Source organism: Azospirillum sp. A29 (assembly GCF_042604625.1).
In the GTDB taxonomy this organism is placed as follows: Bacteria; Pseudomonadota; Alphaproteobacteria; order Azospirillales; family Azospirillaceae; genus Azospirillum; species Azospirillum palustre.
This window is the reverse complement of sequence record NZ_CP170460.1, coordinates 398,077-623,692: the sequence shown is the minus strand read 5'-3', so window position 1 is coordinate 623,692 and position 225,616 is coordinate 398,077. Positions and strand designations below refer to the sequence as shown.

At 68.0% G+C, this 225,616-nt stretch carries 202 protein-coding genes and 1 pseudogene (2 of these 203 running past the window's edge); 79 read left to right on the top strand and 124 right to left on the bottom strand.

Features of this window, described 5'->3' with window-relative positions; genetic code table 11:
• The 8 genes from ABNQ38_RS02735 to deoC form a co-directional block, all read right to left on the bottom strand.
• Positions 1–880: the 5' portion of an FGGY-family carbohydrate kinase gene (locus ABNQ38_RS02735; RefSeq protein WP_377805571.1), read on the bottom strand. It extends 761 nt beyond the left edge of the window; 880 of the gene's 1,641 nt are visible here — the first part of the coding sequence; its start codon is at positions 878–880; the stop codon falls past the left edge of the window.
• Positions 881–901: 21 nt separating this feature from the next.
• Positions 902–1,825 carry a ribokinase gene (gene rbsK, locus ABNQ38_RS02730; protein WP_377805570.1) on the bottom strand — a complete coding sequence of 308 codons (924 nt, stop codon included), beginning with the start codon at positions 1,823–1,825 and terminating at the stop codon, positions 902–904.
• 31 nt (positions 1,826–1,856) lie between these two features.
• On the bottom strand, positions 1,857–2,942 hold the full coding sequence (locus tag ABNQ38_RS02725; protein ID WP_377805569.1) for an aldose 1-epimerase family protein: 1,086 nt from the start codon (positions 2,940–2,942) through the stop codon (positions 1,857–1,859).
• A 38-nt stretch (positions 2,943–2,980) separates the two neighbouring features.
• On the bottom strand, positions 2,981–3,973 hold the full coding sequence (locus ABNQ38_RS02720; protein ID WP_377805568.1) for an ABC transporter permease: 993 nt from the start codon (positions 3,971–3,973) through the stop codon (positions 2,981–2,983).
• 12 nt (positions 3,974–3,985) lie between these two features.
• Positions 3,986–4,963 (bottom strand): ABC transporter permease, encoded by a 978-nt coding sequence (locus ABNQ38_RS02715; protein ID WP_012977088.1) that lies wholly within the window; start codon positions 4,961–4,963, stop codon positions 3,986–3,988.
• An 11-nt stretch (positions 4,964–4,974) separates the two neighbouring features.
• Complete coding sequence (locus ABNQ38_RS02710; RefSeq protein WP_377805567.1) at positions 4,975–6,477, bottom strand: sugar ABC transporter ATP-binding protein; 1,503 nt, start codon at positions 6,475–6,477, stop codon at positions 4,975–4,977.
• An 86-nt stretch (positions 6,478–6,563) separates the two neighbouring features.
• Positions 6,564–7,610 (bottom strand): autoinducer 2 ABC transporter substrate-binding protein, encoded by a 1,047-nt coding sequence (locus ABNQ38_RS02705; protein ID WP_377805566.1) that lies wholly within the window; start codon positions 7,608–7,610, stop codon positions 6,564–6,566.
• Between the two features lie 183 nt (positions 7,611–7,793).
• Positions 7,794–8,465, bottom strand: coding sequence for a deoxyribose-phosphate aldolase (gene deoC / locus ABNQ38_RS02700; protein WP_377805565.1), 672 nt, complete (start codon positions 8,463–8,465; stop codon positions 7,794–7,796).
• A gap of 288 nt (positions 8,466–8,753) precedes the next feature.
• Between deoC and ABNQ38_RS02695 the strand changes: the two genes are divergently transcribed.
• Positions 8,754–9,521 carry a DeoR/GlpR family DNA-binding transcription regulator gene (locus tag ABNQ38_RS02695; RefSeq protein WP_377805564.1) on the top strand — a complete coding sequence of 256 codons (768 nt, stop codon included), beginning with the start codon at positions 8,754–8,756 and terminating at the stop codon, positions 9,519–9,521.
• Between the two features lie 9 nt (positions 9,522–9,530).
• Here the strand turns inward: ABNQ38_RS02695 and ABNQ38_RS02690 are convergent, their stop codons facing one another.
• On the bottom strand, positions 9,531–10,478 hold the full coding sequence (locus ABNQ38_RS02690; protein ID WP_377805563.1) for a LysR family transcriptional regulator: 948 nt from the start codon (positions 10,476–10,478) through the stop codon (positions 9,531–9,533).
• A gap of 123 nt (positions 10,479–10,601) precedes the next feature.
• Between ABNQ38_RS02690 and ABNQ38_RS02685 the strand changes: the two genes are divergently transcribed.
• The 10 genes from ABNQ38_RS02685 to fdhF all read left to right on the top strand — a co-directional run bounded on the left by ABNQ38_RS02685 (position 10,602) and on the right by fdhF (position 24,363).
• The gene (locus tag ABNQ38_RS02685; protein ID WP_377805562.1) at positions 10,602–12,098 is read left to right on the top strand and encodes a form I ribulose bisphosphate carboxylase large subunit; all 1,497 of its coding nucleotides are present in this window, start codon (positions 10,602–10,604) and stop codon (positions 12,096–12,098) included.
• 13 nt (positions 12,099–12,111) lie between these two features.
• Positions 12,112–12,552: a ribulose bisphosphate carboxylase small subunit gene (locus tag ABNQ38_RS02680; RefSeq protein WP_377805560.1), complete on the top strand. Its 441-nt coding sequence runs from the start codon at positions 12,112–12,114 to the stop codon at positions 12,550–12,552.
• On the top strand, positions 12,542–13,264 hold the full coding sequence (rpe, locus tag ABNQ38_RS02675; protein WP_377805559.1) for a ribulose-phosphate 3-epimerase: 723 nt from the start codon (positions 12,542–12,544) through the stop codon (positions 13,262–13,264). The genes ABNQ38_RS02680 and rpe overlap by 11 nt, the downstream gene beginning before the upstream one ends.
• Positions 13,261–14,181, top strand: a complete 921-nt coding sequence (gene cbbX, locus ABNQ38_RS02670; RefSeq protein WP_377805558.1) for a CbbX protein — start codon at positions 13,261–13,263, stop codon at positions 14,179–14,181. Before rpe ends, cbbX begins: the two co-directional genes overlap by 4 nt.
• Positions 14,182–14,227: 46 nt before the next feature.
• Positions 14,228–15,340: a class 1 fructose-bisphosphatase gene (locus ABNQ38_RS02665; protein WP_377805557.1), complete on the top strand. Its 1,113-nt coding sequence runs from the start codon at positions 14,228–14,230 to the stop codon at positions 15,338–15,340.
• A gap of 13 nt (positions 15,341–15,353) precedes the next feature.
• On the top strand, positions 15,354–16,229 hold the full coding sequence (locus ABNQ38_RS02660; RefSeq protein ID WP_377805556.1) for a phosphoribulokinase: 876 nt from the start codon (positions 15,354–15,356) through the stop codon (positions 16,227–16,229).
• A 53-nt stretch (positions 16,230–16,282) separates the two neighbouring features.
• Positions 16,283–18,349: a transketolase gene (gene tkt, locus ABNQ38_RS02655; protein WP_377805555.1), complete on the top strand. Its 2,067-nt coding sequence runs from the start codon at positions 16,283–16,285 to the stop codon at positions 18,347–18,349.
• 16 nt (positions 18,350–18,365) lie between these two features.
• Positions 18,366–19,457 (top strand): class II fructose-bisphosphate aldolase, encoded by a 1,092-nt coding sequence (gene fba, locus ABNQ38_RS02650; RefSeq protein ID WP_377805554.1) that lies wholly within the window; start codon positions 18,366–18,368, stop codon positions 19,455–19,457.
• 336 nt (positions 19,458–19,793) lie between these two features.
• Positions 19,794–21,581: an NAD(P)H-dependent oxidoreductase subunit E gene (locus ABNQ38_RS02645; RefSeq protein ID WP_377805553.1), complete on the top strand. Its 1,788-nt coding sequence runs from the start codon at positions 19,794–19,796 to the stop codon at positions 21,579–21,581.
• Between the two features lie 10 nt (positions 21,582–21,591).
• A complete protein-coding gene (gene fdhF / locus ABNQ38_RS02640; protein ID WP_377805551.1) occupies positions 21,592–24,363 on the top strand; it encodes a formate dehydrogenase subunit alpha in 2,772 nt (923 codons plus the stop codon).
• Between the two features lie 72 nt (positions 24,364–24,435).
• Here the strand turns inward: fdhF and ABNQ38_RS02635 are convergent, their stop codons facing one another.
• Positions 24,436–24,879, bottom strand: coding sequence for a dihydroneopterin aldolase (locus tag ABNQ38_RS02635; protein ID WP_377805550.1), 444 nt, complete (start codon positions 24,877–24,879; stop codon positions 24,436–24,438).
• A gap of 24 nt (positions 24,880–24,903) precedes the next feature.
• A complete protein-coding gene (locus ABNQ38_RS02630) occupies positions 24,904–25,320 on the bottom strand; it encodes a DUF3280 domain-containing protein (RefSeq protein ID WP_377806213.1) in 417 nt (138 codons plus the stop codon).
• Between the two features lie 117 nt (positions 25,321–25,437).
• Here ABNQ38_RS02630 and ABNQ38_RS02625 point away from each other — a divergent pair, with 117 nt between their 5' ends.
• Entirely contained in the window at positions 25,438–26,112 is a 675-nt protein-coding gene (locus tag ABNQ38_RS02625; RefSeq protein ID WP_377805549.1) for a hypothetical protein, read from the top strand.
• Between the two features lie 9 nt (positions 26,113–26,121).
• Here ABNQ38_RS02625 and ABNQ38_RS02620 read toward each other — a convergent pair whose 3' ends face one another.
• The 5 genes from ABNQ38_RS02620 to ABNQ38_RS02600 form a co-directional block, all read right to left on the bottom strand.
• On the bottom strand, positions 26,122–27,465 hold the full coding sequence (locus ABNQ38_RS02620) for a quinoprotein dehydrogenase-associated putative ABC transporter substrate-binding protein (protein ID WP_377805548.1): 1,344 nt from the start codon (positions 27,463–27,465) through the stop codon (positions 26,122–26,124).
• Between the two features lie 7 nt (positions 27,466–27,472).
• Complete coding sequence (locus tag ABNQ38_RS02615; protein ID WP_377805547.1) at positions 27,473–28,075, bottom strand: c-type cytochrome; 603 nt, start codon at positions 28,073–28,075, stop codon at positions 27,473–27,475.
• Positions 28,076–28,175: 100 nt separating this feature from the next.
• On the bottom strand, positions 28,176–30,011 hold the full coding sequence (locus ABNQ38_RS02610) for a methanol/ethanol family PQQ-dependent dehydrogenase (protein ID WP_377805546.1): 1,836 nt from the start codon (positions 30,009–30,011) through the stop codon (positions 28,176–28,178).
• A gap of 413 nt (positions 30,012–30,424) precedes the next feature.
• Positions 30,425–31,240, bottom strand: coding sequence for an ABC transporter permease (locus ABNQ38_RS02605; RefSeq protein ID WP_109047346.1), 816 nt, complete (start codon positions 31,238–31,240; stop codon positions 30,425–30,427).
• Positions 31,237–32,025, bottom strand: coding sequence for an ABC transporter ATP-binding protein (locus ABNQ38_RS02600; protein WP_377805545.1), 789 nt, complete (start codon positions 32,023–32,025; stop codon positions 31,237–31,239). The genes ABNQ38_RS02605 and ABNQ38_RS02600 overlap by 4 nt, the downstream gene beginning before the upstream one ends.
• A gap of 156 nt (positions 32,026–32,181) precedes the next feature.
• Here ABNQ38_RS02600 and ABNQ38_RS02595 point away from each other — a divergent pair, with 156 nt between their 5' ends.
• Genes ABNQ38_RS02595 through ABNQ38_RS02585 form a run of 3 tightly spaced genes read left to right on the top strand, consistent with a single transcriptional unit; the run spans position 32,182 to position 35,035 of the window.
• A complete protein-coding gene (locus tag ABNQ38_RS02595; protein ID WP_377805544.1) occupies positions 32,182–33,297 on the top strand; it encodes an ATP-grasp domain-containing protein in 1,116 nt (371 codons plus the stop codon).
• Positions 33,294–34,202 (top strand): RimK family alpha-L-glutamate ligase, encoded by a 909-nt coding sequence (locus tag ABNQ38_RS02590; protein WP_377805543.1) that lies wholly within the window; start codon positions 33,294–33,296, stop codon positions 34,200–34,202. The genes ABNQ38_RS02595 and ABNQ38_RS02590 overlap by 4 nt, the downstream gene beginning before the upstream one ends.
• The gene (locus tag ABNQ38_RS02585) at positions 34,199–35,035 is read left to right on the top strand and encodes a RibD family protein (protein ID WP_377805542.1); all 837 of its coding nucleotides are present in this window, start codon (positions 34,199–34,201) and stop codon (positions 35,033–35,035) included. Before ABNQ38_RS02590 ends, ABNQ38_RS02585 begins: the two co-directional genes overlap by 4 nt.
• A gap of 46 nt (positions 35,036–35,081) precedes the next feature.
• Here the strand turns inward: ABNQ38_RS02585 and pqqA are convergent, their stop codons facing one another.
• The 9 genes from pqqA to ABNQ38_RS02540 all read right to left on the bottom strand — a co-directional run bounded on the left by pqqA (position 35,082) and on the right by ABNQ38_RS02540 (position 43,804).
• Complete coding sequence (gene pqqA / locus ABNQ38_RS02580; protein WP_098736899.1) at positions 35,082–35,162, bottom strand: pyrroloquinoline quinone precursor peptide PqqA; 81 nt, start codon at positions 35,160–35,162, stop codon at positions 35,082–35,084.
• Positions 35,163–35,578: 416 nt separating this feature from the next.
• A complete protein-coding gene (fae, locus tag ABNQ38_RS02575) occupies positions 35,579–36,106 on the bottom strand; it encodes a formaldehyde-activating enzyme (protein WP_280177216.1) in 528 nt (175 codons plus the stop codon).
• A gap of 303 nt (positions 36,107–36,409) precedes the next feature.
• Positions 36,410–36,793, bottom strand: a complete 384-nt coding sequence (locus ABNQ38_RS02570) for a hypothetical protein (protein ID WP_377805541.1) — start codon at positions 36,791–36,793, stop codon at positions 36,410–36,412.
• A 158-nt stretch (positions 36,794–36,951) separates the two neighbouring features.
• Positions 36,952–37,926 (bottom strand): PQQ-dependent catabolism-associated beta-propeller protein, encoded by a 975-nt coding sequence (locus tag ABNQ38_RS02565; protein WP_377805540.1) that lies wholly within the window; start codon positions 37,924–37,926, stop codon positions 36,952–36,954.
• A 27-nt stretch (positions 37,927–37,953) separates the two neighbouring features.
• The gene (locus tag ABNQ38_RS02560; protein WP_377805539.1) at positions 37,954–39,066 is read right to left on the bottom strand and encodes an ABC transporter substrate-binding protein; all 1,113 of its coding nucleotides are present in this window, start codon (positions 39,064–39,066) and stop codon (positions 37,954–37,956) included.
• A 127-nt stretch (positions 39,067–39,193) separates the two neighbouring features.
• Positions 39,194–39,949 (bottom strand): formylmethanofuran dehydrogenase subunit C, encoded by a 756-nt coding sequence (locus tag ABNQ38_RS02555; protein WP_377805538.1) that lies wholly within the window; start codon positions 39,947–39,949, stop codon positions 39,194–39,196.
• Entirely contained in the window at positions 39,946–40,869 is a 924-nt protein-coding gene (gene fhcD / locus ABNQ38_RS02550) for a formylmethanofuran--tetrahydromethanopterin N-formyltransferase (protein WP_377805537.1), read from the bottom strand. The genes ABNQ38_RS02555 and fhcD overlap by 4 nt, the downstream gene beginning before the upstream one ends.
• Positions 40,869–42,545, bottom strand: coding sequence for a formylmethanofuran dehydrogenase subunit A (locus ABNQ38_RS02545; RefSeq protein WP_377805536.1), 1,677 nt, complete (start codon positions 42,543–42,545; stop codon positions 40,869–40,871). Before ABNQ38_RS02545 ends, fhcD begins: the two co-directional genes overlap by 1 nt.
• Positions 42,539–43,804, bottom strand: a complete 1,266-nt coding sequence (locus tag ABNQ38_RS02540) for a formylmethanofuran dehydrogenase (protein ID WP_377805535.1) — start codon at positions 43,802–43,804, stop codon at positions 42,539–42,541. The genes ABNQ38_RS02545 and ABNQ38_RS02540 overlap by 7 nt, the downstream gene beginning before the upstream one ends.
• A 282-nt stretch (positions 43,805–44,086) precedes the next feature.
• Here ABNQ38_RS02540 and ABNQ38_RS02535 point away from each other — a divergent pair, with 282 nt between their 5' ends.
• From ABNQ38_RS02535 to ABNQ38_RS02510, 6 genes are read left to right on the top strand one after another with little or no spacing between them, the layout of a single operon-like run.
• Positions 44,087–45,103 (top strand): beta-ribofuranosylaminobenzene 5'-phosphate synthase family protein, encoded by a 1,017-nt coding sequence (locus ABNQ38_RS02535; protein ID WP_377805534.1) that lies wholly within the window; start codon positions 44,087–44,089, stop codon positions 45,101–45,103.
• 42 nt (positions 45,104–45,145) lie between these two features.
• Entirely contained in the window at positions 45,146–46,054 is a 909-nt protein-coding gene (locus ABNQ38_RS02530) for an NAD(P)-dependent methylenetetrahydromethanopterin dehydrogenase (protein ID WP_377805533.1), read from the top strand.
• On the top strand, positions 46,051–47,055 hold the full coding sequence (gene mch, locus ABNQ38_RS02525; RefSeq protein WP_377805532.1) for a methenyltetrahydromethanopterin cyclohydrolase: 1,005 nt from the start codon (positions 46,051–46,053) through the stop codon (positions 47,053–47,055). Before ABNQ38_RS02530 ends, mch begins: the two co-directional genes overlap by 4 nt.
• Positions 47,052–47,906 (top strand): triphosphoribosyl-dephospho-CoA synthase, encoded by an 855-nt coding sequence (locus ABNQ38_RS02520; protein ID WP_377805531.1) that lies wholly within the window; start codon positions 47,052–47,054, stop codon positions 47,904–47,906. Before mch ends, ABNQ38_RS02520 begins: the two co-directional genes overlap by 4 nt.
• Complete coding sequence (locus ABNQ38_RS02515; RefSeq protein WP_377805530.1) at positions 47,903–48,859, top strand: quinoprotein relay system zinc metallohydrolase 2; 957 nt, start codon at positions 47,903–47,905, stop codon at positions 48,857–48,859. Before ABNQ38_RS02520 ends, ABNQ38_RS02515 begins: the two co-directional genes overlap by 4 nt.
• An 11-nt stretch (positions 48,860–48,870) precedes the next feature.
• Positions 48,871–49,695: a quinoprotein dehydrogenase-associated SoxYZ-like carrier gene (locus ABNQ38_RS02510; protein ID WP_377805529.1), complete on the top strand. Its 825-nt coding sequence runs from the start codon at positions 48,871–48,873 to the stop codon at positions 49,693–49,695.
• 7 nt (positions 49,696–49,702) lie between these two features.
• Here the strand turns inward: ABNQ38_RS02510 and ABNQ38_RS02505 are convergent, their stop codons facing one another.
• The 15 genes from ABNQ38_RS02505 to ABNQ38_RS02435 all read right to left on the bottom strand — a co-directional run bounded on the left by ABNQ38_RS02505 (position 49,703) and on the right by ABNQ38_RS02435 (position 63,156).
• Positions 49,703–50,047 carry a hypothetical protein gene (locus ABNQ38_RS02505; RefSeq protein WP_377805528.1) on the bottom strand — a complete coding sequence of 115 codons (345 nt, stop codon included), beginning with the start codon at positions 50,045–50,047 and terminating at the stop codon, positions 49,703–49,705.
• Between the two features lie 154 nt (positions 50,048–50,201).
• Positions 50,202–50,396: a hypothetical protein gene (locus ABNQ38_RS02500; RefSeq protein ID WP_098736911.1), complete on the bottom strand. Its 195-nt coding sequence runs from the start codon at positions 50,394–50,396 to the stop codon at positions 50,202–50,204.
• A 196-nt stretch (positions 50,397–50,592) separates the two neighbouring features.
• Complete coding sequence (locus ABNQ38_RS02495; protein WP_377805527.1) at positions 50,593–51,066, bottom strand: hypothetical protein; 474 nt, start codon at positions 51,064–51,066, stop codon at positions 50,593–50,595.
• 44 nt (positions 51,067–51,110) lie between these two features.
• The gene (locus tag ABNQ38_RS02490) at positions 51,111–51,455 is read right to left on the bottom strand and encodes a cytochrome C oxidase subunit IV family protein (RefSeq protein WP_377805526.1); all 345 of its coding nucleotides are present in this window, start codon (positions 51,453–51,455) and stop codon (positions 51,111–51,113) included.
• Positions 51,452–52,120 carry a cytochrome c oxidase subunit 3 gene (locus tag ABNQ38_RS02485; protein ID WP_377805525.1) on the bottom strand — a complete coding sequence of 223 codons (669 nt, stop codon included), beginning with the start codon at positions 52,118–52,120 and terminating at the stop codon, positions 51,452–51,454. The genes ABNQ38_RS02490 and ABNQ38_RS02485 overlap by 4 nt, the downstream gene beginning before the upstream one ends.
• Positions 52,113–53,756 (bottom strand): cytochrome c oxidase subunit I, encoded by a 1,644-nt coding sequence (gene ctaD / locus ABNQ38_RS02480; RefSeq protein WP_377805524.1) that lies wholly within the window; start codon positions 53,754–53,756, stop codon positions 52,113–52,115. Before ctaD ends, ABNQ38_RS02485 begins: the two co-directional genes overlap by 8 nt.
• A complete protein-coding gene (coxB, locus tag ABNQ38_RS02475) occupies positions 53,753–54,712 on the bottom strand; it encodes a cytochrome c oxidase subunit II (protein ID WP_377805523.1) in 960 nt (319 codons plus the stop codon). Before coxB ends, ctaD begins: the two co-directional genes overlap by 4 nt.
• Before the next feature lie 8 nt (positions 54,713–54,720).
• Positions 54,721–55,530, bottom strand: coding sequence for an SCO family protein (locus tag ABNQ38_RS02470; protein ID WP_377805522.1), 810 nt, complete (start codon positions 55,528–55,530; stop codon positions 54,721–54,723).
• Positions 55,527–56,009: a hypothetical protein gene (locus ABNQ38_RS02465; protein ID WP_377805521.1), complete on the bottom strand. Its 483-nt coding sequence runs from the start codon at positions 56,007–56,009 to the stop codon at positions 55,527–55,529. The genes ABNQ38_RS02470 and ABNQ38_RS02465 overlap by 4 nt, the downstream gene beginning before the upstream one ends.
• On the bottom strand, positions 56,002–57,069 hold the full coding sequence (locus tag ABNQ38_RS02460) for a hypothetical protein (RefSeq protein ID WP_377805520.1): 1,068 nt from the start codon (positions 57,067–57,069) through the stop codon (positions 56,002–56,004). Before ABNQ38_RS02460 ends, ABNQ38_RS02465 begins: the two co-directional genes overlap by 8 nt.
• Positions 57,066–57,599 carry a c-type cytochrome gene (locus tag ABNQ38_RS02455; protein ID WP_377805519.1) on the bottom strand — a complete coding sequence of 178 codons (534 nt, stop codon included), beginning with the start codon at positions 57,597–57,599 and terminating at the stop codon, positions 57,066–57,068. Before ABNQ38_RS02455 ends, ABNQ38_RS02460 begins: the two co-directional genes overlap by 4 nt.
• Entirely contained in the window at positions 57,596–58,147 is a 552-nt protein-coding gene (locus ABNQ38_RS02450; protein ID WP_377805518.1) for a DUF3341 domain-containing protein, read from the bottom strand. Before ABNQ38_RS02450 ends, ABNQ38_RS02455 begins: the two co-directional genes overlap by 4 nt.
• Positions 58,144–59,517, bottom strand: a complete 1,374-nt coding sequence (gene nrfD, locus ABNQ38_RS02445) for an NrfD/PsrC family molybdoenzyme membrane anchor subunit (RefSeq protein ID WP_377805517.1) — start codon at positions 59,515–59,517, stop codon at positions 58,144–58,146. The genes ABNQ38_RS02450 and nrfD overlap by 4 nt, the downstream gene beginning before the upstream one ends.
• Positions 59,518–59,521: 4 nt before the next feature.
• Entirely contained in the window at positions 59,522–62,506 is a 2,985-nt protein-coding gene (locus ABNQ38_RS02440) for a TAT-variant-translocated molybdopterin oxidoreductase (RefSeq protein WP_377805516.1), read from the bottom strand.
• A complete protein-coding gene (locus ABNQ38_RS02435; protein WP_377805515.1) occupies positions 62,503–63,156 on the bottom strand; it encodes a cytochrome C in 654 nt (217 codons plus the stop codon). The genes ABNQ38_RS02440 and ABNQ38_RS02435 overlap by 4 nt, the downstream gene beginning before the upstream one ends.
• Positions 63,157–63,661: 505 nt before the next feature.
• Between ABNQ38_RS02435 and tcuA the strand changes: the two genes are divergently transcribed.
• Complete coding sequence (tcuA, locus tag ABNQ38_RS02430; RefSeq protein WP_377805514.1) at positions 63,662–65,032, top strand: FAD-dependent tricarballylate dehydrogenase TcuA; 1,371 nt, start codon at positions 63,662–63,664, stop codon at positions 65,030–65,032.
• Positions 65,019–66,143, top strand: coding sequence for a tricarballylate utilization 4Fe-4S protein TcuB (gene tcuB, locus ABNQ38_RS02425; protein ID WP_377805513.1), 1,125 nt, complete (start codon positions 65,019–65,021; stop codon positions 66,141–66,143). Before tcuA ends, tcuB begins: the two co-directional genes overlap by 14 nt.
• Positions 66,144–66,172: 29 nt before the next feature.
• Here tcuB and ABNQ38_RS02420 read toward each other — a convergent pair whose 3' ends face one another.
• Positions 66,173–67,753 carry an aldehyde dehydrogenase (NADP(+)) gene (locus ABNQ38_RS02420; RefSeq protein ID WP_377805512.1) on the bottom strand — a complete coding sequence of 527 codons (1,581 nt, stop codon included), beginning with the start codon at positions 67,751–67,753 and terminating at the stop codon, positions 66,173–66,175.
• A gap of 261 nt (positions 67,754–68,014) precedes the next feature.
• Here ABNQ38_RS02420 and ABNQ38_RS02415 point away from each other — a divergent pair, with 261 nt between their 5' ends.
• The 7 genes from ABNQ38_RS02415 to ABNQ38_RS02385 all read left to right on the top strand — a co-directional run bounded on the left by ABNQ38_RS02415 (position 68,015) and on the right by ABNQ38_RS02385 (position 76,857).
• Complete coding sequence (locus ABNQ38_RS02415) at positions 68,015–68,746, top strand: FadR/GntR family transcriptional regulator (protein WP_377805511.1); 732 nt, start codon at positions 68,015–68,017, stop codon at positions 68,744–68,746.
• Positions 68,747–69,058: 312 nt separating this feature from the next.
• On the top strand, positions 69,059–69,970 hold the full coding sequence (gene kdgD / locus ABNQ38_RS02410; RefSeq protein ID WP_377805510.1) for a 5-dehydro-4-deoxyglucarate dehydratase: 912 nt from the start codon (positions 69,059–69,061) through the stop codon (positions 69,968–69,970).
• Positions 69,971–70,163: 193 nt separating this feature from the next.
• Positions 70,164–71,552, top strand: a complete 1,389-nt coding sequence (locus ABNQ38_RS02405; protein WP_377805509.1) for an MFS transporter — start codon at positions 70,164–70,166, stop codon at positions 71,550–71,552.
• Positions 71,553–71,634: 82 nt separating this feature from the next.
• Complete coding sequence (locus tag ABNQ38_RS02400) at positions 71,635–72,723, top strand: mannonate dehydratase (protein WP_377805508.1); 1,089 nt, start codon at positions 71,635–71,637, stop codon at positions 72,721–72,723.
• A gap of 33 nt (positions 72,724–72,756) precedes the next feature.
• Entirely contained in the window at positions 72,757–74,094 is a 1,338-nt protein-coding gene (gudD, locus tag ABNQ38_RS02395; RefSeq protein ID WP_377805507.1) for a glucarate dehydratase, read from the top strand.
• 47 nt (positions 74,095–74,141) lie between these two features.
• Positions 74,142–75,665, top strand: coding sequence for a galactarate dehydratase (garD, locus tag ABNQ38_RS02390; RefSeq protein ID WP_377805506.1), 1,524 nt, complete (start codon positions 74,142–74,144; stop codon positions 75,663–75,665).
• A gap of 91 nt (positions 75,666–75,756) precedes the next feature.
• On the top strand, positions 75,757–76,857 hold the full coding sequence (locus ABNQ38_RS02385) for a lactonase family protein (RefSeq protein ID WP_377805505.1): 1,101 nt from the start codon (positions 75,757–75,759) through the stop codon (positions 76,855–76,857).
• A 21-nt stretch (positions 76,858–76,878) separates the two neighbouring features.
• Here ABNQ38_RS02385 and ABNQ38_RS02380 read toward each other — a convergent pair whose 3' ends face one another.
• Together ABNQ38_RS02380 and ABNQ38_RS02375 are read right to left on the bottom strand one after the other, a co-directional pair.
• Positions 76,879–78,573 (bottom strand): methyl-accepting chemotaxis protein, encoded by a 1,695-nt coding sequence (locus tag ABNQ38_RS02380; protein ID WP_377805504.1) that lies wholly within the window; start codon positions 78,571–78,573, stop codon positions 76,879–76,881.
• 129 nt (positions 78,574–78,702) lie between these two features.
• Positions 78,703–79,635, bottom strand: coding sequence for a LysR family transcriptional regulator (locus tag ABNQ38_RS02375; protein WP_377805503.1), 933 nt, complete (start codon positions 79,633–79,635; stop codon positions 78,703–78,705).
• A gap of 322 nt (positions 79,636–79,957) precedes the next feature.
• On the opposite strand from ABNQ38_RS02375, the gene ABNQ38_RS02370 reads away from it, so the two are divergent.
• The 3 genes from ABNQ38_RS02370 to ABNQ38_RS02360 are packed head-to-tail and all read left to right on the top strand — an operon-like array spanning position 79,958 to position 83,015.
• Positions 79,958–81,304 carry a CitMHS family transporter gene (locus ABNQ38_RS02370; RefSeq protein ID WP_377805502.1) on the top strand — a complete coding sequence of 449 codons (1,347 nt, stop codon included), beginning with the start codon at positions 79,958–79,960 and terminating at the stop codon, positions 81,302–81,304.
• 36 nt (positions 81,305–81,340) lie between these two features.
• The gene (locus ABNQ38_RS02365; RefSeq protein WP_377805501.1) at positions 81,341–82,684 is read left to right on the top strand and encodes an acyclic terpene utilization AtuA family protein; all 1,344 of its coding nucleotides are present in this window, start codon (positions 81,341–81,343) and stop codon (positions 82,682–82,684) included.
• A 1-nt stretch (position 82,685) separates the two neighbouring features.
• The gene (locus tag ABNQ38_RS02360; RefSeq protein WP_377805500.1) at positions 82,686–83,015 is read left to right on the top strand and encodes a hypothetical protein; all 330 of its coding nucleotides are present in this window, start codon (positions 82,686–82,688) and stop codon (positions 83,013–83,015) included.
• Between the two features lie 13 nt (positions 83,016–83,028).
• Here the strand turns inward: ABNQ38_RS02360 and ABNQ38_RS02355 are convergent, their stop codons facing one another.
• Positions 83,029–83,919, bottom strand: a complete 891-nt coding sequence (locus ABNQ38_RS02355) for a DMT family transporter (protein WP_377805499.1) — start codon at positions 83,917–83,919, stop codon at positions 83,029–83,031.
• Between the two features lie 109 nt (positions 83,920–84,028).
• On the opposite strand from ABNQ38_RS02355, the gene ABNQ38_RS02350 reads away from it, so the two are divergent.
• On the top strand, positions 84,029–84,514 hold the full coding sequence (locus ABNQ38_RS02350) for an Lrp/AsnC family transcriptional regulator (protein WP_377805498.1): 486 nt from the start codon (positions 84,029–84,031) through the stop codon (positions 84,512–84,514).
• Between the two features lie 13 nt (positions 84,515–84,527).
• Here ABNQ38_RS02350 and ABNQ38_RS02345 read toward each other — a convergent pair whose 3' ends face one another.
• Entirely contained in the window at positions 84,528–85,628 is a 1,101-nt protein-coding gene (locus ABNQ38_RS02345; protein WP_377805497.1) for a hypothetical protein, read from the bottom strand.
• Between the two features lie 173 nt (positions 85,629–85,801).
• Here ABNQ38_RS02345 and ABNQ38_RS02340 point away from each other — a divergent pair, with 173 nt between their 5' ends.
• The gene (locus ABNQ38_RS02340) at positions 85,802–86,788 is read left to right on the top strand and encodes an aldo/keto reductase (protein ID WP_377805496.1); all 987 of its coding nucleotides are present in this window, start codon (positions 85,802–85,804) and stop codon (positions 86,786–86,788) included.
• Between the two features lie 83 nt (positions 86,789–86,871).
• Here ABNQ38_RS02340 and ABNQ38_RS02335 read toward each other — a convergent pair whose 3' ends face one another.
• Positions 86,872–87,846 (bottom strand): MBL fold metallo-hydrolase, encoded by a 975-nt coding sequence (locus ABNQ38_RS02335; protein WP_377805495.1) that lies wholly within the window; start codon positions 87,844–87,846, stop codon positions 86,872–86,874.
• 129 nt (positions 87,847–87,975) lie between these two features.
• Here ABNQ38_RS02335 and ABNQ38_RS02330 point away from each other — a divergent pair, with 129 nt between their 5' ends.
• The 11 genes from ABNQ38_RS02330 (at position 87,976) to ABNQ38_RS02280 (ending at position 104,344) form a co-directional block, all read left to right on the top strand.
• Positions 87,976–89,181 carry an ATP-dependent RecD-like DNA helicase gene (locus ABNQ38_RS02330; protein ID WP_377805494.1) on the top strand — a complete coding sequence of 402 codons (1,206 nt, stop codon included), beginning with the start codon at positions 87,976–87,978 and terminating at the stop codon, positions 89,179–89,181.
• A 117-nt stretch (positions 89,182–89,298) separates the two neighbouring features.
• Positions 89,299–90,393 carry a YeiH family protein gene (locus ABNQ38_RS02325; protein ID WP_377805493.1) on the top strand — a complete coding sequence of 365 codons (1,095 nt, stop codon included), beginning with the start codon at positions 89,299–89,301 and terminating at the stop codon, positions 90,391–90,393.
• Between the two features lie 226 nt (positions 90,394–90,619).
• Positions 90,620–90,982, top strand: coding sequence for an HPF/RaiA family ribosome-associated protein (locus ABNQ38_RS02320; protein WP_377805492.1), 363 nt, complete (start codon positions 90,620–90,622; stop codon positions 90,980–90,982).
• A 262-nt stretch (positions 90,983–91,244) separates the two neighbouring features.
• Positions 91,245–91,841: a helix-turn-helix domain-containing protein gene (locus ABNQ38_RS02315; RefSeq protein ID WP_377805491.1), complete on the top strand. Its 597-nt coding sequence runs from the start codon at positions 91,245–91,247 to the stop codon at positions 91,839–91,841.
• 17 nt (positions 91,842–91,858) lie between these two features.
• Positions 91,859–92,839, top strand: a complete 981-nt coding sequence (locus ABNQ38_RS02310) for an alpha/beta hydrolase (protein ID WP_377805490.1) — start codon at positions 91,859–91,861, stop codon at positions 92,837–92,839.
• Positions 92,840–93,024: 185 nt separating this feature from the next.
• Positions 93,025–93,831, top strand: a complete 807-nt coding sequence (locus ABNQ38_RS02305) for an alpha/beta fold hydrolase (protein WP_377805489.1) — start codon at positions 93,025–93,027, stop codon at positions 93,829–93,831.
• 216 nt (positions 93,832–94,047) lie between these two features.
• Positions 94,048–95,004 carry a helix-turn-helix transcriptional regulator gene (locus ABNQ38_RS02300; RefSeq protein ID WP_377805488.1) on the top strand — a complete coding sequence of 319 codons (957 nt, stop codon included), beginning with the start codon at positions 94,048–94,050 and terminating at the stop codon, positions 95,002–95,004.
• A gap of 87 nt (positions 95,005–95,091) precedes the next feature.
• On the top strand, positions 95,092–100,137 hold the full coding sequence (locus ABNQ38_RS02295) for an AAA family ATPase (protein WP_377805487.1): 5,046 nt from the start codon (positions 95,092–95,094) through the stop codon (positions 100,135–100,137).
• Positions 100,134–101,654: a response regulator gene (locus ABNQ38_RS02290; protein ID WP_377805486.1), complete on the top strand. Its 1,521-nt coding sequence runs from the start codon at positions 100,134–100,136 to the stop codon at positions 101,652–101,654. Before ABNQ38_RS02295 ends, ABNQ38_RS02290 begins: the two co-directional genes overlap by 4 nt.
• On the top strand, positions 101,654–102,298 hold the full coding sequence (locus ABNQ38_RS02285; RefSeq protein ID WP_377805485.1) for a response regulator transcription factor: 645 nt from the start codon (positions 101,654–101,656) through the stop codon (positions 102,296–102,298). Before ABNQ38_RS02290 ends, ABNQ38_RS02285 begins: the two co-directional genes overlap by 1 nt.
• Positions 102,299–102,754: 456 nt before the next feature.
• Positions 102,755–104,344 (top strand): methyl-accepting chemotaxis protein, encoded by a 1,590-nt coding sequence (locus ABNQ38_RS02280; protein ID WP_377805484.1) that lies wholly within the window; start codon positions 102,755–102,757, stop codon positions 104,342–104,344.
• A gap of 21 nt (positions 104,345–104,365) precedes the next feature.
• On the opposite strand, the gene ABNQ38_RS02275 is transcribed toward ABNQ38_RS02280, so the two are convergent.
• The 9 genes from ABNQ38_RS02275 to ABNQ38_RS02235 form a co-directional block, all read right to left on the bottom strand.
• Entirely contained in the window at positions 104,366–105,445 is a 1,080-nt protein-coding gene (locus ABNQ38_RS02275; RefSeq protein ID WP_377805483.1) for an alpha-hydroxy-acid oxidizing protein, read from the bottom strand.
• On the bottom strand, positions 105,442–106,104 hold the full coding sequence (locus ABNQ38_RS02270; protein WP_377805482.1) for a tetratricopeptide repeat protein: 663 nt from the start codon (positions 106,102–106,104) through the stop codon (positions 105,442–105,444). Before ABNQ38_RS02270 ends, ABNQ38_RS02275 begins: the two co-directional genes overlap by 4 nt.
• Positions 106,105–106,115: 11 nt before the next feature.
• A complete protein-coding gene (locus ABNQ38_RS02265; RefSeq protein ID WP_377805481.1) occupies positions 106,116–106,802 on the bottom strand; it encodes a Fe2+-dependent dioxygenase in 687 nt (228 codons plus the stop codon).
• An 82-nt stretch (positions 106,803–106,884) separates the two neighbouring features.
• Positions 106,885–109,182 (bottom strand): TonB-dependent receptor, encoded by a 2,298-nt coding sequence (locus ABNQ38_RS02260; protein WP_377805480.1) that lies wholly within the window; start codon positions 109,180–109,182, stop codon positions 106,885–106,887.
• A 393-nt stretch (positions 109,183–109,575) separates the two neighbouring features.
• Positions 109,576–110,013, bottom strand: coding sequence for an EamA family transporter (locus ABNQ38_RS02255; protein WP_377805479.1), 438 nt, complete (start codon positions 110,011–110,013; stop codon positions 109,576–109,578).
• A 32-nt stretch (positions 110,014–110,045) separates the two neighbouring features.
• A complete protein-coding gene (locus tag ABNQ38_RS02250; RefSeq protein WP_377805477.1) occupies positions 110,046–110,636 on the bottom strand; it encodes a DUF6655 family protein in 591 nt (196 codons plus the stop codon).
• A gap of 229 nt (positions 110,637–110,865) precedes the next feature.
• Positions 110,866–111,432 (bottom strand): histidine phosphatase family protein, encoded by a 567-nt coding sequence (locus ABNQ38_RS02245; RefSeq protein ID WP_377805476.1) that lies wholly within the window; start codon positions 111,430–111,432, stop codon positions 110,866–110,868.
• Between the two features lie 177 nt (positions 111,433–111,609).
• Positions 111,610–112,719 carry a type II asparaginase gene (locus tag ABNQ38_RS02240; RefSeq protein ID WP_377805475.1) on the bottom strand — a complete coding sequence of 370 codons (1,110 nt, stop codon included), beginning with the start codon at positions 112,717–112,719 and terminating at the stop codon, positions 111,610–111,612.
• Between the two features lie 204 nt (positions 112,720–112,923).
• The gene (locus tag ABNQ38_RS02235) at positions 112,924–113,748 is read right to left on the bottom strand and encodes an SDR family NAD(P)-dependent oxidoreductase (RefSeq protein WP_377805474.1); all 825 of its coding nucleotides are present in this window, start codon (positions 113,746–113,748) and stop codon (positions 112,924–112,926) included.
• Between the two features lie 107 nt (positions 113,749–113,855).
• Between ABNQ38_RS02235 and ABNQ38_RS02230 the strand changes: the two genes are divergently transcribed.
• The 6 genes from ABNQ38_RS02230 (at position 113,856) to ABNQ38_RS02205 (ending at position 121,807) form a co-directional block, all read left to right on the top strand.
• On the top strand, positions 113,856–114,818 hold the full coding sequence (locus ABNQ38_RS02230) for a LysR family transcriptional regulator (protein WP_377805473.1): 963 nt from the start codon (positions 113,856–113,858) through the stop codon (positions 114,816–114,818).
• A gap of 60 nt (positions 114,819–114,878) precedes the next feature.
• Complete coding sequence (locus ABNQ38_RS02225) at positions 114,879–116,651, top strand: caspase domain-containing protein (RefSeq protein ID WP_377805472.1); 1,773 nt, start codon at positions 114,879–114,881, stop codon at positions 116,649–116,651.
• Positions 116,652–116,775: 124 nt separating this feature from the next.
• Positions 116,776–117,558: a gluconate 2-dehydrogenase subunit 3 family protein gene (locus ABNQ38_RS02220; RefSeq protein WP_377805471.1), complete on the top strand. Its 783-nt coding sequence runs from the start codon at positions 116,776–116,778 to the stop codon at positions 117,556–117,558.
• A gap of 3 nt (positions 117,559–117,561) precedes the next feature.
• Positions 117,562–119,334: a GMC family oxidoreductase gene (locus ABNQ38_RS02215; protein ID WP_377805470.1), complete on the top strand. Its 1,773-nt coding sequence runs from the start codon at positions 117,562–117,564 to the stop codon at positions 119,332–119,334.
• Positions 119,331–120,584, top strand: coding sequence for a c-type cytochrome (locus tag ABNQ38_RS02210; RefSeq protein ID WP_377805469.1), 1,254 nt, complete (start codon positions 119,331–119,333; stop codon positions 120,582–120,584). Before ABNQ38_RS02215 ends, ABNQ38_RS02210 begins: the two co-directional genes overlap by 4 nt.
• A 137-nt stretch (positions 120,585–120,721) precedes the next feature.
• Complete coding sequence (locus ABNQ38_RS02205) at positions 120,722–121,807, top strand: aromatic acid exporter family protein (protein ID WP_377805468.1); 1,086 nt, start codon at positions 120,722–120,724, stop codon at positions 121,805–121,807.
• Positions 121,808–121,886: 79 nt separating this feature from the next.
• On the opposite strand, the gene ABNQ38_RS02200 is transcribed toward ABNQ38_RS02205, so the two are convergent.
• The 11 genes and pseudogenes from ABNQ38_RS02200 to ABNQ38_RS02150 all read right to left on the bottom strand — a co-directional run bounded on the left by ABNQ38_RS02200 (position 121,887) and on the right by ABNQ38_RS02150 (position 133,325).
• A complete protein-coding gene (locus ABNQ38_RS02200; RefSeq protein ID WP_377805467.1) occupies positions 121,887–122,132 on the bottom strand; it encodes a hypothetical protein in 246 nt (81 codons plus the stop codon).
• A gap of 34 nt (positions 122,133–122,166) precedes the next feature.
• Positions 122,167–123,189 carry a type I glyceraldehyde-3-phosphate dehydrogenase gene (gene gap / locus ABNQ38_RS02195; protein WP_377805466.1) on the bottom strand — a complete coding sequence of 341 codons (1,023 nt, stop codon included), beginning with the start codon at positions 123,187–123,189 and terminating at the stop codon, positions 122,167–122,169.
• A gap of 96 nt (positions 123,190–123,285) precedes the next feature.
• Positions 123,286–124,062: a phosphoglycerate kinase gene (gene pgk, locus ABNQ38_RS02190; protein WP_377805465.1), complete on the bottom strand. Its 777-nt coding sequence runs from the start codon at positions 124,060–124,062 to the stop codon at positions 123,286–123,288.
• 49 nt (positions 124,063–124,111) lie between these two features.
• Positions 124,112–125,062 carry a DMT family transporter gene (locus ABNQ38_RS02185; protein WP_377805464.1) on the bottom strand — a complete coding sequence of 317 codons (951 nt, stop codon included), beginning with the start codon at positions 125,060–125,062 and terminating at the stop codon, positions 124,112–124,114.
• A gap of 74 nt (positions 125,063–125,136) precedes the next feature.
• Complete coding sequence (locus tag ABNQ38_RS02180; protein WP_377805463.1) at positions 125,137–126,363, bottom strand: acetate/propionate family kinase; 1,227 nt, start codon at positions 126,361–126,363, stop codon at positions 125,137–125,139.
• 12 nt (positions 126,364–126,375) lie between these two features.
• Positions 126,376–127,818, bottom strand: coding sequence for a bifunctional enoyl-CoA hydratase/phosphate acetyltransferase (locus ABNQ38_RS02175; protein WP_377805462.1), 1,443 nt, complete (start codon positions 127,816–127,818; stop codon positions 126,376–126,378).
• Between the two features lie 459 nt (positions 127,819–128,277).
• Complete coding sequence (eno, locus tag ABNQ38_RS02170) at positions 128,278–129,555, bottom strand: phosphopyruvate hydratase (protein ID WP_377805461.1); 1,278 nt, start codon at positions 129,553–129,555, stop codon at positions 128,278–128,280.
• 74 nt (positions 129,556–129,629) lie between these two features.
• On the bottom strand, positions 129,630–130,511 hold the full coding sequence (locus ABNQ38_RS02165) for a formate/nitrite transporter family protein (RefSeq protein WP_109048921.1): 882 nt from the start codon (positions 130,509–130,511) through the stop codon (positions 129,630–129,632).
• 250 nt (positions 130,512–130,761) lie between these two features.
• The gene (locus ABNQ38_RS02160) at positions 130,762–132,249 is read right to left on the bottom strand and encodes a diguanylate cyclase domain-containing protein (RefSeq protein WP_377806212.1); all 1,488 of its coding nucleotides are present in this window, start codon (positions 132,247–132,249) and stop codon (positions 130,762–130,764) included.
• Between the two features lie 27 nt (positions 132,250–132,276).
• Positions 132,277–132,441 (bottom strand): annotated as a pseudogene (locus tag ABNQ38_RS02155) (PAS domain-containing protein); the annotation flags it as partial.
• Positions 132,442–132,623: 182 nt separating this feature from the next.
• Positions 132,624–133,325, bottom strand: coding sequence for a GntR family transcriptional regulator (locus ABNQ38_RS02150; RefSeq protein WP_377805460.1), 702 nt, complete (start codon positions 133,323–133,325; stop codon positions 132,624–132,626).
• Positions 133,326–133,740: 415 nt separating this feature from the next.
• On the opposite strand from ABNQ38_RS02150, the gene madL reads away from it, so the two are divergent.
• The 9 genes from madL to ABNQ38_RS02105 are packed head-to-tail and all read left to right on the top strand — an operon-like array spanning position 133,741 to position 141,002.
• Positions 133,741–134,148, top strand: a complete 408-nt coding sequence (gene madL, locus ABNQ38_RS02145; RefSeq protein WP_377805459.1) for a malonate transporter subunit MadL — start codon at positions 133,741–133,743, stop codon at positions 134,146–134,148.
• 10 nt (positions 134,149–134,158) lie between these two features.
• Positions 134,159–134,923 (top strand): malonate transporter subunit MadM, encoded by a 765-nt coding sequence (madM, locus tag ABNQ38_RS02140; protein WP_377805458.1) that lies wholly within the window; start codon positions 134,159–134,161, stop codon positions 134,921–134,923.
• A gap of 41 nt (positions 134,924–134,964) precedes the next feature.
• Positions 134,965–136,638 carry a malonate decarboxylase subunit alpha gene (mdcA, locus tag ABNQ38_RS02135; protein ID WP_377805457.1) on the top strand — a complete coding sequence of 558 codons (1,674 nt, stop codon included), beginning with the start codon at positions 134,965–134,967 and terminating at the stop codon, positions 136,636–136,638.
• 10 nt (positions 136,639–136,648) lie between these two features.
• Complete coding sequence (mdcC, locus tag ABNQ38_RS02130) at positions 136,649–136,969, top strand: malonate decarboxylase acyl carrier protein (RefSeq protein ID WP_109048927.1); 321 nt, start codon at positions 136,649–136,651, stop codon at positions 136,967–136,969.
• Positions 136,966–137,853, top strand: coding sequence for a biotin-independent malonate decarboxylase subunit beta (locus ABNQ38_RS02125; protein ID WP_377805456.1), 888 nt, complete (start codon positions 136,966–136,968; stop codon positions 137,851–137,853). Before mdcC ends, ABNQ38_RS02125 begins: the two co-directional genes overlap by 4 nt.
• Before the next feature lie 3 nt (positions 137,854–137,856).
• Positions 137,857–138,561: a biotin-independent malonate decarboxylase subunit gamma gene (gene mdcE, locus ABNQ38_RS02120; protein ID WP_377805455.1), complete on the top strand. Its 705-nt coding sequence runs from the start codon at positions 137,857–137,859 to the stop codon at positions 138,559–138,561.
• Positions 138,551–139,216 (top strand): malonate decarboxylase holo-[acyl-carrier-protein] synthase, encoded by a 666-nt coding sequence (gene mdcG, locus ABNQ38_RS02115; RefSeq protein WP_377805454.1) that lies wholly within the window; start codon positions 138,551–138,553, stop codon positions 139,214–139,216. The genes mdcE and mdcG overlap by 11 nt, the downstream gene beginning before the upstream one ends.
• Positions 139,213–140,088, top strand: coding sequence for a triphosphoribosyl-dephospho-CoA synthase MdcB (gene mdcB / locus ABNQ38_RS02110; RefSeq protein WP_377805453.1), 876 nt, complete (start codon positions 139,213–139,215; stop codon positions 140,086–140,088). Before mdcG ends, mdcB begins: the two co-directional genes overlap by 4 nt.
• The gene (locus tag ABNQ38_RS02105; RefSeq protein ID WP_377805451.1) at positions 140,085–141,002 is read left to right on the top strand and encodes an ACP S-malonyltransferase; all 918 of its coding nucleotides are present in this window, start codon (positions 140,085–140,087) and stop codon (positions 141,000–141,002) included. Before mdcB ends, ABNQ38_RS02105 begins: the two co-directional genes overlap by 4 nt.
• An 8-nt stretch (positions 141,003–141,010) precedes the next feature.
• Here ABNQ38_RS02105 and ABNQ38_RS02100 read toward each other — a convergent pair whose 3' ends face one another.
• The 10 genes from ABNQ38_RS02100 to ABNQ38_RS02055 all read right to left on the bottom strand — a co-directional run bounded on the left by ABNQ38_RS02100 (position 141,011) and on the right by ABNQ38_RS02055 (position 152,925).
• A complete protein-coding gene (locus tag ABNQ38_RS02100; RefSeq protein ID WP_377805450.1) occupies positions 141,011–141,919 on the bottom strand; it encodes a DMT family transporter in 909 nt (302 codons plus the stop codon).
• A complete protein-coding gene (locus tag ABNQ38_RS02095) occupies positions 141,916–142,968 on the bottom strand; it encodes a histone deacetylase family protein (RefSeq protein ID WP_377805449.1) in 1,053 nt (350 codons plus the stop codon). The genes ABNQ38_RS02100 and ABNQ38_RS02095 overlap by 4 nt, the downstream gene beginning before the upstream one ends.
• Before the next feature lie 28 nt (positions 142,969–142,996).
• Positions 142,997–144,238 carry a Zn-dependent hydrolase gene (locus ABNQ38_RS02090; RefSeq protein WP_377805448.1) on the bottom strand — a complete coding sequence of 414 codons (1,242 nt, stop codon included), beginning with the start codon at positions 144,236–144,238 and terminating at the stop codon, positions 142,997–142,999.
• A 52-nt stretch (positions 144,239–144,290) separates the two neighbouring features.
• Complete coding sequence (locus ABNQ38_RS02085) at positions 144,291–145,271, bottom strand: ketopantoate reductase family protein (RefSeq protein ID WP_377805447.1); 981 nt, start codon at positions 145,269–145,271, stop codon at positions 144,291–144,293.
• Entirely contained in the window at positions 145,272–146,918 is a 1,647-nt protein-coding gene (locus ABNQ38_RS02080; RefSeq protein WP_377805446.1) for an ABC transporter ATP-binding protein, read from the bottom strand.
• 49 nt (positions 146,919–146,967) lie between these two features.
• Entirely contained in the window at positions 146,968–147,810 is an 843-nt protein-coding gene (locus ABNQ38_RS02075) for an ABC transporter permease (RefSeq protein ID WP_109048938.1), read from the bottom strand.
• The gene (locus tag ABNQ38_RS02070; RefSeq protein ID WP_377805445.1) at positions 147,807–148,787 is read right to left on the bottom strand and encodes an ABC transporter permease; all 981 of its coding nucleotides are present in this window, start codon (positions 148,785–148,787) and stop codon (positions 147,807–147,809) included. The genes ABNQ38_RS02075 and ABNQ38_RS02070 overlap by 4 nt, the downstream gene beginning before the upstream one ends.
• A gap of 259 nt (positions 148,788–149,046) precedes the next feature.
• On the bottom strand, positions 149,047–150,702 hold the full coding sequence (locus ABNQ38_RS02065; RefSeq protein ID WP_377805444.1) for an ABC transporter substrate-binding protein: 1,656 nt from the start codon (positions 150,700–150,702) through the stop codon (positions 149,047–149,049).
• An 82-nt stretch (positions 150,703–150,784) separates the two neighbouring features.
• The gene (locus tag ABNQ38_RS02060; protein ID WP_377805443.1) at positions 150,785–151,576 is read right to left on the bottom strand and encodes a class II aldolase/adducin family protein; all 792 of its coding nucleotides are present in this window, start codon (positions 151,574–151,576) and stop codon (positions 150,785–150,787) included.
• Between the two features lie 26 nt (positions 151,577–151,602).
• A complete protein-coding gene (locus tag ABNQ38_RS02055; protein ID WP_377805442.1) occupies positions 151,603–152,925 on the bottom strand; it encodes a M20 family metallopeptidase in 1,323 nt (440 codons plus the stop codon).
• A gap of 323 nt (positions 152,926–153,248) precedes the next feature.
• Between ABNQ38_RS02055 and ABNQ38_RS02050 the strand changes: the two genes are divergently transcribed.
• Positions 153,249–154,256: a LysR family transcriptional regulator gene (locus ABNQ38_RS02050; RefSeq protein WP_377805441.1), complete on the top strand. Its 1,008-nt coding sequence runs from the start codon at positions 153,249–153,251 to the stop codon at positions 154,254–154,256.
• A gap of 183 nt (positions 154,257–154,439) precedes the next feature.
• The gene (locus ABNQ38_RS02045; RefSeq protein ID WP_377805440.1) at positions 154,440–157,742 is read left to right on the top strand and encodes a PAS domain-containing protein; all 3,303 of its coding nucleotides are present in this window, start codon (positions 154,440–154,442) and stop codon (positions 157,740–157,742) included.
• A gap of 5 nt (positions 157,743–157,747) precedes the next feature.
• Here ABNQ38_RS02045 and ABNQ38_RS02040 read toward each other — a convergent pair whose 3' ends face one another.
• On the bottom strand, positions 157,748–159,172 hold the full coding sequence (locus ABNQ38_RS02040; RefSeq protein ID WP_377805439.1) for a PLP-dependent aminotransferase family protein: 1,425 nt from the start codon (positions 159,170–159,172) through the stop codon (positions 157,748–157,750).
• A gap of 140 nt (positions 159,173–159,312) precedes the next feature.
• Here ABNQ38_RS02040 and ABNQ38_RS02035 point away from each other — a divergent pair, with 140 nt between their 5' ends.
• Positions 159,313–160,173 (top strand): DMT family transporter, encoded by an 861-nt coding sequence (locus ABNQ38_RS02035; RefSeq protein WP_377805438.1) that lies wholly within the window; start codon positions 159,313–159,315, stop codon positions 160,171–160,173.
• Positions 160,174–160,177: 4 nt separating this feature from the next.
• On the opposite strand, the gene ABNQ38_RS02030 is transcribed toward ABNQ38_RS02035, so the two are convergent.
• Together ABNQ38_RS02030 and ABNQ38_RS02025 are read right to left on the bottom strand one after the other, a co-directional pair.
• Positions 160,178–161,650, bottom strand: coding sequence for an L-lactate permease (locus ABNQ38_RS02030; protein ID WP_377805437.1), 1,473 nt, complete (start codon positions 161,648–161,650; stop codon positions 160,178–160,180).
• 141 nt (positions 161,651–161,791) lie between these two features.
• Positions 161,792–162,580 (bottom strand): SDR family NAD(P)-dependent oxidoreductase, encoded by a 789-nt coding sequence (locus tag ABNQ38_RS02025; protein WP_377805436.1) that lies wholly within the window; start codon positions 162,578–162,580, stop codon positions 161,792–161,794.
• A gap of 196 nt (positions 162,581–162,776) precedes the next feature.
• On the opposite strand from ABNQ38_RS02025, the gene ABNQ38_RS02020 reads away from it, so the two are divergent.
• On the top strand, positions 162,777–163,256 hold the full coding sequence (locus ABNQ38_RS02020; protein WP_377805435.1) for a cupin domain-containing protein: 480 nt from the start codon (positions 162,777–162,779) through the stop codon (positions 163,254–163,256).
• 20 nt (positions 163,257–163,276) lie between these two features.
• On the opposite strand, the gene ABNQ38_RS02015 is transcribed toward ABNQ38_RS02020, so the two are convergent.
• From ABNQ38_RS02015 to ABNQ38_RS01965, 11 genes are all read right to left on the bottom strand, one after another.
• Complete coding sequence (locus ABNQ38_RS02015; protein WP_377805434.1) at positions 163,277–163,972, bottom strand: SDR family NAD(P)-dependent oxidoreductase; 696 nt, start codon at positions 163,970–163,972, stop codon at positions 163,277–163,279.
• A 14-nt stretch (positions 163,973–163,986) separates the two neighbouring features.
• On the bottom strand, positions 163,987–164,751 hold the full coding sequence (locus ABNQ38_RS02010; protein ID WP_377805433.1) for a 2-keto-4-pentenoate hydratase: 765 nt from the start codon (positions 164,749–164,751) through the stop codon (positions 163,987–163,989).
• A gap of 70 nt (positions 164,752–164,821) precedes the next feature.
• Positions 164,822–166,033 carry an exo-alpha-sialidase gene (locus ABNQ38_RS02005; RefSeq protein WP_377805431.1) on the bottom strand — a complete coding sequence of 404 codons (1,212 nt, stop codon included), beginning with the start codon at positions 166,031–166,033 and terminating at the stop codon, positions 164,822–164,824.
• Positions 166,034–166,084: 51 nt separating this feature from the next.
• Entirely contained in the window at positions 166,085–167,500 is a 1,416-nt protein-coding gene (locus ABNQ38_RS02000; protein ID WP_377805430.1) for a sodium:solute symporter family protein, read from the bottom strand.
• A gap of 116 nt (positions 167,501–167,616) precedes the next feature.
• The gene (locus ABNQ38_RS01995) at positions 167,617–168,516 is read right to left on the bottom strand and encodes a dihydrodipicolinate synthase family protein (protein WP_377805429.1); all 900 of its coding nucleotides are present in this window, start codon (positions 168,514–168,516) and stop codon (positions 167,617–167,619) included.
• A 44-nt stretch (positions 168,517–168,560) separates the two neighbouring features.
• Positions 168,561–169,697, bottom strand: a complete 1,137-nt coding sequence (locus ABNQ38_RS01990; RefSeq protein WP_377805428.1) for an iron-containing alcohol dehydrogenase — start codon at positions 169,695–169,697, stop codon at positions 168,561–168,563.
• 11 nt (positions 169,698–169,708) lie between these two features.
• Complete coding sequence (pdxA, locus tag ABNQ38_RS01985) at positions 169,709–170,743, bottom strand: 4-hydroxythreonine-4-phosphate dehydrogenase PdxA (RefSeq protein WP_377805426.1); 1,035 nt, start codon at positions 170,741–170,743, stop codon at positions 169,709–169,711.
• Positions 170,740–171,939, bottom strand: coding sequence for a four-carbon acid sugar kinase family protein (locus tag ABNQ38_RS01980; RefSeq protein WP_377805424.1), 1,200 nt, complete (start codon positions 171,937–171,939; stop codon positions 170,740–170,742). Before ABNQ38_RS01980 ends, pdxA begins: the two co-directional genes overlap by 4 nt.
• Positions 171,940–172,215: 276 nt before the next feature.
• Positions 172,216–172,992 (bottom strand): FadR/GntR family transcriptional regulator, encoded by a 777-nt coding sequence (locus ABNQ38_RS01975; protein ID WP_377805423.1) that lies wholly within the window; start codon positions 172,990–172,992, stop codon positions 172,216–172,218.
• 98 nt (positions 172,993–173,090) lie between these two features.
• On the bottom strand, positions 173,091–174,650 hold the full coding sequence (gene ilvA / locus ABNQ38_RS01970; protein ID WP_377805422.1) for a threonine ammonia-lyase, biosynthetic: 1,560 nt from the start codon (positions 174,648–174,650) through the stop codon (positions 173,091–173,093).
• A gap of 34 nt (positions 174,651–174,684) precedes the next feature.
• On the bottom strand, positions 174,685–175,623 hold the full coding sequence (locus ABNQ38_RS01965; protein WP_377805421.1) for a LysR family transcriptional regulator: 939 nt from the start codon (positions 175,621–175,623) through the stop codon (positions 174,685–174,687).
• Between the two features lie 108 nt (positions 175,624–175,731).
• On the opposite strand from ABNQ38_RS01965, the gene ABNQ38_RS01960 reads away from it, so the two are divergent.
• The gene (locus tag ABNQ38_RS01960) at positions 175,732–176,973 is read left to right on the top strand and encodes an MFS transporter (protein ID WP_377805420.1); all 1,242 of its coding nucleotides are present in this window, start codon (positions 175,732–175,734) and stop codon (positions 176,971–176,973) included.
• A gap of 190 nt (positions 176,974–177,163) precedes the next feature.
• The gene (locus ABNQ38_RS01955; RefSeq protein ID WP_377805419.1) at positions 177,164–177,970 is read left to right on the top strand and encodes a class I SAM-dependent methyltransferase; all 807 of its coding nucleotides are present in this window, start codon (positions 177,164–177,166) and stop codon (positions 177,968–177,970) included.
• Between the two features lie 16 nt (positions 177,971–177,986).
• Here ABNQ38_RS01955 and ABNQ38_RS01950 read toward each other — a convergent pair whose 3' ends face one another.
• From ABNQ38_RS01950 to ABNQ38_RS01900, 11 genes are all read right to left on the bottom strand, one after another.
• A complete protein-coding gene (locus tag ABNQ38_RS01950) occupies positions 177,987–179,429 on the bottom strand; it encodes an FAD-binding oxidoreductase (RefSeq protein WP_377805418.1) in 1,443 nt (480 codons plus the stop codon).
• 5 nt (positions 179,430–179,434) lie between these two features.
• On the bottom strand, positions 179,435–180,142 hold the full coding sequence (locus ABNQ38_RS01945) for an ABC transporter ATP-binding protein (RefSeq protein WP_109050988.1): 708 nt from the start codon (positions 180,140–180,142) through the stop codon (positions 179,435–179,437).
• Positions 180,135–180,926: an ABC transporter ATP-binding protein gene (locus ABNQ38_RS01940; RefSeq protein WP_377805417.1), complete on the bottom strand. Its 792-nt coding sequence runs from the start codon at positions 180,924–180,926 to the stop codon at positions 180,135–180,137. Before ABNQ38_RS01940 ends, ABNQ38_RS01945 begins: the two co-directional genes overlap by 8 nt.
• On the bottom strand, positions 180,923–181,939 hold the full coding sequence (locus ABNQ38_RS01935) for a branched-chain amino acid ABC transporter permease (protein WP_377805416.1): 1,017 nt from the start codon (positions 181,937–181,939) through the stop codon (positions 180,923–180,925). The genes ABNQ38_RS01940 and ABNQ38_RS01935 overlap by 4 nt, the downstream gene beginning before the upstream one ends.
• The gene (locus ABNQ38_RS01930) at positions 181,936–182,814 is read right to left on the bottom strand and encodes a branched-chain amino acid ABC transporter permease (protein WP_109050985.1); all 879 of its coding nucleotides are present in this window, start codon (positions 182,812–182,814) and stop codon (positions 181,936–181,938) included. The genes ABNQ38_RS01935 and ABNQ38_RS01930 overlap by 4 nt, the downstream gene beginning before the upstream one ends.
• A 65-nt stretch (positions 182,815–182,879) precedes the next feature.
• Entirely contained in the window at positions 182,880–184,022 is a 1,143-nt protein-coding gene (locus ABNQ38_RS01925) for an ABC transporter substrate-binding protein (RefSeq protein ID WP_377805415.1), read from the bottom strand.
• 75 nt (positions 184,023–184,097) lie between these two features.
• Positions 184,098–184,958 (bottom strand): oxaloacetate decarboxylase, encoded by an 861-nt coding sequence (locus ABNQ38_RS01920; RefSeq protein ID WP_377805414.1) that lies wholly within the window; start codon positions 184,956–184,958, stop codon positions 184,098–184,100.
• Positions 184,942–185,517 (bottom strand): 3-isopropylmalate dehydratase, encoded by a 576-nt coding sequence (locus ABNQ38_RS01915; protein WP_377805413.1) that lies wholly within the window; start codon positions 185,515–185,517, stop codon positions 184,942–184,944. The genes ABNQ38_RS01920 and ABNQ38_RS01915 overlap by 17 nt, the downstream gene beginning before the upstream one ends.
• An 8-nt stretch (positions 185,518–185,525) precedes the next feature.
• Entirely contained in the window at positions 185,526–186,782 is a 1,257-nt protein-coding gene (locus tag ABNQ38_RS01910; RefSeq protein ID WP_377805412.1) for an aconitase family protein, read from the bottom strand.
• A gap of 26 nt (positions 186,783–186,808) precedes the next feature.
• Positions 186,809–188,398, bottom strand: a complete 1,590-nt coding sequence (locus tag ABNQ38_RS01905; protein ID WP_377805411.1) for an FAD-binding oxidoreductase — start codon at positions 188,396–188,398, stop codon at positions 186,809–186,811.
• A gap of 20 nt (positions 188,399–188,418) precedes the next feature.
• Positions 188,419–189,309 (bottom strand): MBL fold metallo-hydrolase, encoded by an 891-nt coding sequence (locus ABNQ38_RS01900; protein WP_377805410.1) that lies wholly within the window; start codon positions 189,307–189,309, stop codon positions 188,419–188,421.
• Positions 189,310–189,689: 380 nt separating this feature from the next.
• On the opposite strand from ABNQ38_RS01900, the gene ABNQ38_RS01895 reads away from it, so the two are divergent.
• A complete protein-coding gene (locus ABNQ38_RS01895) occupies positions 189,690–190,565 on the top strand; it encodes an IclR family transcriptional regulator (protein WP_377805409.1) in 876 nt (291 codons plus the stop codon).
• A 23-nt stretch (positions 190,566–190,588) separates the two neighbouring features.
• Here the strand turns inward: ABNQ38_RS01895 and ABNQ38_RS01890 are convergent, their stop codons facing one another.
• The gene (locus tag ABNQ38_RS01890; RefSeq protein WP_377805408.1) at positions 190,589–192,205 is read right to left on the bottom strand and encodes an alpha/beta fold hydrolase; all 1,617 of its coding nucleotides are present in this window, start codon (positions 192,203–192,205) and stop codon (positions 190,589–190,591) included.
• Positions 192,206–192,480: 275 nt separating this feature from the next.
• Between ABNQ38_RS01890 and ABNQ38_RS01885 the strand changes: the two genes are divergently transcribed.
• Entirely contained in the window at positions 192,481–194,088 is a 1,608-nt protein-coding gene (locus ABNQ38_RS01885) for a class I adenylate-forming enzyme family protein (RefSeq protein WP_377805407.1), read from the top strand.
• On the opposite strand, the gene ABNQ38_RS01880 is transcribed toward ABNQ38_RS01885, so the two are convergent.
• A complete protein-coding gene (locus ABNQ38_RS01880) occupies positions 194,085–194,780 on the bottom strand; it encodes a TetR/AcrR family transcriptional regulator (protein ID WP_377805406.1) in 696 nt (231 codons plus the stop codon). The two genes, ABNQ38_RS01885 and ABNQ38_RS01880, sit on opposite strands and share 4 nt — an antisense overlap.
• A gap of 149 nt (positions 194,781–194,929) precedes the next feature.
• Here ABNQ38_RS01880 and ABNQ38_RS01875 point away from each other — a divergent pair, with 149 nt between their 5' ends.
• The 5 genes from ABNQ38_RS01875 to ABNQ38_RS01855 are packed head-to-tail and all read left to right on the top strand — an operon-like array spanning position 194,930 to position 199,091.
• Positions 194,930–195,697: an SDR family NAD(P)-dependent oxidoreductase gene (locus tag ABNQ38_RS01875; protein ID WP_377805405.1), complete on the top strand. Its 768-nt coding sequence runs from the start codon at positions 194,930–194,932 to the stop codon at positions 195,695–195,697.
• Positions 195,698–195,714: 17 nt separating this feature from the next.
• Positions 195,715–196,911 (top strand): acyl-CoA dehydrogenase family protein, encoded by a 1,197-nt coding sequence (locus ABNQ38_RS01870; protein ID WP_377805404.1) that lies wholly within the window; start codon positions 195,715–195,717, stop codon positions 196,909–196,911.
• A complete protein-coding gene (locus ABNQ38_RS01865; protein ID WP_377805403.1) occupies positions 196,908–197,969 on the top strand; it encodes a phosphotransferase family protein in 1,062 nt (353 codons plus the stop codon). The genes ABNQ38_RS01870 and ABNQ38_RS01865 overlap by 4 nt, the downstream gene beginning before the upstream one ends.
• A 28-nt stretch (positions 197,970–197,997) precedes the next feature.
• Positions 197,998–198,381 (top strand): DUF6285 domain-containing protein, encoded by a 384-nt coding sequence (locus ABNQ38_RS01860; protein ID WP_377805402.1) that lies wholly within the window; start codon positions 197,998–198,000, stop codon positions 198,379–198,381.
• On the top strand, positions 198,378–199,091 hold the full coding sequence (locus ABNQ38_RS01855; RefSeq protein WP_377805401.1) for a histidine phosphatase family protein: 714 nt from the start codon (positions 198,378–198,380) through the stop codon (positions 199,089–199,091). Before ABNQ38_RS01860 ends, ABNQ38_RS01855 begins: the two co-directional genes overlap by 4 nt.
• A gap of 12 nt (positions 199,092–199,103) precedes the next feature.
• Here ABNQ38_RS01855 and ABNQ38_RS01850 read toward each other — a convergent pair whose 3' ends face one another.
• Entirely contained in the window at positions 199,104–200,042 is a 939-nt protein-coding gene (locus ABNQ38_RS01850; protein WP_377805400.1) for a LysR family transcriptional regulator, read from the bottom strand.
• Between the two features lie 103 nt (positions 200,043–200,145).
• Between ABNQ38_RS01850 and ABNQ38_RS01845 the strand changes: the two genes are divergently transcribed.
• Positions 200,146–200,910, top strand: a complete 765-nt coding sequence (locus ABNQ38_RS01845; RefSeq protein WP_377805399.1) for an SDR family NAD(P)-dependent oxidoreductase — start codon at positions 200,146–200,148, stop codon at positions 200,908–200,910.
• A 158-nt stretch (positions 200,911–201,068) separates the two neighbouring features.
• Positions 201,069–203,816 (top strand): HAD-IC family P-type ATPase, encoded by a 2,748-nt coding sequence (locus tag ABNQ38_RS01840; protein ID WP_377805398.1) that lies wholly within the window; start codon positions 201,069–201,071, stop codon positions 203,814–203,816.
• Here the strand turns inward: ABNQ38_RS01840 and ABNQ38_RS01835 are convergent.
• The 9 genes from ABNQ38_RS01835 to ABNQ38_RS01795 form a co-directional block, all read right to left on the bottom strand.
• Positions 203,803–204,279, bottom strand: coding sequence for an L-2-amino-thiazoline-4-carboxylic acid hydrolase (locus ABNQ38_RS01835; RefSeq protein ID WP_174469483.1), 477 nt, complete (start codon positions 204,277–204,279; stop codon positions 203,803–203,805). The genes ABNQ38_RS01840 and ABNQ38_RS01835 overlap by 14 nt on opposite strands.
• Positions 204,280–204,329: 50 nt before the next feature.
• Positions 204,330–205,055, bottom strand: coding sequence for an ABC transporter ATP-binding protein (locus ABNQ38_RS01830; protein WP_377805397.1), 726 nt, complete (start codon positions 205,053–205,055; stop codon positions 204,330–204,332).
• Positions 205,052–205,822: an ABC transporter ATP-binding protein gene (locus ABNQ38_RS01825; RefSeq protein WP_377805396.1), complete on the bottom strand. Its 771-nt coding sequence runs from the start codon at positions 205,820–205,822 to the stop codon at positions 205,052–205,054. Before ABNQ38_RS01825 ends, ABNQ38_RS01830 begins: the two co-directional genes overlap by 4 nt.
• On the bottom strand, positions 205,819–206,871 hold the full coding sequence (locus tag ABNQ38_RS01820; RefSeq protein ID WP_377805395.1) for a branched-chain amino acid ABC transporter permease: 1,053 nt from the start codon (positions 206,869–206,871) through the stop codon (positions 205,819–205,821). Before ABNQ38_RS01820 ends, ABNQ38_RS01825 begins: the two co-directional genes overlap by 4 nt.
• Complete coding sequence (locus tag ABNQ38_RS01815; protein ID WP_377805394.1) at positions 206,858–207,772, bottom strand: branched-chain amino acid ABC transporter permease; 915 nt, start codon at positions 207,770–207,772, stop codon at positions 206,858–206,860. Before ABNQ38_RS01815 ends, ABNQ38_RS01820 begins: the two co-directional genes overlap by 14 nt.
• Before the next feature lie 50 nt (positions 207,773–207,822).
• The gene (locus ABNQ38_RS01810; RefSeq protein WP_377805393.1) at positions 207,823–208,932 is read right to left on the bottom strand and encodes an ABC transporter substrate-binding protein; all 1,110 of its coding nucleotides are present in this window, start codon (positions 208,930–208,932) and stop codon (positions 207,823–207,825) included.
• Between the two features lie 53 nt (positions 208,933–208,985).
• A complete protein-coding gene (locus ABNQ38_RS01805; protein ID WP_377805392.1) occupies positions 208,986–209,483 on the bottom strand; it encodes an L-2-amino-thiazoline-4-carboxylic acid hydrolase in 498 nt (165 codons plus the stop codon).
• A 17-nt stretch (positions 209,484–209,500) separates the two neighbouring features.
• Entirely contained in the window at positions 209,501–210,844 is a 1,344-nt protein-coding gene (locus tag ABNQ38_RS01800; protein ID WP_377805391.1) for an NAD(P)/FAD-dependent oxidoreductase, read from the bottom strand.
• Positions 210,845–211,030: 186 nt separating this feature from the next.
• The gene (locus tag ABNQ38_RS01795) at positions 211,031–212,200 is read right to left on the bottom strand and encodes a M20 aminoacylase family protein (protein WP_376963194.1); all 1,170 of its coding nucleotides are present in this window, start codon (positions 212,198–212,200) and stop codon (positions 211,031–211,033) included.
• Positions 212,201–212,430: 230 nt separating this feature from the next.
• On the opposite strand from ABNQ38_RS01795, the gene ABNQ38_RS01790 reads away from it, so the two are divergent.
• Together ABNQ38_RS01790 and ABNQ38_RS01785 are read left to right on the top strand one after the other, a co-directional pair.
• Positions 212,431–212,691 (top strand): helix-turn-helix domain-containing protein, encoded by a 261-nt coding sequence (locus ABNQ38_RS01790; RefSeq protein ID WP_376963191.1) that lies wholly within the window; start codon positions 212,431–212,433, stop codon positions 212,689–212,691.
• 118 nt (positions 212,692–212,809) lie between these two features.
• Entirely contained in the window at positions 212,810–214,549 is a 1,740-nt protein-coding gene (locus tag ABNQ38_RS01785) for a SulP family inorganic anion transporter (RefSeq protein WP_377805390.1), read from the top strand.
• 19 nt (positions 214,550–214,568) lie between these two features.
• Here ABNQ38_RS01785 and rbsK (ABNQ38_RS01780) read toward each other — a convergent pair whose 3' ends face one another.
• The 10 genes from rbsK (ABNQ38_RS01780) to ABNQ38_RS01735 all read right to left on the bottom strand — a co-directional run bounded on the left by rbsK (ABNQ38_RS01780) (position 214,569) and on the right by ABNQ38_RS01735 (position 223,974).
• Positions 214,569–215,495 carry a ribokinase gene (gene rbsK, locus ABNQ38_RS01780; RefSeq protein ID WP_377805389.1) on the bottom strand — a complete coding sequence of 309 codons (927 nt, stop codon included), beginning with the start codon at positions 215,493–215,495 and terminating at the stop codon, positions 214,569–214,571.
• Positions 215,492–216,508 carry a LacI family DNA-binding transcriptional regulator gene (locus ABNQ38_RS01775; RefSeq protein WP_377805388.1) on the bottom strand — a complete coding sequence of 339 codons (1,017 nt, stop codon included), beginning with the start codon at positions 216,506–216,508 and terminating at the stop codon, positions 215,492–215,494. The genes rbsK (ABNQ38_RS01780) and ABNQ38_RS01775 overlap by 4 nt, the downstream gene beginning before the upstream one ends.
• Positions 216,509–216,601: 93 nt before the next feature.
• The gene (rbsB, locus tag ABNQ38_RS01770; protein ID WP_377805387.1) at positions 216,602–217,483 is read right to left on the bottom strand and encodes a ribose ABC transporter substrate-binding protein RbsB; all 882 of its coding nucleotides are present in this window, start codon (positions 217,481–217,483) and stop codon (positions 216,602–216,604) included.
• 86 nt (positions 217,484–217,569) lie between these two features.
• Entirely contained in the window at positions 217,570–218,511 is a 942-nt protein-coding gene (gene rbsC / locus ABNQ38_RS01765; RefSeq protein WP_377805386.1) for a ribose ABC transporter permease, read from the bottom strand.
• Positions 218,512–218,532: 21 nt separating this feature from the next.
• Positions 218,533–220,029, bottom strand: coding sequence for a sugar ABC transporter ATP-binding protein (locus ABNQ38_RS01760; protein ID WP_377805385.1), 1,497 nt, complete (start codon positions 220,027–220,029; stop codon positions 218,533–218,535).
• Positions 220,030–220,043: 14 nt separating this feature from the next.
• Entirely contained in the window at positions 220,044–220,463 is a 420-nt protein-coding gene (rbsD, locus tag ABNQ38_RS01755) for a D-ribose pyranase (protein WP_377805384.1), read from the bottom strand.
• Positions 220,464–220,663: 200 nt separating this feature from the next.
• Positions 220,664–221,038 (bottom strand): hypothetical protein, encoded by a 375-nt coding sequence (locus tag ABNQ38_RS01750; protein ID WP_377805383.1) that lies wholly within the window; start codon positions 221,036–221,038, stop codon positions 220,664–220,666.
• A 38-nt stretch (positions 221,039–221,076) separates the two neighbouring features.
• The gene (locus ABNQ38_RS01745; protein WP_377805382.1) at positions 221,077–222,780 is read right to left on the bottom strand and encodes a copper resistance CopC/CopD family protein; all 1,704 of its coding nucleotides are present in this window, start codon (positions 222,778–222,780) and stop codon (positions 221,077–221,079) included.
• A gap of 124 nt (positions 222,781–222,904) precedes the next feature.
• Positions 222,905–223,438, bottom strand: a complete 534-nt coding sequence (locus tag ABNQ38_RS01740) for a YcnI family protein (RefSeq protein WP_174469471.1) — start codon at positions 223,436–223,438, stop codon at positions 222,905–222,907.
• Between the two features lie 50 nt (positions 223,439–223,488).
• The gene (locus ABNQ38_RS01735) at positions 223,489–223,974 is read right to left on the bottom strand and encodes a DUF2946 family protein (protein WP_377805381.1); all 486 of its coding nucleotides are present in this window, start codon (positions 223,972–223,974) and stop codon (positions 223,489–223,491) included.
• Between the two features lie 279 nt (positions 223,975–224,253).
• Here ABNQ38_RS01735 and ABNQ38_RS01730 point away from each other — a divergent pair, with 279 nt between their 5' ends.
• Positions 224,254–224,619: a hypothetical protein gene (locus ABNQ38_RS01730; protein WP_377805380.1), complete on the top strand. Its 366-nt coding sequence runs from the start codon at positions 224,254–224,256 to the stop codon at positions 224,617–224,619.
• A gap of 133 nt (positions 224,620–224,752) precedes the next feature.
• On the opposite strand, the gene ABNQ38_RS01725 is transcribed toward ABNQ38_RS01730, so the two are convergent.
• A protein-coding gene (locus ABNQ38_RS01725) for an AAA-associated domain-containing protein (RefSeq protein ID WP_377805379.1) crosses the window boundary here: on the bottom strand, positions 224,753–225,616 show its 3' portion. The gene runs 444 nt beyond the window's last position; only the last 864 of its 1,308 coding nucleotides appear in the window; its start codon lies off the right edge, out of view — the gene reads right to left on this strand; its stop codon occupies positions 224,753–224,755.

Sequence of the window (225,616 nt, the reverse complement as noted above, 5' to 3'; positions counted from 1 at the left end):
GGCTCATCACCATATGGCAGCTCGACGTGCCGCCGATCAGCGCCAGCCGCCGGTCGAAATCGACATCGGTCGATGCCTCCAGCGGAACCCCGATCACCCCGATCCCGCCGGCATGGGCGTCGATCATCGAGGTGCCGACCGCGATGCCCGGCGTCAGCCCAAGCTCGCGCGCCGCCTCGGCGCTCAGCCCGCGGGCGACGGCGCTGCCGACCTCGCCGACCTCGGTGCCGATGCGGGCATGCCCCTCGTCGACCAGATCGCCCAGCCCGATGGCGCGGAGGTAGCCGTCGTCCCACCGTCCCTCATGCCCCAGATAGGTCCATTTGCACACCAGTGAGCACAGCGACCGCCGCGCCGATCCGGTCGCCCGCCAGGTCAGGAAGTCCGGCAGATCGAAAAAATGGGCGGCCCGGCTCCAGCTTGCCGGCAGCGTCTCCTTTAGCCACAGCAGCTTGGGCGTTTGCATCTCCGGCGACAGCCGGCCGCCGACATAGCGCAGCACCTCGTGACCGCCGGCATTGATGCGGTCGGTCTGGTCGATGGCGCGGTGGTCCATCCAGACGATGACGTTGCGGGCATCGTCGCCCTCCGGATCGACCGTCACCGGCCGCCCGGCGGCGTCCAGCACCACCAGCGAACAGGTGGCGTCGAAGCCGATGCCGACCACCTCCGGCCTCTCGGCGCAAGCCTCCAGCGCCTCCTGCACCGCGGCGCAGACGGCGGCCCAGATGTCGTCGGAGGACTGCTCCGCCCACTCCGGATCGGGCTTCCACATCCGGATCGGACGGGCGGCGGCGGCCAGCCGGCGGCCGGCAAGGTCGAAGATGCCGGCGCGAGCGCTGCCGGTCCCCACATCCACCCCGATCACGGCGCGTGTCATGGCGTATTCTCCGTCCGGTGCTTACAGGCTGGCGCAGAAGGCCTCGAACGCCTCGCGGCTGGCGTAGGATTTCTGGGTGCCCGGCCGGGTGATGCTGTCGGCGGCATAGCGCACCGCCTTGTGCAGCGCCGCGTCCAAATCGCGGTTCTCGACATAATAGCGGGCGAAGCTGCCGATGAAGGCATCGCCGGCGCCGGTGGTGTCGACCGGCGTCACCCGCACCGGCTCGATCCGCCGGGTCTTCTCGCCCTTCGTCACCAGCAAGGCACCGCGGGCGCCCAGCGTGACGATCACCGTGCGGATGCCGCGCCCGATCAGCGACTGCGCCGCCGTCTCGGCCTCCGCCTCCGAAGTCACCGGCAGTCCGGAGATGGTCGCCAGCTCGGTCTGGTTCGGCACCAGGAAGGTGACCTGCTCGATCCGCTTGGGATCCAGATCTGTGGGCGCCGGGGCCGGGTTCAGCAGGGTCTCGATGCCGTGGCGGGCGCCGAATTCGATGGTGTGGTAGATCGTCTCCAGCGGGACTTCCAACTGCATGACGATCAGGTCGCAGCCCTTCAGATCCTCCGCCGCGCGGTCGATGTCGGCCGGCGACAGCAGGGCGTTGGCGCCCTTGATGATCAGGATGCTGTTCTCGCCCGACGGCTCGACGAAGATGGGGGCGACGCCGCTGGAGGTGCCGGGCACCCGCTCGACATGGCGGGTGTCGATGCCCGACGCCTCGAAGTTGCGGATGGTGTTGTCGGCGAAGATGTCGTCGCCGACCTTGGTGACCATCATCACCTCGGCCCCCAGCCGGGCGGCGGCAATGGCCTGGTTGGCGCCCTTGCCGCCGCAGCCCATCTCGAAGCGCGGTGCCTCGATGGTCTCGCCGGGGCCGGGCATGCGGGCGGTGTAGGTGATCAGGTCTACCATGTTGCTGCCGACCACGGCGATCTTGCCCATCTTCGGTATCTCCTTGTCACTACGCCCTGACTCACAGCGCCCGGATGGCGCATTCCTCGGCTTCGGCCTCGTCGGCGGTCAGATAGCCCAGCCGCACCGAAAAGCGCCGGGTCTCGCCGCCCGCCAGCGTCTGGACATTGCCCTTGGCGCTCTCCGCCTTGTAGCCCTCCGGCTCGCAGGTGGAGGGCAGGGCGAAGGCGCAGACCTTCTGGTCGCTGTTGACCAGCACCCAGCGCACCGTCTTGGGGAACTCCCGCGTGCTGTAGGCGATGTGGAAGGCGTCGCCCTCCCGCCGCCGCATCATCACCGCGGTGCCGCCCTCCTCGTCGGTGCGCAGGCCGCGGATGTAGAAGACCTGTTCGGGGTCGTAGCGCTCAGGTTCGTCCAGCACCTCCATCACCGCCGGATCGCGGGCGAGGTCGGACAGCAGCGCGTCATAGGCCGGGCTGCGCGGCACATGGGCCGGCACCACAGTGCGGACCGCCGTCGCCTCCGGGGTGAAGGGGGTGGGCTGGACGATGCGGGCGCCCTCGGCAAAAGCGAAGTTGACGTGGCACATGTACATCAGATCCATCGCCGCACCCGACAGGTTCTCCACCGCCATGCCGATGTCGAACAGGGCGGAGCCGGGGCGAAGCACCACCCGCGGGCGGGCGACGTAATGAGCGCCGAAACCCATCACATACTCGCGCCGGCCGGTGACGGCCATGTAGGGGCCTTCGTCATCCTCCCCCACCTCCAGCCCGGCGGAATCCATCGGCGCGCAGGGCATCTCGCCATGCAGAAGATGGCTGTCCTGCGGGCCGGGGCAGCCGTTGCGCAGCAGCCCGGAATGGAAGGCGAAGCAGCCATAGGTGCCGACGATCTCTGTCGCCGGACGTGGCATGTCGAACATGTTCGACATGGTCAGGTCGACGCCGTCGAACACGGCGTCCCACACCATCTGGCCGTAATAGGGCAGCAGCACCAGATGCCCGCGCCGATTGGACAGCCGCACCGCCTCGATCCCGCTGTCGTAGCGGAACAGGCTGGCGGTCATGCCGTGCGCCTCGGCGACCGGGCGCTCGGCCTCGCCGAAGAAGCTTTTGCGGAAATGGATTGCGGTTCGGACGCTCATGGGATTTCCTCCCTATCGGAAGCTGGCCTGGAAACCGGTTAGCGGGTGCGGTTCTTGTAGGCGTTGATGGCGATGACCAGCAGAAGGAACGCGCCCCAGATGAAATCGATCAGATGGTTGGAAAAGCGCAGGATCTGGAAGCCGCTAGACAGCAGCATCAGCGCCGCCACCGCGATGGTGATGCCCAGCACCGTCCCGCGCCCGCCCGCCGGGTTGGTGCCGCCCAGCACGGCGATCAGCACCGCCTGCAACAGGTACGAGGTGCCGTAATCCGACTTCGCCGCGTTGGTCCGCCCCGACAGGATGATGCCGGCGACCGAGGCCAGAACGCCGGTCAGCATGTAGCTGTACAGCACCATCCGCTCCCGCTTCAGCCCGGCGAACAGCGCCGCCTTCGGGTTGGTGCCGATCAGCATCAGGTTGATGCCGAGCGCGGTGCGGCTCAGCACGAAGGCGATCAGCGCGGCGATCACCGCGAACAGCACGAAGGGCGTCGCCAGCCCCAGGATCTTGCCGTTGCCGAGGAAGGCCCAAGCGGTGGGGAAGCCGACGATGGCCGGCCCGCCGGTCAACACGATGGCGAGCCCGGTGAAGACCTGCCCCGTCCCCAGCGTCGCCAGGATCGGCGTGATGCCGAGCCGTGTGATCAGCAGCCCGTTGACCGTCCCGGCGACCAGCCCGGTGCCGAGCGCGATCACCCCGCCGAGCAGGACGGTCAGGATGCCGGCGTCGGCGATGCCGGCGGCCCCCGCCATCTTGTGGAACAGCACGCCGGCCAGGATGCCCGACAAATTGGCGACCCCCACCACCGACAGGTCGATGCCGCCGGTCAGCATGGCGATCATCATCGCGATGGAGAGCAGACCCAGTTCGGGGAAGATGTAGGTGATCGATTCGAAGTTATAGTAGCGCAGGAACTTGTCCGGGCTGAGCGCCGTCATCACGGCGAAGATCAGCACCGTCATCACCAGCAGCTGGACGATGTTGTTGTCGCGGTTGATCAGGCTGCGGATGTTCATTTGTGCCTTCATGTTCCCGCCTCCTCAGGCCGCCCGGCGGCGGTCGCGCCACGCCGACAGGGCGGTCGCGGCGATGACGATCAGACCCACGACGACGAGCTGCCAGGTGGTGTCCACGCGCATGATGATCAGGCTGTTCTTGACCATCACCAGCATGAAGACGCCGAGCATGGTGCCGAGCACGCTGCCCCGCCCGCCGAAGATCGACGCCCCGCCCAGCACCACCGCGGCGATCACGTCCAGCTCCAGACCGACGAAGTCGCGCGGGTTGGCCAGCCAGATCATGCCGCTGTGCAGCAGCCCGGCGAAACCGGCGAGCGCGCCGGCGACGCAGTAGATGAAGAAGATGGTCTTGCGCAAATCGAAGCCGGCGCGGCGCGCCGCCTCCGGATCGCCGCCCAGCGCGTAGGCGCTGCGGCCGATCATGGTGTAGCGCAGCACCAGATGCATGGCGAGCGCCAGCCCGAGATAGATCAGCACCATCGCCGTCAGGCCGTAGGTGGTGCCGTCGGCCTTGGTGACGCTGACCACGTCGGTACGGGCGAAGTCGATCAGCGCGGTCGGCATCTTGTTGATGTTGATCATGCTGGTGCCGACGACGCCCAGCAGGAAGCCGCGCACCATGGCGCTGGTGCCCAGCGTCACGATCAGCGGGATCATGCGGAACTTGTAGACGAAGAAGCCGTTCACCGCGCCGAACGCCAGCCCCATCAGGGTGGCGGCCAGCAGCGGCAGCACGACGCCGTTGTAGCCCAGAGCCAGCATGCCCTTGATCGTCAGATACATGGCGGCGACGGCGAAGGCCGGGAACGACACGTCGATGCCGCCGGAGATCAGCACCAGCAGAACGCCCATCGCCATGATGCCGATGATCACGTTGCTGCGCATCAGGCTGAACAAATTGTCGAGCTGCCAGAAGGCGGGGTTGATCGTGCCGATGAGGACCATGGCGAGCAGCAGGATGCCCGCGATGACCGTTTCCGACCGGCGGAGCAGGGCCATCGGTTCCTCCCTCAGGTAAAGGTCTTGAGCCGGTCGCTGACCGTCTCTTCGGTGACGGCGGCGGCGGGCAGATCCTCGATGAAGCGCCCGCGATGCATCAGCACGATGCGGTTGCAGTTCTGCACCAGCTCCAGCACGTCGTCGGAGATCATCAGGACGGCGAGGCCGTGATGCTGCGCCAGCTCCCGGATCTTGGCATGGATTTCCGCCTTCGACCCGACATCGACGCCGACCGTCGGGCCGTTCAGGATCAGCACGCGGGCGTCGGTCAGCAGCCAGCGGGCCAGCACCACGCGCTGCTGGTTTCCGCCCGACAGCTGCATCACCGGCTTCTCGGCGGTGGGAGTGGCGATCTGCATGGCACGGACCATGCCCTGCGTCATCTCCTCCGCTTGGCTGCGGTCGATCACCAGCTTGGGCGCCAGCCGCTCGTAGGAGGTGGCGAGCATGTTGCGCTTGATGCTCTGCGGCAGGAACAGCCCTTCGCTCAACCGGTCCTCCGGCACATAGGCGATGCCGGCGGCGATGGCTTCCTGGGTCGTGCGCAGCCTCACCGGCGCGCCGTCGATCAGGATTTCGCCTTCATAGCGCGGCACCATGCCGAACAGCGCCAGGGCCAGATCGGTGCGACCGGAACCGAGCAGGCCCGACAGCCCGACGATCTCGCCCGGCCGGATGGCGAGGCTCAGTTCCTCGCATTTGCCGGGCACGGTCAGGCCGCGGATCTCCAGCCTCGGCACCGGCGGCGGGCCGGGTGGCGGGGTCCAGGCATAGGGTTGGTTGAGGATGTCGCCGCCGGTCATGTGGCGGGTGATCAGCGCCTCGTCGAAGTCGCCGGTCGGCCCCTCCGCCACCTTGCGGCCGTTGCGGATCACGGTGATGCGTTCGCTGATCTCCAGCATCTCGCGCATCTTGTGGCTGACGAACAGGATGGCGATGCCGCGCGCCTGGATGTCGCGGACGATGCGGAACAGCGTCTCGACCTCCTTGCGGGTCAAGGCCGTGGTCGGCTCGTCCATGATGATCAGGCGGGCATCCGACATCAGCGCGCGGGCGATGGCGACCAGCTGCTTGCCGGCGGTCGGCAGCGATGCGACCTCGGCGTCGAGGTCCAACTCCACACCCAGCCGGTCGACCGCCTCGCGAGCGATGGCGCGGGTGCGCCGCCAGTTCATCAGCCGCCGCTTCTCGCCGAGATGGACGTTCATCGCCAGATTCTCGGCGACGGTCAGGTTTCCGAACAGGGAGAAATCCTGGTAGATGACCTGGACGCCGTGGGCGATGGCCTCGATCGGCGTCATCGCCGCGATCGGCTTGCCGTCGATCAGGATTTCGCCGCCGTCCGGCCGGTAGACGCCGGACATGATCTTGATGACGGTGGATTTGCCCGACCCGTTCTCGCCGGCCAGGCAATGGATCTCGCCGGGCTTGATGACCAGCGACATGGCGTCCAGCGCCACGACGCCGGCAAACACCTTCCGGATGTTCCGGAGTTCGATGAAACCGTCCGACATGTCTTCCGCCCGGCGGTTCGAGGAATGGATGAAGACGCGGGGCGCCGGCAAGCCGTTCCCGGCCGCCGGCGCCCGCCCTTGGGTCGTCAGAAGTCGTAGGAGCCCATGTTCTCCTTGGTGACGCCGACCCAGCCCTGGCCGTACAGCAGGTTGGCCTTGGCCCCCTGCGGCGTGGTCAGGGCGGTGTAGCCCGGCAGGCCGAGGTTCAGGCCGGCCTTGATCTGGTCCTTCTTGCCGTCCAGCGCCATCACCGCCAGCATGTTCATGGCATAGCCGGCGACCGCCGGATCCCAGAACTGGATGTACTGGATGTCGCCCTGGGTCAGGTACTGGCCGGCCACCGACACCAGACCGGTGCCGGAGAAGAACAGCTTGTTCTTCAGCCCGCGTTCCGCCACCAGACGGCCGGCTCCGGCCGAGGTCGGCATCGGACCGCCGACGATGCCCTTCAGGTCCGGATAGGTGGTCAGCACTTCCTTCAGCTTGTTGTAGTCGGTGTTGGCATCGTCATAAGTCTCCAGACGGTTGGTCACCATCTGCATCTTCGGGAAATGTTCCTTCTGATAGGCGACGGCGCCGTCGATCCACTCGTTCTGCGACTTCGAGGTCAGGCTGCCGACGGTGCAGACATACTTGCCCTCGCCGCCCATCGCCTTGCCCAGCACTTCCATCAGCTTGGCGCCGTAGGCGAAGTTGTCGAAGGCCTCCAGCACATAGTCGGCGTTCTGGATGTTCGAAGCCTCATGCGCGATCACCACGATGCCGCGGTCGCGCGCCTTCTTCAGCACCGGCTCCACCGCCTCGACGGAGAAGGGGACGATGGCGATGGCGTCGACGCCCTGGGCGATCAGGTTCTCGACCAGCTGGACCTGAGCCGCCGCGTCGGCCTGGCTCGGTCCCACCATCCAGGTGTCGTGGCCGGTGTCGCTGGCGAACTGCTTCACGCCGTCGCGCATGCGGTCGAACCAGGCGATGCCGTCGACCTTCACCACGGTGGCGATGGTGTATTTCTTTTTGGTGGCGTCGGCCTTCAGCGTCTTGACGGCATCCGGGGTCGGAACCGGATCGGCGGCCATCGCCGGCCCGGCGACCAGCGATGCGGCGACGATGAGCGAGGACAGCAACTTCTTCATGTCGGCGTGACTCCCATGAGAGGCGATAAGCGCCATGCGGTGGGAGACATCCTTGACCCACCGCCGGTGCCGGGGTGTTTGCCACCCGCTGCGCGTTCCGTTTTTGATGATGCCGTGCCGGGTGGGACGGACGGAACCCCCGCCCGACCGGCACGTTCTGTGGCGTGCGCGCTATCGGCGGTATCAGCCGCCGATGATCACCACGCTGGCGCTGGCGCCGATGCGCGATGCACCGGCCGCGATCATGCGGCGGGCATCCTCGGTGGTCCGCACGCCGCCCGACGCCTTGACGCCCATGCCGTCGCCGACGGTCCGGCGCATCAGCGCCACATCCTCGGCGGTGGCACCGCCCCCGGCGAAGCCGGTGGAGGTCTTGACGAAATCGGCCCCGGCCTCCTGCGACAGGCGGCAGGCCAGGATCTTCTCCTCGTCGGTGAGCAGGCTGGTCTCGATGATGACCTTCAGCAGGGCATCGCCGCAGGCCCGCTTGACCTCGGCGATGTCGTCGCGCACGGCGGATACTTGTCCGCCTTTCAGCAGGCCGATGGGGATCACCATGTCGACCTCGCGGGCGCCATGGCGGACCACCCACTCGGCTTCGTCCGCCTTGATCGCCGAAGGATCGGCGCCGAAAGGGAAGCAGATGACGGCGCAGGGCGCCACCGGCGATCCGGCCAGCCGTTCGGTCACCAGCGGGATGAAGACGGGGTTGACGCAGACCGCCTTGAAGGCGTGCGCACGCGCCTCGTCGCACAGCCGCTCGACCTCGGCAGGCTGGGCATCGGGGCGCAACAGGGTATGGTCGATGAACGGAGCCAGACCGGCCGGCTCCGCCGGAACGCTGGGTATCGGCATCTTGGTCCTCCCGGGGAGCCCCTTGTCCTTTGGAGCTCTCCTCGATTGTCGCCGGAATGCCGACACCGCTTCCGAATTCCCCTTGGGGAGAGTCTTGCGATGTTAACATCCTAACATTTTCTGAAAGGATAGTTTCACGCTGTCGCGCGCTGTGTCAAGATCAATGCACGCGATTGTGATCTTGACCACGGCCCTCCTGTTCAAGGCCTTGCGCCATTGGGATTAACTCGTCTGGATTGTAAGGTGCGGCCGCTGGCAGGAAGGGCGGAAACGGTGCGGAATGCGGACATGTCGATGAGAAAGGCCGAGCGTTTGAACCGGTTGCAGTTCGCCCTGGATGCCGGCGGCTATCTTCGGCTGAAGGATGCGGCGCGGCTGCTGGGCGTGTCGGAAATGACGGTGCGGCGCGACATCGCGTCCTGCGGGGGACGATTCGCCTATCTCGGCGGCTACATCGCCGGCGGGATGGAGAGCGCAGGCGGCATGGGCTACATCCTGGATCGCGAGCGGGACGCCCATATCGAGATGAAGCGCACCGCCTGCGAGGCGGCGGCAAGCCTGCTGAAGCCGGGTGAAACGGTCTTCATCGATTGCGGCACCACCACCACCCATCTCGCCAGCCGCATCCCGGCCGACAGCCAGATCACCGTGGTCTGTTACGCGATGAACATTGCGGAGATCGTCTGCAAGAAGCCCGGCGTGCGCGTGGTCATGCTGGGCGGCCTTTACCACGTCTCCTCGGCCTCCTTCTCCAGTCCGGAATCGCTGGAGATGCTGCGCGGCATCGGCATCAACACCGCCTTCATCTCGGCCGGCGGCGTGCATGAGTCGCTGGGGATCAGCTGCTCCAACTTCCATGAGGTGGAGATCAAGCAGACGGCCATCGCCAACGCGGTGACCAGGGCGCTGGTCATCGACAGCAGCAAGTTCGATCAGGTCAAGCCGGCCTTCTTCGCCAAGCTCGACAGTTTCGATTTCCTGTGTTGCGACGACGGATTGGACGCTGCAAGGTCGGAACGGTTGACCGCCGCCGGGGTGCGCATCGTGCTGGCCTGACGCCAGGACTCAGGTGCCGGGGGCCAGCGCCCGGTGGCCGGCATGGAGGCTGTCGATGATCGCCTGCCCGCGCTCCAGCAGATAGCTGCGCAACTGTGCATGCACGGGCAGCAGTGGCAGGCTGCGGCGGTGGGCAATGTACCACGACCGCATCAGCGGCAGTCCCTCCACCCTCAGCTCGCGCAACATGCCCAGTGCCAGCTCCAGATTCACGGTGTGGCGGGACAGCAGGGCGACACCGATGCCGGCCATCACCGCCTGCTTGATCGTCTCGTTGCTGCTGGATGTCATGACGATGCGCGGGAAAAAGCCCTGGCCCTGGAAATAGGCATCGGTGAGCGCCCGCGTGCCGGCCCCCTCCTCCCGCGCGATGAAGTCGCTGTCGGCCAAGTCGGACAGGCGGAGTGTCGGGGCCTGTGCCAGCGGATGGCCCGGCGCGCAGATGATAATGCTGGGATGGCGGGCGAACGGTTCGGCCAGCAACTCGTCCGCATCCAAGGGTCGGCCCATGATGGCAAGATCGACCTCGCCCTTCGCCACCATCGCATTCACTTCGCGCCGGTTGCCATCTTGGAGATGGATGGACACGCCCGGCCGCTCCGCCTGGAAGCGGGACACCATGTGCGGGGCGATGTATTTGGCGGTGCTGACCAGCCCGATGGTGACGTTGCCGCCGGTAACCCCCTTCAGCGCCTGCATTCGCCGGTCCGCATTGTCCAGCGCTTGGAGGATCAGCGTCGCGTGTTCCAGCAGGTCGCGCCCCGCCTCCGTCAGGACGACGCCCCGGCCGACCCGCTCGAACAGCGGAAAGCCGCAATGGCCCTCCACCTGCTTGATCTGGAACGAGACGGCGCCGGGCGTCAGGCCGAACTGTTCCGCCACGCGGGCGAAGGACAGGCTGCGGGCGGCGGCGGTGAAAATCTGGAGTTGGCGCAGCGTCGCATGCTGGATAGTCATCGGCCGGTGCCATTCACGAGGAATACCTATCCATACTGTGCTGTGTATTTGAATTTTCCTCAATAGTACGTGGGGCTAACGTTTTCGTCGAACGAACCGAACGTCACCGACGAGGTGAGGACGATGAATTACGTATCGACAACGCTCCCCCCTGAGCAGAAGGCCGGCGATGCCGTCGTCAGCGACCCCAAGGCCCGCTACCGGCCCGGTGTGCTGAAATACCGGCAGATGGGCTACTGGGAGCCCGACTATGAGCCAAAGGACACCGACATTCTCGCCGTCTTCCGCATCACGCCGCAGGATGGCGTCGATCCGGAGGAAGCGGCGGCAGCGGTTGCCGGCGAGAGTTCCACCGCCACCTGGACCGTGGTTTGGACCGACCGCCTGACCGACTGCGAGCGCTATCGCGCCAAGGCCTTCCGCGTCGATCCGGTGCCCGGCACGCCCGGCCAATACTTCGCCTACATCGCCTATGAACTCGACCTGTTCGAGGAAGGGTCGATCGCCAACCTCACCGCCTCGATCATCGGCAACGTCTTTGGCTTCAAGCCGCTGAAGGGCCTGCGGCTGGAGGACATGCGGATCCCCGTCGCCTATCTGAAGACCTTTCAGGGGCCGGCGACCGGCATCGTGGTGGAGCGCGAGCGGCTGAACAATTTCGGCCGGCCGTTGCTGGGCGCCACCATGAAGCCGAAGCTGGGCCTGTCCGGCCGCAACTATGGCCGCGTGGTGTATGAGGCGCTGAAGGGTGGGCTCGATTTCACCAAGGACGACGAGAACATCAACTCGCAGCCCTTCATGCACTGGCGCGATCGCTTCCTCTACTGCATGGAGGGAGTGAACCGTGCCACTGCCGAGACTGGGGAAATCAAGGGTACCTACCTGAATGTCACCGCCGCCACCATGGAGGACATGTATGAGCGCGCCGAGTTCGCCAAGGAGTTGGGCAGCGTCATCGTCATGATCGATCTGGTGATCGGCTATACCGCGATCCAGTCGATGGCGAAATGGGCGCGGCGCAACGACATGATCCTGCATCTGCACCGCGCCGGCCATTCCACCTACACAAGGCAGAAGAACCACGGTGTGTCGTTCCGCGTCATCGCCAAGTGGATGCGCATGGCCGGCGTCGACCACATCCATGCCGGCACCGTCGTCGGCAAGCTGGAGGGCGATCCCAACGTCATCCGCGGCATCTACGACACTTGCCGCGAAACCCATGTTCCACAGAATCTCCAGCACGGCATTTTCTTCGATCAGCCCTGGGCCGGTCTGAAACGGATGATGCCGGTGGCGTCCGGCGGCATCCATGCCGGGCAGATGCACCAGCTGCTGACATACCTGGGCGAGGACGTGATCCTGCAGTTCGGCGGCGGCACCATCGGCCATCCCGACGGCATCCAGGCCGGCGCCACCGCCAACCGTGTCGCTCTGGAAACGATGGTCAAGGCCCGCAACGAGGGCCGCGACATCTGGAACGAGGGGCCGGAAATCCTGCGCGAGGCCGCCCGCTGGTGCGCTCCGCTGCGTGCGGCGCTCGATACCTGGAAGGACGTGACCTTCGATTACGCCTCCACCGACAGCGTCGATTACGTCCCCACCCCCACACCGGCGATGTGAAGGAGCACTTCCCATGCGACTGACCCAGGGCCAGTTCTCGTTCCTGCCGGACCTGACGGACGAGGAGATCACCAAACAGGTGCAATACGCCCTCGACCAGGGCTGGGCCGTGGCGGTGGAATTCACCGACGACCCGCACCCGCGCAACAGCTATTGGACGATGTGGGGCAACCCCATGTTCGACCTGCGCGACGCCAAGGGCGTGACGATGGAGATCGACGCCTGCCGCACCGCGCATCCCGAGCAGTATGTGAAGGTTCTCGCCTTTGACAGTTCGCACGGCTTCGAGACGGTGCGAATGTCGTTCCTGATCAACCGCCCGGCGGAGGAACCCGGTTTCGAGCTGCTGCGTGCGGAAGGATCGGGGCGGCGCATCGGCTACACAGTGCGCAGCTATGCCACCGGTCGTCCTGCCGGGGAGCGCTATGGCGGGGAGACCCGTCATGGAACGTGAACTTGGAGCCGGACATCTCCTCGCCCCTTCGATCCTCTCCGCCGACTTCGCCCGACTGGGCGAGGAGGTGGAGCGGGTGGTGGAGGCCGGATGCGAGGTCATCCATGTCGACGTGATGGACAACCATTATGTCCCCAACCTGACCATCGGTCCGCTGGTCTGCGCCGCCATCCGCCCGCGCACCCGCGCCATCATCGACGTCCATCTGATGGTGAAGCCGGTCGATGCGCTGGTGCCGTCCTTCGCCAAGGCCGGCGCCGACATCATCAGCGTCCACCCCGAGGCATCCGACCATCCCGACCGTACGCTCGCGCTGATCCGCGAGCAGGGCTGCCGCGCCGGGCTGGCGCTGAATCCGGCCACGCCTCTGACCTATCTGGATCATGTGATGGACCGGCTGGACCTGATCCTCGTCATGTCGGTCAATCCCGGCTTCGGCGGCCAGTCGTTCATCCCCTCCGCGTTCGAGAAGATCGCCGAAATCCGCCGCCGGATCGACCGTCACCGCGAGCACACCGGCCGCGACATCCGGCTGGAGGTGGACGGCGGCATCAAGCCTGACAACATCCGCGCCGTGGCCGATGCCGGCGCCGACATCTTCGTCGCCGGATCCGCCATCTTCGGCGCGGCGGATGCCGATGGCGGCTATCGCGGCGTGGTCGGACGGATGCGCGCCGCCCTGATGGCCGAACCGGAATGGAGGGCGGCATGAGCGGGGTCGCCGACCTTCTTGACCAGGAGACCCGTGACCGGCCGTCCGACGCTCCATCCGTCGATCTCGACGCGCTTTACCGGGAGTCCGGCATCGGCGGAATGCTGGCGGGGATGGATTGCGACCTTGTCGGGCTGAAGCCGGTGAAGACCCGCATCCGCGAGATCGCCGCCCTGCTGCTGGTGGAACGCGCCCGCCGCAGCATCGGCCTCCGGGCGGAGCCGCCGTCGCTGCACATGTGCTTCACCGGCAACCCCGGCACCGGCAAGACCAGTGTGGCGCGGCGCATGGCCGGGCTTCTCCATGGGCTGGGCTACATCCGTCGCGACCATGTGGTCAGCGTCACCCGTGACGATCTGGTCGGCCAGTATATCGGCCACACGGCGCCCAAGACGAAGGAGGTGCTGAAGCGCGCCATGGGTGGCGTGCTGTTCATCGACGAGGCCTATTACCTCTACCGGCCGGAGAACGAGCGCGACTACGGCCAGGAGGCCATCGAAATCCTGCTTCAGGTGATGGAGGACAACCGCGACGACCTCGTGGTGATTCTCGCCGGCTACCGCGACCGCATGGAGATTTTCTTTCGCTCCAATCCCGGCATGGCGTCGCGCATCGCCCACCATGTCGATTTCCCCGACTACGAGGCGGAAGAGCTGCTGGAGATCGCCCGGCTGATGACAGAGGGCATGCAGTACCGCCTGGCGCCGGAGGCGGAGCGGGCGATGGCCGACTACATCCTGCGCCGCATGGCCCAGCCGCGTTTTGCCAACGCGCGCTCCATCCGCAACGCGCTGGACCGTGCCCGCCTGCGACAGGCCAACCGCCTGTTCGAAGCGCGCGGCAGCGCCATCGCCGCCGCCGACCTGCTGACCATCGCCGAGGAGGACATCCGCCAAAGCCGCGTCTTCACACAATAGGCCGGCAGCAAGCCGGCCGCACATAACACCGAGAGAGGGGGAACCGATGCCGCACCGTCACACCACCTTCAGCAAATTCATCATCGAGGACCAGCGCCGCCGCGGGGGGGCCGACACCGACCTGACGGCCCTGCTCAACGACGTGCAGACCGCGTGCAAGTTCATCGCCAGCGCCGCCGCCCGCGGATCGCTGGCTCCGTCCGCCGGCCAGCCGGCGGTTCCGGCTCCCGAACCCGGCGTCAACGTTCATGGCGAGACGCAGAAGCCGCTCGACCTGATCGCCAACGAGATCATGCTGCGCACCTGCGAGTATGGCGGCAAGCTCTGCGGCATGGCGTCGGAGGAGATGGAGGAGCCCTACCGCATCCCCCGCGAATATCCGCGTGGCCGCTATCTGCTGGCCTTCGATCCGCTGGACGGCTCGTCGAACGTCGACGTCAATCTGACCGTCGGTACCATCTTCTCCATCCTCAAGGCGCCCGATGGTGTGGACGAGCCGGAGGTGGAGCATTTCCTGCAACCCGGCACGCAACAGGTGGCGGCCGGCTTCGCCCTCTACGGTCCGGCCGACATGATCATCGCTACCTTCGGCGAGGGCGTGCACGGCTTTACCCTGGATCGCGAGATCGGCGCCTACACTCTGACCCACCCGGACATGCGCATCCCCGATCATGTCTGCGAGTTCGCCATCAACAGCTCCAACGCCCGCTTCTGGGAGCCGCCGGTCCGCATGTATGTCGAGGAATGCATCAAAGGCAGTTCCGGCCCACGCGAGGCGGACTTCAACATGCGCTGGATCGCATCCCTGGTGGCGGAGGTCTACCGCATCCTGATCCGCGGCGGCGTCTTCCTCTATCCGCGCGACGCCAGACCGACCCACAAGCCGGGCAGGCTGCGTCTTCTCTACGAGGCCAACCCCATCGCCATGCTGGTGGAGCAGGCGGGCGGGGCGGCCAGCACTGGTCGGCAACGCATCCTCGACATCAAGCCGATGGCCCTGCACCAGCGCGTGCCGGTGATCCTGGGATCGAAGGCGGAGGTGGAGCGGCTGGTCGCCTATCACGCCGCCTACGACCGGGGGGAGGAGCTGTCCTTCCACGCCCCGCTGTTCGGCAGCCGGTCGCTGTTCCTCGCCTCCGAAACCGCGGCACTCGGCTGAGGGAGATCACACCATGTCGGCCCGTCATCCGATCATCGCCGTCACCGGTTCCTCCGGCGCCGGAACGACCACCGTTACCCGCACCTTCCAGCAGATCTTCCGCAGGGAGAGCATCGCCGCCGCCATCGTCGAGGGCGACAGCTTCCACCGCTACGACCGGCGGGAGATGCGCGCCAAGGTCGCCGAAGCGCAGGAGGAGCCCCATTCGACCTTCAGCCATTTCGGTCCCGACGCCAACCTGTTCGAGGAGCTGGACGATCTGTTCCGCAGCTATGGCGAGACCGGCGGCGGCCGCTTCCGCCGCTATCTGCATGACGCCAAGGAGGCCGAGCCTTACGGCCAGGACCCCGGCACCTTCACGCCGTGGGAGGAGATCGAACCCGGCACCGACCTGCTGTTCTACGAAGGGCTCCACGGCTGCGTGCGCACCGACCGTGTCGATCTCGCCCGTCATGCCGACCTGAAGATCGGCGTCGTTCCCATCGTCAACCTCGAATGGATTCAAAAGATCCACCGCGACCGCAACATGCGCGGCTATTCGGAAGAGGCCATCGTCGACACCATTCTGCGGCGCATGCCCGATTACGTGAAATACATCTGCCCGCAATTCAGCAGCACCGACGTGAATTTCCAGCGTGTGCCGACGGTGGACACCAGCAATCCCTTCATCGCCCGCGACATTCCGACCTCCGACGAGAGCATGCTGGTCATCCGCTTCACCCGGCCGAAGGGCATCGACTTCCCCTATCTGCTGTCGATGCTGAAGGACAGCTTCATGACCCGGCCCAACACCATCGTCTGTCCGGGCGACAAGATGGCGCTGGCGATGCAGCTGATCTTCACGCCGATGATCTGGCAACTCGCCGACCGCAAGAAGAAGGCGTTCTGAGCGGGGCGCCGAAAAGACACCCATCGGGGAGGATACCAGCGATGAATGCATCGATGACCGCGGCCCTTGAGGTCCGCGAACAGGACCGGCTTGCCGTTTCGCCGACTGAGTTGCCCGACAATACTCCCGACCGCGGCTCCGGACGTCGCCTGTTGGCGAACGCGTTGCGCATGCTCGCCATCGATGCCGTGGAGGCTGCGAATTCCGGCCATCCCGGTATGCCGATGGGGATGGCCGACATCGCCGAGGCGCTGTGGCGGCGCCATCTGCGCCACAATCCGACCGACCCCAGCTGGCCTGACCGCGACCGCTTCGTGCTGTCGAACGGGCACGGCTCCATGCTGCTCTATGGACTTCTGCACCTGACCGGCTACGACTTGCCGATGGAGGAACTGCGGCGCTTCCGGCAGCTCGGTTCCCGCACGCCGGGCCATCCGGAATATGGCGTGACGCCGGGGGTGGAGACGACCACCGGACCGCTGGGGCAGGGCCTCGCCAATGCCATCGGCATGGTACTTGCCGAACGGCTGCTGGGGGCGGAGTTCAACAGGCCGGGGCACCGGATCGTCGATCACCGGACCTTCTGCTTCGTCGGCGACGGTTGCCTGATGGAGGGGATCAGCCACGAGGCCTGCTCGCTGGCCGGCACGCTGGGTTTGGAAAAGCTGGTGATCTTCTATGACGACAACGGCATTTCCATCGATGGTCCCGTCGCCGGCTGGTTCACCGACGACACACCGCAACGGTTCGAGGCCTATGGCTGGCGGGTGATCCGGCAGGTCGATGGCCATGACGCCTACGCGCTGGATGCCGCCATCGACGAGGCGCTGACCCCCTGCGGCAAGCCGACGCTGATCTGCTGCAGGACGGTGATCGGCCACGGCTCTCCCAACCGGGCCGGTTCGGCCGAGGCGCATGGCGCACCGCTGGGCTCGGCGGAGGTCCTAGCGACCAGGGCCGCGCTCGGATGGAGCGCCCCGCCCTTCGAGATTGCGGAGGAGGTGTACGCCGGTTGGGATGCCCGGCGGCGCGGTGCGACGGCACAGGCCGACTGGCAGGCCCGGTTCGGCGCCTATGCCGACGCCCACCCGCAGGCCGCGGCGGAGTTCCTGCGGCGGATGTGCGGCGACCTGCCGGAGAGCTTCGCCAGTTCGGCCGATGCCTGGATTGGCACCGTCGCCGCGCAGGCGGAGGCGATGGCGACGCGCAAGGCATCGCAGCAGGCGATCGGTGTGCTGGCAGGCCTGCTGCCGGAGCTGTTGGGCGGATCGGCGGACCTGACCGGCTCAACCCTCACCGACTGGCGGGGGAGCGGCGGGCGCCACCTTCATTACGGCGTGCGGGAATTCGCAATGGCAGCAGTGATGAACGGCATGGCGCTGCATGGCGGCTTTCTGCCTTTCGGCGGCACCTTCCTGGCCTTTTCCGACTATGCCCGTAACGGCCTGCGCCTGTCGGCGCTGATGGGACTGCGCGTGGTCCACGTCTTCACCCATGACGGCATCGGCCTGGGCGAGGACGGTCCGACCCATCAGCCGGTCGAGCATGCCGCCAGCCTGCGTCTGATCCCGAACCTCGACGTCTGGCGCCCGTGCGATGCCCTGGAGACCGCCGTCGCCTGGCGCGCTGCGGTGGAGCGGTCGAACGGGCCGACCGCGCTGCTGTTGTCGCGACAGAGCCTGCCGGCCCAAGGAACAGGGCGTGCCGGCACTGATCTCGCCCGTGACGTGGCCCATGGCGGCTATGTGCTGGCCGACGATGGGCGGCCTGATGTGGTGCTGATCGCCACCGGATCGGAGGTGTCCATCGCCATGGAGGCTCGGCTGCTGCTCGCTAACCGGGGCATCGCCGTCCGAGTCGTTTCCATGCCCTGCTGCGAGGTGTTCGACCGGCAGGATCCGTCATGGCGCCGCGCCGTACTGCCCGACGGCATTCCCCGGCTGGCGGTGGAGGCCGGGGCAACCGGGCTGTGGCGCGCCACCGTCGGGCTTGCCGGTGATGTGGTGGGCCTCGACCGTTACGGCGAGTCCGCTCCAGCCGCAGACCTCTACCGCCATTTCGGCATCACGGCCGACTTGGTGGCAGACCGCGCCCAACGCCTGTGCGTCCCCCTGTCTTGAACCGGAGACCTCCCCGATGGCCCTGATCTCTCTTCGGCAGCTCCTCGACCATGCGGCCCAGCATGGCTATGGCGTGCCGGCCTTCAACATCAACAACATGGAACAGATCCAGGCGATCATGCAGGCGGCGGACGACTGCGCGAGCCCGGTGATCCTCCAGGCGTCGGCCGGAGCGCGCAAATATGCCGGCGAGCCGTTCCTGCGCCATATGGTGCAGGCGGCTGCGGAGATGTGGCCGCATATTCCCGTCTGCCTGCATCAGGACCATGGCGCCAGCCCGGCGGTCTGCCAGCAGGCCATCCGTTCCGGCTTCACCAGCGTAATGATGGACGGCTCGCTGCTGGACGACATGAAGACACCGGCCGGTTACGACTACAACATCCGCGTCACCCGGCAGGTGGTGGAGCAGGCGCACGCCGTCGGCGTTTCGGTGGAGGGTGAACTGGGTTGCCTCGGTTCACTGGAGACCGGCCAGGCAGGGGAGGAGGACGGCTCCGGCGCCGCCGGCACGCTGTCGCGCGACCAGCTTCTGACCGATCCGGAGCAGACGGCCGATTTCGTGGCGCGCACGGGCGTGGACGCGCTCGCCATCGCCATCGGCACCAGCCACGGTGCCTACAAGTTCAGCCGCCGCCCGGATGGCGAGGTTCTGGCGGTCGACCGCATCCGCGCCATCCATGAGCGCATCCCTGACACCCATCTGGTGATGCACGGGTCATCCAGCGTGCCGCAGGAATGGCTGGAGATCATCCGCGCCCATGGCGGTCGCATCCGCGAGACCTACGGCGTCCCGGTGGAGGAAATCCGCGAGGGCATCCGCAACGGTGTGCGCAAGGTCAACATCGACACCGACATCCGCCTTGCCATGAGCGGCAGCCTGCGTCGCGCGTTGATGACGCGACCGGAGGAATTCGACCCGCGCCGGTTCCTGGCCGAGGCCACCAGGGCCGCCCGCAGCCTCTGCCGCGAACGGTTCGAAGCCTTCGGATCCGCCGGACACGCGGAGCGGATCGTTCCGCTTCCGCTGGAGCGCATGGCCGCCCGCTCCGCGGCATTGGAGTTCGCGGCGATGGAGCGGCGGTCGCCAGCGGCGATGGCGTCGCACTGACGGAGTGCGGCGCTGGTCGACAGTTCTCCCTATCTCGGTCGCGCCCTCAATCGCCTGCTCGGCGGTTGAGGGCGTCTTGCATCAGCGATGCCATGCTGTGCTCCCTGATCCACTGCCATATTGAACCTCCGGACGCGCTTGAGGTCGTCGTCCGCAGCAATATCGACTTATGCCAACAGCCCATCCGACATTCCCATCCGGCCGGGGCTGTAAACGATTTAGAATGCTGACATTCAGCAGAATATCGGTTAACGTGGCATCTGGTATACGAAACGCCAGGAACTTGGGATCGCGACAACCAGAAGCGCGAACCACCCAGCAGAGGCCAGAACCGTCGTGACCGCATTCCCTCCGATCATCAGCGCGACGCCGCCCGGCGGCGTTCCCGCCCGCAGCATCCATCCCGGCTCCGGCCGCCGCAAGACGCGCGACCAGCAGAAGGGCCGTCAGGTCGATCCCCTCAGCCTTGACGAGATACGGGCGCTTCTCGGCGACCGTTCCCGTCAGCCGGATCTGCTGATCGAGCATCTCCACCTGCTTCAGGACCATTACGGCTGCCTGCATGCCCGCCGTCTCGCCGCCTTGGCGAAGGAGATGAAGCTGGCGCTGGTCGAGGTGTTCGAAGTGGCGTCCTTCTACGCCCATTTCGACATCGTGATGGACGGAGAGCCGGCTCCGCCGAAGCTGACCATCCGCGTGTGCGACTCCCTGAGCTGTGCCCTGGCCGGGGCCGAACAGCTGCATGAGGCGCTGAAGGCCGGCGTCGACGAGCGTGAGGTGCGCATCCTCCGCGCGCCTTGCATGGGAGGCTGCAACAACGCGCCGGTCGTGGCGATCGGCCATGCCCCGCACGAGAACGCGACGGTCGAGAGCGTACTCGACGCCATGGCCCATGGCCATGTCCACCCCGACATTCCCGACTATCTGGGCTTCGACGACTACATCCGCGGCGGCGGCTACAAGATGCTGGCCGAGTGCCTGAACGGCGCGCGCGATGTCGATGCTGTGCTGAAGGGGCTGGAGGATTCCAGCATCCGCGGCCTGGGCGGCGCCGGTTTCCCCACCGGCCTGAAATGGCGCTATGTCCGGGCGGAGCCGGGACCGCGCATGATGGCGATCAACGGCGACGAGGGCGAGCCCGGCACCTTCAAGGATCGCTTCCATCTGGAACGCGACCCGCACCGCTTTCTGGAAGGGATGCTGATCGGCGCCTGGACGGTCGAGGCGACCGATGTCTACATCTACCTGCGCGACGAATACCCGCAATGCCGGGAAATCCTGCTGCGCGAAATCCCGAAGGTCGAGGCCGCCGGCTTCGCCCGCCACACCCGCATCCATCTCCGTCGCGGTGCCGGCGCCTACATCTGCGGCGAGGAGTCGGCGATGCTGGAAAGCATCGAAGGCAAGCGCGGGCTGCCCCGACACAAGCCGCCCTTCCCGTCGGTGGTCGGCTTGTTCGGCCGCCCGACCCTGATCAACAACATCGAGACGGTGTTCTGGGTCCGCGAGATCCTGGAGAAGGGCGGGGCGTGGTTCGCCAGCCATGGCATGAACGGGCGCAAGGGGCTGCGCACCTTCTCGGTCTCCGGCCGGGTCAAGGAGCCGGGGGTCAAGCTGGCCCCGGCCGGAATCACCCTGCAGGAGCTGATCGACCAGTATTGCGGCGGCATGGCCGACGGCCACACGCTGAAGGGCTACCTGCCCGGCGGTCCGTCGGGCGGCATCCTGCCGGCGTCGATGGCGAACATCCCGCTCGATTTCGGCACGCTGGAGGCACACGGGTCCTTCATCGGTTCGGCCGCCGTCGTCGTGCTGTCCGACAAGGACAACATGCGCGACGTTGCGCTCAACCTGCTGAAATTCTTCGAGGATGAAAGCTGCGGCCAATGCACGCCCTGCCGGGTCGGCACTGAGAAGGCGGTGCGGCTGATCAGCGAACCGGAATGGGACGAGGAGCTGCTGACCGCCCTCGCCACCGTCATGGGCGACGCCTCGATCTGCGGCCTGGGGCAGGCGGCGATGAATCCGATCAAGCTGGTGATGAAGCATTTCCGCGACGACTTCGTGTCGCGCCAGGGCAGGGCTCAGGGTACCGCCCAGGGCGCAACCGGATCGCAGGGGTAAGGAGACCGACATGTCCAACGGCATCACGTTCACCCTGGACGGCACCGAGGTCACGGCGCGGAACGGCGAGACGATCTGGCAGGTCGCCACGCGGCTGGGCACCGAGATTCCGCATCTCTGCCACCGGCCGGAGCCGGGCTACCGCCCCGACGGCAACTGCCGCGCCTGCATGGTGGAGATCGAGGGGGAGCGCGTGCTCGCCGCCTCCTGCATCCGCAAGCCCAAGCCCGGCATGACGGTGCGCACCGCGTCGGAGCGGGCCAAGGCATCGCGCAAGCTGGTCTTCGAACTGCTGCTGGCCGACCAGCCGGAGCGGAAGAGCGCGCACGACCCCAACTCCACCTTCTGGAACTGGGCCGACAAGGTCGAGATCGCCGGCAGCCGTTTCCCCGCCGTGGACCGTCCGACCAAGACGGACGACATGTCGCATCCGGCGATGGCGGTCCAGCTCGACGCCTGCATCCACTGCAACCTGTGCGTCCGCGCCTGCCGCGAGGTGCAGGTCAACGACGTCATCGGCATGGCGGCGCGCGGGCATCTGGAAAAGATCGTCTTCGATTTCGACGACCCGATGGGCCAGTCCACCTGCGTTGCCTGCGGCGAGTGCGTGCAGGCCTGCCCGACCGGTGCGCTGATGCCGGCGACGCTGGTGGACGAGAAGGGCGTCTACGCCAACGCACCCGACCGCGAAGTCGACTCGGTCTGCCCCTATTGCGGTGTCGGCTGCCAGCTGACCTATAAGATTAAAGACAACAAGATCGTCGCAGTCGACGGCAAGGACGGCCCGTCGAACCAGAACCGCCTGTGCGTGAAGGGTCGTTTCGGCTTCGACTATGCCCATCACGGCGACCGTCTGACCGTGCCGCTGATCCGCAAGGAGGGCGTGTCAAAGCACGACGTCGACATCGACCCGATGAACCCCTTCACCCATTTCCGCGAAGCGAGCTGGGACGAGGCGCTGGCGGTGGCGGCCGGCGGCCTGCGCAAGATCCGCGACGAGCGCGGCGGCAACGCGCTTGCCGGCTTCGGGTCGGCCAAGGGGTCGAACGAAGAGGCCTATCTGTTCCAGAAGCTGGTCCGCACCGGCTTCGGCACCAACAACGTCGATCACTGCACCCGGCTCTGCCATGCCTCGTCGGTCGCAGCCTTGATCGAGGGCGTCGGGTCGGGGGCGGTGTCGGCGCCTTTCATGGCGGCGGAGGATGCGGAGGTCATCGTCATCATCGGCGCCAACCCGACGGAGAACCATCCCGTCGCCGCCACCTTCTTCAAGAACGCGGCGGAGCGCGGTGCCAAGCTGATCGTCATGGACCCGCGCGGCCTCGCCATGGCGCGCCATGCCACGCACATGCTGCAGTTCACGCCGGGCCGCGACGTGTCGATGCTGAACGCCATCCTCCACACCATCATCGCGGAGGGGCTGTACGACCGACAGTATGTCCAGGCCAACACCGAGGATTTCGAGGCGCTGGCCGAGACGGTCAAGGACTACCCGCCGGAGGAGATGGAGAAGGTCTGTGGCATCCCGGCCGCCACCCTGCGCACGGTGGCCCGGCTGTTCGCCCGGTCCAAGGCGTCGATCATCTTCTGGGGCATGGGCGTGTCGCAGCACATCCACGGCACCGACAACAGCCGCTGCCTGATCGCGCTGTCGCTGGTCACCGGCCAGATCGGCCGTCCCGGCACCGGCCTGCACCCGCTGCGCGGCCAGAACAACGTCCAGGGCGCGTCCGACGCCGGCCTTATCCCGATGTTCTACCCCGACTACAAGTCGGTCGAGGATCCGGAGGTCCAGTCCTTCTACGAAAATTATTGGGGCACCAAGCTGGACGGCAAGCGCGGCCTGACGGTGGTCGAAATCATGGACGCCATCCATGACGGCCGGATCAACGGCCTCTACATCGAGGGCGAGAATCCGGCGATGTCCGATCCGGATGTGACCCACGCCCGCGAGGCGCTGGCGATGCTCGACCATCTGGTGGTGCAGGACATCTTCCTGACCGAGACGGCCAAATACGCCGACGTGGTTCTGCCGGCCTCGGCCTGGCCGGAGAAGGACGGCACCGTCATCAACACCAATCGTCAGGTCCAGATGGGCCGTGCGGCGGTGCCGCTGCCGGGCGAGGCTCGCCAGGATCTGTGGATCATCCAGGACATGGCGCGCGGGCTGGGCCTGAACTGGACCTATACCCACGTGTCGGAGGTGTTCGCCGAGATGGTCGGCGCCATGCCGTCGCTCGCCAACATCAGCTGGGAGCGGGTCGAGCACGAAGGCTCCGTCACCTATCCGGTCGACGGTCCCGACCAGCCCGGCCACGACATCGTCTTCGGCAACGGCTTCCCGACGAAGACGGGCCGCGGGCGCTTCGTACCGGCGCGGCCGATCAACCCGGCGGAGACGCCTGACCTTGAATACCCGCTGGTTCTCACCACCGGCCGCCAGCTGGAGCATTGGCACACCGGGTCGATGACCCGCCGGTCGAGCGTGCTCGATGCGGTGGAGCCGGAGGCGGTGGCCTATGTCTCCCCGCATGACCTCACCCGCGCCGGGATGAGGACCGGCGACTACATGCTGGTGTCGAGCCGTCGCGGCACGATCCGCCTGAAGGCGCGCATCGACGACCGCATGCCGGTGGGGCTGGTCTTCATCCCCTTCGCCTACGCGGAAGCGGCGGCGAATGTGTTGACCAATCCGCAGCTCGATCCCTTCGGCAAGATCCCGGAGTTCAAGTACTGCGCGATCAAGATCGAGAAGGCGCAGATGGCCGAGGCGGCGGAGTAGCGAGGTTACAACGGGTCCCGCAGGCGGCGATGCGCGCCGCCGCCTGTGGCCCCACGGCTGGCTTTGCTACCGTTACGACGGCTCCCGTGCGCCGGTCAGCACCACGCCCACCCCGGCGGCCTGCGGGACGATCTCCAGCTTTTCCACCTGCACCCGGGCGAAGACCGCCTGCGGCGGCGACAGGCACAGCGCCAGCAGTTTCTCCGCCAGCACCTCCAGCAGTTGGATGTGCGGGCTTTGCGTGAAGGCTTCGACGCCCTTGATCAGGTATTCGTAGGAGACGACGGCGTCGAGATCGTCGACGAAGGGCCGGTTCGGCACCTCCACCGTGACGGTCAGGCTGACCCGCACGCGCTGGGTCCGGGTCTTCTCATGATCCCAGACGCCGATGCGGAAATCGCCGACATAATCGCGCAGCACCAGATCGTAACGGCGCATCAGGGCCGCCGTGCGCGGCGGCGGCGGTCGCAGGACGTTCATGATGCTGCTGTAGCCGCTTTGTGATTCGTCCGGCATTCCTCGGTCCTCCCTGCCGCCCGCTTACCGCTTTTGCGGCGCATGTTCCGCCAGCCGATGATCGACCAGCCAGCCGACGCCGCGCGACCATGCGGTCTCGGTGTCGCCGCGGATGTCGCCGCGCGCCGTTGTCACCGCCTGGCCGGTGCCGACATCCTCGACGACCACACCGATCCACAGGATCAGGCTGCTTACCTTGCGGACGATGCCGAAGACGACCAGATCGGCCCCGGCCGCCCGCGCGATGTCGCGCTCGCAGCCGTTGCAGGACCGGATCACGGTTCCCGGCGGGACCAGTCCGGCGGTGGCCGCATCGCCGATCACGGCATACCCCTTGGCATCGAGGGCATGGCGCAGCTCCGCACTGACCCGTTTCAGCCGCTCCGCATGCTCCACGGATGGGGCTTCGCCGCTGCTGTCCTCCAGTTCGAGGTCCAACACCAGCGTCCGCGCCGATGCCGGTGCCGGCAAAGCGACCGTCGCAACAGCGATGATAGCGGCTGCGGCCCACCTCCCCACATGATCCATCGGACTTCTCCTTTTGCGCAGCGGTTCCGATTGCGCCGGATCGTTGGCGGGGCCATCATTCATGCCATGCAACGATATTCCTCCGTCCTCGGACCCGCCTTCGCCGCGGCTCTGGCCATCGCCGTGGGCGCCGGATTGCCCGCCGCTGCCATTGCGCAGGACCCGAAGAACCCCGACTGGCCCTGCCAGCAAATCCTCGTTCCCAGCTTGTCCCCGGCTTCGGTATGGGATGGCCCGTCGCTCGACGGACTGATGGACGAATGGCAACGAGACCCCGCGGTCGCCACCCTGGTCCGGCGCGCCGCCGACGACAGTATCGATCTCGCGACGCTGGAACCGCAGGCCGAAGCGCTGGCGGGGCCGGTTAAGCAGGACGCGGAACAGGAGCACGATCGCAAGCTCGCCCTGGTGTTCGCCGGAACCTTCCAGACGCTGGATCGTCAGCGCACCGCCGCCATCGCCTCCATCGAGCGGTACGCCCAGCACCAGCGTGCCCTGCGCGACCGCATCGCCGCCAGCCTGCGCGATCTCGACACCGCATCGGGCGACGCGGCCCGCGCGAAGGAGATCAAGGATGCCATCGCCTGGGACCGCCGCATCCTCGACGACCGCCGCCGGTCGCAGACCGCCGTGTGCGAGCAGCCGGCCCGGATCGAGCAGCGGCTCGGCCAGATCGCCCGGATGCTGACGGCGTTGCTGTCCTGAGCGGAGCACTCAGTTCCCAACCTTCGATGCAGGGTTTGAGGATACGGGGTTCGGTTCCGGTTCGACCGTGACCAGCTCGTGTCCCGCGGCCGTCCAGCCTTCGGTGCCGGCGGGGAACCATTTGACCGCTTGGTAGCCCAGGGCCACCGCGCGCTTGGCCGCATTCCAGCTCATCCAGCAGTCGGGCTGGCAGAACACCACCAGCGGACGCTTGCGGTCACCCGCGGTCAGTGCCTCCAAGCCGGTGCGGAGATAGGCCTCCTGTTCGTCCGAGGGCGCACCGTAGCCGACATTCGGCAGCCAATGGGCGCCGGGAAGGCTGCGATGCGGTGGCGGCACCCAACGGCTGTCCGCCGTCAGACCCGCAGGTTTCGGTGGCGTCGGCAGCACGTCGACCAGGGCAGCGCCGGCCTTCGCCAGCCGCTCCACCTCCGCCGCTCCCACCGTTTCGGCGCCACGCAGGCCGGGTGGGGTGGGGGAGCGGTAATCGGCCATGCGATAGCCGTCCGGTTCCGCCACCTCTGCCCGGATGGTTCCGTCGGCATTGACCAGCGGGACATGATATTCGGCGAGGATGCGGTCGATATCGCCCTGACGGCGGACGATGAAATCGTTCAGCCAGTGCCGCCAGTCCGGCTCGTCCGGACGGAGGCCCATGGAGATCATGTACTGAAAGGGCGAAGCCCCCGGCTCGTCCATCAGCGGCACGACCGTCAGCGGCACCTGCTGCCGGGCGGCGAAATAGCCGGCAATCGGCCCCCACACGATGGCGGCATCGGTGCGTGCCGCCGCCACGTCCTCCACCGCCTGCTGGGCCGGATGGTGGGCGCGCGTGTCGGTGTCGAGCTGGTAGGGCTCCATGTTGATCAACCCATGGCGCAGCATCACCGCAGAAGGCGGCGTGCGGGCGACGACGCCGATGCGTGCACCCTGCAGCGACGCATCTGCCAGCGTTTTCGCCGTGATTCCGGAATCCTTCCGATAGATCAGCGCATAGGTCGACCGGTAATAGGGATTGGTGTTCTGCATCAGCTCTTCGCCGACCGCGGTGCCCATCACCAGATCGCATTGGCGGGTGCGCAGCGTGTTGCGGACGAAGCCGATCGTCTGCGGCCACCATGTGAAGGCCAACGGTACCTTCAGATCGTCGGCGATCAGCTGGGCGATCCGGTTCTCAAACCCCTCGCGACGATCGTTGGAGAAGGGAAGCAGGCTGGCGTCGGCGCAGACGCGCAGCACCTCGGTGGGGATGCCCTCTGTCGCACTGGCAGGCTGGCCAATGGACGCAGCCGCCGCGCAGAGCGCGACGGCCAGGTACAGGACACGCCTGGAAAAGGAGAGCCGGCGGGTCATGCCGGACTCACGACGGCGCTTTGAACCGCTCGGGCCGTCCGCGGCCGATCTTGTCGTCCGAACGCGCCTTCAGATAGCGGTAGATGTCGGCGAGGTTGAGCATCACGTTGGGATCGGACCCGAAGGTCGGCATCACCTTGTCGCCGGTGGCACCCATGTTCTTGCGGCCATTGGTCACCACGTCGGTGAATTGCCAATAGTCCATCCGCTTCAGTGAATCGGCCAGCGCCGGCGCGAAGGACGAGCCGAGCCCGTCCGGCCCGTGACAGACATGGCAGGACGAGGCGTAACGCCGATAGCCGTTGTAGGTCCCCTGGTCCACCTTGCCGTCCCGCACCGCGTAGAGCGGCACGCCCTGATCGTCCACCAGTTCCTCCGGGTCGGCGACCTTCGCCTCCTGCGCGGCGTTTCCGCCGGCTGGGGCCTGGGTGGTTGGAGCCTGGGCGGTTGGGCTTTGCGTAGCCGGAGTTTGAGCGGTTTGCGTCTGGTTCGGCGGTGTTGGGCTCTGCTCCGGTTTCTGTGCTGTATCCTGCTGGCCGAATGCGGTGCCGAGGGTCACGGTTGCGGTGAACCCGACGGCGGCGCACAGCCCGATCAGGTATTTGGGCATCTTGCTTTCTCTCCCCACTGCCTTCATGCGTAGGCGCCATCAGCCTGGAAATTGTGCGGGCGCCGGCCCCCAGCCTTGGGAACCGGCGCCCGCTTGTTCGTTACTGAGTGTCCGGCAAGGCGAAGACGGTCAGCGTGCCGCCCAGTTGGGTGTATTCGCCCAGTGCCTTGTGTGCGCCGACGGCGCCCAACCCTTCCTGTTCGCCGGTCAGACCGGCGGCCAGCCCGATGCCGGCCCAGCCGCCGACACCCGACAGCACGGCGATGTACTGCTTGCCCTTGTGCATGTAGGTGTTGACGTTGCCGATGATGCCGGACGAGGTCTTGAAGTTGTACAGATCTTTGCCGTCCTTCAGGTCGAACGCCTTCAGATAGCCTTCCAGCGTCCCGTAGAAGCCGACGCCGCCCTTGGTCGACAGGGCACCGCTCCACACTGCGAAGCGTTCGGGCTTCGACCAGACGATCTTGCCGGCGGACGGATCCCAGGCGATGAAGTTGCCCATCCCGCCATGGGAATCGGGCGCCGGATACATGCTGAGCGTCGCGCCGACATAGGGCTGGCCGGCGGAATACTCCACCTTGAACGGCTCGTAATCCATGCAGATGTGGTTGGTCGGCACATAGATCAGGCCGCTGTCGGGCGAGTAGCTGGCCGGCTGCTGGTCCTTGGAGCCCAGCGCCGCCGGGCAGACGCCGGTGGTGTTGTGATCCTCGCCCTGGGCGAAGGTGCTGTACTTGTCGTTCACCTTCGGCCGGCCGGTCTTCATGTCGATCTCGCTCGCCCAGTTGACGGACGGATCGTACTTCTGAGCGACCAGCAGCTCGCCGTTGGTGCGGTCGATGGTATAGGCGAAGCCGTTGCGGTCGAAATTGATCAGCGCCTTGCGCTTGCCCCCGCCGATGGTGACGTCGGCCAGGATGTTCTCGTTGACGCCGTCATAATCCCATTCGTCGAAGGGCGTCTTCTGGAACACCCATTTCGCCTGTCCGGTGTCGGCATCGCGGGCGAAGATGGTCATCGACCATTTGTTGTCGCTCTTGGCCCGGTCCTTGTCGACTGCGCGCTGCGCCGGGTTCCAGGTGCCCGGGTTGCCGGTGCCGTAATAGATCAGGTTCAGTTCGGGATCGTAGGTGTACCAGCCCCAGGTGGTGCCGCCGCCGATCTTCCACTGGTCGGCCGGCCAGGTCTTGATGCCGAGGTCGGGCTCGCCGATCGGCTTGCCGAGCATCATCGTCTTCTGCGGGTCGATCATCACGTCCTTGTCGGGACCGGTCGAATAGGCCCGCCACACCATCTTGCCGGAGTTGATGTCGTAAGCGGTCAGATGGCCGCGCACGCCGAACTCGCCGCCGCTGATGCCGACATAGACCTTGTCCTTCACCACCAGGGGGGCGGCGGTCAGCGTCTCTCCCTTGCTGGCGTCGCCGTTCTTGGCCGACCACACCACCTTGCCGGTTTCGGTGTCCAGCGCCACCAGCGTGTTGTCGGCCTGTCCCAGGAACAGCTTGTTGCCGGCGACCGCCACACCGCGGGTGACGGTGTCGCAGCACATCACGGGGATGACGGACGAGTCCTGTCTCGGCTCATACTTCCACTTGATGCGGCCGTTGTCGTTGAGATCGAGCGCATAGACATTGTTGGGGAAGGGCGTCGAGATGTACATCGTGTCGCCCACCACGATGGGACCGCCTTCGTGGCCGCGAAGCACGCCGGTGGAGAACTGCCACACCGGGCGCAGGTTCTTCACGTTGTCGCGGGTGATCTGGTCGAGCGTGCTGTAACGCTGGCCGGCATAATTTCCAAGCTGCAATGCCCAGTTGGACGGGTCCTTCTGGTTCTTCAGAATGTCGTCGTTGGCGAAAGCACCAGTGGGAATGGCGGCGGTGGCCGCCTGGATCGCGGCGGTGACGAGCAGACAGCGCACAAAGGGGTTCATGTGTTTCCTCCCGTTTTTTCGGCGGTCGTCCGTGGTCCCAGAAACTCGTGCGGCGGCAGGCGGCGGCTTCCGTGAAAGGCGATCTTCAGAGAGGGCGTTCTCCCTCGACGATGGACGCGTGACGTCGAACTGAGAGACGTCGGGCGGTTCGGTTACCGGCGCTCCGATTTCGAACTGTTTTGGCATCGCAGGCGTGCCGGTCCTAAATGACGGGACACGACTGTTGGCGGGGTTCTAAACTGCCCCGCACTCTGTTGGCGACACTGACAATCAGTTTGATCAAATAAAGATAGGCTGTGAAGATTATTTTCCGCTACCGTTCGAAAGTTTTCGAAAGAGGCGGAATAACGGGTAGGCAGAGACCGAAGAGTTAATCCGTAAGATCGCGAACGCCGAATATGACGCACCCGATATCAGGCCTGTTCGGCCGGACCACCCCGCCGCGCCCAGAAACCGCGCCCCGGATCGTAGGCCAGAACCGCCGCACCCAGGAACAGGGCGAGACAGCCGGTGACCCACAGCAGCGCGGCGACATCGACTCGGAGATACAGGCTGAAGCGGATCAGTTCCACCGCCTGGGTGAAGGGGTTCCAGGCGGCGATCTGGTAGAGCGCCGGGCTGCCTTCCCTGATCCGCCAGAGCGGATAGAGGGCGGAGGAGGCGAAGAACATCGGGAAGATCACGAAGTTCATCACCCCGGCGAAATTCTCCAGCTGCCGGACGAAGGACGACAACAGCAGGCCGAGCGCCCCCAGCATCAGCCCGCTGAGCAGCAGCGCCGGCAGGGCCGCAAGATAGCCCAGCGGCGGCGGTTCCACCCCCCACAGCCATGCGATGCCGAGAAACACATAAACCTGGGCAATCGATACCGCGACACCCGCCAGCAGCTTGGCGACCAGCAGGTACCAGCGCGGCAGGGGACTGACCAGCAACGTCCGCATGCTGCCCATCTCGCGGTCATAGACCATCGACAGCGAGTTCTGCATGCCGTTGAACAGCTGGATCATCGCGACCAGCCCCGGAACCACATACTCGTCGTAGAGGATGTAGGTTTCGTAGGGCGGGATGATCGACACGCCCAGCACGGCCCGGAAGCCGACGGCGAAGATCGCCAGCCAGACCAGCGGCCGGACCAGGGCGGCGAAGAAGCGCTCGCGCTGGTGCAGGAAACGCAGGCCTTCGCGCACGATGATGCTGCGCAGGCAGTACCAGTAGGTTGCGGCGCTCATGGCCGGCGCTCCCCTGTGGTCAGGGCGGCGAAGGCGGCAGGCAGGGCGGCGGTGGCGGTCTCGGCGCAGACCCTCCGCACCGTGCCGGAGGCGCGCAGCCGACCCTGGTGCAGCACGACGACGGAATCCTCGTCGGTCGCCTCGTCCATCAAATGGGTGGCCCACAGGACCGCCAGCCCCTGTTCCCGGCACAGCGCGCGGACATGGGCCAGAATATGGCGGCGCGAATCCGCATCCAGACCGACCGTCGGCTCGTCGAGCAGCAGCAGGCTCGGCCGGTGCAGCAGTGCACGGGCGATCTCCACCCGCCTTCGCTGACCTCCGGACAGGGCGCGGACCTTGTCGTCGCCGCGGTCGGCAAGGCCGATGCGCGCCAGTTCCTCCCGCGCGCGGGCTTCGCAGTCGGAGGGCGACATCCCATGCAGGCCGCCGTGATAGCGCAGGTTCTGCCGGACGGTGAGATCGAGGTCGAGCGTCGGCTGCTGGAACACTACCCCGATCCGCTCCAATGCGCGGGTCGGCTGGCGCCGCAGGTCGAAGCCGAAGATGCGGATGGCGCCGGTCCGGTTGGAATAGAGCCGGGTGATCAGCGAGAACAGCGTGGTCTTTCCCGCCCCGTTCAGGCCCAGCAGCATGGTGAAGCCGCCGGGCGCCACGGCGAAGGACACGCGATCCAGCGCCACGCGCTTGCCGAAATTGTGGCTCAACTCCTCCACCGCCAGGGCGGGAGGGCCATGGATCGCAGGAATCGGCGGAGGCTCTGCAGGGATCGCGGCTTCGTACATCCTGTCTTCCCCAGGACACACCCTGTTCGATGCCGGAGTCAAATCCGGTGGGCGGCGGTCGTCATGCTTCGGAAGGGTCATTGCAAAGAGAGCGTTCGCGCCTGATTGTTGGCATTGCAAGCGATTGTTCAAGATGCTTTTCCGAGGGGGTGGAGCTTGACCCCGACGGCAGTTCCGGAATTCGTCGTGGTTGCGCTGTCGGCACGGGCGCTGGCGGCCAGCGCCTGCCGCGGCGGGCGCAGTGTCGCCGCCATCGATCTGTTCGCCGATGCGGATACGGCCGCTATGGCCGACCCCTGCGTGAACCTGCCGTCGCGCCGGCTGCGCATTTCCGCCGGTCCATTGCGGCGGGCGCTGGCCTTGCCCGATTTGCGCGGGCTGCCGCTGGTCTATGGCGCCGGGTTCGAGGAGCAACCCGATCTTCTGGCGGCGCTTGCCCGCGTCCGGCCGGTGATCGGCAACCGGGCGGAAGCGGTGGCGCAGGTGAAGGATCCTCTCGCTTTTGCAGCCCTGCTCGCCCGTCTCGGCATTCCGCATCCGGGGGTCTCGCTGTCGCTGCCAAATGGCGACGGCTGGCTGGTGAAGCGCGCAGGTGCCAGCGGTGGCGGTCACATCCGGCGGGCCTCCACGCGTCTGCCGGCCGGCCATTATGCCCAGCGCCGCATGGATGGGCGTCCGGTGTCCCTGCTGTTTCTGGCCGACGGCCGTCGCATCCTGCCGGTGGGCTTCAGCCGGCAATGGGTGGCGCCGGCACCCAGGCAGCCCTACCGTTACGGCGGGGCGGTCGGCCCGTTGCCGGCTTGCGGAAGGATGGGCGCGGCGATGATCGATGCGGCGGCGACGATCACTGAAGCGGTGGGACTGGTCGGGCTGAACAGCGCCGATTTCCTGGTCGGGTCTGCCGGATGGTGCCTGCTGGAGATCAACCCGCGGCCGGGAGCGACTCTCGACCTGTTCGACCGTCCGCCGATGCCCAGCCTGTTCGGCCTGCATCTGGCGGCCTGCGCTGGGCAACTGCCGGCCGCACTGCCACCGCTTACCGGCTACCGCGCCGCCATGGTCGTCTACGCCTCGGCTCCGGTCCATTTGCCGGAGGGACTGCGTTGGCCGGGCTGGACAGCCGACCGGCCGCAAACGCCTGCGCTTGTCCCAACCGGAGCGCCGCTTTGCACCGTGCTTGCCGACGCAGACGACCTGCTGGAGGCCCGGCGCCTTGCCGGCCGGTATGCCCGGACACTGTGCCGGCTCTCCACCATGGTGGAGGCGGCATGAGCGGCGCAGTCGCCTTGTTCACCGACGGAGCCGATTGGCACGCGGCACGCCTGGAGCGGGCATTCGCGCGCCGCGGTGTCGAATGCCGGCGCGTTTCGCTGAGCGCCTGCGGCTTCGCTGTCGGACGGACGTTGACCGATCTTCTGCTGCCGGGCTTTGGCGACAGCCTGCCGTCCGGTGCTTTCGTGAGGGTGATCGGTCAAGGCAGCTTCGAACAGGTGACGCTGCGGTTGGGGGTGCTTCATGCGCTCGACCGGTTGGGCGTCCCCGTCTACAACACCGCCCGGGCCATCGAACGCTGTGTGGACAAGAGCGCCACCAGTTTCCTGCTGGCCCGGTCCGGCCTGCCGACGCCTCCCTCCGTCGCCGTTCAATCCGCCGATATGGCGCGTGCCGTGGTGGAGAACACGCCGGACTGCGTGCTGAAGCCGCTGTTCGGCGCCCAGGGACGCGGCCTGCGCCGCCTGTCCACCCCAGATGACGTGCCGGAGTCCGAGGCGGTGGCCGGCGTCTATTACCTTCAATCCTTCGTGCCGCCGCGCCGGGAGGGCGAGTGGCGCGATTGCCGGGTCTTCGTCGTGGGAGGGCGTGCGGTGGCCGCCATGATCCGCCATGGCCGCAGTTGGATCACCAATGTGCATCAGGGCGCCCGCTGCGAGGCCATGGCCCCGGACGGCACCGCCGCCGATCTGGCGGTGCGCGCCGCCGCTGCCGTGGGGGCGGATTATGCCGGTGTCGATCTGATCGCCGATCCTGGCGACGGCGACCGCTGGCTGGTGCTGGAAGTCAATTCGATGCCGGCATGGCAGGGCCTGCAATCGGTCAGCAAGATCGACATCGCCGATGCGCTGGCCGCCGATTTCCTGGGCCGGGTCGATGCCGTTGCATCGAAGGAGCCGCGATGACCGCCCGCCTGCTGCGCCTCTATCCCGGGGCGCCTGAGGACATCGCACTGTCCGGCGCCTATCTCGCCCACCGCCTTCATGAGCAGGGGAGTGCTGGCGCGCCGTTCGTCTATGCCAGCTTCGTCGCCAGCCTGGACGGGCGCATCGCCTTGCGCGACCCCGCCACCGGGGAAAGCCGGCTGCCGGCCGGGCTGGTCAGCGGTAACGACTTCCGGCTGTTCCTCGAACTTCAGGCGCAGGCAGACTGTCTGGTCACCCATGGCGGTTACCTGCGCGACCTTGCGGCGGGGCGATTGGACGACGTTCTGCAAATCGGCACACAGCAGGCCACGCGGGATCTGGCGCAGTGGCGGGTGGACAACGGCCTTTCGCCCCAGCCTGCCGTAGTCGTCGCCAGCGCCAGCCTGGACTTCCCGATGCCGGTCTCGCCTGCAAGGCATGGTCAGCGCGTGATCGTCGCCACCGGTACCGGGGCTCCACCCGAGAGGGTCACGCACTGGCGGCGCGCCGGCTACGACGTGCTGGTCGCCGGTGCCGGCGCGTCGGTGGAAGGCGGGGCCCTGGTCCGCGAACTCGGCAGCCGGGGGCTGCGCAGCATCTATCTGCTGACGGGGCCGCGGATGCTCGACACCATGCTGCGCGATCGGGTGCTTTCACGGCTTTACCTCACCACCGCGCATCGTCTGCTCGGTGGCGAGAGTTTCCACACCATGCTGTCGGGCCCGGAGCTGGGCAATGCCGGCCGGCTGCGGCTCTGCGCGCTGCACTACGATGTGGGGGCGCTGGACGACGCGGGGCAGTTCTTCGCCCATTTCGAGTCGCTGCCGGCCTGAGTTGACGACGTGCAAGGATGTTCGAGGAATGGATCGCCTTTGCCGGTTACAAACCGGCGCAGGCGTAGGCGTTGATTTCGGTGCCGACCGAAATCTCGACAATCTTCGGCTTGCGCCAGGTCTTCATGTCCGCATCCTCCGCTGGAATGGGCGATCAGGCAATATTGCCGCGGGAGCCCACTAGGAAACTGTACCCGTGAGTCCGCAAGTCGACCATCATCCCAATGGATAGTCTTGAGATAATTAGGCCAGAATTGCTGCGGTGCGGCAAGAATTCTGGGGAATTCGCTTATTAGAATTAGAAAAAATTTATGCGGCACCCGCTGATTTGCCGGGGAATTCAAAATAAATAATTTTTGTCAAAAATATAAATGAAGTTCCCGGCGATGGCCAAGGTGTCGTTCTCTTCGATTCGCGGGTAAAGAGATGTTTGGCGCATGGACGGTATCTGGTCCTATCGCGCTGGCCCGGATGCGGCCGGTGGCGTACCCCATGACGGTGATCCTGACACCGCCATCCGGCAGGACGCCACCGGACCCGGCGTCAGGCGGCGAAGGGATGCTTGGCCGAATCCTTCTGGTTCAGCAGATCCTTGAGGGTCGGATAGCCGGACACCGCGCGCTCGATGGCTTCCTTGGTGGCGCGGTAGTTGTAGTCCTGGATCTTGGCGTTGTCCTTGGCTTCCCAATGGATGAAGACGCCGACGCAGATGAAGATGTTGTCGATCTCATCCTGCGGGATGGTGCCGGCGGCGACACAATCGGCGACCGCCTTGGCGACGCCATGCTGGGCCGGCCCGAACATCTGCACCGCCTGTTCCGCACCCTTGATCGTCACCTTGTTGAACAGGATGGTGGAAGGTTTGCATTGCAGGTTGGGGGCGATGACCGCCAGAAGGCTGGTGAAGCCGTCCTTGTTGTTGGTCAGCGCGTTGCAGAAGGCGGTTTCCGCCGCACTGCCGCGCGGTCCCATGATCAGGTCGATATGGGCGACCTCGTTGCCGTCGCCGACCAAGGATTCGCCCACCAGCACGCGATTGATTTTCGGGGATGACCCCTGCCACATGCCCATCGCCGCTTTCTCCCATGGATTTTGAAATCATTGGAGGACCGTCGCGGTCATGCGGGCATGTCGATCCAGCATGATTGATGGCCGGATAACTGCGGCCACGGCGTCGGTCACGGCAGGCATTATGGCATCTTGTTTGTTTTACCAACAAACTCTCAAAAGAGGTCCGGAGTAACTTGAAATCGCAACCGCCGCCGTCCCGTTGACCGTATCAGAGCCGGGATGGCACGGCCTTTCGGGCAGTGCTACCCCATCTTCGGGAGGACGGCGGTTGCTGGTCCGTCAGGAAACCGGACATGGTCCCGGTTACTGGCTGTCCTGCTTGCCGGTCGATTGGCCCGAGCCGCCCTGGGTGACGGGAGAACCGCCGATCACGCCCTGCCTTCCCTGTTGGAGGGAGCCGTCCGGAAGCTGTCCGGTCGGGGCGCTGGTGCCGTCGGTGGAACTGCCGGAGCTGCCCTGCGGAACCGGAGCGCCGCCGATGGCGCCCTGCCGTTTGCCGGGCAGGGAGTCGGGCGGCAATTGTCCAGTGGTACCGGCCGGGGCGTTTTGCGTGCTGGTACCGGTGGAGCCGTTGGTCGGATTGCCGGTGGAATTGCCGCTGGATTGCGCTGAGGCCGGCAGTGCGGCAATCGCAAGGCCGGCGGCCAATGCAAGGCCCGTCAAGGGCAGGGTGGTGAAGCGTTTCATCGTGGGTCTCCGGGGATGGTCAATCCTGGCGAGGCGGTTCAGGACCGTCCGGTCCTGCCGCGAGCCGCGTCGGGCCATTGTCGGGCCATCGTCGGCGGTTCGCCGACGCACCCGGCCATCCCCATCAACAGAACGGTCCGGCAAGGGGTTCCGTCAGCTCACGGCTTGACGACGATGCCCCAGGGCGCGCCGCCGACCGGAATGCTCTTGATCACCTTGTTGCGCTCCAGGTCGATCACCGACAGATCGTTGCTGATGCCGTTGGTGGTGTAGAGCCGCTTCTCGTCGGGGGAGAAGGCGAGGTTCCACACGCGCTGCCCGACCAGGAAATAGCGTTTCACCTCAAGGCTGCCGGTGTCGATTTCGGCGATGCGGTTTGCCGGGCCCAGCGCCACGAAGGCGCGCTTGCCGTCCTTCGTCATCTGGATGCCAACGGCCTGGATAGCCTCGCGCCGGACGCCGGTGACCTCGAACCGGATCTTCTTGATCACCTTGTGGGCCGCCGCGTCGATCACGCTGACCGTGCCGCCGATCTCGCTCGACACCCAGACCTGCTTGCCGTCGTCGGTGAAGCGGGCGACACGCGGCCGGCTGTCCACCAGCACATTGCCGACGACGGCATGCTTCTCCGTGTCGATGAAGTGCGCCATGTTGGTGGTTTCGGAGGTGTTGACCAGAATCTTGCCGTCGGGGCTGATTCCCATCCCCTCCGGCTCGACGCCGACCTGGATGTTGCCGATGGCCTTGCCTTCGGCGACGTCTATCACCGTCACCATGTTGTCGTTCTCATTGGCGACGTAGAGTTTCGTCCCGTCGGGCGACAGCACGAACAGTTCCGGATCGGGACCGGACGGCAATGTGTGGACGATCTTGCCGCTGGCGATGTCCACCACGTCGATCCGGTTGTCGTCGCCGACGCACACGTAAAGCTGCGTCCCGTCTGCGCTCAGCGTGATGCCGCGAGGACGCCGGCCGACCTTGATCTTGTTTTTGATCTGAAGGCTGTCGCCGTCGACCACGGCGATCTGGTTGTCCTTCTCGTTGGACACGAAAATAGTTTCGGCGAGGACGGGCTCGGCAACCAGGGCCGGGCCGGCGAGAAGCAGCAGGGTGCAGGACAGCAGGAATCGCATGGTTTGGTCCGCCTTGTTGGTTCCGCCCTATCGGTTGAGACGGCATTTGCTTTCCGGCGCATCGTCGCCGAGCGTGTCTAGAGGTGTGACCGGGTGCAGGAACCCTTCCTGCGGCGACACCGAGACCAGCATCCGCGGCCCGGCGATCAGGACGGGCTGACGCATCTGGCCGTCCCAGGCGCGGAAGGACAGCGCCTCGCCCTTGAAGCCCGCCAGCTCGAAATCGGGGCTGTGCAGATAGCCGGTCAAGCCGTCGAAGCCGGTGGCGCCGGTGCGGGCCGCCGCCTCTCCGACGCTGCGCACCGCCAACCATGCGGCATAATCGCGTGGCGTCATCCAGCGTCCGGCCAGCTTTTCGAACCGGCTTTGCAGCTGGGTGCCGCCCCACTGTTCGTTCACCCGGGACCATGCGGTGGCGGTCAGCCCCTGGGTGCCGGCGACCGGGCGCGGATACCAGGTGCGTCCGTCGAGATAGTCGCCGAAATCGCCCGCTTCGTCGGCGACGACCAACATGTCGTAATCCGGCCCCTGGGTGGCGAGCGGAATGTCCGACTGGATGGTGGTGACGCCGGTGTCGGTGCGCCGGTTTCCGGTGTCGAAGGTCCAGGATTTCTCATCGACGATCCGGCCACCGAAGCGCTTGGCCGCGCGGCGGACGGCGTCGGCATAGAGCGCATCGCCAGGGTCGCGGCCGGTCAGCAGGCTCCATCGCGGCCATTTCTTCCAGGCGAGATACTGTGCCAGCGCATCGGCCAGCATGCGCCGGCTGGGGGCGGTGTGCAGGACGTTGGCGCGGCATTGCTCGTTGCGCAGAGCGTCGTCGCTGGCGCGTGCGTTGAAGAGCACCATGGACTTGGCTTCCGGCCGGTCGGCGGCGGCGAGCAGCGCATCGGCCGGCAGATCGGCGACGACGAAGCGCACGCCCTCGTCGGCAAGTGCCTTCACCCCGGCGGAGATGTCGCCGTCCTGCGGTAGGACCTGTTCCACCAGCCGGTAGCTCTGTTTCAGAAACACGCCGGTCGTGTTGTTGTCGGCGAGCGCCAGCCGGGCCCCCTGAAGCCCTTCGTCGGTCGCGACCGGCTCCAGGAAGCTGAGCGGTGCGCGCGGATCCTCCTGGCGTGCCAGATAGCCGATCAGCACCACAGTTGAACCGGCCTCCTGAGGACCGCTTCCCTGGGCGGCCGCCGGTGGCGCAGGGGCAAGCAGGCCAAGAAATGGCAGGGCGGCGGCAACCAGCTGCCGCGGCTTCGATAAGCGGGATCGTCGTTCAGACCGTCGCCAGAATCTCACCATGCCCTCCCTCCGCAAGGTCGCCGATGAACCGATGGGCGCGGGTGGTTCCCGTGCGCTCGAACCAGCTTCCGGTTCCCTCCAGGGCGCGCCGCAGCAGGTGCAGGAACAGCCAGTCCCGCATGCCGCCGTCGGCAAAGCCTCCGGGTGCTTCGTCCTGTGCCCTGCCCAGCAGGAGCGTGCCGCGCCGCATGCCGAATCCCGGATGCGGACCGCAGCCGCCACCGGCGGCCAGCGTCCCCGCAACCATGAAGCCGGCGGCATAGGCGCCGACCGGCCCATCGACGACGACGATGCCGCGGCGCATCCGTTCGGCCGCCCGGTCGCCGGCGCTGCCGCCGACGCCGATCAGCCCGCCGCGCATCCCCAGCGGCAGACCGGGCAGGGCGCCGCCCAGGGCATCCCCGGCATTGCCGGCGATGCGCAGCAGTCCGCCGCTCATTCCCGCGCCGGCGTGGCTGCCGGCGTCGCCCTCCACCAGGATGCGTCCGGACGCCATGCCGGCGCCGACCCGGTGCAGGACGGCCTGCCCCGGCCGGATCAGCAGGCCTTCGGCCGCATCGCCCACCGAAACCTCGAACATCCCGCCGACGGTCGCCACCCCACCGCCACAGGGCAGCGGCAGTGCGGCGACCTCGTCGGCCGTCAGGCCGGCCAGCCGTTCGGGCAGCAGGGCGGACATGTCCACCGCCGTTCCGGCGTCGCCGCGGAAGGACAGGGTCATGCCGCTCATTCCATCACCTCGCCCATCACCTCATGGAGGTGGAAATGGTGCGGTCCCAGCTTGCCGCCGTAATTCCCGGCGGTGATCGCCAGCACGCCCGCCGCTGTCCCACCGGCCGCGGCGGCGGCGATTCCAGCCCGCATGCCGGTGCGGATCGCCGCCTCGTCGATGCCGTCCAGCACCAGTTCCAGCACCGCCTCGACGTTCGGGGCCAGCAGCGTTTCCGGTTCGACCGCCCGCAGCGTCGGGCAGAATCGCGTGTTGGTGGAGGCGATCAATGCCTTGTATTTGGACCCCACCTTGGACCCCGACCGCACCACCCCGCCGGGGAAGGGCAGGATGACTCCGGGCAATGGTCGGATCGCCGCGACCGCGGCCTCCGCCGCGGCAAGACACTGGCGGTGGCTGGCGGCCAGGATCAGGAAGTTGCCGCCGCCGATCCCCTTGGCCACGGCGACGCTGTCCTCGCAGACGAACTCGCCATCCATCACCGGCAGGCGCCAGAAGCGGCGGTCGCCGAATTTCTTGGAAATCTGGTGCCCGTCGCCGAAATAGCGCAAGCCCCCGCCGAGCGGGATGCGCTTGGTGCCATTGAGAAGCCCGGCATAGCAGGCCGACCCCGGCGAGGTCATGATGCACTGCCCGACCCGGTTGACCACCAGTTTGGCGAGGTCGCCGGTGGACATGCCGAAGATCATCACCGTGGCACCCGGCCGGCGGTCCGGCGTCTCTTCCGGCGACAGCCGCCGCTCCACCGCCGCCTCGCAGCCGCAGCCGATGACCGAAGTGGCGAAGCCGGTAAGGCTGGATGTCGCCGCCTCCACCCAGGCGGGCGTGTCGGCGGTGATGACCAGGCGCGTGTAGGTCATCGGAAACGCCTCGGCAAAGGTGTCCTCGATGCGCACGCCGTTGATCTGCATTTCCGCCATCACGGCCCCTCCCGCCGCCGGCAGGGATGGAGCTGCGGGCCGGCGCCATGGCGGATCTCCGCGTCCTGGATGCGGAAATGCTTGATCGGCAGGCCGAGCCGCTCGTCGAAATGGCGGGCGATGCGGCGCTCGATCAGATCGTCAAAGCCGGGGCGGACGACATGGGTGCAGCCCTGTGCCATCGCCACCAGCACGCCGTCGCGCACCACCAACCGGCCGCTTTTGAAGACCAGATCGGGCCGTTCGAACATCGCGCGGCGGTCCGGCAAATCGCTGTAGACGGTGACGTCTGCCGAAGCGCTTGGCGCCAGATGGCCGCGGTCGGCAAGCCCCAGGATGCGGGCCGGCGCCGCGCGGGTCATGATGGCAATCTCGGCCAGCGTGTATTCACGTGCGATGGAGCCCAGCGTGGTGTGGGCCGGCGCGTCGGGATGGATTTCGGCCAGCTTCGCCAGCCGGTAATCGCGGTCCATCAACAGCCGGATCAGCTCCGGATAGAAGGTGAAGGGCGCACCGTTGGGATGGTCGGTAGTCAGGAACACCCGCCAGGGATCGTCGAGCAGCAGGAAAAGCTCCAGCCCGATTGCCCATTGCAGCGCGTTGACATAGGACTTGTCGCGGTAGCGGAAGGGGACCACGCCGCATCCCGCATCGCATTCGATGTCCATCGCCAGCCATTTGCGGGGGTGGGCAAGCGGCGCTGTGTGGCGTTGCGCCATGGTGTCGGCCGATGCCGTCACCGTCTGCCCGAACATCACTTGTCCGATGTCCACCGACAGGGTCGGCGTCCGGTTCACCGCCTCCGCCAGCGCCGCGGCGCCGGAGGAGAATTTGCGGTCTCCCGCCGTGTCGTAGCTGTGGAACTGGATGTGCGTCATGTGCATCGGCAGCCCCGATGCCGCCTGGATGGTGTCGAGCGTCGTCGCGACGTTGCCGGGAACCCCCAGATTGCAGCCATGGACATGCAGCGGGTGGGGCAGCCCCAACTCGTAGACCGCACGGGCCAGCACGGTCAGGACGCTGCGCGGCGTGACGCCGTAATGCGGCCCGGCCTCGTCCAGGTCGAGCGAGCGGGCGTTGAACTTGAAGGCATTGATGCCGCCGGGGTTGACCACCTTGACGGCAAGGCTCTGGGTCGCCGTCAGCATCCAGGCGACATAATCGTTGACCGCCGCCTGCCCGGCATTGGTGGCGATCAGGTCCAGCAAGAAATCGTCGTTTCCCAGCACCAGATAGCCGCCGGTGTCGATATAGGGGATGTCGCTCATCTCCAGATGCGCATGCCGGGCGTTGGAGCCCAGCATCGCCGGCTCGAAGGCGGCGGTGAATCCCATCTCGATATAGCGGGCGCCGGTGGTGTGGGTGGAGGGCGTGGCGATGCCGCTGCCGCCCCCGATCCTGTCGCAGCCGCAGGCATGGCCGGCGAAGCGGTGCCGGTCGTGTTCCTCCCCCATCAGCAAGCGGGCGAGATTGACCTTGCCGCCGGCGATGTGGCTGTGGATGTCGATGGCGCCGGCCATCACCACCTTGCCGGTCACGTCATGCACCGCGTCCGGCGTGGCGCCCGGCCCCGGATCGTTGGCGATGCGGTCGTCGCGCAGCCAGAGGTCGGCGACCTCGCCATGCCGCCCGTTGGCAGGATCGAACAGCCGCCCGCCGGCAAGCTTCGTCAGCATCCGGCGTCCTCCCTGGTTTTGGCGTTTTGGCCGAGTGCCGCCAGCATCCGGCCGATCACGCCGGCGACGCTCGGCAGCCCCCTGTCGATCAGGGCACCGGCATGGAGAGCGACAACGCTGTCGGCGCGGAACACGTCGCCCGGATGGTCGATGCCCGGAGTGCCGACCGGAATGAACAGCGCCGGCTCCGGCGTAACCATCGCCTCAGGCGGCGCCAGCATGATGACGCTGCCGTTGGTGGTGAGGGGCGGTGCATCCGGACGGAAGGCGGATATCCACAGCGTCACGTCGGCGTCGCGCAGGCGCGTGCGCCAGTCGAAGCGTTCCGGATCGTGCAACGGTCCGCCGCCATCGAAACCGGTGCGCAAGGGAAAGCCGGTGCGCCAGCCGCAGGCCTGATTGGCGCCGATCAGGTTGTCGGCCCCGGACAAGGGGAGGCCGGCGCAGCGGGTGGTGCCGTCCACCGTACGGATCAGGCGCACCAGACCTTCGACGATCATGTCCGGCTGCGGCCCCTCGAACAGTCCCGCCGCCCACACCACCACCGCATAGCGGGCGGAACGCAACCGGGCCGCCAAGGCCGCCATCGGGTCGCCGTCCGCCAGCCGTCCGGCCAATGCCGTCCTCAACCCGCCGACCAGCGTCGCCAGATCGGTCTGCGTGCCGGTGCCCACCACGCTCGTTTCGATCCTGGCGCCAAGGCACTGCACGGTTTCCGGCAGCGGTGCCCCGCCCAGGAAGACGACGCTCCGGCCATTGCCGTCAACGAAGGCCGGTTCCGGGACCACCCAGCGCTCCCACAGGCGCGGAAAGGCTGCGGCCGGGTCTGGCCCCACGACCAGGACGAGATCGCAGCGGTTGCGAAGCTCCGCCAACGTGGTCACCGACCAGCCGAAGCGGCGCAGCACCGACAGATTGCGGAACAGGGCGTCCGACCGTTCATGATCCACGGTCGCGCCGATGCGTTCGGCGAGGCTGAGCGCGGCGAGCACGCCCTCCACATCGGCCGCCAGTCCGGCGATCAGCGGCGCGCGGCTGGACCCCAGCAGCCGGACCGCCTCGGCAATGGCGTCGTCCATGGAAATGGCGGCTCCGTCCAGACGGGCATCCGTCGGCACCGCCATGGGGCGTCGGAACAGCCGGTCGGCCTGTGGGCAGCCGCTCGGCCGGGGAGCGATGCCGGACTGGTCCCGGTCGATCCCGATGTCGCCGCAGCCGAGCCCGCAGAACGGACAGAGAATGTCGGGGTGGAAGGTCATGGCCCCCCAATCGCCTGAGCGGGAAGAACGAAGTCAGACCAAAGAATTCAATGACACTGGCGATCTTCGCCACGGCCTTCCCAAGAATCGGTTCCGAAATTGAGAATCCGATTCTTGGGCATGGTCGGTCCCCGACAGGCAAAGCATCCGCTTCATGCCCGGTTTCCTCCCTGGATATTTCTTGCCCCGTTCGGGCTACCGCGCGTGGATACTCGTTCGCGCTACGGACAATTTTGTTCGTAACGCTAACATTGTGCGGTGACCCGCGCAAAGGGAATGCAGATGAGCCACCAGCGCAATCGGATAGGGGAGGTGTGGGTCCATGCGCCTGCGCGTCTGCATGCCGGATTCGTCGATCTGAATGGTGGATTGGGGCGCCGCTTCGGCAGCCTCGGCATCGCCATCGACCGCCCGGCCATCGCCCTGCGTGTCCGGCCTGCCGACAGGCTGACCGTCAGCGGTCCGTCGGCCGAGCGTGTCCGCCGCAGCATCGAACGGCTTGGGCGCGAAGCCGGACTGTCCGACGCCGTCTCGGTGACGGTGGAGGAGGCGATTCCGCCCCATGTCGGGCTGGGCTCCGGCACCCAGACGGACCTCGCCGTCGCCGCGGCGCTGGTTTGCCTGGAAGGGCGCGGCACTGCTGCCCGCGATCTGGCCCGTGCGCTGGAGCGGGGGGCCCGGTCCGGCATCGGGCTGGCGGCTTTCGAGCAGGGTGGGGTGCTGCTCGACGGCGGGCGGGGTGGGCTCGACGCCGCGCCGCCGGTGATTGCGCGGGCGCCTTTTCCAGAGGAGTGGCGCATCCTGCTCCTGCTCCATCGCGGCGGCCACGGATTGCACGGTGCGCCGGAGGCCGAGGCATTCCGCCGATTGCCGCCCTTTCCGCCCGACGCCGCGGCGCATCTGTGCCGGTTGATGCTGATGGTCGCCCTGCCGGCGTTGGCCGAGGGCGACGTCGACCGGTTCGGACAGGCCATCGGCGAGCTTCAGCGTACGGTCGGCGACCATTTCGCTCCCGCCCAGGGCGGCCGCTTCACCAGCCCGCTGGTGGCGGACGCGCTGGCCTGGCTGGAGGCGCAGGGGATCGCCGGGGTCGGCCAGAGCAGCTGGGGGCCGACCGGCTTCGCCGTCATCGGCGATGTCCGACAGGCGGAGCGGCTGGCCGGTGAGATGCGCACGCGCTGGACCGGGTCGCCGCTGGAGGTGATGGTCTGCCGCGGGCGGAATGCCGGTGCGACGGTGCGGAACCTGTCAGCCGGGGCGGATTTTGCGCCTGCCGTACGGCAGGCAGCCGGAGAATGATCCGGAGGATTGACCAGGGAGACTGACCGGAGGGAGACAGGCATGGGCGCCCCTTATGTGCTGCACATGATCACGCCGCTGGCGAATGTCAGCCCGTTCGACGTCAACATGGCCGTGGATGCCGGCATCGACACGGTGGTGCCCTACACCGGCATCGAGACCGCGCAGGTCGAGGCGCTGACGCAGGATGCCATGTTCTCCCGCGATCCGAAGAACGCGGTGCGCACCGGCCTGTTCATCGGCGGGCGCGATGCGGCGATGGCACTGGACATGCTGGAGGTGGCGCGCAAGGCGATGTTCCCGCCCTTCCGGATCTCGGTCTTCGCCGACCCGTCGGGCGCCTTCACCACCGCCGCCGCCATGGTCGCCGTGGTCGAGCGTGCGCTGCGGCGGCTGGGGGTGGAGGGGCTGACCGGCCTGGATGTGCAGGTCTATGGCGCCACCGGCGTCGTCGGCGGCATCGCCGGACTGATCGCCGCCCAGGCCGGCGGTAACGTCACCCTGGTCAGCCATCGCGGCGTGCCGGCCGTGCAGGGCAAGGCGGAGGAGTTCGGCCGGCGTTATGGCGTCACGCTGTCCTGCGCCGACACATCGACCGGCGGCAAGGCGGCGCTGATGGAGCGGGCGGAGGTCGTTCTGGCCTGCGGCAAGGCGGGGGTGACCGTGCTGACCGCCGACGATTTGCGCGCGGCCAAGCGTCTGCGCGTTGCCGCCGACATCAACGCCGTGCCGCCGGCCGGGGTGGACGGCGTCGGCGTGCAGGACGACGGCGTTTCCTTGCCTGCCCAACCGAATGCGGTCGGCATCGGCGCCCTCGCAATCGGCAACGTCAAGTTCAAGGTCCAGCACCATCTGCTGGAGCGGATGCGGACCGGTGGCACCGCCGTTGCCTTCGATTTCCAGGATGCGATGGACGCGGCGCGGACCATCGCCGGAAAGGGCAAATCATGACTCAACATGCGCCGACCGGGCGCCCCAGCCTGTCGGCCCTGTCCGCTCCGCTCGCCGCCGCTCTGGTCGCCGATGCGGTGCGGTTGCGGCTTGGCATCGACCGCGTGGCCGGCGCCACCATCGTCGATGGCGGGATCGCCCATCCCGGCGGGCTGGAGGCCGGACGCCGCATCGCCGAGCTGTGCATGGGCGGTCTCGGTCGGGTGACGCTCCAGGCGGACACCCGGTCGGACCGCTGGCCCTTCCAGGTGGCGGTGCACAGCACCGACCCGGTGCTGGCCTGTCTCGGCAGCCAATATGCCGGCTGGAGCCTGTCGCACAAGGAAGGGGACGACTCGTTCTTCGCGCTCGGTTCCGGTCCCGGCCGCGCACTCGCCCGCAAGGAGCCGCTGTTCGAAGATCTGGGCTACACGGACAGCGGCGACCATGCGGTGCTGGTGCTGGAAAGCGGCACCGTGCCGCCGGCGCCCCTGGTCGAACGGATTGCCGCCGGATGCGGGGTGGCGGCGGAACGGCTGACGCTGGTGTTGACGCCGACGGCCAGCCTCGCCGGCACGGTGCAGATCGTCGCCCGCGTGCTGGAAGTCGCCATGCACAAGGTGCACGCATTGGGCTTCCCGCTGGGGCATGTCGCCGACGGCATCGGCGTCGCCCCGTTGCCGCCGCCCGGCAAGGGCTTCGTCGAGGCGATGGGGCGGACCAACGACGCCATCCTGTTCGGCGGCACCGTCCAGCTGTTCGTCACCGGACCCGACGATGCCGCTGCCGATCTGGCGAAACGCCTGCCCAGCACGGAGTCCCGCGATTACGGCCGCCCTTTCGCCGAGGTGTTCGCTGCGGTGAACAAGGACTTCTACGCCATCGACCCGCTGCTGTTCGCCCCGGCACGCGTGGTGGTCACCGCACTCGACAGCGGCCGAAGCTATCACGGCGGGCATCTTGCCTCGGAGATGCTCGACCGGTCCTTCGGTGGGGCAGAGGGCGCGGGAACGGCGGGATGAGCGCTGCGACCGCGGAACTGTTCATGGCCGTCTGCCGGGCGGAGGTGATGGCGCTGAAGCCCGGCAACGTCCATGTGCATGCCGCCGGCCATGGCATGACGGTGGAGGACTTCCTTGTGTCGGCGGAGGCCGCAGCCCCCGAGATCGCCCGCACCGGCGCCCCGGTTGGCGAACGCATCCTGCGGGCGGTCCGGGCCACCCGCTCGGTGGTTGGCTGCAACACCAACCTGGGCATCCTGCTGCTGTGCGCTCCGCTGGCCCGTGCCGCCGAGATTCCAAGGACACATCCGTTGCGCGACAGGCTGTCCGCCGTACTTGCGGCCTTGACGGTGGACGATGCCGAGGCGGCATTCGAGGCGATCCGCCTCGCATCGCCCGGCGGGTTGGGCCGCGCGGCGGAGCATGATGTCGCCGGCGCGGCGACTGTGGATCTGCGCACAGCCATGGCGGCGGCCCGGTCGCGCGACCGCATCGCCGCCCAGTATGCCGACGGCTTTCGGGATGTCTTCGACATCGGTGTCGCCTGGGCCCGGTCGATGCCGGACAGCGACGCCGTTACGCTCGCGGAGACCATTTATCTGGAGTTCCTGACCGCCTTTCCCGACAGCCATATCCTGCGCAAGCATGGAGAGGATCGCGCCACGGCTGTGCTGTCCGAAGCCCGCGAGGTGCACCGGCAGGTCGCTGCGGTATCTTCGGCGGCCGTACGGCGGGAGCATCTGTTCGTCTTCGATGCACGCCTGAAATGGCAGGGCATCAACCCGGGCACTTCCGCCGACCTGACCGTCGCCAGCCTCTTCGCACATCGGCTGGAGACGGGGCAGGCCGGCCACAAAGGACCGCAGGCATGACGACCACGCTCGATCCGGGCGGCGATGCTGCGTTTACCCGGCCGGCCACGGCGGCTGCCGCGACGTTGTTCCTCCTCGTCGCAGCTCTGCCTGCGTCGGCGGAACCGCTGGCCATGACGGAGGTGGCGCCCGGGGTCTTCGTCCATCGCGGGGCCATCGCCGAGCCGGCGCCGGACAACGCTGGCAATACGGCCAACATGGGCTTCGTCGTCGGCGACAGCTTCGTCGCGGTCATCGACACCGGCGGCACGCCGGAGTTGGGGGTGCGTCTGCGCGAGGCCATTGCGGCGCGGACCGGCAGGAAACCGGTCATCGTCATCAACACCCACATGCATCCCGACCATGTCTTCGGCAACGCCGCCTTCGCCGGCGTGCCCATCGCCGGCCATGCCAACCTTCGCGACGCGCTGGCCGCCCGCCAGGAGGTCTATCGTCAACGGCTGACCGAGGAGCTGGGTACCGGAGCGGCAGCCGGGATCGCTCCGGTCCGGGTGGACCGGCCGGTGGCCGAAGAGGTGCGGGTCGACCTGGGCAACCGCATCCTCGTGCTGACCGCCTATCCGACCGCGCACACCAACAACGACCTGACCGTCTTCGACCGCAAGACGGGAACGCTGTTCACGGGCGATCTGCTGTTCGTCGATCATGTCCCGGCGGTCGACGGCAATGCCATGGGCTGGCTTCGGGTGATCGACCGGCTGGAGCGGGTGCCGGCGGTGCGCGCCGTCCCCGGCCATGGACCGGCCCGCGTGGCCTGGCCGGGAGCGCTGGATGCCCAGCGGCGCTACCTGACGGTGCTGGTGGAGGGTGTGCGCCGGGTGTTGAAGGCGGGCGGCGGCATCCAGGATGCAGTTGCTCATGTGGCGCAGGAGGAACGGGAGCGCTGGCTGTTGTTCGATGCATACAACCCGCGCAACGTCACGGCAACCTTCGCCGAACTGGAATGGGAATAGGAGCGGGAGCGATGATGCGATATCCGCCGATGGGGCTGCTGGCCGGCCTCCTGATCGTCCTGTCCACGCCGGGTCTTGCCGCCACCGATGCGGCGGAGGATGCCGCGCGCTGGGATATTCTGCACGACATGTATTTCAAGGACCGCCCGGTCGAGGAGGCGGGCGCGCTCATCCGCATCGACGCGCCGGCCCGGGCCCATGACGCGGCCCTGGTCCCGGTGCGGATCGAGGTGGAGCCATCGCTTCGCCTGAAATCGCTGTCCCTGCTGGTCGACAAGAACCCGGTGCCGCTGGCCGCCACCTTCCGCTTCGGCCCGGCCAGCGCCGGCAACGGGATCGAGACCCGCGTGCGCGTCAACGAATACACGAACCTGCATGCCGTGGGCGAGACGCAGGACGGCCGTTTGCTGATGACGGCGGTCTACGTGAAGGCCGCCGGCGGCTGCTCCGCCCCCGCCGTCAAGGACCCGCAGGAGGCGATGGCGCGTCTCGGCCGCATCAAGGTGAAGCTTCCGGAAACGCTGTCCCCCGGCAGTCCCGCCACCGCCCAGGTCATGGTCAGTCACCCCAACAGCAGCGGGCTTCAGTTCGATCAGGTCAGCCGCACCTACATCCCCGCCCATTACATCCAGTCGATCGTCATCCGCGCCGGCGGCCAGACGGTGCTGGAGGCGGACACCGACATTTCCATCAGCGAGGATCCGAACCTGCGCTTCAGTTTCCTGCCCACCGGGGGCGACAGCCTGGAGGTGGTCGCGCAGGACACCAAGGGCGCCACCTTCACCCACAGCGTTCCTTTGACAACCGCTGCCGCCAAGGGCGATCCGGCGCTGTAGCCTTCCCTCAGAAGCACTGGCGGTCGGCGGCGACCTGGGCCTGGCGGAAGCGGTCCATCAGGTCCTTGGCCCATCCGGAGCTGCGGAAGATTCCGGCCCGCTCGCCCGGCTGGTCGGCCATCACCTTCACCGTCTCGATGGCGGTGTAGTCGTCATAGGTGATGCGGTCTGCGATGGCGTCGATGCTGCACGCGCATTTCTCCATGACGATGTGCGACTGCCCGTTCGACGCCATGCAGGCGATCACGTAATCGGCCCGCGCCGCCGTGGGGTAGTCGTTGGCCGGGCCGGCGGCTGCCGGAGCAGCCGACAGCAAGGCCGCGGCAAGGATGAACGCGATGCGAACAGACATGCCCAAACCCCTTCCATCCCTGTCCATGGGGCTGCGCCCATGGACCATCGATGATTGCCGTATATAACAATCATGGATACGGATGGAATTGGGAGGCTCAAAAGAGGTGGGCCTCTTTCGAGGAGATGCGATGGTCCCGCCGGATCCTGTGAGGTCAGATCTGGCGCGGTTCGCACTTCCAGCGGCGCACGGTGTATTTCGGGTGCTGCTCCGCCCATTCGGCGGCCCGGAACAGGCCGGTGCGCGAACAGGCCATCGCATTGACGAACGGCTCCTGGAACTGCGGGCGTTCGACGGTGCAGCGGTCCGGACTGGAAACAAGGCAAACCACGAAGATCAACTCGATCATGACAACTCCAGCCGTGATGGAGTGGGGGAGCGACCTCGGTTGGGCGCCTCGATCCGGCGGGCGGCCGTCCAGGTTCATGAGCGGGGATTATGTTGCACTGCACACAAAATCTGTGCAGGAGTCAAGCATGGCTTATGGAAAACCAATTTTGCCTTAACAAGGTGGGGCAGGCCATCGTCCCGGTGCGCTTCCTCACCTACCCCTGCATTGCCTTCGCAAGAAACCGGTCGATCGCCAGCGCGACCGCTTCGCTGTCGAGATCGTCCAACCGGCAGCTCCGCACGTCCGTGGTCTTCACCGGCGTCAGGAAGTTTTCCGAAATGGAGGTCGTGCCGTCCTCCCCGACATGGATGGTCATGTAAGCGCGCGGCGCATCCTCGGCGTTGTCGATGGAGGTGAAATGGACGATGGCGCGCGGCATCTCGTGGACGAGGCCGATGTCCTCCTGGAACCACACGGTGCCGACGTCGCGGACGATTTGCTGCCGGGATTCGACAATCGGCTGGATGATTCGGCTGTGCAAGTCGCGGATGTCCGTCAGCACCGCGAGCTTGCGGCCATTGCGGTCGCCCTCGCCGAAATGCCCGGCCGTGTTGCGCCTTGCGGCTTCCAGCATCCGGCGGGTTCGGACCACGGCATCGACAAGCCGGCTGGTGGCGTCCGAGTGCATCGCGTCTGACTCCTTGTTCCGCCAAGACTGTTCCCGCAAGGCGCTCAGCGGTCGCCCGACTGGTATTCCCGGCCGGTCGGTGCCGACAGGTCGTCAGCGGGTTCAACCTTGCGGGTCAGATAATCGGTGGCCGACAGAGCGAACAGGACCGCCAGCCAGAACAGTCCGGCCGCCGCTGCGGCACGGGTCAGCGCCGAAGCGCGGAACAGCTTCATGAACAGCGCCAGCACCAGAAGCGCCTTCGCCGCCGAGATGCCCAGCGCCAGCACGAGGTTCAGCGGACCCGGCATCGGCACATAGGCAAGGGCCAGCGTTGCCGCCAGCAGCCCCACCAGCGCCGCCCAGGTGAACAGGTAGGAGCGCGGAAGTCCTGTCGTCCCTGTCGTCATGGGCCGCTCCGTCCGACCAGATAGATCAGCGGGTAGAGAAAGATCCAGACGATGTCCACGAAATGCCAGTACAGGCCCGTCACCTCCACCGGCGTGTAGTAACGCGCCGAAAAGGCGCCGCGCCGTGCCCGCGCCGCCAGCAGTGCGATCAGGACGATGCCGATGGTGACATGGATGCCGTGCAGTCCGGTCAGCAGAAAATAGAGGAAATAGAACAGCTCGATGGTTCGGGCATGCGGACCGTCCTGATGGAAATTCAGCCCCGGCACCAGATGCTCTGTCCACTCGCCATAGTACTCGTAGCCCTTGAGCCCCAGGAACAGCAGCCCCAGCAGTGCCGTGGCCGCCAACAGCCGCGTCAGCACTTTCTGCCGGCCGTGTTCCGCGGCATGGACGGCCCAGGCCATGGTGAAGCTGCTGCTCAGCAGCACCAGCGTGTTGACCGATCCGATGACGACCTTGGTGTGGCGTCCGGCTTCCGCCACGCCCTCCGGATGGCTGGCGCGCAGCCATGTGTAGGCCAGGAGCAATCCGCCGAAGAACAGCACCTCCGTCGCCAGGAACACCCACATGCCGAAGCTGGCGGCCTCCGCCTGCTGCTCCGCGGTCGCGTATTGCGGGTCCGGCTGGGGAACGCTTTGGGAAGCGGGCGCTGCGTCAGACATCCTGCGGCTCCGGTTCCGGCCGGTACTGGTAGGGCGGTCGGGTGACGGTCGGGGTGCGGTCGAAATTGTGGGTGGGGGGAGGGGAAGGGGCCTGCCACTCCAGCCCGGTCGCCGCCCAGGGGTTGGCGCCCGCCCGCTTGCCGCGGAACAGCGACCAGCCGAGATAGAAGAAGGGCAGGGCATAGCCGACCGCCAGCACCGACGCCCCGGCCGAGGAGAAGATGTTCCAAGCCTGGAATTCCGGCGGGTAGGAATAGTACCGCCGCTCCATGCCCAGATAGCCCAGGATGAACTGCGGGAAGAAGGTCAGGTTGAAGCCGAAGAAGATCAGCAATGCTGCGATGCGCGCCCACCATTCGGGATAGAGCCGCCCGGTCACCTTCGGCCACCAGTAATGCAGCCCGCCGAAATAGGCGCTGACCATGCCGCCGACCATGATGTAGTGGAAATGCGCCACGACGAAATAGGTGTCGGTGACATGCACGTCGAAGGCGAGGTTGGCGACGAACAGGCCGGTCAGCCCGCCGATGGTGAACAGCCCGATGAAGCCCAGGGCATACAGCATGGGAGCATCGAAGCTGATCCAGCCCTTGTGCAGCGTGGCGGTCCAGTTGAACACCTTGATCGCCGACGGCACCGCGATGACGTAGCTGAGCAGCGAGAAGACCAGCCCGGCATAGAGCGAGATGCCGGCGACGAACATGTGGTGCGCCCAAACGAAGAAGCCGATGACCGAGATGGCGATGCTCGACCACACCACGAACTTGTATCCGAACAGCGGCTTGCGGGCGAAGCAGGGCACGATCTCGCTGATCACGCCAAACCCCGGCAGGATCATGATGTAGACCGCGGGGTGGGAGTAGAACCAGAACAGATGCTGGAACAGCAGCGGGTCGCCGCCCAGCGCCGGGTCGAAGATGCCCACCTTCAGCAACCGTTCCGCCGCCACCAATATCAGCGTGATCGCCAGCACCGGCGTTGCCAGCACCATGATGACGGAGGTGGCATAGTTCGACCAGACGAACACCGGCAGCCGGTACCACGTCATTCCCGGCGCCCGCATGCGGTGGGTGGTGACGATGAAGTTCAGCCCGGTCAGGATCGACGAGAATCCCACTGCGAGCACGGCTGCCAGCGCCAGCACCACATAGCCGTTGGAATAGAGCGAAGAAAACGGCGTGTAGAAGGTCCAGCCGGTATCGACCCCGCCGATCAGGATGGCGAACAGCGCCAGGAAACCGGCACCGACATACAGATACCAGCTGAGCAGGTTCAGGCGCGGAAAAGCCAGATCCTTGGCGCCGATCATCAGCGGGATCAGGAAATTGCCCATGGTGTTGGGGATCGACGGGATCAGGAAGAACCAGACCATGATCACGCCATGCAGCGTGAACAGCCGGTTGTAAATGTCCGGCGTGAAGATGCCCGGCGGCGTCACCAGATTGAGCCGGATCAGCGTCGCCGCCGCCCCGCCGACGAAGAAGAAGAAGGTGATCGACAGGGTGTAGAGGATGGCGATCCGCTTGTGGTCCCTGGTCAGCAGCCAGGAGCGCAACGTGACGCCGCCCTCCGTCAGGTAGTTCTTCGTCGCGGCGACGGGTTCTTCCGGTTTGCCGGTCACGGTTGCGGTCGTCATGGAGCAGGCCTTTCCGCGCTGCCGGCAGTTTTGTCGGCAAGCGATTTGATGTAGGCGACGAGCTTCAACAGATCGTCCTCGCCGATCTGCCCGGCGAAGGACGGCATGACCGGGGGATAGCCGGCGGCGATCTCCGCCTTCGGCATCAGGATCGAATCGCGGAGATAGCGGTCGTCGGCGATGACGGTGCGCCCGTCCTCCAGCGGCACCGGGCGGCCGAACAGCCCTTCCAGCTTCGGCGCATGGACGGTGCTGGCGCCGCCATGGCAGCCGCTGCAACCATAGCTGCGGAACAGTGCCTCCCCCTCCTGCGCCAGGCTGGGGCCGGGATCCTGGCTGTCCAGCCAGCGCTGGAAGTCGGACGGCTCCATCACCACGACGGTGCCGCCCATCCGCGCATGCCAGGTGCCGCAGAACTCGGCGCAGAAAAGGCGGTATTCGCCGACCTCCGTCGGGGTGAACCACAGCGTCTCGTACCGGCCGGGGACGGCGTCCTGGCGGATGCGGAAGGCGGGGATGGCGAAGTCGTGGATCACGTCCTGGGAGGTCAGCACCAGCCGCACCGGCCTGTTGACCGGGACATGCAGCGTGTCGATCTCGCGCTGGCCGCCGGGATGCTCGATCTTCCACATCCACTGCTTGCCGACGACATAGATGTCGGTGGCGTCGCTGGGCGGGCTGTGGATGCGGACATAGAGGGTCGCTCCCCAGAAATAGAGGACGAGGAAGGCGGCGAAGGTCAGGCCGGTCCAGGCGACCTCGACCCTCCAGGTGCGGCCCAGCCGGTTGCCGCGCTCCACCTTGCTGCCCTTCCGGTAGCGGACGCAGAACAGGATCATCAGCCCGAAGACCAGCAGCAGGATGAAGGCGCTGACCCCCAGCAGGGCGGCGAACAGCCAGTCCATGTCCGCGGCATGGGCCGACGCGCTGGGCGGGAAGAGTTGCAGGCTTCCCATCGCCGCCCTCACCCCTGTCCCGGCCGGCGCGCGGCGCGCCAGACCAGCAGCCCGAGCGCCAGCACCGACAGGACGCCGGTCGCCTGGAACAGCCGGCCCACCTCGGCGTTGTAGCGGCCCTGCGCGGCATCATAGCCGTAACAGAGCAGCAGCAGATGGTCGGCCACCGACCCGACCGCTCCCCTGGAGGCATCGACCAGTCCCAGCCGCAGATCGGTCGGGTCGTAGCCCACCCCGAGGATGTAGCGCGAGACCGTCCCCCCCGGCGACACCAGCACCACACCCGCCGGGTGGGCATACTGCTCCGTTGCCTCGTCGAGGCGGTAGCGGAAGCCGGCGGCATCGGCGAGGCGGCGCACCTCGCGCCCTCGATCAGTGGAATCGCCCACCAGCGCGTGGATGGCGCCGGCCAGTGCCGGATCGCGTTCGAAATGCCTGGCCTTCAGCGCCGCGGCGTCTGCCGGGCTGTCGCCGGGATCGAAACTGACCGCCACCACCGTGTAGTCTTTTTCCGGCGTCAGCGGCACCTGCGCCAGCGCCGCCGCCAGATCGCCCAGCACAACTCCGCACAGCGTCGTGCAGCGGAAATAGTCGAAGACCAGGACCAGCGGCTTGCCCCTGTCGAACAGGGAGGCGGTCGTGACCGCATGACCAGCCTCGTCACGCAGCCTGATGTCACGCGGCAGTTGTGCTCCCGGACGCTGATCGAAAGCGAACTCGGTGAAGCTTCCCGGCAGCAGGGTGGCGGGAGAGGCCTCCGCGCCTGCGGTCAGGCCCGGCAGCAGCAAGAGCAGGGCAGCCATTGCGAACCTTGTCATCGCGGCACCTCCCGCCTTGCATCGGCCGGCCAGTCGGCGATGCCGCGTTCGGCGACACGGCGCATGGCCTCCTCGATGGGGATGTGGGCGATGCCATGCGCGCGGTCGGCCCAGCCATAGCCGGTCAGCCGCTGCATCGCCTGCGCCTTGTAGCGCTTGAGGTCGGCGACGGGATCGGTTTGCAGGCGCGGCTCCGGCATCGGCGTCGTCAGCGCATGATTTTCGTCCCTGGCCGCATTGGGGAAGATCAGCAGCAGCGAGACCACGACCGTTACGATCAGGCCCGCCGCCAAACCGCCCAGTAGCAGGAACAGCCAGGGCGGCGTGTCCCGCGTCTCGAACATCGTGTCGGGATTGCTGCCTTCCTGCTGCGGCTTGTGCTTCGGTCTCCGGGCACGACCTTGCCGCAGCCATCCGAACAGCAGTGCCGCGGCGGCGCCTGCAACGCCGGACCGGCCGATGCGCGTGGCCTTATCCATGGCCGACCTCCTCCGCCAGCCGGCCGACGGGCCGGGTGGCCGGCCGGGTGGAGAGCCGCCAAAAGAGCACCGTCATGCACGCCCCGCCCATCGCCAGCGCGGCTGCCGGGGCATACCAAGTGAAGCCGCCGGCAAGCCCCGGCAGGATCAGCCACCAGCATTCCAGCAAATGCGCCGCCAGCAGCAGCAGGCTGATGGCGGCGAGCCCCGCCCGGCTGCGCTTCACCGGCCACCAGATCAGGGCGGCGAATGGCAAACCCCCTTGCGCCAGTGCGCCCAACGCCGCGACCCAGCCCCAGCCGCCGGACAGGCGCGCGACGTACCACGTGATCTCCTGCGGCAGGTTCTCCTGCCAGACGATCAGGAACTGCATGAAGGACAGGTAGAACCACAGCAGAATGGCGGCGGTCAGCAGGCTGCCCAGGTCGTGGCGCTGCCCGGCATCCGTCCGCCCTCCCAGGACGGCGGCCAGCGTCGCCAGCGCCAAGGCGCCCAGAAGCTGGCCGCCGACGATCATCATCCCGTAGATGCTGGAGCCCCAATCCGGCTCGATCGACATGAACCAGTCGAAGGATGCAAAGGTGACGGTCAGCCCCAACAGGATCAGCCCGGGCGCCGCCAGTTGGTTGCGGTTCCGTCCCGACCACAGCTGGGCCGCAAGCGCCAGCCCCAGCCAGACCACGGCATAGACAGCCGTCCGGCCGTAGAAGAAGGGTTCGTTCAGGTAGAAGCGGTTCTTCAGATGCGTGGCTTCGGCCGCCCGCGCCCAGGGATACAGTTCCGGCAGCAGGAGCAACACCGGCACCAGCAGCAGGAGCATCGGCGGCAGGAAAGCCACCATCGCCCGCAGCGCCGGCACCGCGGCTGCTCCCCAGCGCCCGCCGGTCAGATCATGGGCGAACAGCAGCATCATGGCGCCCAACGGCAGCCCGATCCAGAAGGCGAAGGAGGCCAGCCAGCCGCGCAAAACCGCCTGCGGATCGGTCAGCGCTCCAACGGCGCAGACCGCCGCCCCGACAAATGCCGCGACCATGGCGGCGATAAGCGGACGGCGGCTCATCGCAGCGTCCCCCGCACCGTTTCCGGCAACTCGGCCGCGGCGGTGTTCTGGCTGGCCTGCAAGGCCCGGATATAGGCGGCGATGGCCCAGCGGTCGTCCGAACCGACGCGGTCGGCATAGGAGTACATCGCCCCCCAGCCATTGGTGGCGACCTCGTAGAAATGCCGGGTCGGGGCGTTGCGCAGCGCGTCGCCATGGAAGGAGGGCGGCTGTGGAAAGCCGCGCCGGACGATCATGCCGTCGCCGTCGCCGAGATAGCCATGACAGGGCGTGCAATAGATCTCGTAGCGCTCCTTGCCGCGGGCGAGCAGGGCCGCCGTCAGCGCCGGTGGTGGCTGGGGAAGGTCTTCGCGGGCGATGGAGTTCGGTGGCGGCTGCGGCGGCCAGACCTTCCGGTCCGGTCCGGCGTTGGCCGAACCACCGTCGGCCGGCGTCCAGGTCTTGTCGCGCGGCTGCTTCGCCATGTTGTCGCAGGCCGTCAGCAGCGACACGCCCAACAGCAGAAAGACGAATGGAGCCGGCCGCGTCATGCCGGCACCTCGTCGATCCGCAGGCCTTCGCCCTCGGGCAGCAGCCGTTGCAGGAGTTCGCTGTCGTCCCGTCCCTCCCGTTCGGCGATCCAGATCAGGAAACGGTCCTGGGAGGCCAGTTCGAACCCCGGCGCGTCGAAGATCGGATCGTAGAGGCGCGGCAGCCGGCAGAATTTGCAAAAGGCGAGGAAGCCCGCCAGCAAAATGGTCAGCGCCGCCAGTTCGAAGGTGCTGGGGCCGAAGGCCGGCCAGCTGTTCAGCGGCCGTCCGCCGATGTTCAGCGGATAGCTCAGCACCATTCCCCAATATTGCAGGAAGAACCCGCCGACGGCTCCCAGCAACCCGGCCGCCACGACGATCAGCGGCAGGGCCCGCGGCCTGCGGTCCAGCAACTCGTCCACCCCCTCCACCGCGTAGGGGCTGTAGACCTCCAGCCGGGAGAACCCCGCCTGCCGCAGCCGGCGCAGGGCGTCCAGCATCGCGTCCGGGTCGTCGAAGGCGGCCATCCTGCCGCGCAGGCTGTGACCGGTGCCGCGCTGCACGGTCATCGCCCGCCCTCCGTATGCTTTTTGCGAAGGAGTTCGCGCAGCTCGAACATCGACACCATCGGGATGAAGCGCAGCGCCAGGAAGAAGCCGGTCAGGAACAGCCCCACCGAGCCGGCCAGCGTCGTCCAGTCCCAGACCGTCGGTATGAAGACGAACCAGCTCGATTCCGAGTGGTTCCGGTGCAGGCTGCCGACGACGATGACGTAGCGCTCGATCCACATGCCGATCACCACGCCCAGCGCCACGAGGAACAGCAGCCGCCGGTTCAGCCGCGCTGCCCGGACCCACAGGAGCTGCGGGACGACGCTGTTCAGGACGATCTTCGCCCAGTACCAGGGGGCGTAATATCCGCCGAGCAGCGACATCGCCACGGTGATCTCGCGCTCTTCCCCCCGGTAGAAGGGCATGAAGATCTCGATCAGGTAGCAGTAGGACAGCAGCAGGCTGGCGGTCAGCGTCAGCCGCGCCAGCACGTCGATGTGGCGCAACGTGATGACGCCGGTCAGCTCCAGCGCCCGGCGCAGCGGAATGACCAGCATCAGCACCACGGCGAAGCCCGACAGTGCCGCGCCGAAGACGAAATAGGGTGGGAACTGCGTTTCGTGCCAGCCCGGCGTCAGGCCGCCGGCGAAATCCAGCCCGACGATGCTGTGGATCGAGCAGACCAGCGGGGCCATCAATGCTGCGAACAGCCCGTACAGCATCCTGAACTGGCGCCAGTGCTGCGACGACCCCTGCCAGCCCAGCGCCAGCAACCCGTACAGCACCCGCTGCCAGCGCCGTCGCGCCCGGTCGCGCAGGGTGGCGAGGTCGGGGAGCAGCCCGACATACCAGAACAGCAGGGACCCGGCGACATAGACCAGGATGGCGACGAAATCCCAATGCAGCGGGCTGCGGAATTGCGGCCACAGCGCCATCGTGTTGGGATAGGGGAACAGCCAGTAGAAATACCACCAGCGCCCGAGATGGATGACCGGCATGATCCCGGCGCAGGCGACGCAGAACACCGTCATGGTCTCGGCGATGCGGCTGGTGGCGCTGCGCCAGTCCGAGCGGGTCAGGAAGAACAGGGCGGAGATCAGCGTCCCGCCGCTCGCCATGCCGACCCACCAGACATAGTTGCCGATGGCGAAGCCCCAGGCGATGGGCCAGTCGATGCCCCAGATGCCGACGCCGCGGACGAACAGCCAGCCGACCGCCGCCAGGAACAGCACGAACAGCCCGAACGACAGCCCGAAGCCGATCCACCACCACAGCGGCGTGCGTCGTTCCAGCACGAGGTCGCTGACATGCGCGGTCACCGCCGGGGCCGTCACCCCCGGTCCCACCACCCGTGTCAGGTCCCGTTCGGTCTCGGGCGATGCGCTCACCGGCTCATGCCTCCCCGATCTCGGGATTCGGATTGCGCAGCCGCGCCTCGTAGGTCGTGCGCGGCCGGGTGTTCAGTTCGGTCAGAACGCCATAGTCCAGCGGGCTCGCCTTGCGCCGGCTGACCGCGCTGTCCGGGTCGTTCAGGTCGCCGAAGACGATGGCCTCGGCCGGGCAGGCCTGCTGGCAGGCGGGCTTCACCTCGCCGTCGCGGATCGGCCGGTCCTCGCGGTCCGCGGTGATGCGGGCGTTGCGGATGCGCTGGATGCAGTAGGTGCATTTCTCCATGACGCCGCGGACCCGGACGGAGACGTCGGGGTTCCAGGACATCGACAGCCGGTTGTCGTCCGCCGAATAGTTGAAGTAGTTGAAGCGCCGGACCTTGTAGGGACAATTGTTGGAGCAGAAGCGGGTGCCGACGCAGCGGTTGTAGACCATCACGTTCAGCCCGTCGGCGTCGTGCATGGTGGCGGCGACCGGGCAGACCACCTCGCAGGGCGCGTTCTCGCAATGCATGCAGGTCATCGGCTGGAAAAGGGTCTGGTCCGGCGCCTCCGCCCCGCCCTCGTACCAAGTGTCGATGCGGATCCAGTGCATCTGGCGGTTCCGCAGCACTTCCTCTTTTCCGACCACGGCGATGTTGTTCTCCCCCTGGCAGGCGGCGGTGCAGGCGTTGCAGCCGATGCAGGCATTCAGGTTGATCGCCATGCCCCAGGCGTTCCGCGGATACTCGTAATCCGGATAGAGCGAATGCTCCGGTTCCCTGCGCTTGGCGAAGCCCGGATCCCGGCGGAACTCGTCCAGCGTGGCGTGGCGGACCACGTCGGGGGAGTCGATCATCTGGTGATGCTGGGTGGCGGCCAAGCGGTGGGTTTCCCCCGTCTTGCGCAACTCCACTCCCGGCAACTGCCACAGACCGGCCGAGGTCCGCAGCCGGAAGGCGTCGAATCCGACATCGCGCCCGACCCGGCCCACGATCCGGCGGCCGAAGCCGAAGGGTAGGGTGATGCAATCCGGGGCATGGCCGGGAAGCAGCCAGACCGGCGCTCGCAGCCGACCGCTGGCGGTGTGCACCTCCACCACATCCTCGTTCTTGAGGTCCAGCCGCTGCGCGGTCGCCGGTGCGATCAGCAGGGCGTTGTCCCAGGTCAAGGTGGTGAAGGGCCGCGGCAGTTCCTGTAGCCAGCCGAGATTGGCGGTGCGCCCGTCGCGCAGCCACGGGTCCGGCCGGAACAGCGCGGTCAGCGCGCCGTCTGGCTGTGCCGGTGCCGGAGGCAGGCGATCCGCCAAGCCGGGCAGCAGCGAAACGGAAACCGGTGCGGCGGCGCTCTCCGGCACCACGCCCATCCGCAGGGCGTCTGCCCACAGACCCTCTGCATCGCCTTTGCTTTGGAAGCGTTCCATCCAGGTCTGCCGGACGATGGCGTAACCGTCGGGCCGCGTCTCTCCGTTGAGGACCGCCAGCAGTTCCTGCGGCGACCAGCCGCCCCACAGCGGCCTGACCTGAGGCTGCTGGATGGTGACCGTGCCGTCGAAGGCCCGCGCATCGCCCCAGCGCTCCAGTTCATGCGCCTCCGGCACATGCCATGTGCAGAGCAAGGCGGTCTCGTCCACTGCGGTGCCGAGATGAATGGACAGCGGCACCTTTCCCAACGCGCCGGCAAAGTCGAGGTCGGCGGGCGCGGTGAATACCGGGTTGGCGCCCAGAATCAGCAGCGTGTCGACCCTGCCGGCCGCCATATCGGCGGCCAGTTCTCCGACCGATTGGGCATGGTCGACCGGATCGGCTTCCACTGGCTCGATGTGGCTGACCGTCTGTCCGGGTCCGCCCAGGGCATCGTTGATGGCGTGCACCAGCGCATGGACGGCAGGCGGCTGTGCCGGCCCGGTATGGACCAGCGCCGCGCCGCGATTGGCGGACAGGTCGCGGGCGACGGCAGCCAGCCAGCCGGGAGCACCCCGCCGCCACTCCGCCGGTCCGGCGCCAAGCTCGGCGGCCAGCGCACGCACCGCCGCCTCCACCTCGCCGGGCCGGACAGCGAAACGGTGGTCGGCGCGGGCACCGGCAAGGGTGGGCGAGCTTTCAACCGCATAGAGGCGGCTCATCTCCTCCGGCCGCCCCTCCTCCGCCGCGCGGCGGCGGCGGGCGAAGTCGCGGGCGTAGCGCAGGTGCCCAGGCGCGCTGTCGAGGAAATCGCTCTCGACCGCCAGCATTACCTTTGCCCTGTCGAGGTGCAGCACCGAATCCACCGGCCGCCCGAAAGCCAGCACCGAACCGGCCCGCACCGTGTCGCGCCCGTCGGCCTCCCAACGGTGCCATTGCATCGCCGGAAAGCGCTGCTTCAGCGCCCCGATCTGCCGGGCCAGCGTGGGGGAGGTGACGGTGCCGGTCAGCAGACGCAGCCCGCCGCCGCCATGCGCCGCCAGGGCGGGCAGGCGGTCGACCAGCGCCTTCACCATTCCGTTGGTGCTCGCCGCCCGGCCGGCTTTCAGCACGGTCCGCGAGCGGTCGGGATCGTACAGATCGAGGATGCTGGCCTGGATGATCGGATCGAGCGCGCCCAGGCTGGCGGGATGGTCCGGATTGCCCTCCAACTGGACCGGGCGCCCCATCTGGTGGATCGCCAGCACCCCGTCGGCATAGCCGCCGCGGGTGACCGCCGTTGCGAAATGGCGGGCGACGCCGGGCACCAGCCCGGCCGGCATCGTCACATAGGGGATCGCCGTCTCCGACGCCTCTCCCGGTCCGCAGCCCGACAGCCCGGCCAGAGCGAAGGAGGCGCCCATCAGTTCCAGCAGCCGGCGGCGTCCGACCCGCGCGTCGGCCAAATCCGGCAGGCCGGGAAACTCGGCGCGCAGCATCTCCAGCACGGACGGTTCCCGCGACAGCTCGTCCAGGCTGCGCCACAGCGCCCGGCCGCTCTTCCCGGTCAGTCGGCCTTCGATGTACCGGGCCAGCTCCTCCCGCCCCAATTCCTCCCGAGCCGTCATCGGTGGCACACCGAGCAGTCGGACAGGGTTTCGGGATGGATGCGGTAGCGGGCCATCAGCTGCTCGCCGGATGGAGTTGTTGCGGTCCGTTTCCAGTCGGTGTCGAACACCGCCTCCTTCGGGCGCAGGTTCGGGGCCGGATCGCGATGGCAGTCGAGGCACCAGCTCATCCGCAGGCTCGCTCCCTTCCAGGTCAGGGGCATGCTGTCCACCGGCCCGTGGCAGGTGGTGCAGGCGACACCCTTGGCGACATGGATGCTGTGGTTGAAGAAGACGTAGTCGGGTAGCGCGTTGACCCGGTTCCAGCGGATCGGCGTTCCGGTGGCAAGGCTCTGGCGCACCGGGGCCAGCAGGTCCGCATTGGTCCAGATCTGCGAATGGCAGGTCATGCAGGTGTGGGTCGGCGGCAGGCCGGCGTTCGCCGATACCTCCACCGAGGTATGGCAATAGCGGCAGTCCAGCCCCAGCCCGCCGACATGATGTTCGTGGCTGAAGGGAACCGGCTGCGGCTGCACGATGCCGACCCGCGTCGCATAGGTGGTGTTGGGAAAGAACCACGCGCCGCCGACCAGCGTGACCAGCCCCGCCAGCAGGGTGTAGAGCACCAGTTTGGTCAGGATGTTGGCGGTGGGGCTGAAGATACCCGGCACGGCTCTGGGCCCCCGTCACGCCGCCGGAGCGGTCGATTGGAGAGGGCGGCGTCGATCCATGGCTTGCGTCTCCCTGACTTGTCCGCCCCGGCAGATGCAAAGCCGCTCGGGTCGGTCGTCGGCGGGATTCAGGCGGAGCCCGAACCCGGTGCGGCGGGCGTTGGTGGGGGCGGCCATCCGCAGGCGCGGCGTCTGCGCGCCACCCCACCGTTACAAGCGCCCGTTCACCGTCAGGTTCCATGCCGTGGTCGGGCTAGCCCGACTGACCCAGCCCTTCCGCGCCGATCGGACAGTTTTCCGAAGCGCTGTGGACAGCGCGGATCGGTGGTGCTTTCGGCAAAGGGGGGACTGACCGGAAGACCGGGACACAGGCGCCTTCCGGTGGCCGCTGCGCTGTGTCGCAGGTGCCGCCTCTTCCCCTGCGATGCCGTCCGGCGCTAAAGCCATGCATTTCAGGCTCCGTCCGGCAGACCGGGGGCGGACCGCCTTCTGCTGCGACGGATCGATGACCCGTGTTTCGTGCGACTGCGATGTTCTGGTGGTGGGCGGCGGCAACGCGGCGCTCTGTGCCGCAATCGCGGCCCGCCGGGCCGGTGCGTCGGTCCAGCTGCTGGAGGCCGCACCCAAGTCGCTGCGCGGCGGGAACGCCCGGCATTCCCGCAACATGCGGGTCATGCACGACGCACCGACACCGTGGGTGCGGGGGTGCTATCCGGCCGACGATTACCATGCCGACCTGCAGCGGGTGGCCGGGGCTGCCATAAATTCCGTCGATGACGGGCTCGCGCACCAATTTATCGACGCCAGCGCCGACATCGTCGATTGGCTGGCCGGCAACGGCGTGCGGTTTCACCGCGGCACCGACGAGGTCCTGCCCTATTCCCGCAAGACCGCCTTCTTCCTGGGCGGGGGGAAAGCGCTGATCAACGCGCTTTACGCTACGGCGGAAGCGCTGGGCGTTGGCATCCGCTACGACAGCGCCGTGCGCGCCCTGCATCTGCGGGACGGGCCGCCGTCCGTCACCGTCGGTGATGCGGACATCTCCATCCGGGCAAGAGCGCTCGTCGTCACTTCCGGCGGGTTCCAGGCCGATCTCGGCTGGCTGCGGCAGCAGTGGGGTGGGGCTGCCGGCGACTTCACGATCCGCGGCACCCCGCATGCGACGGGCGTCCCGCTGAAGGCACTGCTGGAGGACGGCGCGGACCCGGTGGGGGCGGGGGACCGCTGCCATATGGTGGCGGTGGACGGCCGCGCTCCGCTATTCGACGGCGGCATCGTCACGCGGCTGGATGGCCTTCCCCATGGCATCGTCGTGGATCGGGACGGCCGGCGTTTCGCCGACGAAGGGGCGGTCGTCGGGCCGTCGCGCTACACGGCCTGGGGTGAACTGGTGGCCCGCTGCCCCGGCGCCGTCGCCTTTTCGGTCTTCGATTCCGCCATTGCCGAGCGGTTCCGGCCCTCCATCTTTCCGGCGATCCAGGCGGACAGCGTCGGCGGGCTGGCCTCGGCTCTGGGCATCGGTCGGCCGGCGCTGGAGTCCACGGTGGCGGCCTTCAATGCCGCTGTCACCGGCGGCGGTACGACGGCGGGCGTCCATCCGCCGAAGACCCGGCTGGCCGTACCGATCACGGTTCCGCCCTTCGGCGCCTACCCGGTTCGGGCCGGCGTCACCTCCACCTGCCTGGGGGTGCGGGTCGATGGGCGGGTGCGTGTGCTGCGGCCGGACGGGACGGCCATCGACGGAGTCCATGCCGCCGGAGTCATCATGGCGCCCAACATCCTGGGAACGGGCTATCTGGCGGGGAGCGCCATGACCATCGGCGCCGTGTTCGGCCGCATTGCCGGTCGGGAGGCCGCAACTCATGCCCTGCGCTGACGATACGCAGCGGATCGCGGCGGAGGCTCGCCGGGCGCTGGACATCTGCAACGCCTGCCAGTTCTGCGACGGCTACTGCGCCGTCTTCCCCGCGTTGAAATCACGGCGGCTGGTGTCGGCGGAGGATCTGACCTTCCTGTCCAACCTCTGCCACAACTGCCGGTCCTGCTATCATGCCTGCCAGTACGCGCCGCCCCATGCTTTCGACCTCAATCTGCCGAAAAGCCTGAGTCTGGTCCGGCAGCAGTCCTACCGCGACCATGTCTGGCCGCCGCTGCTCAGGGGACGATTGCCCCATGCGGGATGGCCCGCGGTTGCCGTCATGGCCGCCGTCGTCCTGTCGGCGGTCGCCCTCGTGGTCGTTCCGGCCCTGCTGTGGGTCCCGCCGGAGACGCTGTTCGGGCGACAGTCGGGGCCCGGCGCCTTCTACCGGCTGGTGCCGTGGAGGGTTATTGCCGGCGTCGCCGGGGGGGCGATGCTGTGGTCGCTGCTCGCCGTCGGCTTCAGCGTCGCATCCTTTTGGCGCGGCATGGGACCGGCGCCGGCCGGCGTGCCGCTGTTGCCGGCGCTGCGCGACGCCCTGTCCGATGCCGCCACCTTGCGCAATCTCGGCGGCGGCGGGGCCGGCTGCAACGATCGGGATGAGGGTTTTTCCCAGGCGCGTCGCCGCTTCCACCACGCGCTGTTCTACGGGGTGGCGCTTTGCTTCGCCTCGACCAGCGTGGCAACCGTGTATGACCATCTGCTGGGCTGGCCGGCGCCTTATCCGCTGACAAGCCTGCCGGTCCTGTTCGGCAGCCTTGGCGGGGTCGGCATGGTGATCGGCACGGCAGGGCTGGCTTTGCTGAAGCTGCGCGCCGATCCCGCACCCGTGGCGTCGAGCCTCACCGGTGCGGACTGTTCCTTGCTGGCTCTGCTGTTTCTGGTGGCGGTCAGCGGCCTGGGGTTGCTGGCTCTGCGCGAGACGGCGGCGATGGGACCGCTGCTGCTGGTCCATCTGGGCCTCGTGCTCGGCTGGTTCGCGACGCTGCCCTACAGCAAGTCCCTGCACGCCCCCTTCCGCTTCGCCGCCCTGTTGCGCGCTGCGATGGAGCGGCGGGGCAGGGGCTGATTTGCCACTGCCCCCGTCCCGACAGACGGTCAGGCGCGCCCCAATTCCCCATCGACCCGGCGCCAGATCCCTTGCGGGTTGCCGTCGCGCAAAGCTTCCGGCAGCAGGTCGGCGGGGATGTCCTGGTAGCAGACCGGGCGCAGGAAGCGGCGGATCGCCAGCGTGCCGACCGAGGTGCTGCGCGGGTCCGAGGTCGCCGGGAACGGGCCGCCATGCACCATCGCGTGGCAGACCTCAACCCCGGTCGGCCAGCCGTTCGCCAGGATGCGGCCGGCCTTGCGCTCCAGCGTCGGGATCAGCCCGGCCACCGCGGCCTTGTCCGCCCCATCCATCTGCAAGGTCGCCGTCAGCTGCCCTTCCAGCTTTTCCGCCACCGCCGTCATCGCCGCCACGTCCGCGCAGCGGATCAGCAGCGAGGCGGCGCCGAACACCTCCTCCTGCAACGCCGTATCGGCCAGGAAGGCGTCCGCCGTCGTGGTGAAGAAGGCCGCCTGCGCCTGGTTCGGCCCGCTGCAGGCCAGACCGCGGGCCAGCGTCGTCACCGTGCCGCTGCCGGCCAGCTTGGCGACACCGCTGTCGAAGGCGGCATGGATGCCCGGCGTCAGCATGGTCGAGGCGGCGCTGCCGCCCAACGCCTCCACCGCCGCGGCGACGAAGCGGTCGAGGTCCGGCCCGTCCACCGCCAGCAGGATGCCGGGGTTGGTGCAGAACTGCCCGGCGCCCATGGTCAGCGAGACGACGAACGCCTTGCCCAGCGCCTCGGCGCGGGAGGCCAGCGCCGCCGGCATCAGGAAGACCGGGTTGATGCTGCTCATCTCGGCATAGACCGGGATCGGTTCCGGCCGTTTGGCCGCAACCCCCAACAGCGCCAGCCCGCCGCGGCGCGAGCCGGTGAAGCCGACCGCCTTGATGCGCGGATCGGCGACCAGCGCCGTGCCGATCTCGTTGCCGGTGCCGAACAGCAGGGAGAAGACGCCCTCCGGCAGGCCGCAGGAGGCGACCGCCGCCTGGATGGCGCGGCCGACCAGTTCCGAGGTGCCGGGATGGGCGCCATGGCCCTTGACCACCACCGGGCAGCCGGCGGCGAAGGCCGACGCGGTGTCGCCGCCGGCCACCGAGAAGGCGAGCGGGAAATTGGAGGCGCCGAACACCGCGACCGGCCCCAGCGCGATGTGGCGCTGGCGGATGTCGGCGCGCGGCAGTGGCGTGCGGGCGGGCAGGGCCGGGTCGATGCGGGCCTCGACCCAGCTTCCCTCGCGCACCACCTGGGCGAACAGGCGGAGCTGGCCGACGGTGCGGCCGCGCTCGCCCTCCAGCCGGGCGCGCGGCAGGCCGCTTTCGGCCATGGCGCGGGCGATCAGTTCGTCGCCGATATCAAGGATGTTCTGGGCGACCGTCTCCAGGAAGGCGGCGCGCTGCTCCAGGCCGGTCTCGCGGAAGGCGTCGAAGGCGGCCCAGGCGAGCGCGCAGGCGCGCTCCACCTCGGCGGCACCGCCACCGCCGAAGACGGGCTCCAGCGCCTCGCCGGTGGCGGGGTCGACGGCACGGAATTCGCCCTGGCTGCCGCGATGGGCACTCGCGCCGATCAGCATCTCGCCGGTGATGGTCATCTTGGGGTCTCCTTCAAGGGCGGAACGCCGGGAAAGGGGCGTCCGCCGACAAGAGCGGCCGGACATTTGTTGGAGAGGCGATCTATCATGACATCAGTCATCATACAAGTGGGGCGGTGCGGAGGAGCCCCGATGCGTCGCCTTTCCACGGGCCGGCAGGCGGGCTTGTCTATTGTCGTATAGGTTTTGTGGGTGTTAACTCTGGGACATGGAGTGGTGACGGGCGGTCCGTCCCGGAACCGGGTTTGGGTGAGGATGGTGATGACAGCGCGCAGGCGCCGGGACCCGCTGGCGAAGCAACTGGTGGATGCCCTGGCCGAACGGATCTCCAGCGGACAGTTCAAGAGTGGCGACCGGCTGCCGAGCGAACAAGACCTGATCGACGAATTCGGCGTCAGCCGCACCGTGGTGCGCGAGGCGATCGCCAACCTGAAGGCGGTCGGCATGGTCTCCACCCGGCAGGGGTTGGGGGCCTTCGTCCTGCGCGACGCCGCGATCCTGCCCTTCCGCATCGAGGAATCGACGCTGGAGGCGGTGAACGAGGCGATTTCGGTGCTGGAGGTCCGCATCAGCCTGGAATCGGAGGCCGCCTATCTCGCCGCCATCCGCCGCGACGACAGCCATCTGGCCCGCATGCGCGAGGCGCTGGACACGATGACGGCGGCGGTGGAGGCGGGCGAGGATGCCATCGACGCCGATCTGGCCTTTCACAGCGCCATCGCCGCAGCGACCGGAAACAAGCATTTCCTGGCCCTGTTCTCCTATCTCGGATCGCTGCTGATCCCGCGCGCCCGCGTGCGCTACGGGCATCTGGAAGGGGATTCGCGCCGCCAGTACCTGCGGCGGATCAACGACGAGCACCAGACCATCTATTCCGCCATCGAGCGCCAGGACCCGGAAAACGCTCGCGCCGCGCTGCGCCTGCATCTGAACGGCAGCCGCGACCGGCTGCGGGCCGGCGGCGACTTCAAGGCGACCGCCGCGACGGGCTGAACATCCGCCCGTTCCGGGTTTGCGGGATCAGAAGGGACGCCGCCGGACCGCCGGCCGCGTCCCTTTTCGCTTTGTGGACCGGCTTTCGCCATGTGCGGATTGGTGGGAAGGCGGATTGCCTCCGCCCGCATCAAACCACTTGTATGATGACTGATATGATGGTAATCGTCCTGTCATCGGATGACGATGGCGTCGGACGGATCGCCGCGAACCCGGCCCGGATCCTCCAGACACGCCATCGTCCAAAAACCACCATGCCCGCAGCTTTTCCCCTGCGGATCGTGTCTCCACCGTTTTCCAAGGATGCCCCCGATGGAACCGCAAGCCCTGAAGGCCGTCGTCAGCGAAGGTCTCCTGTCGTTCCCGCTGACCGATTTCACCGCCGACGGCACCTTCGAGCCGGGTGGCTATGCCCGCCGCCTGGAATGGCTGAAGCCCTACGGCGCATCGGCCCTGTTCGCCGCCGGCGGCACCGGCGAGCTGTTCTCGCTGACGCCCGACGAGCACAGGAGCATCGTCTCGCTGGCCGTCGAGGTCTGCGGCAAGGAGGTGCCGATCATCGCCGGCGTCGGCTATTCCACCCGCATCGCCATCGAGATGGCGCAGGCCGCCGAGAAGGCCGGGGCCGCCGGCATCCTGGTGCTGCCGCATTACCTGACGGAAGCCGACCAAGAGGGCGTCGCCGCCCATGTCGAGGCGATCTGCAAGTCGGTCGGCATCGGCGTCATCATCTACAACCGCGCCACCTGCAAGCTGAGCGCCGACCGTCTGGCGACGCTGGCGGAGCGCTGCCCCAACCTGATCGGCTTCAAGGACGGGTTGGGCGACATCGAGATGATGACGACCATCCGCCGCAGGATGGGCGACCGCTTCAGCTATCTGGGCGGCCTGCCGACCGCCGAGGTCTACGCCGCGGCCTATCGCGCCATCGGCGTTCCGGTCTATTCGTCGGCCGTCTTCAACTTCATCCCGCGCACGGCGATGGAGTTCTACCAGGCGGTCGCGGCGGGCGACACCGCCACCACCGACCGGCTGCTCGACCAGTTCTTCCTGCCCTATCTGGCGATCCGCAACCGCAAGGCCGGCTATGCCGTCAGCATCGTCAAGGCGGGCGCCGCCATCGTCGGCCGTCCCGCCGGCCCGGTGCGCGCGCCGCTGGTCGACTGCACCCCGGCCGAGGTCGAGGACCTGCGCGCCCTGATCGACGCGCTGGGACCGCAGTAAGTCCCTGTCGACAGGCACGGCCGGCAAGAACGGCCAGTAAACCACGGCGAAACGCCAAAGCCGGACGGGCAGGCGCCGGGCTTCAGTCCCCGACGCCGGACACAAGGTGCAGCCAGAAAGCCGGATCCGCAGAGCGGGTCCGGCAACGGACTGCCGCGTCTGCCCGCCCTCATGGCTTGAGGGAGGAAATCTCATGACGATCGAGAGCACCGCCGCCAACACCCGTTCCGAACCCGGCGCCTATGCCGCGGCAGCCGCCGCCGGCCAGACCGCCAAGCGGACCAACGTCCGCTATCTCATCCTCGCGATGCTGTTCCTCGTCACGGTCATCAATTACGCCGACCGGGCGACCCTGTCGATCACCGGCCCCGTGATCTCGAAGGAACTGGGGATCAACGCCGCCGAGATGGGCCTCATCTTCTCCGCCTTCGGCTGGGCCTATGTGCTGGGCCAGCTGCCGGGCGGCTGGCTGCTCGACCGCTACGGGTCGAAGATCGTCTATGGGCTCAGCATCTTCATCTGGTCGGTCTTCACGCTGATGCAGGGCTCCATCGGCTTCTTCGCCGGCGGTACCGCGGTCATGGTGCTGTTCGCCCTGCGCTTTGCCGTCGGCTTCGCCGAAGCGCCGTCCTTCCCCGGCAACAGCCGCGTCGTCGCGGCGTGGTTCCCCGGACAGGAGCGGGCGACCGCGTCGGCCATCTTCAATTCCGCCCAGTATTTCGCCACCGTGCTCTTCGCGCCGCTGATGGGCTGGCTGACCCACTCGTTCGGTTGGCACTGGGTGTTCGGCGTCATGGGCGGGCTCGGCATCGTCATGGCCGGCGTGTGGATGAAGACCGTCTACGCCCCCAAGGACCACCCGCGCATCAATCAGGCCGAACTGGACCACATCGCGTCCGGCGGCGGTCTGGTCAACATGGACGACGGCCGGAAGACGGCGGCTCCGGCCGAGAGCGGAGCGAAGTGGGATTACATCCGCCAGCTCTTCGCCAGCCGCATGATGGTCGGCATCTTCCTCGGCCAGTTCTGCATCAACGCCATCACCTACTTCTTCATCACGTGGTTCCCGGTCTATCTGGTCCAGGCCCGCGGCATGTCGATCCTGAACGCCGGCTTCATCGCCTCGATCCCGGCGATCTGCGGCTTCGTCGGCGGCATCCTGGGCGGCGTGATGTCGGACGCCATGCTGCGCCGGGGCTATTCCCTGACCGCGGCGCGCAAGACGCCGATCGTGCTGGGCATGCTGATGTCGATGGCGATGATCGCCTGCAACTACACCGATCTCCAGTGGGTCATCGTATCGCTGATGGCGCTGGCCTTCTTCGGCAAGGGCATCGGCGCTCTCGGCTGGGCCGTGATGTCGGACTGCGCGCCGAAGGAGATCACCGGCCTCAGCGGCGGCGTGTTCAACATGTGCGGCAACCTGTCGTCGATCTCGACGCCGATCATCATCGGCTACATCATCCAGAGCTCCGGCTCCTTCAACGGCGCCCTGGTCTTCGTCGGCGCCAACGCCCTGATCGCGGCGGTCAGCTACCTCGTCATCGTCGGCGAGATCAAGCGGATGGAACTGAAGAAGTAACAACGGCCGGCCGGGGCGGCGGCCGATGGCCTGCCGCCCCTCGCCCGGTGCGCGTAGAACGGTTTGGCAAAGGGTCTTTCCCATGTATATCGGCGAACAGCTCATCAATCCCACCGACAAGCGCCTGCGCCTGTCCGCCCAGCTCGGCGCCCGGGGCATCGTCATCGACAGCCGGCCGAACGCGCCGGTGATGGCCGACGACAATGTCGAGGCCGGGCTGTGGGACGGCCGCAAGGTCGCCGACCAGCGCAAGTGGGTGGAGAGCCATGGCCTGACGCTTGACTGTCTGGCGCTGGATGTCGGCTCCATCCTGCTCGACAGCCTGCGCGCGCCGGAGAAGGCGGCGGCCACCGCGGAGCGGCTGCGCCACAACATCCGCGCCGCCGCCGACGGCGGGGTCGACACGGTGAAATACACGGTCGCTATGGTCGGCATCACCCGCACTGGCGTGGTCGACGGCCGCGGCGGCATGAAGTGCAGCATTTTCCGCGCCGACGAGTACAAGGCGGAGAACGACGCCCGTTTCTCCTACTGGGGCACCGTGCTGCCGGAGGACGAGACGGGGACCAAGCCGTCGCCGCTGGAAGTACGTGGCGCGCCGGAAACCTGCGGGCAGGTGATGGCGAGCGAGGCGGGCGGCGTCAGCGAGGCCGACGGCTGGCGCGCCATCGAATATCTGGTCGAGGCCATCCTGCCGACCGCCGAGAAGGCCGGTGTCAAGCTGGCCTGCCACCCGCACGACCCGGCCTATCCGCCGGGGGGGCTGAACGGCGTGCATCATGTGCTGGGGTCGCTCGACGGGCTTCGCCGCTTCATCGATCTGGCGCCGGAGAGCAAGTCGCTCGGCTTCAACTTCTGCCAGGGCACCATCGCCGAGATGTCGCGCAATCCGACCGAGACGGTGCTGGAGGCGATCCGCGAGTTCGGCCCGCAGAACCGCATCTTCATGGTCCATTTCCGCAACATCAAGGGCGGCTATCTCAACTTCCGCGAGGCGATGCCGGACGAGGGGTCGGTCGACATGGCAGCCTGCATCCGCGCCTACCGCGAGGTCGGATACCAGGGGATCCTTTGCCCCGACCATGTGCCCTTCTCCGAGGTCGATCCCGACCGCGAGCGCTTCTTCGCCTTTGCGCTCGGCTACACCCAGGCGTTGCTGCAAGCCGCCTGATCCGTCCTTCCCGCCTTTCCCGGACACCGCATCATGGCCATTCAGATGTCCTCGCCCAAAGTCACCGAAATGCTGGTCGTGCCGGTCGCCGGCCAGGACAGCATGCTGCTGAACCTGTCGGGCGCCCATGCGCCCTATTTCACCCGCAACGTGGTGATCCTGAAGGACAGCGCCGGCCACACCGGCGTCGGCGAGGTGCCGGGCGGCGAACGGATCCGCCAGACGCTGGAGGATGCCCGCGCCTTGGTGGTCGGCCAGCCGGTCGGCGCCTGGAACGCCATCCTCAACAGCGTGCGCCGCGGCTTCGCCGACCGGGATTCCGGTGGGCGCGGTTTGCAGACCTTCGACCTGCGCATCACCATCCATGCGGTGACGGCGCTGGAGGCGGCGCTGCTCGACCTGCTGGGCCAGCTCCTGGAGGTGCCGGTGGCGGCCCTGCTGGGCGAGGGGCAGCAGCGCGACGCGGTGGAGATGCTGGGCTACCTGTTCTATGTCGGCGACCGCGGCAAGACCGATCTGCCGTACCGGGCGGAGACGGCCGCAAAGGACGACTGGTTCCGCCTGCGCAACGAGGTGGCGCTGACCCCCGACGCGGTGGTGCGGCTGGCCGAGGCCGCCCATGACCGTTACGGCTTCAACGACTTCAAGCTGAAGGGCGGCGTACTGCGCGGCGAGGAGGAGATCGAGGCGGTGACGGCGCTGGCGAAGCGCTTCCCCCAAGCCAGCGTCACGCTGGATCCCAACGGCGCGTGGTCGCTGGAGGAGGCGATCCGGCTTTGCAAGGGGAAGGGCGACGTGTTGGCCTATGCCGAAGATCCCTGCGGCGCCGAGCAGGGCTATTCCGGGCGCGAGGCGATGGCGGAGTTCCGCCGCGCCACCGGCCTGCCGACCGCCACCAACATGATTGCCACCGACTGGCGCCAGATGGGCCATGCCATCCAGTTGCAGTCGGTCGACATCCCGCTGGCCGACCCGCATTTCTGGACCATGCAGGGCAGCGTCCGCGTCGCCCAGATGTGCCACGAATGGGGCCTGACCTGGGGATCGCACTCCAACAACCATTTCGACATCTCGCTGGCGATGTTCACCCATGTCGCCGCGGCGGCACCGGGCCGGATCACCGCCATCGACACTCACTGGATCTGGCAGGACGGCCAGCGCCTGACCAAGGAGCCGTTCCGCATCGAGGGCGGTCTGGTCGCCGTGCCCCAGAGGCCGGGGCTGGGCGTCGAGATCGACATGGACGAGCTGGCGAAGGCGCACGACCTCTACAAGCGGCACGGGCTGGGCGCGCGCGACGACGCCACGGCGATGCAGTACCTGATCCCCGGCTGGACATTCGACAACAAGCGGCCGTGCCTGGTGCGGTGAAGCCGCTCCGCAACGCCTTCAACCCGACCAAACAGTCAGGGCAAGCCATGACCCAGAAGCCTCTCTACATCCTGGTCCATCCCGAGGACAACGTCGCCATCGTGGTGAATTCCGGCGGGCTGCCGCCAGGGACGGAGTTCGAGTGTGGGCTGGCCCTGACCGACTTCGTGCCGCAGGGCCACAAGGTGGCGCTTGCCGACCTGGACGAAGGGGCGTCGATCATCCGTTACGGGCAGGTGATTGGCACCGCTGCCCGGCCGGTCCGCCGCGGCGCCTGGATCGAGGAGTCGCTGGTCCGCCTGCCGCAGGCGCCGGATCTGGACACGCTGCCGCTGGCGACCGCCGTGCCGCCCGACGCCCCGGCGCTGGACGGCTATACGTTCGAGGGCTACCGCAATCCCGACGGGACGGTCGGCACCAAGAATGTGCTGGGCATCAGCATCAGCGTGCAGTGCGTCGCCGGGGTGATGGATTTCGCCATTGAGCGGATCAAGAAGGAATTGCTGCCGAAATACCCCAACGTCGATGACGTGGTGGCGCTGAACCACACCTATGGCTGCGGCGTGGCGATCAACGCGCCGGGAGCCGTAGTGCCGATCCGCACCTTGCAGAACCTCGCCCGCAACCCGAACCTGGGCGGGGCGGTGATGGTGGTCGGGCTCGGCTGCGAGAAGCTCCAGCCGGAACGGCTGCTGCCGGCCGGGGTGGAGTCGAGCATCGTCACCTTGCAGGACGAACGCCACCAGGGCTTCGGCGACATGGTCGCCTCCATCCTGGAGATGGCCGACCGCCGGCTGGCCCAGCTGAACGGGCGGCGGCGTGAGACCTGCCCGGCGTCGGACCTCGTCGTCGGGCTGCAATGCGGCGGCAGCGACGCCTTTTCCGGCGTGACCGCCAACCCGGCGCTGGGCTATGCCGCTGATCTGCTGGTGCGGGCCGGGGCGACGGTCATGTTCTCCGAAGTGACGGAGGTGCGCGACGCCATCCATCTGCTGACCCCGCGCGCCATCGACGAGGAGACCGGCCGGGCGCTGATCCGCGAGATGCGCTGGTACGACGACTATCTGGAGACCGGTTCGGCCGACCGCAGCGCCAACCCGACCCCCGGCAACAAGAAAGGCGGCCTCGCCAACGTGGTGGAGAAGGCGCTGGGCTCCATCGCCAAGTCGGGCACCAGCCCGATTGCCGGGGTGCTGTCGCCGGGCGAGCGGGCGACGCGCAAGGGGCTGCTCTATGCCGCGACGCCGGCCAGCGATTTCATCTGCGGCACGCTGCAACTGGCATCGGGCTGCAACATCGAGGTGTTCACCACCGGGCGCGGCACGCCCTACGGCCTTGCCATGGCGCCGGTCATCAAAGTGGCGACGCGGACCGAGCTGGCTTCGCGCTGGCACGACCTGATCGACGTCGACGCCGGCCGCATCGCCACCGGCGAAGCCACCATCGAGGATGTCGGTTGGGAGCTGTTCCGCCTGATCCTGGAGGTGGCGAGCGGCCGCAAGCAGACCTGGGCCGACCATTGGGGGCTGCGCAACGCGCTGACCCTGTTCAACCCGGCGCCGGTGACCTGATTTGAGCTGACCACAAGCCCCTGCCGCGGAGATGACCGGAGCAACCGGCGCCCGCGGCGGAAGGGCGATATCCACACAAGGGAGGATAAACATGGGACGCCGCACCGGCATCGCGCTGGCGATGCTGCTGACTTCCGCTGCCTTCGTCGCAGCCGTACCTGCGCAAGCCGACAGCTTCGCCTATGTGTCCAACGCCGCCAGCAACAACATCAGCATCTTCCGGCTGGACAGCAACACCGGGGCGATGACCCCGGTGGGGACTGTGCCCTTCGTCGGGGTGGACAAGCCCGGCTCCTCCACCCCCCTGGCGCTCAGCCCCGACCGGCGCTTCCTCTATGCCGGCGTGCGCTCGCAGCCCTATCAGGTGCAGATCTTCGCCATCGACGCGGCGACCGGGACGCTGAGCCATCTCGGCAGCGGCCCGCTGGCCGACAGCATGGCGAACATCGTCACCGACCGCAGCGGCAAATACCTGTTCAGCGCGTCCTATGGCGGCGACAAGGTGGCGGTGAACCCGATCGGGCCGGACGGTAAAGTTGGACCGCCGCAGCAGGTGGTGGCGACCGGCAAGAACGCCCATTCGATCCAGCCCTCGCCCGACAACCGCTTCGCCTTCGCCACCAACCTGGGATCCGACCGGCTGGTGCAGTTCCGCTTCGACGCCGCCACCGGAGGGTTGAGCGAGAACGATCCGCCGTCGGTGGCGCTGCCGGCGAAGTCCGGTCCACGTCACATCGTCTTCCATCCCGACGGTCGTCACCTCTATCTGGTGGATGAGCTGGACGCCGCCGTCGCGGTGTTCGCCTACGACCCCGCGACCGGTAGGCTGACGGAGACGCAGCGTCTGCCGTCCCTGCCGGCCGATTTCAAGGGCGAGCCCTGGGCCGCCGACATCCACACGACGCCGGACGGCCGCTTCCTCTACATCTCCGAACGGCGGACCAGCACCATCCGCTCCTTCCGGATCGACCCGGAAAGCCGCCAGCTGACCCCGCTCGCCAGCGTGGCGACCGAGGAGCAGCCGCGCGGCTTCAACATCGACCCGACCGGCCGCTTCCTGGCGGCGGTGGGCGAGAAGTCGGACGGCATGGCCGTCTACCGCATCGACGGCGGCAGCGGCGCGCTGACCACGCTCGCCCGCTATCCGGCCGGCAAGCAACCGAACTGGGTGGAGTTCGTCGCCGCGCCGTAAGGCGCCGGCCTTGCGGGCCGGTCAGCCGGCCCGCACCTGCGCCAGGAAGCGGCCAACCTCGTCGCGCAGGCTCTCGGTCTGCATCGACAGTTCCCGCACATTCTCCAGCACTTCGTAGGCGACCGTGCCGCTGCGCCCGGCGGCGGTGTTCACGCCGCCGATGCTGGACGACACCTCGTGGCTGCCCTGGGCGGCCTGCTGGATGTTGCGGCTGATCTCGCGGGTCGCGGCTCCCTGCTGCTCGACTGCCGAGGCGATGGAGGTGGCGACGTCGTTGACCCGGCCGATGACCTGCGCCACGTCCCTGATCTCGCGCACGGCCTGGGCGGTCTCGGCCTGGATGCCGGCGACCTGGGCGGCGATCTCCTCCGTCGCCTGGGCGGTCTGGTTGGCGAGCGCCTTGACCTCGTTCGCCACCACGGCGAAGCCGCGCCCCGCCTCGCCGGCACGGGCCGCCTCGATGGTGGCGTTGAGCGCAAGGAGATTGGTCTGGCTGGCGATGGAGTTGATCAGACCGACCACGGCGCCGATCCGCTCCACCGCGCCGGCCAGCCCCTCCACCTTGCCGTTGGCCCGCTCGGCGCTCTCGACCGCCTCGCGGGCGATCTCCGCCGACGAGCCGACCTGCCGGCTGATCTCGTTGATCGAGCTGGTCAGCTCCTCGGTCGCCGCGGCGACGGTCTGGACGTTGGCGGAGGTCTGTTCGGTCGCCGCGGTGACGGCACCGGCCAGCCTGCCGGTCTCGTCGGCGGCGCGCGTCATGTCCTGGGCACGCCGTTCGATGGCGTCCGCCTCGCCAGCGACGTCGTGGATCAGGTTGCCGACGGTCTGTTCGAAATGGCTGGCGAGCGTCGTCATCGCCTCCCGCTTCTCGGCTGCGGCGCGATCCGCCTGCTCGGCCTGGCTGGCTTCCAGGGCGGCCTTGGCCTGGGCATTCTCCTTGAACACCTGGAGCGCCTGCGCCATGCCGCCGATCTCGTTGCGGCGGGCCGCCTCCGGGAAAGTGACGCCCAGGTCGCCGGCGGCGAGCGCCGTCATCTTGTCGCGCAGCCGGTGCAGCGAGCGCACGATGTCGCGGTTGACCAGGAAGGCGATCAGCACCAGCGCGGCGATCAGCGCGGCGGTGGCGGCGCCGGTCCGGGTCAGGAATTCGTGATAGGCGGCGTCGATGTCGTCGGTGTAGACGCCGGAACCGACGATCAGGCCCAGCGGCTGGTAGCGCTGCACATAGTTGGTCTTCAGCAGCGGGACGTCGGACCCCAGCTTCGGCCAGATATAATGGATGATCGCGTTGTCCTGCCGGCGCAGCGTGTCGACGATCTCGCGGACGAAATACTTGCCGGCCTTGTCCTGGAGCCCCATGCGGTCGGTGCCGACCGCCTTGTGGTTGGAGGGGTTGGCGACGGCGATGCCGTTGAGATCGTAGGCGAACAGATAGTCGGCGCCGTCATGGTAGGACATCGCATGCACCGCGTTGCGGAAGCGCGCCAGCGCCTGCTCGCGCGGCAGGGTTCCCGCCTCGACCTCGGCATTCAGCCCCTTCGCCATGCCGACCGCCATTTCCACCGCCGAGCGGATGGTGTCGATGCGGTCGTCGATCATGCGCTGGTGGGCGAAGCTGCTGCTGATGGCGATCACCACGGCCGGAGCCAGGACGGACAAGGCGACCAGTGCGGTCAGCTTCGCCCGGATCGACAGATTTTCCAGGAGTCTCATGGGTGCCTTCATGTCGCGCGCGTCGGGGGCGGCAACCGATATGCTACGGAAAATGGGGTGGCTGGAATCGGATTGGCCGACTTCGGTAATATACTAGCGCCATCGAGTTAAAAAATTGTTCCGGCCGTATTACCGCTTCGCAACGCTCTCCAGGCCGGAGAAGTGAGCGAGCGTCGGGCCGGCGACCTCCCGCAGCAGGGCGACGAAGCGTTCGGCCGCCGGCGACAGCGAGCGGCCGGCCTTACGGATGAAGCCGATCCGGCGCACCAGCCCGGCGGTGCGGATCGGCTCGACCACGATGCCCTCGCAGGAGGCGGCGTCCACGGCGGATTCCGGCAGGACCGAGACGCCCAGCCCGGCCCGCACCATACCGACCGCCGTCGACATGTAGTTCGCCTCGCAGGACAGGCTGATCTCCAGCCCTTCCTTTTCCAGCGCCCGCTCGACCAGCGACCGCACGCTGGTGCCGCGCGCCGTCAGGATCAGCGGGAAGGCGACGATGTCCTTCAGCAGCAGCGGACGCCGGCCGTTCAGCGGGTGGTCGGCAGGGAAGAAGGCGCACATGCGGTCGCAGAGGAAATCGATCACCTCGACATCGCGGTCGGGGCCGACCCGGCTGCCGATCCCGAAATCGACCTCCTCCGCCTTGACCAGCTGGATGATCCGCTCGGCGACGACGTCGCTGACCCGGACGTCGATGTTGGGGTGGTCGGCGGCGAAGCGGCGGATGGCGATGGGCAGCAGCCCGGCGGCGACCGACGGCAGGGTGGCGACCGACACCGAGCCGCGCCGCAGCCCGGCCAGATCGTGGCTGACGCTCATCACCGCATCCAGTTCGGCCAGCACCCGCTGCAAGGCCGGCAGCAGGTCGCGGCCGGCCTGGGTCAGCACGACATGGCGCTTGTTGCGGTCGAACAGGCGCACGCCCAGGCTTTCCTCCAGCTGGCGGATCTGCACGGTCAGCGCGGGCTGCGACAGGTTGACCTCCGCCGCCGCCCTGGTGAAGCTGCCGAGACGGGCGACGGCGACGAAGGCCTTGATATGTCTCACTCCCTGGAGCATGGCGCCGCCTCTTATAGAAAAATCAAATTACCGTGATACAACAAATTCATTTCTCTAATCTGATTGTGGGTTCGTACAGTGTCAATCGCGGACGCCGGTCCTGCATGGTGCGGCAAAAGGACAGATCTATAAAAAGTCCGCTGCCAGCCCCTCTGCCGGCCGTCTTCGCAAAAGATGAAGTTCTATCGAAATCCGCTCGGGCGGCGTTACTCGGGGATCGAAGCCGGTCGCCCGCAGGACTCCGCCGTGATCCTTCGCGCCGAGCGAAGGGATCGCGCAACAGACGGAAAACAACAATAACAACGGCCATAGAGGAGGTCCCATGCTCGCGTTACTCGGCTTGGCCACCATCGTCGTTCTGCTGGTAGCCATCATGACCAACAGGATGTCGCCGCTGGTCGCACTGATCGCCGTGCCGATCATCGCCGCGCTGGCCGGCGGCTTCGGTCTTGAAACCAGCAAGTTCATCATCGCCGGCATCCGCTCCATCGCGCCGACCGCCGGCATGTTCGTCTTCGCCATCATATTCTTCGGCGTCGTCACCGACGCCGGCATGATGGACCCGATCATCGACCGCATCCTGCGGGTGGTCGGCACCAAGCCGGCGCGCATCACCGTCGGCACCACGCTGCTGGCCCTGCTGATCCATCTCGACGGGTCGGGCGCCGTCTGCTTCCTCATCACCATTCCGGCGATGCTGCCGCTCTACGACCGGCTGGGCATGGACAAGCGCATCCTGGCGCTGTGCGTGTCGATGGCGGCGGGCGTCAACTTCCTGCCCTGGACCGGGCCGATGATCCGCTCCGCCGCCGCGCTGAAGGTGCCGGTGACCGACATCTTCAACCCGCTGATCGCGGTGCAGGGCGTCGGGCTGCTGTTCATCTTCACCGTCGCCTTCCTGCTCGGCAAGCGCGAGGAGCGGCGTCTCGGCCTGTCCTCCCGGCATCTCGCGGCGGGAGAGGCGCGGTCGGTCGGCGCCATGGGAGTGGATGCCGCCCCGGTCGGGCCGGCGCCGCGCGTGCTGACGCCGGAGCAGATCAAGATCCGCCGTCCCAAGCTGTTCTGGGTCAATCTGGTTCTCACCGCCGTCATCATGGCCGTGATGATCGAGGGGGCGGTCGATCCGGTGGTGATGTTCATGGTCGGCACCGTGCTGGCGCTGATGATCAACTATCCCGACGTCAAGATGCAGAAGGAGCGCGTCGACGCCCACGCCAAGGCGGCGCTGATGATGGCGAGCATCCTGCTGGCGGCCGGTGTCTTCACCGGCATCATGACCGGCACCAAAATGCTGACCGCCATGGCCCAGTCCGCCGTCGCCTTCGTCCCGCCGGAGATGGCGCAGCATGTTCCCTTCGCGCTCGGCATCCTGTCGATGCCGCTCAGCCTGCTGTTCGATCCGGACTCCTATTATTTCGGCATGATGCCAGTGATCGCCGAGGTTTATAAGACGCTGGGCGGCGACCCGATCCAGATCGCCCAGGCCTCCGTTCTCGGCCAGATGACCGTCGGCTTCCCGGTCAGCCCGCTCACCCCCGCCACCTTCCTGGTCGTCGGCCTGTGCGGCATCGGGCTGGGCGAGCACCAGAAATTCTCGATCCCCTACCTGTTCGCCGCTTCGGTCGTCATGACCTTCGCCGCGGCCATCCTCGGAGTCATTCCCTTCTGACGCGGCGCAAGGATCGCCGCACACAGGAGTACCATCATGAAAACCATCCGCATCGGATCGGGCGCCGGCTATTCGGGCGACCGCATCGAGCCGGCCGTGGAACTGGCCGAGAAGGGTGACATCCAGTATCTCGTCTTCGAATGCCTGGCGGAGCGCACCATCGCCATCGCACAGGGTGCCAAGCTGAAGGACCCGGCGCAGGGCTACGATCCCCTGCTGGCGGAGCGCATGCTGGCGGTGCTGCGGCCGTGCCATGAGAAGGGCATCCGCATCGTCACCAACATGGGGGCGGCCAACCCGGCCGCCGCCGCCGCGAGGACGCGGGACATCGCCCGGTCGCTCGGCCTGGAAGGGCTGAAGATCGCCGCGGTTTCCGGCGACGACGTGCTGGAGACGCTGAAATCCGGCGACCACCGCATCGAGGAAACCGGCGAGCCGGTGTCGGCGATGGCCGGCAAACTGGTCTCGGCCAACGCCTATCTCGGCGCCGCCCCCATCGTCGAGGCGCTGAAGGCCGGGGCCGACATCGTCATCACCGGCCGCGTCGCCGACCCGGCGCTGTTCCTCGCCCCGCAGATCTTCGAGTTCGGCTGGTCGATGGACGACTGGGACCTGCTTGGCAAGGGCACGGTGGTCGGGCATCTGCTGGAGTGCGCCGGCCAGATCAGCGGCGGCTATTTCGCCGACCCCGGTGTGAAGGACGTCGCCGCCCTGGCCCGGTTGGGATTCCCGATCGCCGAGGTCGGGGAGGACGGCAGCGCCGTCATCACCAAGGTCGCCGGCTCCGGCGGCGCGGTGACCACCGCCACCTGCAAGGAGCAGCTGCTCTACGAGATCCACGACCCCGCCGCCTACTTCACGCCCGACGTGGTGGCCGACTTCTCACGGGTGCGGTTCACCCAGGAGGGGCCGGACCGTGTGCGGGTGGCCGGCGCCACCGGGCGCCCGCGGCCGGCCACGCTGAAGGTCTCGGTCGGCTACCTCGACAGCTTCATCGGCGAGGGGCAGATGTCCTACGCCGGTCCCGGCGCGCTGGCGCGCGGCCGGCTGGCGCTGGAGATCGTGCGCGAGCGTCTGGCACTGACCGGCGTCGAGGCGACCGAACTGCGCTTCGACCTGATCGGCGTCGATTCGATCCACGGCGGCGTGCTGTCCACCGCGGGCGGGCAGGAGCCTTATGAAGTACGCGTCCGCGTGGTCGGCCGCACCGGCAGCCTGAAGGAGGCGCAGCGCATCGGCAACGAGGTCGAGACCCTCTACACCAACGGCCCGGCCAGCGGCGGCGGCGCCACCAAGTCGGCCAAGGACGTGGTCGCCATGCTGTCGGCCCTGCTGCCCCGCGAGCTGGCAATGCCCGCCATCGAGTTTATGGAGGCCTGACATGAAACTCCGCGACATCGCCCATTCCCGCACCGGCGACAAGGGCGACATCTCCAACATCTCCGTCATTGCCTTCGACGAGGCGGACTATCCGCTGATCGAGGCCCATGTCACCGCCGACCGCGTGAAGGAACTGTTCCACGAGGTCGTCCATGGCGAGGTGGTGCGCTACGCAGTCCCCAGCATCGGCGCGCTGAACTTCGTGATGCGGCAGGCGCTGGGTGGCGGCGTGACCCGCTCGCTGGCGCTCGACGCCCATGGCAAGTGCCTGGCCTCGGCGCTGCTCGACCTCGAGATCCCCGACATCGCCCGCCCCATCCAGGCAGCCTGACGGGAGACGCGCGTCACTCGCGGCCACGCCGGGCTTTGCCCAGCGCGCTGCCGGCCGACGCGAACATGATGCAGGCGATTGCGGCCCATTGCAGCGCGCTCAGCCGCTCGCCCAGCATCAGGAAGCCGATCAGCGCCGCCACGGCGGGGGAGGCGCTGACGGCGAGGCCGAACACATGGCTCGGCAGGCGGCGGAGCGCCATCATCTCCAGCAGGTAGGGCACCATGCTCGACAGCACCGCCACCGCGAGAGCGGTAAAGAGCACCGCCGGAACCAGCAGCCCGGCGCCGGCATGGGAAATCCCCAGCGGGACGGTGAAGCTGGCGGCGACCAGCATGCCCCAGGCCACCGCCTGCCCGCCTGGCAGGGCCGAGGCGCGCTTGCCGAACACGATATAGAGCGCCCAGCAGAAGGCCGCTGCCGCCGCATAGGCGACGCCTACCGGGTTCAGCGCACCGGATGCCTCCCGCAGCGGCAGCAGCAGGACAAGCCCGACCGCGGCGCAGGCGATCCACAGGAAATCCTTCAGCCGGCGCGATCCCAGCAGCGCCACCGCCAGCGGCCCGGTCACCTCGATGGCGATGGCGATGCCGATGGGGATCAACTCCATCGCGCGGTAGATCGACAGGTTCATCGCCCCCAGCGTGGCGCCGTAGACCAGCAGGTTGCGCAGATCCCCGCGTCCCGGCAGGCTGCGCCACGGGCGCAGGATCGCCATCAGCATCAGCGCCGACAGCCCCACCCGCAGGCCGGTCACGCCCTCTGCCCCGACCAGCGGGAACAGCGATTTCGCCGATGCCGCCCCGACATATTGCGACAGCAGCGAGGCAAGCAAGAGCAGCAGCGGCAGCGCCGCCGGTTCGGGCCGGGTGGCGGAGATGGATTCTATGGAGGCGTTCGCCATATGCCCGGCTCCCGGTAGAAGAGGATCAGGTGAAAAGATACTGTGACGATTGGGCAGAGGGCGCTTAAGTTTGGGGCTTCCGACGCACCGTTCTTTCGCCGAAGCCGCCATGCACTCAACAATCGCTCGCCCGCCGGATCAGCTCGATGACCAGGATCGTGCGATCCTGCGGATCCTGCAACGCGACAACAAGACCTCCCAGCGCGAGATCGGCGAGGCGGTGCATCTCTCCGCCCCGGCCGTGCAGCGCCGCATCGCGCGGATGGAGGCGGCCGGCATCATCCGCCGCAACGTGGCGATGGTCGATCCGGCCGCGGTGGGGCAGGGCGTGACGGTGGTGGTGGAGGTCCAGACGGTCAACGACCGCTCCCCCGTCATCGCCGCCGCCAAGCGCCTGTTCCGCGAGGCGCCGGAGGTTCAGCAATGCTATTTCGTCACCGGGAAGGCGAGCTTCGTCCTGATCCTGCTGGTCCCGGACATGGCGAGCTACGAGGTTCTGTCGCGCCGCCTGTTCGCCGACAACGAACTGGTGCAATCCTTCCAGACGATGGTCGTGCTCGACCCGGTGAAGGTGACGCTGGAGGTGGATCTGTAGGGCGGCAGGCCGGTCAATCCGGCCATTCCTCGTATCCCCAATCCTCGGCATCCGGGTCGGCGGTCCCCAGCGGCGCCACGGTGGCGCCGGCGTCGAGCGCCGCAGCCAGCCAGGGCTCGACGCTGGTGACCGGGGACAGGCGGCACCAGCGCCGCCGCCGGCCGTCCCACCGGCAATGGCCCTGCCGTTTCATCTCCTCCCGCAATTCCCAGGACGGAATGGCGGGAAAGCGCAGTTCCAGGCCGCGGTCGCTCTGCATGATCTCCACGCGCTCTCCGCCGGCGGTGGTGTGTGTTAGCCCGTCCTCCAGGACCTTGCGCAGGGCGGCGGCGCGGTCCTCGCGGACCCGCGCCTCCGCTTCCCGTTGCCGGCGGCGTTCGGCCATGGCTTCGGCGATCCAGTCCGGCGGCTCTTCCAGCACGCGGTAGCCGGCGCCGCCGCGCGGGCCGGGCGCCTCTTCCAGCAGCCCGTCGCGCAGAAGGTCGGCAAGCAGCGACTTCAGTCGGTCGCGGTCGGCCGGGATGCCGGGCAGGCGGTTCGCTGCGGCATCGGCGACGGTGAAGCGCTCGCCGGCGCCCCAGCCCTCATGGATTGCGGCGGCCAGGGCGTGCAACTCGGCGACGCGGCTTCGCTGGTCGGTCAGGTGTCCGGCGACGATGGGATTGGGCGGCAGGTCGGCCCGTCCGGTCAGGCCGCAGGTCCGGCACTGCCAGGCGCCGGGATCGGACAGCAGCAGCTGGGGCGCGCAGCGGCGCTTGCGGCAATGCTCCTCGCTGCCCGCTTCCGGCAGGCCGCGCCCGCCGTCCAGCAGGGCGCGGATGGCGTCGAGCGGCGTGCCGGCGACATCCCGCAGCCGGTCCAGCACGTCGGCGGGCAGCCACACTTCCGCGCCTCCGCTCTCGTCGGCGGAGACGAAGCGGCTTTTCAGAGCGCGGCGTCTTGCGGGCGTCAGCAGGGCCAGCACCCGCTCGGCGGTGTAGCTCTCGTCGAAGGTATCGGCGAGCAATTCCGCCAGATCGCCGAGCATTGCCGGGGACGCCAGCGCGCCCTCGTCCCCGGCGGCAAGGATTCGACGGGCCTCGCCAAGGATTTCCGTGTTTTCGTCCGCCCCCATCGCCATCTACGTCCCGATCCCCGTTCACTCCGCGTAGCAAGCTGGGCATGGCGGAAATGCCAATCAAGCGCCGGCTGGACAGTCGGCAGAGGCCGCCTGGATCAGGAACGGCCCCTTGAGGCGCGGTGTTGATCGGGTGCATCGAACGGTGCCAGAGACGGAAAGGTTTTCCAATGTCAGACAGCACGCATTTCGCCCCGCCCGGCCCGCTCGGCTTCGGCGGAGCGCCCCTGGGCAACATGTTCGAGGAGGTGACCGACGAGACGGCCGCGGCAACCCTCGACGCCGCCTGGGACGCCGGCATCCGCTATTTCGATACGGCCCCCGAATATGGTCCCGGCATTTCCGAACACCGGTTCGGCCATGTCCTGCGCAGCCGTCCGCGCGACGAGTTCGTTCTTTCGACCAAGGTCGGCCGGCTGCTGCGCGCCGATGCCAGCAAGGGCGGCCAGCATGGCCCCTTCGTGAAGGGCCTGCCGTTCCGCGTCGATTACGATTACACCGCCGACGGCGTGCGCCGCTCCATCGAGGACAGCCTGCAGCGGCTTGGCATGGCGCGCATCGATATCGCTTATATCCACGACTGCGCCGAGGACGCCCATGGCGACCGCTGGCTGGAGGTGTTCGACACCGCCATGAAGGGCGCCGCCGTCGCCTTGACCCAGCTGCGCGAGGAGGGGGTGATCCGCGGCTGGGGCCTTGGCGTCAACCGGGTGGAGCCCTGCGTGATGGCGCTGGAGCGGGCGGACCCCGACGTCTTCCTGCTGGCCGGACGCTACAGCCTGCTGAACCAGCCGGCACTGGACGAGCTGTTTCCCCGCTGTGCCGAGCGTGGCGTCCATGTTGTGGTCGGCGGCCCCTACAACTCCGGCATCATTGCCGGGGGCAGGAATTTCGAATATCAGGAGGCGTCCCCCGACAAGGTGGCGGCGCGCGACCGGCTGGCGGAGATCGCCAGGCGCCATGGTGTCGACCTGCGCGCGGCGGCCCTGCAATTCTGCGCCGCGCATCCGGTCGTCGCCTCTGTCATTCCCGGCACCAAGAACCCGGCGCGCGTGCATGAGAATGTGACGCTGATGGGCCAGCCGATCCCCGCCGACTTCTGGCGGGAACTGAAGGCCTCCGGCGTCCTGCCGGAGCAGGCACCGACCCCGACCTGAGCAATTCCCGGTTTAGGCAATCTGGCGGCGGTGCCGGTGTTTCAGTGCCGCGCCGCCGCATCCGCCGGGGTTCGGCTTTCCTGTCAGCTGTCCACCACCGTCCCCGGATGCCCCACTTCGAAGCGGGCAGGGTCGATGCCGTGGGTGGCCAGCGCGGCGCGCAGCAGCTGCGGCGGCTCGTCCCGTGCTTCGTCGGTCAGGGCGAAGGTTCCCCAATGGATGCCGACGGCCTTCCTCGCCCCGATGTCCAGCATGATCCGCACCGCCTCGTCCGGGTCGCAATGCTGGGCGGACATGAACCAGCGCGGGTCATAGGCACCGATGGGAATCAGCCCCAGATCGCAGGCTCCCAGCCGTTCGCCGATGGCGCGGAAAGCCGCGCCGCTGCCATAGCCGGTGTCGCCGGCGAAATAGACCGAGCCCGCCGGGGTGCGCAGGACGAAGCCGCCCCACAGCGCCATCCGCCGGTCGCGCCCGGTGCGCGACGACCAGTGGTTGGCCGGCACGATGTGGACTTCCGCCTCCGGCGTCAGCTCGAACCGGCTCCACCAGTCGCCCGCCGCGACCCGCACCCCCGGGATATGCTTGCGCAGGATGGTGTCATTGCCGAGCGGCGTGACCATCAGCGGCGCGTCGCGCCGGTGCAGGCGCTTCAGCGTCGCCACGTCGAGATGGTCGTAATGGTTGTGCGACACCAGCACCGCGTCGATTTTCGGCAGGTCGTGGAAGCGGATGCCCGGTGCCGTGACCCGCTTCGGCCCGGCGAAGCGCACCGGGCTGGCACGGTCGGACCACACCGGATCGGTCAGGATGTTCAGTCCGGCCGCCTGGACCAGGGTGGTGACATGCCCCACCACCGTCACGCGGAGGCCCGCGACGTGCCGTGCCGGCATCACCGGCGTCACCGCCACCTGCCGCGGCCATTTGACAGCCTTCCGCCCCAATTGCCAGCGCAGCAGTTCGCGCAGGCCGCGGTCGGTGTCCGGTTCGCCCGGATTGAAGAAGCGCAGCCCGTCGAAATTCGATGTCGCCGGACCCTGCCAATAGGGATTGCGCATGCGTACCGGATCCTTTGCAACCATGGTTTTGGAGGAGATGGTGTCGCCGCCGCGAAGTTCTATGGACCTGCCGTGGGCGGTCGGGCTACTGTGCCGCCTTCATTCATGGTTTGATCCCGGTTCGATCCAATGCAGTCCGATAGCCCGACCGACGAACAGCATCGCGCCATCCAGGCGATCGACGCCTGGTACAAGGACGACGACGCCCAGCAGGTCTTCTGGCTGGCCGGGGAGGCCGGAACCGGCAAGACCAAGACCACCGTCTTCGCGCTGGAGCATCTGCTCGAACGTCGCCGGCTGACCGACTATGTGGTGGGCGCCCCCACCGGCAAGGCCGCCCAGGTGCTGCGCCAGAAGGGCATCGACGGGGCGGCGACCCTGCATTCGCTGCTCTACGCCCCACGCAAGGATGGCGACAGCGGCGAGCTGATCTTCGCCCGCCGCAACGACGGGCCGGTCGCCGACGCCGACCTGATCGTCTGCGACGAGGGGTCGATGATCGGCGACGATCTGGCGCGCGACCTGATGCGGACCGGCAAGAAGATCCTCGTCATCGCCGACGATTACCAGTTGCCGCCGGTTTCCGGCCAGGGGCTGTTCACCAGCGGGGAGCCGGATTTCCGCCTGACGGAGCCGCACCGCACCGCCCGCGAAAGCCCGGTGATCCGGCTGGCCCATCTGCTGCGCCGGCAGGAGATGCCGCGGCGCTTCGGGTCCGTCGGCAAGGTCCATGTCCTGCCGCTGGGATCGCGGACCCAGTCGCTGGTGATGCGGCCGTCATCACAGGCGATCTGCGGCACCCACCGCGTCCGCACCACCTACACCAAGCGCATGCGCACGCTGCTGGGTCACGACTCCACGATGCCGCAGACGGGGGAGCGGGTCATCTGCCGGCGCAACCAGAAGGACGAGGGGCTCTTCAACGGCATGATCGGGTCTCTGACCCGGCCGGCCGCCGAGGCGCAGGGCCGCGATGCCGGCCTGTGGTCGCTCGGCGTGCAGATGGAGGACGAGGTGCGGTCGCGCAGCAAGCTGATCGTCCATCCCTGGATGTTCCAGGCCCACTACACCGAGGGGATGGTCCAGCCGCGGGTGGGCAAGGACATCCAGCTTTACGACTGGGCGTGGCTGATCACCTGCCATGCCTCGCAGGGGTCGGAATTCCCGTCGGTCACCGTGGTGGACGATTCGGCCGCCTTCCGGGAGCATCGCTGGCGCTGGCTCTACACCGCCGTCACCCGCTCGCGCGAGGAACTGGTTCTGCTGCTGCGCAATGCCGACCTCGGCGGGCCGTGGCAGGTTCCTGAATTCGACGACTGCCTGCCTGATTCATAAATTCAATTTATCGAACGCATCACATCTTTGTGTTGGATGTGATCGGAAGCGGTCTCCATAATTTTACGTATGGGAACGGTGTTTTTCCGGTCCCGACCGCTTCCGGAGACCCGTCCCATGATTTCTGACACCGCGGCACCCGCAAAGCCGGTGCCGGGAAAGCCTGTGCTTTTCCATGTCCGCGGCCTTCTGCCCGGTCTTGCGCTGTGCGTCGCAGTTACCGCACTTGCCTTCGCCGCGGCGAGGGCGGAGGTGGCGCTGTTCGGCGAGGCGTGGGTCGAGGCGCTGGTGCTGGCGATCCTGATCGGCACCACGCTCCGCACCGGCTGGGCGCCGTCCGCAAGCTGGCAACCGGGCATCGCCTTTTCCGCCAAAATCCTGCTGGAGGTGGCGGTAGTCCTGCTGGGGGCCTCGGTCAGCGCCGCGACCATCCTGTCGGCCGGGCCGGCCCTGCTGCTGGGCATTGCAGGCGTGGTGGCGCTGGCCCTGTTGGCGGGATTCGGGATCGGGCGGCTGCTCGGCCTGCCGGTGCGCATGGCGGTTCTGGTGGCCTGCGGCAATGCCATCTGTGGCAACTCGGCCATTGCCGCGGTGGCGCCGGTGATCGATGCGCACAGCGACGACGTCGCCGCCTCCATCGCCTTCACCGCCGTGCTGGGCGTGGCCGTCGTGCTTGGCCTGCCGCTGCTGGGCATCGGGTTGCGGCTGAGCGGGGTGCAGTATGGCGCGCTGGCGGGGCTGACCGTCTATGCCGTGCCGCAGGTGATCGCCGCCGCCGCCCCGCTGGGCGCCACCGCCGTGCAGGTCGGCACGCTGGTTAAGCTGGTGCGGGTGCTGATGCTCGGGCCGGTCTGCCTGCTGCTGTCGCTGCTGGCACCCCGGCTGGGTGGAGACGCGGCAGGCGCCGATGCCGGCGCGCCGCGTCGAGGCCGGCCCCGTCCGCCGGTCCATCATCTGGTGCCGTGGTTCATCCAGGGCTTCCTGGCGATGATCGGCCTGCGTTCGTTCGACCTCATCCCGCATGCCGCCCTGCCGGCGATGGAGCACGCGGCGACCCTGCTGACGGTGGTGTCGATGGCGGCGCTGGGGCTGGGGCTCGATGTGCGGACGGTGGCGCGGGCCGGCGGGCGGGTGACCGCGGCGGTGGTGCTTTCCCTGCTGGCGCTGGGCGCGATCAGCCTGACGCTGATCCGCCTGATCGGCCTTGCCTGAACCCCACCCTCATTCGAAACCCGGTCTGCAAAACGGGCGGGAGTCTACATCCGGCACCCGAGGGCCGCATTGACGCAGGTTAATGCAGGATTCCGCCGCTGTGCGATCCTGAGATCACCAAGCCCCTTCGTCCGCCCCTCACCGGCCGGCCGGCGGATGGGGCGGGCCCCGCGGGGAGGGCGGCCCAGGCGCCGCGCGCCCCGCGCGTAGAACAAGGAGCATGGTCATGCGTCAACCGTTGCAGATCGCCTTCCGCAACATCGACCCCTCTCCCGCCCTGGAGCATTCGATCCGCGAGCATGCCGACAAGCTCGACCGCTATTTCGGAAACATCCTGTCCAAACGCGTGGTCTTCGAAGTTCCCCATCGCCACCAGCATCAGGGCAAGCAGTACACCGTCCAGGTCGCCCTGACCGTTCCCGGAGAGGAACTGGTCGTGCGCAGCGACAAGTCTGGCGGTCATGGCCACGAGAGCGCCGATGCGGCCATCCGGGACGCCTTTGACGCCGCACGCCGCACATTGGAGCGTTTCGCCGAGCGTCATCGCCACGAGGTGAAGGTCCACGCGTCCGACGCCGCCCTGCCGTAATCGCCTGAACAACAAACCGTCCGTTTCCGATCCGCCCAGCGCCCCGCCTATCCGGCCATCCGGACGGGCGGGGCGCTTTGCTTTACGGCAGATCTATGGAAATAGACAATTTGATAATGTGTAATTTTACGACAGAATCCGTAATTCACAAATAATGCGAATTTTCCTACTTGAAAAGTAGGAATATGTGATGTTCAATCTCCCCGATCCGTCGGGGCGAACCGCGTCGCTCCGGTCATTCGTGCCGCAGGAGAACGGAGCCATGACGATCGACACTGCTCAACACTCCGCCCCGTCGTCCCTCGATCATCTGGTCGGGGTGATTGGGGACAATCTGCGTGGCCTCCGTCGGCGGCAGGGGCTGTCGGTGGACGGGCTGGCACAGCTGTCCGGCAGCGACCCTCACATCCTGATGGCTATAGAAGAGGGGCGGCACCGCCCCGACATCGGCACCTTGTGGACGGTCGCCAAGGCGCTGGACCTGTCATTTTCCAGCCTGCTCAGCACCGGAGGCGACGCCGGCACCACGGTGATCCGGCGGGCCGAGCAACGCAGCCTGACCTCCCGCGACGGCCTTTTCACCTCCCGCGCCCTGTTCCCGCTGAAGGGCGAGCGGCAGGTGGAGTTCTACGAACTGCGCCTGTCGCCCGGCGCCGACGAGTCCGCCGACGGCCATTCTCCCGGCACCATCGAAAACATCTTCGTCGGCCGTGGGCAGGTCGACATCGCCACCGCCGACGGCGAGCACCGGCTGGAGGAGGGCGACTCGATCCTGTTCGAGGCCGACGTCCCCCACCGCTACCGCAACTCCGGCGATGGCGAGGCGGTGCTGTACCTTGTCATGTCCTACATCCTCTGACCTTGGGGAGAGCGGCGATGCCGGACACCGTCCTGCCTTTTCAGCGACATCTGCCCGATCCGGAGATCGTGGATCTGGGCGCGCTGGCTGCCCGCGCCGGCCTCGTTCCCGCCGACCCGCTGCGCCAGCCGCTGGCCGAGGCGCGCGATGCGGCGGAGCGCTACCATGTCTTCCTCAACGGCCCGGCGCTGCCCGCCGACGTGCGCGAGGTGGTGACGGACGGCCCGGCAGGGCCTTTGCGTCTGCGCCTGATCCGGCCGCCGGGCGCGTCGGAGGATGGCCGACCCCTGCCGGTGCTGATCTACTTTCACGGCGGCGGCTTCGTGGTCAATTCCATCGACACCCATGACCGGCTGCTGCGCCTGCTCGCTCGGCACAGCGGTGCGGCGGTCTGCGCCGTCGCCTACAGCCTCGCACCGGAGCGGCGCTTTCCCCATCAGCGGGGGGAGGCGCTTGCCGCCCTGCGCTGGGTGGTCCGTCACGGCGCCGGCCATGGCCTCGATCCGGAACGGATCGCCGTCGGCGGCGATTCGGCGGGGGCCAATCTGGCGCTCGGCCTCGCTCTCGATGCGCGGGACGAGCCGGGGCCGCCGCTGTCCTTCGCCATGCTGCTCTACGGCATGTTCGCTCATGATTTCGACACCGAGTCGCATCGGCTGTTCGGCGACGGACGCTTCGGCCTGACAACGGAACGGATGCGCTGGTACTGGCGGCAATATCTCGGCCATGGCGGGATCAGCCGCGACCCCGCGGCGGCTCCGCTGCTCGCCGATCTGCGCGGGCTGCCGGCGCTGCACATTGCCGCTGCCGGGCTGGACTGCCTGCGCGACGACAGCCTGCGGCTCGCCCAGCGGCTGGAGCAGGCACGGATCCCGCACCGGCTGGTCCTGCATGAAACTCTTCCCCACTCCTTCGCCAGCATGACCCGCCATGTCCGCAAGGCGGAAGAGGCGGTGATCCTGGCCGCCGACTCCGTCCGGCGGGCCTTGTGCCGCTGACTGTGCCGCCGATGCGCCGCTGAACGCCAGCCGTTCGGTTCCGAGCCATTCTCTGCCGCGCCCGTCCGGATCGTCCGGGCGGGCGCAATATTTTCAGCCTGCCGGGCCGGTCAGGGGCAATCCTACTTGCCGGCGCACCGCACACTATGGTTGCATCGATCATTGCGATTGATCGGGGCTTCGACATGATCGAAAACGGTTCCTCGATTCTGGAGCGCCACAAGGTCTCCGTGGTTGGATCGGGGGCGGAGACGCTGGTCCTCATTCCCGGCTTCGGTACGGAACAGTCGGCGTGGCGCCACGTCGTGGAGGCGATGCAGGACCGCTATCGCATCGTGCTGTTCGATCTGGCCGGGATCGGTCCCGGGAATCAGATGCATTATGACCATGTCAGCCACGGCACGCTGGATGCCTATGCCCGCGATGTGGTGGCCATCCTCGAAACCCTGTGGATCGAAAAGTGCGTCTGCATCGGCCATTCGGTGGCGGGGATGGTGGCGGTGCTTGCCTCGATCAGGATGCCGCACCTGTTTGCCAAGCTGGTCCTGCTGGGCGGATCGGCCTGCTACCGCAATGTCGGCGACTATCGCGGCGGCTTCGATACCGCCGACATCGACGCCCTGATCGACAACGCCACGCAGGATTACATGCGGTGGACAGTCCAGTTCGGCCAGCTGGTCGTCTCTCGCCCGGCGGAGGATCCGACCGTGCGGGAATTTGCCGCCTCGTTGCGGGCGATGCGTCCGGACATGGCACTGTCGCTGCTGCTGACCGTGCTGCGCAGCGATGTCCGCAGCCGCCTTGCCGAAGTGACGGTGCCGGCCGTCCTCCTGCAAGCCCGGGAGGATGCCGCGGTGACCCGTGAAGCGGCGGAATATCTCCGCGACCATCTGTCGAGCAGCGTACTGGAGATCCTGGACGCCGCCGGGCACCTGCCCCACCTGTCGGCGCCCGCAACGGTGATCGCGGCGCTCGACCGCCATCTCTCCTGACTTTGCTAAATTAGTGATCGGACAGCATAAATCCGGTATTCGCTGCATCGAAGGCCAAGACCCTAAACCAAGGTCTAGGGTCGCTCGACCTAAACACTGCCGAGGTTAATCTGCGTCTAGTGGTGTGCGGCACATGGTCGCGTTTACCTTGTGTGGGCAAGTCGGGCGGCGGTTCCTCTCCGTGGAAAGCCGCGCGCCAGCCAACGGAGACGCCCCATGGCTTCGGCCCACCAGTCCAATCTGCGGATGCGCTACGTTCCGACGCCGGATGAGCCGGAGGTTCTGATCCTTGGCTCGGGCGGCGGCACGGTGGGGGTTGCACGGATCCGCTGCATGGCTGGCGGCGTCGGCCATTTCAGCCCGGCGTCGGAGGACGCCTTTCTGGTCAGCCATCATCTGTCCAATTTCCATTCCGACGTCTGGGTCGACGGCCGGCTGGTGGAGAAGCCCGCCAACATCGCCGGGTTGACCTCGATCCACGACTACCGCCGCAAGATCGATTGCCACATGCACACGGCTTTCGACACGCTGACCTTCCATCTGCCCCGGACGGCGCTGGAAAGCGCCTGCCCCGACGTCCATGGCGGCCGGCTGGAGGACCTGTCGATTGCGCCCAGCAGTCCGGTCAACGATCCGACCGTGCGGGCGCTGGCATCGGCCATCCTGCCGACGCTGGAGTTTCCGGAGCGGATCAGCCTGCTGTATCTCGACCATGTCTGTTCGGCGCTGGCGACCCATGTCGTGACCGCCTATGGCCGGGTGAGCGCCGCCAGGACCGGGGGCATGCTGGCGCCCTGGCAGGAGAGGCGGGTGAAGGAGATGATCGCCGCCAATCTCGACGGCGAGATCCGGCTGGCCGACCTTGCCGCCGAATGCCGGCTGTCGGTCGGGCATTTCGTCCGCGCCTTCCGCCGTACCGCCAACACCACGCCCTACCAGTGGCTGCTGCACCGGCGGATCGACCATGCCAAGACGCTGATGCGCGACGGATCCCAGACGCTGGCCGATGTGGCGCTGGCCTGCGGCTTCGCCGACCAGAGCCATTTCACCCGCACCTTCAGCCGTCTGGTCGGCATTTCGCCGCGCAGCTGGCGGCGGCGCAATGACGGTGTCGATACCGTCCTGCCGACGGGCCTCCCGTCCCATGCGCCTGCCGAAATCCCCTGTGCCTGATCCGCCTGTCGGCGCATCGCGGCAATTTCCCCAACTGCGGCGGAATGCCGCTATCCTGCCGAGGCTGTGCTGGGGAAGGGCCGTTTCATGGAGTCCAGTCTAGACCATCTGACGGAGACGGGCTCCGGCACCCACGCGCTTGGCGGCGATGGGGAAACCCGGCTGCTGCGGGTGACGCGACCGGGCCAGCCCTTTCCGATCCTGGCGCGCATGGCGGAACCGGGTGTGCCCACCGATGCCGTGCTCGCCCGCCTGCGACAGGAGCATGAGCTGTCGCCGCTGCTCGACCCCGCCTGGGCGGTGAAGCCGCTCGAACTGTTGCGCCATGGCGCCGTGCCGGTGCTGACCCTGGCCGATCCGGGCGGGCAGCCGCTGCCGGCGCTGTGGCTGTCCATGCCTGCCGTATCCGCCGGGGCATTCCGCCAGCGGCTGTCCCTGGCGATCCGCATCGCCGCCGCGGTGGCGCGGCTGCACCGCCGCGGGATCCTGCATGGCGACCTGCGGCCCTTCAACCTGCTGGTCGGGGAGGATGAGGCAGTGCGGCTGACTGGCTTCGGCCGCGCCGCCGACCTGTCGGCCCCGCAGCGGCAGGAGGTGGAGCGGCCGGCGGCGCTGCTGCCCTACATGGCGCCCGAGCAGTCGGGGCGGATGAACCGCCCGGTCGACCGGCGCAGCGACCTCTATGCGCTGGGCGTCACGCTCTACGAGCTGTTCACGGGAGAACTGCCCTTCGCCGCCCGCGATGCGATGGAGTGGGTCCACAGCCATCTCGCCCGCGCGCCGATCCCGCCGGCCACCCATGCCCCCGACCTGCCGCCAGGGATTTCCGGCATCCTGCTGCGGCTGCTCGCCAAGACGGCGGAGGACCGCTACCAGACTGCCGACGGCCTTGTCCGCGATCTCACCCATGCCCTCCAGCTTTGGGATGGGCAGGGCCGCATCCCGGCCTTTCCGCCCGGCGGCCGCGACCTGCCGGAGGGGCTGGAGCCGCCCGCCTCGCTCTATGGCCGGGAGGAGCCGCTGGCTGTGCTCCAGGCTGCCTTCGAGCGGGTAGCCGGGCGGGGCCGGATGGGCATCGTGCTGATTTCCGGCCGGTCCGGCGTGGGGAAGTCGGCGGTCGTCCATGCGCTGGAGGAACAGCTGGTACCGCCGCGCGGCCTGTTCGCCGCCGGCAAGTTCGACCAGGGCCGCCGCGACCTTCCCTATGCCAGTCTGGCGGAGGCCTTCCGCGACCTGATCACGCGCATCCTCGCCCTGCCGGTCCCGCACCGCGACCAGTGGAGCCGCGGCCTCGGCGAGGCGGTCGGCGACGGCGGCGCGCTGATGACCGCGCTGATCCCCAACCTCGCCCTGCTGATTGGCGAACAGCCGCCGGTGCCGCCGCTGCCGCCGCAGGAGGCGCAGAACCGTTTCGACCTGCTGTTCCGCCGCGTGCTCCAGCTTTTTGCCCGCGCCGACCACCCGCTGGTGCTGTTCCTCGACGATCTGCAATGGTTGGACCGCGCAACGCTGGATCTGCTGAACCGGCTGGTCGCCGACGGCGGCATCGGTCATCTGCTGCTGATTGGCGCCTACCGCAGCGATGAGGTCGGGCCGGACCATCCGCTCGCTGCCCTGCTGGAGCGGATCGGGCGTTCCGCGGCCGAGCCTGCCGAAGCGGGAATCGATTGCTGCGAGATCGCGCTGGGTCCGCTGTCGTCCGACGACCTGCGCCGGATGGTTTCCGACAGCCTGGACCGCAAGCCGGACGAGGTGGAGGCGCTGGCCGCCCTGCTGGAGGAGCGGACCGGCGGCAACGCCTTCTTCGCCGTGCAGCTCCTGACCGCGCTGGAGCGTTCCGGCCGGCTGTGGTTCGACCGCGAGGCGAAGCGCTGGGACTGGGACATGGCGGCGGTGGAGACGGCCCGGTCGGGCGCCAGCATCGCCACCCTGATGACCGAACGGCTCGGGCGCTTTCCGGCGCGGGCGCGCGACCTGCTGGCCCGGCTTGCCGCGCTGGGCGCCAGCGCTCCCCTCACGACCCTGGCGCTTGCCGCCGGCCTGACGGAGGCGGAAACCGGGCGAGATCTGGAGCCGGTGCTGGCCGAAGGGCTGATTCTGCGCAGCGACGGCGGTTACCGCTTCCTCCACGACCGGGTGCAGGAGGGGGCCTATGCGCTGGTGCCGGCCGAGGGGCGCAGCAGGCTCCATCTCGACATCGCCCGTGCATTGCATCGCGGCTTCGCCGCCGATCTGTCGGGAGGGCGGCTGTTCGCGCTGGTCGGGCAGTATGACCGCTGCCTCTCCCTGATCCAGGACGGGCGCGAGCGGGAGGAGGTGGCGACGCTCCACCTCGCCGCCGGTCATCAGGCCAAGGCCGCCAGCGCTCACGGCTCCGCACTCGCCTATGCGCTTGCCGGCCTCCGCCTGCTGGAGGGCGGCGAGGTGGAGCGTCGCCACCGGCTGGCCTTCGCGCTCGAACATCTCCAGGCCGAATGCGAGTTCCTCAGCGGCGACCTGCAGCGGGCTGAACTGCGGCTTCTCGGGCTGGTCGGGCGGAGCGGATGTCCGGCCGACCGCGCCGCCATCACCGCCCTGCTGGTGACCGTCTACACCGCCATCGACCGCAGCGACCGCGCCATCGACGCCTGCCTCGCCTATCTGCGCGGTGCCGGCATCGACTGGCCGGCCCACCCGCCGGCCGCCCTGGCCCATGAGGAGTACGCACGGCTGCGCGAGGCTATCGGCGGCCGGCCAATCAGTTCGCTGGCGGCGCTGTCGGCGGTGAACGATCCCGACAGCCGGGCGACGCTGGACGTGCTGGCGGCCGCCTTGCCGCCCGCCTTCTTCAGCGACCGCAACCTCGTCTGCCTGATCCTCTGCCGGATGGCGAACCTGACGCTCCAGCATGGGCGCAGCGATGCCTCCGCCCTGGGCTTCGCCTATCTCGGCATGATGGCCGGCCCTTATTTCGGCGATTATGACGCCGGTTACGCGTTCGGCCGGCTCGGCTACGATCTGGCGGAGCGGCACGGGCGGACGCGCTACCGGGCGCGGGTGCTGATGACGTTCGCCTATCATGTCGTGCCCTGGACCCGCGACATCCGCAGCGAGCGGCCGTTGCTCCTGCGCGCCTTCGAGGAGGCGCGGGAGGCCGGCGACGTCACCTATGGCGGCTTCACCAGCGTGACGCTGGTCACCAGCATGCTGGCGTCGGGCGATCCGCTGGCGACGGTGCAGCGCACGGCGGAGGCGCGGCTCGCCTATGTGCGGCAGGTGAAGTTCGGGCTGTGCGCCGACATCCTGACCACCCAGTTGCAGCTTGTGCGCGCCTTGCGCGGGCGGACCGACGAACTCGGCTCCTTCGACGGGCGCGGCTTCGACAATGCCGCCTTCGAGGCGCGGCTGCTGGCCAACCCCAGCCTGGACATCGCCACCTGCTGGCATTGGATCCGCACGCTCCAGCTCCGCTGCATCGCCGGCCGGATGGCGGCGGCGGTCGAGGCGGCCGAGCGCGCCGAGGGGCTTTTGTGGACCACCTCGGGCCATTGGGAGATGGCGGAGTTCCACTTCCACGCCGCCCTGGCCAGGGCCGGGGCGATGGACGGGGTGGAGCCGGAGGAGCGCCCCCGGCATGCCGTGGCCCTGGCCCGCCATCTCAACCAGCTGCGCGAATGGGCCGGCCACAGCCCCGACAGCTTCGACGCGCGCTTCGCCCTGGCGGAGGCGGAGGCGGCGCGCACGCAGGGGCGGACCGAGGATGCGATGCGCGGCTACGACCGCGCCGTTCTGGCCGCCCGCCGCAACGCCCTGCCGCATGTGGAGGCGCTGGCCCATGAATGCGCCGCCGGCCTTTACCGCCGGATGGGGGTTCCCACGCTGGAGCTGGCCTGCATCCGCGAGGCGGTCGACCGCTACGGCCGCTGGGGGGCGACGGCCAAGGTCCGGCAGCTCGCCCGCCGTCATCCCTCCCTGACCGTGGAATCGGGCGAGGCGGTGATGCCGGAGGCCCCGCGTGGGTTCGATGGGATCGATCTGGCCTCTCTCCTGGAGACGCTGCGCACCGTTTCCGATCAGGCGGGCGTGGAACAGCTGACCACCACCCTGCTGACCCTGGTGCTGGAACATGCCGGCGCCAGCCGCGGACTGCTGATCCTCGCCCGCGGCGAACGGCTGCGGGTGGAGGCGGAGGCGACCATCGGCCTCTATGGCGTGTCGGTCCGGCTGGTGCAGGAGGATGCCGACCGCTTTCCGCTACCCCACACCATCATCCATGGCGCCGTCCGCGACCAGGAGGCGGTGATCGTCGACGACACCCGCGCCGCCGGCCCGCTGTCCGCCGATCCCTATTTCCAGGAGACGGAGGCGCGCTCCATCCTGTGCCTGCCGCTGGTCCGCCGCCGCCGTGTCGTCGGGCTGCTGCATCTGGAGAATGCGCTGGCGACCTACGCCTTCACCCCGCAGCGGGTCAATGTGCTGACCCTGCTCGGCGCCCAGGCGGCGGCCTCGCTGGAGACGGCGACGCTGGAGGAGAAGGACGCGCTGCTGAAGGAAATCCATCACCGGGTGAAGAACAACCTCCAGCTCGTCACCAGCCTGCTCAACCTTCAATCCCGCCGCATCGAGGACAAGGCGGTGGCCGCATTGTTCGCCGACAGCCGCGACCGCGTGCGCTCGATGGCGTTGGTGCACGAAAGCCTCTACCGTTTGGGCAACTTCGCCTGGGTGCCGATGCGCGAGCATCTGGAATCGGTCTGTGCCCATCTGCTGCGCGCCTATTTCCGAAATGCCGGGACGGTGCGGCTGGAAACCGAGATGGACGACCTGAAGCTGGACCTCGACCGTGCGGTGCCCTGCGGGCTGATCGTCAACGAACTGGTCTCCAACGCGCTGAAGCATGCCTTTCCGGGGGGGCAGGGCGGGGTTCTGCGGATCGCCCTGACCACCGACGGGCAGGATTGCCGCCTGTCCGTCCGGGACGACGGCGTGGGCTTGCCCGACGGATGCGATCCCGATAGGATGGAGTCCGTAGGCTTTCAACTTGTTTCGGACTTGACCAGTCAGCTGCACGGCGCATTGAAGTACAGGTCGGGTGCCGGATCAGAATTCATCGTTACCTTTCCTTTGAAGGGGCGCAATCGGGGACGTCAATGATCGCGGCACGCATCCTGATCGTCGAAGACGACCGCATCGTTGCGCGCGATATTCAGCATCAACTGTCCCGAATGGGCCATGTGGTTGTCGGCATGTCGGCCAGCGGCGAGGATGCCGTCCGGATGGCTTGCAGCCAGCAGCCCGATCTCGTCCTGATGGACATCCGCCTGGAAGGGGAGATGGACGGGATCGAGGCGGCGCGCAGGATCCGCGATGCCCACCGCATCCCCATCGTCTTCCTGACCGCCTATGCCAATGACGAGGTCGTGCATCGCGCCAGCCTGACGGAGCCCTTCGGCTATCTGCTGAAGCCCTTCGAAGAGCCGCAGATGCGCACCGTGATCCAGATGGCGCTGTACAAGCATGCCAGCGACACCAGGCTGCGCCTCAGCGAGCGGCGCTATGCCGCGACTCTGGCCAGCATCCGCGACGGCGTCATCCTGTGCAACCGCGACGGCCGGGTCGATTTCATGAACCGCGCGGCGGAGACGATGACCGGCTGGACCGCCGCGGAGGCCGCCGGGCAGCCGCTGTCCGCCGTCTTCGTCGTGGTCGACGAGGAAACGCAGCAGCCGCTGGAGGATTTCTCCGCCGTCGTCCTGCGCAGCGGCGACTTCGCTCCGACGGAACGGCAATCCCGCCTGCTGCCGCGCGGCGGGGATGCGGATGCTTTGCCGGCCGGGATCGTCGTCGAGGAGCGCTGCTCCGCCATCATCGACGACCGTGGGGATCTCGTCGGATCGATCCTGGTGTTCCGCGATCTGACCCAGCGCCGCCGGATCGCCGAGGCTCTGCGCACGGCTCAGGCCGACCTCGCCCATATCGGCCGGCTGACCATGATGGGGGAACTGGCGGCCGCCGTCGCGCATGAGGTGAACCAGCCGCTGATGGCGATTGTCACCAATGCCGGAACCTGCCTCCAGCACCTGTCGCAGCCTCAGCCCGACCTCGACAAGACCCGCATGGTGGTGGAGCGGATCGTGCGCGACGCCCAGCGGGCCGGCGACGTGGTGCGCAGCATCCGCGCGCTGGCCCGTCGGACTCCCGTCGATCCCGGCTGGGTCGACATCAGCGCGCTGACCGCCGACACGCTGGAACTGGTGCGGGCCGAGCTGCGCCGCGCCCGCATCACGGTGGAAACCGATCTTCAGGCCGGTCCGCCCTGGGTCCATGGCGACCGGGTGCAGTTGCAGCAGCTCGTCCTGAATCTGGTGATGAACGCCATCGAGGCGATGTCCGCCGACGATCTGCCCGAACGGCGGCTGCGCATCGTCACCGGCAGCGCCGACGGCTGGCTCCGCGTCCGGGTCGAGGACAGCGGGCCGGGCATCGTGGAAACCGACATCGACGCCATCTTCCGCGCGCTGTACACCACCAAGCCCGACGGGCTGGGCATGGGCCTGTCGATCAGCCGGTCGATCGTCGAGCTGCATGGCGGACGGCTGACCGCGACGCCCGGCACGTCGGGCGGGAGCGTGTTCGAATTCGTGCTGCCCGTATCGCCCGGAGGAAAGTGATGGTGAGGAAGGCGGAGGCCGTGGCGGCGGCAGAGACCGTCGTCATCATCGACGACGACGAAGCCGTCCGCGAGGCGCTGGAGGGGCTGCTCGATTCCGTCGGCTTGCAGGTCAGGAGCTACGGCTCGGTCCAGCAGTATGTCGATCAGCGGCCGGCCATCGACGTCGGCTGCATGGTGCTGGACGTGCGGCTGCCGGGGCGCAGTGGCCTGGATTTCCAGGCGGAACTCGCGCGCTCCGGCAACAGCCTGCCGGTGATCTTCATCAGCGGCCATGCCGACGTGCCGATGTCGGTCCGCGCCATGAAAGCGGGGGCCTTCGAGTTCCTGACCAAGCCCGTGCATCACCAGGAGCTTCTGGACGCCATCCATGCCGCCATCGCCGCCCATGGCGAGCGTCGCTGCCAGGAGCGCGGCCTGACCACCCAGCGTGCTCGCTTCGACACGCTGACCCCGCGGGAACGCGAGATCACCTTGATGGTGGTGTCCGGCCTGCGCAACAAGCAGATCGCCGACGATCTCGGGCTCAGCGAGGCGACGGTGAAGCTGCACCGCGGCCAGGCCATGCGCAAGATGGAGGCCCGCTCCGTCGTGGAACTGGTCCGCATCGTCGACAGCCTGACCGCGACCGGCCGTACCCAGTAGGGGGCAGTTGTCCGCCTTCGCCTGTGAGCCTCCTTCGCATGTCGGATCATAATCATATGACCATTTCCATAGATCCGTCGCCACGGACCGGCACGGCGACGGCCCACGACGGAATCCTCACCGGCAAGCGCGTCGGCCGGCAACGATGGCGCAACGGCAGCCAATTTGTTGAACGAAGCTTTCAAAGTGATCGTTGCCCTTCGATCAATCCGTATGACGGAGACAATCACCCAAAGAGAATTCAGGAATTTGTTCTAACTTTTTCTTAAGTATTCTCCGGTTTTTCCTGTCCGACATGGGTGCCGGATAAGGCATGCGCCGCAAAAGAAGAGCAAGGCGCCGTTGGCGGGACTAAATCGGGGATTGGGTATGACGATCAGGGCTTTGTCCCTTGCGGGCAAGACTGTGATGCTCTGCGGCGGTGGACTGCTGTTGCTTGCATTCTCTACATTCGGTGTGAATGAATTTCTGCTGACCAGCTATGCCGACCGGGTGGCGATGGAGCGGCAGGAAACCAACATGCGCGTCGCCTGGGACGTGCTGAATCAGTATGGACAGGCGTTCGATGCGCATGACGGCAAGCTGTTTGCCGGCGAGCGCGCCCTGAACGACTTCTTCGAGCCGGTGGATCGGGTCAAGCGGCTGGTCGGCGGCACCGCGACCCTGTTTATGGGCGACCGCCGCGTCGCCACCAACGTGCTGAAGCCGGACGGCGGCCGCGCGGTCGGCACGACACTGGCGAAGGGGCCGGTCTACGACGCCGTGCTGGGGCGCGGCGTGCCCTATCGCGGGCAGGTCGACATCCTGGGCACGCCCTTCTACACCGCCTACGACCCGATCAAGGCGCCGGACGGCCGCGTCGTCGGCATTCTCTATGTCGGCATTCCGAAGGCGGAGTTCTTCGCGGCGATCCGCGACACCCAGGCGATGATTGCGGTCATCAGCGCCATCGTAACTCTACTGGTCGCCGCCGGCTGCCTGCTGCTGGCGCGGCGCATGTTCCGGCCGTTGTCCGGCATCCGTGTCGCGATGGAGGAACTGGCGCGCGGCAACCTGTCGGTCGCCATCCCGGCGCTGGGCCGCAAGGATGAGATCGGCGGCATGGCCAAGGCGCTCGGCGTGTTCAAGGACAACGCGCTGGAGGTCGCTCAACTACACGAAACCCAGGCGGCGGAGCGCGCGCGGTCGGTTCAGGAACGCCGCGCGGCGATGGAGGAGGTGGCGCAGTCCTTCGAAGGCTCGCTTCTGGGCGTCGTCGGCGTGTTGAGCGCCACCACGACGCAGTTGCAGGCCAATGCCCAGCGCCTGCACGACATCGCCGAGACCGGCAGCGTCCGCGCCCACACCGTCAGCACCGCAGCCGGCGAGGCCAGCGAAGACGTGCGCACCGTCGCCGGCGCCGCGGAGGAGATGAGCAGCTCCATCGGCGAGGTCGGCCGGCAGGTGGAGGAGTCGGCCCGCATGGTCCGCAGCGCGGTGGAGGAGGTGACCCGCACCAACCACACGATGGACGGGCTGGCCGCCGCCGCCGGCAAGATCGGCGAGGTGGTGACCCTGATCCAGGACATCGCGGCGCAGACCAACCTGCTGGCGCTGAACGCCACCATCGAAGCGGCGCGGGCGGGGGAGGCCGGCAAGGGCTTCGCCGTCGTCGCCGGCGAGGTGAAGACGCTCGCCAACCAGACCGCGCGCGCCACCGACGACATCGCCCGCCAAGTGGCGGAAATCCAGGCGGTGACCGGTCATGCGGTGGAGGCCATCGAAGGGATCGGCCGCACCGTGCTGTCGGTCAGCGACCTTGTCGGCCGCATCGCCGTCTCCGCCGACCACCAGAGCGCCACCACCGCCGACATCGCCCAGTCCGTCCAGCGCGCCGCCGACCGCACGACCGAGGTCACCCACAACATCGAGGAGGTCTCGCAGTCCGCGCACGAGACCGGCGTGATGGCGTCCGAAGTCCGTGCCGCCGCCGCCGACCTCGGCCGGCAGGCGCTGTCCCTGCGCGATCAGGCGGAGGAATTCCTCCGCCATGTTCGGGCGGCATGACGACGCGATCAAGCGCCGCGATCAGGTACCGAAGATCACCGAACGGTCGATGTCCGGCAGGGTCGGCCGCCCGGTGAGCGCCATGGCGACCTCCAGCTCGGTTTGCAGCAGGGTCAGCATGTGGGCGACGCCGGCCATACCGCCGACGGCCAGCGCGTGCAGCACCGGCTGTCCCACCAGCACCGCGTCGGCGCCCAGCGCCAGCGCCTTCAGGATGTCGGTGCCGCGGCGGATGCCGCCGTCCATCAGGACCGGCAGACGGCGGGCCGCCCGCTCCGCCACCGCCGGCAGGGCGTCGATGCTGGCGGGCAGGGTATCCAACGTCCGGCCGCCATGGTTGGAGACGATCAGCCCGCCGGCCCCGGCGGCGATGGCGGGCTCCACATCCTTGGGATTGAGGATGCCCTTCAGCAGGACGGGCAGGCCCGTTTCGCTGCACAGCCACGCCACCATGTCCCAGGTCGGGGCGGTGTGCAGCATGCCCTGGAAGACCGGGCTGCCGGGGCGGGGCGGGCGGAAATCGTCGGGAGCGAGGCCGGCGAGGTTCACCGGGGCGATTGTCGGCGGCAGGCGGAAGCCGGCGCGCTGTTCCATGTTGCGCATCCCGTTGACCGGCGCGTCCACCGTCAGAACCAGCGCCTTGCAGCCGGCATCCTCCGCTCGCCGCACCAGGGTCAGCGTGTCCTCCCGCCGCGGCTGGCTGTAGAGCTGGAACCATAGGGGCGCCGTCGCCCGCCGGGCGATCTCGTCCACCCGGACGCTGGCCTGGGTGCTGACGGTCATCCAGCTGCGGGTCAGGCCGGCGGCCTCTACCGTCGCCAGTTCGCCGTTGGGATGGACCAGCCTGTGGTGGGCCATCGGCGCCAGGATGATGGGATAATCCAGCACTTCCCCGAACAGCTCGGACCGGGCGGTGGCGCCGGACAGCTCGCGCAGGACGCGCGGCATCAGCCGCAGGCGGTCGAAGGCCTCGCGGTTGGCGCGCTGGGTGATGCCGTCGGCCCCGGCCCCGGCGATGTAGGCGCGGGTCGCCAGATCGACCCGGTCGTTGAAATGCCGCTCATAGTCGGACAGCGACACGGTGTTGGGCGGGACGATCATCGAGAAGCCTCCTTCCGGCTTTCGGCCAGCCTCAGGGCCTCGGCGGCCAGCGCCTGGATCTGTGGATCGGGATGCGGGGCCAGAGCCGCCGCCATGCTGCGGTAAAAGTCGGGAAAACCGCTGTCGAGCGCGAGGCGGAACCAGCGCAGCGCCTCGTCCCTCGCTCCGTCCCCGATCAGCAGGCGGGCATGGTTGAAGCGGCCCCAGCAATCGCCGGCCTCCGCGGCCGCCTTGAACAGAGTGCGCGCCGCGGCCTCGTCGGCCGGCACCGCGCGCCCGCATTCATGGAACAGGCCCAGCATGTTCAATGCCTTGGCATTGCCCTTGGCGGCGGAGGCGGCATAGAGCCGGTAGGCGGCCTCGTCATCCCTGGCGACGCCGATCCCGCGGCAATGGAGGTCGGCCAGATTGAACATCGCCCAGCCGTCGCCGAGATCGGCCGCCTTGCGGTAATGGGCCGCCGCCTGGACGGGATCGGCGGGAACGCCCCAGCCATGTTCATGGCAGCGGCCGAGCAGGTTTATGGCGCGGGCATCGCCGCCGCGCGCCGCGCTGCGGAACCAAGCGAAGGCCGGTTCGCCCTCGCCGCGGTCGAGGCAGGACTGGCCGAGCGCCAGCAGGGTGTCCGCCGGGCCGATGCCGCGGGAGGTGGACCGCATCGGAACCGTCCTCACACCTCCGCCCAGCGGCGCAGCAGGTTGTGGTAATGGTTGACCAGCGACAGGACGGCGTGGTGGCTGTCGCCCAGCTCCTGCCGCAGCTCGATGATCGCCATGTCGAGGTCGTAGAGCATGGCGCGCAGCCCATCGTCGCGCACCATCGACTGGGTGAAGAAGAAGGAGGCCCAGCGCGATCCGCGCGTCACCGGGCTGACCTGATGCAGGCTGCTGGACGGATAGACCACCGCATGCCCCGCCGGCAGCTTGACCGGCCGGGTGCCGTAGGTGTCCTCGACGATCAGCTCGCCGCCCTCGTACTCCTCGGGATCGCTGAGGAAGATGGTGGTCGACACGTCGGCCCGCATGCGCATGCCGCCGGTTCCGGGGATCGTGCGGATGCTGTTGTCGACGTGATAGCCGTAGGTCATGGCGTGGTCGTAGCGGTTGAACATCGGCGGCAGCACGCGCAACGGCAAGGCGGCGGAATTGAAGGCCGGGCTGCGGGCCAGCGCGCGCAGGATGACGGTGCCAAGCTCCCGCGCGGTGTCGCTCTCCTCCGGGATTTGCAGATTGCGCTTGGCGCCGGCCGCCTGATCGCCCGCGGTGACCCGCCCGTCGACCCAGGGCGACGCCTCCAGCACCGTGCGGCACTGCGCGATCTCATCCGCGGTGAGGATGTCGGGGATCTGCAGGAGCATGGGGTGGTTCCTCGTACAAGAGAGGCCGGACCGCCCGTGACGGGGGCGGTCCGGCCGACTTTTCAGGCGATGCGGTGATGGATCAGAAGGTCAGCCCGGTGGTCAGCATGACGGTGCGGCCGGAAGCCGGCACGGCGCGGCTGGCGTTGAAGGCCGAGATGTAGTTGCGGTGGTCGGTCAGGTTGTAGCCGTTCAGCGCCACCGAGACATTGCGGAACTCGTAGGACACCAGCGCATCCGCCGAGAAGGTGTAGGGCAGGCGGCCGGTGTTGGCGCTGTCCGTCCAATATTCCGACGCCACCTGCATACCGCCGCCGACCGTGAATTTGCCGACGCTGCCGGCATCGAACTCGTAGGTCGTCCACAGGCTGCCATTGTGCTTCGGCACGTTGGGGGCGGCATGGCCGACCAGCGCCGCATTGGTGCGCGACTCCGTCACCTTGCCGGTGAGATAGGCGTAGTTGGTGTAGACGCTCCAGCCTTCCGTCAGCTTGCCGCTGATGCTGGCCTCGAAACCGCGGATGCGGACGCCGAGCCCGGCTTCGGAGAAGCCGTCGGTGACGGTGCCGGTGGCGGGATCGACCGAGTAGGTGTTGGTTTTTTCCGCCTGGAAGATCGCGCCGCTGACGCCCAGCCGGCCGTTCAGGAAGTCGGCCTTGGCGCCGATCTCGTACAGGTCGGTCTGTTCCGGATCGAAGCTGCGCGCGCCGTTCGGCGTCTCCGCCGTGCCGTTGGTGACCGCGGCGGCGATGTCGGTGCCGATGGGCTTGTAGGAGCGCGAGTAGGAGGCGTAGACCGACGACTCCTTGGTCGGTTCATAGATCAGGCTGACCGACGGGCTCCAGGTGCGGTCGGAAGCCTGCCCGCCGGCGATGGTCGGAGAAGCGGAGCCGAAACTGGTGCGGAAATAGTCCCAGCGCAGGCCGCCCTGGACCGACAGCTTGTCGAACAGCCACATGCGGTCGGTGACGAACAGGCCGGCATTGGTCACGCTGGCCTCGCGGCCACCGCTTTCCGGATAGACGATGGCGGTGTTGGCCGAGTAGTTGCGCGTCGGGTTGCGGACCGTCTGGTTGTTGACCCGGTTGACCCAGGTGCCGGTCTCGCGCTTGTCGCGCTGATAGCTGACGTCGAGGCCGCCGTTGAGGGAGTGGCGCAGCCCGAACAGATCGCCGTCGACCTTGGCGCCGGTGACGTTCTGAACGCCGAAGCCCTGCTGCTTGAACGCCATGCCGCCGCCGGCGCCATAGCTCAGCGCCACATCGCGGCCGGCTAGGAACTGGGTCGCCGCGGCGCCGCTGAGGGGCGACGGGGTGGTGGCGGCGATGTTGCGCTCGTAATGGCTGAAGCGGGAGTCGTTGTAGACCGACAGTGCCTTGTTCACCTCATGCGCGAAGGACGAGGTGAGGATGTGGTTCTCGGTGTCGTCGCGGTCGAGGGTGCGGACATAGGAGGTCGAACGGTTGAGGCCGTACTCCGCGGCCGGACGGAAGATGCCGTCACGGCCCTGCACCATCGGCTGGCCCATGTCGGGCGTCTTCTCGCCCTTCAGGAAGGCGTAGTTCAGATGCCAGGTGGTCGGCGTGCCGAGGCCGAGGCCCAGGTCGGCGGCGATGCCGCGGCGGTCGGCGTCCACATCGTCGCGGCCGGGAACGTTCTGGGTGTGGTACAGGCCGTTCACCCGCAGTGCCGCGGTGTCGCTCAGCGGCTGATTCACGTCTACTGTGGTGCGGTAGGTCGGGCCGCTGCCCACCGACTGCTCCACCTTGGCCTTCTGCTGCAGCGACGCCTTCTTGGTGCCCTGATTGATGACGCCGCCGGAATTGCCGACGCCGAAGCCGTTGCCCGACGGCCCTTTGAAGACCTGCACCGTCTCGGTATTGAAGACGTCGTGTGTGTAGACGCCGAAATCCTTCAGCCCGTCGGTGTAGATGTCGCCGCGCGCGGTCAGGCCGCGGATGCGGAACTGGTCGCCGTTCTGGCCGCCGTTGCCCTCGCCGGTCGAAATGGTGATGCCCGGCACGTTGCGCAGCGTCTGTTCCAGCGAGGTGGCGCGCTGCTGCTCGATGATCTCCTGCGGCACGACGTTGACGACGCGGGGCGTGTCCTTGACCGTGTCGGGCAGGCGGGACACGCCGGTTGGGGCGGCGTTGACGTTGCCGGTCTGCGGTGCTGCGGCATCGACCTTGATCGAATCGAGCTGCAAGGCGTCGCCGGAGGACCGTTGCGGCGTCGGACCGGTCCCCGGATTTCCCGATCCCGTGCCGGTGCCCTGCGCATCGGCCGTCGCCGGCAGGGCGAAGGTCATGGCAAGGCTGGCGGTGGCGGCGGCACCTGCCAGAAGGGGTCTCAGTCCATGGGGGGACGTGGTCTGTCGCATCAAGCTCTCCCGAAATGCGCCAAGGTGGATTGGACGATCGCTGGAGCGCCTTCTACCAATGGGATAGGCCTTCCTTGCAACAGCTGAGATTGAGAGGCATTCTGAGTTGGAGGGTGGGCGAACAGCCGCCGCGGGCGAACGGAAAGGCTTTCACGCTGAATGCGCGTGGTTGGCCGTCTGGGTCGCGACGGCGGCAGGTTGCGTCGCGTTATGGAGTTTATGCTTAACTATCAATAAGATGGCGCGTGCTTGCGGTGGCGGGTCGATGTCGGCGGAAGGGGGCGTCTCGGGATGGAAATCGGCAATGTTGCCGAAAAGTCACTATGATAATAAGAATGATTTTCATTCGCGCAGGACTTGGTGAGGTGCCCCGTTCAGGTGCGGAAACCGGCGTCACTTGAATGCCAGCAGAATCACCCCGGCGGCGATCAGCACGACGCCCAGCCAGTTCGGCGCCGACAGTTTTTCACCAAGGAACAGCATGCCAAAAACCGCCACCAGCACGACGCTGAGCTTGTCGACCGGCGCCACCTGCGAGGCAGGACCCAGCTTCAGCGCGCGGAAATAGCACAGCCAGGAGGCCCCGGTGGCGAGGCCGGACAGGACGAGGAACAGCCACGTCCTGCCCGACACCGCCGACGGCGACAGCGACTGCCCCGACGAGACGACGATCCCGATCAGCATCGCGAAGATGACGGCGGTGCGGATCAGCGTCGCCATGTCGGACCCGACGCCCTCGACGCCAACCTTGGCGAAGACGGCGGTCAACGCCGCGAAGCAGGCCGACAGCAGCGCCCACAGCATCCAGGACGGAAACAGGTCACCGGTCATCTCTTGGCTTCCTTTAGATCGCTTCTGTCCGGTCAGTCGTCCCAGGGCTTCGGATCGGGCCGGGTCTTGGGCGGCAGCAGGTCGTTGGTGTCCCAGCTCAGCATCAGGAGCAGAACCCATTCCGCCCGGTTGGAGAAGCCATATTGCGGCCCGCTGGAGGACACCAGAGTACCGGAAGTCCTGTCGTAGGCGGAGGCGGCGATCTTGGCAACGCCCTGGGTCAGCTCCTTCTTGAACAGCGAGATCTCCGGCGTGGAGGAACTGCCGCCGACCGGCATTGGAATGTCGATGCTGGGAATGCCGAGCAGCGAGCTTTCGCTGTCCACCGACAGGGCGCCGACCCGCAACTCGACGATGGTGGCCGCCTTGTCACGGTTCTCGGCCATGGCGGCGCCGTGGCGTAGCAGGGCGTCGCGCACGGCGGAAACGGCGTATTTGGTGTCGTAGCCTTCGACGCCGGCGGAATCGACATAGATGCTTCCCCGCACTGCCAGCTTGCCGGCCAAACGCTCGGCGGCCTGATCGGCCGCGGTGGAGATCAGCAGCTGTTCGGTGGCGGAACGGGCAGGGGTGGTGATATGGGAGGTCGAGCAGCCGGCCAGTCCAAACCCGACGATGCTCAATAGAAGCGGCAGTCCGATCCTGTAAAACCGGCTCCATGCGCCATAATGAATCGGTGCTTCATTGTAAGGATATTTTGTTTGCCCACCGAACATCAGTCCTTTTCCTGGCATCTTCCCGGCGATCAGCCGCGTTGGGCGGCCTATCCAGACTGACGGCGGGTGTCTGGTCAACGGCGCAGATGTCCAGGTCCGCCGCGAAGGGCGGTACCACCCACCCCCATCGCACGGATCAGGGGACGGTCAGCCGGTCCACCTGCTCCGGGTTGGGGGTGCCGTTCGCCCGCAGCAGCACCGCCTCGCCCGAAGCCGGGAAGATGCCGGTCAGGGCGGTGACGGTGACCTGATGGGTGACCAGCACGACCGGCTTGCCGTCGCGCGGCAGGTCGGCCAGGAACTGGCGCAGTTGGGTGATCCTGTCCTTCTCCTCGTCCTGCTGGCCGAAGAAGGAGTTGAGGACCGGCAGTTCCTTCACCGGGCCGAGATCCAGCAGGCGGGCGGTGTCCAGGCAGCGGCACCATTGGCTGGACAGCACGCGCGCCTGATCGATGCCGAGTTGCCGCAGCCGCCCGCCGATCCGCGCCGCCTGGGCACGGCCATCCTCGCTGAGATTGCGCTGGGTTGCGCAGTCGTCCAGCTTGTAACCGGCCGGATCGCCGGTGCCGGGCGCGTCCGCATGGCGCATCAGCACGATGAGCCCGGCCGTGTCCTGTGCCGCGGCGGGACATGCGCCGGCCAGGGCGGCAAGCAGCGCCGCGGCGGACAGGGCAATCAGGCCGCGGCGGCATGGGGCAGGCATCGGTATCTCCCTCGGTGGTGCGACCGCTGATCGGAGCCCGGTGCGGCTGAACCCGGTGCGGCTTCCGCTTCCTCCTGCTCAACGTCCGATCCGGGGTGCTTGTTGCCTACGGAATTCTCCGCGACTTGAGAGGGACCGCCGGAAAGTGCCGGACGGCCCCTGTCCGCATGTCCCGGCTCAGTAGGTGTAGAACATCTTCTGGATGGCCTTGCTGTCGGTCGTCCTGGTCAGCGCCAGCATCAGCAGGATGCGCGCCTTCTGCGGGTTGAGGGTGTCGCTGGCAACGAAGTCCAGCTCGTCGTCGTTGGCCTCGCCGTTGCGCGCGACGATGCCGTTGCCGACGCGGGACGAGCGGACGATTGCCACCCCCTGCTTGCGGGCGTCGATCAGGCCGGGCTTCATCGCGTTGGACAGGCTGCCGTCACCGACGCCGGCATGGACGATGCCCTTGGCCCCCGCCTTCACCAGCGCGTCGAGCGCCGTGCGGTTGTTGTTGGCATAGCCATAGACGATGTCGACCTGCGGGAGGCTGTCCAGATTGGAGATGTCGAACTCCGCCTCGGCGGTGTGCTTGCGCACGACCTGCCGGTAGAAATGCGCCTTGTTGTCCTGCATGTAGCCGAGGAAGCCCAGTTCGGGCGTGCGGAAGGTGTCGGCGGTCGAGGTGTTGGTCTTGGTGACGTCGCGGCCGGCGTTGATCTGGTCGTTCAGCGAGACCAGCACGCCCTTGCCGACGGCGTCCTTGGAGCCGGCCAGCGTCACCGCGTTGTAGAGGTTGACCGGACCGTCGGCGCTGATGGCGGTGGATGGCCGCATGGCGCCGACGATCACCACCGGCTTGGTGCTCTTGACCGTCAGGTTCAGGAAATAGGCGGTTTCCTCGATGGTGTCGGTGCCATGGGTGATGACGATGCCGTCGACGTCCTTCTGCGCCAGCAGTTCGTTGACCCGCTTGGCCAGCTTCAGCCAATGGTCGTTGGTCATGTTCTCGCTGGCGATCTGGAAGACCTGCTCGCCCTTGACGTTGGCGACCTTCTTCAGTTCCGGCACCGCTTCGATCAGCTTCTCGACGCCGACCTTGGCGGCGGTGTAGCCGACGGTCGTGGTGCTGGTGGCGCCGGTGCCGGCGATGGTGCCGCCGGTCGCCAGGATGGTGACGTTGGGCAACCCGTCATCGGCGAAGGCGGCGTGGGACGCGGTTCCGCTCAGCAGCAGCGCGGCAAGTCCGGCGGCGGCCACTTTGCGGCTCATGCTGCGGCCTATGGTGCGGGTGGTGGTCTTGAACACGGCGTTCCTCTCCCATTGCATTTTTTATGGCCGGCCCGTGCCAGCCTGCGGGAGGGCGCAGTCTCGTCAATTCCATTGAATGCCCTTAGTCAGCGTCATGAACGGTTTGCGGACCGAATGTGAATGCCCGTTCGAAAATCGGCGCCGCGGGCGGGAGAGTTCGCCGGCCTTGCAAAGCTCCCGCCCGTTAGCCCGTCCCGCGCCTCAGCCCCTGAAGTCGGTGCTGCGGGTCACCGCTTCCCAGGCGTCGATTTCCGCGATCACGGCGTCGAGCTTGGACCGGGCGCGGTTGAGGGCATCGGACCCCAGCAGCAAGTGGAGCGGAGGGGTATCCGAACGGACGGCGGCCAGGATGGCCTGCGCTGCGCGATCCGGATCGCCGAGCTGGCGTCCGGCCATGCCGTCGAAAGCTGACGACATGCGTCCGACACTGTCGGCATAGGCCGCGTCTTCGGCGCTGCTCTTGCGGATCGAATGGCTGGACAGGAAGTCGGTGCGGAAGGCGCCGGGGGCCACCGCCGTCACTTTGATGCCAAGCGGGCCGACCTCCTGCGCAAGAACGGAGGACAATCCTTCCAAGGCATGTTTGGCCGCCGCATAGAGACCGGAACCGGCGCCGGGTGCCCGTCCGGCGATGGAGGTGATGTTGACGATGTGCCCGGCCCCCTGGGCACGGAGGCGGGGAAGGGCGGCGCGGATGATGCGGAACGGCGCGAACACATCGACCGCGAACAGCCGGGCGACCTCGTCGTCGCTGGCCTGCTCGACCGCCCCCAGCAGACCGTAACCCGCATTGTTGACGATCACGTCAATGCGGCCGGCAAGAGCGAAGGCCTGACCGATCGCCGCCTCGGCCGCATCGCCGTCGGCGAGATCGACGGTGAGGACATTCAGGGTGCCGCGTCCTGCGGGGAGGTCCGGCCTGCCGGTGCGGACGGTGCCGATGACGGTGTCGCCCTCCGCGAGGGCCGCCTTGGCGAGTGCCAGCCCGAGGCCGCGCGAGATGCCGGTGATGAACCATGTGGTCATGGGAAGTCTCCTTTCCCGGTCAGAGATACGTCCCGTTGCCGGATCACAGAATACCCGGATTTCTGATGAGACTTGTAAGCGTGGCTGAAGAATGTTCTCTTCGGTTCATGGATCCCTTACTCTCCGGCAGCGACTACAACCAGCTTCGCGCGTTCCTCGCCGTCGGCGAGACGCTGAGTTTCAGCCGTGCGGCGGAGCGGCTGGGCGTTTCCCCATCGGCGCTCAGCCAACTGGTGCGCGGGTTCGAGGAGCGGGTCGGAGTGCGGCTGCTCAACCGGACCACGCGCAGCGTCGCGCTGACCGATGCCGGTGAGAATCTGCTCCGGCGCGTGCAGCCGGCCGTCTCGGAACTCGGCGATGCCATCGGGCAGGTACGCCAATATCGCGAACGCCCCTCCGGTATTGTGCGCGTCCACAGCTTCCGCGCAGCGGCGGAACGCTACATCGAACCGATGCTGGCGGACTTTGCACGGGACTTTCCGGATGTCGTGCTGGACATCACGCTGGATGACGCCGTGGTGGATCTGGTGGCCGGTGGCTTCGATGCGGCGATCCGGATCGGCGAAGTGATCGACCGCGACATGGTTGCCGTGCGTCTCGGTCCGGACCTGCGGCAGATCGCTGTGGCGTCGCCGGATTATCTGGATCGTCATGGCCGCCCGGCGCATCCGCGCGATCTGGTCGACCATCGTTGCATCCGCTGGCGCTGGCCGGGCCATGTGATGCCTTATGCCTGGGAATTCTTCGGAAATGGGTCCTGGTTCGAGGTCGCTGTCGACGGGCCGCTGATCTTCAACGACAAGGACATGGCATTGCGCGCGACCCTCCGGGGGATCGGGATCGGCTTTTGCGTCGAGGATGCCGTGGCCGGGCCTATCGCGGCGGGGGAACTGGTTCCGCTGCTGGAGGACTGGTCCGCCGCCTTTCCCGGCCGGTTCCTGTGCTATCCGCGCCAGCGGCAGATGGCCCCGGCCTTGCGGGCCTTCATCGACGCGGTTCGCGCGGCCGCGTCCATGGCGGACGGAAATTCGGATGTCAAGTTGGTGCAGGAAGATGGTCGCCGCCCTTGAATCGCGCGCCGTTGCCTGGGCAAAGTGCCGGCACTGCTTTCGATCCGAAGGAAACCGGCCTTGAAGATCCTGGGACGCACCGTCGCGCTCGCCCTGTCGCTTTTCGTGTGGGTGGCGGCCTCGGGTGAGGCCGCGGCGGAACGGCGGGTGGCGCTGGTGCTGGGCAACAGCGACTACCGCTTTGCGCCGCGGCTGCCCAACCCGACCAACGATGCCAAGGCGATGGCAGAGTCCCTGCGCGCGGCCGGCTTCGAACTGATCGGCGGGGCGCCGCAGCTCGATCTGGACCGGGCGGCAACGGAACGGGCGATCCGCAACTTCGGCGCCAAGCTGGTCGGGGCCGATGTCGGGCTGTTCTTCTATGCGGGGCACGGCATGCAGGCGCGGGGCACCAATTACCTGCTGCCGGTTTCCGCCAATTTGGAGAAGGAGGCGGACGTCCGGTACGAACTGATCGACGTCGCAATGGTGCTGGACGAGATGGCGCTGGCGGAAAGCCGGCTGAACATCGTCATCCTGGATGCCTGCCGCAACAATCCCTTCGGCGGGCGCGGCATGCGTGCGGCGCTGCCGGGCTTGGCGCAGATGCAGGCCCCCGCCGGGACCATCATCGCCTACGCGACCCAGCCGGGCGCCGTGGCGGCCGATGGTGCTGGCTCCAACAGCCCCTATACCGAGGTGCTGTCGAAGGCGATGCTGAAGCCGGGCGAGGCGGTGTTCGATATCTTCAACGATGTCGGCATAGCGGTGAAACGCAACTCCGGCGGGGTGCAGCAGCCCTGGGTTTCGGCTTCTCCCATCGAAGGGCGCTTCTATTTCCTGGGGCCGACCACCGTGGTGACGGCGCCTCCCGCCGACGTAGCGCCTGCGGCGTCGGCGGCGCCCGCGGCGAACCCCGACAAGGAGACGCTGTTCTGGGACAGCATCAAGGGCAGTTCCAACCGCGGCTTGTTCGAAGCCTATCTGAAGCAGTTCCCGCAAGGCACCTTCGCCCCCATCGCCGAGGCGCGCGTCACCGAACTGGGCGGGGCGGTGCCTGCGGAGCGGGCCCAGCTTTCGGTCGCGGCGCTCGCTACCCCGCCGGTTCCCGCCGCAACTCCTGCCCCGGCCCTCTTGGCTGTCCCGGCCCCGGCTGCCCCGCCGGCCCGGCCGTTCGATGTGGCAGCGATCCCCTATCTCAACGCCAAATCGCGGGACGCGTTGGCAATGTTTAGCGGATTGCCCTCGCCCAAGGCGCTGGCGATCTCGACCAAGGGCAATTACGCCTACTTCTCCAACAAGTCGAACAGCCGGACCGGGGACGACGTCAAGCGCAGCGCCCTGCAATATTGCCAGTACCGTGCGGAGGAGTCCTGCACGCTTTATGCGGTCGACGATGCGGTGGTGATGGACGCCAAGGGCTTCACGCCGATGCCGGTCGAGATCCTCGGGGCCGGCCGTTTCGATCCGGCGCGCGTGCCCTTCGTCAGCGACCACACCCGCAAGGTCGGCATGGTGAACTACCAGCGCAACCCCGGCTACAAGGCGCTGGCCGTGACGCTCGCCGGCCGCTGGGCCACCGTCTGGGATCGCGACAGCGAGGAAGAGGCGAAGGAGGCGGCGCTGGAGCGGTGCGAGCAGTCCGGCGGCAACCATGAGTGCATGCTCTACGCCGTAGGCGACAGGATCGTCTTTGAAGAGGTCCCTGAAGAGGAGGAAGACGAGGAAGAGGAGTGTCCGAAGGCGCCGAAAGGTTGCGTCGCCGCGGGTCAGTGTCCGCCCGCGGTTACCACCGGTGGAGACTGCATTTGCGCCCGCCGCACTGACCGTTTGTGCTCGATCATCGCCCAATGATAACGGCGTGCGCCATTGAGACCGGGTGTATGTCTTTCGATCATTGGAAATTATCGTTCCACCGCTGATTTGTTGTGCAATGCGACAACGGCTGCGGTTGTGACGATTCCGGGATGATCCAGACATGAACCCAAGCAAAAGCCCGAATACGGGCCAGCCAAGCGTGTTCCACACCAGCCGCCGCCGTTTCCTCGCCACCACGGCGATGGGGCTGGTGGCGCTGACCGCCTCCGGCGCCCGGGCGAAAATCCTGTTCGGCACCGGCCTGCCCTGGGATTCCGGCTCCATCGAGCCGCCCCGCCAAGTCCTTCCCGGTCCCTGGACCTTCTTTACCCCGCGCGAGGGCGAACTGGTCGAGGCCATCGTCGAACGGCTGATCCCCGCGGACGACCTCAGCGTCAGCGGCAAGGATGCCGGCTGCGCCGTCTTCATCGACCGCCAGCTGTCCGGCCATTACGGCACCTCCGACCGGCTCTACATGAAGGGGCCGTTCCAGCCCGGCCTGCCGACCCAGGGCGACCAGACCGACCTGCCCCCGGCGATGAAGTACCGCCAGGGTCTGAAGGCGCTGGACGACCATTGCCGCCGGACCATGGACGGCAAGAGTTTCACCGATCTGTCGCCGGAGCAGAAGGACAAGCTGCTGACGGCGATGGAGGCGGGCGAGGCAAAGTTCGACGGTCCGGTCGGTTCCGGCAGCCTCTTCAGCCTGCTGTTGCAGAACACCATGGAAGGGTTCTTCGCCGACCCAATCTATGGCGGCAACCGCGACATGGTCAGCTGGAAGATGATCGGCTTCCCCGGCACCCGGTACGACTACCGGGACCATGTGTTGAAGCACAATCGGAAATACACGTTGCCGCCGGTGTCGATCGGCGGCCGCGGCGACTGGGCCAGGAAGGGCTGAGGAATGGCGCGCAAACTTCCCCACAAGGATGTGGTGATCGTCGGCCTCGGCTGGACCGGCTCGATCATCGCGAACGAACTGTGCGACGAAGGGCTGGACGTGGTGGCGCTGGAGCGCGGCCCCTGGCGCGACACCGCCACCGACTTCAACATCGGCTATGCCCCGGACGAGCTGCGCTACAACTCGCGCCAGGAACTGATGCTGCGCCCGGCGCAGACGACGGTGACCGCCCGCAACAACGCCGATCAGACGGCGCTGCCGATGCGGCAGTTCGGCTCCTTCCATCCCGGCAACGGCGTCGGCGGTGCCGGCGTGCACTGGGCCGGCATCACCTGGCGGTTCTCGCCCGCCGACTTCCGGCTGCGCTCTCATTTTACCGAGCGTTATGGCGCTCAGGCCATACCGGATGACATGACGATCCAGGACTGGGGCCTGACCTACGAGGACATGGAGCCCTATTACGACAGGTTCGAGTATCTGGCCGGCGTGTCGGGCAAGGCCGGCAACCTGAACGGCCAGATCCAGGAGGGCGGCAATCCGTTCGAAGGGCCGCGCAAGCGCGAGTTTCCCAACCCGCCGATGATGCAGACCTACGGCCCCACCCTGTTCGCCGAGGCGGCGGCCAAGATGGGCTACAAGCCCTTCCCGATCCCGTCCTCGCTGCTGTCGCGCACCTACACCAACCCGCTGGGCGTGACGATGGGGCAATGCACCTTCTGCGGCTTCTGCACCAATTACGGCTGCGCCAACTATTCGAAGGCGAGCGCCCAGACGACCGTGCTGCCGGTGCTGATGCGCAAGTCCAACTTCGAGCTGCGCACCCTGTGCGAGGTGCTGAAGGTCAATCTGGATTCCACCGGCAAGAAGGCGACCGGCGTCACCTATGTCGACACCTCGGGCGAAGAGCTGGAGCAGACGGCCGATCTGGTGATCCTCTGCGCCTTCATGCTGGACAATGTGCGGCTGATGCTGCTGTCCGGCATCGGCAAGCCTTACGACGTCAGCACCGGCACCGGCGTGGTGGGGCGGAATTTCTGCTACCAGATGGCCAATCAGGTCGTCGGCTTCTTCGATCCCGCCAAATACAACTTCAACAACTTCATCGGCGGCGGCGCCACCGGCATGGCGATCGACGAGCTGAACAACGACAATTTCGACCATGGGCCGTTGGGCTTCCTCGGCGGCGGCAGCACGCGCTGCGCCCCCATCGGGGCGGAGCCGATCTCCAAGCGACCGACGCCGCCGGGCACCCCGGCCTGGGGATCGGGCTGGAAGAAGGCGATGCGGGACAGCTATCTCAGCAATCTCAGCGTCGGCTGCGAGGCCAGCAGCTATGCCAACCGCGGCAATTTCCTCGACCTCGATCCCACCTACACCGACCGTCTCGGCCGGCCGCTGATGCGCATCACCTTCGACTTCCCCGAGAACGACGTGAAGATGTCGGCCTACGTCACCAAGAAGGTGGCGGAGATCGTCCGCGCCATGGGGGCGCAGCAGAGCGTCGAGTATCCGCGCACCGGACCTTGGTCGACGGTTCCCTACCAGTCCACCCATGTGGTCGGCGGCACGGCGATGGGTGCCGATCCCTCCACCAGCGTGGTGAACCCGTTCCTGCAAAGCTGGGACGTGCCGAACGTCTTCACCGTCGGGGCGAATGTCTTTCCGCAGAATTCGGGCTTCAACCCGACCGGAACGGTGGGGGCGCTGGCCTTCCGCGCGGCGGACGCGATCCGCAGCCGTTACCTGAAATCCCCCGGCCCCTTGGTGCACGCATGACCAGGAACCGTCTCGCCATCGCCGCGGCCCTGCTGGTCACGGCGTCATTCAGCGTCATTGCCGCCGTCATGGCGCCCGCCCTCGCCGACGACCAGGACTTCACCCTGATCGAGCGCGGCCGCTATGTCGCCACCGCCGCCGACTGCGTCGCCTGCCACAGCGTGCCGGGCGGCAAGCCCTATGCCGGAGGAACGGCCTTGCAGACGCCTTTCGGCACGCTGGTCGCCCCCAACATCACGCCGGACCGCGAGACCGGCATCGGCAACTGGACCGAGGAGGATCTGCGGCGAACCCTGCGCGAGGGCGTCGGCCGCGGCGGCAAGCGGCTCTACCCCGCGATGCCCTATCCCGCCTACACCCGGATGACCGACGACGACATTCACGCGCTGTGGGTCTATCTCCAGACGCTGGAGCCGGTGAGCAACGCGGTGGAAGCCAATCAGCTGCCCTTCCCCTTCAACATCCGGCTGCTGATGGCGGGCTGGAACCTGCTGAATTTCGAACCTTCAAGCTTCAAGCCCGACCCGCAGAAGTCGGAGGAGTGGAACCGCGGCGCCTATCTGGTCCAGGCGCTCGGCCATTGCGGCACCTGTCACACGCCGAAGAGCGCGCTGGGCGCCGACGACAACGACCGTGCCTTGCAGGGGGCCAACCTCCAGGCCTGGTATGCACCGTCGATCACCGCGGACAAGCGGCAGGGCATCGGCAACTGGTCGGTGGACCAGCTGACCGCCTATCTGAAGACCGGGGCGAACCACCAGTCGCTCGCCTCCGGCCCGATGGCGGAGGAGATCCAGAACTCCAGCTCCAAGATGACCGATGCCGATCTCAAGGCCATCGCGACCTATCTGCTCGACCGGAAGCCGCCCGCGGGGAAGGCGCCGACGCCGCTGGCGGCGGATGACGCGCGGATGAAGACGGGCGGGGCGGTCTATACCGACACTTGCATGGCCTGCCACGGCGGCGACGGCAAGGGCCAGACCTTCCTGTTCCCGACGCTGGCAGGCAGCGGTCTGGTGCAGGCCGACGATCCGGCGACGCTGATCCGGCTGGTGCTGGACGGCTCCCGCGCGGTGGCGACCGCCGACCGTCCGACCGGACCGGCGATGCCGCCGCTCGGCTGGCGGCTGACCGATGCCGACGTGGCGGCGGTCGTCACCTACATCCGCAACAGCTGGAGCAATGCCGCCCCGCCGGTCAGCGCCGGGGATGTGGCGAAGGTGCGCAAGACGCTGGCCCAGGCGAACTGACGGGGGCGGGGCAGCGGCGGCGAACCGGCCGCCGCTGCCCTTTCTCCGGGACGATGAAGGCGTCGCACCGTCTCTGGCGATTTGCGTCGTCATGGTGGACACTGAGCGCCAGTCGAAGATGGACCGGGACCGATGGAATGAGCGGGTGGCGGAGCGTGCCGGCGTCGTGGGTGGCGCGGAACCGGTCCAAGCTGGTGCATGCCTTGCGGATGACCGCCTCCACCCTCGCAACCTTCGCGCTGGCGGAGGTGCTGGGTCTGTCGCAGGGCTTCTGGGCCGTCATCACCGCACTGATCGTCACTCAAAGCAATGTCGGCGGCTCGCTGAAGGCGGCGCTGGACCGCTTCGTCGGATCGCTGGTCGGCGTGGCCTATGGCGGGGCGATCGCCATGCTGATCCCGCACACGGACGGGCTGGCGCGTGCCGCAGCGCTGCTCGCGGCGGTGGCGCCGCTGTCCTACTTGGCCGCCAAGTCGGCCGGCTTCCGTATCGCGCCGATCACCGCGATCATCGTGCTACTGGGCAGCGCCGGGGCCAGCCTCGGCCCGCTCAGCTTCGCCACCGACCGCATGCTGGAGGTCGGGCTCGGCTGCATCGTTGGGATCCTGGTGTCGCTGCTGGTGGTGCCGGCCCGCGCCTCGCGCTCCGTGCTGGAGACGGCGGCGGAGGCGGCGCGGCTGATGGCCGAGCAGTTGGATGCGCTTGCCGTCGCCGACGACGCTTCCCAGGCCGTCATGAACCGGCTGGTGGTGCGGACCCGGCAAGCCCTGACCCGGCTGGAAACCCTGGTGGGCGAGGCTGCGCGGGAGCGGCGGAGCCGGCTGGCCGACATGCCCGACCCCGATCCGCTGCTGCGCACGCTGATGCGGTTGCGGCATGACGTGGTGATGCTGCGCCGGGCGGTGGGGGAGCCCCGGCAGGATATCGCCGACCGCGACGTCTGCCCCGACTGGACACCGGTCGCGGCGGCGGGCGCATCAACCCTGCGTGGTCTGGCCGACGCCCTCGCCACCGGCCAGCCGCCCGACCGCTCGACGGCACTCGCCGATGCGCTGGCGGGCTATCGGGCCGGCATCGACCGCACGCGGGCGGAAAGGCGGACGCGCGATATGCCGACCGACTGGCTGTGGCGGATGTTCGGCACCGGCTTCGCGCTGGAGCAGTTCCGCCGCAACCTGGACGACCTCGTCGAACGGACGGCGGACTTCGCCGCCCATCGGTAGACGGTCGGTGCAACGGCGAAAGGGCCGGCACCGCGAGGATGCCCGCCCTGGCCGTTTCAACAAGTCCGGGCTTGCCCGCTCAGCGGTCGCCCAGATCGTGTTCGATCTCGGTCACCAGCCGTTCGGCGCAGTGCAGCGCCCGCCGGCGGTCGTCGTCGCTCATCCCCTGCATCGGGTCGGACTGGGCCGGAAAGGACTCCGACCGGCAGAGCCGGCGGCCCGAGGCGCAGACCATCACTTCATAGTGGCGGCTGTCCTCGTTGAACAGGCACTCGGACTCGAAGCCCTTGGCGTCGGTTTCGGCCCACATGATCGTCTTGCTCATCGTCCGGCTCCTTTTGGTCTGGGTCGGGCTGGTGTTATCTGGCGTTCGCCATGGCGACGGCGGTGTCGGCCATCCGGTTGGAGAAGCCCCACTCGTTATCGTACCATGCCATGACGCGGACGAAATTGCCGTCGATGACCTTGGTCTCGTTCAGCGCGAAGATCGAGCTGTGCGGGTCGTGGTTGAAGTCGGTCGAAACCAGATCCTCGGTGTAGGCCTCCAGCACGCCCTTCAGCGGGCCGTTGGCGGCGTCGGAGATCGCTTTGGTGATCTCCTCGACCGAGGTGGCGCGCTTGGACGTGAACTTGAAGTCGACGACCGACACGTTCGGGGTCGGAACGCGCATGGCGGTGCCGTCCAGCTTGCCCTTCAGCTCCGGCAGAACCTTGCCGACGGCCTTGGCCGCACCGGTCGAGGTCGGGATCATGTTCAGGGCCGCGGCGCGGGCGCGGTGCAGGTCCTTGTGGTTGGTGTCGACGATCCGCTGGTCACCCGTGTAGGAGTGGATCGTCGTCATGAAGCCCTTTTCGATGCCGACCAGATTGTTCAGCACGAAGGCCACCGGGGCCAGGCAGTTGGTGGTGCAGGACGCGTTGGAGACGATCCGATGCTCGGCGGTCAGCTTGTCGTGGTTGACGCCGTAGACGACGGTGATGTCCTCGTCGGTCGCCGGAGCCGAGATCAGCACCTTCTCGGCGCCGGCTTCCAGATGCTTGGCGGCATCGGCGCGCTTGGTGAAGATGCCCGAGCATTCCATGGCGATCTGGACGCCCAGATCCTTCCACGGCAGCTTGGCCGGGTCACGCTCCTGCACGACCTTGATGGAGTGGCCGTTGACGATCAGCACGCCATTTCCGTTTTCATCGGCACCGGTCTCGATGGTGCCGGGGAAGCGGCCGTGGACGCTGTCGTACTTCAGCAGGTGGGCGTTGGCCTTCAGATCGGCGAGGTCGTTGATCGCCACGACCTCCACGTCCTTGCGGCCGCTCTCGTAGATGGCGCGCAGAACCAGACGGCCGATGCGGCCGAACCCATTGATCGCTACCCGTACAGCCATGATGTGCTCCAGTCGTTCGGTTGCGGTCCCGTGCCGGTTGGGGCGGAGACCTGATTCAACCGGGAAATGCGGGTTTCAGTCCGCAGGAATTGCAATTTAAGGGAGTGCTTTTGCGTTCACGCAGGGACGGCGCGGGGTGGGGGCATCCAGCCACGCCGGCAGGGCGTCGCGGCTGGTCAGCTCGCTGAAGCGGTCCTCCACCCCGGCGGCAGCCAGGGCGGCGATGGTGTCGTCACCGGCCGCCACCGACCGCAGGCCGGCATCGCGGGTGCGCCGGGCGATGAACCACGCGAGCGCATTGGTGCCGCCGTCGAAGGGGGCGATTTCATAAACCCCGAGCGGTCCCGTCCACACCACGGTGTGGGCGCCCTCGACGCAGGCGGTCAGCCGCGCCGCCGTCGCCGGCCCGATGTCGAGCACCATGTCCTCCGGCCCGATGGCGGCGCAGGGGACGACGCGGTCCTCCACCCCGTTTTTCGCTTCGGTCGCCACCACCACGTCGACTGGCAGCAGCAGCTCGCAACCGCAGGCCTTCGCCCGGTCCAGCAGCTTGCGGGCCTCGTCGATCAGCCCGTAATCGCACAGCGAGGCGCCCATGTCGGTGCCGGTCGCCGCCAGGACGGTGTTGGCGACGCCGCCGCCCAGCGCCAGAACGTCGACCCGCGTCACCAGCCGGATCAGCAGATCCAGCTTGGCGGACAGCTTCGCACCGCCGACGATGGCGCAGACCGCGTGGTCGGATCGTCCCGCCTTGCGGGCGGGGGTGAACAGGGTTGACTGCGCCGGCCCGCTCGCATCACGACCACCCGTGATCAGATGCAGCCGGCCGGTCAGTCGGGGGGCCAGATTGCCTCGGACATCGGTCGTAAGCATGATGCTTGTCCTTTCCTTCGAACCAGTCTTGTTCTTCGTTCTTTGCTGTTCAGGCGGTCCGGATAGGTCCGGGCCCCGAGTGTGTCGTGCAAGGCTTCGGTGGGTACGCCGCGGCGCGGCGGGTTTCGCGGTAGAGGATCAACAGCCCGCTGCCGATCACCACGGTGGCGCCGACGATCACATGCGGGGCCGGCACGTCACCCCAGACCAGCCAGCCGAGGATCGTCGCGTAGATCAGGCTGGCATAGCTGAAGGGGCTGACCACCACCGCCCGGGCCAGCGAATAGGCCCGCGTGCTAAAATACTGTGCCCCGCCGCCGGCGATCCCCATTCCCGCCATCAGCGCCAGCGCATGGCCGTCCGGCGTCGTCCAGCCGAACGGCAGGGCCAGCGCGCTGAGCAGGGTCGAGACCACGGTGAAATAGAAAACCGTCGTCACCGGCTTCTCCGTGCGGCCCAGCTGGCGCATGGCGATCATCGCCAGCGCGTAGCAGACGGCGGCGGTCAGCGCCACCAGCGACCCGCGGTCGATCATCTCGGCGCCGGGCTGGACCATGATCAGCACCCCGGCGAAGCCGACCGCCACCGCACCCCAGCGGAAGGCGCCGACCCTCTCCCCCAGCAGCGGAACCGAGAGGGCGGTGAGGAACAGCGGGGCGGAGTAGGAGATCGCCACCGCATTGGCCAGCGGCATCAGGTGATAGGCCCAGAACAGCAGCGCCATCGATGCCAGCCCGACGATGGCCCGCCACAGATGCCCCTGCCAATAGTCGGTGTGCAGGCAGCTCCGCCCGCCCGCCGCGACGACCATGGCGACCGCCGGCAGCAGGGCGAACAGGTTGCGGAAGAAGGTGACCTCGCCCAGTGGATAGTTCTCCGCCAGGATCTTGGCGAGTGCGTTCATGATGGTCATCAGGGCCATCGCCAGCAGCATCGACAGGATGCCGAGCCGGACGTTTTCCGGCGGTTTGGCGGCGGCGCTCGTAGGGACCTGTTCCATGATGACGCTTTCCTGCCCGGAGAGGTCTCCCTCTCCCGTTCTGGGAGAGGGAGAATTGCCGGCGTCTGCTGCGCTTACGCTGCCTGTTCCAACTGCTCTGCTGCAATCACGCCCAGCGTGTGGCGGGCGATCATCCGTTCCTCGTCGGTCGGGATGATGAAGACCGGCACGCGGCTCTCCTGGGCGGAGATGCGGGTCGCCTTGGCCCGGTTGGCCGCCGGGTCGATGGCGACGCCGAGCCAGGACAGCTTCTCCGCCACCCGCGACCGCACCAGCGTGGAGTTCTCGCCGACGCCGGCGGTGAAGACCACCGCGTCCAGCCCGCCCATCGAGCCGGCCAGCGCCGCCACCTGCTTGGCGACGTTGTGGCAGAACAGCTCCACCGCCTCGGCAGCGGCCGGCAGGTCGGAGCTTTCCAGGTCGCGCATGTCGTTGGAAATGCCCGAGACGCCCAGCATGCCCGACTTGTGGTAGAGCAGCTTCTCCAGCTCGTCGGCGCCGTAGCCCTTCTCGCGCATCAGATAGATCAGCACACCGGGATCGATGGTGCCCGGCCGGGTGCCCATCGGCACGCCGTCCAGCGCGGTGAAGCCCATGGTGGTGTCGACGCTGTGCCCGCCGCGCATGGCGCACAGGCTGGCGCCGCTGCCGAGATGGCAGACCACCACATGGGCGTCGGCCAGTTCCGGCGCCACCTGGGGCAGGCGGTGGGCGATGTACTCGTAGCTCAGCCCGTGGAAACCGTAACGGCGGATGCCCTCCGCCGTCAGTTCGCGCGGGAGGGCGAAGGTCTGCGACTGCCAGGGTTGGGTCTGGTGGAAGGCGGTGTCGAAGCAGGCGACCTGCGGCAGCGACGGGTAGACCTGGGCCAGCGCCCGCATGGCGGCGATGTTGTGCGGCTCATGCAGGGGAGCGAGCGGGATCAGCTCCTCCAACTGGTCGAGCACCGCCGGGGTGACGCGGACGGGAGCCGAGAAGCGGGTGCCGCCGTGGACGACGCGGTGGCCGGCGGCCACCAGCGTGGCGCCCTTCAGCGTGTCGCCGATCCAGTCGAGCAGATGGTGGAGCAGCTCTGGGCGGCCCGGATTCTCCCCGTCGGCCCAGCTGTGGTCGGCGATCTTGTGGCGGGCGGCATCCTTCGCCTCGAAGCGGGGCGCGGTGCCGATGCCGGAGATCTGGCCGGTAACGACCGGCTCGATCTCGGTGGCGCTGCCACCCTGGAAGACGCAGAATTTCAGGCTGGAGGAACCCGCATTGATGACGAGGCAGGCATCCTCGCTGGAGTTTGACAGTGCGACCATGACGGGGATGTCCTATTCAGCGGCCAGCGCGAGCTTCGGCTGGCGTTTGGCAGCGGCGACCAGCGAGGCGACGGCGCAGGAAGCGAGCCGGGCCCGCACATTGTCAGCGCGGCTGGTGAGGATGACCGGCACCTTGGCGCCCAGCACGATGCCGGCGAGGTCGGCATTCGCCAGGAAGGACAGCTGCTTGACCAGCATGTTGCCGGCCTCCAGATCGGGCGCAAGCAGGATGTCCGGCTGGCCGGCGACCGGGGAGACGATGCCCTTGGTGCGGGCGGCTTCGGCGGAGATGGCGTTGTCGAAGGCCAGCGGGCCGTCGAGAATGCCGCCGGTGATCTGGCCGCGGTCGGCCATCTTGCAGAGTGCTGCCGCTTCCAGCGTGGTGTTGATCTTCGGGTTGATCGTCTCGACCGCCGACAGGATGGCGACGCGCGGTGTGGCGACGCCCAGCACCTTGGCAAGGTCGATGGCGTTCTGGACGATGTGGACCTTGTCCTCCAGCGTCGGGTAGATGTTGATCGCCGCGTCGGTGATCAGCAGCGTCTTGGAGTAGGTCGGCACATTCATCAGGAAGACGTGGCTGATGCGGCTGGCGGTGCGCAGGCCGGTTTCCTTCTTCACCACCTCGCCCATCAACTCGTCGGTGTGCAGGCTGCCCTTCATCACCGCTTCGGCCTCGCCGGTGCGGGCCAGCGCCACGGCGGCTGCCGCGGCGGCGCGGCTGTGGGCGGCGTCGACGATGCGGTAACGGGCGATGTCCAGCCCGCCGGCCGCGGCGACCTTGCGGATGAGCGCTTCCGGCCCGACCAGGATCGGCTCGATCAGCCCGGCCTCTGCCGCCTCGACGGCGCCCTGGAGCGAGCTGGCATCACAGGGATAGGCCACGGCGGTGACGACCGGCGGCAGCTCGTCGCACTTGGCGAGCAGGGCGTCGTGCTTGTCGTGGCGGATCATCTGGATCTGCGGCAGCTCATGCGCCGGGCGGATGACCTTCTGCGTCGGGGCGACGACCTCGGCGGTGCCCAGCACGACGATCTCGCCATCCTGGTTGGTGCAGACGCAGTCGAAGACGACGAGGTTCTTGGCCGGGCGCTTCTCGATCACGGTGACGGTGGCGGTGACGATGTCGCCCAAGCCCACCGGGCGGCGGAACTGCAGGCTTTGGCCGGCATAAAGCGAGCCGGCGCCCGGCAGATAGGTGCCCAGCACGCCCGAGATCAGCGAGCCCGACCACATGCCGGGACCGATCACCTTCTGGAACCGGCTGTCGGCGGCGAATTTCGGGTCGAGATGGGCCGGGTTGATGTTGCCCGACACGGTGGCGAACAGCTCCACATCCATCAGGGTGAGCTGGCGCGACAGGCTGGCCGACTGGCCGATCTGGATTTCGTCGAAGGTCACATTCTCGACGACGGCGCAGGCGCCGTTGCCGGAAGCTTCACCACTGGCACGCATTTTTGAACACTCCGGTTGACCGGGTCGAGCGAGCGGCCCGTTTTCTTCGGTCCGAAGGGGCGGCGTCGGGAGGGGACGGAAAGGGAGGCCGTCCAGTGTGTCGTCCGAGGTCGTCGCCCGTTTTGCGCCAGCGTTCTGCGCCGCGCCGGGAACCTTAGATATATTAATATATTAACTGTGCATCGCAACATGGAACCGTCGAAAAGCCCGGCCCTTGACACTATGCCGCAGGTGGCTCGGAGCCGATTTCTGCGGGATGGCCGGGCGGGGCTTCCCCCTCCTCCCGGGGAGAGACGGGAGGAGGGGGCACAACGGCGGGACGTCTCAGCGATCAAGGGCGCCCGCCGCCCGTCCTTGAAGTCCCTTCAGGGGCAGTCCTTGCCGTCGTGATCGCCTCTCCGGGGGCAGGAGAGGGGGCGGAGGATTGCCGGGCAGGGGACTTCAGGAAGCTCGTGGAACTCAGGCCTTGAGGATGCCGCGGCCGGCGAAGCGGGCTGCGACGCCGAGCTGCTCCTCGATGCGGATCAACTGGTTGTACTTGGCCAGACGGTCCGAACGGCTGAGAGAGCCGGTCTTGATCTGGCCGCAGTTGGTGGCGACCGCCAGATCGGCGATGGTGCTGTCCTCGGTCTCGCCCGAGCGGTGCGACAGCACGGCGGTGTAGCCGGCCTTGTGCGCCATATCGACCGCTTCCAGCGTCTCCGACAGCGTGCCGATCTGGTTCACCTTCACCAGGATCGAGTTGGCGACGCCTTGGCGGATGCCTTGGGCCAGACGCTTCGGATTGGTGACGAACAGGTCGTCGCCGACCAGCTGAACCTTGCTGCCGATGGCGTCGGTCAGCGCCTTCCAGCCTTCCCAGTCGTCTTCCGCCATGCCGTCCTCGATCGAGATGATCGGGTAGCGGCCGGCCAGATCGGCCCAGTAGGCGACCATCTGCTCGGGCGACAGCGACTTGCCTTCACCGGCCAGCTCATACTTGCCGTTCTTGAAGAACTCGGTCGAGGCGGCGTCGAGCGCCAGCATGACATCGTCGCCCGGCTTGTAGCCGGCGGCCTCGATCGCCTTCATGACGAAGCCAAGCGCCTCGTCGGTCGACCCGATGTTGGGGGCGAAGCCGCCCTCGTCGCCGACATTGGTGTTGTGGCCGGCGTCCTTCAGCTTCTTCTTCAGCGACTGGAAGATCTCGGAACCCATGCGGATGGCGTCGGCGCCGGTCTCGGCGCCCACCGGCATGATCATGAATTCCTGGATGTCGATGGGGTTATCGGCATGGGCGCCGCCGTTGATGATGTTCATCATCGGCACCGGCAGCAGCGAGGCGAAGGCGCCGCCGACATAGCGGTAGAGCGGCAGGCCGGCATCCTCGGCGGCGGCGCGGGCGACCGCCAGCGACACGCCCAGGATCGCGTTGGCGCCGAGCCGGCCCTTGTTCTCCGTGCCGTCGATCTCGATCATCGTCATGTCGAGCACGCGCTGGTCGGCGGCATCCATGCCGACCAGCGCCTTGACCAGTTCGCCGTTGACCGACTGAACGGCCTTCAGCACGCCCTTGCCGCCGAAGCGGGACTTGTCGCCGTCGCGCAACTCGACCGCCTCATGGGCGCCGGTGGAGGCGCCCGACGGCACCGCGGCGCGGCCAAAGGCGCCGGTCTCAAGGCTGACGTCGACTTCGACGGTGGGATTGCCGCGGCTGTCCAGAATTTCGCGGGCGCGGATTTCGGTGATGGCGCTCATGGGAAGGGATGTCCCGTTTCTTGAGGGAATGACAGTTCGCAGACGTGTCGGGAGGGATTTTGAAAGGCCCGCGCTCAGCGCAGCTTGGGGCGCCGGTAGATGAACCAGTAGACGGCACCCACCATCACCGCTCCGCCGATCCAGTTGCCGAGCGTGACCGCGGCGAGGTTGACCAGATAATGGCCGACCGGGATGGACGGGGCGGCACGGCCGAGGTCGTGCCAGAAGCTGTCCGGCGCGCCCCATTCGATCAGCAGGCCGAGCGGGACGAAATACATGTTGGCGACGCAGTGCTCGAAGCCGGCGGCGACGAAGGCGGCGACCGGGAAGGTGATCGCCAGGATCTTGTCGCCGACGCTGCGGGCACCGAGCGCCAGCCAGACGGCGAGGCAGACCAGGACGTTGCAGAGAATGCCGAGGAAGAAGGCCTGGGTCGTCGGCAGCGAACTCTTCGCCACCGCGAAATACAGCGCCGAGGCCCCGACTGCGCCATGGCCGAAGGTATATTGTCCGGACAGGAAGACCAGCAGGGCAGTGCCGGCGGCGCCGACGAAATTGCCGATCCAGACCGTGGTCCACACCCGCATCATCTCGCGGGCATGCAACCGGCCGCTGGCCCAGGCCATCACCATCAGCGCGTCGCCGGTGAACAGCTGCGCGCCGCCGACGATCACCAGGATCAGCCCCATGGAAAAGACCAGACCGCCCAGCAGCCGGGTCACCCCATAGGGCAGCATGCCCTCGGCGCCCGACATGGTGACGGTGGCGAACAGGCCGCCCATGGCGATGAAGGCACCGGCAAGAACCGCCAGGGCGAACAGGGTGGGAGTGTCGTAATGTGCCTTCTTGACGCCGAGATTCTCGGCGGCGAGCGCGATGGCATCGGGCATCAGTGCGTCGAGAGTTTGCGGGGTGGGCTGGCTCCAGCCTCCCACATCCTTGCTGTCCATGTTCATCGGTCGATGTCCTCGCTGCCGCGCATCGGTGCAGGCCCGTCGGCGGGTTTCGCTCCCGTCATGTAGCTTTACTACATACTCCTGTCGGGAGGAGGCTGGCAAGCGCATCGCCTGAGCAATTCGGTCGCAGGGTAGGGGCGGGGATTGCTAGAGAGGTCATAGAATAACAAGGAATTTAAAGGGCGAAGGCAGCGGCTACCGCGTCACATGCGTCTCTGTAGTGTTGCTACATCATGGCCCCGCCGACTGCTCAGCGGGGGTGTCGGCAGACGATGAATTGGCCCCGGCCGGCATGTTTGGCCCGGTAGAGCGCATCGTCGGCGGCCTTCAGCAGATCCTGGGCGTTGTCCGCATCCCGCGGATACAGTGCGATGCCGATGCTGGCGCCCACAGTCAGGGTGTTGCGGCCGAGTTCGATCTCCGCCGACACCGCTTGGATCAGCTTGCCGGCAATGTGCTCCACATCTCGGAGTGACCCGGCGCCTTCCAGCAGCACGGTGAACTCGTCCCCGCCGATGCGCGCCACCAGGTCGGACGCGCGCAGGCATGCCGTCAGACGTTCCGCCGTCACCCGCAGCACCTGATCGCCGGCATCGTGACCCAACCGGTCGTTCACCGGCTTGAAGCCGTCGAGGTCGATGAACAGCAGGGCAAGCGGCTGGCCGATGCGCTGGGCGTGGGCGAGCGCCGAGTCCATGCGGGCGAAGAACAGCCGGCGGTTGGGCAGGCCGGTCAGCGGATCATGGTTGGCGAGATGATCCTTTTCCGCTTCGCTGCGGCGAAGCGTCTCCTCCATCTCCCGCCGGTCGGTGATGTCGCGGGAGATGCCGACGACGCCCAGTATGTTGCCCCGTGGGTCGCGGCAGGCGGTCTTGAGCGTTTCCATCAGTCGGTGCCGGCCGTCGGGATAGACGAACCACTCCTCGCCGCGGGTCATCCCCTCCCGCATGGCACGCAGGTCGGTCTGCCGGCGACGCTCCGCCACGTCGCCATCGACTATGTCGATGTCGCGCAGGCGGCCATTCGAATTGAGGTGCCAGCCGACATAATCGAGGAAGGCGCGGTTGTAGTTCAGGAAGACGCCGTCGCGATCCTTGAAGAAGACGATGTCGGGCATCGAATCGATCAGGCTTTGCAGGACGGCACGTTCCTGATGCAATGCCTCCAGTGTGGCGCGCTGGTCGGTCACGTCTTCCATCAGCCACACCTCTCCGCCATGGGTGAGATAGGCGAAGAAGCGGATCCAGCGCCGGACGCCGTCCTTGCGGGTCACCTGCAATTCGGTCAGCACCGAGGCCTCCGCTTGCCGCGCGGCATCGTAGCGTTGACGAATTTCCCGGTCCTGGCCGGGATAGGCCGACTTGAACCATTCCTCCATCGTCGGCAACTCGTCCTGCCGGAAGCCGATCAGCCGTTCCGCCGCGCGGTTGACGAAAATCCGCTCGCCCTCGACATAGGCGGCGGCCATCGGCAGATTCTCGACCATCCGCGACAGGTGCAGCTTCGGCGCAGGCGTTGGCTCCATCCCCTCAAGCGGTCTTGCATGGACGAGCATCGCCAAACGCCCGTCCGTCAAGCGGAGCCCCGAACAGTCGCAGGCCAGGGCGGTCTCGTCGGCACCCCCGTCCTTTCCCCGGTCGTCTCCCCTGGTGCCGACCGTCCAGCGCTCGCCGATGCGCCCGCCGTCCGACAGGCGCCGGGCATAATCGGGCAGGCGCTGCCGGACCGTTTCCGGCAAGCAACCGACAGCAGCCGGTTCCCGGACCGACCGGACACCCCAAAGGTCGCAAGCCGCCTGATTGGCCCACAAGGCATCGCCCGTCTGCAGATCGATGACCCAAACCGGATCGGAGATCAGGCAAAAGGCCGACAAATCATTCGTAGACCAATGACGATCTGGCAGATGGCTGGTGCAGGCCGCGGCGCCCATGGCAAAGGAAGCTCAAGGTGGAGATCGTCAACAGCATACGGGCGTAAACGTTAAATTCATGCGAATGCACTGTTGCAGGCCGGCTCGGATGGCGCCTGCATAGCGGCAGCGCATCGGGGCGCCTGTAATATTCGACTGCGCCTGAAGGCGGAAGCTTTCCGGCGATCCGCTCGGAAGGCCGGTCAGGGCAGATCCAGTTCCTGGATGTAGCGGGTCAGCGCGCAACTGGCGTTGAGCATATGGGCGCGCATGCAACGGGCCGCCTCATCCCCGTCGCCACGCGCCATGGCGGCCAGGATGGTTCCATGCTCGGCATGAGAGGTCGCCAGCCGGTCGCCGTGGCGAAGCTGGGTCCGGCGGAAGGCGGCGAGGCGGGCACGGACCCCGACCGCCTGTTCGGCCATGAACTGGTTGTGGGTGGCGTGATAGATCGCCTCGTGGAAGCGGCGGTTGAAGTCGTCATAGGCGTCGAGATCGCTGCCCCGCACCATCTCCGCCGCCGATTCATGCATGGTCTGCAACCGGCTGCGCTCCACCGGGGTGATGCGGTAGGTGGCGAGGCGGACGCACATCGCCTCCATCTCCGCCGTCATCTCGAACATGTCCATGATGCGCTCGGCCGTCATGGTGGCGACGACCACGCCGCGGCGCGGCCGGACCTCCACCATGCCGGTGGTGGCAAGCTGGCGCAGGGCCTCGCGCACCGGGGTACGGGAAGCGCCGAAGCGCTGGCCGATCTGCTGTTCGTCGAGCGGGGTGCCCGGCTTCAGCCGTCCGGTGGCGATCTCGTCGGCAAGCGCCAGCCGGATGACGTCGGACAGCAGGCCCTTGCCGTCCTCCGCGATGTCGCGTTCCGACTGGCCGTCCGGGAGAATGGCATCCATTGCGTACATAACCGCCTGTTGTTTCCGGTCTGCGTATGCGCAGACGCCGGCTTATCCGCGAACCAGTATACAAAAAGCGTTTCGGCGGTCAAAATTATGTTTGCCAGCCTGATCGTCCATGATATGTATGCACTACAGTAGCGGCGGCTGAGATAAAAATACCTGAAGCCCGTTATCTTGGGACTTCGCATACATGAATGGTGTGCGCTCCCTCTGGGCAAACCATCGGCCGCCGTCGTGACTTCGTGCCCGGCCATCTCCGGACAGCATGTCCGGTTCTCTGCCCCGCGATTGGGCAGCCGGGCCGCATGAAACGACGAAATGGGGAAACGCACATGATGGGACGACACGGAACTTTCATTCCAATTGCCATGCCAACAGCTGCTGCGGCCACCGCCGGGACGGAGGGCGCGTCATGGTGATCTTCGGCACCGCTTTGCTGGCGGGCTGCTATCTGCTGGGCGTGCTGCTCGGCGATATCCTTGGGGCGCTGATCGGGGTCAAGGCCAATGTCGGCGGTGTCGGCATCGCCATGATGCTGCTGATGGCCGCTCAGTACCACATGCGCAAGCGCGGGTTGATGCGGCCGGAGACGGAGAAGGGCGTCACGTTCTGGGCGATGATGTACATCCCCGTGGTGGTCGCCATGGCCGCCACCCAGAACGTCATCGTCGCCGTCAAGAGCGGCCCCGTCGCCCTGCTGGCCGCCTTCGGCTCGGTCGCGCTCTGCGCCTGCGTCATCTCGCTGATCAACCGCACGATCCACCGGACCGGAGCCGCCGCCGCCTGGCAGGCCGGCGCCCCCGCCGCCGAACTCGAATAAGGGGGCCGTCATGCTCGACAAATTCATGCATGAGATCGCGGACAACCAGCTGGTCGCCGCCTTCGCCGTCGTCGGGATCATCGTCTGGGTCTCCAACCTGCTGGCCCGCCATCTGACGGCCGGCCGGGTTCACGGCTCGGCCATCGCCGTGCTGGCCGGGCTTGCGCTCGCTTATTGGGGCGGGCTGGTCACCGGCAAGACCAAGGGGATGGCCGACCTGACCATGTTCGGCGGGCTGGCCCTGATGGGCGGAGCGATGATGCGCGACTTCTGCATCGTCGCCACCGCCAGCGAGGTGCAGATCGACGAGGCGCGCAAGGCCGGCTGGCTCGGCTTCATCGGGCTTTTCCTCGGCACCGTGCTGCCCTTCATCGTCGGCGTCGCCGTCGCCATGGCCTTCGGTTACACCGACCCGGTGGCGCTGACCACCATCGGCGCCGGCGCCATCACCTACATTGTCGGCCCGGTGACCGGTGCCGCCATCGGCGCAAGCTCCGACGTCATGGCGCTGAGCATCGCGACGGGAGTGGTCAAGGCGATCCTGGTCATGGTCTTCACCCCTGTCCTGGCCGGCTTCATGCGGCTGGACAACCCGCAGGCCGCGATGGTGTTCGGCGGGCTGGCCGGCACCGTCAGCGGCGTCAGCGCCGGGCTGGCGGCGACCGACCGGCGGCTGGTGCCCTACGGCGCCCTGGTCGCCACCTTCCACACCGGCCTGGGCTGCCTGATGGGGCCGTCGGTCCTGTTCCTGGCGATCAAGGCGATCGTCGGCTGATTAGAGACCCCAATTCCAACCCGCCTGTTTCGAGCACAGCGATGAAGGAAGCTGACACCATGCGCGACTGGAACCTGCAGGGGCGCAACCGCGACGCCCGGCTGGCCCGCGCCGCCAGCCTTGTAGCATCTTCGACCGAGGGCAAGCGCGTCGCCACCGCCGACGCCCGCGCCCTGCTGGAAGCGGTGCTGGAACCGGGCGACCGCGTCTGCCTGGAGGGCAACAACCAGAAGCAGGCCGATTTCCTGGCCCGCACCCTCGCCTCGGTTGATCCGGCCCGGGTGAACGGCCTGCACATGGTCCAGTCGGTGCTGGCCCTGCCGGAGCATCTCGACGTCTTCGAACGCGGCATCGCCGCGAAGCTGGACTTCTCCTTCTCCGGCCCGCAGGGCGCGCGGCTGGCGCGCATGGTGGTGGACGGGCGGATTTCGGTCGGCGCCATCCACACCTATCTGGAGCTGTTCGGCCGCTATTTCGTCGATCTGACGCCGCGGGTCAGCCTCGTCGCCGCCCAGGCGGCCGATGCCGCCGGCAACCTCTACACCGGCCCCAACACCGAGGACACGCCGGTCATCGTCGAGGCGACTGCCTTCAAGCGCGGCATCGTCATCGCCCAGGTGAACGAGCTGGTCGACAGCGTGCCGCGCGTCGACATCCCCGGCGGCTGGGTCGATTTCGTCATCCAGAGCCCGACGCCGCACTATATCGAACCGCTGTTCACCCGCGACCCGGCCCAGATCTCGGAAATCCAGGTGCTGATGGCGATGATGGCCATCAAGGGCATCTATGCCGAATACGGCATCCAGCGGCTGAATCACGGCATCGGATTCGACACCGCGGCCATCGAGCTGCTGCTGCCGACTTACGCGGAATCGCTGGGGCTGAAGGGGAAGATTTGCCGGCATTGGGCGCTGAACCCGCACCCGGCGCTGATCCCCGCCATCGAGGCCGGCTTCGTCGAGAGCGTCCATTCCTTCGGCTCGGAGCTGGGGATGGAGGCTTATATCCGGGCGCGGCCGGACGTGTTCTTCACCGGGGCCGACGGCAACATGCGCTCCAACCGGGCGATGTCCCAGGCCGCCGGCCATTATGCCTGCGACCTGTTCATCGGCTCGACCCTGCAGATCGACCTCGCTGGCAACAGCTCCACCGCCACGCTGGGGCGGATCGCCGGCTTCGGCGGTGCGCCCAACATGGGGGCGGATGCCCGCGGACGGCGCCATGCCAGCCCGGCTTGGCTGAAGGCCGGGCGGGAGGCGCGCGGCGACGGCGGGCAGATGCCGCGCGGCCAGAAGCTGGTCGTCCAGATGGTGGAAACCTTCCGCGAGCATATGCAGCCGGCCTTCGTCGAGCGTCTCGACGCCTGGGACCTGGCGGAGAGCGCCGGCATGGAACTACCGCCGGTGATGATCTACGGCGACGACGTGACCCACATCCTGACGGAAGAGGGCATCGCCAACCTGCTGCTCTGCCGGACGGCGGAGGAACGGGAACAGGCGATCCGCGGCGTCGCCGGCTACACGCCCGTGGGCCGCGGGCGCGACCGCCGCATGGTGGAAAACCTCCGCGACCGCGGCGTCATCCGCCGGCCGGAGGATCTGGGCATCGACAAGCGGCTGGCGACCCGCGACCTGCTGGCCGCGCGGTCGGTCAAGGACCTCGTGCGTGCATCGGGCGGCCTGTACGACCCACCCAAGCGCTTCCGCAACTGGTGAGCCTTATCCCATGGAAATCCTGAGCTTCGAATATCGCGGCGGCCGTCCCGTGGCGTCCCCGCCGCCGTCCGTCCTGGTGGGCGTCGTCGGCTCCGGCAATCTGGAGGTGCTGGTGGAACCGGCGCCGCTTGGCGGCCTCTGCCGGGTCGAGATCCAGACCGCGGCGGTCGGCTTCGGCACGACATGGCAGGCCGTGCTGGACGATGTGTTCGCCCGCCATCCGCTGGCCGATGTCCGCATCTCCATCAACGATGTCGGCGCCACGCCGGCCGTGGTCAGCCTGCGGCTCGACCAGGCCTTGGACGCTTTCGCCGGAGGGTCGCAACCATGAGCAGCTATTACGAGGACAGCTCCCGCGGCAGGCTGGACGGGCTGCTCGACCCCGGCAGCCTCATCGAGATCCTGCCGCCGACCGAGCGCATGGTCAGCCCGCATCTGCGCCAGCTCGACACGCCGGCCGCCTTCGACGACGGCATCGTCGTCGGTGAAGGCCGTCTGGCAGGCCGCCGCGTGCTGGTCGCCGCCCAGGAAGGCGGCTTCATGGGCGGGGCGGTCGGCGAGGTGCATGGCGCCAAGCTGACCGGCCTGTTGGAGCGCGCGCTCGACACCCGTCCCGACGGCGTGCTGCTGCTGGTCGAATCCGGCGGCGTCAGGCTGCACGAGGCCAATGCCGGGCTGATCGCGGTGTCGGAGGTGATGCGCGCCGTGCTGGCCGTGCGGGCCGCCGGCATCCCGGTGATCGTGCTGGACGGCGGCACCTTCGGCTGCTTCGGCGGCATGGGCATCGTGTCGCGCCTGTGCGACGCGGTGGTGATGAGCGAGGAGGGGCGGCTCGGCCTGTCCGGCCCCGAGGTGATCGAGACCACCATGGGGGTGGAGGAGTTCGACAGCCGCGACCGCGCGCTGGTCTGGCGCACCGTCGGCGGCAAGCACCGCTACCTGCTGGGCGAGGCGGCGACCCTGGTCGAGGACGACGTTTCCGCCTTCCGCGCCGCCGCCTTTGCCCTGCTCGACCAACTGTCAGACCATGGGCCCGACCTGTCGCTGGCGGCACTGGAGGCGGAGCATGCGGCGCTGGGCAGCCGGCTGGAGCGTTTCGGCGGTTGCCGCGACGCGCTCGACATCTGGGAAAAGCTGGGGGTGGAGGAACCGGAGAAACTGCCGATCCTCGACACCGCCAGCTTCCTCGCAACCGTCCGCGACCGGAGGGCCTGAGCCATGGACGTGACCACTCTTCTGGACCGGCTGTTCCCGGACGGGCACGACATCGCCGCAGACGGCGTTTATTTCGACGGCACCGGCCGGGTCTTCGGCACCGAGGTGGCGGTGATCGGCACCGTCGACAACACGCCCATCGGCATCGAGCTGGCATTCCGCATGGCCGGCGCGGTGCTGGAGGTGGTGCGCCGCCACCCCGGCCGGCCGATCCTGCTGCTGGTCGACACCCAGGGCCAGCGGCTGAGCCATCGCGACGAGTTGCTGGGCATCAACGGCTACATGGCGCATCTGGCGAAATGCATCGACCTCGCCCGGCGCACCGGGCACCGCGTGCTCGGGCTGGTCTATGGGCAGGCGGTCAGCGGCGGCTTCCTCGCCACCAGCCTGCTGGCCGACCGCTGCTACGCCCTGCCGGACGCCGAGATCCGGGTGATGAACCTGCCGGCGATGGCCCGCGTCACCAAGATCCCGCTGGAGCGGCTGACGGAGCTGAGCGCGTCCTCGCCGGTCTTCGCTCCGGGGGTGGAGAATTACCGCCGGATGGGCGCCATCGCCGCCCTGTGGCAGGGCGATCTCGCCGCCTGCCTTGCCGAGGCGCTGGCAGCCCCCATCGACGGCGACCCCCGCCGGGCGCTGGGCGAGGAGCGCGGCGGCCGGCAGCTTGCCCGCAAGGTGGCCGACCGGGTGCGGCACGATGCGGCCTGAACTCCTTCATTGGCCGCGCCACGGCTGGGCCCGGCTGGGGGAGGGCTGGGCGGACCGCCTGCGCTCTCCCCTGGCTCCGGCGGAGCGGGCGGAGGCCGATGACTGGTGCGCCGCCGGCCGGCCGCTGGTGATCGCGCGCGGCCGGCCGAGCGACGGAGAGGGAGAACTTCGGCTGGGGCTCGCCACGCCGGACAAGCGGCGGATCGGCCTGCATGTGGCGGTGGATGCCGTGGCCGAGCGACTGGAACCGCTGGCGTTGGCCGAGGCGGCAGCGTCGGCGCCGAAGGCATGGCGGCGGATGCTGGCGGATCTGGCGCGGTGGGCGCAGGAGTTGGGAATGGCCGCCGCGGTCTATGGCTCGTTGGCGTGGCAGCACCGCACCGGCCTGCGCTATGTCCGGCCCGAGTCCGACATCGACCTGCTGTTCGCCCCGCACGACCGCCGGCAGTTGGGGGGCCTGCTGGAACTGCTGATGGCGGTCGGCAACGACTCTCCGCGCCTGGATGGCGAAATCCTGTTGCCGGACGGTGCTGCGGTCGCGTGGCGGGAACTGGCCGGCCGGCCGGCCCGCCTGCTGGTGAAGGGGGCGGCAGAGGTGGGATTGCGCGACCTTGCATCCGTGCTGGCACTGTTCGACCGGGAGGAGGCCGCATGATCCGCAGCAATGCCGCATCCACCCCGGTTTCGTCCCACAATGCGTGTCCACTCGGCGCGATGGTCGGACGGACGGCGGTCCGGGCGCTCTATGCCGAACTGGCGCTGCATCCCAAGCCGGGGCTGGTCAGCCCGCTCGACAGCGGCAGCCATGACGACATGGACATGGGCACCTTCCTGCGCAGCCTGTTCGCCCTGCGTGGCTATTTCCGCTCCATCGCCGCCGCCGGTGCCGAGGGGGCCGGCTTCGCCACCCTGCGCGATCTCGGCATCGCGGCCGAACGCCGGATGCTGGCGGCCACCGCCGGCATCAACACCCATCGCGGCGCGGTGTTCGGCATCGGCTTTCTCGCCGCGGCGGCTGGCTGGCGGATGCGGCGCGGCCGGACGCTTCGCGGCGCGGCGCTGGGCGGAACCGTCGCCGACCTGTGGAGCGCCGACATCCTGGGCGCAGCACCGCAGGCCCCCGTCAGCCATGGCGGGCTTGCGGTTCAGCGTTACAGAGTGCGTGGCGCCCGGCAGGAGGCGGCGGAAGGGTTTCCCACCCTGTTCACCCTGGCGTTGCCCGCCCTGGACCGCGCGCTGGCGGACGGCGCCGATCCGGAGCGGGCACTGGTGCAAACCCTGTTCTCGCTGATGGCGGAGTTGGAGGACACCAACCTGCTGCATCGCGGCGGTCCCGCCGGGCTGGCCTTCGTCCAGGGCGAGGCAAGTCGCTTCCTCGACCGTGGCGGGGTGTTCCGGGCCGACTGGCGGGCCGAGGCGCTGGCCCTGCACCGTGCCTGCATCGCCCGCCGCCTGTCCCCCGGCGGCAGCGCCGACATGCTGGCGGCGGCGCATTTCGTCCACGCCCTGCGCGAGGGCTGGGCATGAGTTTGGGCATCCTCTGCTCCGGCCAGGGCGGGCAGGGGCCGGGCATGCTCGACCTGCTGCGGCGGGAACCGGCGGCGCAGGCGGTTCTGGATCGGGCCACCGCAATCATGGGCAAGGATCCGCGCGCCCTCGTCACCGGACCTGAGGCCGAGATGCAGCGCAACGCCGTCGCCCAGCCGCTGCTCTGCGCCGTCCAGGCGGCGACCTGGGCGGCGCTGCATCCGCTTCTGCCGCCTGTGCGGGCGGTGGCCGGCTACAGCCTGGGGGAACTGTCGGCCTATCGGGTCGCCGGCGCGCTCGACGTGGATGAGCTGATGCGGCTGGCGAACGGCCGGGCGGAGGCGATGGACCGCGCCGACTCCGAGCCGGGCGGGCTGCTGGCCGTGCGCGGTCTCGACCGGTCCCGGCTCGAAGCGGTCTGCCGCGACTGCGGCGCGGACATCGCCATTGAGAACGGTGCCGACCGGTTCGTGGTCGGTGGGCACCGGACGACGCTTGAGGTTGTTGAGCGGGCGGTTCTGGCGTTGGGCGCCGCGGTCACGCCGTTGCCGGTCACCATCGCCTCGCACACCCGCCTGATGACGCCTGCGGCGGCGGAGTTCTCCTCAATCCTTGCGGCGAGCGGCCTGCGAGCACCGCCGCTGCCGGTGCTGGCCGGCATCGACGGCACCCCCGTCTACACGCGCGAGCGGGCGGTCGCGGTGCTGACCCGTCAGATGACCGAGACGGTCGCCTGGGCCGCCTGCCTGGACGGATTGATCGAGATGGGCTGCACCGTCCTGCTGGAAACCGGCCCCGGCAACGCGCTGGCGCGGATGGCCGCCGAGCGGCATCCGGACCTGCCCGTCCGCTCCGTATCCGATTTCCGCAGCCTGTCCGCTGCCGCCGCCTGGGTGGAGCGGCAACTCGGCTGAGCGTACCGTCAGCGCGCGGCCGGCTTCGGCCCCAGCACGCAGGCGACCGCGGCCAGGATCAGCACCAGCGCCGCCGCCAGCCGCGGCGTCACCGGGTCGCCCAGCAGCAGCACGGCGCCGCCCACCCCGACGACCGGGATCAGCAGGGTGCTGACCGCCGCCTCCCCCACCGTCAGGCGGCGGACGGTGACGTACCACAGCGCCTGCGCCACGCAGATCGAGCAGACGATGTGCCAGGCGAAGCCGGCCCACACCGCCGGGTGAAGCTCGGCCAGCGTGGGCCGCACCTCCGTTGCCGCCAGCCCGATCATCGGCAGGGCGCAGAGCACATATTGCCAGCCGGTGATGACCATCGGGTGGGTGCGCCAGACCCGCCGCTTCATCACGATGGTGCCGAGCGCCCAGGCCACCGCCGACACCAGCATCACCGCCGGACCCGCCAGCGCGGAAGGCGGCGCCGACAGCGCCTCCGGCCCCAGCAGCACCAGCAGACCCGAGAGGCCGCAGGCCAGCCCGACGATCTGGCGCGGCCCCGGCCGCTCTCCCAGCAGCGGGATCGCCAGCAACGTCGCCCACACCGGCATGGTGAAGGCGACGATGGCCGCCTGCGAGGTCGCCATCAGGCTCTGGCCCAGCGCCGTGCACAGGTTGAAGACCAGCACGTTGCACAGCCCTGCCGCCACCAGCGCCGGCCATTCCCCCCGCTCCACCCGCAGCCGGTGCCCGGCCAGCCGCGCCGCTCCCAGCAGCAGCACCGCCCCGGCGGTGAAGCCGATGGCGCGCAGGCTGAAGATCGGCATCTGCGTCAGGATCGTCTTCACCGCCGGCCAGTTCAGGCCCCAGAACAGGCTGATGACGGCGATCAGCAGGTATTTGACGGGATCGCGGCCGGCGCCGCTGGCGGCGATTGCGGTCATGCGGCTGTCTTGCCTGCAAAACCATCGAGGAAGCTCGACAGGTTGGCGGACAAATCGTCGATGGCGTAGCCGCCCTCCTGCACCAGCACCGTCGGCAGGCCGGCGGCGGCGAGCAGCGCGCCCATGCGGGCGAAGCCCGGCGTGGTGACGCCGAAGGCGGCCAGCGGGTCGTCGATGAAGGTGTCGAAGCCCAGCGAGACGAACAGCATCTCCGGCGCGAACCTCCGGATCGCGTCCAGGCCCTTGCCGATGGTCGCCAGCACCGTCGCCTCGTCGCTGCCGATGGGCAGCGGCAGGTTCAGATTGTAGCCCTCGCCGCGGCCGATGCCGCGTTCCTGCGCATAGCCGGCCATGTGCGGATAGAACTCGGCCGGGTCGCCGTGTACCGAGACGAAGAACACGTCGTCGCGCTCGTAGAAGATGTCCTGCGTGCCGTTGCCGTGATGGACGTCCACGTCGATGATCGCCACCCGTGCCGGCCGCCCCTGGGCGCGCAGCAGCGGCAGCACCGATTCCGCGGCGACGGCGACATGGTTCAGGTAACAGAATCCGCCGGCCATATCGCGGGTGGCATGGTGCCCCGGCGGCCGGCACAGGGCATAGGCTGCGCTGTCCGCCCCGGTGGCAACCAGCTTCGCCGCGTGGATGGCGGCATTGGTGGCGGCGCAGGTGGCGGCCCAAGTGCCCTCACCGATGGGGCAGGCGGTGTCGAACATGTGCCAGCCGGCCTGACCGACGATACCCGTCGGGTAGTTGGGAGCCGCCTGCATCCGGTGGACGTTGGGCAGCACCACGTCGCCCATGTCGCCAGCCGCCACCCAGCGGGCATGCGCCGTTTCCAGGAAGGCGAGATAGGCGGGGGTGTGCACGGCGGCGCGCGGGGCGGAACCGTAATCGTCGGGCAGGATCAGCGTCTCGCCGCGCTTCTCGATCAGCGAGGCCAGCGCGCCGACCCGTTCCGGCTTCTCCGGCAGGGCGCGCAGAAGTCCCTTGTTGAAATAGGTGGCGGGGCGGTGCAGGGCGGTGTCGGGGTGATGCACGAACTTCATCAGGGGACTCTCCGGAGAACGGACAGGCTCAGGGCTTTCCAGCCGTGGCGACCAGCGTTTCGAACAGCACGGCGGCGCCGCGGGCACCGTCGGCGGGGGAGATGTTCTCGACCTCGTTGTGGCTGATGCCATCCTCGCAGGGGATGAAGATCATCGCCGTCGGCACCTTGCCCGCCACATAGACCGCGTCATGGCCGGCGCCCGACACGATGTCACGGTGGCTGAAGCCGAAGCCGGCCGCCGCCTCGCGCACCCGGTCGACCAGCGGCTTGGCGAAGGGCGTCGGCGGGAAGTGCCAGAAATCGGCGATCTCGGCGCTTACCCCGTTCTGCTCGGCAATCTCGGCGACGGCGGCACGGAAGCGGCGGTCCATGTCGGCCAGCGTGTCGGCGTTCGGGTGGCGCAGATCGACGGTGAAGAAGACGCGGCCGGGGATGACGTTGCGCGAATGCGGGTGGACATCCAGGATACCCACCGTGGCGCAGGGGTCGCCCGCCGTCTCCAGCCCGACCCGCTGCACCGCCTGCACCATCGCCGATGCTGCGACCAGCGCGTCGCGGCGCAGGCGCATCGGCGTCGGTCCGGCATGGGCCTCGACACCCGTCACCGTCACCTCGTACCAGCGCTGGCCCTGCGCGCCGGTGACGACGCCGATCTCCTTGCCCTCGACCTCCAGCACCGGACCCTGTTCGATGTGGGCTTCCAGATAGGCGTGCATCGGATGATCGACCGGAGCCTCGCCGGCATAACCGGTGCGGACCAGCTCGTCGCCCAGCCGCGCGCCGTCCTGCGCCACCTTGTCTAGGATCTCGTCGAGCGTGAACACGCCGGTGACGACACCCGATCCCATCATCGGCGGCGAGAAGCGCGAGCCCTCCTCGTTGGTCCACACCGCGACCTCGACCGGGTGCAGCGTCTCCACCCCGCGGTCGTTCAGCGAGCGCACCACCTCCAGCGCCGCCAGCACGCCGAACACGCCGTCGAAGCGTCCGCCGGTCGGCTGGGTGTCGAGATGGCTGCCCATCACCACCGGGGCCAAGCTGTCGTCATGGCCCTTGCGGCGGGCGAAGATGTTGCCGATGCGGTCGACCGTCACGGTGCAGCCGGCGGCCTCGCACCAGGAGACGAACAGGTCGCGGCCGGCCTTGTCCTCGTCCGACAAGGCGAGGCGGCAGCTGCCGCCCTTGGCGGTGGCGCCGATCTTCGCCATCTCGGCAAGGCTGTCCCACAGGCGCTGGCCGTCGATGGGCAGATTGGAGGGAAGGGACATGGAAACTCCACGCAGAATTTTTTGGTTGAAGGCAGGGGGGAGCGGGAAGCGGTCAGGCCGCTTCGCGCCGCTCCCGTGCCCGTAGGTCGACCATCGCCAGCACGGCGCGCAGCATCGGCACGTCCACGCCGCAACGCTCGGCCAGCTCGATCACCGAGCCCAGGATCGCGTCCAGCTCCAGCCGCCTGCCGGCCTCATAGTCCTGGAGCATCGAGGTTTTGAAGTCGCCGACGCCGGCGGCCATGGCGATGCGTTCGTCCACGCTGGTGGTAAAGACCACGCCCAGCTTTTCCGCGACCGCCTTGGCCTCCAGCATCATGGCGCGGCCGGTTTCCCGCGTGCCGGGGTCGTTGCACAGCCGGCCCAGCGTCGACCCGGTCAGCACGCTCAAGGGGTTGAAGGCGAGGTTGCCCCACAGCTTCACCCAGATCGCCTGCCGGATGTCGGCGGTCTTCGCCGGCTGGAATCCCGCCTGCCCGAACAGCGTCACGATGCGGTCCACTGCCGGATTGTCGCGGCCGCCGGCATCGCCGAACACGAAGCGCTGGTCGCTGACATGGCGGATGCGGCAGGGACCGTCACCCTCCACCGCGACGAAGCTGGTCGCCCCCACCACCCGGTCGGGGTCGATGGTGCGCCACAGCAGCCCGTCGGGATCGACGCTGGCGAGCGGCAGGTCGGCCAAAGGGTCCGGCTGACGGTGCGGATACCACCAGGGGATGCCGTTGACCATCGGCACGATGGCGGTCTCCGGCCCCAGCAGCGGCGTCAGCGTATCGATGGTGCCGCGCAGCGCATGGGCCTTGACGCAGAGGAACACCAGATCCTGCGGACCCAGCGACAGGCTGTCGTCGGTGACGCGGGGGGTGAGCCGGGCGACGCGGTTCAACGGCGTCACCATGGTCAGGCCGTTGCGGCGGATGGCGGATGCGGCGTTCGGCCGGGCGACCAGCGTCACCTCGGCTTCGGTAGCGCCCAGCCGGGCGGCCAGCAGACCGCCGACCGCGCCGGCCCCGATGATGGCGACCTTCATTCAGTGCGCTCCTACGGGGGCTTGCTGGAGATCCTCCGGGATGTGCCAGGCTTTGCCGGGGATGGCGTCGAGCAGGCTGCGGGTGTAGGCGTCGCGCGGATGGGTGAACACGTCGCGCGCGGTGCCCATCTCCACGATCTTGCCGCGGCGCATCACCGCGATGGTGTCGCAGACCTGGGCCGCCACCCGCAGATCGTGGGTGATGAACAGCATGGCGAGGTTCAGCCGCCTGCGGATGTCGTCCAGCAGGTCCAGCACCTGTCCCTGCACCGACACGTCGAGCGCCGAAACCGGCTCGTCCGCCACCAGCAGCTTCGGCTCCATGGCGAGGGCGCGGGCGATGCCGATGCGCTGGCGCTGGCCGCCGGAGAACTCGTGCGGGAAGCGGTCGGCGGCCGAGCCGTCGAGCCCGACCATCGCCAGCAACTCCCGCGCGCGTGTCAGTGCCCTGTTGCGGTCCTCGCCGAAGGCCACCGGCCCTTGCGCCACGATGTCGCCGACGCGGTGGCGCGGGTTCAGCGAGGCGTAGGGGTCCTGGAACACCATCTGCACCGCCCGGCGGTAAGGCCGGAAGCCCTTGCGGTCGAGTGCCAGCAGGTCGGTGCCTTCGAACAGGATGCGGCCCGAATCCGGCTTGATCAGCCCGACGATGGAGCGGCCGAGCGTCGATTTGCCCGATCCGGATTCTCCGACCAGACCGACGGTTTCGCCGGGATGGATGGTCAGCGACAGGTCGTCGCCGGCCACCACCTGCTTGGACTTCTTGAACAGCCCGCCACCGACGTTGAACACCTTGCGCACCTTGTCGGCGACCAGCAGCGGCGCGCCCGTCCTGGCATGGTCGTCGCGGTGCTCGATGTAGTGCGGGACCGAGGCGATCAGCTGCCGGGTGTAGGGATGCTGCGGCCGGTTCAGCACGTCCGACGCCGCGCCATATTCCACCAGCTTGCCGTGGCGCATCACCGCCACCCGATGCGCGATCTCCGCCACCACGCCGAAATCATGGGTGATGAACATCATGCCCATGTGGCGCTCGGCCTGGATCGAGCGGATCAGGTCGAGGATCTGCTTCTGGGTGGTGACGTCCAGCGCCGTGGTCGGCTCGTCGGCGATCAGGATATCGGGCTGGCAGGCCAGCGCCATGGCGATCATCACGCGCTGGCGCTGGCCGCCCGACAGGCGGAAAGGATAGGCCTCGGCCAGTTCGGCCGGGTTGGGCAGCCCGACCTGGGCCAGCAGTTCCACCACGCGGGCGCGGCGGGCGGGGGCGGGCAGGTCGGTGTGTTCGCGCAGGCTCTCGCCGATCTGGCGGCCGACCCGCATCAGCGGGTTCAACGCCGTCATCGGCTCCTGGAACACCATGGCGATGCGGCCGCCGCGAAGGCTGCGCTGCTCCGCCTCCGGCATGGCCAGCACGTCCTTGCCCTTGAACAGCAGGCTGCCGCCGGCAACGCGGACATGGGGGGCGGGCAGCAGGCCCATCATGGCGTGCGCGGTCATCGACTTGCCGGAGCCGGACTCGCCGACCACGCAGAGAATCTCGTCGGGGTTCAGGGTGAAGGTCAGGTTGTCCACCGCCAGCGGGCGGTCGGCGCCCGGCGGCAGCGCGATGCTGAGGCCGCGCACATCCAACAGGGGGGTCTTCATGGCGGCGGTCTCCACGGGGGTGCGCATAACGTTGAACTGGCTCATCGGATCACCCCCGCGACCGGGCGAGCTTCGGGTTCAGGGCATCGTTCAACCCCTCGCCGACGAGGTTCAGCGCCAGCACGGTCAGCACGATGGCGAGGCCGGGGAAGACGCTCATCCACCAGGCCTGCCGGATCACCGTGCGGGCGGCGCCGATCATGTAGCCCCAGCTCATCGCGTTGGGATCGCCGAGGCCGAGGAAGCTCAGCGAGCTTTCCAGCAGGATGGCGGTCGCCACCATCAGCGAGGCCGACACGATGATCGGCGACAGGCTGTTCGGCAGGATCTGGCGCAGGATGATGGTGCTGTTGCTCTGGCCGGTGGTGATGGCGGCCTGGACGAATTCGCGTGAGCGCAGGCTGAGGAACTCGGCACGGGCCAGACGGGCCAGCGGCGGCCAGCTGACGATGGCGATGGCGAGCACGATGGTGGTCAGGCTGGGGGTGAAGATGGCGACCAGCACCACGGCCAGCACGAAGTTGGGGATGGTTTGGAAAAGCTCGGTGAAGCGCATGATGGCATCGTCGACCTTGCCGCCATGGAAGCCGGCCAGCGCCCCCAGCGTGACGCCGATGGCGAGCGCCGCGGCGGTGGAGGTCAGGCCGATCAGCAGCGACACCCGCGCCCCATGGGCGATGCCCGACGCGATGTCGCGGCCCAGCATGTCGGAGCCCAGCAGCGCATCCTCCGACAGCGGCGGCTGGAAAGGTGCCGTCGCCATCTCCCACGGGTCGCCGGGGAACAGGACGGAGGCGAAGGCGGCCAGCACGACGATGGCGATCAGGATCGCCAGCCCCAGGACCGCGCCCTTGTTGCGGGCGAAGGCCCGCCAGAAATCCGAGTTCATCATTGCGACACCTGGATGCGCGGATCGACGAGGCCGTAGAGGATGTCGGTCAGGATATTGAAGAGGATCACCATGATCGATGTGACCAGGAAGATGCCCAGCAGCACCTGATAGTCGCGCTGAAGCACCGCCTCGAAGGCCAGCCGGCCGATGCCGGGCCAAGCGAAGACCGTCTCGATCAGGATGGAGCCGCCGACCAGCTGTCCGGCCTGGATGCCGGCGACGGTGATGACCGGAAGGATGGCGTTGCGCAGGACATGGCGGGTGACGATGCGGCCCTGCGTCAGTCCCTTGGCCTTGGCAGTCTTGACGAAGTCGAGGCTGCGCACCTCCAGCATCGAGGCGCGGGTCAGGCGCGCATACCCCGCCATGTAGAACAGCGCCAGCGTGATGACCGGCAGGATCAGATGGACCGCCACGTCCGCCACATGCGCCAATCCGGTATAGCCGGCGCCGATGGTCTCGTAGCCGAAAGCCGGCAGCCAGCCGAGCTGGATGGAAAACAGGAGGCTCAGCATCAGTCCGATCCAGTAGATCGGTGTGGCGTAGGCGAGGAGTGCCACGACGGTGATGGCGCTGTCGGCCCAGGTGCCGACGGTGACCGCCGCCAGCGTGCCGAGCGCCACACCGGCGGCGAGCGCCAGGATGAAGGCGGTCAGTGTCAGCACCAGGGTGGCCGGCAGCCGTTCCGCCAGGATGTCCCAGACGGGCCGCTGCTGGCGGTAGGAAAAGCCGAGATCGCCCTGCACGACCTTGCCGATGTAGGTGCCGAGCTGTTCGTAGAGCGGCCGGTCGAGCCCGAACTGCTCGCGCAGCTGCGTCACGAACTTTTCGTCGGCGGCCCCTGCCTCGCCCGCCATCACCATGGCCGGGTCGCCGGGGGCGGCATGGACGAGGAAGAAGTTCATCACCACGATGGCGATCAGGATCGCGGCGGCCTTGACTAGGCGGCTCGCGAAGAGTTGGGCGAATCCCAGCATGGGCAGGTTCCTAATTCTGGCCCTCTCCCGCCCCGGAAGAGGGCGTGGAGCCGACGGCCGTAGGCCGGACGAGCACCGAAGGTGATCGTAGGCGGAGCGCGGTCGCGAGACTTGCGAGCGGCCTTGGACCCGCCGAAGGCGGGGAGGGTGAGGGGAGATGCAAAAATCCCGGAGCGCATGGCTCCTTGCGCTACCCCTCGCCCTTCCCATGCTTCGCATGGGCCCCTTCCCTCTCCCGGAGCGGGAGAGGGAGGTCTCGTTACTTCGCCAGCCAGACGCTTTCATAGGTGTCGTTGACACCGATGGCGGTCGTGTTGGCGTTCTTCACCCGCTTGTCGAGGAAGGTCGGGAATTCCATCTCGAGCAGCCACACCACCGGCAGGTCGTCGGACAGGATGCGCTGGACCTCGCTGTACTGCTCCTGGCGCTTGGCCGGGTCGTTCTCGCGCGACGCTTGGTCGAACAGCTCGTCAACCTTCGGGTTGGAATAGCCCATGGTGTTGGTGAACAGGACGCCCTTGCGGATGTTCGACGAGATGTAGGTGCGGGCCACGCCCAGCGCCGGGTCGCCGTACTGGTAGAGGAAGTTGGTGGTGATCTCGTAATCCCAGTTGGCGACGCGCTGCGCCCAGCCGGCGGCGTCGGTGCTTTCCAGGACCACGGAAACGCCGACCTTGCCCAGCGCCTGCTTCAGATACTCGCCCAGGCGGGTCCAGGTCTCGCCATAGGGCATCGGCATCAGCTTGACGGTGGCGCGCACGCCCTTGCCGTCGGGCTTCAGCCCCATCTCGTCGAGCAGGGCCTTGGCCTTGTCGAGGTTCGGCTCGTAGGTCGTGACCTTGGGGTCGTAGAACTTGACCACCGAGTTGATCGGGCCGGTCGGCACGCGGCCGAGGCCGAACCAGATCTTGTCGCGGATGAACTTGCGGTCGATGGCGTAGGCGATGGCCTTGCGGAAGCGCTTGTCGTCCAGCGGCTTGACGCGGTGGTTGATCTCCAGCCACGCCATCGGCGCCACGAACTCGTAGCCGGCGGTGGTCAGGGTCACGTTGGGCAGCGTCTTCATGCGCGGAACCTCGAAGGGCTCCAGGTCGCTGTACTGAGTCTGCTGCACCTGCCCGCTTTCCAGCGCCAGCGAGCGGCTGGCGGCGTCCGGGATCACACGGAAGGTGATGCCGTCGAGGTAGGGCAGGTCCTTCTTGTAATAATCCTCGTTGCGGACGAGCTGGATGTAGCTGCCCTTCACCCATTCCTTCAGCTTGAATGGGCCGGTGCCGACGGGGGTGTTGTTGGCCGGGTTGGTGCGGTAATCGCTGCCCTCATAGATGTGGGCCGGCACGATGGGGGCCGATGACACCTCGAAGGCCTGGATGAAGGCCGGGAACGGCTCCTTCAGCTTGAACTCGACGGTGTTGTCGTCCAGCGCCTTGATCGACTCGCAGCGGCTGAACGCGGCGCGGGCGCGCGGGTGGACCTCCATCAGGAACTTGGAGGTGGAGAACACCACGTCGTTGGCGCTGAACGGCTTGCCGTCGTGCCACTTCACGTTCTGGTACAGCTTGAAGGTGTAGGTCAGGCCGTCCGGCGACACCGTCCAGCTCTCGGCCAGCGACGGCATCGGGGTCAGCTTGCGGTCGTAGGTCAGCAGGCCCTGGTAGATCTTGCCGGCGACGGTCTGGGTCGGCCCCTGCTGGTTCAGGCCCAGCATCAGGGTCGGCGGTTCCGGCTGGACGATGGAGTTGAGGATACCGCCGCGGACCGGCGTCTCCTGCGCCATGGCCGGGGCGGCGATCAGGGCGGCCGTGCCGGGGATGGCGAGTGCCGCGGCCAGCAGGCCGGCGGCGGCGGCGCGGTGGACGTTGCGGCGGAAGCCGCGCTGGATGCTGGCGGGGATACCGGAAAGGCGTCGTGTCATGCGGGTGTCCTCGTCTCCAGATGGTGTCGTTGCGGGATGCGACCCTGTCGTCTTCGTTCTTCTTTTGAAAAAGGCGGACGGATCAGCGCGGCCCGGTCGGGCCGGTGGTGCTGTCCAGCCAGCGCAGCAGCGAGTCCCATTCCAGGACGCCGGCGCGGGGATAGGCGCGCTCGTACTGCTGGGCGGTGTGCTCGCAGACCTCCGGCGACGGATAGACCAGCGGACGGCCGCCGGCCATCGCCATGATCTGCTGCTTGCAGGCCTGCTCCAGGTAGTACATCAGCACCGCAGCCTCGGCGACGTCCTGGCCGACGGTCAGCAGGCCGTGGTTGCGCAGGATCATGCTGTGGTGGTTGCCGAGGTCGGCGACCAGCCGTTCCCGCTCCGCCAGATCCAGCGCGATGCCCTCGTAGGTGTGGTAGGCGATGCGGTTGTACCAGCGCAGCGAATGCTGGGTGATCGGCAGCAGCCCGTCGGCCTGGGCGCTGACCGCCATGCCGGCGTCGGTGTGCAGGTGGATGACCGCGCCGACGTCCGGGCGGGCGTGGTGCACCGCGCTGTGGATGGTGAAGCCGGCGGGATTGATGGCGTCGCCGTCGCGCCCGTCGACCAGATTGCCGTCGATGTCGACCTTCACGAGGTTGTCGGGCGTCACCTCATGGAACATCAGGCCGTAAGGGTTGATCAGGAAATGGTCCGGCGTGTCCGGGATGCGGGCCGACATATGGGTGTAGATCAGGTCGGTCATGCCCAGCCGGTCGAACAGCTTGTAGGCGGCGGCCAGATCGGTGCGCGCCTTCCACTCCACGTCGGAACAGTCGCGGGTGGCCTGCGGGGCGTGGGCGGCGTTGGCTTTCAGGGTGGCGGCGATCATCGGGCGGGTCTCGTCAGGCTAAGGGGTCAGATGGGTTCCAGGCCGCACCAGCCGGCGATGAACAGCGCCAGCACGCGGGTCACGTCGCGCAGGCTGTCCAGCGACACCGATTCGTCGATGCCGTGGATGCGCGTCGCCTCCGGCCCGTAGCAGGTGGCGGGGGTGTCGCCATAGAGCTGGAAGAAGCGGGCATCGGTGGTGCAGGTCAGCGCCACCAGCTCCGGATCGCCGCCGCGCACGGCGCGATGACTGTCGGCCAGCATGGTCACCAGCGGGTGCGCCGGGTCGATCTCGCAGCCGGCGGCCTGGAAGCCGTTCCACTGCTGCTCGATCCCCACACCGGAGAGGGCCGGGTCGGTGGAGCGCGCCTGCTCCACCGCCCGGGTCACCTCGGCGCGGACCGCCTCCGGCTCCTGCCCGGGGAAGAAGCCGAGCCGGAGGTCGAGCGCGCAGCGCGTCGGGACTGACGACGGCCACTCACCGCCCTCGATCCGGCCGAGATTGATGTTGACGGGATGGGCATGGCCGCAGAAGGCGGGGTGGCGGCAGGCCGGCTCGTTCCACCGCACCTCCAGCGCCTTCAGATGCGCCGCCAGCGCATAGGCCGCCTCGATGGCGTTCACCCCGGCCGAGGTATCCAGCACATGGGCCGGCGTGCCGGTCAGCACCAGCCGCACCCACATCACGCCGACCTGGGCGATGGAGATGGAGTGGTTGAACGGCTCCGGGATCACGGCGGCATCGGCGCGGTAGCCGCGATGCAGGCAGGCCAGCGCGCCATTGCCGGTGCATTCCTCCTCGATCACCGACTGGAGATAGACCGGGGCGGCTGGCTGGTAGCCCAGCGTGCGCAGGGCGGCGAAGGCGGCGGTGTAGGCGGCGATGCCGGCCTTCATGTCGCCGGCCCCGCGGCCATAGAGGCGCCCGTCGGCGATCCGCGGCTCGAAGGGCGGGGTGGTCCACAGCTCCGCCGGGCCGGTCGGCACCACGTCGATATGGCCGTTCAGGATCAGCGAGCGGCCTTTTGCCTCACGCGGCCTGTGGACGCCGACGACATTCTCGCGGCCGGCATAGGCGCCGGGAAGGACCGGCGGCGAGAAGCCCGGCATGCGGGAAATCGCCTGCTCGTCGATGTCGAAGCGGTCGACTTCCAACCCGAGCGCGGCGAAGCGGTCGACCATCAGCGCCTGAGCCCCGGACTCGTCCCCCAGCAGCGACGGCTGGCGGACGAGGTCGGACAGGTGCGACACGCAATCGCCCTGCGCCGCATCGGCGGCGTCCAGGATCGCAGCGCGCAGGCCGGCGTCCGGCAACACATGGTCGAGACGGTCTGCCGTATCTCGTGTCATTCTAAATCCTTTGCCCGAATCCATTTCGCTGCTGCGGCAGGGATGCACGGGCGGGTGGAAAAAGACGAAGCTGTTGCGTTGCGGCCCATCCCAAATGGATATGGCCGCCATAACGGTGCAATATGCGGTGTCCGGCATGGCGATGTTTGAAGGCCGCCATGTGTCGATTAGGAAGGCATCCAATCGATCAGGCAAATAAGCATTTTTCATTTCGCCCATGAATCTGATTTATGCCGCAGTTGCTCACAGCGCATTCATGTGCGTAGAATTTGGGCGGCAGCAGCAATGCACCGGAATCGGGCAGTGATCGAGGGGGTGGGACGGTGAACGAAAGCGAGGCGGAACGGCAGGCCCTGGCCCGGCTGGGCCAGCAGATGGACTGGAACCTGCTGCGCACCTTCATGGTGATCGTGCAGGAGGGCAGCATCACCAGGGCCGCCGTCCGCCTGTTTTTGACGCAGCCGGCGGTCAGCCTTGCCCTGAAGCGGCTGGAGGAGCAGCTTGGCCGCGCCCTGATCGACCGCGGTCCCGGCCGCTTCGCCGTCACCGCCGCCGGTGAGCAGGTCTATGACGAAGCGGTGTCGATCCACGCCACCGTGTCCCGCCTGGGCGCCCTGGTGCGCGACGCCAAGGACGAGGTCAGCGGCCATGTCCACATCCTGATGACCAGCCGCATCCAGACCCCGCTGCTCGACCGCTCGCTGCGGGAATTCCACCGCATGTACCCGCTGGTGACCTTCCGCATCGACGTCATGGCGTCGGCCGACGCGCACATCGCGTTGCAGCAGCGCGTCGGCGCCATGGCGATCTGCCTGCTGCGCGAGCCGATTCCCGGACTGTCCAGCCAGATCTTCCTGCGCCAGACCTACCGTCTCTATTGCGGCCCGGATTTCCGCCTGTTCGGCCAGCGCGACATCGACATCGCCGAACTGCGCCACGAGAGTTTCGTCTCCTTCACCTCCGACCAGATCGACGGCGCCCTGTCGCCGCTGACCCTGTTCCGCGCGCGGGAGGGCTTCGCCGGCCGCGTCGTCGCGTCGTCGGCCAACCTGGAGGAGGTGCGGCGGATGATCGTCTGCGGCCTCGGCATCGGCCCGCTGCCCGAACACATCGCCGCCCGCGACGTGGCCGATGGCCTGCTGTGGGAACTGCCGCCCTATGAGGGCATCGCGCCGGTCAACGTCCACCTGATCTGGAACGAGCAGGCCAAGCTGAACCGCGCCGAACGGGCCTTTCTCGATTATCTGCAAACGGCGTTGGCCACGGCGCCGGCCCGGGAGCTTGCCGGGGTGACCGAGGGAAATTCCGACAGCCACCTCCTTCGGGGCTGACGATTGGACAGCTAGGCCGCCGCCCTTGAGCCGTGTGATAACGGAATCGTTTCGACGCTGGATTTTTTCGACTGCTTTGATGAACGTCCAAGGACTTCCGTTCCCCGCCGGTGTTGAACGATGCCGGTGAGTCAATCACCCGCCGCGGCGTCTCCGCCCGCCTTTCTGACCGGGACGGGGGATGTGGCTTCTCTCATGCGCGGCCATGACTGGACGGCGACGCCGCTCGGTCCGCCGGAGGGATGGCCGCAGGAGCTTCGGGCCATGGTCGGCCTGATGATGCGGTCGCGGCAGGCGATGTTCATCGGTTGGGGACCCGACGTCACCTTCCTTTACAACGACGCCTATCTGGACATTCTGGGGTCCCGCCACCCGATGGCGCTGGGCCGGCCGATGAGGGAGGTCTGGCCGGACGCGTGGCCGCAGGCCAGCGATTTCGTCCGCTGCGCCTATGACGGAGAGGCGCTGCTGCACGAGGATCTGCTGATCCCGCTGGAACGGCGCGGATTGGTCGAGGACTGTTACTTCACCTTCTCCTACACGCCGATCGACGGCGAAACGGGCTGTATCGGCGGCTTCCTCTGCATCGTGGCGGAGACCACGCTTGCCGTGCGGGGCCAGCGGCGCATGGCCTTCCATGCCGAACTGGAGCACCGGCTGCGCGAACTGACCGACCCGCTCCGTGTGGTCACCGTGGCGGCGGAGGCGCTGGGCCGGCATCTCGGCGCCAGCCGGGTCGGCTACGGCGTGATGGACGAGAGCGAGCGCTTCTTCACCACGGAGCGCAACTGGACCGACGGCACGGTTGCTCCCCACATCGGCGGGACCCATGATCTGCTGGCCTTCGGCGAGCCGGTGCTGGCGACCCTGCGCAGCGGACAGGCGCTGGTCGTCAACGATGCGGCCACCGATCCGCGCACCGCAACACCGGACCTGCTGGCTGCCTTCGCTGCGTCCGGCTTCTCCTCCGCGGTCACCGCCAGCCTGGTGAAGCAGGGCCGGATGGTTGCGGCGCTTTACGTCCATGACCGCCACCCCAGGCATTGGCGCGAGGACGAGGTCGAACTGATCGAGGAGGTTGCGGAACGCACCTGGTCGGCGGTGGAGCGTGTGCAGGCGGAAGAGGAGGTGCGGCGCGCCAACGACCGGCTGCGGGCCGAGGGGGAACGGCTGCGCGCCCTGTTCCGGCAGGCGCCGGGCTTCATGTATGTCTGGCGCGGGCCGGACCATGTCTTCGAGATGGCGAACGACGCTTATTTCGAGCTGATCGGCCGGCGCGACGTCATCGGCAAGCCGGGGCGGGAGGCGTTGCCGGAAATCGTCGGCCAGGGCTACTTCGAACTGGCCGACCGGGTCTACCGGACCGGCGAGCCCTTCGTCGGCGAAGGCATGCCGGCGCGGATCGCCCGGCGGCCCGGTGCGCCGCTGGAAGAACGCTTCGTCACCTTCGTCTTCCAGCCGATCCGTGACGACGAGGGGCAGGTGACGGGCCTGTTCGTCCAGGGCAGCGACGTCACCGGGATGAAGCGGACGGAAGAGGCGCTGCGCGAGAGCGAGCAGCGGCTGCACATCGCCCAGGATGCCGGCGGGGTCGGCACCTTCGAACTGCGCGCCGACGGTCTGCTCGCCGTGTCGCCGCAGTTCTGCCGCCTGTGGGGGATCGACGAGCAGCCGTTGGTGCGGCTGGAGGAACTGGTCGGGCTGATCCATCCGGAGGACCGGCCCACCCTGAACACGCTCCAGCCGGGGCAGGTGCCGACGGACGGTCTGGGCTATGTCGAATACCGCATCCTGCGGCCCGACAACGGCGCCGTCCGTTGGATCGCCCGGCGTGCCCAGGCATTCAAGCGCGACGAGGACGGAGATGGAGGGGGCGTGCGGGTTCTCGGCGCCTGCTACGACATCACCGACCGCCGCTGTGCCGAAGATGCCCTGCGTGCGCTCAACGCGACGCTGGAACAGCGGGTGGCGGAACGGACGGCCGACCGCGACCGCATATGGCGGCTTTCGACCGACATCATGCTGGTGGCGCGGTTCGATGGCACGGTCGGCGCGGTCAACCCGGCCTGGACCACCCTGCTCGGCTGGCGGGAGGCGGAACTGCAGGGTGCCCTCTTCCTCGATTTCGTCCATCCCGACGACCGGGCGGCCACGGTGACGGAGGTCGGCCGGCTGCAATCGGGCCTGACCACCCTGCGGTTCGAGAACCGCTACCGCCACAAGGACGGGTCCTATCGCTGGATCTCCTGGACCGCGGTGCCGGACGACCACTTTATCCATGCGGTGGGACGCGACGTGACGGCGCGCAAGGAAGCCGCCGCCGCCCTGCGCCGGGCCGAGGATCAGCTGCGGCAGGCGCAAAAGATGGAGGCGGTCGGCCAGCTGACCGGTGGCGTGGCCCACGACTTCAACAACCTGCTCCAGGCGCTCAGCAGCTGCCTGACCATGATCGGCCGTCGCAGTGCAGAGCCTCGGCTGGCGCCTTTGCTGGAGGCCGGCATGCAGGCGGTCGACCGCGGCGCCAAGCTGGTCCAACAGCTGATGGGCTTCGCCCGCCGCGACAGCCTGCGTCCGGAGCCCATCGACGTGCGCGACCGCGTCCTCGGCATGGTTGGCCTGCTCGAGCGCGCCCTGCGCGCCGACATCCGGCTGGAAACCCGCTTCGCCCCCGGTCTGCATCCCATCGAGGTGGACCCGACCCAGTTCGAACTGGCGCTGATCAATATGGCGGTCAACGCGCGCGACGCAATGCCCGACGGCGGCACCCTGATCATCGAGGCGGAGAACCGGACGCTCGGGCCCGGCGAAGCAACCGGCCTGGATGGCGGGGGCCTGGATGGCGATTTTTTGCGGCTGACGGTCGCCGACACCGGAACCGGCATGACGCCGGAGGTGGTGGCGAGGGCCTTCGACCCCTTCTTCACCACCAAGGAGGTCGGCAAGGGCTCCGGCCTCGGGCTTGCGCAGGTCTACGGGCTGGCGCGGCAGGCGGGCGGCACGATCTGGATCGAAAGCCGGCCGGGGGAGGGGACCCGCATCGTCCTGCTGCTACGCGCCGGCACCGGCATCCCGAGGGCGCCGGCGGCTCCCGTCCAGGCCGCTGCCAATCTTATCCGGGGGGCGCGGGTGCTGATGGTGGAGGACGATCCGGTCGTCGCCTCCTCTGTCGCGGCGGCGCTGGAGGAAAGCGGCTGGACCGTGCTGCGCGCCTCTTCGGCCGACGAGGCGCTGCCGCTGCTGGCAGGGGACGAGCGCATCGACCTGCTTTTCTCCGATGTGGTGATGCCCGGCCGGCTGAGCGGCATCGACCTCGGCCGCGAGGCCACGCTCCTGCGCCCCGGCCTGCCGGTGGTGCTGACGACCGGCTACAGCGAGGACGTGGCGCGCACCGAAGGCATCGCGGTGCTGTCGAAGCCCTACCGCATCGACACCCTGCTTCAGACGCTGAGCGAGGCGCTGGCGAGCAAGCCCTCTCCGCAGCGGTGAAGGGCTTATGGAGGGGGAGTGTTCGCCATCGCCCGCTCCAGAACGCCGTAGATGCGCGGATCGCCCATCTGGGCGACGTTGAAGCGCAGAAATCCCGATGCGGAGTGGGAGACGCTGAACACGTCGCCGGGGGCGAGCACGACATCCTCGCGCAAGGCCGCGCGGGCGACGTCGGCGGCGTTCCGTCCATCGGGCAGGCTGCACCAGAGATAGAAGCCGCCGCGCGGCATCAGCCATGGTTGCAGACCGATCGCCTCCAGCCGGGCGGCCGTCTCGCGCCGCACCCGTGCCAGACGCCGGCGCAGCCCGTCGAGATGCTTGCGGTGATTGCCGTCGTTCAGGGTGGCGAGGACGAGTTCGGCCGCAGCCGGGCTGGGACCGCCGAAGTTCGTCGCCACCTGCAGATCGACCAGCGCCTCCACCCAGTCCGGCCGCGCCGCAATATAGCCGCAGCGGATCGAAGCGGAGAGCGTCTTGGAAAAGCTGCCGATCCGGATCACCCGGGACAGCCCGTCCAGCGCCGCGAGGCGGGGTGACGGCTCGGGCTCGAAGCCAGCGAAGATGTCGTCCTCGACGATGGTCAGGTCCCGCGCGGCCGGGTCGTGGGCCGGATCGTGGGCCGCGGCGGCGCAGAGCAGGCGATGGGCGGTCTGCGGCGTCATCGTGGCGCCGGTCGGGTTGTGAAGGGCGGAGTTCGTGATGTAGAGACGCGGCCGGTGCGTCGCCAGCGCCTGGGCGAACAGCTCCGCATCCGGCCCGTTGCGCGTATAGGGCACGCCTACGACCCGCGCCCGATGGGCGCGCAGCAGCGCCTGGAAATTGAAATAGCAGGGGTCGTCGATCAGCACCGTGTCGCCCGGCTGCAGCAGCAGGCGGCAGATCAGGTCGATGGCCTGTGTGCCGGAGGCGGTCAGCAGGATCTGGTCGGCACCGGCGGCGATCCCTTCGTCCGCGAACTGGCGGGCCAGCAGCCGGCGCAGCGGCAGCGATCCGCGGGTGCCGCCGTAATCCGCCAGCAGCCCGTCATCTGCCCGCGCGAGCTGGCGGATCGCCCGGCGGATCGCCGCGTTCGGCATCCAGTCGGCCGGCAGCCATCCGCATCCCGGCTTCAGCATATCGGCACCGGCATCGAGCGACTGTCGCGACACCCAGAAGGGATCGATGGCACGGTCGCGCTGCGGTTCTGCTTCGGCCAATGCCAGCGGCGGCAGCGCGCCGGACACGTAGAAGCCCGATCCCGGCCGCGACTGGATCGCGCCGTCCGCCGCAAGCCGGTCATAGACCTCCACCACGGTCGAGGGCGACACGCCCATGGTGGCGGCGAAGCTGCGGATCGACGGCAGCTTTTCCCCCGGAGACAGCTGGCGGTTCGCCATCCTGCGGCGGATCGCCTCCATCACCTCGCCGGTGCGCGTGCCGGTCCTGCCCATGATGCTCCACCGCAAAGAGAAGTGTATTGCCCTGTAAGGCGGTACAGTTTGGCGGAATTGTATGGGACTGTCCCTGTTTCCGCCAGTGGCCACCGCGCTACGATCGTGCTGCGAATTCTGGGGCGCGAAAGGAAAGCGGGATGCGGACGTCGACGGCGGGATGGGGCAGCGGGCTGCTCGGCGTGATCATTTTCAGCGGTTCGCTGCCGGCGACGCGCGTCGCGGTCGGCGGCTTCACGCCGCTGTTCCTGACCGCGGCACGGGCGGTGATCGCGGCGGCGTTGGCGGCGGCGCTGCTGGCGCTGCTCCGGCAGACCTGGCCGGCGCGGCGCGACCTGCCCTCGCTCGCCATTGTGGCGGTCGGCGTGGTCGCCGGCTTTCCCCTGCTGACCGCGCTGGCGCTCCAGCAGATCACCTCGGCGCAGTCCATCGTCTTCATCGGTCTGCTGCCGCTCGCCACCGCCCTGTTCGGCGTGCTGCGGGGGAGGGAGCGGCCGCGGCCGGCCTTCTGGCTGTTCTCGACGGCGGGCAGCCTGACCGTCGCCGGCTTCGCCCTGTGGCAGGGCGGCGGGGCGTCGCTGACCGGCGACCTGCTGATGATCCTGGCGATCCTGCTCTGCGGGCTCGGCTATGCCGAGGGGGCGACCCTGTCGCGCCGGCTGGGCGGCTGGCAGGTGATCTCCTGGGCGCTGGTGCTGGCGCTGCCGGTGATGGCGGGCGCGGCGGTTGCGACCATGCCGGACGACTGGACCGGCGTCGCCATGCCGGCCTGGATCGGGCTCGGCTATGTGTCGGTGTTCAGCATGCTGATCGGCTTCGTCTTCTGGTATCGCGGGCTGGCGCTGGGCGGCATAGCGGGCGTCGGACAGTTGCAGCTGCTCCAGCCCGCCTTCGGCCTGGTCCTGGCCGGGCTGCTGCTGCGCGAGCCGGTCGCCTGGACGATGATCGCCGCGACCGGGCTGGTCGTGCTCTGCGTCGCCGGCGCGAAGCGGTTCGCCTGATCGCCTAAACCAACCCGCCTGCCTTGAACCCGGTCATCGCGACGATGACGGCCAGCAGGGCAAGGATGGTCGCCAGCCCGATTGGCAGGGCGCGGCGGTAGATCGCCCCCTCCGACCGCTCCAGCCCGACCAGACCGGCGGCCAGCACGATGCGGCCGGGGGTCAGCATGGTGCAGATGCTGCCGGCAACCGTCTGGACCGCCGCGATCAGGATGGAGGGCAGGCCGCTTTCGGCGGCAAGGCTCAGCTGGATGTGCATCATCAGGGCGTTCGATGCCGTGTTGGAGCCGGTCAGCATGCCAGCCGCGGCGCCGAAGACCGGGCTGGCCAGCACGGCGAAGCGTCCCGCCACCTCGCGCCAGGCGTTGCCGAACATGGCCGCTCCGCCGGAGGCCGCCATGAAGGTGGCGAACTCGACGAAGACCAGGGTCGCCGCCATCGGCACCAGGGCGGCGCGAAGGGCGCCGCGCACGACTTTCCCGGCCTCGGCGCCCGGCAGGCCGGCCAGCAGGATGCCGGCGATCAGCACCAGCCAGGTCGCCGGGTGGCGCAGCAAGGCCAGCGGCGCAAGGCCGCCGAACGGGTCGAGCACGAGCCATTGCCCGGTCCAGTCCGACATCGGCGGCAGCAGGCGGGTCGCCATCAGCCCGGCGATCAGCAGCCCATAGGGCCAGAGCCGCTCGGCCAGTTGGCGGACACCGGTGCCGCTGCGCAGCAGGCGCGGCCCCTCCACCACCAGCAGCAGGGTTGCGGTCGCCAGCCCGCCGCCGAGTTCCGGCGCGACGAACCGGTTGGTCAGCCAGATCAGCCCGGCCAGACAGAGGAGAAGGGCGACGTCGGTCGCCCGCTCCCGCAGGCTGGAGCGCAGCCCCGACGACTGGATCAACCCCCAGAACACCGGCAGGAGGCAGGGCAGCACGACCGCCATCAGGAGGGCGCTGGCGGTTCCAAGCTCGGTGAAGGATACGCCGATCAGTTCGGCCCCGACCCGGCTGCCGACGCCCATCGCGCCCCAGGCGGCCAGGACCTGACTGAACAGGCCGAGCGCCGCGGACTGCACCGGCGGCAGACCCAGGCGGCGCAGCATGGCGAGCGCCACCACCAGGCCGACGCCGAACCCCGTCACCGACTCCGCGAAGGGACCGACCAGGAAGCAGGCGACGAAGACGGCGCGCCGCCGGTTCTCCTGCGCGACCGTGGCCGTCCGCGTGCCGCGCGCCTCGAAGGCACGGTGGAACAGCAGGCCGGCGGCGATGATCGACATCGCGTGCCATGCCAGCCATGCCCCTTCCCCCGCTTTGACGGCAGCCAGACCCAGCACCGGACCGGCCGACGGCTGCGCCATAAGCATCGGGGCGACCATCGTGACGAGCGCCAGCGCCATGCCGGCGATCCCGGCGGACAGCAGGCTGACCCGGCGGGAGGCGAGCAGCAGGATCGTGCCGACGAGCGGCATCATATGGAAGGCAAGAGTCATGATCGGCCAGACGCGTTCCGGAGCGGTGAGTGCCGGCGCGAATCCTGGCCGGGGCCATTGGATACTAGTATATCTACGGTGGCGCAATCATTCGGCGCCTGCAACGGCACCGAATGATTGCGCTGGATGGCCGCGGATGCGTCAGGCCGGCGTGTCGCGGTGGATCTTGAACGGCGCCCAGGACTGGCTCACCGGCATGATCTCCACGCTGTTGATGTTGACGTGCGGCGGCAGCGAGACCACCCAGCGCACCGTCTCGGCGATGTCCTCGGGCTGGAGCGGGTTGGCCCCGGCATAGAGCGCGTCGTAGGCGTCCTTGTTGCCGCCGGTGCGCACCAGGGTGAATTCGCTTTCCGCCAGACCCGGTTCGATGGAGGTCACGCGCACGCCCTGGGCCGACAGGTCGCTACGCAGGCCGAGCGAGAACTGCCGCACGAAGGCCTTGGTGCCGCCATAGACATTGCCGCCCGGATAGGGCCAGTTGGACGCGACCGACGCGAGGTTGACGATCAGCCCGCGATGCGCGATCAGCCGGGCCAGCAGCAGCCGGGTGATGGTGACCAGACCGGTGATGTTGGTGTCGATCATGGTGCGCCACTGTTCCAGGTCGCAGTCCTGCGCCGCCCCGGTGCCGAGTGCCAGCCCGGCATTGTTGACCAGGACCGAGATGTCGGCGAAGGCGTCGGGCAGGGTGGCCAGGGCAGCGCTGGTTGCCGCCTCGTCGCGGATGTCGAAGCACAGCGGATGGACGACATCCGGCCCGCCCAGCGCTTCGACCAAAGCGTCCAGCCGGTCCCGGCGTCGGCCGGTGGCGACGATCCGCCAGCCCTCCGCGACCAGCCGCCGGGCGATGGCGTCGCCGAATCCGGAAGTGGCGCCGGTGACGATTGCCGTTTTCGGGGCGGTCGTTGTCGGGGCGGTGTTCGACATAGCGTGATCTTTCCTCGTGACGGATTGGCGGTCAGGTCCGGAGCAACGGCACCCACCATAAGCGAGGCTTGGCGCTTCGACCACGCCGAAGAGAGGCCTTTGACAGGGCTGGTATGGTGGTGCAACCATTCCTATCGACACCTGTCGATGTCGCTGTCAAACCTCTGTCGCTCTATAAGGATCGGGAAGCTCCCCAATGATGTTCCGTCTGTTTTCGGGTGCCGGCCTTCTCCTGCTCTCCGCGGCGATGCCCGCCATGGCGGCGACGGAGGCTCCGTCGAAGCCCCCGGCAAAGCCGATGGAGGTGAGCTGCAACGTCCTGCTGCCGCCTGCACCGGTGCCGGGCCTGCCGGGAACGATGCGGATGGTGGAGAAGCTGACAGTCCCGGCCGGGTCGGACGCCCACCGTCACAAGCACGACATCGACGAGATGATGGAGGTGGTGAGCGGAAGCGGCCGGCTGTCGGTCGATGGCAAGCCGGATGTGGAGTTGAAGCCCGGAGTGGTGGTGGAAATTCCGCCGGGCATGCTTCACCAGCAGCACAATGACAGCGACGCCGAGCCGCTGGTCTACACTGCCACCTTCATCGGCAAGGCCGGCGCGCACATGCTGACCCGCTACAACGGGGAGAGGGACCGCAGCGCCGGCTGCCCGCATACCTTGCCGAAGAAATAACGCGGTTCACCTGAGTTCGTCTAAAGCGACGCTCCGCCGCAGACGAGGATCTGCTGCCCGGTGATGGCCGCCGCGGCGTCGGACAGCAGGAAAGTGGTCAGCGCCGCCACCTCCTCCGGCTTGATGAAGCGGCCGATGGGCGGAAGCTTCGGCGGCAGGCCGGTGCGGTTCGGGTCCTTCAGCATCGGCGTGTCGGTCGCCCCCGGCGCCACCACATTGACCGTGACGCCGCGCGGCGCCAGTTCGATGGCCCAGGAGCGGGCAAGACCGACCATCGCCGCCTTGGTCGCCGCATACTGGCTGCGGCCGCCGGCTCCCTGCGCGGTGCGGCTGCCGATCAGGACGATCCGGCCACCGTTGTCCGGCAGATGCGGGACGACATGCTCGACCAGCTGCGTCGCAGCCTCCACATGCAGGCGCCACATCGCCCTCGCATCGTCCCCGGCCAGTTCGCCGAGCCTGCCGACCCGCATGACCCCGGCGGCATGGACCAGCGCATCGACGGGCGGTAGTGCGGTCAGCGCCTGTGCCACGGAATCCGGCGCCATCAGGTCGGCCGGGGTGAAGCGCAGGTTCGGGTGGTCGATGGCGGGGGCCGAGCGGCTTATCCCCTCGACCAGCCAGCCATCCTGCAACAGCCGTTCGGCGATGGCGGCACCGATCCCCGAACTGACGCCGGTGACGAGGGCGCGCCGGCAAGGGCTTTCCGTGTTCATCCCGGCGCCCTCCCTCATGCCACGGTCAGCGCGATGCGGCCGAGGCCGGGGAAGTCGGCGACGGCGCGGCTGCCGGGCTGGATGAAGATCGTTCCGGTGCAGGACCCGGTGGTCACCGTGTCGCCGGCATGCAGGCCGCCGAACGGCCGGGCGCCGACATTGGCGAGCCAGGCCAGCAGACGGATCGGGTCGCCGGCCTTGTTGCCGCCGACTAATTCGACCTTGCGCTCTCCGTCGATGTCCAGCGTCAGCGGCTGGGTCACCGGATCGATGCGGCGCCAGTCCGCCGTGGCCTGCCCAACGATCAGCGCACCATGGTTGCCCTGATCGGCCAGCGAGGCGAGCGGCCCCTGCGAGCCGTAGGCGGCGAAGCGGGTATCGCAGATCTCGAAGGCCGGATGGATGGAGCCGACGGCGTCCAGAACCTCGTCCCGCGTCCAGGGCTCGTCACGGGCGGGCAGGTCGCTTTTCAGGCGATAGACGATCTCCGCCTCGATCCCGATGACACGGAACATCGCGGCGGGCAGCGTTCCGGTCTTGAAGAACAGCGTGTCGGCATGAATGGGCGCGCTCGACGGCTCGGCGTCGGGGGCGGAGGCGCCGACCTTCCAGGCGGTCACCGGGCCGATGCCGCGGGCGACCTCGGTCTGGATGGCGTAGGCGTCGGATTTGTCGGCTGGCATCGCCGCCGGCGGCAGGGCGTCGAGCGGGCGGTTGTCACGGCGCGCGGCGAGCAGCGCGCCGGCGGCCTCAAGAACGGCCTCGGCGGTCATGGTCATGGGACAAGTCCCTGGAAAATGAGGAATCGGACGGGCAGGCGGGAGCGCCGGGTGACGCTCCCATCGCCAATCAGCGGTTGCCCACCCAGTCGGGCGAGACGCGGCTGTATTTGATGGCCTGCCGGAAATAGGTGAAGGCGACATGCAGGTCGCCCTCCGCCGTCTGGGTGACCGACGGGTAGGAGAATTCCCGGTTCAGGCTGTCCTTGGAATTGTTGGTCATGCAGTAGCCGTCGCCGACCTCCAGGTTCCGGCGCAGCGGCCAGGTCAGCCCGCCATCCTCCGACAGGGCCAGCGTCAGCGGCGCGCGCGGCGCCCCCCAGAAGGCCTTGCGGGCGGGTGCCTGCGCCGGCTTTGCGGCGACCGCAACGGCGGCGCCACCGGCCGGAACGTCGTCCTCGATCTCGTCATAGAGCGAGGCGCGGCGCTCGGTGGCGTTCTCCGCACTGGACTCGTTGAAGACGATGGCGAGGCGGCCGTCGGCCAGCGCCGTCACCTGGATCGAGGAGTTGTTGTTGGGCAGTTCGGTCGGGACCGGCGCGCTCCAGCTCCGGCCATTGTCGGCGGAGACGCTGCGGTAGACATGGTCGGCCCAGCGGCTGCGGTAGAAGGCGGCCAGCGTGCCGTCGCGCAAAGGCACGACGCTCATATGGACGCAGCCGACGCTGTCCGGCACCGGATGCTCGGTCCAGCTTTCACCGCGGTCGGAAGAGATGCGCACCGCGCTGGTGTCGTTGTCGCCCACCCACTTCTCGCCCGGCGTGCCGTGGCAGAGGAAGGTCGGTAACAGCCAGTCGCCGTTCGGCAGGACCACCACAGGCTGGCGGATGAAGATGCCGTCGCTGCCGTTGCCTTCGAACAGGGTGCGGATCGGCCCCCAGCTCTGCCCATTGTCGACGGAGCTGCGGCAGCGCACGACGGCGGTGTCTTGGTTGCCGGAGATTTGCGCGGTGTAGAACAGCCACAGCGTGCCGTCCGGCGCCGGGAACAGCACCGGGTTCTGTTCCGAGCGGGTCGGGTCGTCCGACAGCTTGACCGGATCGGTCCAGTTGTCGGAGCCCCGGGGCAGCCGCGAGAAATAGATGGAGATGTCGGGGATGCCTTCCTGGGTGCCGCCGAACCAGACGCAGCCGAGATCGCCGTTGCCGAGCACAACGATGTTGGCGGCATGGTTCTGGACGCAGGGCGACGGCAGATAGGCGTCGCGGCGCCCGGCGTCCCCGTCCACGGGCGCAACGCGCCCGCGGTCGGTGGTGGAGGGCAGGGTCGAGGGTGTGGTCATGTCGGTCACATGCAAACTGGGGAAAGGGGCGGGCCGGTCAGCGTATGGCGGTCATCCTGCGTCGGCCTGGGGCGGAGCGGCGACCATCGCCGGGGCGTTGCGGCCGCGGATCAGGCGTTCCACCAGCATCACCAGCATCGGCGTCAGCAGGGCGATATACATGTTGTCGATGCCGTAGGGGTTGCCCATCACGTACCAGACGGTGGTGCTGACGGTGGCGCCCAGCAGGCCCAGCGTGGCGCCCAGGTTGCTGGCGAACAGCGGCAGGAAGAAGCCGATCATCGCCACGACCGTGATCGACAGGCGCAGCGCCCGGGTGAAGAAGGACAGCTTCAGGATTTCCGGCACGAAGAAGACGAAGATCAGCGGCAGAAAGCCGATGATGAGAGACAGGATGCGGGTGGTACGGAATTCCTGCTCTGGCGTCGGCTTCTTCCACGGCACGTAGAAGTCGCGCACCGCCAGCGAGGCGATGGCGAGTGCCACCGTGCTGACGCTGACGAAGACCGAGGCGACGAGCGAGGTGGTGACGATGGCGGCCATCAGCGGGTGCATGGCGTCGAGGAACACCGGCAGCGCGTACAGGCTCTTCATGTCCGGATGGAGGTAATGCGCGGTCACACCGATCAGCGCCAGCATGATGCCGAGCGGCAGGCAGAAGATCGCGGCATAGAAGGCGGAGCGCTGGGCCTCGCCGGCGCTGCGGTTGGACGAGATCGCCTGGATGACGAACTGGGTGGAGAAGATGGCGCCGACGGTGCCGATGACCCAGGCGAAGATCGTCGGCATGCCGATGGTGCCGTCGATGGTGAAATAGTGGGCCGGCAGCTTTTCCACCATCGGGCCGATGCCGCCGCTGAGCGACAGCGCAGTGCCCAGCAGCAGGGCGATGCCGAGCAGCTTCAGTCCGCTGTGCAGGATGGTGACGTAGGCGATGCCCTTCAGCCCGCCGAACACGTAGTAGAAGGTGCTGACCACCGCGATGATGACCATCGCCCAGGTAAGATTGAGGTTCATGACGGTGGACAGGGCGGCGGCACCGCTGATGTAGTTGCCGACATTCACCAGCAGCAGCGCATACATCATGATGATCGACACCGTCCGCATGGTGGAGGTGCCGTAATATTTCGCGATGGCGGCGGAGATGGTGTATTCGCCCGATCCGTAGATGCGCTTGGCGAAGAACAGGCCGAACAGCAGGAAGCCGATGGAGGCGCCCAGCACCGACCAAGCCGACGCCATGCCGGAGCTGAAGGCTTCCTGCGCCGTGCCGACAGTGGATTTGGCGCCGATGAACTCGGACATCAGCAGCACGCCGACGACCGCCGCCGGCATCGACCGCGCGGCGTTCATGAACTCGCCGTTGTTGCGGCTGCGCAACCGGATGGTCAGCCAGGAGGTGAAGAGGATGTAGAGGACGACGATCCCCAGGATGAGCGCACTTTCTCCACTGGTGAAATGGTTCATGGACGGGTCTCCCTAACGGGCGGATGGGTCCGCCTTCGGTGTTGTTCAGGGCGGTGTTGTTCGGGGGATTAGCGCCGGGCTCGTGACGTCGCGGCGCCATGCGGCGTGGAACAACGTCACACCGCTTCGGCGTAGCGTGCCGCGATTGCCTTGATCCGGCTGTCCACCTCGTCGGCGATCAGCACCGGGGCGCGGCTGAAGCCGACCTCCGGCATGGCGCTGCGGAGAGCGCGCTTGACCATCGCCGGCGGGAAGCCCAGCGCGTAGAGTTCCTTGCGGAGCGTGCTGAAATGGGTCTGGTGCCTGTCGGCCGCGGCATCGTCGCCGGCCACGAAAGCGGCATGGATGCCGTTGAGCGTCACCGGCGCGATGTTGCCGAGGCCGGAGATGCAGCCGGCCGCACCGTTGCGCAGACCTTGCAGCACCAGAGAATCCGGGCCGACCAGAACGTCGAAATCGTCACGCTCGCGCGCGATGGCGAGGAAGCCGTCCAGGCTCTCCTGCGAACCGGCGCTGTCCTTGATGCCGATGATGTTCGGGTGGTCGGCCAGGATGCGGGCGGTCTGCGGCTCCAGCGTGTTCCCGGTGCGGGCGGGGATGTTGTAGAGATAGACCGGCACCGTCAGCGCATCGGCGACGCGGCGGTAATGCTCCACCAGTTCGGCCTGCGAACAGGCGATGAAGGACGGCGTGATGGCGGAGACCGCCTTGACGCCGAGCCGCTCGACCGCCTTGCCCAGCGCGATGGTCTGGTTGGTGGAGATCTCGCCGATATGGGCCAGCACCGGCACCTTGCCGTCGGCTGCCTCGACGCAGGTCTCCGCCACCGCCAGCTTCTCGTCGAAGGACAGGGCGTAGAATTCGCCGTTGGTGCCGGCGCAGAAGACGCCGTTTCCGGTGGTCGCCTGCCGCTTCACCTGCCGTCGCAGCGCTGCGAATTCGACGCGCTCGTCGCCATCGAAGGGGGTGACGATCGCGACGAAAGGTCCGCCGATCTTGCCACTGGTCTTGCTCATGGGATTGGCCTTTCACGAACGGGATGAGGGCTGGCGCCGCGCCGTCAGGCGGCGGCGCGGTACATGCCCAGGATGTCCTCGCGGCTGAGATCGCGCGGGTTGTTGTCGAGAAGCCGGCGGATGGCGTGCGCCTCCTCGGCCATGGCGGCCAAGTCGGCCTCGGGCACGCCGAACGCCGACAGCCGCATGGTGCAACCGAGGTTCACGCACCAATCGTGCGCGGCCTTGAACACCGCGGCCGGATCGGCGACCGCCGGCAGGCCCAGCGCCTCCAGAACGGCGGCGGTCTTGGCCGGGACGGCCGGCGCGTTGAAGGCCAGCACATGCGGGAAGATCAGCGCGTTGGCGGCACCATGCGGGATGTGGTGGCGGGTGCCCAGCGGATAGGCGACGGCATGGCCGGCGGCGGTGTTGACCGGACCCAGGCAGATGCCGCCATAGAAGGACGCCAGCGACAGGCCGGCCCGCGCCTTGCGGTCGCTGCCGTCGGCGATGGCGCGCGGCAGGAAGCGGCCGACCAGCCGGATGCCTTCCAGCGCATAGAGGTCGATCAGCGGATGGGCCTTGCGGTTGGTGTAGGCCTCGACGCAATGGGCCAGCGCGTCGACGCCGGTGGCGGCGGTCACCGCGGCCGGCACGCTCAGCGTCAGGTCGGGATCGACTACCGCGACGTCGGCCAGCATGTGGACGCTCTGCACCGCCAGCTTGCTCATGGTCGCCGGGTCGGTGACGAGCGCGCGGGTGCCGACCTCGCTGCCGGTGCCGGCGGTGGTCGGCACCTGCACCAGGACGGCGCGCTTGCCCGCCACTTTCTCCGGCCCGACCACGTCGCGGATGGTCTGGCCGCTGCCCGGCAGCACGGCGGCCAGCTTGGCCAGATCCATGGCGCTGCCGCCGCCGAAGCCGATCACCACCTGCGGCTCGACCCGTTCGGCGACCGCGAGCAGCGCCTCCAGGTTGGGAACGTCGGGTTCGGGCTTGATGTCGGCGAAGATCGTGACGGCGCCCTCCAGCCCCAACCGCTCCACGCGGGTGGCGTTGAAGGCGTCGGCGACCACCAGGATGCGGGTCAGGCCGCGCTCCCGCACCCAACGGCCGGTCTCGGCCGCGGTGCCGGCGCCGAAGACGACGCGGGGCGGGCGGAGCAGGTCGATGGGCGTGGTCAGGTCGATGGTGTTCATGATCGGGTTCCTCAGGCGGCGACGCGCACGCGGGCGGCGGCCAGCTTTTCGGCGTAGTCGATGGCCTCGATCAGGCTCAGCTCGTTGGCGATGCCCTTGCCGGCGATGTCGAAGGCGGTGCCGTGGTCGACGGAGGTGCGGATGATCGGCAGGCCGAGCGTGATGTTGACGCCGCTCAGCGCGTCCCAGGTGCCGGTTTCCGGATTGACGTTGAAGCCCAGCAGCTTGACCGGGATGTGACCCTGGTCGTGATACATGGCGACCACCGCATCGTACTGGCCGGCGCGCAGCTTGACGAAGATGGTGTCGCCGGGCACCGGCCCGACGACATCCAGCCCGTCGGCGACGCATTGGCGGATCACCGGCTCGGTCACCTCGATGTCCTGGCGGCCGAACAGCCCGCCTTCGCCGGCATGCGGGTTGAGCGCGGCGATGGCGATGCGGCGGCGGGAAAGGCCGAGCCCGGCCAGCGTCTCGTCGGTGCGGTCGATGACGTAGCGCAGCCGTTCCGGCGTCAGCTTCTTCGGCACGTCCTCCAGCGCGATGTGGGTGGTGACGTGGCTGACCCGCATGTTGCCGTGGGCCAGCATCATCACCGAGCCGCGGGCGCCGGTCAGTTCGGCCAGCAGGTCGGTGTGCCCGGCGAAGTGATAGCCGGCCTTGTTCATCGCTTCCTTGTTCAAAGGCGCGGTGACGATGCCGTGGATGCGGCCGGCTTCGGCCAGCCGCACCGCGCGTTCCACCGCCAGATAGGCGAAGCGGCCGCCGTCGACCGACAGCACGCCGGGACGGATCGGCTCGCCCTCCGGCCCGGCCTGGAGGCAGGCCAGCGCCGGCCATTCGCCGTTCACGTCGGTCACCTCGGGGAAGTCGAGGTCGCTGCCGAGCGCATCGCGCGCCGCATGGAGGGCGGGGTTGCTGCCGATGACCAGCAGGCGCAGCGACCCGTCGGCCAGCCGGTCCTTCAGACGAGCGCAGGCCTTCACGATGATCTCCGGCCCGACGCCGGCCGGATCGCCCATGGTGATGGCCAGATGCGGTGTCATGCTTGTTCTCCCTGATGAAGCGGCGCAGCCAGCGCAAGCAGCCGGCGCAGCAGTGACGGGTCGCCGAACGCGCCCGATTTCGAAATGACGCGGACCCCGTCGAAGCGTCCGCCGCGCAGGATGGAGCAGGGCACCCCCGGCCAGACCTGTCCGTCCAGATCCAGCCGGTCGGCCTCCAGGGCGAGGCAGAGGCCGCGCAGGGTCTCGCCGCCCGCCACCAGCAGCGTGCCGGGCGGGTCGAGCCGGCGGACCAGCCGGGCGAATTCCCGTTCGATCCGCTGCGCCGCGTCGCTCCGCGCCAGCCCGTCGGGCAGGGCGAGGGTGGCGAGCGCGATGCCATCGCGGTCCAGCCGCTGAGCCAGCACCGTGGCCGAGGTCGGACCGCCGTCGGGCAGCGCCAGCACATGCTCCGGACAGGCGCCGATCTGCGCCGTCATCGCCGGATGGTTGGTGCCGAACAGGCCGAGGATCGGCCGTGGCAGCCGCATGGCGACGGGATCGGAGGCGGCGGTGCCCGTCTGCCGGGCCAGCGCACCGGCCAGTCCGCTGCTGCCGCACCACAGCACGCGCCCGTTCAGCGCGAGGCCTGCGGCGGCGATGGCGTCGAGATCGGCATCCGTTTCGGCATCCCACAGACTGACACCCGCCGGCACCGCCGCACCGGGGCAGCAGAGCTGGACCGCAAAGCCTTCCCGCTCCAGATCGGCGCGCAGGTCGCTGGCCGTGGGTGTCCAATCGCGGGCATCATCGCCACGGGCAAGCTGGATGCCGCCGCGTGTGATGCGGCCCTGATAGGGAAAGGCGGGAGCGACGATGACATGATCGGGGGCCGTGGCCGCGATCCAGGCGGCGATCCCCGCCCCGGCATGGCCGCGCAACAGGCTGTCGAGCTTGGCGTAATGGAGCGAGCCGGGGCTGCGCGGCAGGCCGGCGGCGATGGCGGCGACCCGGCGGCGGGCCTCGTCCCGCGTCGCCTCGCGCGTGCCGCTGTCGAAAGCGAGCGTATTCGGCAATGCCGGATAGGGCAGGCTCTGCCAGTAGACGGGGATCGGACCGGCGATGGCGGCGAACTGGGCGGCGGTGTCGAGCGCCCCGGTCAGGTCGTCGGCGATCAGGCACGGATGCGGCGTTGCCGATGATCCGGCCGCCGCCTGGATGCCGTGCGGCGATCCGTCCTGTGGAACCATGCTGTCCATGGGTGGTCCCCATCCTTGTGAGCGGCGGCCCTCGCACTGCGATGGGCAGCTGCCGGGCGCTCCCGCCGCCCTCGACGATGACCCACTCCATCATAGCGCTGCGGAGATGTCAATATGTTGTAATGTTGTTGAGGGCAAAAATAAGGGATACAGCGCGGTTTTCGGGCAATACATGTTTACATGTTGCGCCAAGAAGCCATGGACGCGCCGGCCCGCGCGCGCCAGCGACGGCCGGGCGGTGCGGTTTTGCCGGAAAAGCAATTGCAGGTCAGCGATTTACAGCGAGAGGTCCAGCGCCCGGCCTTCGAACACGCGGTCGCGCGACCCTTCCAGATGCGTGCGCATCCGCTGGCGTGCGGTTTCGCCGTCCCGGTGGCGGATGGCGTCAAAGATGCCGCGATGTTCGTCATACACGCCAGTCAGGCCGGAACTCGGACCCATCAGCGACACGCCGTGGAACTTCATGCCGACGGAGATGTGATCCTTCAGCGCCTGCATCGACGACATGTAATAATGGTTGTTCGTCGCCTCGGCGATGGCGGTGTGGAAGGCGTAGTCGGCGTCCTCGCGGTGCCGGTGGGCGCGGGTCGCATCGTCCATCAGGCTCAGCGCCGCGGCGATGCGGTCCAGCGCGGCGTCGTTCCAGCGCAATGCGGCGTGATAGGCGTGGTCCGGCTCGATGGTCAGCCGGAACTCGTAACAGCGTTGGATGTCGGCAATCGTTTCCACCGGCGCATAGCCCAGCACCGGCTGGCTTTCCTCCACCGCCACCCGGACGAAACTGCCGGCGCCCTGGCGGGAATAGATCAGCCCGTCGTTGCGCAGCCGCTTCAGCGCCTCCCGCACCACCGGGCGCGACACCTGGAAGCGGGCGGCAAGGTCGTTCTCGCCGGGCAGACGCTCGTCGGGCTTGAAATCGCCGGCGCTGATCTGAGCCAGCAGCAGCTGGTAGATCCGCGTGACCAGCGGCGTCTGGCGGGGCCGGAGCAGCGGCGTGCCCTCCCCGCCGTCCGACACCGCAGCGGTCATCGCGCCGTGTTCACTCGACTCCATCCTGTCGCTCCCGCTCCGCTGGCTGCCGTCCCTCGGCTGTCAGGTATTTGTAAACATGTAAGGGCAAACTTGCCAGCTTTTAGGGAGCGGTCCCGGCATCAGCCCTGTGGTTCGGCCAGGAACATCCGGTAGGCCGGGTTGCCGGTCTCGTCCCAGCAGGGATAGCCAAGCTCGTCCAGGCAGCGCCGGAACCGCGTCCGGTCCTTCTCCGGCACCTGGATGCCGGCCAGCACGCGGCCATAGTCGGCGCCGTGGTTGCGGTAATGGAACAGCGAGATGTTCCACTCCTGCGCCAGCCCGTTCAGGAATTTCAGCAGGGCGCCTGGCCGCTCCGGGAACTGGAAGCGGTAGAGCAGTTCGTCCTTCAACCCGCGCACCCGGCCGCCGACCATGTAGCGGACATGGAGCTTCGCCATCTCGTTGTCGCTCATGTCCAGAACCGGGCAGTCCAGGCCGCGCAGCAGGTCGATGATGTGGCGCTTTTCCGCGTCGCCCTCGGTCAGCTGGACGCCGACGAAGATCTGCGCCTCGCGGTCGTCGGCATAGCGGTAATTGAACTCGGTGATCGACCGCTTGCCGAGCGCCTGGATGAATTGCCGGTAGGCGCCGGGCCGTTCCGGGATGGTGACGGCCAGCAGCGCCTCGCGCCGCTCGCCGATCTCCGCCCGTTCGGCGATGTGGCGCAGCCGGTCGAAATTCATGTTGGCGCCGCTGCCGATGGCCACCAGCCCCTTGCCCTGGAGCCTTTCGCGCTCGGCATATTTCTTCAGGCCGGCCAGACCGACCGCGCCCGACGGTTCGGTGATGGCACGGGTGTCTTCGAAGATGTCCTTGACGGCTGCGCAGATCTCGTCGGTGTTGACGGTGATGACCTCGTCCAGCAGCTCGCTGCACAGCCGGAAGGTCTCGCTGCCAACCTGACGGACGGCGACGCCGTCGGCGAACAGCCCGACCTGATCCAGCTGCACGCGCTTTCCGGCCGCAATAGCGGCACCCATGCTGGCCGCGTCGTCGGGCTCGACGCCGATCACCTTCACGTCGGGGCGCAGGAACTTGACATAGGCGGCGATCCCGGCGGCCAGCCCGCCGCCGCCGATCTGCACGAAGATGGCGTCCAGCGGGTGCGGATGCTGGCGCAGGATCTCCATGCCGACGGTGCCCTGGCCGGCGATCACGTCGGGGTCGTCATAGGGGTGGATGAAGGTCAGCCCCTTGTCGGCCTCGATCTGGCGGGCGTGGAGATAGGCGTCGTCGAAGACGTCGCCGTGCAGAACGACCTTGCCGCCGCGGCTCTTGACCGCCTGGACCTTGATGGCTGGCGTCGTCCGCGGCATGACGATCACCGCCTTGATGCCCAGCTTCTGCGCCGACAGCGCCACGCCCTGGGCGTGGTTGCCGGCCGACGCGCACACCACCCCGCGCTCCCGCGCCTCCGGCGGAAGCCCGACCATCTTGTTGTAGGCGCCGCGCAGCTTGAAGGAGAAGACGGGTTGCAGATCCTCGCGCTTCAGCAGGGCCATGTTGTTCAGGCGCTGCGACAGCCGCGGCATCGGGTCGAGCGGGCTTTCGATCGCCACATCATAGACGCGCGCGGTGAGGATTTTGCGGACATACTCGTGCATGAACATCGGCCTTCCTGAACAAGTCGCGGACACCATAGCAAAGCCGTGGCAAAGCCGCCGCCTTTTGACGCTATGGCGCCTGCACCGCGCGGAAGGCGAGGGGCACGGCGACGCGCATCACCTCGATGAAGCGGCGCAGGCGGGCCGGCTGGTGGCGGGCGGGATGATAGACCAAGCTGACGGGCAGGGTGGGCGCCTGCCAGTCCGGGGCCAGATGCACCAGCCGGCCAGCTGCCAGATCGTCCACCAGCGCCCATTGCGAGCCGATGGCCGCCCCCAGCCCCAGGATCGCCGCGTTGCGGATCGCCTGCAGCCCGTCGGTGGACAGGCGTGGCCTGATGGGGAAGCTGGCCGTCTCGCCGGTCCCGGCATGGGTCAGCGTCACCTCGCCCCGGTAGAAGGTGCGCAGAGCCAGCCAGGGCAGGTCCGCCAGATCGTCCGGATGCTGCGGCACCGGCCGGCCGCCGAGCAGGGTGGGGGAGGCGACGGCAATCCGCGGCACTTCCGCCAGCCGCAGGGCGACCACCGACGAATCGGCGATCTCGCCGACGCGGATGGCGCAGTCGATGCCCTCGGCGATGAAGTCCGGCATGCGGTCGTGCAGCAGCCATTCCACCGTCATCCGCGGATAGCGGCGCAGATAGTCCGCCACCGGCCCGATCAACTGCTGCTGTCCGAACGCATGCGGCGCCAGCACCCGCAAATGTCCGGTCGGCTGGTCGTCGGCGCCGCGGACATCACTTTCCAGCATCTGCCAGCCGGCCAGCAGATCCTTGGCCCGCTCGTAACAGAGGGTGCCGTCCTCCGTCAGGTTCATCCGGTGGGTGGAACGGTGCAGCAGCCGGACGCCGAGCGTCCGCTCCAGCAGTTGCAGACGGCGGCTGACCGTCGGCTGGGTGCTGCCCAGCTGCGCGGCCGCGGCCGACAGGTTCCCTGCCTCCACGATGCGGACGAAGGTCTCCAGCAGGGCGATGCGGTCGCTGCCGACCGCCGAGAGATCATTGCTCATACGTGAAGCGTATAGCAAATCTACACCCGGTCCGGCTACCATCCCCTGCGGCCCGCCGCCATACTCCCCCTCAACCAAGACACTGCTTGCCCTTGAGGGGATTGAACGATGACAATCATTCAGACCGCGCATGCAACGCCGCTGGCAAGTGCAATCCCGCTGGCGCCTGCGCATGACGGCGGGATGAGCCGGCCGCTGGTGTTCCTGATGGCCGCGGGTACCGGTCTGGCGGCGGCGACTCTCTATTACAGCCAGCCGATGCTGGGTGTGCTCGGCTCCGACATTGGGGCGGCGGATCGGACGGTCGGCTGGGTGCCGACGCTGACGCAGTTGGGATACGCCTTCGGCATCCTGCTGCTGGCTCCGCTGGGCGACCGCTTCGACCGCCGCCGGATCATCCTGGCGAAGGTGTCGGTGCTGGTCGCGGCCCTGCTGGCGGCTGGCTTCGCGCCGTCCATCGGCGGATTGCTGGCAGCGAGCCTCGTGATGGGGCTTTCGGCGACGCTGGCACAAGACATCGTCCCCGCCGCCGCGACGCTGGCCCCGGCGGAGCATCGCGGCCGGGTGGTCGGCACGGTGATGACCGGCCTGCTGCTGGGCATCCTGCTCTCTCGGGTGGTCAGCGGCGTCATTGCCGAACAGTTCGGCTGGCGCGCTGTGTTCGTCGCCGCCGCCGGCAGCATCGCCCTGCTGGGTGCCACGCTGTGGCGTGGGCTGCCGCGCTTCGCGCCGACGACCGATCTCGGCTATGGCGAACTGCTGGGATCGCTGGTCACGCTGTGGGCCCGTCATCCCGGCCTGCGCCGGGCGGCGATGGCGCAGGGCCTGCTGTCGCTGGGCTTCAGCGCCTTCTGGTCGACCCTGGCGGTGATGCTGCATGGTGCGCCGTTCCATCTGGGTGCCGCCGCGGCGGGTGCCTTCGGTCTGGCCGGTGCGGCCGGTGCGCTGGTGGCGCCGATTGCCGGCCGCCTCGCCGACAGCCGCGGTCCGGCGCTGATGACCCGGCTGGGTGCCGGTCTGGCCGTGCTGTCCTTCGCCGCCATGGCGCTGTCGCCGCTGCTGCCCGAGGGTGGCCGCCTGTGGCTGCTGGTGGCGAGCGCCGTCGGCTTCGACCTTGGCGTCCAGGCATCGCTGATCGCCCACCAGACCATCGTCTATGGCATCGACCCGGCCGCCCGCAGCCGCCTGAACGCGGTGCTGATGGTCGGCATGTTCATCGGCATGGCCGCCGGCGCCACGCTGGGCAGCCAGGCCCTGGCCGCCTGGGGCTGGAACGGCGTGGTCGCCGTCGCCACCGCCGCCTCGGCCGCCGCCCTGGTCCTGCGGCTCCTCACCCGGTCGGACCGCTGAACCATCCATTTTCCCAAAATGAGCGCAAGCCCCCCGGAGCCATGCCGAAACGCATGGATCCGGGGGCTTTTCGTTGCGATTTCGTCGATTGCTGGACCCAAGGAGCCCGCATCCGCCCCCTATTGGCCGTCGCGCTCATCGTTGGCGGGGAATACGCTGAGCGATCCCGCATTTTGAAATGGGGGGCGACATGGCTGACGTGGACAAGGCATTCGCAGGGGCGATCCCGGCACTTTATGACCGCTATCTCGGCCCTCTCCTGTTCGAACCCTATGCCGGCGATATGGCACGGCGGCTTGCAGGCATGGAAGGGCGGATTCTGGAAACGGCCGCCGGAACCGGGATCGTGACGCGCGCCCTGGTCCAGACCCTGCCGGCAAGCGTCGAACTCGTTGCGACGGACCTCAATCAGCCGATGCTCGACCATGCGGCGCAGAAACTGGATGCGTCGCAGGTGACATGGCGGCAGGCGAACGCCCTGAGCCTGCCCTTCGAGAGCGACAGCTTCGACGCGCTCGTCTGCCAGTTCGGCGTGATGTTCTTCCCGGACAAGCCCGCGGGTTTCGCCGAAGCACGCCGGGTGCTGAAACCGGGAGGTCGCTTCCTGTTCAGCGTGTGGGACCGGATCGAGGACAACGAGATCGCTGCGGTCGTCAGCGCCGCCGTCGCCGCGGCCTTTCCCGACGATCCGCCCGGCTTCATGGCACGGACGCCGCACGGCTACTATGACACTGGGCGCATCCGCGACGACCTCCAAAAAGCCGGCTTCACCAACATCGCAATTGAGACCGTGACCCTGCGCAGCCGGGCGGCGACGGCCGCCGATCCGGCGACCGGCTTTTGCCAGGGAACGCCCATGCGCCTGGAGATCGAGGCGCGGGATGCAGGCCGCCTCGACGAGGTGACGGACCTCGCCGCCCAGGCCATCGCCCGGCATTTCGCCGACGGCCCCATCGACGGCAGGATTCAGGCGCATGTGATAACGGCGGTGGCCTGAGCCGGCGGTACGACCGTCAGCGTTGGACCGCCACGACCTTGCCCGGATTCATCACTCCCTGTGGGTCGAACAGCTGCTTGATGCCCTGCATCAGCGCCATCTCCGCCGGTCCCTTGAAGGCGGCGAGTGCGTCGCGCATGCTCTGGCCGATGCCATGCTCGGCGCTGATGGTGCCGCCGAGCGCGATTGCCTGTTCATGGACCGCCGCGCTGATCGCCTGGGCGATGCGGTCCAGCGGCTCGCCCGATGCCCGCAGGTTTTCGCGGAGGCTTTCCGGCAGGATGGCGACCAGATGGATGTTGCCGTCGCCGATGTGCCCCACCGCCACCACGCGGGCATCCGGCCGCACCGCCTTGATGGCCGCGCTGGCACGGGCGACGAAGTCGGGGATGCGGGCGACCGGCACCGCGGTGTCGTGGCCGACGACGATGCCGCTCTTGCGGTTGGCCTCCGACACGCTGTGGCGCAGCTTCCACATCCCATTCGCCTGGGCCTGGCTGCGGGCCACCGCCGCGTCGACGATGCTGTCGTCCTCCAGCCCGGTTGCCAGCAGATCCTCCAGCCGCGCGGCCAGATCCAGCCCCTGCATCGGATCGGTGACTTCGACCAGCAGATACCAGGGCATGATCGTGCCGAGCGGCCTGACCGTGCCCGGCACATGGGCCAGCACCGAGGCAAGCTGTCCTTCCGACAGGATTTCCGCCGTGGTCACCCGGTCGCCCAGCGCACCGCGCAGTTGGGCGAACACCCGCAGGGCCGCGTCCAGCGAGGGCAGGGCGAGGAAGCCGGTGGCGACGCTCTGCGGCCGCGGGAACAGCTTCAGCGTCGCCGCCGTGACGATGCCCAGCGTGCCCTCCGCCCCGATGAACAGGTGCTTCAGGGCATAGCCGGTGTTGTCCTTGCGCAGCGCCCGCAGCCCGTTCCACAGCGTGCCGTCGGGCAGCACCACCTCCAGCCCCAGCACGAGGTCGCGCATCGGGCCATAACGCAGCACCGCGGTGCCGCCGGCGTTGGTGGCGATGGTGCCGCCGATCTGGCAGCTGCCCTCGCTGCCCAGGCTCATCGGGAACAGCCGACCGGCCTCCTCGGCGGCGGCCTGGACTGCGGCCAGGGTGCAGCCGGCCTCCACCGTCAGGCTGTCGCCGATGGGATCGACCTCGCGGACCCGGTTCAGGCGCGACAGGCTGAGCACGAGGCTCCGTCCGGTCGTGTCGGGAATGGCGCCGCCGACCACGCCGGTGTTGCCGCCCTGGGGCACCAGCGGCGTGCCCGTCTCCGCGCACAGCCGGACGATGGCCGCCACCTGCGCCGTATCGGCCGGGCCGACCACCGCCAGCGCCGCCCCGCGGTAGCGCCCCCGCCAGTCCGCCAGGAAGGGGGCGGTGTCGTCCGGCCCGACCAGCACATGCGCCGGCCCGAGGATCGCCCGCGCCCGCTCCACCACCTCCGTGCCGGACATGCCCGTCACAGCCCGAGATAGGCGGTTTTGATGCGCGGGTCGGCCAGCAGGGTCTGGGCCGAATCCTCCATCACCACCCGCCCGGTCTCCAGCACATAGGCGCGGTCGGCCAGACGCAGGGCCAGATCCACCCGCTGCTCGACCAGCAGGATGGTGATGCCGGTGCCGTGCAGGTTCTTGATGGTGTCGGCCAGCGTGTCGACGATGATCGGCGCCAGACCCAGCGTCGGCTCGTCCAGCATCAGGCATTTCGGGTTGGCCATCAGGCCGCGGCCGAAGGCGACCAGCTGCTGCTGTCCGCCGCTCATCGTGCCGGCCTTTTGGGTGCGGCGTTCGGCCAGAATGGGGAACAGCTCGTAGACCCAGCGCAGCCGCTCGGCAAAGCCCATGCTGCCGGGCCGGCCGCGCAGCGCGCCCAGCTCCAGATGTTCCAGCACCGTCATCTCGGGGAAAAGCTGGCGGCCTTCCGGCACATGGACCAGACCGCGCTCGATCACCTGATGCGGCGCCAGCCGGTCGATGCGCTCGCCGTCGAAGGTGATCGTCCCGCCGCTCGGACGCAGCAGGGCGGAGATCGCCTTCAGCGTCGTCGTCTTACCGGCGCCGTTGGAGCCGACCAGCGTGACCAGCTCTCCGTCCTCGACGGTCAGGGAGACGTTGTGGACCGCCTCGCGGTGGCCGTAGCGGACCTTCAGACCTTCGACCTTAAGCATCGACCGGCTCCCGTCCCAGATACACGCGGATCACTTCCGGATCGTTCAGCACCTTGGCCGGCGGTCCCTCGGCGATCTTCACCCCATGGTCCAGCACCACCAGCCGGTCGCAGACGCTGGCGACCACGCGCATGTGATGCTCCACCAGCAGAACGGTGACGCCGCGGGCGCGGATGCGGCGGATCATTTCGACCAGCCGCTGGCCTTCCTCCGGGTTCATGCCGGCGGCCGGCTCGTCGAGCAGGAGCAGGCGCGGTTCGGCGGCCAGCGCGATGGCGATCTCCAGCCGGCGCTGCTCGCCGTAGGACATGGCGTCGGCCAGCGTGTCGGCGCGGTGGTCGAGATCGCAGAAGGCCAGGATCTCCAGCGCCTTGCGCCGCAGCTCCGCCTCTTCCCGCCGGTAGGCGGGGCTGCGCAGGATGGCGGCCCCCCAGCCGGCCCGCGTCGTGCGGAAGGCGGCGCTGCGCACATTGTCGAGCGCCGTCAGGCTGGGGAACAGGCTGGTGATCTGGAAGGTGCGCGACACGCCGCGCTGGCCCATGACGTGCGACGGCGCGCCGGTGCAGTCGGATCCTGCGAAGCGGATGCTGCCGGACGAGGGCGGCAGCGAGCCGCCTAGCATGTTGAACAGCGTCGTCTTGCCGGCGCCGTTCGGCCCGATCAGCCCGACCACCTCGCCGGCCTGGACCGTCATGGTGACGTCGCGCACCGCGGTCAGGCCGCCGAAGATGCGGGTCAGATTGCTGACGGCGAGGATTTCACCTGCGTTTGCGGCGGGGTTCATTTCGCACCTCCCTCCGTGCTGGGCAAGCCGGTGGGCGTGGCCGGCTGGGTGTTCTCCGACTTGTGGGTGTTGCGCCAGCGCTGCCACAGGCTGATCAGCCCGCCCGGCAGGAAGACGACGGTGCCGGTCAGCAGGGCCGCGAAGATGACCATCCGCAGCGGGCCGGCGACGCGCAGCGATTCCAAGAGGCCGATATAGACCAGCGCCCCCAGGATCGGACCCAGGATGGTGCCACGGCCGCCGATGATGACGACGATGATGAGGGCGGCGACATTGTGGACGCCCATGATGTCGGGGGTGATGACCCGGATGTAGTGGGCATAGATGGCGCCGCCGATGCCGGCGATGGCGGTGGCGGCGACGAAGCCCATCAGCTTGGTGTGGAAGACGTTGATGCCGAGCGAGGCGGCGAGCGGCGCATTCTCCCGCACCGCCAGGAAGGCGCGGCCGGTGCGGCTGCCCACCAGCGCGTGGCAGAGATAGGCGGTCGCCAGCACCAGGGCCAGCACCAGATAATAGGTCGGTCGGGCGCTGTCGAAGGCCAGCGGGCCGATTGCCATCGGCGGGATGTCGGTGATGCCCATGGGCCCGCGCGTCAGATCGACCCAATGGTTGGTGATGGTGAACAGGATGGCGCCGAAGCCCAGCGTCAGGATGGCGAACTGCGGCCCGACCACGCGCAGGGCGGCATAGCCGATGACCAGCCCGAACGCTGCGGCCACCAGCCCGGCCAGCGGCAGCCCCAGCAGCGGCGGCAGGCCCAGCTGTGTGGAGAGGATGGCCGAGGTGTAGGCGCCGACGCCGACGAAGGCGGCATGGCCGAAGGTGAGCTCGCCGAGATAGCCGATGACGATGTTGAGGCTGAGCGCCAGCAGCGCATACAGCATCCACAGCACCAGCAGATGTTCCAGATAGGCGTTGCCGGCCAGGAAGGGCAGGACGGCCAGGGCGGCGATACCGCCGGCAATCGCCAGGGGTTGGCCTAGGGAATGCCCATGAGAGTTGGTGTTCATCGCAGACCCCGCGCCGTGCTGAACAGGCCGTTGGGGCGCCACAGCAGGACCGCGATGATCATCGCGTAGCCGATCGCCTCCATGAAGCCGAGGGAGATGTAGCCGCCGCCCAGCGATTCGATGACGCCCAGCAGCAGGCCGGCGAAGAGGGCGCCGGTGACGCTGCCCAGACCGCCCATGATGACGACGATGAAGCCCTTCAGCACCGCCCAGTTGCCGATGGTCGGGAAGATCATCACGGTGGGGCCGACCAGGGCGCCCGACAGCGCCGCCAGCCCGCAGGCGAGCGCGAAGGTGTAGGTGTGGACCAGCCCGATGTTGATGCCGGTCAGCGCCGCACCGTCCGGATTCTGCGCCGTCGCCCGCATCATCTTGCCGAAGCGCGAATAGCGGATGAACAGGTAGACCGCGATCAGCGCCACCACCGCGGCGGCGAAGACCAGCACGCGCTGCTGGGTCAGCGTCACCGTGCCGATGTCCAGCACCTCGTCGGCGAAGGGACTCTCGACATATTTCGGATCGGCGCCGAACAGCAGCTCGCCGCCGTTGGCGATCAGCAGGGCGAGGCCCAGGCTGGACAGCAGGATGGTGAATTCATGGTCGCGGCGCAGCGGCCAGAAGATCAGCTTGTTGGCGGCGACGCCGAGCCCCGCCACCACCACGGCCGAGATCGCCGCCGCCGCGATGTAGTCGAGCCCGAACAGGGTGCCGACGAAATAGGTTATGTAGGCGCCGAGCATGTAGAACTCGCCATGGGCGAAATTCACGATGCGCAGCACCCCGAAGACCAGCGTCAGCCCGGTGGCGATGAGCACATAGGCCATCCCGTTGACCAAGCCGTTCGCGATCTGCTGGGCGAAGACGGTGAAATCCATGTCGAATCTTCCTGTCGGGAGTCTCCCCCTCCCATTTCGGGAGAGGGATTTTCACCAGCCGCCACTCAGTCCCGGACGCTGACGATCTGTTTCTTCTGAACCTGCACCAGATGGATCGCCTGGCTCGCCTGACCCTTGTCGGAGAAGCGCAGCTCCCCCATCACGGTCGGGACCGCCTGCGACTTCAGGGCCGCGGCGATCTTGTCGTAGGCGCGCGGGTCGCCGCCGGCGGCATCGACGCCGAAGGCCAGGGTCTGCACCGCCTGGGCGCCGAGCGCGGCGATGAAGGACGGATCGTTCTTGTAGTCCTTGCGGTATTGGTCCAGCCACGGCTTCAGCGACGGGGCGGCGCCGTCCTCGGTGAAGGGCGAGGCGGAATAGACCTGCTCCAGCGAGTTGCCGGACAGCTCGACCAGCTTCGGGTTCATATTGCCGGCCGACGCGATGACCTTGCCGCGATAGCCGGTCTGCTTGATCTGCCGGTAGATGGTGGCGCCCTGCGAGGTGTTGATCGCCGCGACATAGATGGCGTCGGCGTTCAGCGACTTCAGCTTGGTCAGCGCGGTGGTGAAGTCGGTGTCGGTGCGGTTGTAGAACTCGTGCCCCTTCACCTCGATGCCGCAGCCGGTCAGCAGCTTGGTGTAGTTGTCCAGCTCCAGCCGGCCCCAATCGTCGTTGACGTTCATGAAGGCGATGGACTTGGGCTTGATGCGGTCGCAGATCGCCTTCGAATAGAACTCCGACATCATCGCCGAGGTGGCGTTCAGGCGGAACAGGTACTTGTGCCCCTCCTCCGTGACCTTCGGGTGCTGGGAGCTGGTCATGACGGTGATGATCTTGTCGCGCGTCACTTCCTTCATCGACAGGGCGACGGCGCTGAACCAGCCGCCGACGATCATGTCGACGTTGTCCTGCTCCATCGCCCGCTTGGCGGCGCTGACGCCATCCTCGGGGGAACCCTTGTCGTCGTAGGTCAGCAGCTCGATCTTGCGGCCGCCGGCGACGCCGCCCTTGGCGTTGATCACCGCGGCCATCGCCTGCGCACCTTCCAGCCCGAGCTGGCCTTCGAAGGCGCCGGTGCCGCTCATCGGCCCGATGAGGGCGATGCGGACCGGGGGCTGCTGCGCCTGTGCGCCGGTGATGCCGGCGACGGGAATGGTCAGGACCAGGGCCGCCGCGGCGGCAAGGAGAGTGCGCCTACCGAACATGGGGTTCCTCCGTGGATTGGTCGTCTTTTGCGTTGCCCTTGGCCCCGGCGGGTGGTGCCCGCCGGCAAAGGATCGTCAGGCGGTCTTCAGGTAGCGCTTCTGCAATTCCTCGATCTGCGGGAAGCCGATGAAGTCGATGAAGCTGTTGTGGTCGGTCACCGGACGCGGCAGATCGCGGGTGGAGCGGCGTTCGGCCAGCGCCGCCAGATTCTCCTTCAGCGCCGAGGCGACGGTCATCAGCGGCACCAGCGCGTAGGTCGCCATGCCGGCCACCTCCTCGACCTCGTCGGCCGACAGCGTCTCCAGCCAGCCGAGCAGCTGCAGAGACAGCGGCACGCCGACCGCCTCGCGCATCGCACGCAAGCCATCGATGTCCCTGAAGCACTTGCTGATCGGCTGGATCATGTCGGCGCCGGCGGCGACATAGGCGCGCCCACGCTCCATCGCGGCGGCCGGATCGACCACGTCGGTGCGGGCGATGATCAGCATGTTGGGATCGCGCCGGGCCTCGACCGCCGCCTGGATCTTAGCGACGCCCTCGTCCATCGGGATCACCTCGACCCCGCCGACGCAGATCGGGCAGCGCTTCGGCGCCACCTGGTCCTCCATGATGACGGCGGAGACGCCCGACGCCTCGAACTCGCGGATCGTGCGCATCACGTTGATGGCGTTGCCGTATCCGGTGTCGATGTCGGCGATGACCGGGACGTTGACCGCCGACACCACGTTGCGGACCACCGTCAGGTTTTCTGACATGGTGTACAGCTCGGCGTCAGGCTGGCCGAGGAAGGAGGCCGAGACGCCGAAGCCCGAGGTCATCAGCGCGTCGAAGCCGGCCGCTTCGATGAAGCGGGCGGACAGGGCGTCATAGGCGCCGGCCGACCAGACGGTCTTCTGCGCCAGCACGCGGTTGCGGAATTCAGGTCCCCGAGACATGAGCATGGTCCTTTTGTTCGCGTTGCTGGGCCGCCTGCCGCTTCAGGAAGGGGACGAGGCCGCCGGCCTCGATCATCTCGGCATCCGCCTGCGGCAGCGGCTCGAAGGGTATTTCGGTGCCTTGTGTGTGGTTGCGGACCACGCCCGCCGCCCAGTCCACCTCGATCTCGTCCCAGCGCCGGACGAAGCCGAGGATCCCGGGGCAGCTCACCTGCGGGAAGCCCATGCTGACCTCGCCGCGCCAGTAGCCGGGCGAGAAGGATTCCGCGATCACCCCGGCGATGCCGAGATGGCGCATCGCCTTCATCGGCGGGTAGTGCGGGTGGCCGTAGCCGAAATTGTCGGCGCCGACCAGCAGGTCGCCCGGCTGCACCGAGGTGGCGAAGTCCGGGTCGTAGGCCTGCATGGCGAGCTGCGCCAGTTCGGCCACGTCGGTGATCTTGATGTTCTTGACGCCGACGATCTGGTCGACATCGAAATTCACCTCGTCGAAGATGAAGGCGACGCGGCCCTTCATCGCCGGCATATTGGCCGGCATGTCGAGTGTGGGTTCGGTCATGACCGGCCTCACAGGTACGGGCGCGGATCGGCGATCCGGCCCTCGATGGCGGACGCGGCGACCACCGCGGCGTTGCAGAGGTAAATCTCGGAGTCCGGGCTGCCCATGCGGCCGCGGACGTTCAGCGTGCCGGTGGACACCGCGCGCTGGCCCGCCGTCATCGTCGCGATGCGGCCGAAGCAATAGTCGCAGCTGGGGGAGGAGAGGAAGGCCCCCGCCTCCACCAGGGTGGAGACCAGCCCCTCGCGCGCCGCCGCCGCCATCAGCTCCTGGCTGGTCGGCACGATGTGCAGCGAGACGCCGGTCTTGACCCGCCGGCCTTCCAGCACCTTGGCCGCCGCCCGCAGATCCTCCAGCCGGCCTGACGCGCAGGACCCCAGATAACCGGCATTGATCTCCAGCCCGAGGAACTCGGTCAGGTCGCGGGTGTCCGCCGGGGTCGGCGGGACGACGACGATGGGTTCCAGATCCGACAGGTCGATGTCGTGGACCGCCGAATAGTGGGCGTCCGGATCGCTCGACACCGGCTCCAGCTTTTTGCGGGCGCGGGGCAGGGCGTAGTCCAGCCGCACCGGGTCGGGATTGACGATGGCGGTCAGGGCGCCGGTGAACATGGCGAGCCCGGTGATGGTCTGCAGCCCCTCCGTCGACATCGCCGCCACCGACGGCCCGCCCAGCTCCAGCACCTGGAAGCGGCAGGAACTCGGCCCCAGCCGGCGCACCAGATGGTGGAAGACGTCGCGCGCCATCACACCGGGCCGCAAAGACCCGCGCAGGTTTACCCGCACGGTGTCCGGCACGCGGATCGACACCGTGTCGCTGACGAAGGCTTCCATCACGTTGCGGCGCAGCCCGATGGCGAGTGTGCCGAAGGTGCCGAGCTGGCTGACATGGCCGTCGAAATGGACGACGAAGGCGCCCGGCGTCGCATAGCCGACCTCGGCCGCCACCTGATGGCCGATGCCGTGGCGCTCGAACAGCGGCACATCGTTCTCCGCGCACCAGTTGCGCGTGTTGATGTGCAGTTCCTCTTCCTTGGCGGTGGCGGTCGGCACCATGTGGTCGATGAATATGCCGAAGCGTTCCGGCTCGGCCACCCGCTCGATGCCGAAATCCTCCTTCATCGTCTTGAAATAGACGTCGGTGTAGCCGGGGAAGTCGTAGGCCAGCACGAAGTCCGGCTTCGCCTTGATGTCCTGGCCGGCGCGCACCGCGGGCAGCCCCGCTGCGCGTGCCAGGATCTTCTCGGTGATGGTGTAGCCCATGGCGTGGATGTCTCCGCTCCCGGTCCTCAGCCGCCGAGGCCGAGAGAGCCGGGATTCATCAGCCCCTGCGGATCGACGGCGCGCTTGACGCCCTCCAGCAGCGACCAGGTTTCGGGGGTCATGATCTCGCGGAACGGATAGTCGCGGGCGACCTGCCAGCTGACGCCGCCGAGGCTGCAATACAGCTCCTGCGTTGCGCGGCGCAGTTCCGCCACCGCGTTGCGTGCCGCCGGGTTGGCCGGGCGGTCGCGCCAGGGCTTCACCACCTCGTCGCCCAGGCTCGCGGCGTGTAGCGGCGTGATCTCGTCGGTCCAGTAGAAGGCCGGCTCCAGGAAGAAGTCGTTGCCGACCGTCATGGTCATCACCGAATAGATGATGCCGTGCTGTTCCATGAAGCCGCGCTTCTCCGCGAAGAAGGCGTCGTTGGCGGCGACCACCTTGTCGGCGTCCCCCAGCGGGAAGATGGCGTGGATCGGAACCCAGCGCTGGCCCTCGCGCCCCAGCATGCCGCGCACCGGCCCGAAGGGCTTGGAGCGCATAACCTTGGGCACGCTGTTCTCGATCTCCTTGCCGTGGCGGGCGCCGATCTCGCGCACCGTCTGCATCGCCTCGCGCAGCTGGGTCTCGCTGCGCCCCTCCACCACCAGATGGAGGGTGAAGTTGTGATCCTTGAGGAAGGCGGTGCCGGCGGTGGCGACGCTCAGCGCCTCCTTGGCGCCCTGGAACAGCGACTTGCCGGCCTTCGCCACGTTGCCCAGCGTCTTCAGCCCGTCCGACAGCTTGTTGACGCTGGCCGAATGCTCGACCTTGGTGCGGTCGATGCCGAAACCTTCCGAGACGCAGCGCGCCCGCGCCATCTCCACCTGGGCGGCTGCCATCGCCTGCATGGTGGCGAAGCCGAAGGACAGGAAATCGGTGTGCTCCGGCCGGCGGTGCAGCCGCAGCGTCGCCGCCACCTTGAAGCCCATGGCGCCGTTGTCGCCGAGGAACAGGCCGGTCAGGTCGGGACCGCCGGAGCGGGTGAAGGGCTTGGTGCCGACGCGTCCGCCCGATCCGGTGGTGACGGTGCGGCCGTCGGCCAGCACGACGGTGACGCCCAGCACGCTTTCGGCCACGGTGCCGTGCAGGGCGGAGCCGAAGAAGGCGCTGTTCTGCGATAGGGCGCCGCCGATGGTGGCGTTGATGCCCGACAGCGGCCCCCAATAGCCGGTGCGCAGCCCGGTTCCCTCCAGCGCTTCGTTCAGCGCCGCCCAGGTGCAGCCGGTCTCCACCGTCACATAGAGGCTGTCGGTGTTCAGCTCGACGATGCGGTTCAGCCGGCGGCTGTCGATGACGACCGAATTCGGGCCTTCGGGCAGATAGCCCTTGGTGTAGGACATGCCGCCGCCGCGCGGCACCACCGCCACCCCGGCCTCATGGGCGGCGCGCACGGTGGCGGCGACCGCGTCGCGGTCACGCGGCAGGGCGATGGCGAGCGGCGCGATGCCGGGCTGCCAGAATACGTCGTTGGCGTAGAAATTCCGGCTCTTCTCGTCATCCAGCAGGCCGTCGGGCCCAAGCGCCGTGCGCAGGGTGTCGATCAGAGTGGCCGGGCCGTCGAGGGCGGCGATGCTCATGGAGTGTCCCTCTGAAATGATCAGGCCGCGAGCGGCTCGAACCGGAAATTCTCGGCCGTGCGGCGGACATAGCCGGTGTGGGGAGCGCCGAAATGGGCGGGGAAGACCAGGGCGCCGCGGTCGGCGGCATGGTCCAGCAGCCGGCGGCGGGTTGCCACCGCTTGCGCCTGATCCTCGCAGAAACGGCTGTTCCAATCGGGGCGGGCGACCTGCATCGGCTGGTGCAGGCAGTCGCCGGTGAAGTAGGCGGCATGCCGGTCCGACTCCAGCCGGACGAACATCTGGCCGGCGGTGTGGCCGGGGGCCAGCTCCACCGACAGCCCGTCGAGGATGCGGTCGCCGTCCTCGATCAACTCGACCTGACCGGCTTCCCAGACCGGCAGGACGCTGTCCTCCATCACCGGGCCGTTGCCCGGCATGCCGATCAGCCCGCCCTCGGGGCTGCGCCAGTGCTTGAATTCCTGCGCGCCATAAATATAGCGGGCGTTGGGGAAGGTCGGGACCCAGCGCCCGTCGACCAGCTGGGTGTTCCAGCCGACATGGTCGATGTGCAGATGGGTGTTGATGACCAGCGTCACGTCCTCCGGCTGCACGCCCGCCGCCGCGAGGTTGCGCAGATAAGGCTTGTCCAGCATGTGGAAGCGCTCGAAGCCGGGGGTGTGGCGTTCCTTGTGGTTGCCGCAGCCGGTGTCGACCAGGATCACATGGCGGTCGGTGCGGATCAGCCAGGAATGCATGCTCGACATCAGGCGCTTTGATGCCGGGTCGAGAAAATTCGGTTCGGCCAGTTCGGGGTTCCAGGTCAGGATCGCATCGTCGTAGGCTGGAAACAGGAAGCCGGGGTCGAAGCCCGGCGTCAGCATTTCCTCGATCCGCGTGACCGTGAACGCACCAAGGGCGATGGTGTGCATAGTCCTCCCCTCGTGCAGGATGCCGGCGGCCGGTCCGGGAAATCAGGGGACGGCGGCGTGCCGGAGCATGGGGCGCCCGCCATCCGCAAAGGCGGTGGAGCGCGCTTGTTCTGTTTGGCTCGTTTTGTTTGTTTGCCAAGGAAACCATTTGCGCCGGATCGTGTCAACAGGCAAAATTGGTGTCACTGTTTGACACGAACGGCGCATCGCGCTAGGGACGGTGGAAAGGGGTTGCGGAACTCTGCGCCGGCCATCAATGCTAGCCGGCGCTGCTACTGCGGCGGGATGACGGCAGTTCCGCCGTCTTCCACCGGCTGTGCCGGACAGCAGCGTTTCCGCCTGGACTCGAGACGCGGGACATCCATAAGGGGCTTGAACGTATGGACACCGAACAGGACGACAACCAGGGCGCGGACAACCAGGGCGCGGAGCAGGGCACGGAAAAGAACGGTCTCAGCGTCCGCGCGGTGTCGCGGGCCCTGGCCGTGCTGCGCAGCTTCTATCAGGAAGGTCCGACGCTGACCCTGACGGAGGTCGCCGGTGCGGCGAAGCTCGACAAGGGGACGGCTCGGCGCATCCTGCTGACGCTGGTGCAGGATGGCTTCGCCGCCTTCGACCCGCAGAGCCAGAAATACAGCCTGGGGCTCGAGATCCTGAAGCTGGCCGGGGCGGTGCCGGAACGCCGCGACCTGCGCCAGATCGCCTCCACCATTCTGTCGCGGCTGGCGAAGACGACCGGCAGCACTGTGTTCCTGTCCGTCTACCATGACGGGTCGGCCGTCTGTCTGGACCAGTTCCACAGCGACCGCTCGGTCGAGGTGCGTTGGTGGATCGTCGGCGGGCAGCTGCCGATGAATTGCGGCGCGGCACCGCGCGTGCTGCTGGCCTATCTGCCGGAGGCGGAGGTCGACCGCGTGCTGTCGCGCGGGACCACGCGCCTGACGCCCCACACCACCACCGATCCCCGCCAGTTGGCGAAGGAGTTGGAGGAGGTGCGGCAGCGCGGATGGTCGGTGGCGGTCGACGACGTGATCGAAGGGCTGGCCGCCATCGCCATGCCGCTGTTCGAGCCGGACGGCCGGCTGATCGCCGCCGTCAGCCTGACCGGCCTGACCCCCCACATCGTCCGCAACGGCCAGCCCAATTTCCTCGACGACATGCGCGACGCCGTACGGGAGATCTCGGCGAACCTCTATTCCCTGTCGGCTCCGCCGCTGCACCGCGCCGCCCGCGCCCAATCCGCCATCGGCGGCTGAGGCGGAGCGGCAGCTGTGTCGCCTTACGACACAGGGTGCGGATTTGCCGCGCCCGGCTTTCCAGCGAGGAAGGCGGCGTAGCAGTCGATGGTTTCCTGTACCGCCTGGGCGCCCTGGCCGGGATACCAGACGGTGGCCGGGGTCGGCGTGACCTCCGTTCCGGCCGGGGCGAGCGTTTTCGCCTCCGCCAGCCCTTCGACCAGCATGTCGGCCGGACCGGCGCAGATCAGGGCCGGACGGGTCAGGCGCACCAGGGCCGCCCGCGTGTCGTAGCGGAAGGCGGCGCGGTAGGAGCGGTCGTAATGGCTGCCGCTCGCCAGCAGCCCCATGGTCCAGTCATGCAGCACCGTGGCGGTGGGGACGCCGATGTCGCGGGCGGCGGCGCGCTCCTGGCGGTACCACGGCCAGAACAGGAACATGTCGCGCCGCATGTTCCAGGCCTGGAGCAGATGCAGCCCCCAGCGGTCGGCGGCCAGCGGCGGGAAATAACGGTCGAGGATGTCGGCGCTGAAGTCGGCCGGGATCAGCACCGGCGCTTCCAGCACGGCGCGGCCGATCCGCTCGGGATGGCGGACCGTCAGATCCAGCGCCACCAGCGCGCCGGTGTGGGTTCCCCACAGGTCGACGTTATCCAGACCGAGCGCGTCGGCCAGCGCCAGCATGTCGTCGGCCAGCACGCCAATGTCCACCGCACGCTCCGGCTTGTCGGACTCGCCGTTGCCGAGATAATCGGGCGCGATGATCTCCCGTTCCGCCGCCAGCCCGTGCAGCAGCGGCAGCAGCGGTGCCGACGAACCCGGTGCCGACTGGAAAGTCAGCAGCGGCCGTCCCCGCCCGGCGCGGCGCAGATGGACGCGGCCATGGGGTGTGTCGGCGTAGTCGTGCCAGACCCGCAGCGGGTCGGCGAAGGGCCGGGTCGGCGGCAGCGGAGCGGCGGGTTTCCGGCCGGTGGTCGTCGGCGCGAGACGGTCGGCGACCGCCGCCAGCCCATCGACGCGGCTCTCTCCGGAGGCTGACCCGGTCTCCCCGCGCATGGCGTCCAGGCACAGCGACCACAGCGCCCCATACCGGTCCGGTGCGACGGCAGTGCTGCGCAGCATCGCATCCAGGTCAGGCGGAGCGGGCAGGGGAGCGCCGCTCCTGGCCGGATGGCTGGCGTCGCGCGGTTCCAGGACATGGGCGTCGCGCAGATGCGCCCACAGCACCGCCAGATGGGTGCCATCCGCACGGGGAGTCAGCGGGGCAGGACGCAAGTCCCGTTCGCTCCACCCCTCCGCCATGGCGGTGTCGACCAGCAGCACGCCGTCCGGCTGCCACCCCGTTGCCGGCAGAGCGCGTGCCAGAGGGGCGGCAAGGTCGAAGGCCAGCAGCGGGCAGCCGGTCAGGCCGAGCCGGCCGGCAGCATCGGCGATCAGGCGGGCCAGCCCGGCGACGTCGTCCGCCCAGCTTGTGACCGACCCGCCGGTCCCCGGCAGGTCGAACGCGGTAACGGTCCAACCCGGCAGAGCCCCCGCCAGCCGGTCGGCACAGACCGAGGCTGCTTCGATCAGGCCGGGAAGGACCAGCAGATCCGGGCCCGATCCGCTGCGCCAGACGCGCATCTGGCTGTCGGCGAGGGTCACGTAATGGGGTGTCGACATCGGTTTCCTCCCGATTGGCTGGCGTCGGGCGCCTGCTCTTCGATGATGTGCGGAAGTGGGAAATGGTCGCGCGAAGCGTCGGTTCCGCTCGCGTCGGGCGCTATGTTCGTCCCGCTGATGGTGTCGCTATTTGACACTCAGTTCATAGGATGACATAGTTTCCGCAAGACCGACAAGTGCGGTGCCGGTGGAGCCGCAGAGCTTCGAGCCCCCGGCATCGCCTGAATCCAGAAATTCCACCAGAAAATCCAATTTCATCGTCAGGGAGGAACGGCATGGCCTGGCCGGACGGGATCGGCATTTCCAAACGGCGCGAGCTGCTTTTCGGCACGCGCCTCGTACCGTGCTACAGCGAGCGTCCGGCCACCATCGACGCCATGTTCCGCGCCGCCGTTGCGCGCCGGCCGGACGGCGAGGCTCTGGTGGATGGGGAGCGGCGTTACAGCTATGGGCGGCTGGACGCGCTGGTGAGGCGCGCGGCCGCGTCCCTGCTGGCGCAAGGTGCCCGGCCGGGCGACCGCATGGCGCTTGTCCTATCCAACCGCGCGGAGTTCCTCATCGCCCTGCTGGCGGCGGCCCGCGCCGGCATCGTCGCGGTGCCGGTCAGCGCGCGGGAACAGCGGCCGGGCATCGCCGGCATCCTGAACGACTGCGGCGCCTCCATCCTGATCCATGACTCAGGCCTCGCCGACCGGATGCCCGACACCGCGGAGGTGCCGTCGCTGGTCTCGCGCTTCTCCGCCGGCGGAGCGGTGGACGGCTGCCGGCCCTTCGAGGAGCTGCTGGAAACCGACGCCGACCTTCCGCAGTCCGTGGAGCCGCAACGGGAGGAGGATACCGCCGTCATCCTCTACACCTCCGGCACCACCGGCAAGCCGAAGGGCGCGCTGCTGTCCCATGTGAACATCATCCACTCCGCCATGCATTTCGAGGAATGCTGGGACTATCGCGAGGGCGAGCGCGCGGTGCTGGCGGTGCCGGCCTCGCATGTCACCGGGCTGGTCGCCGTCGTCATGGCGATGATCCGCGTCGCCGGCTGCACCGTGATGATGCCCGTCTTCGACGTCGCCGGTTTCCTGGAACTGGCGAGCCGGGAGCGCATGACCACCACCGTGCTGGTCCCGGCCATGTACAATCTCTGCCTGTTGCGCGCCGACTTCAGCCGCTACGACCTGTCGTCCTGGCGGATCGGCGGCTTCGGCGGCGCCCCGATGCCGGAAGCGACGGTGGAGGCGATGGCGGAACGGCTGCCCGACCTGCATCTGCTGAACGCCTACGGGTCGACGGAATGCGCCACCATCATCAGCGTGGTTCCCATCGGCCACACCCGCGCCTGCCTGGATTCGGTCGGCATGTGCGTGCCCTGCGGCGACCTGCGCATTGTCGACGATCAGGGCCGGGAATGCCCGCCGGGGGTGAGCGGGGAGGTGTGGATTCGCGGACCCATGACCATCCGCGGCTACTGGAACCGCGAGGAGGCCACCCACGACAGCTTCGTGGATGGCTATTGGCGGTCCGGCGACATCGGCACGCTGGACGGGCGCGGCTATCTCCGGCTCCACGACCGCAAGAACGACGTCATCAACCGCGGCGGCCACAAGATCTACAGCGTGGAGGTCGAAAACCTGCTGGTCCGCCATGCGGACGTGGTGGAGGCGGCCGTGGTCGCCCATCCCGATCCGGTGCTGGGCGAGAAGATCCACGTCTTCGTCATTTCGAAGTCGGGCAGCCTGACCGAAGACGACGTGCGCGACTTCTGCCGCGCCAGCCTCGCCGAGTACAAGGTGCCCGATTACGTCACGCTGCTGGGCGACGCGCTGCCGCGCAACGCCAACGGCAAGGTGACCAAGCGGGTGCTGCGCGATCGGGTGTCCGCGACCTAAGCCCTCTTCAACCCCACCGCCGCCTCGACGAAGGCGATCAACTGCTCGGCATAGAGGTCGGGGGTGATGCCGCGGCGGCGGTGCTTGGCGCGCTTCACGTACCAGTCCTGCAGCATCGGCTTGATCAGCGCCGCCGTCATCGTCACGTCGGGCATGGCGAACAGGCCGCGGGCGACGCCGTCGGCCAGCGCGTCGGCGATCATGCTTTCCGTCAGCATCTCGCTGGTGACGGCAAGGTCGCGCCCGTCCTTGGGGAAGGATTTTGCCTCCATATAGGCGAAGACGAACCAGGGGTGCATGGTCTCGGTCAGGAACAGGTGGGTGCTGAGCAGCCAGCGCAGCCGGGCGGCTGGGTCGTTCGCCAACCCGTCGGGCGGGTGGCCCAGCACCTCCTCCACCACGCTGACAACCTGGCCCAGGATCATCATCAGCAGCGTGTCCTTGCTGTCGAAATAGGCGTAGAGCGCCCCCATGCTCAGCCCCGACTGCTCGGTCAGATCGCGCAGGCTGGTGGAGTGGAAGCCCTTGCGGTTCGCCAGCATCAGCGTGGTTTCGACGATGCGCGCCAGATTGCCGATGGCGACCGCTGGTTTCTTAATCCGGATGGTCGCGGCATGCCGCTCCAGGATGCGGGCGCACAGCGCCTCCATCGACAGATCGTGCCGTGCCTGGAAGTCGCGCAAGCTGTTCATACCGGCTGTCCTATCGTTTGCGATGCCGATCGTTCTTGCACATCGTCGGCGCCAAGGATATAAAGCGAGCGCTCGCTCGATTTTTCAAGAGTGCCGTTCGGGGCCATGCCCCGCCGCCTCGCCAAACGATCCCGACCATGGGAGGAAGCATGAGCGTCTCCATCGATCTGACCGGCAGGACGGCACTGGTCACCGGCGCCTCCAGCGGCCTGGGCCGCCACTTCGCCGGTGTCCTGGCGAAGGCGGGCGCCCGCGTGGCGCTGGCCGCGCGGCGGACCGAGGCGCTGGCCGAAACGCGGTCCGCCATCGAAGCCGCCGGCGGCAGCGCCGTCGTCGTCGCCATGGACGTCACCGACCCCGCTTCCGTCGCCGCCGCGGTAGACGAGGCATGGGGGGCGCTGGGCCGCATCGACATCCTTGTCAACAATGCCGGCGTCACCGCCACCCGCCCCTTCCTCGACATGGGCGAGGAGGACTGGGACCGGGTGATCGACACCAACCTGACCGGCTGCGCCCGCGTGGCGCGCGCAGTGGCGCAGCGCATGCGCGACGACAAGCAGGGCGGGGCCATCGTCAACATCGCCTCCATCCTCGGCATGCGGGTGGCGGGGCAGGTCTCGTCCTACATCGCCGCCAAGGGCGGGCTGGTGCATCTGACCAAGGCGATGGCGCTGGAACTGGCTCGTTACGACATCCGCGTCAATGCGCTGTGCCCCGGCTATGTCGAGACCGAGCTGAACGCCGATTTCTTCGCCAGCGATGCCGGCAAGGTGCTGGTCAAGCGCATCCCGCAGCGCCGGCTCGGCCGGCTGTCCGATCTCGACGGGCCGCTGCTTCTGCTGGCGTCCGATGCCGGCGCCTATATGACCGGATCGGTTCTGGCCGTCGATGGCGGCCATCTGGTTTCCTCCCTCTGAACGAACGGAGCGGTTCCATGGATTTCACACTTCCCGCGGTGTTGGAAGACTATCGCCGCCGCGTCCGCGCCTTCGTCGAGGAGGAGATCCTTCCCGTCGAGGCCGACCGCGCCAACTGGGACGAGCACGAGAACATCGCCGAAGCACCTCTGGCAGCGCTGCGCGCCAAGGTGAAGGCAGCCGGGCTGTGGACCCTGCAACTGCCGAAGGACGTCGGTGGCCACGGCCTGCCGATGGTCGGCGTCGCCGCCTGCTACGAGGAGATGAACCGCTCCATCTTCGGCCCGGTCTGCTTCAACGCCGCCGCACCCGACGACGGCAACATGCGGCTGCTGAGCATGGTCGGCACGCCGGGCCAGAAGGAACGCTGGCTGGCTCCCATCGTCGAGGGGCGGGTGCGCAGCGCCTTCGCCATGACCGAACCGCATCCGGGCGGCGGCTCCGACCCGTCGATGATGAAGACCAGGGCGGAGCGCAAGGGCGACCGTTGGGTGGTGACGGGTCGCAAATGGTTCATCACCGGGGCCGACGCGGCGCAGCACTTCATCCTGATGGCGCGTACGTCGGACGATCCGCGCAAGGGGCTGACCGCCTTCCTATTCGACAAGGACCAGCCCGGCTGGCGCATCGAGCGCCGCATCCCGATCATGGGGCCGGAGGAGCATGGCGGCCATTGCGAGCTGATCTTCGACGGGCTGGAGATCCCGGACGAGAATGTGGTGATGAAGGTCGGCGACGGGCTGAAGGTGACGCAGATCCGGTTGGGTCCTGCGCGGCTGACCCACTGCATGCGCTGGACCGGCCTCGCCAAGCGCTGCCTGGAGATCGCCGGATCTTACGTGAAGGAACGCGAAAGCTTCGGGATTCCGCTGGCTGAGCATGAGGGCGTGCAGTGGATGCTGGGCGAGACGGCGATGCAGATCGAGATCGGCCGGTTGCTGACCATGAAGGCGGCGCATGCGCTGGACAGCGGCAGCTTCGCCCGCAAGGAGGTGTCGATGGCCAAGGTCCAGGTCGCCGACACGCTGTTCAAGGCGGCGGACACGGCGATCCAGCTTTGCGGTGCGCGCGGTTATTCGAAGGACACGGTACTGGAATGGATCTACCGCTACGCCCGGCAGGCCAAGCTGGTCGACGGCGCGTCGGAGGTCCATAAGATGGTGCTGAGCCGCAGCTATCTCGCCGAGGGCGACGATTTTTGGGGCTGGCGATGAGCGGCGGCAGGAAGGCCGGTCTCGACTCCAGCCTGATCGATGCCGGCCGGAAGGCCGCTCTCGAAAGCTGGCTGGCCGGACAGGCCGGGGCGCGGTCGGTCACCGTCATCGACGAGGGGCGGCTGAGCGGCGGCGCCATCTCACTCAACCTCGCGGTGACGCTGGAGATCGACGGCGGGCCGTTGTCCGGACGCCATCCTTGCGTACTGCGCACCGGATCGGCGTCGGGCGTCTCTGCCAGCCTGGGCAAGGCGGAGGAGGCCGCGGTCCTGCGCGCCGTCTTCGCTGTCGGCGCCACGGTGCCGGAACCGCTGTTCGCCGGTGCCGATCCGGCGATGCTGGGGGCGCCCTTCTACATCATGCGGCGGGCGACGGGCGTCGCCGCCGGCTTCCGCATCGTCAAGAGCGAGGAACCGCGGCGCGAACTGGCCCGTGAACTCGGCCGGCAGCTCGGCCTGATCCACCGGGTGCGGCCGGGTGCGGCAGGGGTGGGATTGGAGTTCCTGGCGCGGCCGGAACCGACGGCGGCCTTGCAGGCGGTGGCCGATTTCCGCCGCTGGGCCGGGCGCTACGCCGCCAGCGATCCGGTGCTGGCCTATGGCCTGCGCTGGCTGGAGCGGAACGCAGTGCCGGCCGGCGACCTGGTGCTGTGCCATCGCGACTACCGCACCGGCAACTATATGGTCGACGGTGACCGACTGACGGCGATCATCGACTGGGAGTTCGCCGGCTGGTCGGATCCGATGGAGGATCTGGGCTGGTTCTGCGCCGCCTGCTGGCGCTTCGGCCGCAACGACCGCGAAGCCGGCGGCATCGCCGACCGCTCCGACCTCTATGCCGGCTACGAGGAAACCGCCGGACGCGGGGTGGACCCTGTCGCCGTCGCCTATTGGGAGGCCGCGGCCTGCATGCGCTGGGCGGTCATCGCCATTCAGCAGGCCGACCGCCACATCTCCGGCACCGAACCGTCGCTGGAACTGGCGTTGACCGGCAGGATGCTGCCGGAGATCGAAATGGATTTGTTGCGCCACCTCGATGCTGTCGAGGCCGCGCCATGATCGGAGACGCCATGATCGGAGACGGGGCATGATCAACGACGATCCCGGCGCCCGCGATCTGGTCGCCATCGCACTGCGCAGCTTTCGCGAGGCGATCCTGCCGGTGGTGCCGGCCGACCAGCGCTTCACCGCACTGATGATCGCCAACGCGCTGGGGACGGCCGAGCGGGAACTCGCCGCCGGCACCGGTGCCGAGCCTGCCCTGGCCGCCGCCGTCGGCGACCTGCTGGGCGAAGCCGGCGATCTGCCGACCCTGCTGCCGCGGCTCTGCGCCGCCATCGATGCCGGGCGCTTCGACGCACCGGACCGGCAGTCGGCTTTGCGGGCGGTCCTGACGGACATCACGCTGGCAAGGCTGGCGGTCAGCAACCCCAAGCGGCTGTCCGCGGAACGGCGGGAACCCGGCCGATGAGCCTGTTTCCGCCCCTGGAAGGAACGGTCGCCCGCCGCCGCCTCTACCTGCTGCGCCACGGTCACGTCGCCTATTACGATGCCGATGGCAAACCGTTGAATCCGAAGCTTGCCGCGCTGACCGACCGCGGCCGGGAGGAGGCGCGGACGGCGGGCGCCCTGCTGGCCGGTGTGCCGCTGGACCGCGTGCTGTGTTCGGGCCTCGCCCGCACGCGGCAGACGGCCGAACTGGTGGCCGCTCCGCATGGGCTGCCGGTGGAGGACGATCCCGAGTATCTGGAAATCCGCGCCGGCCGGCTGTCGGAAGTGCCGAAGGAGCGGCGCGAGGCCGCCTATGTCTATGGCTTCGAAGCGGCGGCGGAGGATGGGCGCTTCGCCGGCGGCGACGGCTTCGCCGCCGTGCGCGACCGGGTGGTGGCCGCCATCGAGGCGCTGGTGAGGCAACCGGACTGGACCCATCTGGCGCTGATCGCCCATGACGGGGTGAACCGCATGCTGCTGTCCTGGGCCTGCAGCGCCGGCCTGTCCGCCCTGTCGGCCTTCGAACAGGATTACGGCTGCATCAACATCATCGACATTGACGTGACGGCCGACCGGGTGGTCCGCCGCCTGATCCGCGCGGTCAACCTGACGCCCGGCAATCCGGCGAAGATCGGTCTGCACCGCAGCAGCCTGGAGGAGGCCTTCGGCCCGTTGCTGGCTCTGGATTGATGTCCCAGACCGTCATTCGCTTGGTTTCATGCCGTCGATCTGACGCCGCCAGACAGGGTCCGACAGGCGTTCGATCAAGAAATCGGCCAGCACGCCGACTTTGGCCGGCCGCGTGCGGGCCGACGGCGTTATGAAGTAGAGGCCCCCCTTCGGCAGCCACCAGTCGGTCAGGATGGCGGTCAGTGTTCCGTTGGCCAGATGCTCCGCCGCCATGAATTCCGGCAGTTCGGCAATGGCCAGCCCGTCCAGCAGCATCGGCAGCAGCGCGTCGGCATTGGTGACGCGCAGCGGGCCGGACGGGATGACGCTTTCCTCTTCGCCGGCGCTGTTGGTGAAGTGCCAGATGTCCTGGCGCCGGCGATAGGCGTAGCCCAGGCAATGGTGGCCGTTCAGGTCGCGCGGGTGCCGCGGCTCGCCATGACGGACAAGATAGCTGGGGGCGGCAAGCACCACCGGCGCCACCCCGCACAGCCGCCGCGCCACCAGCGAGCTGTCCGGCAGCACCGCGACGCGCAGGGCCGCATCGAAGCCATCCCCGACCAGATCGACGACCGCGTCGCTCAGGTGCAGGTCGATGGAAATCTCCGGATAGAGGCGGAAGAAGCCCGGCAGCAGCGGCGCCACCCAGCGCAGTCCGAAGGACATCGGCACCGCGAAGCGGATCAGGCCACGCGGGCGGCTCGACATCTCGCGCACCGCGTTCTCCGCCGCTTCCGCCTCGTCATAGAGGCGGGTCGCCCGTTCCGCCAGGGAATGGCCGAAATCGGTCAGGGCCAGCCGGCGGGAAGTGCGGTTGAACAGCCGCGCGCCCAGCCGCTCCTCCAGCCGGCTGACCGCGCGCGACACGGTGGCGACCGAAACCCCCATGGCGCGGGCCGCACCGGCGAAGGAGCGCTCCTCAACCACCTTGGCGAACATCGCCAGCCCTTCGAAATCCGGCAGCTTCGACATCGCCAATCCTGCAACGATGGTTTTCAGTCATTTCTATTTCGATAAGATCGTGCCGTCGATAGCTTTGTCTCCAGCGAACAACCCAATTCCAAGGAGACTTCCGATGTCACGCAAGCTTGAGGGCAAGATCGCCCTCGTCACCGGCGCCAACAGCGGCATCGGCCTCGCCGCGGCCAAGCGCTTCGCCGCCGAAGGCGCCACCGTCTATCTCACCGGCCGCCGCCAGACGGAACTGGAGGCCGCGGTCGCGGCGATCGTTGCGGCCGGCGGCAAGGCGACGGGGGTGCAGGCGGACTCCTCCAACCTCGCCGATCTCGACCGGCTCTATGCCCAAATCCAGAGCGAGGCCGGCCGGCTCGACGTGCTCTACGCCAATGCCGGCGGCGGCGGGATGCTGCCGCTGGGCGCCATCACCGAGGAACAGTATGAGGACACCTTCAACCGCAATGTGAAGGGCGTGCTGTTCACCGTGCAGAAGGCGCTGCCGCTGCTCGGCAAGGGCTCGTCGGTGATCCTCGCCGGCTCGACCGCCGGCAGCATGGGCACGGCGGCCTTCAGCGTCTACAGCGCGAGCAAGGCGGCGGTGCGCAACTTCGCCCGCAGCTGGATCCTGGACCTGAAGGACCGCGGCATCCGCATCAACACGCTCAGCCCCGGTCCGGTCCGCACGCCGGGTCTGGTCGAGCTGGCCGGTCCCGACGCGGCGCAGCAGCAGGGTCTGGTCGACTATCTGGCCGCCCAGGTGCCGCTGGGCCGCGTCGGCGACCCGGACGAGATCGCCAAGGCCGCCGTCTTCCTGGCATCCGATGACAGCAGTTTCGTCAACGGCATCGAACTGTTCGCCGACGGCGGCATGGCCCAGGTTTGACCGTGCAGCTGTGATCGTGGTCTGAGGACTCGTGGCGTCCGCTCCGTTGCCGGCCACCATGCGCCGGTTGCGGAGCGGACCAGCCGGTCGAATCCCTTCTTCTTGCATGGGTAAGGTGTCATCCTTGGGATGGGGATTCCCCCAGGGAGGCGGACCGCATGCCACCGCTGGCAGACACAGGCCCAGGCGTCTTGGCGCCGCACGACAACCCGGTCGAAGCTCCCTGGCACGCGCTGGATGTCGGCGCCGTTGCCGAACGGCTCGGCAGTCCGGTAGACGGGCTCGACAGCGCGGAGGCGGTGGCGCGGCTGGCCCGTTTCGGCCCCAACCGCCTGACCCCGCCGAAGCGGCGGCCGGCCTGGATGCGGTTCGTGGCCCAGTTCCACAATCTGCTGATCTATGTGCTGCTGGCATCGGGCACGGTGGCGCTGCTGCTGCGGCACTGGACGGATGCCGGGGTGATCTTCGGCGTCGTGCTGGTCAATGCGCTGATCGGCTACATCCAGGAGGACAAGGCCGAACAGGCGCTGGAGGCCATCCGCACCCTGCTGTCGCCCCAGGCTGTGGTGCTGCGCGACGGCCATGCCGTGACCCTGGCGGCGGAAACGCTGGTGCCGGGGGACCGCGTGTTCCTGGTGTCCGGCGACAGGGTGCCGGCCGACCTGCGGCTCGACCGCACCAAGGGCCTGCTGGTGCAGGAGGCGGCGCTGACCGGCGAATCCGTGCCCACCGCCAAGTCCGCCGCCGCCGTTGCCGCCGATGCGGCCTTGGGCGACCGCGGCGGCATGGCCTATGCAGGCACGATGGTGGTGCAGGGGCAGGGCACCGGCATCGTGGTGGCGACCGGCGACGCGACGGAGGTCGGTCGCATCGGTCATCTTCTGGCCTCGGTCACGACGGTGGCGACGCCGCTGCTGGTGTCGATGGCGCGGTTCGGCCGCTGGCTGACCGGCGGCATCCTGCTGCTGGCGCTGACCACAGTCCTGTTCGGAATGCTGGTGTATGGCGAGCCATGGCAGGACATGGTGCTGACCGCGGTCGGGCTGGCGGTGGCGGCGATCCCGGAAGGGCTGCCGGCGGTGATGACCATCACCATGGCGGTGGGCGTGACCCGGATGGCGCGGCGCAACGCCATCATCCGCCATCTGCCGGCGGTCGAGATGCTGGGGAGCGTCCGCACCATCTGCACCGACAAGACCGGCACGCTGACCCGCAACGAACTTCTGGTGACCAGCATCGTGACCGCCGACGCCCGCTATCGCGCCGGCGGTAGCGGCTATGCGCCGGAAGGCGAGATCGGTCGCAGTCTGGATGGAGACTGGCGGCTGGTCGATCCGACCGGGGAACCGCTGCTGCTGGATATGGCGCGTGCCGCCCTGCTGTGCAACGACGCCGCCCTATACCGTGACCCCGGCGGCGCGTGGCAGCTTGCCGGCGACCCGACCGACGGCGCGCTGCTGGCGCTGGCGATGAAGGCGGGGCTGGACCCGGCCGGCGAGGCGACGCGCTTTCCGCGCCGCGACGCCTTACCCTTCGAATCCGAACGCCAATACATGGCGACCCTGCATCACGATCATGCCGGCCACGGCATCCTGGTGGTGAAGGGGGCGCCGGAGCGGGTGCTGGCGCTGTGCGGGCGGGAGCGGCGCGGCGACGGCACGGCGCCGGTGGACCGGGCGCACTGGTCCGCCGTGACCGCCGAACTGGCCGGGCAGGGCCAGCGCGTCCTGGCGCTGGCGATGCGCCGCACATCGGTGGAGCTGTCGGAACTGATCGCCGAGGATTTGGGGGACGAGGGGTTGGAACTGCTCGGCCTTTGCGGCCTGATCGATCCGCCGCGGGAAGAGGCGCTGGTCGCGGTCGCGGCCTGCCGGCAGGCCGGTATCACGGTGAAGATGATCACCGGCGACCATGCCGCCACCGCCGCCGCCATCGGCCGGCGCTTCGGCCTGCCGGACGGCGTCATCGGCGGGCCGGAACTGGACCGGCTGGACGAGGCCGGATTCGCCGCCGCGGCGCAGGCCAACAGCGTTTTCGCCCGCACCACCCCGGAACACAAGCTGCGCCTGATCGCGGCGCTCCAGGCGGCGGGCGACACGGTCGCCATGACCGGCGACGGTGTCAACGACGCCCCGGCGCTGAAGCGGGCCGACATCGGCGTCGCCATGGGCCGCAACGGCACCGAGGCGGCGAAGGAGGTGGCGGCGATGGTGTTGGCCGACGACAATTTCGCCTCCATCGTCCATGCGGTGGAGGAGGGGCGCACCGTCTACGACAATCTGCGCAAGACCATCCTGTTTATGCTGCCGACCAACGGAGCGCAGGCGGCGGTGATCCTGCTGGCGGTGCTGTCGGGCAGCATCCTGCCGATCACGCCGGTACAGATCCTGTGGGTCAACATGGTGACCGCGGTGACGCTGGGGCTGGCGCTGGCCTTCGAGGCGCCGGAACCCGGCGTCATGGCCCGCCCGCCGCGCCCGCGCGACGAGCCGATCCTGACCGGCCGGCTGGTGCGGCGGATGGCGGTGGTTCTGGCCCTGCTGGTGGTCTCCAGCTTCGGCTTCTTCCACTTCCACCGCTTGCAGGGCGACGGCATCGAGGAGGCGCGGACCATCGCCGTCAACGCCCTGGTGGTGGGCGAGATCTTCTTCCTGCTCAGCGCCCGCGACCTGCATGGGCGGGCTGGGCTGCCGTCCGCCCTGGCCGGCAGCCGGCCGGTCTGGCTGTCCATCGCGGTGATGACCCTGCTGCAACTGGCCTTCACCTATGCGCCGCCCTTGCAGTCCCTGTTCGGCACGGCCCCGGTCGGCGTCACCGCCTGGGCGGCGATGGCCGCCGTCGGAACCGTGCTGTTCGTGCTGATGGAGATCGAAAAGCGGCTGACCGCGGCGCCTACTCCTCCTTAGCCTCGAAGCGATAACGGAAGTCGCAATGGTCGGCGCCCTGCATGATGGTCTGCGTGCGCTCCATCTTGATGCGCGGGTCGTAGCCGGTGCAGAAGGCGGCGTCGCGGTTGCAGGACAGCAGGTGCCCAATCGACCCCAGCCCCATCTCCCGGTACATCTCGGCGTAGCGGCAGCGCGTGACGTTGTAGTCGAAATGGGTGTCGTCCTGCCGCTTCACATCCAGCCGCAGCGCGTCGTCCTTGGTCCACAGCGGCTGAAGATCGGCGAAGCTCTTCAGGCTGGTGCCCTCCGGCTCGGTCTCGGCGAAGGATTTGGCGGCGGCCAGGGCCGCCTTGGTGATCGCCGCCCCCAGGATCTCCTGTGCGGTGGCTTCGCCCAGCCGGGCGGCCATCTCCTCATAGACCGGCTTCAGGATTTCCGCCTCGATGCGGCGGCGTTCGAGGATGCCCATGGTCTGGGTCATGACTGGCTTCCTTCCATGAGGTGGCGTCACAATTGGCTTTTAATGGGCCTTCAATGGGCATGGCCGCCGAGATAGGCCTCGGCGATGCGTGGGTCGTCCCGCAACTGGTCGGCCGGGCCGGACAGCACGATCCGGCCATCCTCCAGCACCGCGGCATGGTCGGCAATCCGCAATGCGGCGCGGGCGTTCTGTTCGACCAGCAGGATTGACACCCCTTCGGCCCGGATGCGGCCGATCAGGTCGAAGATCTGCGCGACGATCTTCGGCGCCAGCCCCAGCGACGGTTCGTCGAGCAGAAGCAGGCTCGGCCGGCGCATCAGGGCGCGGGCGATGCACAGCATCTGCTGCTCGCCGCCGGACAGCGATCCGGCATTCTGGCGCAGGCGTTCGCTCAGGATCGGGAACATCGCCAGCACGCGGTCCAGTTCGCCCAGCCCGACATCGCCGCCGCCCAGCACCAGATTCTCGCGGACATTCATGTTGGAGAAGATCTGCCGCCCTTCCGGCGCCTGGGACAGGCCAAGCTGGACGATGCGGTGGGCCGGCATGTTGGCGATGGGCTGGCCGCGGAAGGTGATGGTCCCCTGTTTCGCCCGGTAGATGCCGGACACCGTGCGCATCAGCGTGGTTTTGCCGACGCCGTTGGAGCCGAGCACCGCGACGATGGCGCCCTCGGGCACATCCAGGCGGACGCCGTGCAGGATCTCCTGCGGTCCCATGGCGACATGCAGGTCCGCAATCGAGAGCAGCGGCGCTGTTATTGGCGGCGCGGTCATTCATCCACCCCAAGATAGGCTTCGAGGACGCCGGCATCGGTGCGGATGGCGTCCGGCGTGCCGTCGGCGATCTTGCGGCCGGAGGCCAGAACCAGGATGCGCTGGCAGATGCCCATGACCAGCGTCATGTCGTGTTCGACCAGCATGATGGTCAGTCCCTGGCCGTGCAGCCGCTTGATGAAGGCGGCCAGATCGCGCGTCTCGGTGTCGTTCAGCCCGGCTGCCGGCTCGTCCAGGATCAGGAAGCGCGGCCGCATGGCGAGCGCGCGGGCGATCTCCAGATATTTGCGCTGGCCGTAGGGCAGGTTGGCCGCCAGCTCCGCCGCCACATGGGTCAGGCCGACCGCCTCCAGCGCTTCCCAGGTACGGCGGCTGATCTCGGCGGAGCGGTCCCGGCCACGCCGGTGGAGGGAGCCGAACAGCGCGCCGAACGCCCCCTGCGGCAGCGCGCCGACGGCGCCGACCGACACGTTGTCGAAGACCGACATGTTGGGGAAGACGCGCAGGTTCTGGAAGGTGCGGCTGATGCCCAGCCGCGCCACCTGATTGGGTGTCATCCCGCTGATGGTCCGGCCGGCGAAGGCGACGGTGCCGCCGGACAGCGGGGTGAAGCCGGAAATCAGGTTGAACAGCGTGGTCTTGCCGGCGCCATTCGGTCCGATCAGCCCGACCAGCTCGCCCTCGTTCACATGGGCCGTGACGTCGCCGACCGCCTGCACGCCGCCGAAGCGGCGGCTGACGTTGCGGATTTCAAGAAGATGGGTCATCGCCAGCCGATCCCTTCCCCCTTGCCATTCGCCGGGCCGGTGGTCCGCCATGCCGCACCCAGCTGTTGGCGCACCAGCCGCAGGGCCGATACCTCGCCCAACAGGCCCTTCGGCAGCAGCAGGATGGAGAGGAACATCACCAGACCGACCATGATGTTGCGGAAGTCGCCCAGGCCGCGCAGCCCTTCCGGCAGCAGGATCAGCAGCAGCGCGCCGATGACCGCCCCCGGCAGGCTGCCCAGGCCGCCGACCACCACCATTGCCAGGATCAGGATGGATTCCGAAAATTTGAAATCGCCCGGCGAGATGTAGCCGGTCATGTGCGCCCACAGGCCGCCCGCCACCCCGGCGAAGAAGGCCGACAGGGTGAAGGCCTCCATCTTCAGCCGCACGGTGCTGACGCCCATGGCGTCGGCGCACTGGTCGTCCTCGCGGATCGAGCGCAGGGCGTTGCCGTAATAGGAGTGGCTGAGCCGGCCGATGGCGATGACCGACAGCGTCACCACCGTCGCCACTGTGTAGTAGGCGGCGAGGCGGCCCGACAGGCTGAAGCCGAACAGCTCGAACCCCTTGGAGACGATGATCCCGTTGGGACCCTTGGTGAAGTCCACCCAGTTCAGCATCACCAGATACAGCATCTGGCCGATGGCGAGCGTCGCCACTGCGAAATAGATGCTGACCAGCCGCATGGTCGGCAGCGCCACCAGGAAGGCGACCAGCGCCGCCACCAGACCGGACAGCGGCAGCGTGACGGTGAAGCCAAGCCCCAGCTTGGAGGTCAGCAGCGCCGCGGTGTAGGCGCCGACGCCGTAGAAGGCGGCGTGTCCCAGATGCAGCAGCCCGGCCACCCCCGTCACCAGATGCATGGAGGCCGACAGCAGGACGAAGATCAGCGCCAGATTGGCGATCTGGTAGAAATAGCCCTTGTCGAAGCCGGCCAGCAGCGCCGGAAGCGCTGCGAAGACCAGCAGCAGGATCAGCGCCGGGACCAGCAGCCCCCGGCGCCGGGTCAGGCCATCGGCAGGTGCCGCAGTCTCAAACGCGTTCACGGCGCGCTCCGAACAAGCCGTTGGGGAAGAAGATCAGGGTCAGGATCAGGAAGCCGTAGGCCACCATGTCCGACCAGCCCGACGAGACGAAGGTCGTCGCCATGCTTTCCGAAATGCCGAGGATCAGCGCGCAGATAACGGCACCGGGGATGGAGGACAGTCCGCCCATCACCATGGCGACGAAGGCCTTGATGCCGGGGGTGAAGCCCATGGCCGGAAAGACCGCGCCATAGTACAGCCCCATCAGGATGCCGGCCGCCGCCCCCATCATCGATCCGACGACGAAGGTGGTGATGATGGTGCGATCCGTGTCGATGCCCACATATTTGGCGCCGAGCGGGTTGCTGGACACCGCGCGGATCGCCAGCCCGACACGGGTGCGCGTCAACAGATATTGCAGGCCGATCAGCATGGCGGCGGCGACGCCGAAGATGATGAAGTCGCCGGTCACCAGGATGACCGGGCCGACGCGCACCGGCGTGTTGATCAGGTACTCGAACGGGACGGAGCGCATCTGCGATCCGAAGACGATCTCCAGCGCCTCGCGCACCACGATGGACACCGCCAGCGAGGAGAGCAGGGTCGATTCCCGCATCGCCCGCGATTTCAGCGACGCCTCGTCGGTGAAGCGGCGGAACGGCTTGAAGGCGATCCGCTCCAGCGAGAAGCCCGCAAGCGCCCCGATCGCCAGCGCGCCCAGGATCACCGCCACGATGGGCGGCGCCGTGGCCGAGATCAGCACGAGGCCGGCGAAGGCGCCCAGCGTGTAGATCTCGCCATGGGCAAAGTTGACGACGTTCAGCACGCCGAAGATCAACGTAAAGCCGATTGCCATCAGCGCGTAGGTCATGCCCAGCGACAGGCCGATGGCCAGCTGCTGGAGATAATAGGGATCGAACATGCGGGCTCTGTCGCTGGGAAAAGGGGCGCTGGGGATCGTTTGCCGGGGGGTTAGTCGGCGACCGGAACGAAGGCGCCGCCCTTGACCTCGACCTTCACCAGTTCCTTCTCGGCCTCGCGGTCGGCGCTGAAGCTGGTCTTGCCGGTGACGCCGGGGAAGTCCCTGGTCTGGGCCAGCGCGTCGCGCACCTTCTCGCGGGTCGGGTTGGGCGACGCCTTCTCCACCGCCGTCAGCATGATGCGGACCGCGTCATAGGCCTGGGCCGGGAACTGGCCGGGCACCGCGCCGTCGGAGCGCTTCTTCCACTCGTCGACGAAATGCTGGACGTTCGGCGACGGGTCGGTCGGCAGGAAGTTGGAGGTCAGGTGCACGCCCTCCGCCGCGCCGCCGGCCAGTTCGATCAGCTTCGGACTGTAGGCCGCCGAGGTCGAATAGACCGGCGTCTTGATGCCCAGCTGCTGCAACTGCTTCAGGAACTGCGCGCCGTCCTCGTAGAAGAAGCCGGTGTAGATCGCGTCGGGCTTCGCACGCTCGAGCTTGCTGATCAGCGACCGGTAGTCCTTCAGGCCGCGGTTAAAGAATTCCGAGAAGGCGACGGTGCCGCCGTTGGCCTTGACCGCGTCGGAAAAGCCGCTGACCACCGACTGGCCCCAATCGGTCTGTTCCGCGATCACCGCGACGTTCTTGAAGCCCTTGGCCGCCATCCATTTGGCGTTGTAGGGGCCTTCCTGCGCCTGGGTGGCGATGTTGCGGAACTGGTACTTGGAGATCTTGGTATAGTCGGGGTGCGAGGCGGTCTGCGACAGCTGCGGCATGCCGGCGTCCTTGTAGACCTGCGCCGCCGCCATCGACACACCGGAGGTGAAGTCGCCCAGAACGCCGACGATCTCCTTGTCGTCCACGAACTTGCGGGCGATGTTGGTGCCCTCCTTGGCGTCGGAGCGGCTGTCCTCGAAGAGGATCTCGACCTTGAACGGCTTGCCGGCGGCGTTGAACTCGGTCAGCGCGATCTCGGCGGCCTTACGGAAATCCTGGCCGTACTGAGCGGTGTCGCCGGTCAGCGGCAACTGGTAGCCAAGCTTGACCGTGTCGGCGGCGAAAGCCGAACCGGCGATTCCGGCGGCGGTGAGGGTCGTCAGCGTGAGGAGGCGGAAATTCATGGCGATGGCACCCTCTTATTGTCTGTATTTGCAGGCTTTGCGGCGACGCGCGTTTATTCGGCAGCCTTGGCGCCGGGCAGGACCTTCAGCCGGCAGCAGCCCTCGTCGCCCGGCTTCCAGGTTTCGCCCTTGAAGACGAACCCGGCGGCCTCGAACAGACCGCCGTCGATGGCGCCGGCCATCTTGCAGAGCAGTTCCAGATCGGCGTCGGACCGGCCCTGCGCCTGCCAGGCTTCCTTCAGCGGGCAGCGGTGGAAATGGATTTCCAGCGCCTCGCCGTCGCAACGCTTGATCTCCGGCGCGAACATGCTGTCGCGGTTGGGAATGCCGTCGAGGAAGGCATGGCACAGGCCGGTTAGGTCGTCGGGACCGTGCCCCGCAAACTTCACGCCCATCGCCTCGCCGAGACGGCGGGTGGATTCCTGTCCGACCTCCAGCGCCGTTTCGGTGCCGAAACGTTCGCGCAGCACGTCGAACATGTGGGCGTAGGACGCCGCGCGCATCGCGTAGGCATTGCGCAGAAGGGTGGGGTAGTCGGGGCTGTCCGACATGCTGGCAGTCTCCTCGATCAGACTTCGCGGGCGTCGTTCCAGCGGTATTGCAGGATCTTCAGCGGCCCGATGCGTTGCAGCAGGGCGTTGAAGGGCAGGGGCGTCGGTGCGGTGAAGGGCAGGGCGAGATCCTTCGGGTCCTGGCCGATGGCGGCGCGGGCCAGTTCCCGTCCCAGCGAAACCGACAGCGCCACGCCGCGCCCGTTGCAGCCGGCCCAGGCGAAGCCGTTGGGCCCCAGCCGGTGGACACGGGGGAAGTAATCGGTGGTCATGGCGATGCGGCCATTCCACACATAATCGAAGGTGACACCGTTCAGTGCCGGGAACATCCCGGCCAGACGGGCGCCGACGATGCGCTTCAACCGCTCCGCCCCATTCACCGGGTTCAGCAGCGCGCCGCCGGTCACCAGCCGGTTGTCGGCGGTGTAGCGCATGAACCGCAGGTCGCCATGGGTGTCGGACATCGCCTGCCGGCCCGGCAGGATGGTTTTGCGGATGTTGTCGCCCAAGGGAGCGGTCGCCATCTGCCAGGACAGGACCGGTACGACCTCCGTCCGGATTTCCGGGAAGATCGATGCGGCATAGCCGTTGGTGCCCAGCACCAGGGAGCCGGCGGTCACCATGCCCTGCGGGGTGCGGGCGACCCAGGAGTCGCCGCGGCGCTGCACCGACAAAGCGGGGGAGTTGACATAGACCGCGGCCCCGGCCGCGACCACCTTGGCGGCGAGCCCGCGCACCAGCGCCAGCGGGTTGATGTGTCCGCCGGTCCGGTTCATCCAGCCGCCGAAATAGGCGTCCGTGCCGAGAACGGCGGAGACGGCGGCGCGGTCGAGCAGCTCGACATCGGCGCCGAACTTGCCCCATTGCGTTGCCCGGCGCTCGGCGATCTTGATGCGGCCCGGCGAATGGACCGGCTGAACCCAGCCGGTCTGTTCCGCCGCGCAGTCGATGCCGAGGCGGCGCACCAGATCGAACAGGGTGGAGGCGCTGTCGCGGATCAACCCGACCAGACGCTCCCCGCTCTCCCAACCGAAGCGGTCGATGAGGTCGGCGGGGTCGGGACGGGTCAGCGTCGGGATGACCTGCCCGTTGTTGCGGCCGGAGGCGCCCCGTCCCAGTTCGGATGCTTCCAGCACCACCACGCGGCGCCCGGCCTCGGCCGCATGCAGACCGGCGGAAAGCCCGGTGAAGCCGCCGCCGATCACCAGCACGTCCGCCTGCACGCTGTCCTGCAACGCCGGCAGGGCGGGCGGCGGCGGGGCGGTGGCCTCCCACAGCGAGTCCGGACGCTGCCAGATGCCGCCCCGGCCTGGAATGTCCTGCGCCTGGCCCGCCGCCTGATGTGCCCCTTGGTTCGTCACGTCGCGCCCGTCCTGTTCGGCTGAAATCCGCTACGCCCTTATCCCCTTTTGGAGTTAGGGCCATCCGTTTCCCGCCGAACTATGGGACAATGGACACACGTACGCAATTCCCAAGATTTTTCCGCGGAAATTTTTTCATGTCATGCGTCCTGATCGGGAAATCGGGACGCATGTACATGATCTGCGTCATTTCGGCAGGACGGTTTCCGCCAGCCGCACCCAATAGCTGGCGCCGATCGGCAGCACCGCATCGTTGAAATCATAGTGGGGGCTGTGCAGGTTCCGGCCCTGGTCCGACGGTCCGGCACCAACCCAGACGTAGCAGCCCGGCCGCTTTTGCAGCATGAAGGAGAAATCCTCCGCCCCCATGCTGGGCATCGGATCGAGGTCGAGCGCCTCTTCTCCGACCACGCGTGCCGCCGCCCGCCGGGCCAGTTCCGTCTCCGCGGCGCTGTTGGTGGTGGGCGGATACCGCCGCTCGTAGCGCAGGCTGGCCTCGACTCCGAATCCGGCGGCGATGGCGGTCGCCACCTCACCCATGCGGCGCTGCACCAGATCCTGAACCTCCGGCCGGAAGGTCCGGACGGTGCCGCGGAGAACGGCGGTGCCGGGCAGGACATTCCACGTATCGCCTGCGTGGAACTGCGTGACGCTGACGACGGCCGAATCGATGGGATGGACGCTGCGGCTGGCGATGGTCTGGAGGGCGGAGACGATCTGGCTGCCGACCATGATCGTGTCGGTCCCCATATGCGGCATGCCGGCATGCGTGCCCTTGCCGGTCAGGGTCAGCTCGAAGATGTCGTAGGCGGCCATCAGCGGGCCGGGGCGCAACGCGATGCGGCCGACTTCGAGCCCCGGCCAATTGTGCATGCCGAAGACTTTTTCGACGGGGAAGCGGTCGAACAGCCCTTCCTCCACCATCACCCGGCCGCCGCCCTCGTTCTCCTCCGCTGGCTGGAAGATGAAGACGATGGTGCCCCGGAACAGCTCGGGGTGTTCGGTCAGGTAGCGGGCGGCACCCAGCAGCATGGCGGTGTGCCCGTCATGACCGCAGGCATGCATGCGTCCGGGATTGCGCGAGCTGTGCGGAAGATTGGTTTCCTCGTGGATGTGCAGCGCGTCCATGTCGGCGCGGAAGCCGACCATCGGCCCCTCGCCATTGCGCAGGATCCCGACCAGGCCTGTCTTGGCGAGGCCGCGATGAACCTCAAGCCCGAAGGAGGCCAGCTTTTCCGCCACGAAGTCGCTGGTCCGCTGCTCCTCGAAGGCGGTTTCCGGATGGGCGTGCAGATCGCGCCGCCAATCCGTCATGTCCGCGGTCAGCCCGTCGAGCCCCGTAACCATCCCGTCCATCGTCTTGTCCTTATGTTCCAGCAAATCCCTGGGACAATCCTGCCCAAATTATACCGGATCCGAAACGGCCTATTTCGCCGGTGGGCATGCATTCCATCGCATGGCAGGGACCGGGCATCGGGTGGTAGGGGCCGGAAAAGCGCCGCGGTTCCATACATTGATAATGATGTTTAAAACATCATAATGTATGTTTCAGATACCGACTTGCATGTTTCAGCGGGGTATGCAGGATGATCACGGCTTCACAGCTGCGCGCCGCCCGGGCGCTGCTTGGGATCGATCAGAAGACGCTGGCCGAACTGGCCGGACTGTCCGTCCCGACCATCCAGCGCATGGAGGCCAGCGACGGCAACGTGCGCGGCGTGGTGGAGAGCCTGACCAGGGTGGTGGAGGCGCTCGACCTCGCCGGTATCGAGCTGATCGGCGACAACGCGCAGAGCGTCGCCGGCGGCCGCGGCGTCCGTCTGAAGACACCGGCACCCAGGCCCTGAAACACTGGAGCCAAATCCTGGCGCCAAACCCTGACGCCCATCCCATCGACCGCGCGACGGCGACCGCCGACCTGATGCCGACGATCCCGCCGCCTTATTTCAGAAGGCCGCCGGACAGATGACCGCACCGATTTCCCATCGACCGAGCTTTGCCGAGCTGTTCACGCCGAAGCTCGTCACCATCCTGCACGAGGGCTACGGGCTTTCGAACCTTCGCGCCGACGCCATCGCCGGGCTGACGGTGGCCATCGTCGCGCTTCCGCTGTCGATGGCGATTGCCATCGCCTCGGGCGCATCGCCGGCACAGGGACTCTACACGGCGATCTTCGGCGGTTTCTTCGTCTCCGCCCTGGGCGGCAGCCGGTTCCAGATCGGCGGTCCTGCCGGCGCCTTCATCGTGCTGGTCGCCGCCACGGTGCAAGCGCATGGCATGGACGGTCTGATCCTCGCCACCCTGCTGTCCGGCCTGATGCTGGCGGCCATCGGCCTTCTGCAGCTGGGAACCTACATCAAATTCATGCCCTATCCGGTGACGGTCGGCTTCACCGCCGGCATCGCCGTGATCATCTTCGCCAGTCAGATCAAGGATCTCCTCGGCCTGACCCTGAGCGGGCCGGAACCCGGGCCTCTGCTTGAAAAGCTGCCGGTGCTATGGTCGGGCCTGCCGACCGCCGACCCGGCGTCGGTCGGGCTGGCGCTGGCGTCCGTCGGCATCATCGTCGGGTTGAAGGCAGTGCGGCCCCATTGGCCGGGCATGCTGATCGCGGTTGCCGGCAGCGCCGTCGTGACCGCCGCCTTCGGCCTCGACGTCGCGACCATCGGCACCAAGTTCGGCGGCATTCCGTCGGGCCTGCCGATGCCGGCCCTGCCGGCGATCACGCTCGAAAAGATTCAGGCGGTTCTGCCGAGCGCCATCTCGTTCGCGCTGCTCGGCTCCATCGAATCGCTGCTCTCGGCGGTGGTCGCCGACGGCATGACCGGGCGCCGCCACCGCTCCAACTGCGAACTGGTCGGGCAGGGCGTCGCCAACATCGCGTCCGGCCTGTTCGGCGGCATCTGCGTCACCGGCACCATCGCCCGGACGGCGACCAACGTACGCGCCGGCGCCCACGGGCCGGTCGCCGGCATGCTGCACGCCGTGTTCCTGCTGGTCTTCATCCTGGTCGCGGCACCGCTCGCCAGCTTCATTCCGCTCGCCAGCCTTGCCGGCGTCCTGGCCGTCGTGTCGTGGAACATGGTGGAGAAGCCGGCCATCGCCGCCCTCCTGCGCGCCTCGCGCGGCGATGCCGCGGTGCTGCTGACCACCTTCCTGCTGACGATCTTCACCGGCCTGACCGAAGCCATCGTCATCGGCTTCGCGCTCGGCTCGGTGCTGTTCATCCACCGCATGTCGACGATCACCGCCATCGAAAGCCAGACACCCTTCGTTGCGGAGGACAGCGCGGACGGCGCCCTGGTCGCCCGCAAGCCCTACGATCAGGGTGCCGCCGATCCCGAGGTGGTGATCTACCGGATTTCCGGCGTGTTCTTCTTCGGGGCGGCGGCGTCCATCGGTTCGGTGCTCGACCGCATCGCCGATACCCACCGGGTCCTGATCGTCGATTTCAGCGCCGTGCCGTTTCTCGATTCGACCGCGGCCAACACGATCGAGGGGCTGGCGCACAAGGCGGCGCGGCGCGGCGTGAAGCTGATCCTGACCGGGACCAGCCACGCCTCGCGTCAGGCGCTGTTCAGCCACGGGCTGAAACCGCCCCTGGTCAGCTATGAGCGGACCATCGACGTCGCCCTGCACAAGCTGCGGCGGGACGAGGCCGCGTCGAATGCCGGGGATGGAGCGGTGACCCAGGACGCCGTGTAGCGGCGCGGGGCAACACCGATCACCCCAGCAGCGCCGCCACCTCCGCCAGCGTCGGGGCCGAGTCCGCAGCACCGGCGCGGGTGGTGGCGAGCGCCCCGCAGGCGGCGGCGAAGCGCACCGCGCCAGCCAGATCGTCGCCGCGGGCGAGCGCGAAGGCGAGCCCGCCGTTGAAGCAGTCGCCGGCCGCGACGGTGTCGACCGCCGTCACCGGGAAGGGCGGGATGAAGCCCTGCTGCCCCAGGCCGCGGAAGTAGACGCCCTTGGCGCCCATCTTGACGATGGCGATGGACAGGCCGCGCTCGGCCAGCCGCTCCGCCGCCACGGCGGCCTCGTCCGGGGTCGTCGGCCGCAGCCCGACCAGGGATTCGGTCTCCGTCTCGTTCGGGGTCATGGCATCGACGGCCCGGAAGATTTCGGCGGCCAGCCCGCCATGCGGGGCCGGCGCCGGGTCCAGGATGATGCGGCCGCCGCCGGCCCGCACCGCGGTCGCCGCAGCCAGACCGGCGGCGAGCGGGGTTTCCAGCTGAAGCAGCAGCACGGACGCTTCGGCGAACAGCGGGGCGGCCTGCGCCACGTCCTGTCCGCTCACCGCCATGTTGGCGCCGCCGATCACGGTGATGCAGTTCTCGCCAGAGGATTCGACGCCGATCACCGCGATCCCGGTCGGGTTGGCCGGGTCGTTCGACAGGCGGCCGGTCCGCACGCCGAAGCCGGCCAGCCGGCTGCGCGCCATCTCGCCGAAGGCATCGCCGCCGGTCCGGCCGACCATCTCGACCGTTCCGCCCAGCCGGGCGGATGCTGCGGCCTGGTTGGCGCCCTTGCCGCCCAGCCCCATGGCATAGCCGGTGCCATGCACGGTCTCGCCGGGACGGGGAAGCCGGTCGGAATAGGCGCAGACGTCGATGTTGACGCTGCCGAAGACGACGATAGGGCGGTTTGACGTCATGAGAGCCTCGCACAGGGCCAGCCGACCGAGGCGCGGAGCACGAGGTCGGGCGGCAGGGACAACAGGTCGGGCAGGGGCCGGCCGTCTTCGAGATGGTCGATCAGCAGCTCCGCCGCGCGGGCGCCCAGCAGGCCCGCGGATTGGCGGATGGTGGACAAGGGCGGGGTGAGGTAGGCGGCCAGTTCGATATCGTCGTACCCCAGCACCGACAGGCGGTCCGGCACGGCCAGCCCACGTTCGGCCGCGGCGCGCAGCACGCCGGCCGCCATCAGATCGTTGAAGGCGAAGACCGCCTCCGGCGGCTCCCCCCCGTCGAGCAGCGATGCCGCCGCCGCGTAACCGCCGGCAATGGTCAGGTCGGCCTCGCGCAGCAGCCCCGGCTCCAGCGTCAGCCCGGCCTTGCCCAATTCCTCGACGAGGCCGGCCAGCCGGGCGCGGGAGCGCGGATGGCGCCCCGGGCCGGTGATGCAAGCGATGTGGCGGAAGCCGCGTTCCGCCAGCAGCCGGGCCGCCAGCCGTCCGCCCATCACCGAATCGTCGGTCACCGTGCAGGCGCCCGGATGCGGATCGGTGTCGAGCAGCAGCAGCGGCAGGTTGGGCGCCCGCGCCTGCACATTGTCGAGAAAGCCGGGATCGGCGTTGCTGGTCAGCACCGCAAGCCCGTCGATCCGCCGGTTGTGTAGGGCCTCGAAGGCGCGGAGCTGCTTGTCCGGCTCATCGTCGGTGTTGCACAGGATCAGGCTGTAACCGCGGTCGGAACTGACCGTCTCCAGCCCGTGGATCACATGGGCGAAGAAGGGGTTGGAACTGGCGGTGACGATCATCCCGAGCGTGCGGGTGCGGTTGCCCTTCAGCGCCCGCGCGATGCCGTTCGGCGTGTAGCCCAGCTGGTCGATGGCGGCGCGCACCAGCTGCTCGGTTTCCGGCGCCACGAAGCGGGTGGCGTTGATGACGTGGGAGACGGTGCTCATCGACACGCCGGCCTCGCGGGCCACATCCCTGATCGTCACCATGCCGCCACTCTCCTCAACACATTCCGCTCCCTCCGGCGCAAGCTTCGTCGGCGCCAGCCTCGTCGGCCGTGCCGGCAGGGGCGGGCTCGTGCTTTACTTCGTCACCATCTTCAACTCAACCGGCGTGAAGGCTGGGACCTTCTCGCCCTTCAGGACCTTGTCGGCGGTCTCGACACCCTTCTCGCCGATCAGGCCGGCCTGCTGGGCGACCGTCGCCGTCAGGCTGCCGGCATTGACCGCCGCGACGCCCTCGTCGGTGCCGTCGAAGCCGACCACCGGGATCTTGCGGCCGGACGCCTGGATCGCCTTGGCGGCCCCCAGCGCCATCTCATCGTTGTGGGCGAACACTACGTCGATCTTCTGCTGGGCCTGGAGGATGTTCTCCATTACGTTCAGGGCCTTGGTGCGGTCGAAGTCGGCCGGCTGGCTCGCCACCACCTTCAGGCCGCTGGCCTTGTCCACCACCTCGTGGAAGCCCTTGCCGCGGTCGCGGGCGGCCGACGCGCCCGGCAGGCCCTGCAGTTCGACGACGGCGCCCTGGCCCTTCAGCATGTCGACAACCAGCTGGCCGGCCATCCGGCCGCCGGCGACGTTGTCGGACGCGATGTGCGACGCGACCTCGCCGCCATTGGCCGAGCGGTCGAGCGTCACCACCGGGATCTTGGCGCGGTTGGCCGAACGGACCGCCGAGCGGACGGCGTCGGAATCGGTCGGATTCACCAGCAGAAGCTTGACCTTCTTGTTCACCACATCCTCGACATTGGCCAGTTCCTTGGCCGGGTCGTTCTGGGAATCGAGGACCAGCAGGTTATAGCCCAGCGCCTTGGCCTTGGTTTCCGCCCCGTTCTTCAGCGTGACGAAGAACGGGTTGTTGAGGGTCGAGACGACCAGGGCGATGGTGTCGGCCGCCTGGGCGTTGGCCGTGGCGAGCAGGGCGGTGGCGGCGACGGTGGCCGCGGTCAGGAGCTTACGCATGGTTGGAGTCCTTCCTCATCGTTCTTGTTCGTCTGATTGGGCCAGGCAACGGGTCCAAAGGGAGCCGATCCGGTGAAACGGTCGCCTTACGGCGACTTGCGGCTGTCGGCGAGCACCGCGAGCAGGATGACCGCGCCCTTGGCGATCATCTGGTAATAGGAGGAGACGTCCATCAGGTTCAGCGCGTTGTTCAGCACGCCGATGATGAGGGCGCCGACCAGCGTGCCGAACAGGGTGCCCTTGCCGCCGGACAGGCTGGTGCCGCCGACCACGACGGCGGCGATGGCATCCAGCTCGTAACCGGCCCCGGCGGTCGGCTGTGCGCTTTCCAGCCGGGCGGTCAGGATGACGCCGGCCAGCGCCGCCAGCAGCCCCGACAGAGCGTAGATCGTCGTCTTTTCCAGATTGACCCGGATGCCGGACAGCCGCGCCACCACCTCGTTGCCGCCGACCGCATAGGTGTAGCGGCCGAAGCGGGTACGGGTCAGGATAAGGCCGCAGACGGCGAAGACCGCCGCCGCCACGACCACCGGCACCGGAATGCCGAGCAGATAGCCGCCGCCGACGCTCCAGAACGCATCGGCCGCCGCACCGGTCCCGGTGGTGATCGGCCGCCCGTCGGTGAAGACCAGCGTGGCGCCGCGCAGCATCGTCATCGCGACCAGCGTGGCGACGAAGGGCTGCACGCCGCCGGTGCCGATGACGACGCCGTTGATGGCGCCCAGACCGGCCCCCAGCAGCAGGCTGAGTGGGATCGCCAGCCAGATCGACAAGTCACCCGCCACCAGCCAGGCGCAGACGGCGCCGCAGAAGGCCAGCACCGATCCGACCGACAGGTCGATGCCGCCGGACAGGATGACGTAGGTCATGCCGACCGCGATCACCGCGTTGATCGAGGTCTGCCGCAGGATGTTCAGCAGATTGTCGACGGTCATGAAGCTGGGGCTCATGACCGCAACGGCGGCCATCAGCACGATCAGGCCGACCAGCGGCTTGTTGCGGGAGAGGAAGCGTTTCAGCGTGGTCATCGTCGTCTCTCTTCCTGCCCGTCAGCCGATCGCGCAGGCCATGATCTTTTCCTGGGTCGCCTCGTCCCGGCCGAAGCGGCCGGTGATCCGCCCGCCCGCCATCACGAGAATGCGGTCCGACAGGCCCAGCAGCTCCGGCATGTCCGACGACATCAGCAGGATGCACAGGCCCTTGGCCTTCAGATCGTTGATGAGGCCGTAGATCTCGCGCCGTGCGCCGACATCGACGCCGCGCGTCGGCTCGTCGAGGATCACGATTTTGGGCGACAGCATCAGCGCCTTGGCCAGCGAGATTTTCTGCTGGTTGCCGCCGGACAGCGTCCGCACCTCCGCCCCGATGCCGTGCGCCTTGACGGCGAAGGCGGCCATGAAGCGGTCTACGGCGGTCCGCTCGTCGGCCTGCCGGACGACACCGCCGGGGCCGCAAAGCTGCTTGAGCGCCGCCAGCGACATGTTGGTGCGGATCGAGTGGCCCTGGATCAGCCCCTCGGCCTTGCGGTCTTCGGGCACATAGGCGATGCCGGCGGCGACGCCGTTGCGGGGATGGCGCAGCCTGACCTCGCTTCCATCGACGCGGACGCTGCCGGCGTGCAGGCGGCTGGCGCCGAAGATCGCCTTGCCCAGTTCGGTCCGTCCGGCACCCATCAACCCGGCAAATCCCAGAATCTCGCCACCGGCGGCGCTGAAGCTGACGTCGTTCACGCCGTCGGCGCTCAATCCCTCCACCGTCAGCCGCTCGGCCCCGGCGGGGCAGGGCAGATAGGGGTACTGGTCGGTGATCGAGCGGCCGACCATGTGGCGGATCAGGGCCGCCTCGTCGAAATCGGCGACCGCCCCGCGATGGACCATGTGCCCGTCGCGCAGGACCGTGACGCTGTCGCACAGCGCGAAGATCTCGCCCAGCCGGTGCGAGATGTAGACGATGCCCTTGCCGTCGGCCTTCAGGCCGCGGATGACCTCGAACAGGACGGCGGTCTCGACGTCGGTCAGCGCGTCGGTCGGCTCGTCCATGACGATCAGTTCGGCGTTCAGCGACAGGGCGCGGGCGATCTCGACCATCTGCTGCTGCCCGACGCTGAGGCTTCCGACCGGACAGTCCGGATCGATGGTCTGGCGCAGCCGCTCCAGCAGGGCCTTGGCTTCGCGCCGCATGCGGCTGCGGTCGATCAGGCCGAGCCGGTTGCGCGGCTCGCGCCCCAGCCAGATGTTGTCGGCCACCGACAAATGGGGCAGCAGGTTCAATTCCTGATGGATCATCGCGATGCCGGCGTCGATGGCCTGCCGCGGCGCGGTGAAGCGCACCGGCTGGCCGCGGAACGTCATCGCGCTGGAGCTGTCGGGCTGGACGATGCCGGTGACGATCCGCATCAGCGTCGATTTGCCGGCGCCATTCTCGCCGATCAGGGCCATGACCTCGCCGGCGCGCAGGCGGAAATCCACCCCGTCCAGCACCGTCACGCCGTTGAAGCCTTTGCCGACCCCCTGGAGATCGAGCAGGAATCCGGATCGGGAATCCATCACGCCCTCTGCGTTCAGAAGGTTACACCGGAATAGAGAAGGATGTTGGCGTAGGGGCTGCATTCGCCCGTGCGCACGACAGCGGCGGAGGACACGGTCAGCCGCTTGAACTCCTCATGGGGGACTTCCTCCAGCGCGATCTGCCGGCCCTGCGCCGCGGCCATGCGGTCCAGGCGGACGGACAGCTGGGCGCGCAGGGACGGATTCACGATTGCCATCTCGGTCGCGATCACCGCGCGCTCCACCATCATCTCCTCCGCCACCGCGTCGAGGATTTCGAGGAAGGAGGGCAGGCCCGGCGTCACCGCGAGGTCGATCCGTTCCGGCCCGGCCGGAATCGGCAGCCCGGCATCGGCGATGACCAACGCCTGCGTATGGCCGAGCGAGGCAATCGCATGGCTGAGCGGGGCATTGAGAAGGCCAATCCGTTTCATCGCAAAGCGGCTCCAACTGGGCAGGACAGGCCGAAGCTAGCGTCATCGAAACGTTTGCGCAAACGTTTGCGTTGCTGCGCCGCACCAAATCCGCGCGCTTTGGCCGACGGCGCGATGCTGTGCCGTCGGTCCGGGGAATAAGAAATGTCGGTCTTCAGTGACTTATGCGCCGGGCTTGCCTGCGCGTGACCGGCCGCCGCTCAGACGGCGTAGGTGCCGTCGAACAGGTCGCCGAGGGCGAAGCGCGTGAGTGCCCGCAGTCGCGCCACCCGTCGATGTTTCTCGCGACCGGTCACGAAGTGACAGCGACGGCAAAGCCGGTGATGGTCTTCAGCGGCCATCCTTGCCGCTGCCGACTGACGGTAGAGACCGACAACCGCACGTGAGTGACGCAGACGGGCGTAGTCGACGACATCCGGCCAGGACGCCTGGTCGCCGTTGGCGTCGATCCACCCGTTGTCGGGCGACAGCCAACGGCCGTCGGGCAGGCAACGAAGCATCTGCCCATGTGGCCGGCCGCAATGGTCACAGCGGAGATCGATGGACGGGCTGGAGTTGTCAGCGCTGTTGGCCATGGGATCGAAGACCGTGGATGGCGGGACCGGGCTCGATTCTAGCGAAGCTTCGGGCTTGTGGGAATCCCCTCCGTGCTTGCCGGCGTTTCCCTGATTGGAACCTCCGTCTGGAACACCCGCTTGTCGAAATCGTCGATCAGCACCTCAAGACGCAACGACCATTGCCCGGCCAGCGGAAGCGTCGTGTCGTCGGCTCCGAAGAAGCCGGGACCGAAGCTCGTCAGGGCATGCCGCAGCGGAGCCACACCCGCCGAAGGAAGCTCCCAATTCATCGTCACCTCACGGGCTGCAACCGGTTTGCCGTCCTCGTTCTGAAGGTGAAGCCGAACGCCATTGCGCCCGGGACTGGCCGGGCCGACGTCGATGAGGGCGATGAGCCCGCCTTTCACCGTGACGGCGGAAAAGCCTGCCGGCGGCTTCTCCTCGCTTGCATGGAGTGCGCGTGGCGGCGGCGTCAGGGCGAAGGCCGCCGTCAGCAGCAGGGCGGTGCCTGCCGCCGCCATCTCCAGGCCGATGCTCCGCCGCAGGGACCTGACGGCGCGGCCACCATTCCGGTCGCCACTCCGGTCCAGGGCAGGGGTCAGGACTTGCCGGTTCCATGCCGCCTGCCCGAGCAACAGCAGGACCGCCAGCATCTTGCCCAGCCATACCCAGCCATAGCCGCTGGACAGCACGGCCTGGACGGACTGGAGTTGGATCGCGGACAGAACCATGCCGGCTCCGGCCAGAATGGCCACGGCACCGATGGCGATGCGCGAGAAGCGGCGGGTCAGCCTTGCGGCCTCGGCCGGGGATTCCAGGCGCAGTGCCATGGACAACGGCCAGAAGGCGCCGACCCAGAAGGCGGCCATCAGCCCATGCAGGCCGACGAGCGGCGCACTCAGCCAGCGGGGAGGAGCCGTGGCGGCGTGGCCGGTGGCGGCCAGCGAGGCGGCCCCCAGCAATGCCCCCGCCACCAGCAGCGCCGGTCCCATCGCAGAACGGGCCTCGATGGCCAAGCCGCAAGCCGAGCAGAGCAGGGCCAGCAGAGCGATGCCGGCGCTGAGGCCGACGCTGCTCCCCGCCCCTGTGGTCCAGGGGGCTCCTGTCGCCAGGGCGGCAAGCGGCTGGCCGGCCAGAGTCGCACCGGTCACTCCCACCAGCAGCACCGCCGACAGGCCGGCCACCAGCAGCATCAGGCAGAGAGCAGGCTTCAGGCGGTCGTTGAGCGGTGCCCATCGCCCGGTCACCAGCACCAGAAACAGTCCGCCCCCGGTTCCGGCCAGCAGGGCGGCATAGTGCATTGCCCGCAGCAGAAGCCCGGCGAAGGCGGCAGCCCGGGACGGATCGTCCACCGGCGGCGTGCCGGTCGTCGGTGCCGGCGTCACGCCGATCCCGAACGTGAATGAGCCTGCGACGGGATGCCCATCCGCGGAGGTGACGCGATAGCTGGCGACGTACAGACCCTTCGACAGACCCGGCGGCAGGGCGAGGCGGACGCGGTTGTTCTCCGCCAGCGCACCCTGCGGATCGGCCATGTCCCGCCCCTGCTGGTCAAGCAGCTGGACGTGGATGGGAGTGACGGGCTCATTGAACTCCAGCGACAGGGCTGCCGGCGCGGCGTCGAGGCTGGCGCCGTCGGCCGGCATTGACTCCATCAGGACTGCATGAGCCCAGCCGGCCCGCGGCAGGGTGGCGAGGAGCAGCACGGCGAAGAAGAGGACGGACAGGCCCGTAAGCCTGCGACGCGGGCTGGGACGCATGAGGATGCCTCGCTATCGGGAAAGGCGAGGGCCGCGGAAGAGAGGCGGCCAAGGGGCTGCATGCCGTGTAGCCATCGCGGCAGTCGGCATGCAGCCCGATCTTCCGGCCGGTGCCGGGGCGCCGTCAGTGCTGCTTGGGTTCGGTCAGCTTGAGGCCCGGTGCCGGCTCCCGATAATCGTCCGCCGGTTTGCCGGCTTCGGGGATCTCGATCCAGCGGTGGACGCCCTTCTCGCACTCCTGCACCACCGGGATGTATAGCATGGTGCCGGCGGGCTGCTTGGGCAGCACGACCTGAAAGACGAACTCGTCGTACCAGGCGTCGGGCAGGCTGCCGCCGGTCCAGGCGATTTCGGTGACGCCCTGGGTGATGCTGCGGCCGTGCGACTCATAAGGCTGGGCGTAGGGGCCTTCCTTGGTCGCCAGGGTCCAGCCCGGCTTCGGCATCGGCTTGGCCAGCACCGCCCCGTCGGGCAGGCGGACGCGGATGGCGGTGGTCGGCGAACCGTCGCAGCCGTGGCCGACCTTGAGCACCGCCTTGTAATAGCTGCCGGCCGGCGCTTCGCGGGTTTCCAGCGTGACATGCGCAGCGGCGCTGCCGGCGGACAGGGCAAGGCAAAGGGTCCCGGCGGCGAGCGCCAGGGAAATGATGCGGGTCATGATGCGCTCCTGAACGGAATGATGGTCCGATGACGACGGGGAATAGGCCGTCACACTGGCGGAGCGCGGGGATTGAGACAGGTCAGGAAATGGTCGTCCGGGCGAATGCCGGCGGCAGCCGGTGCGGCAACCGGCATGCGATGGACGGCCTGCGGTCGGATGACAGCGGAACCGGGGAGCAGGCCATGGGTGCCGAGCGCAAGGCAGAAGGCGCAGAGGCCGTCATGATCCATGACGGGATGGCTGGAACCGTCATGGCCTCCGCCACCATAGTCTCCGCCAGCCAGCCCTTCGCTGTCCTGTGCATCGGATGGGAGGGGGCCGCAATGGTCGGCTGCCGTCGGGGCGGTCAGGAACCCGGCCGGCAATCCGGCTTGCGCCCGCGCTGCCATGGCCAGATCGGGAACCGCCACCTGGATCAGCAGAGCCAGGACGGCAAGCCAGCCGACCAGTGCGCGGCGCAGTCCAACCGTACCGGCGGAAACGCCGATCCGGATGGAGGCATGCGTGTTGCGCGCGGTCTGGCGGCGAGCCATACGGAGGAGCCGGCTGTTGCGGAAAGCCGCAACCAACCTTCACGCGCAGCCTCGTCCAGTCAAGCCATTCGGCGGTGGCGGGACGATTTGACCACCCTTCCCGATGGTGTGCGGGCGGTCGCCGGCAGCTCGTGCCCTGAGTTGTGCTGTCTCCGCCTGATCTCGCGCCACTCGCGAGACGCGACTCACACAATCAGCTTATCCCATTGTCGCATTCCGCTTCTTCCTGGCCTGTGCTCAGATCGGGCGTGCCTTGAGCAACCCAAGGGAGGAAAAACCATGAAGCGAAACAGCCTGATCCCCATCCTGCTGCTGTGCGCGGGATCGTTCGTCACGGCGGCGCAGGCCCAGACGGCGCAGACGCTGAAGTTCTGGAACCTGACCACGGAAACCATCACCGAGCTGAAGCTTGCCGAACCCGGCACGAACAAGTGGGGCAAGAACCAGACGCTGAACGACAAGGACAAGACGGTCGAGGCCGATGAGCGCCTGAAGCTCAGCGATGTCAAGCCGGGGACCTGGGATGTCAGCATGAAGGACAAGAAGGGGCGCACCTGCGTCCTGCGCAACGTCGCTCTGTCGGGGACCGAGGCCTATGCGTTTTCGATCAGCGAAGACGACGTGAAGAAATGCGCCCGCAAATGAGCGGCTGCCATCTCTGACCTGCGGACAGCACCGGGAAGATGCCGGACCGGACAGCCGACGGGACGCGTCGGTGCCGATCCGGCTTTCGCTGATGTGACGGGGCCGGCTCCAGTGAACGGATCCGTCTGCCCGTTCAGTCCGCATTCTCGAACGCGAAGGTCTCGGTCTCGTCGTCGTAGGTGAACAGCTCGGCATAGCGTGCCCAGCTGGTGACCGCCTTCAGCGTTTCCTCGGCATAGCCTTCGCTCATGAAGGGCGTCAGCTCGGCCCGGATGCGGCTGCTCGGCACACGCTGCGTCGCCGGTTCCTTCAGTAGGCCGTGGATGTGGGCCACCAGCGGCACGTAGCGGGTCAGATGCTCCGCGAACAGCCGCTTGCGGTCCTCCAGGCCAGATTCGGCGAACAGCCGGCCGGGCTCGGTCAGGTGGATGTCGCCTTCCGCCACCTCCGCCAGACCCAGCATCTGCAACGTCTCGGCAATCGGGAACAGGTCGTCGATCTCATGCTGGAGTGCTGCGGCCAGATGCGGCAGGTCCGCCTTGCCATGGTAGGCCGGCGAGGCCAGCGTCTCCAGCAGGCCGGCCAGCAGGTTGGTCGACACATGCTCCAGCGGCACGGCATGGGCCGGCGGCTGCTTGGCGGCCGGCGACGACGCCACCAGCGGCTTGCGCGCGGTCATCCGGCCATAGATGTCGTCCACCATGGCGCGGAACTGCGGGTCCAAGCGGTTGCGCGGATGGGGGATGTTCACCCCGATCTCGGCCGCCACCCGGCCGGGGTTGGAGGAGAAGACCAGGATGCGGTCGCACATCAGCACCGCCTCCTCGATGTTGTGGGTCACCATCAGGATCGACTTGATCGGCAGCCGCCGCTCCATCCACAGGTCGAGCAGGTCGGTGCGCAGCGTCTCCGCCGTCAGCACGTCCAGCGCCGAGAAGGGCTCGTCCATCAGCAGGATTTCCGGATGGACCACCAGCGCGCGGGCGAACCCCACCCG

What these genes read in the sequence shown, in the direction of transcription:
- ABNQ38_RS01855 (WP_377805401.1), top strand. Translation starts at nt 198,378, where the DNA reads ATGAGCCTGTTTCCGCCCCTGGAAGGAACGGTCGCCCGCCGCCGCCTC.
- ABNQ38_RS01750 (WP_377805383.1), bottom strand. Translation starts at nt 221,038, where the DNA reads ATGGCCAACAGCGCTGACAACTCCAGCCCGTCCATCGATCTCCGCTGT.
- ABNQ38_RS02505 (WP_377805528.1), bottom strand. Translation starts at nt 50,047, where the DNA reads ATGTCTGTTCGCATCGCGTTCATCCTTGCCGCGGCCTTGCTGTCGGCT.
- ABNQ38_RS02375 (WP_377805503.1), bottom strand. Translation starts at nt 79,635, where the DNA reads ATGCTCCAGGGAGTGAGACATATCAAGGCCTTCGTCGCCGTCGCCCGT.
- ABNQ38_RS01950 (WP_377805418.1), bottom strand. Translation starts at nt 179,429, where the DNA reads ATGTCCGGCACGGAGGTGGTGGAGCGGGCGCGGGCGATCCTCGGGCCG.
- ABNQ38_RS01870 (WP_377805404.1), top strand. Translation starts at nt 195,715, where the DNA reads ATGGATTTCACACTTCCCGCGGTGTTGGAAGACTATCGCCGCCGCGTC.
- ABNQ38_RS02465 (WP_377805521.1), bottom strand. Translation starts at nt 56,009, where the DNA reads ATGGATAAGGCCACGCGCATCGGCCGGTCCGGCGTTGCAGGCGCCGCC.
- ABNQ38_RS02185 (WP_377805464.1), bottom strand. Translation starts at nt 125,062, where the DNA reads ATGGAACAGGTCCCTACGAGCGCCGCCGCCAAACCGCCGGAAAACGTC.
- mch (WP_377805532.1), top strand. Translation starts at nt 46,051, where the DNA reads ATGACTCAACATGCGCCGACCGGGCGCCCCAGCCTGTCGGCCCTGTCC.
- ABNQ38_RS02200 (WP_377805467.1), bottom strand. Translation starts at nt 122,132, where the DNA reads ATGAGCAAGACGATCATGTGGGCCGAAACCGACGCCAAGGGCTTCGAG.
- ABNQ38_RS02695 (WP_377805564.1), top strand. Translation starts at nt 8,754, where the DNA reads ATGTCGATGAGAAAGGCCGAGCGTTTGAACCGGTTGCAGTTCGCCCTG.
- ABNQ38_RS02040 (WP_377805439.1), bottom strand. Translation starts at nt 159,172, where the DNA reads ATGGGCAGGACCGGCACGCGCACCGGCGAGGTGATGGAGGCGATCCGC.
- ABNQ38_RS01790 (WP_376963191.1), top strand. Translation starts at nt 212,431, where the DNA reads ATGATCACGGCTTCACAGCTGCGCGCCGCCCGGGCGCTGCTTGGGATC.
- pdxA (WP_377805426.1), bottom strand. Translation starts at nt 170,743, where the DNA reads ATGACACCGCATCTGGCCATCACCATGGGCGATCCGGCCGGCGTCGGG.
- ABNQ38_RS02095 (WP_377805449.1), bottom strand. Translation starts at nt 142,968, where the DNA reads ATGAAGTTCGTGCATCACCCCGACACCGCCCTGCACCGCCCCGCCACC.
- ABNQ38_RS02555 (WP_377805538.1), bottom strand. Translation starts at nt 39,949, where the DNA reads ATGAGCGGCATGACCCTGTCCTTCCGCGGCGACGCCGGAACGGCGGTG.
- ABNQ38_RS02220 (WP_377805471.1), top strand. Translation starts at nt 116,776, where the DNA reads ATGAACCCAAGCAAAAGCCCGAATACGGGCCAGCCAAGCGTGTTCCAC.
- rbsD (WP_377805384.1), bottom strand. Translation starts at nt 220,463, where the DNA reads ATGAAACGGATTGGCCTTCTCAATGCCCCGCTCAGCCATGCGATTGCC.
- ABNQ38_RS02335 (WP_377805495.1), bottom strand. Translation starts at nt 87,846, where the DNA reads ATGCGCAATCCCTATTGGCAGGGTCCGGCGACATCGAATTTCGACGGG.
- fba (WP_377805554.1), top strand. Translation starts at nt 18,366, where the DNA reads ATGGCCCTGATCTCTCTTCGGCAGCTCCTCGACCATGCGGCCCAGCAT.
- pqqA (WP_098736899.1), bottom strand. Translation starts at nt 35,162, where the DNA reads ATGAAGACCTGGCGCAAGCCGAAGATTGTCGAGATTTCGGTCGGCACC.
- ABNQ38_RS02520 (WP_377805531.1), top strand. Translation starts at nt 47,052, where the DNA reads ATGAGCGCTGCGACCGCGGAACTGTTCATGGCCGTCTGCCGGGCGGAG.
- ABNQ38_RS02400 (WP_377805508.1), top strand. Translation starts at nt 71,635, where the DNA reads ATGTATATCGGCGAACAGCTCATCAATCCCACCGACAAGCGCCTGCGC.
- ABNQ38_RS02230 (WP_377805473.1), top strand. Translation starts at nt 113,856, where the DNA reads ATGGATCCCTTACTCTCCGGCAGCGACTACAACCAGCTTCGCGCGTTC.
- ABNQ38_RS01915 (WP_377805413.1), bottom strand. Translation starts at nt 185,517, where the DNA reads ATGACCGAACCCACACTCGACATGCCGGCCAATATGCCGGCGATGAAG.
- ABNQ38_RS02105 (WP_377805451.1), top strand. Translation starts at nt 140,085, where the DNA reads ATGAGTTTGGGCATCCTCTGCTCCGGCCAGGGCGGGCAGGGGCCGGGC.
- ABNQ38_RS01935 (WP_377805416.1), bottom strand. Translation starts at nt 181,939, where the DNA reads ATGAACACCAACTCTCATGGGCATTCCCTAGGCCAACCCCTGGCGATT.
- ABNQ38_RS02680 (WP_377805560.1), top strand. Translation starts at nt 12,112, where the DNA reads ATGCGACTGACCCAGGGCCAGTTCTCGTTCCTGCCGGACCTGACGGAC.
- ABNQ38_RS02610 (WP_377805546.1), bottom strand. Translation starts at nt 30,011, where the DNA reads ATGAACCCCTTTGTGCGCTGTCTGCTCGTCACCGCCGCGATCCAGGCG.
- ABNQ38_RS02085 (WP_377805447.1), bottom strand. Translation starts at nt 145,271, where the DNA reads ATGAAGGTCGCCATCATCGGGGCCGGCGCGGTCGGCGGTCTGCTGGCC.
- ABNQ38_RS02490 (WP_377805526.1), bottom strand. Translation starts at nt 51,455, where the DNA reads ATGACGACAGGGACGACAGGACTTCCGCGCTCCTACCTGTTCACCTGG.
- ABNQ38_RS02310 (WP_377805490.1), top strand. Translation starts at nt 91,859, where the DNA reads ATGCCGGACACCGTCCTGCCTTTTCAGCGACATCTGCCCGATCCGGAG.
- ABNQ38_RS02000 (WP_377805430.1), bottom strand. Translation starts at nt 167,500, where the DNA reads ATGAACCATTTCACCAGTGGAGAAAGTGCGCTCATCCTGGGGATCGTC.
- ABNQ38_RS02455 (WP_377805519.1), bottom strand. Translation starts at nt 57,599, where the DNA reads ATGACGCGGCCGGCTCCATTCGTCTTTCTGCTGTTGGGCGTGTCGCTG.
- mdcE (WP_377805455.1), top strand. Translation starts at nt 137,857, where the DNA reads ATGGACGTGACCACTCTTCTGGACCGGCTGTTCCCGGACGGGCACGAC.
- mdcG (WP_377805454.1), top strand. Translation starts at nt 138,551, where the DNA reads ATGCGGCCTGAACTCCTTCATTGGCCGCGCCACGGCTGGGCCCGGCTG.
- ABNQ38_RS02295 (WP_377805487.1), top strand. Translation starts at nt 95,092, where the DNA reads ATGGAGTCCAGTCTAGACCATCTGACGGAGACGGGCTCCGGCACCCAC.
- ABNQ38_RS02355 (WP_377805499.1), bottom strand. Translation starts at nt 83,919, where the DNA reads ATGGCGAACGCCTCCATAGAATCCATCTCCGCCACCCGGCCCGAACCG.
- rbsB (WP_377805387.1), bottom strand. Translation starts at nt 217,483, where the DNA reads ATGCGTAAGCTCCTGACCGCGGCCACCGTCGCCGCCACCGCCCTGCTC.
- ctaD (WP_377805524.1), bottom strand. Translation starts at nt 53,756, where the DNA reads ATGACGACCGCAACCGTGACCGGCAAACCGGAAGAACCCGTCGCCGCG.
- ABNQ38_RS02685 (WP_377805562.1), top strand. Translation starts at nt 10,602, where the DNA reads ATGAATTACGTATCGACAACGCTCCCCCCTGAGCAGAAGGCCGGCGAT.
- fdhF (WP_377805551.1), top strand. Translation starts at nt 21,592, where the DNA reads ATGTCCAACGGCATCACGTTCACCCTGGACGGCACCGAGGTCACGGCG.
- ABNQ38_RS02215 (WP_377805470.1), top strand. Translation starts at nt 117,562, where the DNA reads ATGGCGCGCAAACTTCCCCACAAGGATGTGGTGATCGTCGGCCTCGGC.
- ABNQ38_RS02485 (WP_377805525.1), bottom strand. Translation starts at nt 52,120, where the DNA reads ATGTCTGACGCAGCGCCCGCTTCCCAAAGCGTTCCCCAGCCGGACCCG.
- ABNQ38_RS02315 (WP_377805491.1), top strand. Translation starts at nt 91,245, where the DNA reads ATGACGATCGACACTGCTCAACACTCCGCCCCGTCGTCCCTCGATCAT.
- ABNQ38_RS01860 (WP_377805402.1), top strand. Translation starts at nt 197,998, where the DNA reads ATGATCAACGACGATCCCGGCGCCCGCGATCTGGTCGCCATCGCACTG.
- ABNQ38_RS02320 (WP_377805492.1), top strand. Translation starts at nt 90,620, where the DNA reads ATGCGTCAACCGTTGCAGATCGCCTTCCGCAACATCGACCCCTCTCCC.
- ABNQ38_RS01925 (WP_377805415.1), bottom strand. Translation starts at nt 184,022, where the DNA reads ATGTTCGGTAGGCGCACTCTCCTTGCCGCCGCGGCGGCCCTGGTCCTG.
- ABNQ38_RS01875 (WP_377805405.1), top strand. Translation starts at nt 194,930, where the DNA reads ATGAGCGTCTCCATCGATCTGACCGGCAGGACGGCACTGGTCACCGGC.
- ABNQ38_RS02090 (WP_377805448.1), bottom strand. Translation starts at nt 144,238, where the DNA reads ATGTCCCTTCCCTCCAATCTGCCCATCGACGGCCAGCGCCTGTGGGAC.
- ABNQ38_RS02235 (WP_377805474.1), bottom strand. Translation starts at nt 113,748, where the DNA reads ATGACCACATGGTTCATCACCGGCATCTCGCGCGGCCTCGGGCTGGCA.
- ABNQ38_RS01825 (WP_377805396.1), bottom strand. Translation starts at nt 205,822, where the DNA reads ATGACCCATCTTCTTGAAATCCGCAACGTCAGCCGCCGCTTCGGCGGC.
- ABNQ38_RS02415 (WP_377805511.1), top strand. Translation starts at nt 68,015, where the DNA reads ATGACAGCGCGCAGGCGCCGGGACCCGCTGGCGAAGCAACTGGTGGAT.
- madM (WP_377805458.1), top strand. Translation starts at nt 134,159, where the DNA reads ATGCTCGACAAATTCATGCATGAGATCGCGGACAACCAGCTGGTCGCC.
- ABNQ38_RS01865 (WP_377805403.1), top strand. Translation starts at nt 196,908, where the DNA reads ATGAGCGGCGGCAGGAAGGCCGGTCTCGACTCCAGCCTGATCGATGCC.
- ABNQ38_RS02245 (WP_377805476.1), bottom strand. Translation starts at nt 111,432, where the DNA reads ATGCCTGCCCCATGCCGCCGCGGCCTGATTGCCCTGTCCGCCGCGGCG.
- ABNQ38_RS02500 (WP_098736911.1), bottom strand. Translation starts at nt 50,396, where the DNA reads ATGATCGAGTTGATCTTCGTGGTTTGCCTTGTTTCCAGTCCGGACCGC.
- ABNQ38_RS01900 (WP_377805410.1), bottom strand. Translation starts at nt 189,309, where the DNA reads ATGCACACCATCGCCCTTGGTGCGTTCACGGTCACGCGGATCGAGGAA.
- ABNQ38_RS02570 (WP_377805541.1), bottom strand. Translation starts at nt 36,793, where the DNA reads ATGAAACGCTTCACCACCCTGCCCTTGACGGGCCTTGCATTGGCCGCC.
- ABNQ38_RS01880 (WP_377805406.1), bottom strand. Translation starts at nt 194,780, where the DNA reads ATGAACAGCTTGCGCGACTTCCAGGCACGGCACGATCTGTCGATGGAG.
- ABNQ38_RS02260 (WP_377805480.1), bottom strand. Translation starts at nt 109,182, where the DNA reads ATGCGACAGACCACGTCCCCCCATGGACTGAGACCCCTTCTGGCAGGT.
- ABNQ38_RS02615 (WP_377805547.1), bottom strand. Translation starts at nt 28,075, where the DNA reads ATGCCCAAATACCTGATCGGGCTGTGCGCCGCCGTCGGGTTCACCGCA.
- ABNQ38_RS02175 (WP_377805462.1), bottom strand. Translation starts at nt 127,818, where the DNA reads ATGCGTGCCAGTGGTGAAGCTTCCGGCAACGGCGCCTGCGCCGTCGTC.
- ABNQ38_RS01740 (WP_174469471.1), bottom strand. Translation starts at nt 223,438, where the DNA reads ATGACCCGCATCATTTCCCTGGCGCTCGCCGCCGGGACCCTTTGCCTT.
- ABNQ38_RS02100 (WP_377805450.1), bottom strand. Translation starts at nt 141,919, where the DNA reads ATGACCGCAATCGCCGCCAGCGGCGCCGGCCGCGATCCCGTCAAATAC.
- ABNQ38_RS02530 (WP_377805533.1), top strand. Translation starts at nt 45,146, where the DNA reads ATGGGCGCCCCTTATGTGCTGCACATGATCACGCCGCTGGCGAATGTC.
- ABNQ38_RS02360 (WP_377805500.1), top strand. Translation starts at nt 82,686, where the DNA reads ATGAAACTCCGCGACATCGCCCATTCCCGCACCGGCGACAAGGGCGAC.
- ABNQ38_RS02035 (WP_377805438.1), top strand. Translation starts at nt 159,313, where the DNA reads ATGCGGACGTCGACGGCGGGATGGGGCAGCGGGCTGCTCGGCGTGATC.
- ABNQ38_RS01840 (WP_377805398.1), top strand. Translation starts at nt 201,069, where the DNA reads ATGCCACCGCTGGCAGACACAGGCCCAGGCGTCTTGGCGCCGCACGAC.
- pgk (WP_377805465.1), bottom strand. Translation starts at nt 124,062, where the DNA reads ATGCTTACGACCGATGTCCGAGGCAATCTGGCCCCCCGACTGACCGGC.
- ABNQ38_RS02015 (WP_377805434.1), bottom strand. Translation starts at nt 163,972, where the DNA reads ATGAACACGGAAAGCCCTTGCCGGCGCGCCCTCGTCACCGGCGTCAGT.
- fhcD (WP_377805537.1), bottom strand. Translation starts at nt 40,869, where the DNA reads ATGGCGGAAATGCAGATCAACGGCGTGCGCATCGAGGACACCTTTGCC.
- ABNQ38_RS02005 (WP_377805431.1), bottom strand. Translation starts at nt 166,033, where the DNA reads ATGACCACACCCTCGACCCTGCCCTCCACCACCGACCGCGGGCGCGTT.
- gudD (WP_377805507.1), top strand. Translation starts at nt 72,757, where the DNA reads ATGGCCATTCAGATGTCCTCGCCCAAAGTCACCGAAATGCTGGTCGTG.
- ABNQ38_RS02450 (WP_377805518.1), bottom strand. Translation starts at nt 58,147, where the DNA reads ATGACCGTGCAGCGCGGCACCGGTCACAGCCTGCGCGGCAGGATGGCC.
- fae (WP_280177216.1), bottom strand. Translation starts at nt 36,106, where the DNA reads ATGGGCATGTGGCAGGGGTCATCCCCGAAAATCAATCGCGTGCTGGTG.
- ABNQ38_RS02080 (WP_377805446.1), bottom strand. Translation starts at nt 146,918, where the DNA reads ATGAAGACCCCCCTGTTGGATGTGCGCGGCCTCAGCATCGCGCTGCCG.
- ABNQ38_RS01980 (WP_377805424.1), bottom strand. Translation starts at nt 171,939, where the DNA reads ATGGACAGCATGGTTCCACAGGACGGATCGCCGCACGGCATCCAGGCG.
- tcuA (WP_377805514.1), top strand. Translation starts at nt 63,662, where the DNA reads ATGACCCGTGTTTCGTGCGACTGCGATGTTCTGGTGGTGGGCGGCGGC.
- ilvA (WP_377805422.1), bottom strand. Translation starts at nt 174,650, where the DNA reads ATGGTGTCCGCGACTTGTTCAGGAAGGCCGATGTTCATGCACGAGTAT.
- ABNQ38_RS02705 (WP_377805566.1), bottom strand. Translation starts at nt 7,610, where the DNA reads ATGAAGAAGTTGCTGTCCTCGCTCATCGTCGCCGCATCGCTGGTCGCC.
- ABNQ38_RS02020 (WP_377805435.1), top strand. Translation starts at nt 162,777, where the DNA reads ATGATGTTCCGTCTGTTTTCGGGTGCCGGCCTTCTCCTGCTCTCCGCG.
- ABNQ38_RS02725 (WP_377805569.1), bottom strand. Translation starts at nt 2,942, where the DNA reads ATGAGCGTCCGAACCGCAATCCATTTCCGCAAAAGCTTCTTCGGCGAG.
- ABNQ38_RS01965 (WP_377805421.1), bottom strand. Translation starts at nt 175,623, where the DNA reads ATGAGCAATGATCTCTCGGCGGTCGGCAGCGACCGCATCGCCCTGCTG.
- ABNQ38_RS02060 (WP_377805443.1), bottom strand. Translation starts at nt 151,576, where the DNA reads ATGATCGCCGCCACCCTGAAAGCCAACGCCGCCCACGCCCCGCAGGCC.
- garD (WP_377805506.1), top strand. Translation starts at nt 74,142, where the DNA reads ATGACCCAGAAGCCTCTCTACATCCTGGTCCATCCCGAGGACAACGTC.
- ABNQ38_RS01845 (WP_377805399.1), top strand. Translation starts at nt 200,146, where the DNA reads ATGTCACGCAAGCTTGAGGGCAAGATCGCCCTCGTCACCGGCGCCAAC.
- ABNQ38_RS02710 (WP_377805567.1), bottom strand. Translation starts at nt 6,477, where the DNA reads ATGTCGGACGGTTTCATCGAACTCCGGAACATCCGGAAGGTGTTTGCC.
- ABNQ38_RS02585 (WP_377805542.1), top strand. Translation starts at nt 34,199, where the DNA reads ATGACCGCCCGCCTGCTGCGCCTCTATCCCGGGGCGCCTGAGGACATC.
- ABNQ38_RS02290 (WP_377805486.1), top strand. Translation starts at nt 100,134, where the DNA reads ATGATCGCGGCACGCATCCTGATCGTCGAAGACGACCGCATCGTTGCG.
- ABNQ38_RS02075 (WP_109048938.1), bottom strand. Translation starts at nt 147,810, where the DNA reads ATGATGAACTCGGATTTCTGGCGGGCCTTCGCCCGCAACAAGGGCGCG.
- ABNQ38_RS02510 (WP_377805529.1), top strand. Translation starts at nt 48,871, where the DNA reads ATGATGCGATATCCGCCGATGGGGCTGCTGGCCGGCCTCCTGATCGTC.
- ABNQ38_RS01730 (WP_377805380.1), top strand. Translation starts at nt 224,254, where the DNA reads ATGAAGCGAAACAGCCTGATCCCCATCCTGCTGCTGTGCGCGGGATCG.
- ABNQ38_RS02255 (WP_377805479.1), bottom strand. Translation starts at nt 110,013, where the DNA reads ATGACCGGTGACCTGTTTCCGTCCTGGATGCTGTGGGCGCTGCTGTCG.
- ABNQ38_RS02665 (WP_377805557.1), top strand. Translation starts at nt 14,228, where the DNA reads ATGCCGCACCGTCACACCACCTTCAGCAAATTCATCATCGAGGACCAG.
- ABNQ38_RS01775 (WP_377805388.1), bottom strand. Translation starts at nt 216,508, where the DNA reads ATGGTGACGATCAGGGATGTGGCCCGCGAGGCCGGCGTGTCGATGAGC.
- ABNQ38_RS02620 (WP_377805548.1), bottom strand. Translation starts at nt 27,465, where the DNA reads ATGACCCGCCGGCTCTCCTTTTCCAGGCGTGTCCTGTACCTGGCCGTC.
- ABNQ38_RS02605 (WP_109047346.1), bottom strand. Translation starts at nt 31,240, where the DNA reads ATGAGCGCCGCAACCTACTGGTACTGCCTGCGCAGCATCATCGTGCGC.
- ABNQ38_RS02055 (WP_377805442.1), bottom strand. Translation starts at nt 152,925, where the DNA reads ATGACACGAGATACGGCAGACCGTCTCGACCATGTGTTGCCGGACGCC.
- ABNQ38_RS02285 (WP_377805485.1), top strand. Translation starts at nt 101,654, where the DNA reads ATGGTGAGGAAGGCGGAGGCCGTGGCGGCGGCAGAGACCGTCGTCATC.
- tkt (WP_377805555.1), top strand. Translation starts at nt 16,283, where the DNA reads ATGACCGCGGCCCTTGAGGTCCGCGAACAGGACCGGCTTGCCGTTTCG.
- ABNQ38_RS01760 (WP_377805385.1), bottom strand. Translation starts at nt 220,029, where the DNA reads ATGGATTCCCGATCCGGATTCCTGCTCGATCTCCAGGGGGTCGGCAAA.
- deoC (WP_377805565.1), bottom strand. Translation starts at nt 8,465, where the DNA reads ATGCCGATACCCAGCGTTCCGGCGGAGCCGGCCGGTCTGGCTCCGTTC.
- madL (WP_377805459.1), top strand. Translation starts at nt 133,741, where the DNA reads ATGGTGATCTTCGGCACCGCTTTGCTGGCGGGCTGCTATCTGCTGGGC.
- ABNQ38_RS02370 (WP_377805502.1), top strand. Translation starts at nt 79,958, where the DNA reads ATGCTCGCGTTACTCGGCTTGGCCACCATCGTCGTTCTGCTGGTAGCC.
- ABNQ38_RS01990 (WP_377805428.1), bottom strand. Translation starts at nt 169,697, where the DNA reads ATGAACACCATCGACCTGACCACGCCCATCGACCTGCTCCGCCCGCCC.
- ABNQ38_RS02440 (WP_377805516.1), bottom strand. Translation starts at nt 62,506, where the DNA reads ATGACGGCTCGGGAGGAATTGGGGCGGGAGGAGCTGGCCCGGTACATC.
- ABNQ38_RS02150 (WP_377805460.1), bottom strand. Translation starts at nt 133,325, where the DNA reads ATGGATGCCATTCTCCCGGACGGCCAGTCGGAACGCGACATCGCGGAG.
- ABNQ38_RS01920 (WP_377805414.1), bottom strand. Translation starts at nt 184,958, where the DNA reads ATGTCTCGGGGACCTGAATTCCGCAACCGCGTGCTGGCGCAGAAGACC.
- ABNQ38_RS01830 (WP_377805397.1), bottom strand. Translation starts at nt 205,055, where the DNA reads ATGACCGCGCCGCCAATAACAGCGCCGCTGCTCTCGATTGCGGACCTG.
- rbsC (WP_377805386.1), bottom strand. Translation starts at nt 218,511, where the DNA reads ATGACCACGCTGAAACGCTTCCTCTCCCGCAACAAGCCGCTGGTCGGC.
- ABNQ38_RS01995 (WP_377805429.1), bottom strand. Translation starts at nt 168,516, where the DNA reads ATGAGCAAGACCAGTGGCAAGATCGGCGGACCTTTCGTCGCGATCGTC.
- ABNQ38_RS01815 (WP_377805394.1), bottom strand. Translation starts at nt 207,772, where the DNA reads ATGTTCGATCCCTATTATCTCCAGCAGCTGGCCATCGGCCTGTCGCTG.
- ABNQ38_RS02495 (WP_377805527.1), bottom strand. Translation starts at nt 51,066, where the DNA reads ATGCACTCGGACGCCACCAGCCGGCTTGTCGATGCCGTGGTCCGAACC.
- ABNQ38_RS02635 (WP_377805550.1), bottom strand. Translation starts at nt 24,879, where the DNA reads ATGCCGGACGAATCACAAAGCGGCTACAGCAGCATCATGAACGTCCTG.
- rpe (WP_377805559.1), top strand. Translation starts at nt 12,542, where the DNA reads ATGGAACGTGAACTTGGAGCCGGACATCTCCTCGCCCCTTCGATCCTC.
- ABNQ38_RS01835 (WP_174469483.1), bottom strand. Translation starts at nt 204,279, where the DNA reads ATGACCCAGACCATGGGCATCCTCGAACGCCGCCGCATCGAGGCGGAA.
- tcuB (WP_377805513.1), top strand. Translation starts at nt 65,019, where the DNA reads ATGCCCTGCGCTGACGATACGCAGCGGATCGCGGCGGAGGCTCGCCGG.
- ABNQ38_RS02660 (WP_377805556.1), top strand. Translation starts at nt 15,354, where the DNA reads ATGTCGGCCCGTCATCCGATCATCGCCGTCACCGGTTCCTCCGGCGCC.
- ABNQ38_RS02065 (WP_377805444.1), bottom strand. Translation starts at nt 150,702, where the DNA reads ATGACACGACGCCTTTCCGGTATCCCCGCCAGCATCCAGCGCGGCTTC.
- mdcC (WP_109048927.1), top strand. Translation starts at nt 136,649, where the DNA reads ATGGAAATCCTGAGCTTCGAATATCGCGGCGGCCGTCCCGTGGCGTCC.
- ABNQ38_RS02535 (WP_377805534.1), top strand. Translation starts at nt 44,087, where the DNA reads ATGAGCCACCAGCGCAATCGGATAGGGGAGGTGTGGGTCCATGCGCCT.
- ABNQ38_RS02180 (WP_377805463.1), bottom strand. Translation starts at nt 126,363, where the DNA reads ATGGTCGCACTGTCAAACTCCAGCGAGGATGCCTGCCTCGTCATCAAT.
- ABNQ38_RS02265 (WP_377805481.1), bottom strand. Translation starts at nt 106,802, where the DNA reads ATGCTCCTGCAGATCCCCGACATCCTCACCGCGGATGAGATCGCGCAG.
- ABNQ38_RS02365 (WP_377805501.1), top strand. Translation starts at nt 81,341, where the DNA reads ATGAAAACCATCCGCATCGGATCGGGCGCCGGCTATTCGGGCGACCGC.
- ABNQ38_RS01955 (WP_377805419.1), top strand. Translation starts at nt 177,164, where the DNA reads ATGGCTGACGTGGACAAGGCATTCGCAGGGGCGATCCCGGCACTTTAT.
- ABNQ38_RS02345 (WP_377805497.1), bottom strand. Translation starts at nt 85,628, where the DNA reads ATGGGGGCGGACGAAAACACGGAAATCCTTGGCGAGGCCCGTCGAATC.
- ABNQ38_RS01890 (WP_377805408.1), bottom strand. Translation starts at nt 192,205, where the DNA reads ATGTCGACACCCCATTACGTGACCCTCGCCGACAGCCAGATGCGCGTC.
- ABNQ38_RS01945 (WP_109050988.1), bottom strand. Translation starts at nt 180,142, where the DNA reads ATGCTTAAGGTCGAAGGTCTGAAGGTCCGCTACGGCCACCGCGAGGCG.
- ABNQ38_RS02030 (WP_377805437.1), bottom strand. Translation starts at nt 161,650, where the DNA reads ATGACTCTTGCCTTCCATATGATGCCGCTCGTCGGCACGATCCTGCTG.
- ABNQ38_RS02470 (WP_377805522.1), bottom strand. Translation starts at nt 55,530, where the DNA reads ATGACAAGGTTCGCAATGGCTGCCCTGCTCTTGCTGCTGCCGGGCCTG.
- ABNQ38_RS02125 (WP_377805456.1), top strand. Translation starts at nt 136,966, where the DNA reads ATGAGCAGCTATTACGAGGACAGCTCCCGCGGCAGGCTGGACGGGCTG.
- ABNQ38_RS01940 (WP_377805417.1), bottom strand. Translation starts at nt 180,926, where the DNA reads ATGAACCCCGCCGCAAACGCAGGTGAAATCCTCGCCGTCAGCAATCTG.
- ABNQ38_RS01805 (WP_377805392.1), bottom strand. Translation starts at nt 209,483, where the DNA reads ATGTCGGACAGCCCCGACTACCCCACCCTTCTGCGCAATGCCTACGCG.
- ABNQ38_RS02305 (WP_377805489.1), top strand. Translation starts at nt 93,025, where the DNA reads ATGATCGAAAACGGTTCCTCGATTCTGGAGCGCCACAAGGTCTCCGTG.
- ABNQ38_RS02420 (WP_377805512.1), bottom strand. Translation starts at nt 67,753, where the DNA reads ATGACCATCACCGGCGAGATGCTGATCGGCGCGAGTGCCCATCGCGGC.
- ABNQ38_RS01735 (WP_377805381.1), bottom strand. Translation starts at nt 223,974, where the DNA reads ATGGCTCGCCGCCAGACCGCGCGCAACACGCATGCCTCCATCCGGATC.
- kdgD (WP_377805510.1), top strand. Translation starts at nt 69,059, where the DNA reads ATGGAACCGCAAGCCCTGAAGGCCGTCGTCAGCGAAGGTCTCCTGTCG.
- ABNQ38_RS02720 (WP_377805568.1), bottom strand. Translation starts at nt 3,973, where the DNA reads ATGAAGGCACAAATGAACATCCGCAGCCTGATCAACCGCGACAACAAC.
- eno (WP_377805461.1), bottom strand. Translation starts at nt 129,555, where the DNA reads ATGAGCGCCATCACCGAAATCCGCGCCCGCGAAATTCTGGACAGCCGC.
- ABNQ38_RS02025 (WP_377805436.1), bottom strand. Translation starts at nt 162,580, where the DNA reads ATGTCGAACACCGCCCCGACAACGACCGCCCCGAAAACGGCAATCGTC.
- ABNQ38_RS01905 (WP_377805411.1), bottom strand. Translation starts at nt 188,398, where the DNA reads ATGAGCATCGCCGCCCTCGACGGCCCGGCCACTCTGATCGACACCCTG.
- ABNQ38_RS02385 (WP_377805505.1), top strand. Translation starts at nt 75,757, where the DNA reads ATGGGACGCCGCACCGGCATCGCGCTGGCGATGCTGCTGACTTCCGCT.
- mdcA (WP_377805457.1), top strand. Translation starts at nt 134,965, where the DNA reads ATGAAGGAAGCTGACACCATGCGCGACTGGAACCTGCAGGGGCGCAAC.
- ABNQ38_RS02210 (WP_377805469.1), top strand. Translation starts at nt 119,331, where the DNA reads ATGACCAGGAACCGTCTCGCCATCGCCGCGGCCCTGCTGGTCACGGCG.
- ABNQ38_RS02460 (WP_377805520.1), bottom strand. Translation starts at nt 57,069, where the DNA reads ATGAGCCGCCGTCCGCTTATCGCCGCCATGGTCGCGGCATTTGTCGGG.
- ABNQ38_RS02165 (WP_109048921.1), bottom strand. Translation starts at nt 130,511, where the DNA reads ATGAACATGGACAGCAAGGATGTGGGAGGCTGGAGCCAGCCCACCCCG.
- rbsK (WP_377805570.1), bottom strand. Translation starts at nt 1,825, where the DNA reads ATGGGCAAGATCGCCGTGGTCGGCAGCAACATGGTAGACCTGATCACC.
- ABNQ38_RS02540 (WP_377805535.1), bottom strand. Translation starts at nt 43,804, where the DNA reads ATGACCTTCCACCCCGACATTCTCTGTCCGTTCTGCGGGCTCGGCTGC.
- ABNQ38_RS02565 (WP_377805540.1), bottom strand. Translation starts at nt 37,926, where the DNA reads ATGCGATTCCTGCTGTCCTGCACCCTGCTGCTTCTCGCCGGCCCGGCC.
- ABNQ38_RS01910 (WP_377805412.1), bottom strand. Translation starts at nt 186,782, where the DNA reads ATGGGCTACACCATCACCGAGAAGATCCTGGCACGCGCAGCGGGGCTG.
- ABNQ38_RS02070 (WP_377805445.1), bottom strand. Translation starts at nt 148,787, where the DNA reads ATGCTGGGATTCGCCCAACTCTTCGCGAGCCGCCTAGTCAAGGCCGCC.
- ABNQ38_RS01975 (WP_377805423.1), bottom strand. Translation starts at nt 172,992, where the DNA reads ATGGAGTCGAGTGAACACGGCGCGATGACCGCTGCGGTGTCGGACGGC.
- ABNQ38_RS02350 (WP_377805498.1), top strand. Translation starts at nt 84,029, where the DNA reads ATGCACTCAACAATCGCTCGCCCGCCGGATCAGCTCGATGACCAGGAT.
- ABNQ38_RS02340 (WP_377805496.1), top strand. Translation starts at nt 85,802, where the DNA reads ATGTCAGACAGCACGCATTTCGCCCCGCCCGGCCCGCTCGGCTTCGGC.
- ABNQ38_RS01930 (WP_109050985.1), bottom strand. Translation starts at nt 182,814, where the DNA reads ATGGATTTCACCGTCTTCGCCCAGCAGATCGCGAACGGCTTGGTCAAC.
- ABNQ38_RS01850 (WP_377805400.1), bottom strand. Translation starts at nt 200,042, where the DNA reads ATGTCGAAGCTGCCGGATTTCGAAGGGCTGGCGATGTTCGCCAAGGTG.
- ABNQ38_RS01960 (WP_377805420.1), top strand. Translation starts at nt 175,732, where the DNA reads ATGACAATCATTCAGACCGCGCATGCAACGCCGCTGGCAAGTGCAATC.
- ABNQ38_RS02590 (WP_377805543.1), top strand. Translation starts at nt 33,294, where the DNA reads ATGAGCGGCGCAGTCGCCTTGTTCACCGACGGAGCCGATTGGCACGCG.
- mdcB (WP_377805453.1), top strand. Translation starts at nt 139,213, where the DNA reads ATGATCCGCAGCAATGCCGCATCCACCCCGGTTTCGTCCCACAATGCG.
- ABNQ38_RS02330 (WP_377805494.1), top strand. Translation starts at nt 87,976, where the DNA reads ATGCAGTCCGATAGCCCGACCGACGAACAGCATCGCGCCATCCAGGCG.
- ABNQ38_RS01795 (WP_376963194.1), bottom strand. Translation starts at nt 212,200, where the DNA reads ATGGACGGGATGGTTACGGGGCTCGACGGGCTGACCGCGGACATGACG.
- ABNQ38_RS02545 (WP_377805536.1), bottom strand. Translation starts at nt 42,545, where the DNA reads ATGCTGACGAAGCTTGCCGGCGGGCGGCTGTTCGATCCTGCCAACGGG.
- ABNQ38_RS01785 (WP_377805390.1), top strand. Translation starts at nt 212,810, where the DNA reads ATGACCGCACCGATTTCCCATCGACCGAGCTTTGCCGAGCTGTTCACG.
- ABNQ38_RS02275 (WP_377805483.1), bottom strand. Translation starts at nt 105,445, where the DNA reads ATGATCGTCCCGCCCAACACCGTGTCGCTGTCCGACTATGAGCGGCAT.
- gap (WP_377805466.1), bottom strand. Translation starts at nt 123,189, where the DNA reads ATGGCTGTACGGGTAGCGATCAATGGGTTCGGCCGCATCGGCCGTCTG.
- ABNQ38_RS01885 (WP_377805407.1), top strand. Translation starts at nt 192,481, where the DNA reads ATGGCCTGGCCGGACGGGATCGGCATTTCCAAACGGCGCGAGCTGCTT.
- ABNQ38_RS02325 (WP_377805493.1), top strand. Translation starts at nt 89,299, where the DNA reads ATGATTTCTGACACCGCGGCACCCGCAAAGCCGGTGCCGGGAAAGCCT.
- ABNQ38_RS01895 (WP_377805409.1), top strand. Translation starts at nt 189,690, where the DNA reads ATGGACACCGAACAGGACGACAACCAGGGCGCGGACAACCAGGGCGCG.
- ABNQ38_RS02010 (WP_377805433.1), bottom strand. Translation starts at nt 164,751, where the DNA reads ATGACCATGACCGCCGAGGCCGTTCTTGAGGCCGCCGGCGCGCTGCTC.
- ABNQ38_RS02515 (WP_377805530.1), top strand. Translation starts at nt 47,903, where the DNA reads ATGACGACCACGCTCGATCCGGGCGGCGATGCTGCGTTTACCCGGCCG.
- ABNQ38_RS02715 (WP_012977088.1), bottom strand. Translation starts at nt 4,963, where the DNA reads ATGGCCCTGCTCCGCCGGTCGGAAACGGTCATCGCGGGCATCCTGCTG.
- ABNQ38_RS01745 (WP_377805382.1), bottom strand. Translation starts at nt 222,780, where the DNA reads ATGCGTCCCAGCCCGCGTCGCAGGCTTACGGGCCTGTCCGTCCTCTTC.
- ABNQ38_RS02405 (WP_377805509.1), top strand. Translation starts at nt 70,164, where the DNA reads ATGACGATCGAGAGCACCGCCGCCAACACCCGTTCCGAACCCGGCGCC.
- ABNQ38_RS02690 (WP_377805563.1), bottom strand. Translation starts at nt 10,478, where the DNA reads ATGACTATCCAGCATGCGACGCTGCGCCAACTCCAGATTTTCACCGCC.
- rbsK (WP_377805389.1), bottom strand. Translation starts at nt 215,495, where the DNA reads ATGACGTCAAACCGCCCTATCGTCGTCTTCGGCAGCGTCAACATCGAC.
- coxB (WP_377805523.1), bottom strand. Translation starts at nt 54,712, where the DNA reads ATGGGAAGCCTGCAACTCTTCCCGCCCAGCGCGTCGGCCCATGCCGCG.
- ABNQ38_RS02380 (WP_377805504.1), bottom strand. Translation starts at nt 78,573, where the DNA reads ATGAGACTCCTGGAAAATCTGTCGATCCGGGCGAAGCTGACCGCACTG.
- ABNQ38_RS01810 (WP_377805393.1), bottom strand. Translation starts at nt 208,932, where the DNA reads ATGAATTTCCGCCTCCTCACGCTGACGACCCTCACCGCCGCCGGAATC.
- ABNQ38_RS02205 (WP_377805468.1), top strand. Translation starts at nt 120,722, where the DNA reads ATGAGCGGGTGGCGGAGCGTGCCGGCGTCGTGGGTGGCGCGGAACCGG.
- ABNQ38_RS02270 (WP_377805482.1), bottom strand. Translation starts at nt 106,104, where the DNA reads ATGCGGTCCACCTCCCGCGGCATCGGCCCGGCGGACACCCTGCTGGCG.
- ABNQ38_RS02600 (WP_377805545.1), bottom strand. Translation starts at nt 32,025, where the DNA reads ATGTACGAAGCCGCGATCCCTGCAGAGCCTCCGCCGATTCCTGCGATC.
- ABNQ38_RS02300 (WP_377805488.1), top strand. Translation starts at nt 94,048, where the DNA reads ATGGCTTCGGCCCACCAGTCCAATCTGCGGATGCGCTACGTTCCGACG.
- cbbX (WP_377805558.1), top strand. Translation starts at nt 13,261, where the DNA reads ATGAGCGGGGTCGCCGACCTTCTTGACCAGGAGACCCGTGACCGGCCG.